Source organism: Acinetobacter sp. CAU_H_78 (assembly GCF_058599365.1).
On sequence record NZ_CM178652.1, the window covers coordinates 746336 to 977021 of the forward strand.

Here is a 230686-nt window from a genome sequence, read left to right on the forward strand (position 1 = left end):
TATGCAGGCGATTACCAATATGTATGGTGCGTCGCATAAAGCCTTCCTGATCGTTCCATTATGTGGTGCTTTCTTCGTTGACTTGATTAATGCCACGATCATACAGATGATCTTGAAATTTTTCGTCTAATTTTAGGCTTGATAATGAGTCATAAGCTCATAAGGATATGACATGAATGATCAGCTAAATGAAACCTTACTGGGCTGGGTCGATGCCTTAAATGGTCCACTCTGGGACTTTTTAGTGGTGTTCCTGGTCGCTGTTGGTATTTGCTATACGATCATGACCGGTGCAGTACAGATCCGTTTATTCTGGCACAGTATCAAAGTCATGAAACGCAGCCGTGGCAAGGTCGATGATGACCATGGTATTACGCCGTTTCAGGCCTTTGTTACAGGCCTGGCCAGCCGGGTCGGTGTGGGTAATGTTGCAGGCGTCGCCATTGCGATTGCTGTCGGTGGTCCAGGTGCTGTGTTCTGGATGTGGTTTACTGCATTTCTGGGAATGAGTTCTGCTTTTGTAGAATCCTCATTAGCACAGTTATTTAAAGTTCGTGATAACAAGAACCAGCAATTCCGCGGTGGACCTGCCTATTACATCACTCAGGGTCTTAAACAGAAATGGCTGGGAATTGTCTTTGCAATTGCGCTGATTACGACTTACGGCTTTGTGTTCAATGCCGTGCAGGCCAATGCGATTACTGGTGCAACCTCACATGCCTGGGGCTGGAATGAAGCCAATCTGATGTTGCCATTAGGCGGTTTCGATCTGGAAGTTTCCTGGATTGGTCTGGTATTAGTCTTGATTACGGCCATGATTATTTTTGGCGGGATCAAGCGGATTGCAAAAGTTGCTGAAGGGGTGGTTCCTTTCATGGCAGTCCTTTACCTGGGTGTAGCTTTATATATCGCCGTCATCAATTACGATATGTTACCGTCTATTTTCCAGCTGATCTTTAGCAAAGCATTTGAGTTTGAAGCAGCTGCAGGCGGTTTCTTCGGTGCCATGATCTCGATGGCCATGATGATGGGGATTAAGCGCGGTTTATTCTCGAATGAAGCGGGGATGGGTTCAGCACCGAATGCGGCGGCTGCCTCTGACGTGAAACATCCGGTGAATCAGGGTCTGGTTCAAATGCTTGGCGTATTTGTAGATACTTTCGTGGTGTGTTCATGTACCGCCATCGTGATTCTGGTTTCTGGCCTTTATGAAAATGCCGGTTTTGAAGGCGTAACCTTGACCCAGATGGCACTTGAAAGCCAGATTGGTGCTTGGGGGGATGATTTCCTGGCCTTGATTCTGTTCCTGTTCGCCTATTCTTCTATCATTGGTAATTATGCCTATGCAGAGGGGAATATCCAGTTCATCAATAATAACAGCAAGGTCATGTTTATTTTCCGGTTGCTGGTATTGTTTATGGTGTATTTCGGCTCGATTGCCAGTGTACCGTTGATCTGGAATATGGCGGATCTTTTCATGGGTGTCATGGCCAGTATCAACCTGATTGCGATTGTGCTGCTGATGCCATTTATTTTGATGCTACTCAAGGACTATACCGGTCAGCTAAAACGTGGCATCGAGCAACCAGAGTTTAAGCTCGATGATCATCCGAAATTTAAAGATAAAGTTAAATCAGATATCTGGTAAGACTTGAGCAAAAAGCCCTGACTGGTTCGGGGCTTTTTTATGAGCTTAAATTGTTAGAATGACACAAAATTAAGATAGCTTTGATATAGGATAAAGCCAGCAATCAGGCTGAACCAGACTGGTAATTTCGAGCGTAACAGTAAAATCATCACGATGACAAAAACCAGATCAGACCAGAAACGAAAATATGCCTGAGAGAGATCAATCAGTAAATATAAAAGCAGACCCACCACTGCTGCATTAATCCCGCTTACCGCCTGAAAAATAATACGTTGCTGCATTAACCATGACCAATAAGGCAAAGTAGCAAAAATTAGAAAAAATGAAGGCAGGAAAATGGCACAGGTTGCTAACAGTGCATTAATCCAGGCTGAACCTGTCCAAGGCAACAGAGCACCGACATAGCTGGAAAAACTAAATAATGGACCCGGCATCAATTGGGCAAATGCATAACCTAGATCGAAAGATTGGGACGAAAGTAAATTGGTCGCCACAAAGTCCTGATGCAGCAAAGGCAGAATGACATGCCCGCCACCAAAGACCAATGAGCCAGTTCGATAGAAATCAGCGAAAAATGCGAGTTCAGGCCAAGAACCAGATTTGACTAGTAGAGGAATCAGGAAAAACGGTAATAAAAATGCGATGAACCAGTAGGGTGCATGATGTGGACAAATATAACTTGAGTGAATGGTAGATGAATTTGAAGCGGGCTTATTTTCCTGAGGAGAATTGGAAAATTTTGCCATTACGAGGCCAAAAACCGCCCCCAAAATAATGACCAGTAGCTGGTTCAAACTGATACTAATGAAGCTCAGGATCAGGACTGAAATAAAGACCAATACATATTGCCAGATGCTCTTGCAGAAGCTATTGAGCATTTGCCAGAATGCCCAGACGATTACAGAAAAAACGATCAATTGAATGCTATGAAAGCTGTTTGAGTTTAGAATATGGAAATAGTGCTGACCGAGTACTGCGATCAAGCTCATCAATAGTGCCGAAGGCAGGGTGAACCCAAGCCAGGCCACGAATGCCCCAGCATAACCCCTTTGCAGATAGCCGATGGAGAGGCCTACCTGACTGCTACTTGGGCCTGGTAAAAGTTGCGCTAATGCAACCAGCTGGCCATATTGTGTCGCATTTAACCACTGTAACTGGTCGACAAATTTACGGTGAAAAAACACCAGATGCGCCGCCGGTCCACCGAATGCCATACAGCCCAGTTGCAGGAAGGTGAGAAAGATCCGGTACAGGGAAGGTGTATTCATACAGTGGCTGAAAATTGAAAGACATTAGTGCAACTGTATGACAGTTTTACGAAATTCTACAGATTATTTAAGCATGTGTTTATACACTATGCTGCTTTAACAAAATGAGGACGTGCTCTGCATGCAGAAATATGTACTGAGTATATTGGCGATGACAATGGTAGGTCTGAGCGGCTGCCAAACGACATCTGGTTTTAATCAACCTAACTCTAGTCATATTAAATCTGCCAGTTCAGTAGCAGAAGCCCAGGCACGTCCAAACCAGATCAATTTCCGCAAAATCAAGCAAACAGAAAACCGTCCAGTGATTGCACTGGTTCTTGGCAGTGGCGGTGCGCGTGGCTATGCGCATATCGGTGCGATTGAAGTATTAGAACAGGCAGGCATACAACCTGACTTTATTGTGGGAACCAGTGCAGGCAGTATTGTTGGTTCCATTTATGCCAGTGGTAAACCAGCGATTGAACTGCGTAATATTGCATTAAGTATGAAAGCGACTGACGTCCGCGACATCAAACTGGACCGTAAAGGCTTTTTTGATGGCAAAAAAGTCGAAAATTATGTGAATTTGCAAGTGGATCAGACGCCTTTGCAAGCCATGAAAATCCCGATGTTTGTGGTAGCCACAGCCTTGAAAGAGGGCAAGCGCGTAGTCTTCAATTATGGTAATACCGGTCAGGCGGTGCGTGCATCCGTTTCTATTCCAAGCATGTTTATTCCGACTGTCATCCAGAAAAAAGAATATGTGGATGGAGGGCTGGTCAGTCCGGTGCCAGTTAAAGTAGCTCGTGAATTGGGCGCTGATATTGTCATTGCTGTCGATATTCTGGCGCAGCCAATCCATACTGAAACCACCAATGTCTGGGGTCTATTCAACCAGAATATTAATATCATGCAGCAACGTTTAGCTTCTGAGGAACTGCAATACGCCGATGTTGTTATTCAGCCAGACTTACGTGAAAAAGGTCATATCTTTGATGTACGCGGCAGAGAATTGACCATGGATGCCGGGATTGAGGCGGCTAAACTCAAGCTACCAGAAATTGCCCAGGTCTATCAGAAGCATAATTACAGCCAAGGTCATCAGATTCCATTACTCTTGGCCCAGCAACAATAGTTTGCTCTGATATTTTTAACAAAATATTTATTTTTCAAATAGATGTATAAATATATTTATCGCTTTTCTCAGTCGAGGGAAAAGCGGCTCATTTTTGCTCATCGTTTTTAGAGATGAGCTGATGTTTTCTACCTATTGAAAGTCACTTAAAGCCCAAGTTTCAATGGGAAATAAATATTTGAATTATAAAAATATAGTGATTTTATGAATGTATTTTAAGGCTATTTTTTGATTTTAACAAAATTATTCACAGACTTAAGTTAAACAACTGTTCAAAAGCTTAGAAGATCATGACAGAATAAAAATCGACAGATTAATAAATGTAAAAGCCACATGAATCACATCGAAATTGGCCAGCAAGTCACACTAGCTCAGTTTGAAAATACGATTTTTACTGTAACTAAAGTTCATCCCGATGGTTCTTTTACCGTTGAAACTATATTGCATGGCCAGCAGACTTTAAGTTATGAGAATGTGGCTCGAGAAATGCTGAGACAGGTGCCTGCTTAATTCGAGGTTATTTTTTTGTTAATGCATACGGTTTTCTTAAACCGAGTTCTGCATGCTTAATGAAAAACTTCTTAAGCGCAGTGCATGGATTCGAGAAAATAATTTACTGGATAAATTCCTGTTTATTTTATAGTTACTGAAAATAACTTTCTGATGATTTCTATGAATCCTCAGAGGAATATCTTTTTTTTTGTATGGAGAAAAATTTCATATCAAGAATTATGATGTTTTATTTGCCGAATTGAACATTTTATTTAGACCAAAAACGCTATAATAATGGTCTATATCATTGTCATTCAAAGAGTTCAGAGAAAACGATGGCCCCTTTAGATCAAATTGCAACAGCATCGGATGACCAGTCAGAGTTAACGATGTCGGTTCTTATGACGCCAGATATGGCGAATTTTTCAGGAAACGTACATGGTGGAACAATTCTGAAATTACTGGACCAGGTTGCTTATGCTTGTGCGAGTCGCTATTCGGGTAGTTATGTCGTAACCCTGTCTGTAGACAAAGTAAATTTCAAAGAACCGATTCATGTGGGTGAGCTGGTGACTTTCCTGGCAAGTGTGAACCATGTAGGTCGTACTTCAATGGAAATCGGTATTCGTGTAGAAGCACAAAATATTCAGAAACGTACTGTACGCCATACCAATAGTTGCTACTTTACGATGGTCGCTGTAGATGAAAATGGTAAGCCTAAACAGATTCCACCGCTGAATCTGGACAATGACTGGAAACGTTGCCGTTTTGAAGCAGCTGAACAACGTAAAGTTGCCCGTCTGCAGGAAAACCATCACCCTTCATGCAGCATCTATAAAAAATCAGCGCATAGTTAAGTACTAAACTTAATTCGCTTATTAAAGAGGCCTTCAATGTGAGGTCTTTTTTTTGCCTAAAAAATCATTTAACTCTGGCTTAAGCTTCTTTTTTAATCTAATATGAAACGATACGTATCGTTTCGTTTTTTGGTTTTAAGCATGAGTGAAGAAGAAAAATGTTCACGGCGTCAGCACAGTATTCTGCAGGCGGTTTCGGATGCACTGGCAGAAGGTGAATATCATCAGCTAACGATTGAAGATGTGGCTGCACGGGCAGGGGTTGGCAAATCTACGATTTACCGCTGGTGGAAACATAAATCTGAGCTGGTACTGGATGCTTTCAAGCAGCGCACAGCAGGGGTATTTGAACTGGATGCTTCACAAAGCTTGCGCAGCAATCTGGTTCAACAACTAACTCTGTTGGTTCAGGCGCTTAATCATCCGGTAGGCCGAGCTTTGCTGGTCGTTATGGCCAATCATCGGGAGCTGGCTGCAGACTTTTTTCAGCAGTATCTATTACCACGTCGAAAACAAACCCACCAATTGATTCAACAGGCTATCGAGTGTGGAGAATTACGTGCTGATTATCCTTTTGATCTGATGCTGGACACTTTATATGGGCCGATTCATTACCAGATCATTTTCTTCAATCGCATGCCGGATGATCAATATATCCAGAATCTGGTAGATCTGGCCTTAAGCCCAGCTTTGATTTCTCCCTGAGTTTAGTTGGTTCTTAAATTTGCTTTAAAAGTTGCGTGTTATGTCTGCTAGTCCTGAGCGCTTATGGAATCGCTCCTTTGTTCTGTGTTTATTAAACAATCTGTTCCTGTTTATCTATTACTTTGCCTTACTGACCATTCTGCCGGTTTATATCATGAAAGATCTGGGCGGATCAGTCAAAGAAGCAGGTTTGGCTTTGACCCTGTTCTTAGTTTCATCCATCGCCGTTCGACCTTTTTCTGGCATGATCATCGAGAAACTCGGCAAGAAATTGGCAATGCGCGGAGCCGGAGTTATTTTTGCCTTATTTGCCTTTAGTTATCTGCTGGTTGATAGCATGTGGTCATTATTGGCAGTACGTTTTTTACATGGGATCTGGTTCAGCATCCTGACGACGGTCACCGTTCCCGTTGCAAATGAGTTTATTCCGGAATCTCGTAAGGGTGAGGGCATGGGCTATTTTGTCATGTCGACTAATCTGGGTGTGGTATTTGGTCCATTACTGGCCTTAACCGTGGTTCAGTTCACCAGCTTTAAAGTGCTGTTTGGCTTGCTTGCCGTGATTATCTCTATCGGCTTGATCTTTTCCTTCATGCTGAAAATTACCGAATTAGCAAAACCTCAAGCTACAGTGGTCGAAAAATCAAAATTCAGCCTGCATGACATTATTGAAGTCAAAGTGCTGGCGGTCAGTTTTGTGGCACTGCTCACTGCTTTTGCTTACTCCAGTATCATGAGTTTTATCACGCCCTTTAGTGAAACCAAGCAACTACTGGCTTATACCGGCATCTTCTTTATTGTTTTTGCGGCCTCAATGTTGTTGGTACGGCCTTGGGTGGGCAAAATTTACGACCGTAAAGGACCAAGTGCAGTTATCTATCCTTCCTTTATTTTCTTTGCGATTGGCATGATGATTGTCAGTGTCATGTCCAGCCAATGGACTATGTGGTTGTCTGCGGTATTTATCGGAATTGGTTACGGTTCATTATTTCCATGTTTACAAACTTTAGCGATTCAATCTGTCGAAAAACAGCGTATGGGCCATGCAATTTCTACCTTTTTTACCCTGTTTGATATTGGACTGGCAGTGGGTTCAGTAGTGATGGGTATGATCATTGCGCAATACGGTTTTGAAAAGACCTATATGTTCTGTGCAGTGATGGTGATTTTTACTTTATTGATCTACCGTCAATATGTGGCAAGGAAGCGACCTTCGATTTCAGCATCCTTACCGGAAGAATAAAATGGAATTAAGACATTTACGCTATTTTGTTACAGTGGCTGAAGAGCTGAATTTCACCCGGGCAGCTGAAAAACTGAATACTGTACAGCCTTCACTCAGTCAGCAGATTAAGGATCTGGAGCGTGAAGTGGATGCGCAATTGCTGGAGCGGAATAACCGCAAGGTTGAGCTGACCGAGGCTGGACAGGCTTTTTTAAAGGAAGCTTTACTGAGCTTAGAACATGCAGAACGTGCCGTGCAGGCAGCCCGTCAGATCGCACATGTGCATAAGGGTCAGCTGAATATCGGCTTCGTACCGGTCGCGGAAATGAAAATTTTTCCTTATATCATGCCGAATATCCGTGCACATTTTCCTGAACTGAAAGCACTGTTTCATAGCCTGACCGATGCAGAACAGTTTAGCGCGCTGAGACAGGGTAGTATTGATATTGCCTTTACCCGTTATCAGGATCAGTCGGGTGAGTTTGAATCCGTTCAGATTTTTGATGAGCCACTGACACTGATTGTGCCGAAAAATTCTCCGGTCGCAGAAATGCCTTATGTCAGCATCAAGAAGTTTGAAAATCAGGATTTTGTGATTAGTGATGAACAGGCCTCACCACAGCTGCATAAGATTATTGATGATTTCTTTAGGCAGTCGAAACTGAACGTCAATGTAGTGCAGTATTCCACCAATATTCTGCTGAATGTCAATCTGGTCGGCATGGGCGTCGGCTGGAGTCTGGTACCCGCTTATGTGATTCCTTTACTGGGCGATAATATTGTGGTGAAGAAAACGCTGGAACCTTTACCGATGATTGCTCTCTATGTCAGTTACCGTAAAAATAACCAGCATCCTGCGATTGAGCTGATTCTGAAAGTGCTCAAAGAAAAGTTTTGTGTAGACCTTTTTAAGTAAATTATTGATCTTCCATAAATGAAATGTGCTACAGAAATGATCTGTAGCACATGCTTTTTAATCGCAGAGGAAAATCGCTTTATACTAAAATTCAAAAAATAAGAAATCGGTTGAAGCAGAATGATGAAGCTCTATAACAACCCTCAGTCACGCGGCATGACCTTGCTGCCCATCCTTAAAGAACTACAGATCGAAGACCAGCTTGAGCAGGTGGAAGTTCCCTATAAAGATATGCATCAACCTGAATATCTTCAGATCAATCCGATGGGCAAAGTCCCGTGTCTGGTCGATCAAGGCGTCGTAATTTCAGAAATGGCGGCTATTATTATCTATCTGGCGGATAAATATCAGGACAAAAGATTGGCACCCGCTTTAGATGATCCCAAGCGTGGTGCTTATTTAAAATGGATCTTTTTCTGTCATGGGCCACTGACTGAATATATCGATGTAAAAAATTTACTGGTACCCCAAGAACAGATTGAAAAGGTCCGAACCAGTTTAAGTTTTGGTAACGAAGCCACAGTATTTGATTTTCTTAAACGAGGCTTGTCGCAGGCCAAGCCCTATCTTTTAGGTGAAAAAGTTTCTGCTACAGATCTATATGTGGCCTATTGTCTGATCTTCGCAATTAGTACAAAAGTTTTGCCGCCGTTGGAAGAATTTAAACCTTTCCTACAGCAGATGGCACGTCGTGATTCTCTCAAAGATATTTCATGGTTTAAGCAATACCGGACTTAGCTTTTATGTTCATCTATAAAAAGGAAACCACGCCGTAGCGTGGTTTTTTGACTCAAGCCAATTATTTGACATGGAGCTTGTTAAATAGCGCCTGACTTGTGCTTTCCATAGATTGAGGAATTGCCAAGGCTGCCACGAAGCGGTCTGGACGCAGGATAACGATAGAGTCCTTGGTCTTGCCGAACCAGGTACGAATGTCCGTACCGATATCACCAATGGTGATTACATCTTCATATTGCTTGCGTTGTTGATTAGACAACTGAACCGCAGGAATGACTTGGATAAATTTCACACCCAATTTTTTCCATTGTTGCATCGATTCTTGACTTAAGCCCCATTTCGGATCCACACCCCAAGCAATGATGGCGAAGTCATTGCCAATCACTTCATCGAGTAATACAGTTTCACCAGATTCCAGCTGTACCTGCGGCTGAATAAACATCTTGCCGACTGGAGAGTCTTTCTGAGTATTGGCCAGCAGGGCACCATCATGATACTTCGGCATAGGCTTAAAGCGCATTTCCAGCAGGTACTGTTTGATTGGCTTGATATAGTTCAATGCATAGGCAATACCATCACGAACAAAACCTTGCCATTTTTTTGGTGGTGCCAGTACATGACCGGCCATCACAGAAAGATCAATCATCGCCTTGGCATGATCCTTACGTTCCAATTGGTAAGAGTCCAGTAATTCGTGGCTTGCTTTACCCTGCATCACCAATGCAACTTTCCACGCCAAGTTAAAGGCATCACGCATACCGCTGTTATAACCCTGGCCTTGCCATACGGGCATGATGTGCGCAGCATCACCAGCAAGCAGGATACGGTCAGCACGGAATTTATCTGCAATACGTGCATTGTGGGTATAGACACGTTGACGAATCACTTCGATTCCATCGGTATTTGGTAAAACTTTAGATAGTAGTTTGGCAATATTTTCTGGTTTGCTGAGTTCTTCCTGAGTTTCGCCTGGCATGACCATGAATTCGAAGCGGCGGATGCCGTGCGGCAGGGCAGCCGATACATAAGGACGTACCGGGTCGCAGCATAAGTAAATGTGAGGGGTTGCCAATGGGTCATTATCGATATCAATCACGATCCACTGGTTCGGTGCAGTTTCACCTTCAAATGGAATATTCAGCGTACGGCGTACATAAGAGTTACCACCATCACAAGCAATCAGGTATTGGGCATGTATAACTTCTGCACTACGGTCTTTAGTTTGAACATTTAAAGTTACACCCTCAGCATCCTGGCTGAAATGTGTCAGATGGCGAGAGAAAAGTACTTCAGTTTTTTTATATTGTTTGAGGCCTTGCAGCAGAACATTATCTACTTGTGGCTGAATGAAAGCATTACGGCGGGAGAAACCAAATTCACGAGTCAATGGCTGAATGTCTGCAAAGCAACGGCCTTTGGGTGTCAGGAAGCGCATGGCATGATTAGGTGTGGTATGCGGCAAGACCTGATCAACCAGTCCCAAAGATTGAATGGTACGCAAAGATTCATCATCAATGCCGATGGCACGCGGATAATCGATCAGACTATCTAGCTGTTCAACTACGGTGACTTGTATACCCTGTTTGCTTAAATAGTTAGCAATAGTTAAACCTACTGGGCCAGCCCCCAAAATCGCCACTTCAGTGGTGTAATTTGTATTGCTCATAGCAAATGTCCATTCAATTAATTCAGGATTGAGACTATTAAGGAACAATCAATGGCGCTAAACAAGCTAGTCCATAGTAGGTTATGTCTATCAAAAATATTTAGTTGAAAAGATTTTAATTTTAACAAGTTATTGATAATAAATGATAATATTTAAATCTATTCATAAGATGAATGAATCCTATGATCATTTTTGGCTATAGTGAACAGCCTATAACATATAAAAAAGCTGAATCACGCAGTTGCATGATTCAGCCTCAGTCTACATCCGGCAGCATAGGTTGAACCTACTGGAGATTTACTGTACGAGATGTTGCTTTAAACCTGATTAACGAGTCGATGTCGACTTAGTCGTTTTTTTACCATCTTTGTCTTCTGTAGCAGCTTCAGACGCAGCAGGCTGGTCAGCAGGTCCAGCCGTGGTTACATTTGGATTTGGATTATTCGTTGCAGGAAGTTCCTGAGTTGTCACAGTGACTTTCTGTTCCTCAGTGGTCTTCGTGTCAGTGGTATTGTTTGCTGCAAAACTGGTAGCTGCGGCTGCAGTAAGTGTTGTTGCAAGTAAGATTTGTGCATATTTCATGTTGAGCATCCTTTTTATTACATTTATAAACTGCCGAATGACCATCACATCAATCCGGCAGGAATTCATCCTAAGCATGAAAATTTTATGGAGCAAAGCAATTAACAAAAGCCGCACGAAGCTGTTAACCAAGCAAATACAATCATTGGAAATTTGTTTTCTTCTGTTAAATGTAAGGAAATTGTTAGCTGGAAATGTGTGTAAATATTTCAAATATAGCATTTAAGTGAACTAGTTAACGGTTAAAAAGTACTTACTACAGACTGTTATTGTTATTTACACTGAGATAAATAGGATCTACTCATCCAAAAATGAACATTTTTGCAAGAGTCCAGTGCTCTATAATAGTCAGGTTTACTACTTCTAATTCAATCTTTGAGAATCAATTTTGAAAGTTCTTGCCGCTCAGCAGCCTATTCCTGTACACATCATTTCCGGATTCTTGGGTGCCGGTAAAACCACTTTATTAAAATATTTACTGAGCCAGAAACCGGAGCAGGAAGTCTGGGCTGTGTTGATGAATGAATTTGGTCAGATTGGTGTTGACCAGCAATTACTGCCTCAGGATCAGGGCTATGCAGTAAAAGAACTATTGGGCGGATGTTTATGTTGTAGCAGTCAGTTGCCGATGCAGATTGCTTTATCCCGGCTATTGTCAGAAACCAAACCGGACCGGCTATTTATTGAACCGACAGGACTCGGACATCCCGGACAACTGCTGGAACAGCTCACTGAACCACATTGGCAGAGTCATTTAAAGATGCAATCTTTGGTTACCGTGGTGGATGGCTCACGTTTACATGATCGGGACTGGACGCATCAGAACCTGTATGCGGATCAGTTGAAAGTTGCCAATATCGTGGTCATTTCCCATGCTGATTTGATGACTGAAACTGATCATGCTGCTTTAACTGAACTCAAGGCTGAGTATCAGCCCTATGCCCAGCACTGGCTGATGATAGAAAACGGACAGCTGGATATTGAGCAAATCAAACAGGATTATCAGGGTACTCCACGGCAGATCCAGCCACTGCTCAAGCAACAGCGCCAAGTGTTGGGAGAGATGCCGGCTGTCGTACATCAGTTGCCTTATCATTATGTTGAAAGTGCACAAGGCTATCAGGTGGCAGGTTGGAAATTGCCGAAACGCTGGCAGTTTGATTTTTATGACCTGCTAGATTTGCTTTGTGAGCAGCAGGACTGGCTACGCATCAAAGGGATTTTTAATACCAATCAGGGCTGGAAAAGCTTTAATTTCAATCCTGATCAGTTTAATTATCAGTCTGCCGAAGAAGGCATTGATAACCGGGTAGAAGTGATTTACCAGACCTCACGTGACTGGCTGGAATTTGAAACCGCCTTAATGCAATGCCGGATTGATCAGGAAAAATAGCTTCAAATCTGCGCAGAGAAAATAGCTGGATAAGACGAAATCTGTCCAGCAAAAATGCAATAAATCTTATATGCTAGGCGCCAAATTTGAGGATTATGTTATGGCGTTAAAAGCGACAATTTATAAGGCAGATTTGAATGTTGCCGATATGGATACCCATCGTTATGAAGACTATCAGTTGACGATGGCGCTGCATCCTTCGGAAACCATTGAACGTCTGATGGTACGTATTCTGGCTTATGCACGTTTTGCTGGCGAGGCACTTGAATTTACCAAAGACCTGTTTGAGACTGATGAGCCAGCGTTGTGGGAAAAAGACCTGACTGGCCAATTATTGAAATGGATCGAAGTGGGTTGTCCTGACGAAGATAAAGTCAAGAAAGCCAGTGCGCGTTGCAAGCAGGTCGCAGTAGTTGCTTATGGTTCTTCAGTTGATGAATGGTATAAACGTAATTCCAAGTTAAAAACGCTGTCAAATGTTGAGGTCTGGAAAATCTCGACCGCCAGCACTGAAGCGGTACAACAATTATGTGAACGTACCATGCAGCTGCAACTAAATATCATGGATGGTGAATGGACCCTAATCGATGATCAGGCCCAAGCTGTAATTGAATGGGAAAAGTTACAATAACAGCCAATAAGGATGCAAGTCTTGGCTTGTATCCTGATTCAGAAATTGCGTATACCTGACAATAATAAAAATGAAACAGGGATAAATATATGCATCCGGATCTTTATCGTTTGCTCATTGCCCTCGGTATTGGTGCAATTATTGGTGCAGAACGCGAATATCGTAGTAAGTCTGCCGGTTTGCGAACCATGATCATGGTCAGTTTGAGTTCCTGCTTGTTCACGATTATGTCGATAAAAATTGGTCTGGATAGTCAGGATCGGATTGCAGCCAATATCCTCACTGGCTTGGGTTTTGTCGGTGCAGGAGTTATCTTTAAAGATGAAAACCGGATTTCAGGTATTACGACAGCAACCACCATATGGATGACAGCAGCATTAGGGATGGCAGCTGGTGCAGGTTATGAATGGCTAAGTCTGTTTGCTACTTTTATTGTATTAATCGTACTGATTTTCCTGATTTATGTCCAAGAGGGAATAGAAACCTTAAGTCAGGCACGCACCTACCGAATTATCTGTCCTTATCAACGTAAAACCTTAGAGCAATACGAAGAATTATTTAAAACTTATAATATGAAAGTCGTTCGCAGTGTGCAGCATAAAACGGAACATCGTATTAGTGGACGCTGGATTTTAATTGGCTCCGCCGAAAATCATAAAAAATTAACCAACTATTTACTGAATGATTCAAATATCCAGGAACTCAGCTTTTAATCCTTTAAGCCTCAAAGCTAAAGGAATTCTGTCTAATCCCGTTTATACTATGCGTATTTGCCAGATGAAGGATATTGGTCATGACCAAAGAGCTAGAAATTATTGATTTGAAAGTGGGTGAAGGGAAAGAAGCGGTTAAGGGCGCGCTTATTACGACTCATTATACCGGCTGGCTGGAAGATGGCACCAAGTTTGATTCATCACTGGATCGCGGTAATTATTTTGAAACCGTGATCGGCACTGGCCGTGTGATCAAGGGTTGGGATCAAGGGATTATTGGTATGAAAGTGGGCGGTAAGCGTAAACTAATCGTGCCTGCTCACTTGGCTTATGGCGAACGTAAAATGGGAAATATTATCCCGGCCAATTCAAACCTGATTTTTGAAATCGAACTGTATGATGTTAAAACACGTGATTAATTCACTGAAATAAGCTTCATTCATTGTCATGAATGAATGCTGACCGGGTGAAGTTATAGCAATATGGACTTCATCCGATGAACTACAAAAAAAGCTTTGCACTCCCTGCTATTCGACGTAGATTATAAGAAGAATAAAGCACTTTTCAGGAAAATACTGTCTTTGCAAAACGTGATAAGGAGCGTCTATTCTGTAATATTGATTTGGAGCATTAGCTGGGTCCTATTAGTGACGATTCCAGTTTTCGCCCAGGCATCACTTGACTCTTCCACTGTCACACAGCACAGTCAGTTGCGTATTTCCGAAATTCACTTTACTGAAGATCATAGTAGTCAATTGCCCCAAAACTGGCAGTTTTACCCAAATCAGTTTATTACTGAACCAAGTTCCGTACTTAGCCCGCAAGAGGTTCAATTACCTGCATCATTTAAAGACCTGACCGGTTCTAATATTGGCTATGGAACTTTTATCGGGCATTTTAAAATTCCATCAGAATTTATCGGACGTCGGATCGCCGTGCATATTCCGGCTGAATATGGTGCCTATCGAATCTATATTGATGGCAAATTTATTTTGCGTCATGGAGAAATTGCGAAAACAGCAGAAGAGCAGAGAAATGAAAGGGCTCCTCGAATCGGTTATTTTGTTCCTGAAAGTGAATATTTCACCATGAGTATTCAGGCTTCAAACTATACCCATCTGCATGGTGGGATTGAGCAGCCTATACGCATTGGAACAGCCGGAACTATTAACCGTCAATATCAGCAACTTATGATGAGCATCAGTATGGTCTGTGGACTGGTGCTAGGGGTCGGTTTTTTTACGATTCTTTTTTCAATGTTTCGGGGTTCAACAGAACGCAATAGCAAAAGTATTTTTATCTTTGGCTTGTTCATTATTTTTCTGGCCCTGCATAACTTTTTTGCAGCGCCGTATGCCTATTCGATCGTGACTAAGATCGGCTGGTTATGGGGAACACGCCTGGAATATCTGTTCACTTTCCTGGCGATTCTATTTTTCCTCAGTTATATGTACCTGTTTAATCAGCGCTATTTGCATCGATTTATTTATAGTGTTGCCGCAGGACTTTTACTACTGAACTGTGTCGTAACCCTGTTGACCGATCCGGAAACTTTTCAACATCTGGCCTTGTATAGTGCGATTTTCGGGATAGTCGTGGTGGCCAATTTTATCTATGGCTTTTATCAGACTTTGCATCATAAAGACAATTATTCGCGCTTAACTCTCTATGCGGTCATTTTTCTATGTCTAACCTTTATAAATGACTATTTATTACTGATTAATGTGATTGAAAGTGTGCATCTGTCTTTTATCTCGACCAGTCTGTATGCCGTGATCATTATGTTTCAGCAGTCGCAAAATTATGCCCATCAAACCTATGCGACAGAGCAGCTGAACATGAATCTGAAAGAGTTAAATAATTCACTCGATCAGAAAGTCAAAGCACGTACCGAGCAATTGCATGAACTGAATGCCAAACTCGAACATCAGGTGAATATTGATGCTTTGACGGGTGCCTTTAACCGCCGTGCCTTAAATGACCAAATCCAGCAGCAGTTTTTACACTGTCAGCAACATCCACAGACTACATTGATTTTCGCCATGCTCGATGTCGACTATTTTAAAAACTACAATGACTATTATGGGCACTTAAAAGGAGATGAAATTTTACAGAATCTGGTCAAGGTCATTCAGACGGTACTTCCCGAATCCGCATATTTAGCCCGTTATGGTGGAGAAGAATTTGCGATTCTACTCACTGATGTACCTGTTCAGGCAGCCTTACAGTCTCTGGAGAAAGTTTTAATCAAGATCCGAGAACAGCAATTTGAACACTTAAATCGGACAGATGATAAATCCTATGTCACCGTCAGTATGGGCATTTCCTGGATGGATCAAACACACCCCTATCCAGATATTCATGCACTGATGAAAGCAGCAGATGTGCAGTTATATGCGGCTAAGCAGGCAGGGCGAGATCGACTTAAAATGACATAAAAAAGTTTTAATTTTAAAAAGCGTATTTATATAAATGATAATTTTCTTCATTTTCCGATTGAGAATTCGGTGAGAAAAATCCATTTTTTTGATAATAACTTAAAGCGGTTTGAGTCGATTGGACTTTAATTTTATGAATATTTTTACGCACTAAGGATTTGTGCATCTGATCAAAAAGCTGGGTGCCAACCCCGAGTCGCTGGAAACGTGCAGCCACATAGTGCATCAGGATTTCTCCTGTGTCACTGACCAGCAAAAAGCCGACAATCTGATCATTTAAAATATACACCCAGCAGTCGTTATAAAGCATTTCCACAATCAACTGGGCATGATTAAACTGTTCCAGCCAGCGCTGGATCACGATGTCTTCACGTTGATGATCCAAAATACAGGATTGAATACTGTCGTGGATGACCTGAATTATTTGAGGTATATCTTGAATCTTCCCTTCACGAATCATAATTTTATTCATTTACTCGACCATAAAAAGGGACCTTTTATTTGAAGGAAAATGCTCAGGAAAACAAATACCAATCGTGTAGCTTTTTGAGTGCATTTGCTAAAGAACCGAGAGTTGATGATCGATTCTGTAGTGATTTGTCTGATTTATTTATCCTGATCAATATTGACCCCTTGGTTTAATTCTAATTTTTTACAAGATTTTAGACTTTCATTTCAAATTAAATATTGGGAAATAAGGCTCAACTGAAGAAAAAATCCGAAAAGATCTAAAAAAACCCCTCATATTTGCTGTACAAAAAATAGACTTGTGTTAAGTTGAAAGAAGATCGCCAAATCAAGAATTGGCAGACCGTGATAAAAATAAAATTAACCACACGAGATGATCAATGATTCTTAAATTCCTGATTTTTTCATGTCTAGCCCTGATACTTTATGCGATGTGGTTTATCGGTATGAAAATCTATAGAACCCAGCGGTATGTAAAGAGTAAACGTGTCGAAAAAGAGGATCCGATTTCCAGTAGTACTGAAGAGAGTGAATCTGATTCTCAGGAAACCTTGCACGTGGTCGATGCCTATGAGCTGGAACTGTTTGATGACGTGGCGCAATTATTTTTCCAGCATCAGGTTCAGATTCAGGATCGCAATGAAGCAGAGCAGTTACAGCAGGAACTGCTCCGTAAGATGCCGATGCATACCGGTACACAAATCCGTCAGATGGATTTAGGCGAATGGTCCATTTTCTGGAATTTTTATGACCAGTCACTGGAATATTATGTCGGCCGTTATGGAGTATTTTATGCCCATGTCGACCGTTTCGGCGAGGAACACCGTCAGGAAATCAGAACCGATGTTCAACAGGCACGTTATGCTTAGTCAGCTGAAAATTTAAATACTCTAGAGACTAAAATCAAGCTGCATATTTGAGTTGATGTAATTCACTGAACTTTGCGAGCACTTCATCCCAGAGCTGTTCTGCGCCCTGACGGAAATAACCCATATGTCCAATGTGTTTGAGTCCATAATAGGTCGCCTGAATATCAATATAATGCAACGAGGCCTGACGGTAATATTGCATAAAGGCCTGTCTGGATTTAGGTAAGGCCCAAGCATCATCGAGCGCGGCTACGGCATAAATAGGAGTTTTTACCGCCGCATAATGGGCATGCAGGTCTTTCAGTTCAGGATCGGCAAAGAAATAGGTTGGATTTTTGCACCATTTGCGCCACTGACGATAGACATCACGCGGTAAGTCGGCGCCCATATTTAAACGACTCCATGGCAAATAGCCTGTCACCGCTACCATCGGTGGAAAAACAATATTCCAGATTACCTGAACCTTGATTCTTTCAGTTAAAGGCATATAACCATGCCAGCCAGCACCGGTGCCAAAGCAGTACATTGCTTCAATGCAATCATGATATTTGCTTAATCCCAAGGCCTGTCCGCCATAGGAATGGCCAATCATATAAATGTCTAGGCTGGTTCGGCTGAGATAATCAATCGCAGCGCTGAGATCATATTGTCCCCAGTCTAAATAGGACATCTTAAAATTCTTTAACCGTTTGGGTGCAGAATCAGCCACCCCGCGATAATCAAAAGTCAGTACCTGAAAACCTGCATGTGCTGCATAATCGGCAAAGCGCCGGTAAAAAGCTTGGGGAACACCTGTCGCACAGGCGATGACAATATTGGCTTTGGCATATTCACTGCGGTAAAGCTTGCCGGTTAAGGTATAGCCATCTTCTGCCAAAAACTGCACGGTTTCAACCTGAACTTTTCCTTGTTGCATACTGGATATCCTTATACGTGGATTGAATCAGGGGAGGTGAATCTATATTATTTTTAATCTGATCTAAGCCATGATGTCAAAACTCACGAGTCGTAAATGACATCTATGCTTACCTATATGGCATGTAATCGCCTCATACAAAAGGAAGGGCTGCCTCATGCTGATTGATTTTCATCAGGCACAATTACAGAAATTTATGGCTTTAGCGACTCAGGTTGAAGCTGAACCGGAACACTATCTACAGTTTGATTCTGTTTCTGATTTTTATAAGGCCAGCTGGTTAAAGAAATTTCCTGCGGGCACGGTCTGGTATGCTTCCGGTCTGGATGATGGTGCAGAAGAATTTCATGCGGTCATTGAGTATCGTGAAGTTCAGCTTTTACTCAGCTGTGGACCCTGTATATCTGCAAAAATTGCCTGGAAACATTGACCTCAATGCCAATTTTTCTCAATAAAAAAATAATGACAGCCGATGTAAAATTGACTTAAATAGCTTATCTTCTCTGTCAGATGATTCATTTGACTTAATTTGAGTCCATAACCCCTAATAAAAATAAGGAAAATAGATATGGCCCACCAGTTTACCGTAAACGCAATTATTCGCGGTGTTTCGATTGATGAGTTTAAACGTCTGGCAAATGACATCAGTTTGCATGAAGCGGTTTGTCATCGGATCCCTGCTCAAAATATGGAAATTCTGGTTTCAGAAAAGCAGGGACACTTGTATACCCTGAAACGTGCCTACAATCTGGATGTCAAAATTCCGGATATTGCAAAAAAACTGCTAAAAGATGCGTTTCGCTTGCAACGTACCGATGTCAGCAACTTGGAAGAAATGACTTCAGTCGTGGAACTAGGTGCCAATCTGCCGATTGAAGCCAAATGTCAGCGTGCCGTTACAGGTGATGAACAGCAGATCCAGTTCCAGTTAAACTGGACGGTGAATGTGAAAGTGCCTTTGGTCGGGGGCATGCTGGAAAAACATGCCGAAGGTGAAATCCGTAAATTCAGTGAGATCGAGATCAGCATTGTGGAAGATGAGCTACGCAAGAATCTGAAAGCTTAAGCTCGTATTTTTACGCTTAAAAAAAGAGCCTGTGAGTCAGGCTCTTTTTTATTTTAGGTTGTTTTTTCAAATTTGCTGCGGTAAAGCAGGGCAGTGAATAAGGTCACTAGACAAACGGTCCAGATATAGTACAGGGCGCCAATATTGCTATACAGGCTTAACCATTGCACCAGTGGCAAGGTAATCCCACCTGCAATCGCATAGGCCAGATTATAGGAAAATGAAATTCCGCTGAAACGGATTTGTGCCGGGAACATTTTCACCATGCTATAAGACACCATGCCCACGGTTCCTGAGCTTAAACCGAGCAACATGTAAAGCATGAACACCGTTGACGCTTCAACATGACCCAGACTGTGATAAAAAATCCCAGCCACTACCGCTACAAATATAGAGCCAAGCAAAATCACTTTACCTGCACCGAAACGGTCAGCCAGTACACCAGCGATAATACAACCGAGCATTTGCATCAGGATTGCAGCACTTTGCATCTTGAACGCATCAGCACGTTCGAAACCAAAACTGGCCACGAGCAAATTTGGCATCGCCAGAATTAACACCACCACACAGCCGGTCAGGAACCAGGTAAATAACATCCCAATGCCTACAGCAGTTTTGTGGCTTAACAATACTTGTTTGACCGGTAATTCTTTCGCCAGTTCTTTTTTCGCTTGCATGGCTTTAAAAACTGGAGTTTCTTTCAAATAACTGCGCAGGTAAAGGGCAATAAAACCGAAAATCCCACCTAGAATGAAGGGAACGCGCCAAGCCCAGTCTTTGATTTCCGCTTCAGTGAACTGAAGTGAAATAAATAGCGACATTAGGGCACCAAGTAGAATCCCGAGCGATAGGCCGGCAGTCAGCAAACCATTGGCAATCCCAATCCGGCGTTCTGGTACATGCTCAGACACGAAGGTCCAGGCAGCGGGAATTTCACCGCCAATCGCAATACCTTGAACTACACGCATCAATAGCAGCAGCAGTGGTGCAGCATAACCAATACTTTCAAAGGTCGGCATGATCCCGATCATGAGGGTCGGTAGCGCCATCAGCAAGATAGATAAACTGAACAGACGTTTACGACCGATCAGATCTCCAAAATGCGCCATCACTACACCACCGAGTGGGCGGAAGAAATAGCCTGCGGCAAAGATGCCATAGGTATTCAGCATGGCCCAAAATGGACTCAGGGTACTTGGAAAGAACAGTTCGGAAATTAGTTTGGCGTAGAACACATAAATGACAAAATCATAGAATTCCAGTGCGCCACCTAGGGACGATAGTCCGAGGGTGCGTTTGTCAGCACGGCTCAGATAGGGTTGTGCATTCATGTGGTCGTTCCATTATTTAATATCCATGACTTGAGTGCTGATTTTAAAGAAGGGTTATTTTCTTGAATAATCAATCTTTCTTTGTTTAACCTAAACTAAAAGTTATTAAAATTTAAACGAATAAAATTATTTGGAATGTTTTGATTATTTATTTTCCTTTTAAGTAAAATTTTTAAGGCAAAAATAAGTTGGAGTTCGCAATATTACTTAAAACACAGCTTATCTTTTTTAAACGTATTTATTCATTTTAGCCTGATGTTCATTCTGTAATTTTCCCTCTAAGATAGAATTGGATGAAAAAATTACAGGATAACGCGATGACAAATACCTTGGCAGTAGCACAGCAAGGTGAGGCCATTTTGACCCTAATTGCCAACCCGGTTACTCAGGTTGAATTTTGCAGTAATTGGTTGAGGCAATTTAATAGTACCTTGATGGAAACCATGCAGCAACGTCAGGGCGTGGGCATTGCAGCACCGCAGGTTTATGTGTCTAAACGCATTATTATTGTCGCATCACGGCCCAATTTACGTTATCCGGAGGCGCCGTATATGGAAGCCGTGACCATGATCAATCCGGAGATTATCAGTGCTTCAGCTACGCAAGTTTTGGGTGAGGAAGGCTGTTTAAGTGTGCCCGAGCAAAGAGGGAGGGTCGCTCGAGCAGAAGAGATTCAGGTGCGTTATTTTACTTTAGAGGGAAATGAAGTGGTTCAGTCGTTTAAAGGCTTTCCGGCACGAATTGTACAGCATGAAATTGACCACCTGAATGGAATTTTATTTGTAGAGAAGCTTTCAGAAGCATAATTACTTGGCTTGAATTGCGGTGCCATAAGCGAAGACTTCAACCATACCACCTTGCATGCCAAGTTCGGTAGTACTGAGACGGATTCCCATAATCTGGTCAGCACCCATTTTTTCTGCTTCCAGTTTTAATCGTACTATAGCTTCACGTCGCGCCCGTTCAACGACACTCTCATAACTGGTCAAACGACCACCTAACATGTTTTGCACATTAGCAATCGCATATTTAAAGTAATCATGTGAAATCACCACATTGCTGCTGATCATATGGCCGGGGAATGTAGATTCGATGAAACGGCTATTATTGACCTGGATATAAGCCAAACGCTGTTCCTGTTCATCCAGATATTGCAGATGCTTGCGCTCGTTATAGCGACCAAAACCGAAACCCACACTGAACAGAATGGCAAAAATGACAATCTGTATAATCAATCCGTCCATGCATTAGTTCGCCTGTGAAAATGGATCAGGCAGTTTAGGCATGACTGGATCAACGATGACTGCTGTGCCATAAACAAACAGTTCAGAAGCACCTTGGGCAATATTTGAGGTAGAAAAACGAATACCCACAATCGCATTGGCACCCATACTGCGAGCTTTTTCAATCATCCGGTTCATGGCTTCCTGACGGGATTCTTCCAGTAATTCGGTATAAGCGGTCAACTCGCCACCGACAATATTTTTCAGGCCGGCCAGTAAATCACGTCCAACATGCTTACTGCGCACAGTACTGCCATAGACCACATCGATTTGCTGGCGAATGGTATGTCCCGGTACAGATTCAAGATTGCTCAACAACATGCAGATATCTTCTTAATCAATCGTATAATCATGAAGATAGAAAATCTCCTTTGAAAAAGCAATAAAAAAGCCCACCGAAGTGAGCTTTTCTGAAAAGGGGCTGGACTTATTTTGCCTGTTCCGCACGACGCTGTTCGGTCACAGACGGACGATACGGTACGGTGTCTGAGGTGTTAACTTTCAAACCACCACCCAGACTCTTGTACAGTTCAATCTGGCTGTTCAGATTTGCCTGTTCAAGTAATAACAAACCTTGTTCTGCTGCATATGAAGCACGTTGTGCATCCAGTACAGTCAGATAGCTGTCAATACCGGCACGGAAACGTGCTAGAGACAGACGGTAAGTGGTATTAGTCGCATCAACCAGACGGCGTTGAGCAGCAATACGGTCACCAATATTCTGACGTACCGCTAGGGCATCATTCACTTCACGGAATGCAGTCTGAATTGATTTTTCATAATCTGACAGCGCAATTTGCTGATCTGTTTCAGAAATACGAATATTGGCCTGACGTGTACCCCAGTCGAAGATTGGAATATCCAAGCTTGGGCCTACAGACCACGCAAAACTGCCAGACTTGAACAGATCACCCAGATCTGCAGATGCGAAACCTGCAGAACCGGTCAGACTGATCGTTGGGTACAGACGCGCACGGGCAGCACCAATATTGGCACCTGCCGCAGACAGACGGTATTCAGCTGCACGTACATCCGGACGGTTAATCAGCAGGTCACTTGGTAAGCCAGCACCTAGTGCCGCATTAGAGGTAATGCGGGTAACACGTTGTGCCGGTAACAGGTTAGCCGGTACAGGTTGACCTACAAGCAGATTTAATAAGTTTTGTGCCTGAGCCACCTGAGTACGATAGTTGGCAACATCATTACGTGCAGTTTCAACAGAAATCTGTGCCTGACGTACTGGAAGTTCGCTATCGATCCCCACATCAAAACGTTTCTTGTTCAGGTTATAAGATTCAAGCTGGGCTTTCAGCGTTTGCTCAGCCAACGCCAGATTGGCATTGGCAAATGAGTAGCTGAGCCATGCTTGAGCCACCTGACCAATCAGGGAAATCTGAGTCGCATCACGCGCACTTTGAGTCGCCAGATAAGTATCTAAAGCATTATCACGCAAGCTGCGCACACGACCCCAGAAATCCAGCTCAAATGCAGTTACGCCTAGACCGACATTATAAGTCGTTACAGCGCCACGGCTTTGCGGGTTGTTACTGCCAGTATCCTGACGTAACACGCTGCCGCTCGCACCAATGGTTGGCAGGCGATCATTTTCAGAAATCTGATAAGCCTGTTGGGCACGTTGAATGTTTAATGCGGCAGTACGCAAATCACGGTTATTGGTCAATGCCAGATCCAGTACCTGTAACAGGCGCTGGTCAGCAAAGAATTCTTTATAACCCTGTTCTGCTACAGAAGTACCTGAAGCATTGGTATAACTGCTTGGGATATTTGCCTCTGCAACGGGCTCTGGGCCACGCATGCTTTGACATGCAGTCAAAGCAAGCGCGAGGGCAGATACCGCAATGCTACGACCTGTAATAGACCATATATTTTGCATTACGACTTGTACTCCTGATTTTGTTGTTTTGGTTTGTATTTAAAGATACTTCGAATCCACACATAGAATACAGGAATAAAGAAGATACCTAAAAGAGTCGAACTGATTACACCACCAAGGACACCATAACCGACGGAGTGCTGGCTACCGGCACCGGCACCTGAAGCAAGTGCTAGTGGAAGTACACCAAAACCGAAGGCTAGGGTGGTCATGATAATTGGACGTAAACGCATTTTTGCCGCATGCAGGGTCGCATCAAATAACTCTTCGCCCTGTTCCTGCAGCTCTTTGGCGAATTCCACAATCAAGATTGCGTTTTTCGCAGAAAGGCCAATTACGGCAATAATCGCTACCTGGAAGTAGATGTTATTCGACAGGTTAGGGTCTTTAAACAGAATCATACCGCCAAAGGTCAAGAATAATGCACCCACGATACCTAGTGGTACAACCAGAAGAACCGAGAATGGAATTGACCAGCTTTCATACAATGCAGCCAGACACAGGAACACGATCAACAGTGAAAGCGCGTATAAGAAAGGTGCTTGTGCGCCAGACTCACGTTCTTCTAGAGACAGACCTGTCCATTCATAGTCGAAACCTTGCATGCCCATTTCAGGAAGCTTGGCAATGATTTCTTCCATCGCACGCATTGCATCACCTGAGCTCACGCCCGGTGCCGGTGTACCCTGAATGTTCATCGCAGATACGCCGTTATAACGTTCCAGACGAGGCGAACCATAGGTCCATTCACCGGTTGCGAACGCCGAGAATGGTACCATTTCGCCACGGTTGTTACGAACATACCACTGGTTCAGATCTTCTGGCATCATACGAGAACTAGCTTCACCCTGTACATATACTTTCTTCACACGACCACGGTCAAGGAAGTCGTTGATGTAAGAACCACCCCACGCCATGCTCATGGTGCTGTTAATTTCAGAAATGCTGACACCTAAAGCACCGGCTTGTGCATGATCGACAATCACACGGTACTGCGGGTTATCTTCCTGACCATTTGGACGGACACCTGCAAGACGTTTGTCTTGTGCAGCCAGACCCAGAACAGTATTACGCGCTGCTAAAAGTTGCTCATGGCTTTGACCACTTGCTGCTTTTAACTGCATGTTAAAGCCGGCAGATACACCCAGTTCAGGCATCGCTGGCAATTGTAACGGCATGATGTAAGACGCATCTTTCACAATCATGTTCAATGCCATACCACGTTGGATAATTGCACCGACTTGTGATTCTGGTGTGGTACGTTCAGACCAGTCTTTCAGTTTAATAAATGCCAGACCAGCGTTTTGGCCTACACCTGTGAATGAGAAACCAGCCACACTGAAGACAGATTGGACATGATCTTTCTCATTTTCCAGGAAGTAGCCTGTCATGGTATTGATGACTTTATCGGTACGTTCCAAGGTTGCATTTGGTGGCAACTGTACCAGCGTCATCACGACACCTTGGTCTTCATCAGGTAAGAATGAAGAAGGCAGTTTCTGGAAGATCAGCACAATAATCCCGATCACCACCGCATAGATGATACCGGAGAAAATCTTGTGGTGGGTCATACGATTGACGCCGCCCTGATATTTCACAGAAACACGGTCAAAGCTATGGTTAAACCAGCGGAAGAAACGCGCAGCCGGATTGTTGCTTTGCGGCTTGTTCGGATCATGCTGTTTCAGAATGGTCGCACACAGGGCAGGGGTAAAGGTTAAGGCCACCACCAGCGACAGAACCATTGCTGTGACCAGCGTGATTGAGAACTGGCGATAGATAACACCTGTAGAACCACCAAAGAAGGCCATTGGTACGAATACTGCAGACAGTACAGAGGTAATACCGATCAGCGCACCAGAGATCTGTTTCATCGACTTTTCAGTCGCGCTCACAGGATCAAGATGCTCTTCAGCCATGACACGTTCAACGTTTTCAACCACAACGATCGCATCATCGACCAGCAGACCAATCGCAAGAACCATCGCAAACATGGTTAAGGTGTTGATCGAGAAGCCGAAGATATTAATGATTGCAAAAGTACCCAGTACAACCACTGGAACGGCCATGGTTGGAATAATCGTTGCGCGCCAGTTCTGCAAGAATAGGAACATTACGATAAAGACCAGAATGACTGCTTCAATGAGAGTGTGAACCACCGATTCAATCGATAACTGAATGAATGGTGTGGTATCAAATGCCAGTGTATCCACCATCCCTTGAGGATAGTTAGGACGTAACTGTTTTAAACGTTCTTCAACTGCTTCAGCGGTATCCAGCGCATTGGCACCAGTTGCAAGTTTAATCGCAACACCACCCGCCGGTTTACCGTTGAATTTAGAATCAAACTGATAGTTGTCTGCACCCAGTTCTACACGTGCGACATCACCCAGACGGACTTGTGCACCTGAAGTGGTATTTTTCAGGAAGATATTTTCGAACTGTTCAGGTGTTTGCAACAGACTTTGTGCATTCACCGTCGCGTTTAGCACCTGGCCTTCAATCTGTGGCGCACCACCTAATTGACCAACAGCCACCTGAGCGTTCTGGGTACGGATTGCCTGAGCCACATCACTTGGAGTCACTTGCAGACTAGCCATTTTGGCAGGATCCAGCCAGATACGCATTGCATACGAACCACCAAAGACCTGAACTTCACCAACCCCAGCCACACGGCTTAAAGGTTCAGAAATATTTGAGTTCACATAGTCTTTAATGTCATCTGCAGTCAGGCTGCCATCAGGCGAATAGAAAGCTAATACCTGAAGGAAGCTGGCACCAGATTTGGTAACACGTACACCCTGACGTTGTACATCATCAGGTAAAAGTGCAGTCGCAGACTGTAACTTGTTTTGTACCTGTACCTGTGCGATATCAGGATCGACACCCTGTTCAAAGTTTAAGGCGATGGATGCCTGACCGTTACCGGCACTGTTCGAAGAAATATAACGCAAGCCATCCAGACCGTTCATCTGCTGCTCGATGATCTGCGTTACTGTATTTTCTACAGTCGCTGCAGATGCACCCGGATAAGTCGCAGAAATGGTGACTGTCGGTGGCGCGATCGTCGGATATTGAGCAATTGGCATTTTGCTGATGGTCAAAATACCCGCCAGCATAATTACCAATGCAATCACCCATGCAAAAATTGGGCGATGGATAAAGAATTGAGCCATGAACCATTACTCCTTATGCATTTGCAGCAGGTTTTTGTTCAGGTTGTTTCTTTGCATCATCTGCCTTTTTTGCATCTGCTGCAGGTTGCTGTGCAGCTGGTTGAGCAGCACCTTGTGGGGCAGCTGCTTGAGGTTGATAAGGTTTAGGCACCACTTGCTGTTCAGGTTTTACCTTGGCAATACCATCAACAATCACTTTATCACCCGGATTCAAACCTTCGGTTACGATCCAGTTGCTGCCTTGAGTACCGACTGTCGTTACTGGACGTGGAGTCACTTTATTGTCAGCACCTACCAGCATCGCCATAGCCTGACCCGTAGGCGTACGGGTTAACGCTGCTTGTGGAATCAGGAAGGCATTTGGAATTTCGCCTTGTACGATTTGCGCTGTGGCAAACATACCTGGCAGAAGTAAATGGTTTTTGTTCGGGAATACTGCACGTAAAGTCACAGTACCTGTTTCAGGGTTCACGCTGGCATCCGAGAATGCAAGACGGCCTTCGACAGGGTAGATGCTGCCATCTTCAAGCTTTAACTTCACTTTGGTGTTGTTTGAGCTGTTGAGATTGCCTTTGCTTAGCTGTTGACGCAGACGTAGCAGTTCAGCACTGGATTGGTTGATATCTACATAGATTGGATCTAGACGCTGAATCGTAACCAGTGGTTCTGTCTGATTTGCAGTCACTAATGCACCCGCCGTAATCGAAGAACGGTTGGTTTGACCAGAAATCGGGGCACGTACGGTTGAATAGCCCAGGTTGATTTCAGCATTACGTAAAGTTGCACGGTTGGCATTCAAATCAGCTTCAGCCAGTTTGACCTGTGCTGCGATGTCATCGTATTCCTGTTTAGAGATGGCATTGGTACCGACCAATTGACGGTAACGGCCTTCTTTAACACGCAATACGCCTAGATTCGCTTCAGCACGGGCAATCGCAGCACGAGCATTATCGACAGTAGTACGGTTAGTGCTTGAATCGATTTCATACAGCGCCTGACCTTCACGGACATAGCTACCTTCAGTGAATAAGCGTTTAAGCACCACACCACTAGCCTGTGGACGTACTTCAGAAATCTCAAATGCTGTTGTACGACCTGAGAGCTCTACAGACTGCTCGACACTTTGTGGCTGTGCAACAAGAATACCGACTTCAGTCGGTGGCATTTGCTGCTGAGCACCAGCTTGCTGGCCCTCTTTAGGATCTTTGCTACAACCAACAAGCGCGATACTTGTTGCTAATGCGCAAGCAGTCAGGGCAGGTGCCCAAAGCTTTGCAGACATCATTGTTCCACCTCAATTGGATTCTTATCTAAATTTTTTTATTTGTGAGCCGTGCAATATCTGATCCAGACCATATACCACAACGAAATCCAAATAAAACTTATACTCCAGCCGGATATGACATCTGAAGGAAAATGTACGCCTAGATAAACTCTTGAAATACCCATAATCAGCATCCATGCACCTGCACCCACCCAGATGATGGCATGTCGGGGATGTCGCCGATATATAAACATTGCCAGACAGCCGAGACAGGCTGCATAGACGCTATGGGCACTCGGGAAGGAGCTTCCATAGCTTTCAACCAGATGAAAAGACTCTGCTGGTCGAGGTCGGGCAATACTGAGTTTTAAAAGCCAGCCTAGGAGAATTCCTCCGATAATTCCGATACATATAAAAATTACGCTTGCATGCTTTTTATACCACAGTAGAAAAATACACCATAGTGTGGATAAAAATAATACAAATGGCATGCCACCTATCACTGATAAGGACTGATTAATTTGATTTAAAAATTCTGTGCGATAGCCGCTAATCCATTCTATTGCAAGCACATCCAATTGGCTTAAAGTTGCAATATCAAGAAATAACACACTGAAAATTAAAAATAAAATTCCGACAATAAGTAACAAGTAATGCATGCCAAAAATCCTTGTCCTTTTAACCGTTATTCAGCCGGTTAACTGTCTGCGCTAAAGTGTACTTGTCAGTACACTTTTTTTCAAGAGTGCGTATTTTATGCAAATTCCATTTTTTATTTATGGGATTTTGTACCTAAATGCCCAAATATTCTCGCAATTTTACAGTTTTGTGGATGTATGATTTTCGTCAATTTCAATGGTTTGCTTCGGCGGCCAGAAAAACTCGCTTGGGCGAGTCAGGAAATGGGTCATGACCAGTTTAGCGAGCGGTTTCCACTGTTCGAAACGCACCCGTCGTGCGCGTAATGCCACAATAATGGTCAGGCTAAAACTTACAAAAAGGTTAGTCAGACCAATCAGCAGAACACCCAGGAAAGAGATGATAATGAGTCCAATATCTGGACCATTAATATTGATCAGTCCTTGGATAAAGTTGGCAGACGCAAAGGCAATATGACGAATATCTAAAGGCAGACCGAGAATGAAACCGATGGTACCCATACTGCCCAGCATAACCCCAAAAATGAAATTACCCGCCAGTGCACCCAGATTACGCTCAATATAATCGGCAAATCGATGCAAACGTTCTTGTCCCATCAGTTGTGACAGGCGCACATGAGCTCTCAGACGAGGACCGACCTTCCGATACACTGCCATATTATCGAAATAACCGGCTAATAGACCTGACAGGAACAAACATACTCCAGCCACTGCTGCATGAGGAATCGCCAAAGAAGTAAATGGATTCAGGTCATATAAAGTTTTGGCTGCTTTGGCATGCGTCATTAATGGCTCATGTAGGGCAAATTCCCACATCAGGGCAATCAGTGCTGCAACAGGAATTGCGATGGAAATGTTCCCAAGAATCGCGACAAACTGGGTCCGAATGATATTCACAATCAGTGCAGCCAGTTCAGCAATCTGGGCGGTTTTCGAACCCTTACGCTGTTGTACGGTAGAAGCCAGTGCAGCTGCGGTCATCGCCGGCTGTTTAGTTGCAACGGTAAAGTGCAGCACATGAATGAGCATAAAACCGAGCGAATAGTTCATGCTATAGCTAAAGGCCTGCATTAAAGGTGCCATCGTTACACGCGCCATTAAGACTTTCAGCGAGGCCATAAAGGCAATGATGATACCGGCACCGGCTGCCGATTTGTACATAGCCAGAAAGCCTTGCTTGTCAGTACTTACATAATGTTCACCGGTTTTACTGGCATTTTCAGTTACCTGTAAAGCCAGGAGTTCACTATTGGTAGTCAGTAAAGCACGTACACTACGTTCACTATAGATTGCTTCAGTAATATCTGCGATAAACAGACCAATGGATTGATAACGCAGGTCATCGTCATCCAGCACCATATTTAGCAGGATTTCGATCCGTTCCAGACACTGTTCCAGTAAGGCCAGCATATAGGTCAGGCTAACACTGACCCCAATCCGTTTGGTAGAGCGGCGAATTTTGGCGACAACATCGTGACACTGCTCCAGCATCACCAGAGCTTGCGAGGCATCTGGCGGCGTAATCGCATCTACCAGTTCTACGGTGTTATAGCGTTTTTTATATTCCTGGATAAATTCAATGATCTCACGGTTTTGCACCAGAAAAGGTGATTCATATTCCATGAGCTCAGGCTGGGCATTAATAAATTCAGGATGTAGACCGATCCCACTCACCCGGTAGGACAGAATCGTTAGTGCTTTAATGATCTGATCTTTGATTCGGGTTTTTTCTACCTGATTAGAATGACCCTGATTTACAACAGCAAAAAGTCGCTGCCAGTCTGCTTCATCAAAATAATCCAGCCAGTATTTATCGGTGCGCAAATAGAAAATTTTGCGGAACAATTCCTGAAGCTGTAGATGATCTGGAATCACCGGTAGGATATGCGCCCCGATCCGCTGATTCAGCTGATTCCAGAAACCATCCAGAGAAAGAATTCCGGTATCGGAAAACAGGCTGGCTTGTTTATAGCGGTTGATAACTCTTAAAGTGAAACTTTGTAAGGTTAAGACTGCATTGGGAGTGAGTAGTAAAGCCCGGATAAATGCATTAAATTTTGTTTCGATTTCTTCTGCATTTCTGCTGTCTTCTGGGCGTATACGTTCTACAAGTTGGATGAGCAGATTCTCATCCAGCACCGCCTGTGGTTGTTCAAGCTGGTGCTGCATGCTTTGAAAAATATCAAGAAAATTAATATGCATAGGCGAGGTAAGCGGCTATTGAATCCGGTGAAGAGCCAGTTTGGCCAGATTAACGAGGGCCTGACGATACTCTGAATCGGGTAGTGCATTCAAGGCTTGAATTGCAATTTCTGTTTCTTCGGTTGCACGCTGGCGGCAATAATCCAAGGCACCAGAATCATTTACAATCTTGATGACTTCTGCCAAATGATCTGTTCCGCCCGTTGCAATACTGCGACGGATAATTTCATGCGATTCCCCGGTTGTATTTTTCATGGCAGCAATCAATGGCAGAGTAGGTTTACCTTCCATCAGGTCATCACCGATGTTTTTTCCTAAGGTTTCAGCATCAGATGTATAGTCCAGAATGTCATCAATAATCTGGAAAGCATTACCGAAGTGACCAGCAAATTTACGTAGCGGTTCACGGAACTCAGTCTTATCTGAAAGAATAGCTGCACCTTCGGTCGCTAGTTCAAACAGGCGAGAAGTCTTGCCATGAATAATACTTAAATAGGTTTCTTCTGAGGTTTCTGGCTGATGTTGCGATTGCAGTTGCAGAACTTCGCCTTCGGCAATTTCACAAGTACCCGTAGAGAAGTCTTTGAGCAGGGTCATATTATTAAGGTCGACCAGCAAATCAAAGGCACGCGAAATCAGGAAGTCACCAACTAGCACAGCTGTCTGATTATTCCAGGTGGCATTGGCAGTCGGGCGACCACGGCGTAAACCCGACTCATCCACAACATCATCATGAACTAAAGTTGCCGTATGCAACATTTCGATAATGGCTGCCAGTTTGCGATGCTGTTCCAGTTCTACGGCACCACAGGCTTTCGCTGCCAACAGGCACATGATAGGGCGCATACGCTTGCCGCCAGCTTCAACCACATGCTTGCTGACCGCCATCACCAGCGCCACTTTTGAGGTAATTCCTTCGTTAATGAATGTGTCCATCGCAGCAAAGTCGTTAGCAACAGGGGCGAGAATATCTTGCTTAAAGTCGATGGCCATGTGAAAGAAAACCTCTAGTTTGGTAAATCGCAGCGGGTAGTTTAACAATTTATAACATGAGTGAAAGCTAAGAAAAGCACAAACTCTACTAAAAATCAGCTTTTTATAGCACTTATTCGAGTTTAGCCTAAATTTTGACATTTAAAAAATGAACAATATCTTTCCGCTAAAGTTTTTTTCTAAACATTCTCAGGCAGCCGGAAAACTTGAAATTTAGTAGCGTTTTTTAGTCAGTATATCCGGTATTAATACTTGATTTTGAATGAATAATTTAATGATTTATAGGCTTTGTAATGGAGTTCATGATTATTTCCTTAAAATGGCTTGTTGTTTCTTATAATATCCCTTAAAATCTTTGCCCTTGTATAACCCCCAGTGGCGCGCGTTTTAAGATCGATATATTCCTTTATCGGCACGTCGACACGGGCATGTTTGGAGTACATTATGTACGCAGTAATCCAAAGCGGTGGTAAACAGCACCGTGTAGTTGAGGGTGAAACCCTTAAAGTTGAATTATTGAAAGCTGAAACTGGTTCAACAATTACGTTTGATGACGTACTTATGCTTGTAAACGGTGATAGCATTCAAATCGGTGCTCCAGTTGTAGCTGGCGCTAAAGTAACTGCAGAAGTAGTTAGCCATGGTCGTCACGACAAAATCCGCATCATCAAAATGCGTCGTCGTAAGCACTACCGTAAACAACAAGGTCACCGTCAATGGTTCACTGAGTTGAAAATTACTGGTATCTCAGGCTAATTACTAGGAGTAAATAGACATGGCAACTAAAAAAGCCGGTGGTTCGACTAAGAACGGTCGTGATTCGAATCCTAAGATGTTAGGTGTTAAAGTTTACGGTGGCCAAACTGTAACTGCAGGTAACATCATCGTTCGTCAACGTGGTACTGAATTCCACGCTGGTCAAAACGTAGGTATGGGCCGTGACCATACCTTATTTGCTACTGCTGATGGCGTAGTAAAATTCGAAGTGAAAGGTCAATTTGGCCGTCGCTACGTATCTGTTGAAGCATAATTTGCTGAGATAGAAAAAAGACCCACAGTTTCTGTGGGTTTTTTTATGCGTGAAGATTTATCGGCTTATAAAGCTGTGACAGCGAATGTAAATATCACTATTGAATCTTCATCATGATGAATAAAAGCAGGAATTCTGCATTAATAACAATACAAAACTTCTTATTTTCTATCATCTTAGTTTGAGAAATTGGTTTAATATGAGCCATTAGATAAATAGCGATATGCAAATACAAAAAGGTGAGATTATGAGTATGCTTCGTAAAACTGTATGTGCCATAACAATCGGTACGGCGACACTGGCACCTGTCATGAGCACGACTGTATTTGCCGCAACTGCAGCGACGGAGCAGCAAGCTACTGCGAATCTGGTGAAACAGCTCAGCAATATCCGTAGCTTAACTGCAAATTTTGAACAAACGACTAAAGTCACTAATCCGAAAGCGACCCAGAAAAAAGGTTTGACCGCGCAGCATATGAATCAGACCTTTAAAGGTGTGATGAAAGTGGCGCGTCCGGGTAAATTCTACTGGGAAACTTCTAGCCCATCTAAACAGACCATTGCTACTACAGGTAAAACCGTATGGATCTATGATCCAGACTTGCAGCAAGCAGTGCGTCAGAGTTTAGACGATCAGGTGGCAAATACACCGGCATTATTATTGTCCGGCAATACCAGCCAGATTATGCAATCTTATCGCGTGACCCAGCCGAATAAAGCTAAAACCTATTACACGCTTTATCCGAAAAATACTGATGGGGTTTTTGAAAGCCTGACTATTAGTTTTGGTGCGAACAAAGCGCCTAGCTTGATGATTTTGCAAGATTCATTAGGCCAGACTACGAATATTAAATTTAGTAATGTAAAACTGAATACTACGATTCCGGCATCTACATTTAACTTTACCCCGCCAAAGGGCACAGACATTATTGATCAATAAGCATCAATACAGGCTAAATAAAAAAGCAACCTTCGGGTTGCTTTTTTGTTGTTCATAATCGGGATGGATTTGGAGTCATTACAAGGTTGGCGTATATCTAGAAGTTCAGGCGCTTTAGAATAAACAAAAGTTGAGTCAATGAAATTGCAAAATTTTAGGAGCTCAGGATGAAAATGACTTCATGTAAAATAGGCTGGATCGGTTGTATCTTATGTCTGAATCTGGGGTTATTTGCCTGTCAGCCTCAAACCTCTTCAGTCACTACATCCGCGCAATCAGAAGACACAGGGTAAATCCAGTCCAAAACAGTTCCGGTTAAAGATGCCAATCAGGTCGTATGTGAAATCGAAGGTTGTGTGCGCTTTGATTTGCAGACTGTAGATACCAATATAAGCTGGATTGATCAGTATTTTATGGAGCGGATTCAGCGTACTGAGCCGGTCGCTTTTAGCAAAGTGACCAGTAATAAAATTAAAGCAAAGGATCAGCCGAAATTTATTGATCAGCGTTCCATTCAGGTGAGTTACCTGAATCAGCATGCTCATCTGGCCACTTTTATATTTAAAACTGCTCATCAGCCTGAACGTGTAGCACAGCCCCAATCTCATACTGAATATGTCAATCTGGATCTAAAACAAAAGAAACGTCTAGCTCTTCATCAGGTTATGCGCGGTAATACAGATGAAAAACTGAAACAGGCTCTATATCAAGCGAATAAAGACTGGCTAGATCGTTATCAAATCAACCAGCAGAAACTAGCACTGAGTGACAATTATTATTTTGACGGTCATGGCCTAGTACTGGTCTATCCGGCAGGCGAGTTGAGCAAGACGATCAGTGACATGGCAGAATTAAAAGTACCTTATACAGCATTAAGCGAGATCATCCGGCCCGAATATTTATCACTTTTGCCTCAAACAAGCCTTTAAATATTGTGCTAATAAACTCCAGCCGGTAGGTCAGTCACTGTATTTTTTGACGTTAAGAGCTTACACTATAGCCAGTTTTTTTCTTATCCAAAGATTGGCTATGATCGACCCGAAATTACTTAGAAATAATATTGAGGCTGTAAATTTAGCCTTGGCAAAACGTGGTGTTCAACTAAATGTTGAGGAGTGGGCATCATTAGAAGCTCGCCGTAAAGAGATTCAATCCAAAACTGAATCCTTGCAAGCTGAGCGTAATGCCGGTGCCAAGCAAGTGGGTCAGATCAAAAAAGCAGGTGGCGATGCCTCTGAAATTATGGCGCGCATGTCTGCGATTGGCGATGAAATTAAGGCTGCTGAAGCTGCTCTAGCTGAACTGCAAGCTGAACTAGAAGAAAAATCACTGTCTATTCCAAACCTTCCAGATGAATCTGTACCTGAAGGTAAAGACGAAAATGACAATGTGGAAGTCCTGAAATGGGGTACACCACGCGAATTTGATTTTGAAATCAAAGACCATACTGACCTGGGCGAAATGATGGGCGGTCTGGAATTTGAAACTGCGACCAAACTGACCGGTTCACGTTTCAGCGTTCTGAAAGGTCCTTTAGCGCGTCTGCAACGTGCCATCACTCAGTTCATGCTGGATACGCATACCACTAAAAATGGTTATACCGAAGCCTATGTTCCTTATTTGGTAAATGCAGATTCTTTGCGTGGTACAGGTCAGTTACCAAAATTTGAAGAAGACCTGTTCAAGCTGCAAGGTGAGAAAGAATTCTACCTGATCCCTACGGCTGAAGTGCCTGTAACCAACTTCGTGCGTGATGAAATCATTGATGCTGACCGTCTGCCACTAAAATATGCAGCACATACCCCATGTTTCCGTAGTGAAGCTGGCTCTTATGGCCGTGATACCCGTGGTTTGATCCGTCAGCATCAGTTTGACAAAGTTGAGATGGTGCAGATTGTAAAACCAGAAGACTCTATGCAGGCACTGGAAGAGCTAACTGGTCATGCCGAAGGTATTTTGCAGGCATTAGGTCTGCCATACCGTAAAATCATTCTGTGTGGCGGTGATATGGGCTTTGGTGCATGCAAAACTTATGACCTTGAAGTCTGGGTGCCAAGCCAAAATACGTATCGTGAGATTTCATCTTGCTCAAATATGTGGGATTTCCAGGCACGCCGTATGAAAGCGCGTTACCGTGCTGACCAGAAAAAAACTGAATTCGTACATACGCTGAATGGTTCAGGTCTGGCTGTAGGTCGTACTTTACTGGCAGTCATGGAAAACTATCAACGTGCTGATGGTTCAATTGAGATCCCTGAAGTACTGCGTCCGTATATGGGTGGTGCAACTTACATCGACTAAATATCGGTGTATGCACCAAAATGTGCATGAAAATTGCTTAGACAGTCAGATTTAAAACTTTTTGAGGCATTTTGTGGATATCTTTCCAATCTCGTTAAAGTTGCAACAGCAACCTTGTCTGATTGTCGGTGGTGGACATATTGCATACCGTAAAGCGGTATTGCTACAGAAAGCAGGGGCAGTCATTTCGGTGGTTGCACCTGAGATCGAAGCGAGTCTGCTTGAGATTGTTCAAGCGACCGCCGGTCAATATGTTCAGGCACCTTTCAATTCTGAAATTCCTCTACGTTCCTACCGTCTGGTGATTGCAGCGACCAATGATGCTGGAGTCAACCGTCAGGTGTTTGAAGACTGTGAAGCTGAAAATGTGCTGGTCAACAGTGTTGATGATCCACCACATTGCCGTTTCATGGTACCAGCGATTATCGACCGCTCACCACTGATTATTTCAGTCGCGAGTAACGGTACTTCACCAGTATTGTCCCGTCAGATCCGCACCCAGCTTGAAGCTACCATTCCACATGGTATGGGTAAACTGGCTGAGTTCTCTGGTAAGTGGCGTAGTGTAGTTAAAGCCAAGATTATTAATCCCGATGAGCGCCGTATCTTTTGGGAAGACTTGTACGCCAGCCCTTTGAAAGAACAGGTATTTAATGACAATCTGGCTGAAGCTGACCGTCTGATTGAACAAGCCTTGAATGAATGGCAAAAGCCAAAAGGTGAAGTTTATCTGGTCGGTGCCGGACCGGGTGATCCAGAGTTATTAACGCTAAAAGCCTTACGCTTGATGCAGCAGGCCGATGTGGTGATCTATGACCGTTTGGTCTCTGCACCGATTATGGATCTCTGTCGCCGTGATGCAGAAAAGATCTATGTCGGTAAGGCGAGGTCCAATCATGCGGTGCCACAAGAAGGAATTAATGCCTTACTGGTGAAATATGCCAGCGAAGGCAAGCGCGTTTGTCGTCTAAAAGGCGGTGATCCGTTTATCTTTGGTCGTGGCGGTGAAGAGATTGAAGAGCTGTTTGCTGCTGGCGTAGCTTTCCAGGTTGTTCCAGGTATTACTGCTGCGTCTGGCTGCTCAGCCTATGCTGGTATTCCATTAACTCACCGTGATTATGCGCAAAGCGTGCGTTTCCTGACAGGCCATTTAAAAGAGGGTTCACCAGAGCTGCCTTGGAATGAACTGGTCTATGAAAACCAGACCCTAGTACTATATATGGGACTGGTTGGACTGGAAAAAATCTGTGCACAATTGATAGAGCATGGTCAGCGTCCAGATATGCCAGTGGCCTTGGTCTCAAAAGGCACCACACCAGAGCAAAAAGTGGTGGTGGGAACGCTCCAAGATATTGCATCGAAAGTGAATGAGCACCATATTCAGGCACCAACCTTGACCATTATTGGTGAAGTGGTGCGTTTACGTGAAAAATTGAAGTGGTCCTAAACGGTCACTGAACTCCCAAAAGTAGAGAAAAGCTGTGATCCATGTTGTTTTATATGAACCTGAAATTCCTGCCAATACAGGTAATATTATTCGCCTATGCGCAAATACGGGAGCACAGTTACATTTGGTCAAGCCGCTTGGCTTTGAACTGGATGATAAAAAACTAAGACGTGCCGGTCTCGATTATCACGAATATGCCAATATGCAGATTTGGGAAAATATTGAAGACTGTCTAGTCGATCTGGCTACTAAGGGCGTAGGTGTGGATGCGGTTTATCCACTCACAACAAAAGGTTTTGAAACCCCGCATACCTCGGATCTAAATCGTTCTGTAGCCTTGTTAATGGGGCCAGAAACTCGTGGCTTGCCAGAGCATGTACGTATGATGTTTCCAAAAGAGCACTGGATTCGTCTGCCAATGGCAGAGAATTCACGCAGCTTGAACTTGTCTAATGCGACTGCTGTGATTGTCTATGAAGCATGGCGTCAACAGGGTTTTAAACCGCTTTAAGTTCATCGTGCCGATTTAAAAAGCTGCCTATGGGCAGCTTTTTTATTTTATGTAACAGATGCAGGTACATATTTGGCCTTTCAGGTAATCTTGTAGATAAGCTCTTGAGAATGTAGAAAAAAGGAACAAGATGTGAAAAAAGGATGGATTCTAACAGGATGTAGTACGTTATTGCTGGCCAGCATGATGACACAGGCTCAAGAAGCGCCACAGCAATCAGTATCATCACAAGATACAGTTCAGCCCATTACTCAGGAAGAAATCCGCCATGGGCTGGCAGCAATGCAACAGCGCTTAAATGGCCGCATTGAGCAATGGGGCAAAACCCTCAGCCGTGATGATTTCGAGTGGACCTGGCGTGGACGTCAGATGAAACCAGCCAAACGTCAGGAAGTTTGTGATATTTTTCAGGGCGTGGTGAATGAAATGTATCAAATGGCGGTAAAAAACAAGGCTCGACTCAGTCCGGAAGATCAGAAACTATTATCCAATCGTGATCTGTTTATTGAAAAACTGGGCTTTCAGAATAACCGGGTAAATACCCAGATGGGCTTTGATTGTCGCCTACAATAAGCCCAGTCCATTATCCAAGAAAATAAAAAAGGCGCATAACGCGCCTTTTTTAGGTATGAACAATATCGATTATTCAAACTCGTTATGTTGTGGAGCAGGGTGCTTAAAGCCCTTGGTTTTATAACCCAGGTACAAAATACCGAACATCGCCCACCATAAACCGTATTTTAGTGCAGTTTCTTCAATTTCCAGCCACATCGCAAAGATGCTGATAAAACCAAGCATCGGGATGACCACAAAGCTGAAAATATCTTTTGCAGTTTTAGTACGACCATCACGCAGTGCATAACGTGAAATCACTGACAGGTTCACGAATGTAAACGCAGTCAAGGCACCGAAGCTGATCATCGAAATCACGATATCCAGATCCATGAAGCCAGCAGTTAAGGCCACTGCACCTACAATCAGAATGTTGTAGTTTGGTGTATAGCTTTTCGGACTGATATGACCAAAGATTTTCTTGTTGATCACGCCATCACGACCCATGACATACATCAAACGTGATACACCTGCGTGAGCAGAGATACCAGACGCCATTACGGTAATGATCGCAAAAGTCAGCACATAAGACTGGAACAGTGAGCCACCGACAAGAAGCAGGATTTCTGGCTGAGTTTCAGCAATATTCTTGAAGTAAGAACCCGGTGTAGAAGGGAAGTACAACTGCATGAAGTAAGTACTGATAATGAAAATCACACCAGCGATTAAAGCAGTCAAGAAAATCGCTTTAGGCAAGGTGTTTTCAGTATCTTTGGTTTCTTCTGCCAGAGAACTTAAAGAGTCAAAACCAGTGAATGAGAAGCACAGTAAGGTCGCACCAGTGATCAGAGCGCCGACTGAAGTCAGTTCATTCCAAAACGGTTCAAGACTCCAAAGCTGGTAACGCTGTTCAGCTGTAATCGGACCATCAGCATTGAAACCGGCCTGCAGTTTGGTAAATACCATCCAGGTAAAGATACCGATTACCAGTAACTGTACCAGTACGATCAAACTGTTAAAGTTCGCCACGAAGCGTGCACCACGCAGGTTTACCCCGGTCATGAAGGCAGTCAGTACGATTACCCAGACCCAGTGGTTCACATCAGGAAACAGTGCTTCAAGATAGATCACCGCCAGGATGATATTCACCATTGGTGATAACAGATAATCCAGCCAGGAAGACCAGCCCACCATGAAGCCAATATTCGGGTGAATCGATTTTTGGGCATAGGTATAGGCCGAACCCGAAGAAGGGTAGCGGCGAATCATGTGACCATAGCTGATCGATGTAAACAAAATTGCAATCAGGGCAATGATGTAAGAAGTAGGAACATGCAAATGACTTTCTTCAGATACCAAACCAAAAGTATCAAATAAGGTCATTGGTTGAATGTAAGCTAAACCAATAATAATGATGTGCCAGAGTCCTAGCGTTTTTTGCAGTTTAGCTGCCGATTGAGTCCCAGAGAAATTTGTCAACGGCGTTATCCTCTTAATCGTTGATCAAGGATCAGTCATATTTAATAAGGATCGTTTGAGACGAACGATCCCCCCTACAATTTTCTATAAAAGCGCGCCAATCTACTTTAAAATTACGGCTTTTACTAGCTATTTTTTGAATTTAGGCCTGCACGAAATGTGCCATTCGAAGCAAAAAATGGCGATTTCCTGCAAGATAAAAGCCCGATGTCTAAAAAAACATCAGGCTTAAATTTTTCGCTATATTGGCTTATTTTTCAGTAATTACCAAGCCTTTTTTAAGATAGATTTCAAATCTTCCAAACTGGCTTCTTTCGGGTTGTAAATGATGGAACCATCATTTAATGCTTTTTCAGCAACTTCATCCAGCTGTGCTTCAGAAATCTTACCTGTTTCACTTAATGTACGCGGTAATTTGGTCAGGCTATAGATCCGGTCACGCATGGTTAAAATCGTAGCAATGGTCTTGTCTGCACGTAGGTGTGCTGGCGTTTGTGCATAGATATCCGCACCTGCCAATGGCAGCAGCAGCTCGGCAATCTTGTCGCCATTCACTTCCTTGTTATATTCCAGCACATAAGGCAGGAACAGATTCATACATAGGCCATGCGGCAAATGCGCGACTGCACCTAGAGCATGTCCAAGGGAGTGCACCAGACCTACCATTGAATTGGAGAAGGCAATTCCGGCCATGGTAGAGGCCTGAGCCAGCTCCAGTCGACCTTGCGCATCAGTTGGGTTGTCGAGTACGTTAAACAGGTTGGCACTGACTTTTTTCACTGCAGCTGTGGCATAGGCATCGGAAATTGGATTGGCTGCCATACAGGTGTAGGCTTCTACAGCATGAGTCATCGCATCCATGGCTGTCATGGCAGTTAGATGCGGTGGCAGGGTTTGGGTCATACGTGGATCCAGAATCGCAGCATGCGGCATCAGGTAATAAGATGCGAATGGCATTTTCACATTCTTTTCAGTATCCGATACCACAGCAACCATCGTCACTTCAGAACCAGTTCCTGAAGTCGTAGGAATTACGAAAAATGGCTTCAACGGTTTAGGCAGGTTATGCGCACCAGAATATTTGAGTAAGTCGTCACCACCTTCAGAGACCAGAATATTGGTCGCTTTTGAAGTATCAATGACTGAGCCACCACCCACGGCAATAATGGCATCGCAATCATGATCACGATAAAGCTGTGCTGCGCTGCGCACTGTACCTAGACTAGAATCTGGCGGTACATCATCAAAAATCGCTGCAATTTTGGCATCGGTCGATTCAAAAGCAGCTTCAATCGGCGCCAGCAGGTTATTGGCACGTACCCCTTTATCAGTAATGATCAGTGGACGTTTGGCACCTAAAGTGGCCAGTTCAAAAGGAATGTGTTCTAACGCGGCATGACCAGCAATCACTTTGACTGGACAGAAAAATTCATAATAAGGTTTTGCCATGTTATACACTCCGTTTCAAATAAGATTGAGCGACTTTTAAGTAGATGCTGCTCGCTTCCATGATTTTATCTTTGAGTCCCAGATTATTCGGGTATTCTTTTACTGCCAGTTGCGCCACCATTTTCGGCAAGATCAGCGCTTCCATTTTGTTCAGGCAACGTACCAGACGGATCGCATAGGAAATATCACCATCGGCAATCATGCGGTCATTGGCAAAGGCCTGAGACGTGCTTTCCTGAAAGGAAAACACCAGAAAGGCATGATGCAGATGCTTAAAGGTAATGGTCAGGTCTGGCTTGATGCTGCTGTCTTTGACCAGTTCCAGTTGATGCTGTTCCGTGACCCGGGCAACGAAGGCCGGGCCATGCGGAAAAACATTCATTGAAAGCCTAAAATTGGCGGGAAACTGGGCAACTTCCTGTTTGATTTCTGGGTCTACCTGACTTGCCATGACCAGGCCACGGCCAATGATATCCATCATCAGTTTGACATAGGCAAGCTGCAAAGCGGGTTTTACGGATTTTGTCGCAATCACGTGATGATCCCTATCTTGATATTATTGGTTTAGAGTAATTACTCTAATTTATTTGTTATTAAAATGCAAAGGCTTTATCTTTGCTCGATGTTCACTTGATTAAAGTAACCGCTGCTGCTTAAAGTTTCAATAATTTCAACACACAAGTCATTAAACTTTGGCGGATTGCTGACGAGGTCATTAATTCGAACCATTTCTAGGCCTGCATAGCCGCACGGATTAATGGTATGGAAACCAGTCAGGTCACAATCAATATTTAAAGACAGGCCATGATAGCTACGGCCTTTACGGATTTTGAAGCCGAGAGAACCAATTTTACGCTCATTCACATAGACGCCCGGAGCATCGGGTTTGGCATAAGCTTCAATTTCATGCTTTTTAAGTAATTCAATCATCAGGTTTTCAGCATAAGACACCAGTGTACGGACATTCCAGCCCAGACGATTCAGGTCAAACATAAAGTATGCGACGAGTTGACCTGGTCCATGCCAAGTAACTTGACCACCACGGTCGGTTTGAATCACGGGAATATCGGTTGGAATCAGAATATGTTCGGGTTTACCTGCCTGACCTTGGGTCAGTACATCATGGTGCTGCAAAATCCATAACTCATCAGGCGTATTTTCATCACGGTTTTCCGTGAAGCTTTTCATTTCCAAAAAACGGTCTTCGTAGGGAGTCAAGTCATTATATTGACGGATAATTAGGGAGGGTTTTTGAACCGCAGCTGTCACAGTGTGCGTCCTTAGAAAATTAAATCATACTGCAAATAATTATAATGATTTCAGCAGTGATAGGGGATGGATTCGTAGTAATTGTTGGTGAGCTAGTCACACATATAAAAAAACACGCCCGAAAGCGTGTCTTTTAATTTGCCAAGGTTGGAGCAGAATAACTTAAAGTGCAGTCTTGATCAGTGGGCAAGCTGCAAGATCAGCATATACGGCATGAACCTGTTCCAGTTCAAGGAAACGTAGCTGAGCAGTGATCGAATGATATTTACCAGTACGAGATGGAGTGACACTTACGCTATCACCATCAAAGTCAGGGAAATGTTTGGTAAAAATCTCAACGACTGCATTCAGCAGTTCTTCACCTGCAAGGCCAATGAGTTTGATTGGGTAATCCATTGGAAAAACCCAAAGATCTTCGCGAAGTTCACGAGATGGTGTACGGTCTAACATGTAGTCCCCCTATTCGAAACGCCTGCATAGCGCAGGCGTTTGGGTGTATTGCAATACAAAATGGAGACGAGAGATGAAATTTCAAGTCTCCAAAATTGTATCAAATCTTAGTCATTTTCCAGGAATGAACGCAGGTGCTCAGAACGGGAAGGGTGACGTAACTTACGCAGTGCTTTCGCTTCAATCTGACGGATACGTTCGCGGGTTACATCGAACTGTTTACCGACTTCTTCCAAAGTATGATCCGTTGGCATGTCGATACCGAAACGCATTTTCAGGACTTTCGCTTCACGCTCAGTCAGGTTTTCCAGTACTTCGCGAGTCGCTTCTTTCAGGCCTTCTGAAGTTGCAGCATCAACAGGAGAGGTGATGTTGCTGTCTTCAATGAAGTCACCCAAATGCGAATCTTCATCATCACCGATTGGTGTTTCCATCGAAATCGGTTCTTTGGCGATTTTCAGTACTTTACGAACCTTCACTTCGTCCATTTCCAGACGTTCGCCCAGTTCTTCCGGAGTCGGTTCACGGCCCATTTCCTGAAGCAATTGACGAGATACGCGGTTGATCTTGTTAATCGTTTCAATCATGTGTACTGGAATACGAATGGTACGTGCCTGATCCGCGATTGAACGGGTAATTGCCTGACGAATCCACCAGGTTGCATAAGTCGAGAACTTGTAACCACGACGGTATTCAAACTTGTCTACGGCTTTCATCAGACCGATGTTACCTTCCTGAATCAGATCCAGGAACTGCAGACCACGGTTGGTGTATTTTTTCGCAATCGAAATCACCAGACGTAAGTTTGCTTCAACCATCTCTTTCTTGGCACGACGTGCTTTCGCTTCACCGACTGCCATACGTTTGGCAATGTCTTTGATGTCACGAACTTTAAGATCAAGATCTTTTTCGATATCTGCAATTTTTTGCTGGAAGGCCAATACGTCAGGACGTACTTTTTCCAGATAAGCTTTCTGATCGGCAGGTGCTTTCGCAATCTGCTCATCTAACCAGGCTGGATTCGATTCCTGGCCCGGGAAAGTAGTACGGAACTGGGTACGGTCCATACGGCCACGACGGACTGCATAACGCATCACTTCACGTTCTGCACCACGGATCTGGTCATGTGTACCACGAATCATTTCAGAAATGATATCGAACAGACGCGGCGTGAACTTGAACATCATGAACACAGTTGCAAGCGCTTGAAGTGCTTCTTCTGCTTCTTTGCTGTTACGGCCGTGTTTTTCCAATACCGCTTTGGTATTTTTCCAAGCATCTGAAAGTTCGGCAAAACGAACTTTGGCAATTTCTGGATCTGGGCCTGAGTCACCTTCAGAATCGTCATCGCTATCAGACTCTTCATCTTCCTCTTCATCATCCAGTTTTACATCTTTGGTTGACTTGGTCGTTGCTTCTTCGTCTTCTTCGATTTCAGCGACTTCTTCCTGGACTTCTGGAATTTCTTCATCTGATTCAGGGTCTAAATAACCTGACAGAATGTCAGCAAGGCGGCGTTCGCCAGCTTCATAATCTTTGTATTCTTGTAGTACAACTTCTACAGCATTAGGCCAGTAAGCAATAGAGTGAAGAACGTCTCGGATACCTTCTTCAATGCGTTTTGCAATGCTAATTTCGCCTTCACGCGTTAAAAGTTCAACGGTACCCATTTCACGCATGTACATACGTACAGGGTCAGTCGTACGACCTGGTTCGTTTTCTACAGATGCAAGTACAGCCGCAGCTTCTTCTTCTGCAACTTCATCAGCAGCTTCTGCAGTATCCTCGAACATTGCATCATCAGATTCAGGCGCACGATCATGGACAGGAATACCCACATCATTCAGCATTTGAATGATGTCTTCAATCTGTTCGCTTTCTGTGATGGAGTCCGGGAGATGATCGTTAACCTCAGCGAAGGTTAAGTAACCTTGTTCTTTGCCTCGGCTAATCAGAGCCGCTACTTGAGAAGTAGGGGAAGTCATATCGCTCATCTTTGCTTACTCTTCGTTGAATCTGTGGCAGTGAAAAACCGTGCATGATAGCACAATTCACCTGAAATAGTTTTGGAATTGATCAGTCAAGCATGATTTTATAAATATGTTTGAATAACAATTGAATATCGATATTGGGTCTAAGTTTATCTTTTCAAGTGTATTTCCCAATCTAATTTTAGAAACGTCCTTCATCCATGGGATAAAAAGCGTTCACTATCTAACCAGCTAATAAATACACAATTATGCTGTAGAAAAACAAGAGCTAACTAGTATAAACATACAAAATATATAAATAAAACTTGACAAGTTTTTAAAGGCAAGATAAATAGCGCCTAGACCCATTTACATTTTTCACTACGAGGTAGTTTTAGTGTCTTCGACAGATTTTGAACTAGATGATAGCTACGGTGATGATGATGTTAATTTCGATGAGGCATCGAGTAAGCTAAGTGCGAAAGAGTCGTTGGAAAAACGTCGTCTGATTGATGATCTGCTCTCGCAACGCCGCCTGGAACGCGAACTCAAAGATTTTGATTATGACTTCGACGATGATGACGACTTTGACGACGAAGATTAACGAATTCAGATTTAGCATAGCCTGAATAAATGCTATGCTAATCCTTTCGGTTTTCTAAGTTTGGATGTTAAATGAGTGCTTTAGATTTAGACCTGTTGAGTGAATATCTGGATGGCGACCAAAATGAGTATGGTCTGGATTTTGCGGCAACTCATGGTTTCTTATGTGCTATCGCAGTAGGCCCGCAATTTGACAAATGGATGGATGAACTTTTTGAAGGCAACCAGAAAAAAGTGCCTGCAGAAATCATCAATCAGGTTAAAGCATGGTTAGAGTCAATTCGTCAAAGCTTGGCCAATGAAGAAGGGATCACTTTCCCATTTGAAATTGAAGAAGCAGATACCGAATCAAGTCTAGGTGACTGGAGCGTGGGCTTTGTAGATGCCATGTTCCTGAACGAAGAAGCCTGGTTTACAGAAGAATTTGAAGAGCAGTTGGTCGATTTAACCCTGCCAATTATGGTATTCAGTGGCATCGATGAAGAAGATCCGCAAATGGAATCTTTCCGTCGCAATGGCCAGTTAATGGATGAGCTTGCAGAAGAGATTCCAGAAAACTTGAATGAATTATATCTGATGTACCACACACCAGAATAAGTCATGCCGCGCCATGAAAAAGCACCGTCAGGTGCTTTTTTTAGCTCAAGTGTATTTTACAATGTTTTAACTAGTGGATGATTTAATCTAAGGTTTATGATCGGCACCCGTACGCTTGCTCAAGCTATAACGCGCATAGCCATTATAGGCGATATGGAACAGCAAGGCATGTAAGGCAATACTTGCAGCCACCAGAAATGAATTTGGCCTGCGTCCTGTATAAGCCATTCTTCTATAGATTTCCTCCGTCTGTGGATGCAACCAGATCACTATAAACAAAAAGATAAATCCAAAGATCATGGCAATAATCGTGGAACCCCAGACCAGTCTGCTTTTCTCTTCTTGGGTGGGTAGTCGGAGTTCTTTTTTCACAAAGTATCGGGCGCTGAGAAAGGCGGAGGCAATCAGGGCAGGAATTAGCAGAATAGCGCCCAGATTGAACACGTAGATGAGTATGCCCACTATTAAGACCAGAGTCAGATAAACGGTGGCAAAATATTTAAGATAATGCGACATCGTTTTAGCCTCCTTATGCTGAGGTCTCTTCAGGATGGACGATTTTTACGTTGATGTCTACGATATAAAACCCAGCCCAAGATGATCACGACAATCGCAATAATCACATAACTGACCTGACTGAAGATTTTGTGCATCAATTCCTGATTTTCACCAAAATAAAAACCGACACAGGCCAGGAACGTGGTCCAGATAATAGTACCCAGTCCGCTATAGAACATGAATTTCCAGAAAGGCATATGACTCATGCCGGCCGGGATACTGATGAGGGAACGTACTGCCGGAACCATCCGGCCAAAGAATACAATCCGGTGTCCATACTGCTCGAACCATTCTAAAGATTTTTTGACATCTTCAGATTTGATAAACAGGAATTTTCCGTATTTGTCTACAAATCTGAAAATACTGTCGTGGTTAAATTTGTAGCCAATCCAATAGAGCAATGCCGCTGCCAATAACGAACCGATACTGCCTGCAATAATGACTCCGACCAGCACTAATTCTCCTTGGGACGCGGAATAGCCGGCAGAAGGCATGATAATTTCAGAGGGGATCGGGGGAAAGACATTGTCAAGAAACATGAGTAGGGCAATGCCCCAGTAGCCCAGCTGTTCCATGACAGAAATAATCCATTCAGTCAGATTCATAAAATTGGCAAAATAAAAAATACTGCTTGTATCCTAAGCAGTATTTTTAAGAGGGTAAAGTTAAGTTATATAAATGGCCAACTGCGGATTAACTATGGGTTAAGGTATAAATATAAACTTTACGTAAGCTGTAAGCCAAGCAAACTGGCAGAGCACTGAGCAGTAAATAGTGTGCTGCTGTAGCCTCAATATGATAGCCGATAAACAGGGCAAGAATGGCACCAATGATAGTTCCCAAGATCACAATGAACAGATGTGATTCTGCTTCCAGCTCATCTGTCATTTGGGTAATGCGTTCCAGTTTTGTATTTTCTTTAGGTTGGAATCTAACAATATTATCGGGGTCCCGAGCAAGTGAATTGGCCATTTTGTTTTCCTTTTCATTTAAAAAATTAATTAATAATGAAAGACTTATGGTAACAAAGTAATGTGATATAAAGACTATCAAGCTTGGCTGTAAAAATATGCTGTTCTTGGTAAGGGATTGGTAAGTTTTTTATTGCAGATGTAATGCTTATGTAAACAAAAAGCCCTCCAAAGAGGGCTTAGATATTTTTGGTTACAAAACTGGAATTAGAGACGTTTACGTTTTGCAGCCAGAATTTGCGATTGACGCATACGGAAACCTTCTTTTTGTTTCTCGGTGGTTTTATCGATACAGTACATACAAGATACGCCGTGTTCATAACTTGGCAGCGCTGCCTCTTCAGGTGTTAATGGCCAGCCACACGCATGACATTTGGTATTTTGACCTTCTTCCACACCATGTGTAACTGCAGTACGGCCATCAAATACGAAACATTCACCTTCCCACAGGCTTTCTTCAGCTGGGGTCTCTTCCAAGTATTTCAGAATACCGCCTTTCAGGTGATACACCTCTTTAAAGCCTTCCTGAAGCAATAAAGAAGTTGATTTTTCACAGCGAATACCACCGGTACAGAACATGGCAATTTTCTTGTCCTTGTGCTGTTCCAGATTCTTTTTCACATATTCAGGGAATTCACGGAAAGTTTCAGTTTTTGGATCGATTGCGCCTTTGAAGGTACCGGCTTTGTACTCGTAATCATTACGGGTATCAACCAGAATCACGTCATCACGTGCAATCAGCTCATTCCATTCTTTAGGATCAAGATAATGGCCAACCAGATCACGAGGCTTAACCGGCACACCTAAAGTCACGATTTCTTTTTTCAGTTTGATCTTCATTTTACGGAATGGCTTGTCAGAGCTATGAGACTCTTTGTATTCCATTTCGTTGAAGCCTTCATCCAGCAGGAACTGATGTACTTTGTCGATGGCTTCACGGTTACCCGCAACGGTACCGTTAATGCCTTCACCTGCCACAATTAGAGTACCGCAAAGGTTGATGGTTTTTACCAAGTCTAAAAGACGTTGTTGCAGACCCTCAGGATCTTGAACTTCTTTGAATTGATAAAGTGCGGCAACAACCCAACCAGTCGTCGCTTGCTGTTCTACAGGTGCAAGCTGTTCTACAGTAGCGTTCATGGAATACTCCAACGTAGCATGATAATTTGAAAGGCGCATATTTTAACGTGATTTGAATGAATAAGCGAGTAAAAGGCCGGGTTTTAACGGACTTCAAATCGATAGGGAGAGCGTGTATAGTCATGCCGACCCAGGATTTTGATGCAATGATGCAGATGCTGGAAGTTGCAGCACAGTTGGAGTAAGTTTTGAGTTCGGATCGTCGTATTGCATCTTTGACCCCTTGCGCAGGGCGTTGCTCAACCGTATTTGGTGATGCGGTCTGTCGTGGTTGCCGCCGTTTTAATCATGAAGTGATTCACTGGAATAGTTATAACGCAGATCAACATACTGCAGTCTGGCAGCGGCTGGATGCACAGCTAGATCAGATTTTAGTCCCGATGCTGCCGATGGCAAATCTGGCCAAAGTGGAAACATTTGTCCTGTCTAAACGGGTGCGTCTGCGTGAAGATGCGACTAAAGGTCGTAAGCTTTACCATGCCTTAAAACTCTGTGAAAAGAACCGTCATTTTACTGATGAAAGCGGTTTAGGTATTCATTACAAACAGGTGCGTCCGCTTTGGGATGAATTCGAGCGTCGGGTACTGGCACTCGCCAAAGCCAGTTATGACCTGGCTTTTTTACGGGCAGATGGGATCAGCCAGCACCTGATTCATATGCAGGAAGAGGACTAAGTCCTCTTTTTTATTAAAAAATCATGATAGCTGAGGACATGGCGTGAATATCAGTGAATATGCTCTCTATTGTCTGGCCGTCGTCATCATGATTGCCACACCTGGGCCTGTGATGTTGCTGGTCGCTAGTGCTGGACTGAAAGGTGGCTATAAGCATGCTTTGCAGACCATTTTCGGGACAAATTTTGCTTCTCTGGTATTGATCACCTTATCCATTCTCAGCTTAAAAGGTTTATTGGTTATCAATGAAAACTGGCTGAATGGCATCAAGCTGCTTGGCTGTTTATATATTGCCTGGCTGGGAATCCAGATTTTCCGGGAAGTCTGGCAAGGGCAGAGTTCGACTAATTCACAACGCTTGCAACCGGTACAAGGTGGCTTTCGAACCGGATTTCTAGTGGGGATCTCCAACCCCAAAGATATTATTTTCTTTGCTGCATTTTTCCCGCAGTTTATTGGCATCACGCCAAATCTGGATTTAAGTTTGGTGATTCTGACGATCAGCTGGATTGTGCTAGATTTTTTGACCCTGTCATTAGTTTATTTAGGCTTTCAGCGCTTTGCTAAATCTAGGCTGTATCCTTATTTGCTTGGTTTGTGCGGTTTGATCTTGCTGCTGGTCGCACTATATGGAATTTATTCTGTTCTTATTTAAATCAAAATACTGAACATAAAAAATCCCGGTCTTAAGCCGGGATTTTTTATCTTTAAATCTTGTACTTATACATTGTGCTGCTGGCGGTAATGCGCTAGTTCATCAATGGTAATCACGGTCAGCTGATGCGTCTGTGCATAAGACAATACCTGAATGCCAGAAGCCATCGTGCCATCTGGGTTGGTTAGTTCACACAGAACACCGGCAGGTTTTAAACCCGCCAGACGAGCAAGGTCAATGGTACCTTCAGTATGGCCACGACGGGTCAGCACACCGCCTTCACGGGCACGTAAAGGAAAGACATGACCTGGACGATTTAGATCACTCGCTACTGCGCCATCTTTAATGACTGCTTTAATCGTAGTGGTACGGTCTTTGGCAGATACACCAGTCGTCACACCTTCCGCAGCTTCAATCGTTACAGTAAAGGCAGTTTTAAACTGGCTAGAGTTATCCTGCACCATAGGCGGCAGTTCTAGATGATTGGCCAGTTCATCAGTCAGGCACAGGCAGACAATGCCAGAACCATCACGAATCATGCGTGCCATGGTTTCTACAGTCAAAGTCTCTGCAGCAACGATGAGGTCGGCTTCATTTTCACGGTCAAAGTCATCCATGACCAGAACAGGTTTGCCTTGGCGGATATCTTCGAGTGCTTGTTGGATGCGCTGTTCAGCAGGAGCTAAAGCGGAAAAGAAAATTTCGGGTTGAATCAAACTTGACATTGAAACGCTCACGTAAAGTAAAAGTACGATTGAACATTTCAGGACATAGTGAAAATAGGCTTATAGCAAAACAGTTTTATGCCAGGCATAAAACAGGGTGTACTGCTTTCGTCTTCTTTCATCCGGACTATACCGTCGGCTCTGGATTTACACCAGATCTGCAGATCAATCGAAATTGACCGCTCGTGGGCTGATTCAGGAATAGAGATTTACTACCCTGAAATTACCACCGGTGGGGAATCTCACCCCGCCCTGAAGCGATGTAGGGCCATTATAGTCCTGATTTTTAAAAGATGGGATAGTTTGGCCAGTCACGGATTTGCAGGATTTCAGATAAGCAAAACAGATTATCTGAATTACTACAGCCTTTTAGCAAAAAACTGGAAACATGTTATGTTGCTATTAAGAATAGAAATTGATCAATCATTCTGACAATGAAGAAAACCGAGCTGATCCATAATAATCCATTTTCTCCCTTGCTGTTTTGTGATGCAAAGGTTTTGCGTTATCTCAATATTTTGGGCGTTGCGCTGATTGCAGTCAGTTTGCTGTATTTAATTGCTGCAAACTGGTGGATGCTGCCGAATCAGGTACAGCTAGCAATTCCAATGCTGGTTTTACTCTGTAGTGCGTTAGCCAGTATCTACTTTAATCAGCAGGAGTGGATCAGACAGAGTCTGGATACTGTATCTGGCCTGATGCTGGGCTTAAGTCTGGCGGTGATTGGGCAGATCTATCAAACTGGTGCGGATAGTTATCCGTTATTTCTGCTCTGGGCCGTATTGCTGTTGCCGTGGCTATATCGATCCAATATCGGGGTTTTTGCCATGCTTTGTGTGGTCACTCAGCTGGCATTGTATTTTTACTTTAAGCAAAGTTTCTGGATGATACGGGCAGAAGGATTGTATCTACTGACTTTGAATCTACTGACGGCCATCAGCTTTGTCTTTGCCATACGTTATTACCCGTTGCTGCGATACCTATTTATTGTATTCATCATCATGATTTCGATCAGCAGTATGATGCAGTTTACCCATCAATATAAGCTAATTTATCTGGCTTCTTCAGTTGTTCTGCCAGCAGGTGCTGCATTTTATTTTTATCGTAAGCATCAGGCACTAGAAACCATTTTACTGATTGCAGGCTTGGCTGCCAGTTTGAGCCTATGGCTGTTTGAACTGGTGGACGATCGGCTTACCAATTCAGCAGTTGGCTTATTTATTTTGGCAATGCTGATCTTTGGCTGGTTTGCGTTGATCAGTTTTGCCTTAAAGAAAGTCTTCCCACAAACCAAATTCTCTGTCATTCCTTTGGCACTCGGTGCCTGGATAGCTGGGATTATTCTGGCAGTCTTATTGCTGACCTATTGGAAAGCAGTTTCAATTGTTTTAGGTCTCATTTTTATTGGCATCGCTTGGAAATTATTAAGTCAAAAGAATTCCATATTTCTACGTCAGTTTGCCTATTGTCTTTGGGTTTGCGGGCAAGCTGCGGTATTAATTCATACGGAACTGCTCACCGATAGCCTGTTTATAGTGTGGTTGTTGCAGTTAATGATGCTGGCTCTGACTGTGATCAAACGGATGCACTGGTTCATTCTGACCTTACAGCTCTTGATAGCTCATGCTTTAGCAATTGTCGTTTTGGCATTAGAGAACTCTTTTAAGCATGATGATATTGTAATCACGCTTGCCCTAAGCTTGAACTATGTCATTTTTATCGGGCTAATTCTAACCGCTAGATATTGGCAGTCCTCAATTTATCAGAAAAGTATTCTGCTCTGGATCATTGCTATGCTGACAGGTTCAGCTGTGGTTCAATCTGTGACTGGATTAGAGCACTGGCAGGGCATCGGGCAGATCAGCCTTGACCACGTTCTGCTGTTTTATGTTCTTCCGAGCTTATTGTTGCTTGGTTTTATCTGGCAAAACTGGCAGCAATTTAGTGAAAAATGGCTCTGGCTGATTCCTGTATTTGGCATCTTACTCATTCTGTTGGGCTATTTTGAGATTTTTATTATTATGCTGCTTATGGCATGGGTAGTGGTCTATCAGCAACGACTTATACAGGCACTTACCATTTTATTGCTGATCTTCTGGCTATGGATGCTGTATTACAATCTGGGCTTAAGCTTCCTATTAAAAAGCATCAGTATCTTTGCTTCAGGGATACTGGTCTTGTTGCTGGCCTATATTTTAAAGGGGTCAAAACTACAACATGAGCAAGGAGAGGCAAGATGAAAAAGTTTCTTCCTTTGCATCTGGCTATTTTCAGTATTGCCTTATTTTGTGGATTGATCGCGCAACATGAATGGCATCTTCGAGATAGCCAAAGTATTTATGTGGAGCTGGCACCAGTAGATCCGCGATCAATTCTGCAAGGCGATTATATGGCGCTGAATTATGATCTGCATTTTAGTGCACTAGCAGCGGAGAATAGATCAGAACAATCAGAACCTAAAATCAGTATTCAAGATTTTGAAAACCAGTCCCGTGTACTAAGCTATGTACAGCTTGATGAGCAAAGAAGAGTTGTCAAAACCAGTTTTAATCGAAGTGCGCTGGATCAGCCATGCTCAGCGCAATTAATCCTGAAAAATCCGCAGAATACCTTTGAAGGCTTATATCCGGCTACCAACAGTTTTATGTTTGCCGAAGGACTTGAGCCTTGTTATCGCGATGCCAAATTCGCTGAATTAAAGCTAAAAGAAAATGGAGAAGCTTTGTTAGCCAACCTGGTAGATCAAAATCTTAAGTCCTTAAACTGTGAGAACCGAAAAAGCTGGTGGCAGGGGAGTTAGTTTTATTTTAATCAGCCCATAAAAAAGCCCGCGAGAAGCGAGCTTTTTAGAATCTTGTCGAACCAGCTTAGGCAACTTGTACCGGAATACAGTTTGCAGTGTGATTCACAGTGTTATCCGGATTTGCATAAACCAGACGTGGTTTATGAGCATTGGCTTCCGCTTCAGTGAAATCACCAAATGTTGCGATAATCACGATATCACCAACATCAGCTTGGTGTGCAGCACCACCATTCACAGAAATAATCCCTGAATTATCTTCACCACGAATGGCATAAGTAGTAAAACGCTTACCATTGGTCACGTTCCAAACATGAATTTCTTCGTATTCACGAATGCCAGCTAGATCCATCAAAACGCCATCAATTGCACATGAACCTTCATAGTGTAATTCTGCATGTGTAACAAAAGCGCGATGAATTTTGCATTTTAATAAACGAGATAGCATGGCTAGCGTCCCCTTAGTTGACCTAAGACTTTGATCTTATGGTTGAATCAATTTCTACGACACTGGATAAGTGGGTAGGCTTGCGCATTTTGCGCCTAAATGGCCAGCAAGGCAAGCGGAATTGTCCAGCAATTTATGAATGTTTAGTTCGGTTTATAAGCATTGATTTGATTCATTGCCTGTTGTACTTCACCGTTCACCAGCATTTTGGCACGAGCAAGTGCATGGGCAATTGCATCGTCCATTAACTCTTGTTCACTGCTTGGTGCTTTACTCAGGACATGACCAGAAACACGGTCTTTAGAACCTGGATGACCAATACCAATGCGTAGACGATGAAAGTTCGGACCGATATGCGGCACGATATCGCGTAAACCATTATGTCCACCATGACCACCGCCAGTTTTCAGGCGAATAATGCCTGGATTCATATCCAGTTCATCATGGGCAATCAGGATTGATTCAGGTGCGATATTGTAGAATTTGGCGAAAGGAACAACACTTTTACCGGAGAGGTTCATGAATGTTGTAGGTAGAAGGAGACGGACGTCTTGACCTTCGATATTGCCACGACCGCTGAATCCATTGAATTTAGGGTCTTTTTTAAGGCTAATGCCATATTGATCTGCAAGGCGCTCTACAAACCAGAAGCCTGCATTATGGCGGGTTTGAGCATACTCAGAACCTGGGTTGCCCAAACCTACAATCAGTGAAATATTTGACACTAATCTACACCATTAACACTTATGCGCGTTTGAAGTCAGCGTGCATTGGAGTGTTTTTAGCTGGGTGACGTTGTAAAGCTTGGATTTTAACGCTTTCAACTTTACCATCAACATCAATTTCGATCACTTCTTCGAAGAAAGCGTTGCTTTCTAGGAATTTAACAAGTTGACGAAGCTCAAGAGATACAGCTACAGGAGCAGCTTCACCACCATAAATGATAGCAGGTACTTTGTTTTGAAGACGAAGGCGGCGGCTCGCACCTTTCCCTTGAACTGCTTCATCACGTGCTACTGCATTTAATACGAAGTTTGCCATGATAGACATCCTATTTTAAGTTTAAGTAACTAGACTTGCGACCAGTCTAGTGAGTAAAAGCCCCGCCAAATGGCAGGGCTTTGGAAATTCAGCGCACTATTATAGATAAGAATCGAACATTGCGCTAATAGATTCTTCGTTGTTAATACGACGAATTGTTTCAGCAACCATACTTGCTACTGAAACCTGGCGAATCTTACCAAGTGCTAAAGCTTCTTCTGAAAGAGGAATGGTGTCAGTTACAACCAATTCGTCAATTACAGAATTTTTAAGATTTTCGAGTGCTTTACCAGACAATACTGGGTGAGTTGCATAAGCAACAACTTTGCGGGCACCGAAAGTTTTCAACGCATCAGCAGCTTTACAAAGCGTACCAGCAGTATCCACCATGTCATCAACGATCACACAGTCACGATCTTTCACATCACCAATCAAATGCATCACTTGTGATTCATTCGCTTTTTGACGACGTTTATCGATGATCGCTAGGTCGATATCACCCATCTGTTTCGCAACAGCACGAGCACGAACTACACCACCTACGTCAGGAGAAACAACCATCAGGTTATGATGCTGTTGTTGGCGTAAGTCAGCAAGCAGGGCTGGCGTACCGTAGATGTTGTCTACAGGAATATCGAAGAAACCTTGGATCTGGTCAGCGTGAAGGTCAATCATCACCACACGGTCAATACCTACAGTGGTCAGCATATCTGCAACAACTTTTGCAGTAATCGGCACACGGCTTGAACGAGGACGACGGTCTTGACGGGCATAACCGAAGTAAGGAATCACGGCAGTAATACGACCAGCACTTGCACGGCGTAACGCGTCAGCCATGACCAGGATTTCCATCAGGTTATCGTTGGTCGGTGCACAAGTAGGTTGTACGATGAATACGTCTTTACCACGAACATTTTCAGTGATCTCAACAGCGATTTCGCCATCAGAGAACTGGCCTACAGAGGCGGCGCCTAGAGGAATATGTAAGTGACTTACGACTTTTTGAGCGAATTGTGGATGCGCGGTTCCACTAAAAACGACAAGATTGGGCATGAAGCACCCTTGGCGGTTGGTATGTATGGAAGTAGATGGCAGGGGTAGCTGGATTCGAACCAACGGATGCCGAGATCAAAACCCGGTGCCTTACCACTTGGCGATACCCCTAATGCGGCAGAACTTTAATATTTTTGCGGTATTGTGTCAAGGTAAATTAACAGTCTTACAGCAAATGATGTTCTGTCTTTTTTCGAGAAAATGGCAGGGGCGGCTGGATTCGAACCAACGGATGCCGAGATCAAAACCCGGTGCCTTACCACTTGGCGACGCCCCTAGATTTGATGAACTGTAAGATGGCAGGGGTAGCTGGATTCGAACCAACGGATGCCGAGATCAAAACCCGGTGCCTTACCACTTGGCGATACCCCTAATACAGTACATCTACAGGTGAATAATGGCAGGGGTAGCTGGATTCGAACCAACGGATGCCGAGATCAAAACCCGGTGCCTTACCACTTGGCGATACCCCTATTGAACCTTGAAATGACGTAATGGCGATTCTTTCAGACTGTTCACCAGGTAAGATTTACATGGTGCATTCTCAAGAATGTCGGTCACATTCATATCATCAGTTACCTCGATAAAAACACAAGCACCTGTACCTGTAAGCTTTGCAACACCGAACTGGTCGAGATATTGCATTGCCTCATCGACTTCTGGATATAAGCTTCTTGCCACTGGCTCAAAGTTATTTCCGAAATCAGATGGCTTTATCTGATAGGCGCAAAATTTAGAGCTCTTCGTGTCTCTTGTCAACGTTTTTTGTGAAAAAAGCTGTTGAGTGCTGATAAAACAGTCAGGTTTTAACACAATGAACTGTTTTTGATCTAAGTCTATGAATGTTAAGTGTTCACCAATGCCTTCAGCCCAGGCATTGCGACCATGAACAAAAATGGGTACATCTGCGCCCAGCTTAACGCCGAGCTCTGCCAATTGCTCGGAATTTAAGCCACAATGCCATAATTGGTTCAGTACAATCAGCGTCGTTGCTGCATTGGATGAGCCGCCGCCAAGACCTGCACCCATAGGAATATTTTTCTCCAGTCGAATGATCAGACCAGAAGGCGTTTTGGCATAAGGCTGCAAAATCTGCGCTGCACGATAGATGAGATTCTGTTCCAGATCGACTGAGGACAAACCTTCAATCTGGATTTGCTGATCATCTGTTTGTTCAAACTCTAGCCAGTCACACAAATCTATCAACTGAAAAATACTTTGCAGCTCGTGATAACCATCCGGACGGCGACCGGTGATATGAAGAAACAAATTCAGTTTTGCAGGTGAGGGAACACGAATCATCATAGGCTTGCATCAGACCAGTTAACGGTTTTGAATCACCATTGTAATACGGTTTTCACCACCATTCTCAAGCGACTGCTTTAAAATCAAGCGGTTTGGAACAGTTGCCTGCTGGTTGTAACTGAGGTCTACCGTCCAGCCTTGTTCAATAATCTGGCTGATACGCTGTGAGCTGTCTTTCTGGATCTGGGCAGACTGTGTCGCAGGACGTGCCTGTACCCAATCGACTAAATGACTAATCGGGGCTTGCCAGCCAGTAGCACGTTGCAATAGTTCTTCTGCCGTTGCTGCCTTGATCAGACCGGTTTTGGCACTATTCAAAGTTACCTGGCCAGGAGTACCTGAAATCTGGGTTTTTCCAGCACCTAAGATACCAGTCAGTTCAATATCAAACTCTTCCTGCTGCTGAACCCAGGTAAAAAAGGCACTGCCGCTTTGCTGAGGTGTTCGTACCCCGATTTTACCTTGCAGCTGGAACTGGTTTTCAGCCTGTACCGATGGCGTGACAGGAGCTTTTTGCTGAACCATCTGCTGACAGCCACTCATGAGTAGGGCAGTAGAAGCAAGGAAACAGCAGCCTAAAGTACTTATGTTGCGCATAAAAGAATGGACTCGTTCAGGATTGTGGTGCTAACAATAGCGAATTAAGTTGGTTTAATTCTGGGTCATTTGGATGGTTTTGTTGTAATTGTTGTAACACTTGATGGAATTGTTGTAGATCGCCTTTCATATAAAGTGAACGTGCATAACGGACGCCTATTTTCGCACTTGGATTCAGTTCATAGGCTTTAAGCAGCACCTGGGCAGCCGTAGTAAAATCATTCTGCAGGTAACAGATGTAGCCATAAGTATCCAGAATAGAAGCCTGTTCTGGTGCGTATTCCAGTGCCTGTTCAGCATAGCGCCTTGCTTCATCCAGACGGCGATTTTGACGGGCCAGCGTATAGGCATAAGCATTCAGATAGGTTGGACTATTCGGCTCGATTTTAAGCAGGGTTTTTAACAGCTGATCCAGTTGATCACGATCTTCATGTGGATCTAGCAATAAAACTTGAGCATAGACTAACTCCGGATCATCCGGTAGGTTTATGCTGGCTTCTTCCAGAATTCGGATCGCTGCGTTCTTATTATTCATGCGTTTCAGAATATCCGCCTGAGCCAGATACAGGAAACTGGCATGTTGCGGATAATTGACCCGTTCCTGAGTCAGAAAGCGCAGCGCATCATGTAGTTTATCCTGCTCGGCAAAGATGGCAATGATATTGCGTCGTGAAACCGTATACAGGCTGCCATCCACCAGGCGGTAATATGCCTTGGCAGTTTCATAATGCTGTTTGCGTTCTGCATTGACTGCCAGATAGTAATAGGCTTCATTCTGGTACTGAGCTGAATAGCGGAGCTCAACCAGATATTTTTCGGCCCGTTCATATTGCTGCAGGTCAATACTGGTTAAGCCGGCAATAAACAACGCTTCTTCGTGTTGTGGTGATTTTTTCAGGATCGCTTCTAGTTTCTGTAAGGCCTTTTCAGCTTCATTTAGCTTGATCAGGTATTTAACCTCAGCCAGACGTATATCCATGTTGTTACGATATTTACGACTGGCTTTCTCGTACCATTTTAAAGTTTCCGCATCATCACCCAATGCCGCCAACAGATTGGCTTTCATCAGGATATAGCCAGTCGACTTTGGACGTTTTTTTAAGGCGCGGTTGATGGTATTGAGAGCCTGTTCTAGCTGACCTTTTTGTGCTTCCAGACCGGCGACCAGCACCAGAATCGAAGGATTGTCTTTGGCTTTGCTAGTACTTAGAGCCTGAATTAAATATTCACGGTCATCCGGCTCATCTGGGGCAATCCCGGCCAGAATTTCTTCCAGATCGGCGTTATCATCAATTTTCAGGATCTTTTCCAGCGTTTCTGCCGCCAGTTCGTACTCATGGGCTTTTAAGGCAATATGTGCCAGATAGAATAATGCCGGAACATCTTGCGGTTCCTGAACCACCCAATGGGTAGAAATATCCAGCGCTGCATTCAGGTCTTCATGTTCGAGGGCGATATTGAGTGCGCGCTGTTTAACCGCAGTGGAATTGCTTTTAATGGCCAGCACAGTATAGTTGTGTAAAGCATTTGGAATATCGCGATAGGCGAGTGCAAACTCGGCTATCATACTTTGTTTTATCGCATCATAATTTTGATTTGCATGGTAAACTGCTTCTGCTGCATAAAGATGAGCAGTTGAAGCCATGCTAACCACCAGCAAGAATGTGGTAGAATATTGCTTAATGGTAGGGCCGTTTATACGGCTAGTTGTTAGACGCAATTTTTCTTTATCCAAGTAATGCTTTTTATGACACCGATGTTGCACAATAGCATAAATTTAGTGAAATGATGACCTGATATGTCTTTCTTTGCATTGGGTGTCAACCATCAAACTGCCTCTGTAGAGCTGCGCGAAAAGATTGCTTTTAACCCTGAAAAGTTAAGCATTTTACTTGCCGAGCAAAGCCAGCACCCTGTACTGAATGATATGGTGGTGGTGTCTACATGTAACCGGACCGAAGTTTACGCGATGTCGGACAATGTCGACATGGTGCTGAACTGGCTCGCCCAGACCAATGGTATTGATCCCAAGCAATTGCAGAATCATGTTTATCGCTATGAGAATGCGCAAGCCGTTACTCATCTGATGCGTGTAGCCAGTGGTCTCGACTCCCTAATGCTCGGTGAACCGCAGATTCTGGGACAGGTCAAAACTGCACTCTCTCTTGCCAAAGAATCTAAAACCGTTTCACAAAACCTGAATCGTATCTTTGAATATGCCTTTTATGCGGCCAAGCGTGTGCGCTCGGAAACAGCAGTCGGCAGTCATGCAGTCTCAATGGGTTATGCAGTCGCACAATTAGCATTGCAAGTGTTTAGCCGACCAGAGCAGTTGACTGTGATGGTGGTAGCCGCCGGGGAAATGAATAGTCTGGTGGCCAAACATCTGGCAGAAATGGGCGTCGGAAAAATCATTATCTGTAACCGGACTCGTGCTCGTGCAGAGAATCTCGCGCAGGAAATCGCGCATCGTGCAGATGTAGAAATTATTGATTTTGATCAACTGGCAGCAAACCTGCATCGTGCAGATGTGATTTCCAGTTGTACCGGTAGTTTGCATCAAGTCATTCACTATTCGGATGTCAAAGCTGCCTTAAAGAAGCGCCGTTACCAGCAAATGCTGTTGGTCGATCTGGCCGTACCCCGTGATATTGATCCAAAAGTTGAAAAGCTGGATGGAGTTTATCTCTACGGCGTGGACGATTTGCAAAGCGTGATCGATGAAAACCTGGCACAGCGTCGTCAGGCAGCGGTCGAAGCGGAAGTAATGGTCAATCAACTGGCAACCGAGTTGATCACCCAGCAGAAGGTGAGCGAAGCGGGTAGTACGATTCATGCTTACCGGGATTATGGGGAAAGCTTGCGTCAGGAAGAACTGGCGACCGCTATGCAACGCATCGCTAAAGGTGAAAATGCTGAAACAGTATTGGCCGAATTTTCACATCGTTTGACCCAAAAGCTTCTGCATCCGACCTCAATCATGCTGCGTGAAGCTGCCAAAGCTGAAGATCCAAGCTATTTTGAAATGCTACAGAACAGTTTACAGGACGTGGTACAGCATCGCCGTAAGGTTAAACATTAAGATGATCTTGAGTTAATTTCCCGATATTTAAAAGGCGTTTAAAATAAATGCCTTTTTTATTTTCATGATTTTTAATCTTCGAGTAAGGTCATGGAACGTTTTTTATCAATTTCATAAATTCGCATCTTGAGGTTTTTCATCTCCGCGATGCTACTAAACTTTTTCGATTTCAGTTTATGTTGTAGACACTGATATTGCAGCTTGATCGAGAAGTCTGCCGCCAGTTTGTCTGCCTGCTCAGGAGAAGAGGTGTAATCGCTGACATTGGCATGTTGCAGGATATGCTGTAACTCATGATGATGTGCAGCACAGGCACCAAGCACGTAATAGGTCGATAGTTCCGGATCATCCGGCAATTCATCGAAAATCACATTAAATATATTCAGGATCTTGAACAGCAATTGATCTTCACTGACCAATGCACGTAATGGTTCAAAATGAATATACAGGTAAGGGTGATTCAACAGAATCGCAATGACATACTCTTCGGCATCAATTTTGGTGCTAAAGCTTAGAGATGCGTCATTATTGACTTTGGGTTGCCATTTGCGGCTAAAACCGAGTTTTTCCCGAAAGAACTGCTGTAGCAGATAACGGAATGAGCCAGCTTTGGGCAACAATTCGGTTAATTGACGCAGCTCGCCCATGACCTGACTTTTACCTTCTGGCGTTGCAATATCGTGATTCTGAGTGAGATGGGCAAAGACAAAGTCAGAGAGTAGCGGAGCCTGATCCAGCAGACGGCGGAAATTTTCAATGCCTTCACGACGAATCAGGGAGTCTGGGTCATGGTCATTCGGCAGGACAAAGAATTTGAGCTCACGCCCATCGTTCAGTAAGGGTAGAGCAATTTCCAGAGTACGGCGTGCCGCTTTTTGTCCAGCCGCATCACCATCAAAGGCAATGGTAATCCGATTATTCTGCTTGAACAGAATATTTAGGTGATCAGTATTACTTGCTGTTCCCAAAGTAGCTACTGCACCATGAATGCCATATTGCTGCAAGGCAATGACATCCATATAGCCTTCCACCATCAGCCAGTCTTGAGCTTTCTGCTTGCGACCTTCATACAGACCATACAATAACTGGTTTTTATGGAAAACTTCTGAATCGGGTGAGTTGATGTATTTCGGTTTGATCTCGTCATTCAGTGCACGACCACCAAAACCGACCACACGGCCTTTACTATCACGAATCGGGAAAATGACACGGTCACGGAGCAGGTCAAAATCCCGACCACTATCGCTAGTACGAATCATACCTAAAAGTTTGAGACCTTCAATATCCTGCGGGAAGGCTTTTTCCAGATGTTGCCAGTCTTCCGGTGCATAACCTAGTCGCCAGTAGGTAATCGTTTCTGAGGTCAGACCACGCTGTTTAAAATATTGCTGGGCACTTGGACTGTTGGGTAGCTGACGCTCATAAAACTGCGCGATATTTTCCAGCAGGTCGTATAAGTTGCCATCTGCTTGTGCTTCTGCTGCAGGCATTTGCTCAAAAGCAGCAAAAGGGTCATCCGTATAAAATTCAGCTTCAGGTGCCTGAATTTCAGCAAATGGATCAAAATAAGCAGGTTGTTCGGATACTGGATTTGTAGATGTATCCGCAGTTTTTACTGGTGGCGTAGCAACCGGTTTTGGTTTGGCTTCGCGTTTGTATTTTAAGCGGTTGGAATCTTTATTGTCTTTAGGCAGTTCAATTCCGGTCTGGCTAGACAGGTCTTTCATCACTTCAATGAAATTGCGGCTGCCAATATCCATTAAAAAGCGGATGGCATTGCCGTTGGCCTGACAGCCAAAGCAGTGGAAATACTGCTTGTCACGGTAGACGTGAAAAGAAGGCGATTTTTCCTGATGGAAAGGGCAACAGCCAGAATAGGTGCGGCCAGTTTTTTTTAGCTTCACGTATTGACCAATCACATCGACAATATCGGTGCGATCGAGAATCTGATCAATCGTATGTTGAGGAATGGCCATGATTTGCTAAGCTTCTCGTGCTGTATCTAAGGTTTAAGTCATTGAATCAAGAAGAGTGAACTGACCCAGATCAATTCTTTTAAATTCCTTTGTATATCTTTTGCACGAATTGTTCAAGCATGGCTCGGACAAAGCAAAAGGGCAAGTATGATAACTTGCCCTTTGCAAAAATGCACCTGTCACAGTTGGCTTATTCAGCAGTCGGTTCAGGTAGCTCAGTTTCAGTGGTTTTAGGACGATCGAGTAAACCAAACGTCATGCGATTGGTTAGACTGCGTTTTTCTGCCTGTGGTTCAGCCGACTGGCTAGACGTATCGGTCACGGTTTTGGCTTCTTTACCGAAAATACCCAAAGTCGCACGATTGAAGAAACTGCCTTCACTACGTGCTGCACGCAGGTTCACGGTACCGTCGGCATTTACCAGACCTGGGTAGTTCAGTTTCAGCACTTCGATATATTGCTGTGCTGTCGCTTTGTCGCCCAGCTTGTCATAGCCGTAAGCAACGGTTGCCAGCGCTTCTGGAATCTGTGGCGTTTGTGGATAGTGTTCAATTACCCATAAGCCACGTTCAACAGCAGCCAGATATGCTTTACGCTTGATATTGAAACGGGCCGCATTCATTTCGCTTTCTGCCAGTTCCTGACCGATAAACTTCATACGCTGTGCAGCATCAACCGCATAGGTACTTGATGGATAGCGACGAATGAAATCAACAAAATTCTGGTAAGCGACTTTCAGGTAGCTTACATCACGGTGTGACTGTTTTAGTGAGGTATAACGTAGCAGGCCATTATAGTTCTGCTCCATATTCGCTACGCCACGGACATAGTAAGCATAGTCGACATTTGGATGTTGCGGATTCAGACGGATAAAGCGTTCTGCCAGTGCAACTGCACCTTCATAATCTTTTTGCTGGAATTTGACATATAGCAGTTCCAGTTGCGCCTGCGGTGCATACTGGCTGGTTGGATAATAGGTTTCCAGTGCTTCGAGCTGTTTTGCTGCATCAGTATATTGTTTGCGATCTAGCGCGTTCTGTGCTTTTTGTATATAAACCTGTTCGCTAGATTCTGGACCTTTGTCCACGACTTCTTTTTTTGGATTACTGCTACAGCCTACCATTGCCGATGCAATGCCTAACGTCACAGCAAGCATTGTCATTTTATAATGTGGTAGCGACATAAAAATTCCTCTGTTAATACGGGCAATGAGCTACAATTGCACTATTAAACCACTTTTGTCTGAATGAGCAAATGAGTCAAGCACAATCTTCCAATTCTAATATCCCTGATACTGATTTCAATTTACTTGAAGATTCTGAGGATGCAGATAACCATACTTCAGACGCAACTGCAACACGTTTATCGTTGCAATTTCAATTGGATGAAAGTTATATCGGGCAACGTATCGACCAGATTGCGGCCATGGTCTGGAGCGATTTTTCTCGAGAAAAGCTCAAACAATGGATCAAAGACGGCAATTTATTAGTGAATGGTCAACCAGTTAAGCCAAAATTTAAAAGTGACGGTTTTGAAACCCTGACTTTAAACGTTGAACTGGAGGCACAAACCCGTAGTCTGCCTGAAGATATTCCACTGGATATCGTCTATGAAGATGATGACATCATTATCATTAACAAACCAGTGGGCATGGTGGTGCATCCGGGTGCAGGCAATATGACTGGTACACTGGTCAATGCTTTGCTGCATCACTATCCGAAATCTTCTGAACTGGCGCGTGCAGGTTTAGTACACCGGATTGATAAAGACACCAGTGGTCTATTGGTTGTTGCTAAAAATCTGGAAGCACAGTTTGCGCTTAGCAAGCAGCTTGAGAAAAAGACCGTCTACCGTGTGTATGACCTGATTGTGTATGGCAACATCATTGCCGGCGGTACCATTGATGAACCGATTAAACGCCATCCGGTTGATCGTGTGAAAATGGCAGTCCTGCCAGGCGGTAAGGAAGCGGTGACGCATTACAATGTGAAAGAGCGCTTCCAGCATTTCACCCGTATTCAGGCACGTCTGGAAACCGGCCGTACGCACCAGATTCGTGTGCATTTTAGTTACCTGGGCTATGGTCTGGTGGGTGATCAGGTCTATATGCCACGTGTGCGTATGCCAGCCGGTGCTTCGCAATTGCTAGATGACACCTTGCGTGGTTTTAAACGTCAGGCATTGCATGCAGCGACTCTAGGCCTGAAACATCCACGTACCAAAGAAGAAATGACCTTTAATGCGCCATGGCCAGAAGACTTTGCCAATCTGGTTGAAGTGCTGCGTAGCGAAAACAAGGCCTATTAATTTTTCATTCTATTAGCAGTCATTAAAAGGGAAGCGACATGCAATTTGTACAAGGTTTGCCTCAAGGCGTTTATGTGGGTCAGACCCGTGTTCATCATGAACAGGTACAGCCATCAGCCCAGCCAGAGCTGGCGGGCTTTAACCTGGCTTTGCATGTCAATGATGATGCTGCACGTGTACAGAAGCATCGCATCCAGCTGTTGAAAGACTTCCAGCCTTTTGGTGTGGACAAAATTACCTGGATGACACAGACGCATAGCACCATTTGTCATACCATCAATGAGCAGATGCCTTTCGAGGCATTGGTCGGCGATGGCCTGGTCACACAGCGCAAGGCCCATGCCCTGATGATGATGACAGCAGACTGCTTGCCGGTGGTGCTGGGTAATGCTGAAGGCACTGAAGTAGCCAATCTGCATGCTGGCTGGCGTGGGCTGGCAGGCGGTATCGTTGAAAATACCATTGCCGCGATACAGACCCAGCCTACCTGGGCGTGGCTTGGTGCAGCGATCAGCCAGCCTTGTTTTGAAATTGGCGCAGAAGTAAGAGAAGCTTTCTGTTCCAAATATCCTGAACTGGACAGTGCATTTCAGGCAGGAGAACAGGCCGGAAAATACTATGCGGATCTGTATGCGATTGCGCGTTACATCTTGCAACAGCAGGGTGTTGAAACTGTTTTGGGTGGCGATCAGTGTTCATATCGTCAGGCGGAAGAATACTTTTCCTATCGCCGTGAAGCCAAAACCGGACGTATGGCAACATTCGTGTTTATGGCATGAAAATGTTAAACTTGATTGAAATTCTTGGTTTTTGATTGTTATGTCCCTATCTTCCCAATCTGTTGCGATTGTTTATCACAGTCCTTATGGACACACGGCTAAAGTGGCAAACTTCATTGCCGAAGGCGCACAAAAAACTGGTGTCCAAGTGCATATGATGAATGTGGAACAGGTGGATTGGGAGGTGCTGGACGCTGCCGATGCGATTGTATTTGGCTGTCCGACCTATATGGGTAGTCTGACTTCTGCCATGAAGTTATTTATGGAGCAGTCGTCCAAGCGCTGGCTGGCACGTAGCTGGCAAGGCAAGCTGGCAGCAGCCTTTACCAATGGTGGTGGCTTAAGTGGGGACAAACTCGCTGTTTTGCAGCAGATCAATCTGTTTGCGATGCAGCATGGCATGTTGTGGTCAGGTCTACCGTTGATGCCGACAGGTCGTTCCACTACAGATCTGAATCGCATGTCGAGCTTTCTGGGCCTTATGACCCAATCTGACAATGCACCTGTTGAAGTGACACCACCGGAAGGGGATTTGCAAACTGCGATCTGGTTTGGGGAATATATTGCCTTGACACTGGCGCGTCTGAATCTAAAAGCCTAATTTGATCCGTAAAAAAACCTCCATCAATTGGAGGTTTTTTTATTGCTGGTATTATTTATGAAAAATACGCGCTTTATCACGTTGCCAGTCACGGTCTTTTTCAGATGCACGTTTGTCGTGTAACTGTTTACCTTTTACCAACGCAATTTCCAGCTTGGCATGCGGGCCTTTCCAGTAACAGGCCAGTGGTACACAGGAATAACCTTTCTGGTTGATCGCGCCCATGAGTTTTTCAATTTCACGGCGTTTCAGTAGCAGTTTACGGGTACGCGTCGCTTCAGGGACAACATGGGTAGATGCACTCAGTAAAGGCTGAATCTGTGCGCCGAACAGGAAAGCCTCACCATTTTTAAAGGTGATATAGCTCTCCACAATACTCATACGACCGGCACGCAGGGATTTTACTTCCCAGCCTTGCAAGGAAAGTCCAGCTTCAAATTTTTCTTCAATAAAATAATCGTGACGGGCACGTTTGTTCAGAGCAATCGTTCCGCCGTTATTTTTTTTAACTACAGTTGCTTTCGCCATAATCAGACACTTCCAAAGTTGTAACTATTGTACCGTAACTTTTATTGAGTTGAAGTGTTTAAATTGATGGAGTTTCTTCACTAAAAAATGAAGATTTTGTTAAAATGGAAACTTACACAATAAACAGAGTACAAATGGATGACTAAAACTCGTGTAATTTATCCGGGAACTTTTGATCCGATCACCAATGGCCATATTGATTTGGTGACCCGCGCAGCAAAGATGTTTGATGAAGTTGTAGTTGCGATTGCAATCGGACATCACAAAAACCCGGTATTTAGTCTGGAAGAACGAGTTGAACTGGCCCAAACGTCATTAAGCCATTTGAACAATGTTGAATTTGTAGGATTTGATGGCCTGCTGGTGAACTTCTTCCGCGAGCAGAATGCGACAGCGGTATTGCGTGGTTTACGTGCAGTGTCCGATTTTGAGTATGAATTCCAGCTGGCCAATATGAACCGTCAACTGGATTCTCATTTTGAAGCGGTGTTTTTAACTCCTTCAGAGCAATATTCTTTTATTTCATCCACATTGGTGCGTGAAATTGCTCGTTTAAGAGGTGATGTGACCAAGTTTGTTCCGCCAAACGTGGTTGAAGCCTTTGAGCGTAAACTTCAACAAGGTTGGTAGAGTGTCTTTATATATCACCGATGAATGTATCAATTGTGATGTCTGTGAACCTGTCTGTCCGAATGAGGCAATTTTCATGGGTGACGTCATCTATGAAATTAACCCGGACTTATGTACAGAGTGCGTCGGACATCACGACAAACCGCAGTGCCAGTTATTCTGTCCTGTGGACTGTATTCCGCTTGATCCGAACCATGCCGAGACGCGTGAGGAGCTTCAGGCCAAGTATGAAAAACTGACTGCTCAAAAAACATCAAGCAATTAGTCGCCAGATTTGGTACTATGCGGCTCGAAGTGAGCCAGACGATCGCTGCTGTGGAGATCTCCGTGATTGAAGCAGGGGAGGAAAGTCCGGGCTTCATAGGGCAAGGTGCCAGGTAACGCCTGGGCGGCGTGAGCCGACGGAAAGTGCAGCAGAGAGTAGACCGCCTTCATTATGGTTTCGAGCAATTGGAATCGGAGGTAAGGGTGAAAGGGTGCGGTAAGAGCGCACCGCATGACTGGTAACAGTTCATGGCATGGTAAACCCCACCGGAAGCAAGACCAAATAGGGATCCTTTAGGCATGGCCCATGCTGGATCCGGGTAGGTCGCTTGAGCGTATGAGTGATTGTACGCCTAGAGGAATGATCGTTCTCGACAGAACCCGGCTTATCGGCTCACTTCACCAAATTTTGATCAATCAGCACAATATGGGCTTGACGTTCTAAACAGAAAAACCCATAATGCGCGCACAGTTTAAGGCTATGTAGCTCAGTTGGTTAGAGCACCGCACTCATAATGCGGGGGTCACAAGTTCAAGTCTCGTCATAGCCACCATATTCTGAAAAACCCACTCCGATTGAGTGGGTTTTTTTACGTCTGAATATTTTAGAATTAACGATAGATAAAGCGGCACATGCCAGCACGCAAGGCAAATGCACCGTGCATATATACGCCACCGAGCCAATACGGCACATTGAAAATGTCGCTATGACGATATTTTACCAATCCAAACTCTGCCAGTAGTCCTTCAAAGAACATCCCGCCAATTGCCAGTGTAATCGCAACAATGAGTAGCCATAAACGCTCATAACTGAACCCCCAGCGAATCAAAAAGCTGATATAGAAAATCCAGCACAGCGCCACAGGGTCAAAATTACCAAAGCCACTTAGGATATAAATAATGGCAAATAGTGTCAGCGCTTCGACCAGTGTCTGGGTGTTTTCATGGTGACAGCTTAAGGTAGAATTAATCCAATGCTTTAAGGTATCAGCTAACCAGAGATAAATGAATGCCATGCTGCAAAAGGCAATAAAGAATCCGGGAAATACCCACCATGCCTGACTGAAAAATTGTGAGTCTGGATAGCTTAAAGTTTGAGTATAGACATGAATGGCATCGCAAAGTGTTGCGACAATAGCAGCAAGTAGAGCTAGGATAAAAATGCCTGAATACTTTATTGTACGGGTCATGCCGTGTCCTGATTATTTTCTTTAGTTTCTAATTTGTTGAAGTTATAGATGAGTTGAAGTGGAAATACTATGGCTGAAAAATAGGGGTGAAGTTAGGAAATGATAAAAACAGTGTATTGAATGCTAAGTTATTTATATTGATCAGAAGAGTGATTTCAGTTTCAATAACGATATAAAATAATCCAAAAATAAATTATGAAAATTAAAAAAATAATTTTGCTCTTTTGGCTGGTGATTTTCAGCGTCCCTCTAAATGCAAATGAACCTGTCAAATCCCTGGTTTTTAAAGCTGTACACATTTCTCAAGCACAAATACAAAATATCTGTCAGCAGTTAAACCCAGCCTGCAAAAGTGAGGAGGTAATAGTGTGGTCAGTCCAGATGGGGGCGAATAAATATTATTATCTGATTGATCAAAAGTTAAGAATCGTTCAGGTCTCTAAAGAGCAGGGTGAATATAGAATAGATGATCATTGGAATTTAGCTAAATATCAGAAAGCTCATGCAGTTGAAGAAGATGAAATAGCTACAGAATTTATCCATCCAGCTTTATATCCGTTGAATCGGAATAATTATGCAGTCGCTTTGGTATCTAGTTTTTCAGCAAGCTATTCAGGTGGAGGACGAGGCGATCAAACCGCGCAGTTCATTCAATTATTACCTCAAGGAAAAACTTATCAGGTTCTTAAAGATATTCCTTTCTATTATTATGAACGGATTAAAGCATGTTTTAGTGAACAGGATTATAAAAAATATACTCACTGCCATGATGAACAATCCACCTTACTTTCGATCACTTACGAAGATATTGGAAAACCCTTTTATCAATGGAACTTAATTTATAGTGAAATAGATTGGCCTGCACATACGAATAGGAAAAGGGTACAAAAGAGGACAGTCACTGTTATTCCATCTCCTTAAGCGTTTCAAAACAGCGAATCAATGCTGCTATATCATCCGTCTGCAACTGTTCACGCATCTTTAAAAACTGCTTTTCATCTAAGTCATAGAGCTTTAGAGAAAGCAGTTTTTTTATGTCATCTTCAGGAAAGCGGTATTTAATAATTTTGGCTGGTACACCACCGACAACAGCATAAGGTGGTACATCTTTCGTTACTACAGCACCTGTGGCAACGACAGCACCTTCGCCAAGCATTACACCTTGCATAATCATGGCGCGTGAGCCAATCCAGCAACCATCGCCAATGACTGTGTCGCCAGCAGGCACAAAACTACGTGTATCGAACGGAAATACTGAAATCCAATCCGTGCGGTGTAATTGGTTGCCACCCATCATAATCACGCATTCTGCACCAAAACAGACGAAATTGCCGATATAGAGCTGATCGATCGGCTTCTCTGGTGTGGCTGGCTTGTCATGCAGATAACGCACCACACAACGCTCGAAACCTTGATCCCAGTAAGCTGAGTAATAGCTATAATTCCCCTTGATATGAATATTCGGATTCTTCACCGTTTTTGATATGAATTCGAACTCGCACCAATGGTTCACAGGGGAATTGATCAGTTTCTCAGACATAGAATGGCAAGGATTCGGAGGATGAAGGGATTATAGCAAAGTCCTCCTTTGAAAAAGGGGATTTAGGGGGATTCTAATACTTAGATGGGAATCTTTTAAAAATCGAAATTCATTATTATTGATGGGAGCCTTATTTAGTAGTAATCCCTCCCAACCTCCCTTTTAGAAAGGGAAGAGTACTAGAGGCTAAAAAACAAAAAACCCCTCATCTGAGGGGTCTTACAGCCTAAAATATCTATTTAAAATTAGATATATTCAACGCTTACGATTTCGTATTCAACTTCACCTTGTGGAGTTACGATTTTCACATCGTCGCCTTCGTTTTTACCCAGCAAGCCACGCGCGATCGGAGAGTTCACAGAGATCTTGTTGATCTTAAAGTCTGCTTCATCATCACCTACGATTTTGTAAGTTTTACGTTCTTCAGTGTCCAGATTCTCAATAGTCACAGTGACACCAAAAACTACACGACCGTTTTGCTCCAGTTCTTTAACATCAATCACCTGGCAAGCGCCCAGTTTACCTTCGATGTCCTGAATACGGCCTTCACAGAAACCTTGCTGCTCACGTGCAGCATGATATTCCGCGTTTTCTTTTAAATCCCCATGCTCACGTGCCTCTGCAATCGCTGCAGTAATACGTGGACGATCCACAGTTTTCAGTTGGTGTAATTCTTTCTCTAAGGCAAGTTTGCCTTCGGGAGTCATAGGATAACGTTGCATAGTTGTCCCTCAGTAATAAAAATGAAAGTCTATAAATGAAAAAAAGCCCGCCACCGAGAAGGTGACGGGACTTCTCAGTAACGAATTAACCTACTGTTAAATCTTGCAAACGATATACATCCATTGGCAATTTAATTGCTAAAGCTTGGCATACAGCATCAGCACCATTCAGGGTAGTGGTATGGTATACCTTACCTTGAAGCGCAGAGCGACGGATCGAGAATGAATCCTGCTGAGCTTGTTTACCTTCAGTGGTATTGATAATGAGGTGAATTTCACCATTTTTCAAGCGGTCTACAATGTTTGGACGGCCTTCTGTGACTTTATTTACACGTTCACATTCAATACCTGCAGCTTTAATCACATCATATGTGCCGCCAGTCGCAAGAATCTTGAAGCCAAAGTCAGCAAGCTGCTTCGCAATACCTACCGCACGTGGTTTATCAGAATCACGTACAGAGATGAATGCATGTTTCACTTCGCCTTCAGTTGGCAGACCTGGCAGACGATCGTTAGAGCCTAGAACAGCTTTGTAGAACGCTTCACCAAATGTTTTACCAACGCCCATTACTTCGCCTGTTGATTTCATTTCAGGGCCAAGGATCGGGTCAACACCAGGGAATTTGTTGAATGGGAATACTGCTTCTTTCACAGAGAAGTGAGCAGGGATAATCTCTTTGGTAAAGCCTTGAGACTCAAGAGACTGGCCAGCCATACAACGTGCAGCCACTTTCGCTAAAGATTCGCCGATACATTTAGAAACGAACGGAACCGTACGAGAAGCACGAGGGTTCACTTCCAGAATGTAAACGTCATCGCCTTTAACTGCAAACTGAACGTTCATCAAACCAACAACACCAAGTTCTTTCGCCATTGCGATGGTTTGACGACGCATTTCGTTTTGCACGTCTTCAGACAATGAATATGGAGGAATCGAACATGCAGAGTCACCAGAGTGAATACCGGCTTGTTCAATGTGCTGCATGATACCGCCGATCACAACGTCTTTACCGTCAGATACGCAGTCTACGTCAACTTCGATCGCATCATCTAAGAAGTGGTCAAGAAGAACAGGCGCTTCGTTAGATGCTTGAACCGCATCACGTAAGTAGCGTTTTAATTCTTCGTCGTTATAGACGATTTCCATCGCACGACCACCGAGTACGTATGAAGGACGTACCACAAGTGGATAACCCACTTTAGCTGCTTCTGCCATACCTTCTTCAGCAGATTTTACGATGCTGTTGTTCGGTTGACGAAGTTGCAGACGTTGAATCATTTGTTGGAAACGTTCACGGTCTTCTGCACGGTCAATCGCGTCTGGAGATGTACCGATAATTGGCGCACCAGCTTCTTCCAAAGCACGAGCCAGTTTCAGCGGAGTCTGACCGCCGTACTGCACGATAATACCTTTAGGTTTTTCAGTACGTACGATTTCAAGAACGTCTTCAAGTGTAATCGGTTCAAAGTACAGACGGTCTGAAGTGTCATAGTCAGTTGAAACTGTTTCAGGGTTACAGTTCACCATGATGGTTTCATAACCGTCATCACGCATTGCCAAAGCAGCATGTACACAGCAGTAATCGAATTCGATACCTTGACCGATACGGTTAGGACCACCACCAATGACCATGATTTTGTCACGGTTGGACGGATTAGATTCACACTCTTCATCATAAGTTGAGTACATATAAGCAGTATCAGATTCGAATTCTGCTGCACATGTATCCACACGTTTGTAGACTGGAGTTACACCCAGGTTCCAACGGTGCTTACGGAATTGTTTTTGTGAAATACCCATCAGGTTGGCAATACGGTGGTCAGATAAACCTTTACGTTTAAATGAGCGGATATTGTCAGCGTTAAGATCACCAAAACCTAAAGATTTGATTTGTTCTTCAGTTTTAACGATGTCTTCGATCTGGATCAGGAACCAGCGGTCGATGTTGGTTGCCGCAAATACTTCGTCTAGAGTGAAACCGTGACGGAATGCATCAGCCACATACCAGATACGCTCTGGACCTGGAACTTTAAGTTCTTGAAGAATCTTTTCGCGCGCACCTTCAGTACCCACTTCGATTTTTTCATCAAAACCAGTTGCGCCAACTTCAAGACCGCGAAGTGCTTTGTTTACAGATTCCTGGAAGTTACGGCCAATCGCCATGACTTCACCTACAGATTTCATCTGTGTAGTTAGTGTTGCATCCGCTTGCGGGAATTTTTCGAAGTTGAAACGTGGAATCTTGGTAACAACGTAGTCAATTGCCGGTTCGAACGATGCTGGAGTTGTACCGCCAGTGATGTCGTTTTTCAGTTCATCCAGGGTATAACCAACAGCCAGTTTCGCTGCGATTTTCGCAATCGGGAAACCAGTCGCTTTAGATGCCAGTGCAGATGAACGCGATACACGTGGGTTCATCTCGATGATCACCATACGGCCATCTTTCGGGTTGATACCGAACTGAACGTTAGAACCACCCGTTTCAACACCGATTTCACGAAGAACCGCTAAAGATGCATTACGCATCAACTGGTATTCTTTATCAGTCAGTGTTTGTGCAGGCGCAACAGTGATTGAGTCACCGGTGTGTACGCCCATTGGGTCGAAGTTTTCGATCGCACATACAATGATACAGTTGTCGTTTTTGTCACGAACAACTTCCATCTCGTACTCTTTCCAGCCAATCAGTGATTCATCGATCAGTAACTGGTGAGTAGGAGAGAGGTCGAAACCACGTTCACAGATTTCCAGGAATTCTTCACGGTTGTAAGCAATACCACCACCTGAACCACCCATCGTGAATGATGGACGGATAATCACAGGGAAACCGAAGCGTGCCTGAATCTCAAGAGCTTCTTCCATAGATTCAGCAATTGCAGCTTTTGGACATTCCAGACCAATTTTACGCATTGCTTCGTCAAACAGTTTACGGTCTTCTGCTTTTTCGATCGCTTCTTTGGTCGCGCCGATCAGTTCAACGTTGTATTTTTCAAGAATACCGTTGGCATCCAGTGCAAGGGCACAGTTCAGTGCAGTCTGGCCACCCATCGTTGGAAGCACAGCATCTGGACGTTCTTTTTCAATGATCGCTGCAACAGTCTGCCAGGTAATCGGTTCGATATACGTCGCATCTGCCATTGCAGGGTCGGTCATAATGGTCGCTGGGTTAGAGTTCACCAGAATAACGCGGTAGCCTTCTTCACGAAGCGCTTTACATGCTTGAGCACCTGAGTAGTCAAACTCACATGCTTGACCGATGACGATCGGACCAGCACCAATGATCAAGATGCTTTTAATGTCAGTACGTTTAGCCATGATGCTTCCTTAATTACTTCTTAGATGCTTCGATAAGTTCGATGAAATGATCGAACAATGGTGCGCAGTCATGTGGACCAGGGCTTGCTTCAGGGTGACCCTGGAAGCTGAACGCAGGTTTGTCTGTACGATGAATACCTTGGTTTGTACCATCAAACAGTGAGCGATGAGTCACACGCAATACCGCAGGCAAGGTGCTTTCATCCACTGCGAAGCCGTGGTTTTGAGAAGTAATCATCACTGTACCAGTTTCGATGTTCTGTACAGGATGGTTAGCGCCATGGTGACCGTGCGGCATTTTTACCGTTTTAGCACCCGATGCAAGAGCAAGAATCTGGTGACCCAAGCAGATACCAAATACTGGAATTTCAGTTGTTTCAACAATTGTTTTTACAGCTTCAATTGCGTAGTCACATGCAGCTGGATCGCCAGGACCGTTAGACAGGAACACGCCATCTGGATTTAACGCAAGTACTTTTTCAGCAGGAGTTTGTGCAGGCACCACAGTCAATTTACAGCCGCGGTCTGCGAGCATACGCAAGATGTTGGTTTTGACACCGTAGTCGTATGCAACCACATGGAATTTAAGTTCAGGTTGAGTAAAGCCTTTGCCAAGTGCCCATGAGCCTTCAGTCCATTCGAAACCGGTCGGATCACAGCATTCTTTCGCAAGGTCTAAACCACTTAAACCACCGAATGCACGTGCTTTTTCGACTGCTTCTTCTTCAGTGATGTTTTCACCCGCAAGGATACAACCGTTTTGTGCACCTTTATCACGCAAAATTCGAGTTAATCGTCGCGTGTCGATGTCAGCAATGGCAACTACATTGTGCTGTTTTAAATAATCACCGAGTGATTGATTCGCACGGAAGTTACTATGTAGTAAAGGAAGGTCACGGATAATTAAACCGTTTGCCCATACTTTATGAATACGACCTGATTCAGCGTCTTCTTCGTTGCAACCTGTGTTACCGATATGTGGGTAAGTCAGCGTTACAAGCTGCTGTGCATAACTAGGATCAGTCAAAATTTCTTGATAGCCAGTCATGGCAGTGTTGAAAACGACTTCACCAGTCGTACAACCCGATGCGCCAATTGAAGTACCTTTAAAGATAGTTCCGTCGGCAAGGGCTAAAATTGCTGGGGTGCTCAAACCAAAGCTCCTGAAATTTAGGCTGTAAAAAAGCGAGTAGACGAAAAAAAAGGAAGGTTAATTTTTAAACCTACCCTCCTATGTCTGCTCGCTTGAACTTAACACGGCATTATACGCAGAACCACCCTCCAAGTCCAATAGCTTTACAGCAAAAGTATGAGATAAATGGCTTGCTTTTTGCTTGAAAGTCTGTTTTACGAACAACGTAAAAAAATGTAAGCAATTAAGAATTGTCTAACAAATCAAATCTTAATTTTTATCAAAACTACTAATATGGATGAGTCGTAATATAACTATAGGAATAAGACACATGACTACAGCAGCGAAATCTTCCCAATCCAAGAAAAAGATCAATACCGTGGTTTCAGAAACGACTGAACAGCTTGAAAAAGTAGCAGCTGAAGCCAAAGAACAGGTGGTGGAAACCATCGAAGAAAGCAAAGAGAAACTTGAAGTTGAAGCGAAACAGCTAGGTGATACTGTTCAGGAACAGTTACGCCAGTTAAAACAGGATCTGTTACAACGGATCGATACTCTGAAAGAGCAGTTATTTGGTTCGCAAAAAGAACTGACTGAATTAACCAGCTTTATCAAAACCGAATTTACCGCAGTGATTGAAGACTTATCCAATATGGGTAAGGAACTGAAAGAAGATGTCAGCCAGATCTCGACCAAACATAAAGAGCATCTGACTGGTACATTCAAGCGCTCAAAAGACAGCACCATTGAAGTCCTGAAAAAGGTCAAACCCATGGTAAAAGCTGAAAGTTCAGAAAAAAGCCCTGAGCTGAAGAGTTAAGGGAATACGCTGACTAAAATTGCATGAAAGGAGAACTGGAAATGTTCTCCTTTGTCTTTTTGAGGCAAACGGACTCACAATAATAATGAAAGGGGGTCACGATGCAGCAGCATTATTTTGCAGGTGTACTTGGTTTACTGACGCTGATTATGATGCTTAATCTGGAAAGTTGGTTGATGCGTGCACTTTATCTGGGTGTGATGATGTTATGCCTGGGATTCTTTGGACTAACTTTTGGAACGATTATCCTGATCATCTTCACGTTAACTGTAATTTTTTATGCCGCGGTAAAATCAGTGCAGGACAATTACCGCTTACATCACTAAAATGTCGAAAACAATAAAAACGAACTCTTAGTCTATCAGCTTAAATATCGTTTAAATTATTATTAAAGTAGCCAGCCCTAAGTATAGAGAGCAGGCTAGTTGTATCAATTTAATATTGACCTGAATCCACGTAATGAAAATAAAGGCAAATATTTTTTAAACCTATAATAGTGAGCTTTGAACGGATGAGCCGGAAAAGCCCATAAAAAAACGTGAGACTTTAATGCTCACGTTTTTTAATATCTTTTTTATCCAGTAAATGCTTTTAATCTGCATTAAAAGACATGCAGCCAATCCCGTTTATTGTGGAAGTCTGCTTCTGGACTGCTGTGCTGCATTGCAAAGTATTGATCACCTTGTGAGGTTTTTAATACTGCTGTCAGACCAATAAACAGGTCTGCCCATTTAAGTTTATGCTCAACCATAAACTCGGTCAGATCCAGACTGACATTAAGACCATAATGGGTGCGTTTAAGCTGATTCAGTTCGATATCGTATGCAGCAGGTGGCGGCATATCTTCCGGATAGCGATATTCCTCAAACTGATAGGCTTGCCAGGCCTGAGAAGGGGAAAGATTGATTTCGCGATAATAATCTTCACCCTGAACCCCGATAAAGATTTCAAAGCAGGTCTGTTCCCACAAAAAATCACGACGGGGATGTGCAGTAACCATTTCTGGCCACAGCACGTACTGGTTGGGATCACGCAACCAAAATCCGACATTCAAGCTGCATGGATTTTGCTGTTCGATGGCACCGACCAATGAGATTGCCTGAAAACGGCGATCAAATGCGCTGAGTTCGTAACTGGCCATAAATCCTGTACTTAGTTAGAAAGATGGGCAAAACGGACAAGATTGGATAACTTCTGGTTTTGCTTTGGAGCTTTCTTGTAAAGCAGCGCAATTTTACCAATAGTTTGTACCACTTCAGCACCTGTAGTTTCTGAAAGTTCAGCAATGAGTGCTGCACGTGCTTCACGGTCTTCAGCCACAACTTTTACTTTAATGAGTTCGTGATCATTAAGGGCACGATTTAGCTCTTCAACTACAGATTCAGTTAAGCCTTTGTCACCAAGCATTACAACCGGGTTTAATGCATGTCCAATTTGACGTAAACGCTTACGTTCCTGAATAGATAAAGACGCCATGAGAGATAACCTGATTTTTAAAACGGCTTAGTATAGCAAAAGCGAAAAACAAACGCTGTAAATTCTCAGGAAATAATCACTTGTAAATAATCGCAAATTACACCGGAATACTCAGATTTAGATACACATGTATACTGCAAAAAATGTGTTTTTCCCGTACAATGAATCATTAGAAGTTTTTTTTATTTAGAGAGTTATGGCAACACGCATTACCAACCAAAAGTTATCTAAAAGTAGTCGTGCGTGGATGAGAGAGCATCTTGATGACTTTTATGTGAAAAAAGCACAAAAAGAAGGTTATCGTGCCCGTGCTGCGTACAAGTTGCTAGAAATTCAGGAAAAATACGGCATTATCAAACCCGGCATGACTGTAGTGGACTTGGGTGCTGCCCCAGGAAGCTGGTCCCAGATTGCCGGAAAACTGGTCGGTGACAAAGGTCTGGTGATTGCATCAGACATCTTGGAAATGGATGCGCTACCTGATGTGACTTTCTTGCAGGGCGATTTCCGTGAACAAGAAGTATTCGATAAATTGTTAAATATTTTAAACGGACGCACAGTAGACGTTGTAATTTCAGATATGGCCCCCAATACATCAGGTAATAGAGCTGTAGATCAACCACGTCAGATTTATTTATGTGAACTTGCTCTGGATTTTGCCAACAAGGTACTCGGTCCAAAAGGACAGTTTGTAGTGAAAGTATTCCAGGGTTCAGGTTTTGATGAATTTCGTAAAGAAGTCGTTAACAGTTTTGATGTATTGAAGACGATTAAACCTGCTGCATCACGTGCCCGTTCGAAAGAAGTGTTTTTGGTCGGACAGGGACGCAAGAAGGCTTTGAAATAAAGTTTACTTGCCAACACGTTAAAAATTGTGCATTTTGTAGGTTTTTACATTATTGCAAATTGATTTGCAGCTTATTGATTAAGGTCACCCTTCGAGGGCATGATCAAATTAGATTGGAATGGGAAATAAAGCTTTGAGCGATCTTTTTAAGAATGCCGTATTGTGGCTCGTGATACTGGGTGTGCTGGTGTTAATCTTCAGCAACGTCAGTGACCGCAATCAACCGACTACAATGAACTATTCGGAGTTTGTTGCCGCGGTCAATGCTGGCCAAATTAAACAAGTTACAATTGATGGCGAAAGAATTCGCGGTGAAAAATCAAACGGTTCAGAGTTTGAAAGCATTCGCCCGGCAGTTCAAGACCCAGAACTGATGCCAAGCCTGATTAAAAATAATGTGGTCGTTGAAGGTGAAGCGCCTCAACGTCAAGGCTTGCTCATGCAATTGCTGATTGCAAGTTTCCCTGTGCTTCTAATCATTTTGTTATTCATGTTCTTTATGCGCAACATGGGTGGCGGTGCAGGCGGCAAGAATGGCCCAATGAGCTTTGGTAAATCTAAAGCGAAAATGCTATCTGAAGACCAGATCAAAGTAACATTTACTGATGTGGCGGGTTGTGATGAAGCAAAACAGGAAGTAGTTGAAATCGTTGACTTCCTGAAAGATCCTGCAAAATTCAAACGTCTGGGTGCGACTATTCCTAAGGGCGTCCTGATGGTGGGTCCTCCAGGTACAGGTAAAACCTTGCTGGCTAAAGCCATTGCGGGTGAAGCAAAAGTTCCATTCTTTAGTATCTCAGGTTCTGACTTCGTTGAAATGTTTGTCGGTGTCGGTGCATCACGTGTACGTGACATGTTCGAACAGGCAAAACGTCATGCGCCATGTATCATCTTCATTGATGAGATTGATGCAGTCGGTCGTCATCGTGGTTCAGGTACAGGTGGCGGTCATGATGAACGTGAACAGACTCTGAACCAGATGCTGGTAGAAATGGATGGTTTCGAAGGCAATGAAGGCATTATTGTCATCGCTGCAACTAACCGTGCTGATGTATTGGATAAAGCCTTACTTCGTCCAGGTCGTTTCGACCGTCAGGTAATGGTAGGTCTACCAGATATTAAAGGTCGTGAGCAAATCCTGAATGTACACTTGAAGAAACTTCCTTCTACTACTGGTGTAGATGTCAAAGTTCTTGCTCGTGGTACGCCAGGCTTCTCAGGTGCACAGTTGGCCAATCTTGTAAACGAAGCGGCATTATTTGCGGCACGCCGTAACAAGAACACCGTCGATATGCATGACTTTGAAGATGCGAAAGACAAACTGTACATGGGTCCTGAACGTAAATCGATGGTACTTCGTGAAGAAGAACGTCGTGCTACGGCTTACCATGAAGCAGGTCATGCGATTGTGGCAGAAATGCTTCCAGGTACAGACCCTGTGCATAAAGTTACCATCATGCCGCGTGGCTGGGCATTAGGTGTCACCTGGCAGTTGCCTGAGTTTGACCAAACTAGCCATTATAAAGACAAGATGTTAAATGAACTTTCAATCCTGTTTGGTGGTCGTATCGCAGAAGAAGTGTTCATTAACCAGATGTCGACTGGTGCTTCGAATGACTTCGAACGTGCAACTAAAATGGCACGTGCGATGGTGACCAAATATGGTATGTCGGACAAGTTAGGTGTCATGGTCTATGAAGATGACTCTCAACAGTCTTTTATGGGTAGCATTGGTACCCGTACGATTTCTGAGGCAACCCAACAACAGGTAGATGCTGAAGTTCGTCGCATCATCGATGAGCAATACAAGGTTGCACGCGATATCCTTGAAAACAACAAAGATATTGCCCATGCCATGGTGAAAGCTCTGCTTGAATGGGAAACAATTGATCGTGAACAGATTCGTGACATTATGGAAGGTCGTGAGCCAAAACCACCTAAAGTTTATGTTTCAGACAATCCAGTGATTGATGTAACACCGACTGATGGTCCAATGACTCCTCCGCCATTACCAGCGAACTAAGTTAAAAATTAAAACCACCTTCGGGTGGTTTTTTTATGGCTATTGTTTTGTCATATCTAGTTGAATGCTATAGTCAATTTATAAAAATCAATGAGTAAAAATAAGAATGAATTTACTTGTTCTGGAATCCAGTATTTATCAGCTACGTTTGGAGCCACTGAGCTGGGAACATTTTGCAGACTTAGAAAATGCATGTGCCGAAGGGGACTTGGGGGAAGTGTTATATAATTCGGTACCTTACCTACATAAACTTAAACACTACTTTACCCAAGCTTTTGAACAGCAGTCCAAAGGTGAAAGAATGGCTTTTGCTGTGATTAATCTGAATTCGGGTCGCGCTATTGGTACCACTAGTTATCATGATATCAAGCCGGAAATTCCACGTGTTGAAATTGGCTTTACCTGGTATGCCAAACCTTATCAACGAACCTATGTAAACCGGGTCTGTAAATATCTTTTGTTGCAGCATGCTTTTGAAGAGCTGAATGCTCAAGTGGTAGGCTTTCGGACTGATCATCTGAATCTTAAAAGTCAGAAAGCTATTGAAGGCCTAGGCGCCAAACAGGATGGCATCATCAGATGTCATATGCTGCGTAAAGATGGCATGACACTCAGAGATAGTTATATCTATAGTATTTTAAAAAGCGAATGGGCAGATGTGAAAGCGCTACTGCAATCCAAGCTAATGCAATATTCCAATAAGAACCACTTTGAAATCTAAGTCTTGACTAGATTGAGCTTTGCTTTATTGACCTTTCCATAAGACAATACCCGGGTTATTGTGAACTAGGATTGAACCATGCAGCTGAAGCCACTACGACCACAGATCTGGACTTTCGGTCATTTAAAACTGGATTTGTCTCAGCCGCATGTGATGGGAATTTTAAATGTGACTCCGGATTCCTTTAGCGATGGGGGGCTGCACAATCAGAAAGATCAGGCAGTAGCAAAAGCCCTGGAAATGATTGCTGATGGTGCCACCGTAATTGATGTCGGTGGTGAATCTACACGTCCGGGTGCATCAGTTGTGGACGTTGAAGAAGAAATTCGTCGTGTTGTGCCTGTAGTGGAAGAGCTGGCCAAGCATGATGTGATCATCTCGATTGATACTTCACAGCCAGAAGTGATTAAAGCAGCTGTGAAAGCGGGTGCACATATCTGGAATGATGTACGCGCGCTCACTCGTCCACAAGCGTTAGAAACGGCAGCAGAACTGAATATTCCGGTGATCATCATGCATATGCGTGGTGAGCCGACTACGATGAATAATCTGGATCAGTATGATGATGTGACTCAGGATGTGATTCGGGAACTGTCACAACGGGTTCAAGATGCTCTAGATGTCGGTGTTAAAGCTGAACATATCATGATTGATCCTGGTTTTGGTTTTGCAAAAAATGCCCAGCAAAATCTCAAGTTGCTTCAGGAATTTTATAAACTGACTGAAATGGGCTATCCAATTCTATCTGCCTTGTCCCGCAAACGTTTTATTGGTGCTGTACTAAATGGTGCAGAACCACAAGCACGTGCAGTAGGTTCGGCTGCGGCGCATTTGCTGAGCATTCAGCAAGGTGCCTGTATGGTTCGTGTGCATGATGTCAAGGCAACAGCAGATGCGATCAAAATCTGGAAAGCTATGCAAAATGCCTAAATCTGGGCTGAAAGACATCTAAGGACACAAGCTGTTTGGCTTTTAAACAGCAATGTGCTATAAGGCACGCTTAAGTTAGATTGTCATCTTTTAGAGTGCCTGTAATGTTTGCAGATTTACTTCTCCCCATGTTCGATGATGAATATTATCCCGATATTCTGGTTGCAGAAATCAAGCAACACATCGAACGCTTTGCTTCAAAAGTATCTAAATCCGGTTTATCTGATCAGGACGTGTACCAGCTGGCCCATGAAACTGTGGCAGACATCAATGCCATGAAGCCACAGTTTGAAGATCTGGACTCTTCTCTGGATGATACTGCCGCAGATTATATTGCCGAGGCCATGATGATGGTCGTGCAAGAACAGGGTCTGTTTGATATTGAAATGGAAGAACTGGTCGTTAACCGCGAATGGTAAAAAAAGCCCTGTTAAACAGGGCTTTTTTTAATGATCTGAAAATACGTCTTTTATATTTTTATAATGAATTTCATCCAGTAATTTCTGCTCTTCCAGCATGCAGCTATGATGCAAATCCAGATAATACTGTTTTAAATCTTTTTGATAAGGTACCGGTTCCGGCTCTTTGCTTTGCGACTGCTGATAAGACCAGTAAGCCAGTTGACGGATTTTCTGCAGACGTACCAAAAGGATGCTGCGAGTCGAAACTCTAAAGCAAGGCTCGACTAAAACCGGTACGAGGCTACTGAAAGCAAGCAGGGCCAAGCAAGGCAAGGTAATAAATACTGAGTGAAAATACTGATAATTTATAAATGACAGAATCGCAATCAGGGTTTGCATATACAGGCAGAGTTGCAAACGCTTGGCATAGCGAACAGAACTGTATTTCGCCTGAAACTGGGCGCGCCAGATATAAGGATAGAGCATGCCGATCATGACAATGGTACCAGCACTGAGCGCCTGATATTTTGAAGTGACAAAGTCAGGATAAAACGGCAGAGAAAAGCACAGGCAGCAAAAACCTGTGATCATGATCAGAATACCGATACGTAAATACAGATATAGATCAGTGGTCTGGTTCAAATATTTATAACGGCCATAGCTGAGGCTGCAAAAGAATGCATCAGGATGGCGTAATTGCAATCTGGCTAGATCAAAAGAACGGGATGCAGACATGGGGAGGGCACATTCTATTGGTGATAATCACGCATAAAAAAACCAGCTGAATGCTGGAGATTTTTCATTGCACCATTCTAATCAGAATTAAAATGGTGCCCGAGGCCAGACTCGAACTGGCACGCTTTGTGGGCGGGGGATTTTAAATCCCCTGTGTCTACCGATTTCACCACTCGGGCATGTGCGCAATAATAGAGGACGAAATAAAGCTTGGCAAGTAAATTTCAATACGTTTGCTTTATTTTCAAGCAATTCAGTAGCTTAAATTTAAAAATTAAAACCATAGTGCTGGATGATAAACGTGAGAAGTCATGTAATTTTGTATTTTAGGTCGTGATTCATAAAACTTTTACAGATGCTCATCCAGATAAGTATCGATATCGATGTATTTGATCTTCTTGCACTGCTCATGTTCCAGTTTAAACAAGCGGGTATGCAAATCCGCATAGTGCTGAAGCTGATTTTTCAATTCTTCATTTGGGGAGGTCGGCTTGGAATGAAAAAATAATTTCAGACGTAGTTTCCAGGTTTGTTGATAAGCCCAGAAACAGATGCGACGTAACTGCTGCAGTTGATATTGTTCAGTGCTATTGGTAGCAGGGCGGAACATATTTTCTTTATAGAACCGTACAAAACCAAAACTGATCCCGAAAAAGAATAGAATCCACATGGTCGTACTGCTTTGTAGAAAAACCAGATTCAGCGCTTCCAGCACAATGACTACAGTGAGTTTAATCGGTGTATGTCTTAAAAACTGATAGAGGGAATGGGAAGAGTGCCGGATCTGCTTGATCACCAGTGGAACCACCAGCATCAGAAATAACAGAATAGTCAGAATTGCATAAGCTTGCGCCTGAAAGTCTGGGGCAGTTGATAGCTTAGAGGAATAAACATCTTTGAGAACCAGGCCAATCGGTACAAAGATCATGGCAGCTAGTATCCAGGGAATTAGTTCCTTGAGATCACTTAAAATACCCTTGGTCTTGATCTGGCCATAAAACAGATAATTTCTTCTGAAGGCAGCGGGATAAAGCAGTTTAAGTTGCTGCAATAAAAGATCAATCTGTTTGGTTTGCATAATAAAAAGTAAATAAGAAACTTGCCGCCTACTATAGCCAATTTACGCCAGAATGACAGAGATGATCCGGATTTTGCAATTATTAGAGTTGAAGCTAAAGATTTTAATTTTTTAGTGAGGATTTATGCGAAAATAGTCCATTGCATATTTATTTTTTAGGGACAGTTTATGACTGATCAATCTCCTGCGACGCTAAGCGACATCGAAATTTTAGACATCCTTCAAACCATGAAGAATGATGAGCTAGTTACGGAAGCAAAAGAAGTCATTCGTCAGGGTGGTAAAGCGGGTCGTCAGGAAGCGCATAAACAGGCGCTGGTTGTATTGAATCAGTCATTTGAAGAAAAATTTGTTGAAGCAGTTTCTCTGGCCCTGAATCTGAATGAAGCCCAAATCAAAAAAATCCGCTATAAGAAAGACCGTATCCGTATTTTAAAAGCGCGTGGTGTTGATTACCTGGCAATTGATGGTGCGGAAACTGCCTTTGTACTGGCACAGATTGCACAGGCGATTCTACGTGAAGATGCTGTTGTGACTCATGACTTACATAATATTTTCCCATTCTGGAAAGAAGGCTGGCCAATGGTGCAATTTGATAATGCCTACAAAATTTTGCAGGAAGATATCCAGATCCATTATCAGGCAGTCCTTGAAGCGCTTTTATCAAAAATCTAAACTGAATTGAATGTAAAGAAGCACCTTCGGGTGCTTTTTTAATGAGAATAAAATAGGGAAAGCAGCCAGCGCACAGGAAGTATAAACAGCCGCCACCAGGTAATGAGCGGATAATAAAAATATTCGCCTATTCTTAAAGTCGAATCAAATCCTTGCCGGCGCCGCTCATAAGGATAGGGAGTCAGCCAGATTGAAAGTAAAATGAGCACAATTGCTATGATCAGAAATACAGGCTGTTGATCTTGTATAAAGAAGAAATAGAATAAATATAAGGCCGAATAAAAACTCAGACAGGCGATTAACGCAGCAATATTCATAAAAGTCTCATTATTATTGTTTTTGGAGTTTTAAAAAAATTGAAGAAGAACCAGATTATTCTGATTCTTCTGTCGGTGGCTTTTTCACTTCCAGCATACGTGTAACCAGTAACTGGTCAATCTTGAAATGATCAACATCGACAACTTCAAACTTGTAACCCGCATGTAGCACAATATCTGCAGGACGTGGAATCTTACGCAGCTTGAACATCATAAAACCAGCCAGAGTTTCATAATTCTCTTCATCTGGCATTTCATCAATTTCCAGTGCATGTTTGATGTCTTCAATGGGCGTACTGCCATCAATCAACCATGAATTGCTGTCACGCTTAATGATCTGCTGGTCTTCTTCCAGGGGAGTAACCCAGTCGCCCATCACGGTAATCATGATGTCGGAAAGGGTAATCACACCAACGACCAAGGCATATTCATTAATAACGACTGCAAACTTTTCCTTGGTTGAGCGGAAGCGATCCAGTAATTCAGATAGAGTCAGTGTATCTGGAATGGTCAGAACCGTACGGATGGTATTTTCATTCAACTGAAGTAAAGACTGATTATTCAGAATACGAACCAGAATATCCTTGGAGTCGACATAGCCAATTACATCGTCGATATTTTCATTACAGACCAGGAACTTGGAATAAGGAAATTCAGCCAGTTTCTGGCGAATACTGGCTTCAGATTCTTTCAAGGTAAAGAACACCACATTTTCACGAGTGGTCATACTGGAAGGAACATTACGTTCTTCAAGCTCAAACACGTTCTCAATAAAGTGATGTTCCTGTTTCTGTAACACCCCTGCCTGAGCACCCGCATCCATTACCGCAGAAATATCCGCAAAGGTAATATTATCATCTCGGATGGTATTCACTTTAAATAAGCGGAATAACAGGTTCGCAATGGCATTGATGAACCAGGCCAATGGTTTACAGATTTTGATAAATACCTGAATCGGATTAATCACCGAGACAGAAATTTTTTCTGGAGCGATCATGGCCAGACGTTTCGGCATCAAGTCCGCAAACAGAATAAATAATGAAGTAACTGCGGTGAAGGACAGGCTGAACGCAATCGTTTCAGTCCAGGGACCTTGATAAAATCTGGAAAGTAAATTGATGATATAAGGGCGGAAGGCGCCTTCACCTAAAATACCGCCTAAAATGGCAACGGCGTTTAAGCCGATTTGGGAAGCTGCAAAAAAGTCAGCAGAGTTTTCTTGTAAATCTAAAACTTTTTGAGCGCGAATATCTCCCGATTCAGCCAAAATTTTTAATTTGACCTTACGGGCACCTGCAAGCGCGATTTCTGTTAATGATAAAAAACCGGCCCCCGCGATGAGTAATAAGATAATCACGATGTTTTGAAAGAGGCTCACGAATCCACCTGTGGATTAATATGATCTAGCTAAAAATATTTTTAACACAAAAAAAGACTTGAGGTACAAATAAAGCAACTCAAGTCTCTAGAGTATAAGCTTAAAAATGAGCAATTTAGCTAATATTCAATTTAATAATGCGAAAATTGCGAATTATTCATTAAAAATTCACGATTTTCTTCTTCGATCATCTGACGCGCTACATACAGAATTAGCTGACGTAACCAGCGATGGGCGGGATGATGATGCAATAAAGGACACCACGCCATCTTCAATTCAAACTCAGGAATATAGAATGGTGGGTCTTTAATGAGTAAGTTCTGGTTTTTGGCTTGCAGACGTGCAATACGGGTCGGTAGTGTCGCTACAAGATCGACATTGGCCGCCAAAAGACCGGGCATCTGATAATGACGGGTAAATACTGAAATCTTACGTTTTTGGCCAATACGTTCAAGAGCCTGATCAATCCAGCCAAGGCCCGCCTGTTTCTCAGGATTTACCCCGAAGCCGACGCCCATACCGGTTTTTGATACCCAGATATGCTGTGCATCCAGATAACTTTTCAGATTCAGGTTGCCTGCAGCCGGATGCTTGTTATTTAACAGGCAAGAAAAACTGTCACGCCAAACTAGTACCTGGTGGAAGCTTTGTGGAATTTCATTAAAACGGTTAATCGCCAGATCAACTTTACCTTGTTCCATGTCACGATAGGACACATCACTTGGTGTTAAGAAGTCGAGAACCACATTGGGTGCTTCTGAACGTAATGCTTTTACCAGGCGTGGTACCAGCGTGGCTTCAGCATAATCTGAAGTCATGATACGGAAGACACGATTTGAGGTATAAGGACGGAACTCGGTACGCGGTTCCAGAATCATGGAAAGATCCGCTAAGGCGTCGCGGATACGAGGTTGGAGTTCTAGTGCACGTTCTGTTGGGGTCATACCTTCAGAAGAGCGAATCAGGAGGGGATCATTAAATAAATTTCGTAAGCGACGTAAAATGTTACTCATTGCAGGTTGGGTTACCCCAAGTTGTTCTGCTGCACGCGTGACATTTTTTTCACGTAAAAGTACGTCAAGATAAATGAGGAGATTAAGATCGACCCGCTCCAGATTCATAAAAAAAATACCGAAAATAAAATTATGAAATTATATGGATTATGCCATAACTACTATAGCTTGTGTACGCAACTGATGAAAAAAAGCTCAGCTGATTGTACTGAAATACCTTTTTAGAGTCTCTTTCACCGTAGATTTTGCCAGCCTGAATCCTCCTCTATTTTTAAGAGCAGAAAGCAAATCTGGCTGCATCCAAAAACGAAAGAAAGGTATTTCTGAAAAACAGAGGGAATTAGCAAATAATGTGCCAGATTTGACTAAAAATATTTCCACAAATAAATGAAAAATAATTCCTTCGAAATAAGTGTTCCAAGTTTTAAGGCTTAGAAAATAGACAAAAATTGCTGAAATTAAGCGCTGCTAAAGTCCTGCAAGACTTAAGTCTAATGAATATTTTTTACCCATATTGCTGATGTTTTAGACAAAATCTAATTTTAAAAATTCAAAAATAAAATATTAAATACAATAACTTATAAAAAATTGATCAATATATAATTAGACTTTCATCTACATATTTTTTAAATAAATAATGATAATTCTTGCAGAATATTGGATTAATTTTTCGAAGCCCACTAATCTTTAGCTATCCCAACGGATCGTCGAAAATCTGAACAAGTCATTGAGGGTGTGATTTGAGCGGTTCGTTGCAGAAAAATCCTAATATTAATACAGGAATATATCATGACTACATACCAAACAGCGATTGATGCAATCCGCGAATTAAAAGCGAAATTCGGTAACACTTGGGCAGACATCAGTCCTGAAGATGCTGCGCGTATGCAACTTCAAAACCGTTTCAAAACTGGTTTAGACATTGCTAAATATACAGCGGCGATTATGCGTCGTGATATGGCTGCTTATGATGCAGACTCTAGCAAATACACTCAATCATTAGGCTGCTGGCACGGTTTCATCGCTCAGCAAAAAATGATTGCGAACAAAAAATACTTCGGTACAACTGAACGTCGCTATATCTACCTTTCTGGCTGGATGGTTGCTGCACTTCGTTCAGAATTCGGTCCTCTTCCTGACCAATCTATGCACGAAAAAACTTCTGTTCCTGCATTGATCGAAGAAATCTACACATTCTTACGTCAAGCTGATGCGAAAGAACTGAATGACCTGTTCCGCGCACTTAAAAAAGCTCAAGACGCTGGTGATACAGCTAAAGCTGCTGAAATCACTTCACAAATCGACAACTTCCAAACTCACGTTGTGCCAATTATTGCGGACATCGACGCTGGTTTCGGTAACGAAGAAGCAACTTACTTACTAGCTAAGAAAATGATCGAAGCGGGTGCTTGTGCACTTCAAATCGAAAACCAGGTTTCTGACGCGAAACAATGTGGTCACCAAGCTGGTAAAGTTACAGTTCCACACGAAGACTTCATCGCGAAAATTCACGCTCTTCGTTATGCATTCCTTGAAATGGGTCTTGACGACGGTATCATCGTTGCACGTACTGACTCTGAAGGCGCTGACTTGACTCAAAAAATCCCAGTGGTTAAAGAGCCAGGCGACATCGCTTCTCAATACATCAGCTACTTAGACACTCAAGAAATTGACATCTCTGAAGCGCAAGAAGACGAAATCCTGATCAAACGTGATGGTAAACTTCACCGTCCTAAACGTCTTGCTTCTGGCTTGTACCAGTTCCGTGAAGGCACTCAGATCGACCGCGTTGTACTTGACTGTATCACTAGCTTACAAAACGGTGCTGACCTTCTTTGGATCGAAACTGCGACTCCAAACGTTGCTGAAATCGCTCACATGGTTAACCGTGTACGTGAAGTTGTGCCAAATGCGAAACTTGTTTACAACAACTCTCCATCATTCAACTGGACACTGAACTTCCGTCAACAAGCGTACGACCGTTGGGTTGCTGAAGGTAAAGACGTATCTGCATACGACCGCGCTAAATTGATGAGCGCTGAGTATGACGATTCTGAATTGGCTGCTGAAGCTGACGAAAAAGTACGTACATTCCAAGCAGACGCTTCTCGTGAAGCAGGCGTGTTCCACCACTTGATCACTCTGCCTACTTACCACACAGCTGCTCTTTCTACTCACGAGCTTGCTCAAGGTTACTTCGGTTCTGAAGGTATGTTGGCTTATGTTGCTGGCGTACAACGTAAAGAAATCCGCGGCGGTATCGCTTGTGTGAAACACCAAGCAATGGCTGGTTCTGACATCGGTGACGACCACAAAGAAATCTTCGCTGGTGACAACGCGCTTAAAGCGGGTGACGATGCGAAAAACACAATGAACCAATTCTCTGCTTAATCAGCTCTGAATCGATTCTAAAAAAGCCCTGCGTAAGCAGGGTTTTTTTATGCCTAAAATAAAATGAATAACCCTATAAATTGTTGAAACAGCTAGATGAAAGGAAAAATCTTCATATTTTCTTCATGATTCAATTTTATACATATTTTTCTGTGATCAAGCCTTGCATTCTCTAGGCCACTGCCTGAATATCCTTAAGCTGACTCAATAATACAACGCTTTCCATAATTCATTAAATTCAAAGTGATTCAGACTTATGCTGTCTAAGTTTTTCATTCATCGTCCTATTTTTGCAGGTGTACTGGCCATTGTGGTCATGGCCATTGGACTTTTTGCGGTGATGAATTTACCTGTCGAACGTTATCCGGATATTGCGCCGCCTCGTATTACTGTGGCAACAACCTATACCGGTGCATCTGCAGAAACGGTAGAAGAGAGCGTGACCCAAGTGCTGGAACAGCAAATTAAAGGTATCGACCGCTTGCTGTATTTCAGCTCCAATAGTGATTCTTCAGGTCGAAGCCGGATCAGCATCAGTTTTGAAAATGGTACCGATCCAGATACAGCACAAGTACAGGTTCAAAATGCGATTAACGGGGTTCTCAATCGTTTGCCTGATGATGTCCAGCGACAGGGCGTGAATGTCTTCAAATCTCTTGGCGATACTCATATGGTCATCGGTTTGTATGATGAGTCACGGCGTAGCAGCAATATTGAACTGTCTGATTATTTGACAACGCATCTGGAACAGGATATTTCCCGAATTGATGGCATTGGTGAAGTCGATGTTTTTGGTTCACAGTTCGCAATGCGCATCTGGTTGAATCCAGCAAAATTAAAACAGTATAATCTCATGCCAAGTGATGTGCGGGCGGCGATTGAATCACAGAATACTCAGGTGGCAGCCGGCGCAATTGGTGACTTGCCGACAGTCGATGATCAGTATCTGAACGCCAAAGTGACTTCTGGCAGCCGTCTGAAAACAGTAGAAGAATTTGAAAATATTATTGTGAAGTCTGCCCGGGATGGCAGCTTTATCTATTTAAAAGATGTTGCACGGGTTGAATTGGGTGCGGAAAATTATCAGTCATATAGCACCACCAACGGCTATCCTTCTGCCGGTCTGGGTATTTCACTGGCCTCCGGTGCCAATGCAATTGCAACGTCGAGTCTGATCAAGGCTGAAATCGAGCGGCTCTCTCAGCAGTTGCCGGAAGGCTATAAAATTGCTTATCCGCGTGACAATACACCGTTTGTCAAAGAATCAATTAAAGAAGTCGTTAAAACTTTATTCGAGGCGGTCATTCTGGTCGTCATCGTGATGTTTATCTTCCTGCAAAACTGGCGTGCGACCTTAATTCCGACTGTAACTGTGCCTGTAGTTTTACTCGGAACCATGGCAGTACTTTATGTTTTGGGACTGAGTATTAATACGCTGACTTTGTTTGCCTTAGTACTGGCCATTGGCTTGCTGGTCGATGATGCCATTGTGGTGGTAGAGAACGTTGAACGTCTGATGCATGAGCAGCAGCTTACAGCCAAAGAAGCAGCGCTGGAATCCATGCAGGAAATCAGCGGCGCACTGATCGGGATTACCCTGGTTTTAACCGCGGTCTTTATTCCCATGGCATTTTTTGGTGGCTCAACCGGGGTGATCTATCGTCAGTTCTCGATTACGCTCGTGGCAGCGATGTCTCTGTCGCTGATGGTCGCACTGATTCTGACACCTGCACTTTGTGCGCTGATTCTAAAACCAAATCCAAAACCTGCCAAGTGGGCGAGTTGGTTTAACCAGAAACTGGATGGTTTAAAGCATCGTTATCTGAAAGTTTCTAATGTCACCCTCCAGCATAAAGCCATTAGTCTGGTGCTTTTTGCCGGGCTGCTCTGCGTATTTGCTTTATTCTATCGTGCCTTACCCACCAGCTTTTTGCCGAGTGAAGATCAGGGCATCCTGAATCTGCAAATCCGGCTGCAGGAAGGCACGCCAATGAAAAACACTATTCAGGTCGGTGAGCAGATTCGGCAGTATTTTCTGGAAGAAGAAAAGGACAATATCGACTTGGTAATGTTACGTTATGGCCGTAACTTCTCAGGTACCGGTCAGAACCTGGCGACCGGTTTTGTTGCCTTGAAGCATTGGGATGACCGTGCAGGAGAAGAAAATACTGCGCAGGCGATTCGTGAACGTGCCATGAAGCATTTCCGCAGTAACCGTGATGCCCAGGTCAATATCAGTATGCCAGCTTCAGTGAATGGTTTAGGGCAAACCGACGGCCTGGATTTCTGGATTCGTGATATTAACGGTAATGGCCGTCAGTATCTGGAAGAGCAGTTCCAGAATATGCAGGCTGGCGCAGCTCAATATAGTAGCTTTGAAAATCTGGATAAGCGTTCCAATCCTGAAAAAGCCGAACTTAAAGTCAATATTGACCAGAAGCAGGCGATGGCCAATGGCCTGAGTCAATCCGCAATTAACAGTACGCTTTCAGCGGCCTGGGGCGGCAACTATATTAATGACTTTATTGATCGTGGTCGGATTAAACGGGTGATTATGCAGGGTGATGCAGAATTCCGTTCCAAACCTGAAGATCTGGCGCAATGGCACGTACGTAATGACCTGAACGAGATGGTGCCTTTCAGTAATTTCGCTCAGGTGGACTGGAGTGGCGGTCCTGAGGTGGTCAACCGTTTTATGGGCTATACCTCGCTGCAAATGCAAGCAGATATGGTCAAAGGTTCCAGTTCTGGTGAAGCGATGAAAGATGTCGAAAATCTGGTGGCAGAACAGGATGGCATTGATGTAGTCTGGAGCGGTTTATCCTTTGAGGAAAAACAATCCAGTAATCAGGCAATCTGGTTATATCTGGTGTCGATTGGTTTCATTTTCCTGTGCCTGGCCGCTTTATATGAAAGCTGGACGATTCCGACTGCGGTGATGTCCGCGATTCCTTTAGGGATAGGCGGGAATATCATTTTCAGTTTTCTGGCAGATTTTCCGAATGATATTTACTTCCAGATTGCTTTGCTCACCACGATTGGTCTGTCCTGTAAGAATGCAATTTTAATCGTAGAGTTTGCGGCATTGGCCCAGGAAAAAGGTAAATCTGTAGTTGAAGCTGCACTTGAAGGTGCGTCACTACGCTTGCGTCCGATCCTGATGACATCTTTGGCCTTTGGTGCTGGCATTTTGCCACTGGTCTTTGCTTTTGGTGCTGGTGCAGCCAGTCGTCGTGAGATTGGAATCAGTGTTTTTGGTGGAGTGATCTTCGGAACGATACTGGTACTGATTTTTATTCCATTTATGTACGTTTTAATTCGCCAAATGACGATGAAGAAATCACATATTTAAGATCAATGCAAAATATTGAGCTCAAAAATCCCCGTTATGACGGGGATTTTTTTTATCGGAAATAAAGAGTTAAAGGTCGGCTTAAATTTAAGCATGGTGTGAAAATTGCTATAGAAATCATCTATTCATGGCGTGTGCATTCTAAAGATGCATTTGATGGGGATTTCTAATTTATGTTGTCGCGCTTTTTTATTTATCGTCCCAAGTTTGCAGCAGTCATTGCAATTTTAATGATGGCCCTTGGGGTATTTGCACTTCAAAAAATTCCCATTGAACATATGCCAAATATGGATACGCCAGCTTTAGGCGTTTCCGCAGGTTATCGTGGGGCGTCGGCTGAAACAGTTGAGCAATCGGTGACCCAGATTCTGGAACAGGCGGTAAAAGGCATTGAAGGTCTGGAAACCTTTCATTCTAGCAGTTCGGTGGGACGGGCCCAACTTACGCTGCAATTTGAGCAAGGGGTCGATCTTGATCAAACCCAGTTACAGGTTCAAAACGCCGTGAATGGCGTATTGAGCCGCTTACCTGAAGAGACGCAGCAGGGCGGAGTCAATGTTTATAAATCAGGGTATGACCAGTTTGCACTGTTAAGTTTATATGATGAGAGTGGACAGAGTAGCGTTACCGAACTTTCAGATTATTTGATGGTCCACGTCGAACCGCGTTTGTCACGTATTGAAGGTGTAGGGGAAATTGACCTGTACGGTGCAGGTTATGCTATGCGGATCTGGCTAAATCCGCATAAGTTGCACCAGTTTAACCTGATGCCAAGCGATATTCGTAATGCCATTGAAACTCAAAACGCGCCACTGGCTTCAGGCGCAATTGGTGGTTTGCCGACGATGCAGGATTAATATCTCAATGCCAAGGTCAGTGCCGGTTCACGTTTAAGCAGCGTGAAAGAATTTGAAAATATCATCGTTAAAACCACGGATTCCGGTTCATTGCTGTATTTAAAAGATGTGGCACGGGTAGAGCTAGGTGCAGAAAGTTATAACCACATTAACTATACCAACGGACAGCTATCTTCAGCTTTATCGATTATTTTGGCGCCGCGGAGTAATGCCATTGCCGTGTCCAAACAGATTCAAGACGTATTAAAAAACGCTCAGGCCAATTTGCCACCGCACTACCAGTTGCAAATGACCATGGACAAAACTCCATTTATTACCAGCTCAATTGAACAAGTGGCTAAGACCCTAGTTGAAGCCATTATTCTGGTCATTGTGGTGATGTTTATCTTCCTGCAAAACTGGCGTGCCACGATTATTCCGGCCGTTACGATTCCGATTGTGGTTTTGGCGACCTTTGCAGTGCTGTATGTCTTGGGTATGACCTTGAATAGCTTTACCTTATTTGCCCTGATTTTAGCCATCGGCCTGCTAGTCGATGATGCCATTGTAGTGGTGGAAAATATTGAACGCCTGATGCAGGACGAACACCTGGATGCCAAAGCGGCCGCCTTAAAGTCCATGCAGGAAATGAGTGGAGCACTGGTCGGTATTACACTGGTACTTACCGCAGTATTTATCCCGATGGCTTTCTTTGGCAGCATCACTGGGGTGATTTATCGTCAATTTTCCATCACTTTGGTGGTAGCGATGTTGCTGTCTTTATTCGTAGCCTTGGTGATTACCCCAACATTTGCGGCACAATTATTGAAACGCAAACATCATCAGGCTCGCTGGGCGCAGCGCTTTAACCATGGTATGGATCAGCTCAATGCCGGTTACCAAAAAGTTTCAGCTCAAAGCATGCGATTGAAATTCACGATGTTGGCACTGTTTAGTGTGTGCATAATGGGCTTCGGTTGGGTATATAAGCATTTGCCGGAAGGATTGATGCCCACTGAAGATATGGGCTTTGTGATGGGGCAGATTGTCATGCCGGGCAATGCACCGCGTACAGAAGTCGAAAAAGTCGGGCGTGAAGTACAAGACTATTTGATGAAACACGAATCGGAACGCATTCAGAGTGTAGGTGTCTGGTATAGCGGCAACAATGTCGGTGTAGGTCCGTATCGCGGGCAGCTCTTTGTGGTATTAAAAGACTGGGCTGAGCGCAAAAATCCTGAAGATTCGGTCTTTGCCATTGTCGATCGAGCACAGAAACACTTTGCCAATCATGCCAATGCCCAAATTTTCTTTATGGCGCCTTCCATGTCGAGTAATGGTCGTGTAGTCGATTTCTGGTTGCAGGACCTGGATTATAAAGGGGCTGAATTTTTACAGGAGGCATTTGGCCAGATTGAAGCGCGTGCCCAAGGCAAATCATCGATTGAATTTCTACAGCTGGACCAACCCAAAGAAAGTGCTGAGCTGAATATCAAACTTGATGCAGAGCGTGTGTTAAAGCATTCCATTCCTCAGCAAAATGTAAACAGTACTTTGGCTGCAGCGTGGGGTGGAACTTACATCAATGACTTTATTGATCGCGGGCAGATTAAGCGTGTGATTATGCAGGGTGAAGCAGAATACCGTTCTAAACCTGAAGATCTGGCCTTCTGGCATGTACGCAATCAAAAAGGTGAAATGCTGTCGTTTAACCAGTTCAGCAGTCTGAATTGGCAGGGCGGGCCGAACAGTATTAACCGCTATATGGGTTATAACGCTGTTCCAGTCTATGCCGGAATTCCAAAGGACAAGTTTTCCAGTCAGACCATGCAGGATGTTGAAACATTGGTAGATGCCCAGGAAGGCGTGAATCTGGCCTGGAGCGGAGCCGCACTGGAAGAAAAGCGCAGCAGCGGTCAGGCGATTTTTCTTTATGTGATTTCGATTGCCTTTATTTTCCTGTGTTTAACCGCTTTATATGAAAGCTGGACGATTCCGACTGCGGTGATGTCCGCGATTCCTCTAGGGATTTGTGGGAATATTATTTTTAGTTTTCTGGCAGATTTTCCGAATGATATTTACTTCCAGATTGCTTTGCTAACTACCATTGGTCTGTCCTGTAAGAATGCAATTTTAATCGTAGAGTTTGCGGCATTGGCTCAGGAAAAAGGTAAATCGGTAGTTGAAGCTGCACTTGAAGGTGCTTCGCTACGCTTGCGCCCAATCCTGATGACCTCTCTGGCCTTTGGTGCTGGCATTTTGCCCCTGGTTTTTGCTTTTGGTGCAGGTGCAGCCAGTCGTCGAGAGATTGGAATCAGTGTTTTTGGTGGAGTGATCTTCGGCACGGTACTGGTCCTGATCTTTACTCCATTTATGTATGTATTGATATGGACTCTATTTAAGCCCAAGTCCGTTAAAAGAAACATAAGTGATTAAATTGTTTAGGTTTCGTTGTAAAGGTTGAGAAATGTAACAGTTTTTCGTAGTATTGCTGCGCCGTATAAGCGGTTTGATGAGGATTAAATCCCTAAATGGACAGGCACAGTTGTCAGATACACCAAATTTCAAACATTTATATTTACCAACATTATTATGTGGGTTCATTCGGCAAATAAAATAAGAGCCGTTGCGGCCCTATTACATAGGTTGGATAATAGGGGGCGAGCATGAGCTACAACAACTTTTTATATCTTTTAAATGATGCATTAAGCAAGCAAGATATTGCATTGGCATTAGACTCTGTTAAAACGTTTAAAGCCGCAGATTTGGCTGATATTTTGGCACAATTACCTTTAGAGAATAGTCAAAAGCTGCTACTGCATCTTCCTGCACGCGCCTATGTATTTTCATATCTCAAACCCGAAGAACAAGTAAAATTTGCACACGGTTTAACGCGAACAGACTTGGCTGAAATTATGGGCGAAATGCCTTCAGACAAGCGTGTCGATTTATTTAAATGTTTAGATCACGAGCAGCAAAATACTTTATTGCCTGCATTGGCACAGGCCGAGCGTGAAGATATTCGGCAGCTCTCTTCTTATGTAGAAGGTACGGCAGGGGCCATCATGAGCTCCGAATATGCCACCTTAAAACCGAATATGTCGGTAAAAGATGCCATTAAAATGTTGCGTTATGAGGCACCCGATTCGGAAACCATTTATTTGGCCTATGTACTTGATGAAGCAAGAAAGCTGCTGGGTGTTTTATCGCTCAAACAATTAATACTTGCCGAAGAACAAAGCAATATTAGTGATTTAATGGCGACCGATATTATTTTTGCATATTTTGACAGCGATCAGAATGAAGTAGCCAAAACCATTGCTCGTTATGACTTACTGGCATTACCCATTATAGATCATGCCGGTGTGATGGTGGGTATTGTGACACATGATGATGCAATGGATGTGGCCAGAGAAGAGGCAACAGAAGATTTTTTAAAATCTGGTGCTGTCGATGCATCATCTAAATTGAGTCTTAAATCTGCCCCAATATTGCAACTCTATCAAAAACGGGTGTATTGGCTGGTATTTCTTGTTTTTGGCAGTTTGTTATCCGGGATTGGCATTGCACATTTTGAAGACATTATTGCCGCAAATATTGTATTGGTTTTCTTTTTGCCCTTATTGGTTGGCAGTGGTGGAAATGCCGGCTCTCAATCTGCAACGCTGATGGTGCGTGCATTGGCAACGGGCGATGTACATTTTAGGGACTGGTTTTACTTGCTGGGACGTGAAAGTTTGGTTGCCCTGTGTCTGGGCGGAACCATGGCACTTGCAGTTTCACTTTTGGGATATTACCGCGGTGATGAAATGGTCGCTTTAGTGCTTGCTCTGAGTATGATGGGTATTGTGCTTTTGGGCTGTTTAATTGGAATGAGTTTGCCTTTTATGCTAAATCGTTTTGGATTTGATCCTGCAAGCGCCTCTGCGCCATTGGTGACCTCTATTTGTGATGCGACAGGTGTTCTGGTTTATTTATTTATCGCTTCACAGCTATTGCTATAAAAGTATAGATAATAGATATCTTTCATAAATCAAAAAACGATCTTCTTTTTGGTTAATATTTGCACTCCGGATTTCTTAGCATTCGTGCATAATCTGCGGATGAAATACATCGATTCAAACAAGCTTTCTGATCCTCAGTTCAAGCGATACACAGGCATCTCATGGTCAACTTTCTATTTGATGGTTGAGCAATTGCAGAAGCATGTCTCTGCCAAAGGCAGACCGCCCAAGTTAAGCCTGGAGGATCAGGTCCTGCTCTGTCTGAGCTATTGGCGGGAATACCGAACCTTATTTCACGTTGCGACGAGTTACGGGGTTTCAGAGCCCACAGCCTCAAGAATTGTCCGTCATGTTGAAGACTGCCTGATTCGGTCCAATCTGTTTAATTTACCCAAAGATTTACCCGAGGGCGAAGGCATCGACTGGAATGTTGTAATCGTGGATGCCACGGAAATTCCAATCCAAAGGCCTAAAAAAACAGAAGAAAAGCTATAGCGGCAAGAAAAAGACCCATACCTTTAAAGTACAGGCCATGATTCACTACAAAACTCAGCAAATTCTGAGTTTATGTACCAGTCGCGGTGCAGTGCATGATTTCGAGTTGTTCAAACGCAATTTAAACCAGATTCCTTTTGGGGCTTTTATCCTTGCAGATAAAGGCTATCAGGGGATTTATGTGTTGTATCCGAATAGCCTGTTGCCATTAAAAGCCAAAAGACACTGTAAATTGGATCCTGAATTGAAAATCTATAATCAAGAAATCAATAAAAGAAGAATTGGAATTGAGCATGTATTTGGCAGCCTGAAAACCTTCAAAATCCTTGCTGAGCGTTATCGAAATAGAGGTAAAAGGCTTGGTTTGAGATTCAATTTAATCGCTGGAATCTACAACTTGGAACTGAGCAAAAAATGATTTATGAAAGAGGTCTAATAAATACATATACATATTTTCAATTTATACTTTATTCTCAGGGCTATAACAGAAATGTTTGAATAAGGCTAAAGCATGGTTGCGGTTGAAAAAGAAAAAAAATTAACACGGCAAGAAGTCGTACGTTTGGAGCGCGATTTAGCCAAGTTTGCCAATATGATGGATTCGGTGGTACGGATTCCATTTACCAAGCAGGGCGTCGGGGCAGATGCTGCTTTGAGTACCATTCCGGTAGCTGGAGATATCGCAGGTTTTGTATTGACCAGTTATGCGATTTATAAAGCCCGTCAGATCGGGGTGCCGAATGAAAAATTAAAGCCAGTCCTGAAAATGGCCGTCATGGATGCTGTGGTCGGCTTTATTCCTGTAGCAGGAACAATATTTGATATTTTTATTCGTCCTAGCCGTAAGGCACTGGATATTGTGCATCAACATATCCGGGACGAATACCAGATCCGTACCGATCATCATGTGGTGCATCCATTTCTGCATGAAAGTCTGGAACGCAGACAACAGCAATCCGCTTTCTGGCGTAATCCTGTGGTGGCCTGGATCTGGATTCATCTGCCAGATCTTTTAGGAACTTTCTTTTTGATTCTGTTAATTATGGCCATTGGCTGGGGCACAATGCAGCTTTTTCAATGGTTTAAAGCCTGAAGGTTTATAAACCTAAACTTAATAAAAAAGCCTGCAAATGCAGGCTTTTTTCTATCAAGCAATCAATGCGTTGCTTAAGGGCAATCGAGTTGTTGCAAGGCAGCAACACGTTGTTCAATCGTTGGGTGAGTCTGGAACAATGCAGCCAGACTAAAACCTTGTTCCTGACCAGCCGAAATCGCAAAGGCTTTCATTTCTTTCGGCATAGCATCCGGCATTTCTGATTCCGCCTGTAAACGTAATAACGCTGAAATCATGGCCTGTTTACCAGCTAAACGCGCACCTGCCTCATCAGCACGATACTCACGGTAGCGTGAGAACCACAATACGATTGCAGAAGCCATAATACCAAATACGATATCCAGCACAATGGTAATCACAAAATAGCCAATACCCGGTGCTTCACCTTCTTCACGGCCGAAGATCGTACGGTCTACGAAGTCACCAACTACACGGGCAAAGAACATGACAAATGCGTTGACTACACCTTGGATCAAGGCCAGTGTCACCATATCGCCATTGGTAACGTGACCGATCTCATGCGCCAGTACCGCACGAAGTTCATCTTTGTTCATGCGTTCCAGCAGACCTGTAGAAACAGACACAAGCGCATCGTTCTTGTTCCAGCCTGTTGCAAAGGCATTTGACTGATAAGATGGGAAAATACCTACTTCCGGCATTTTAATGCCAGCGCGCTGAGAAAGTTGCGCAACTTCTTGTAATAACCATGCTTCTGCCTGGTTACGAGGGGCATTTGGGTCAATCAGTTCAGTACCGGTTGTTTTTTTCGCCATCCATTTAGACATGAACAGGGAAATCAGTGATCCCACCATACCGAACACAAAACAGATCACCAACAGGTTGCCTAGATTCAAGCCACCCGCGCCATGGTAACTACCGACACCGAAGAGTGACAGGATAATGCCAGCTACAACCAGTACCGCGAGGTTGGTTAGCAAGAACAAACCAATCCGCATCATTGAGAAATCCTCTTATTATAAAAAAATAATCTAATTAGCAAATGAAAATCATTGAAATCAATATGGGGTGAAATGACTAAAAATTCAAGAAAAAAATGGCCCTAGATCACAAAACACAGCTTAATTTTTTGCTGCATTTTCACTAAGGCCATTCAGAATCAAATGATTTTGATTTATTTATTCACTTAAATAAATTTTAGCTGCTGCTGTTGCATTCGCCGTTGCATAAGAACCCATCGGTGCATCGGTATAACTGCCATCAGCATTCATAATAATCTGACGCTGATACTTGGCTGCCTGGATGTGCGAAGTGTTGCTGCTATCATTGGAGTAATTCGCTGAACTGGCAATGATGCGGCCTTCACTGGATGAAGTGCTAGACGTGGTTGTGCTTGCACTCAGGCCATGAGTATACAGATTTTGATAACGGCTGGTCACACGGCGCACATAATCTTGGGTCTCCCGGAAAGGCGGGATTCCACCATATTTGCTGACATTGCCTTCACCGGCATTATAGCCCGCCAGTGCCAGACTGGTATTGCCATTAAAACGCTTTAATAACCAGGCCAGATACTTGGCGCCTGCCATAATGTTCTGATGAGGATCATAAGCGTTACTGACATTAAAGCGACGTGCTGTAGCTGGCATCAGCTGCATCAAACCTTGTGCACCCACAGGGGAGCGGGCATGGGTATTAAAGCCTGATTCAGTATGCATCACTGCTTTAATTAAACCTTCAGACACACCATAAGTCTGTGCGGCCTGACGAATGATCGAATCAAAAGCATTCTTATTCTTGCTATAGCTAGGCAAAACCGACGACTCGCTGCTGCCCCAGTTACTATAGCTATGAATATTGCTATCCGGATAATAAGTCTTCTTTTCGACCTGAAGATGATTATAACGGCTCTTCTTATTGGTCAATAAGGTACTGCCGTTTTTATCACGCAACTGATAGATGGTTTCACCGGCATACACCAAATGACTGCAGCTCAGCATAACCAAGCTACCGATCAGTTGACACCCCAAGAAATACGTCTTTATTTTCATTGTTTATATTTGATAAATAATAAGCTAGAAAAATTCATGGATGAGTTTAACAAAAAATTACGTAATGCACAGCCTTATACGCTGCATTTATAAACGAGTATGTAAACGGGAACGCCTGTCAATATTTTGAGCAGCAAAATATTTTTTTTATTTAATTTAAAACCTTAGGGTTGACAGGTTTAAGCTATTGATTTTAATAACAAAATAAATTGATTAAAAAATGATCAATTTAAAGAAAAGCCTTAAATTTTGAGGTGAACAAGTTGTCAAGTCCATTTCAATCCACAAAGTTATCCACAGCTTTTGTGGACAACTGTGGAAAAGTCCAAAAGATAAGCATCTCGCTTAAAAATTGAACTAAATCGTTCAATATATCAATCTAAATAAAACATGAAAATGAAACTAATATGGCATTTGTATGAAAATAAATTCTTTTGATGCGATACGGAACCGAATCAGCTAAAATTGCGCGGTATTTTTATTTATGGGTTATTCTCGTCTATGTACTCGCCAGTTGAATCCGAGCAAGGATTTAATTTCAAACCTGAACTGCCAACAAGCTCTGCCTACTACCGTTTGTTGAAGAAGCTTCGCCGCCAGGTCGGACATGCCATTCGCGACTTCAAGATGATTGAAGACGGCGACAAGGTCATGGTGTGTATTTCTGGTGGTAAAGACAGTTATACCTTGCTTGATATCCTGCTTCAGTTTAAACGCATTGCACCGATCAACTTTGATGTGGTGGCGGTTAACCTGGACCAGAAACAGCCCGGTTTCCCGGAAGATGTATTACCGCGTTATTTAGAAGAAAATAACATTCCGTATTACATCTTGGAAAAAGATACCTACAGCATTACCAAAAAACTGACACCGGAAGGCAAGACTTACTGTGCAGTATGTTCACGTCTGCGCCGTGGTTCTTTGTACGGTTTTGCTCAGGAAATTGGGGCGACTAAAGTGGCGCTGGGTCATCACCGTGATGATATTCTGGCTACATTCTTCCTGAACCTGTTCCATGGGGGCAGCCTGAAAGCCATGCCGCCAAAACTGCTGTCTTCTGACAAAAAGAATATCCTAATTCGTCCATTGGCCTATGTGGAAGAAAAAGACATCATCAAATATGCACAGATGCGTCAATTTCCAATTATTCCATGTAATTTATGTGGCTCTCAGGAAAATCTTCAACGTGCCATTATCAATGACATGTTACGTGAATGGGACAATGCGCATCCAAAACGTCTGCACAGTATCTTTGGTGCCTTGCAAAATGTGTCGCCATCTCAGTTAGTTGACCGCGAATTATTTGATTTCGAAATTCTGGATAGCCAGCGCGAATTCGATTTCAAAGGCAGCTGTTCAACTGAAGAGGCGGTAGAAGGCGAGAACCGCCGCATCAATATGGTCAATCTGGGCTTTGCAGCAGACTAATCGACCTATATAAAGTCAAGCTGATACAGGCATGGGCTACGGCCGATGCCTGAATCAAAAATAACACAAGATAAGAACTACAAAAATTGAACGGTGCGTACAAAATTCGTTAGCCTTTGCCATAATGATCATGTTATAACAAGTCACAAGCATAATAGCTTCAACCTGATGTCGTCTGGATAGTCGACACAAATGAATAAATAAATTGAGGAAAGATCATGCCTGCTTTTTTAACTGATGATTGGTTTTCGACTGTAGACACGCTCACTGCACAAGCTGGTGATTTGGATTTGCCACCTGCTTTGGCGAATCTGGCAATTAATTTAGTCGTTGCAGACACTACAGGTAATACAGAATTATCTTTGGAAGGTGGCGCGATTAAAAAAGGTTTATCTCCAAATGCGAAAACAACATTAAACATGGATGGTGAAACCTTACGTAAAGTTTTCCTTGAGTTTGATATGGCGGCTGCAATGCAAGCCTTCATGACAGGTAAAATCAAGGTGCAAGGCGATATGTCTCAATTGATGGCATTGCAAACAGCGAAGCCAAGCCAAGCACAAAAAGACCTGTTCAAGAAAGTTCTTGAAAATACAACGGCTTAATAGTTTTGATCTAAAAAGCTGTAGTAACAAAAAAGCTTACCCTAAGGTAAGCTTTTTTTATGGCTGAATATCTGGATTAGAAATGATCAGGCTTAAATATTCACCAGCTGTGGAGTGGTCTTGATGTGTTCCAGATAGGCACGAATACGGGTCACGTATTGAAGGGCCTGACGGTAACGACCATTACTGGCTTTATTCTGTTCCAGATAAGCATACAGGTTTACCCAGTTATTCGGATTCTTGCCTTGGGCCTGAATACGTTTTTGCAGCTGATTCACAGCACCTGGGCCCATGTTATAGGCGACCAAAGCAAACCAGTTACGATCCGGATAAGGGATATGTTCATAACGACTCAGTATCTGGTCATAGTATTTGGCACCCCCATCAATACTTTCACCTGGATCTGTCCGGTTACTAACCCCCATCGCTTTTGCGGTAGAGCTTGTGAGCATCATCAGACCGCGGACACCGGTGGGAGATACGGAGTTTGGCTTTAGATAGGATTCCTGGTAACCGATCGCGGCGAGCAGGTGCCAGTCCAGATCGTACTGCTGAGCAGATTTCTGGAAGCTCGCCTTGTATGTGGGGAGGCGCTGGTTCAGGTTCTGTTGAATTTCATCCCAAGAATGTTCTTCTACCACATTCTGATTGTAGAAGGATGCAAGCTGCTTGATTGCACCGCTTTGTTTGCCTTGACAGACAAAAGCACTAGCAGTTTGACTTAAAGGGTCGCTGGCTGATTTAAATACCAGATTCAGGTTAGAATTCAGTCCATTACTGGCCAGTGAAGACTCATCACCACAAGTGGCAGAAAAAGCCGTTAAACGTTGTTGTTCAATCGTACCCAGATCAGTGGTGGTCATGGCCAGATTGGCTTTACCCTGCGCTACCCATTTCAGGGCCGTGGCATTATCTGGAACAGTTTTAAAATCCAGCTTAACATTCAGGCTGTTGGCATAGTTGCGAACCAGGTCATAACCAAAACCATGCTGATGTTGTCCATCCTGAAACACAGTCGTTGGACTTTGAACTGCGACGACGGTGAGTTTGTTGCTATTGACCACATGATCATATTGAAGTGTGGTTTTAGTGGCATTGATACTATGAAAGGGGATAAGTGCCGTACTCAGTACCAGTGCTTTTACAGGGAGAGAAGAGATAAAAGAGCTAAGGCAAAGCCTCGACCCAGTGGTTGAACTACTGTGCATGTTGTCTCCGCTACAAGTAATTTATGCCCTAAAAATCACAGCCAATACTAGCCAGAAACTTTTAAAAGTTTGATAAATTCAATAAGGGTTGGGCAGTCATGACGTCATTCAAAAATGACTAAATTGATCGGGAAATATGTAGAAAAACTACATAGATTAAAAAATAAGCGATTCCAAAAGTAGGGTGCATATTAAAGATCAAAAAATGAATTGTCAAATTTTGTACATAATTTATTTTTTAAATGTAATTTAAGTTATTAAATTTATTGAAGAAAAAAATTGCATATTCTGGCTTGTCCTAAAACTCCAAATAAAATAAGCTCTTAATGTCTAAAAACTGGTTCAAAATTGGCAATTAAAACACATGAAATCTAACCTGATTACCCGTGGTGGACACGACAAATTGGTGGCAGAACTTAAAAATCTCTGGCATGAAGAACGTCCTGAAATTACCAAAAAAGTGAACTGGGCAGCCAGTCTCGGCGACCGTTCGGAAAACGCAGATTACCAATATAACAAACAGCTTTTACGTAAAATTGATCGTCGGGTTCGTTATCTGGGCAAGCGGCTGGAAGAGCTGCGAATTGTTGATTTTTCCCCTGAACAGGAAGGCAAAGTTTATTTTGGTGCCTGGGTCGAAATTGAAAATGAACAGGGTGAGCAGAAGAGTTTTCGGATTGTGGGCGTCGATGAAATTTATGATCATCATCCGCAGCATATTTCGATTGATTCACCCATGGCGCGTGCCCTGTTAGGCAAGTCAGTGGATGATGAAGCTGAAGTGATGACACCATCCGGCAAGAAACTCTGGTTTATCAATTCAATTCGCTATGAAAAGCCAGAAAATTCAGAAGATTAATAAAATTGATTTTATTTTGTGCAGTTGATGCAGAGAAATTGGAAAAATATTTGCCAAGCGCAATTTTTATTTATATGATGGCGGCCATGGAAGCGTGGCAGAGCGGTTTAATGCACCGGTCTTGAAAACCGACGAGGGCTTATACCCCTCCGTGAGTTCGAATCTCACCGCTTCCGCCAGATATAAAAAACCCCGATCATTGATCGGGGTTTTTATTTTTAACTTATTAAAATAATTTCAAATTTTCATTGTTCAAAATGATGTGAATATTAAGGCTAAATTCATTCTGAAAATAAAAATATCAGCACCAAGATTCTGTGTATAAAATTTTATCTACTCTAAAATTTTCGTCTGATTTTTGACTGAATGAACTGATTTTTACAGAAGTTTTGCGAAAATTTATTGCCAAGAAACAGAAATATTTATATGATGGCGGCCATGGAAGCGTGGCAGAGCGGTTTAATGCACCGGTCTTGAAAACCGACGAGGGCTTATACCCCTCCGTGAGTTCGAATCTCACCGCTTCCGCCAGATACGAAAAACCCCGATCAATGATCGGGGTTTTTTATTGTCTATTCATTGGGGTTTATAGCTCAGACTCAGAGGGAAGGCTGCCTTGAATTTCCTGTTGTATCCATGCAACAAATTTTTCAATCAGCGGTGAGCTTTCTTGGCTGGAATGGACCAGATAATAGCCTCGTTTCCTTTCTAAGGTCTTGCTGGATACCAGCACCAATTCCTGCCGCTTTAATTCTTTTTCAATTAGCATTTGTGGAATTAAGGCCATTCCCATGCCATGGCTAGCCACTACAGCGAGCATAGAAAACAGTTCATGTCGTTGCCCCTGCAAAGGATTCGGATGCTGGATCTGATGTAACTTGAACCAGTCTTCCCAGATATTCGGCCGGGTGGTTTGCTGTAATAAAGGAAGTTGAACCAATTGTTCAGCACTTAAGTCATAGCTGTAATCATTAATCTTCTGTGCATTGGGAAAATACTGTTGAATCAGATCAGGCGCACAGACAGCAACTACATCTTCATGCATTAGAAAATGGCTATGTGTACCCGGCCATTGTTCAACCTGTTGAGGTGTTCCTGCATAAATGGCAGCATCGAAAATCTGTTCCTGAAACAGAAAAGGGCGGGTGCTGGTTTCCAGATGTACCGTAATTTCAGGATAGAGTCGATTAAAGCTCTGGAGTTTAGGTAATAGCCAGCGAGTCGCAAACGTAGGCACTACGCCCAGTTTTAAAGTACCGCCGCGCCCTTGATGCGTAATGACGTCTAGGGTTGACTGTTCCAGTCCTTTGAGATGCGGAGTGATACTCTTTAAATATTGTTGTCCAGCATGATTGAGTTCTACACCATGCCGCGTACGGGTAAATAAAGCTGTGCCTAAATACTCCTCCAGTTGCTGGATCTGGCGTGAAACTGCACTTTGAGTTAAAAACAGTTCCTGCGCTGCATAAGTATAACTGGCATGGCGTGCAGCAGATTCGAAACAGATTAGTGCTTGCAGGGAAGGTATTTTTCTACGCACCTGTTCATCCTTGAACTTAAAATGGTCAGATATCAATAAATGGTATATCACTCTTATACTACTATACGACTTTGGTATAAAAAATAGGCAAATTGGCTAAACAAATAATTTCTAGAAATAGCAACTTATATAAGGTATGCGTAAAGTGCATAGCTGCATGCAAATTTATTGTTTGAACAAGTCATGATTCATGCCTAGAGTCACTCTGAAGGATAAAACAGCATCATCTAATAGATAGATGAAGGATTGGCAGGGAATACTATGAATCAAATGGTCGATACGAAAAAAACCAGCAAAGTCTATTTTAACTGGCAGGATCCATTCTTACTGGAACAGCAACTGACTGAAGAAGAACGCATGATCCGTGACAGCGCGCATGCGTACTGTCAGGATAAGCTGATGCCACGTGTACTAGAACAGTTCCGCCATGAAAAAACTGATCCCACTATTTTCCGTGAAATGGGTGAACTCGGTCTGTTGGGTCCAACCATTCCAGAGCAATACGGCGGTGCCGGCTTAAATTATGTCAGCTATGGTCTGATTGCTCGTGAAGTGGAACGTGTGGATTCCGGTTACCGTTCAATGGCCAGCGTACAAAGTTCGTTAGTGATGGTACCCATCAATGAATTTGGTTCTGAAGAACAGAAACAGAAATATTTGCCAAAACTGGCGACCGGTGAATATATCGGTTGTTTCGGTCTGACTGAACCGGATCACGGTTCTGATCCGGGCAGCATGATTACACGTGCCAAAAAAGTCGATGGTGGTTACCGTCTGACTGGCGCGAAAATGTGGATTACCAACAGTCCGATTGCGGATGTCTTTGTGGTTTGGGCAAAAGAAGTGTCTCCTGAAGGCAATGTCGGTGACATTCGTGGCTTTATTCTAGAAAAAGGCTGGGAAGGGCTTTCTGCACCAGCGATTCACGGTAAAGTTGGCTTACGTGCTTCGATCACCGGTGAAATCGTGATGGACAACGTTTTTGTTCCAGAAGAAAACGCGTTCCCGGAAATTCGTGGTCTAAAAGGTCCATTTACCTGTCTGAACAGTGCGCGTTATGGTATTGCCTGGGGTGCGATGGGTGCAGCTGAATTCTGTTGGCATACAGCGCATCAATACACCATGGATCGTAAACAGTTTGGTCGTCCATTGGCTGCGAATCAGCTGGTTCAGAAAAAACTGGCGGACATGCAAACTGAAATTGCGTTGGGTCTGCAAGTGGCATTACGTTTTGGCCGTATGAAAGATGAAGGCATTGCATCAGTTGAAGGCACTTCACTGATCAAACGTAATAACTGTGGTAAAGCTTTAGACATTGCCCGTTTAGCGCGTGACATGATGGGTGGTAACGGGATCTCTGATGAATTTGGTGTAGCTCGTCATTTGGTGAACCTGGAAGTGGTCAATACTTACGAAGGTACACACGATGTACACGCCTTGATTCTAGGTCGTGCTCAAACAGGTATTGCTGCATTCTCCAATTAAAAAAGGAAACTTTTTCGTGCAGGGTATGGCTTTCAATCGCCTAACCCTGCATCATTTTCTTACTCCAATTACACTCCTTTGCCGAAGTGATGTTTGACTTTGGCATTTTTTATATCTCTATGTTTGCAAGAATTCATCTAAAACTTGAGTGAAAATAGTCACATTCCGGTTGACGCGGTATGATAGATAGATTCAGTCATTGGAACAGATTATGAAAATTGTCGCAGATGAAAATCTGGCATTTACCGATTATTTCTTTGCAGAATTTGGCGATATTCAGCATCGTGCAGGAAGAACTCTCACTGCAGAAGATGTAAAAGATACAGAGGCTTTATTGGTCCGTTCCGTGACCAAAGTCAATGCAGCACTCATACAGGATAGTCAGATTAAATTCGTCGGCAGTGCCACCATTGGTACAGATCATCTGGACATTGCTGCACTAGAACAACAGAACATCCGCTGGAGCAATGCACCCGGTTGTAATGCACAGGCGGTAGCTGAATATGTGATTACGGCTCTATTATATTTACAACCCCAATTGATCAATGCAAATAAAGAATTCACCTTGGGCATTGTTGGTCTAGGAAATGTCGGTTCGCGTTTAGCAACAATGGCCAAATTGCTGGGCTGGAATGTGATTGCCTACGATCCCTTTGTACAGCGCGATCAGGTTCATCAGGTTGAATTTGAACAACTGCTAAAAACCGCAGATGCTATTTCCATTCATGTACCTTTAACCAAAACAGATCAGCATCCGACTTATCATTTAATTAATGCTAATGCTCTTGGACAAATGAAGCCAGAAGCCATTTTAATTAATTCAGCGCGTGGGCCAGTTATTGAAGAAGCGGCACTAATTACCGATATTCAGGCAACTCAACGTCAGGTTGTACTGGATGTCTTTGAGCATGAACCGGAAATTTCTGAACAGCTGCTGAATCTGATTACTTTGGTGACGCCGCATATTGCAGGTTATAGTCTGGAAGGTAAGGCACGCGGTACTCAAATGATTTACAAGGCATTTTGCCAGACTTTTGGCTTTGAGATTAATAAGCAGTTTGAAAGCCAGTTGCCTGTCTGTGTACAGTTTTTCCAGGATCAGGATTTAAAACTGGCGCTACAACAGCATTTAACCCAGATCTATGATATCGCCCGTGATGATGCCAATCTGCGTGCTTGTTTAAAAGATGGCAAAGTCGATCAGAAAGCATTTGATCATTTACGCAAGACTTATCCTTTACGCCGTGAATGGGCCGCTCATGGAGGGCCAAAGGCATGAGTCAAACAGTATCTTATCAACCGACCTGTGACTTAAAAGCTATTAAAGCGCGTGCCAATATGTATACCCAGCTCCGTCAGTTTTTTGCTGAACGTGAAGTGCTGGAAGTGGAAACCCCGATTTTATCTCAGGCTGGTGTGACCGATGTGCATCTGGCTTCGATTCAGGCCCAGCGTCATGTCATGGGCAAGCTCGGCACACATTATCTACAGACCTCACCCGAATTTGCCATGAAACGTTTATTGGCTAGTGGTAGTGGGCCGATTTACCAGGTCTGTAAAGTGTTTCGGGATGATGAACACGGCCGTAAGCACAACAGTGAATTCAGCATGCTGGAATGGTATCGACCGGGCTTTAGTCTGAAAGATCTGATGTTTGAAGTGACAGATTTATTAAATGTGACACTTAAGGCACGTTTTGGGGAAATCCGTCCCACTGTACTCAGCTATAAGCATGCCTTTATGGATCGCCTGGATCTCAATCCTTTACAGGCCACTTTGCAGCAACTCAAAGATTGCTGTCGCCGGGTAGGTCTCAATTTGGACTTGGGTGATGACCGTTTAGGGTATATCGACCTTTTATTCTCGCATATGGTCGAGCCAAGCCTGGGTTTCGATACGGCTGTATTTTTGACAGATTTTCCACCGGAACTGGCATCGTTGGCTAAAACTAGAATCGATGAAGATGGGGAGCTGGTTGCGGCACGTTTCGAACTGTATATCGAAGGACTGGAACTGGCCAACGCGTATGATGAGCTGATGGATGCTGAAGTTTTGCGTTCCCGCTTTGAAGCAGATAATGCAGAACGGGCAGCGCTTGGCTTGCATGTCATGCCGATTGATGAATATTTGCTGGCGGCATTGCCGAAAATGCCGGAATGTTCGGGTATTGCCCTAGGTCTTGATCGCTTGTTGATGATTGCAACCAATCAGATGAAATTAGAAAAAGTGATTACTTTCCCTGCTGAAATTTCATAAATTAAATCTACGATTGATCAGCTGGTTATGACTGGCTGATCATTCCAGATGCTTACGAAATCCAATACTGTAAGTGTCAAATCCTAGTCCTTGATAAAAGGCATGTGCAGGGTAGCGTTCTTCGCGATTTCCGCTGTTGAGCTGAATCATCTTGAAGCCTTGTTCTTTTGCAATCTGTTCAATAGCAGCCATCAGTTGCTTGCCAACGCCTTTTCCACGATGGGCCTGATCAATTACAAAAGCCTGAATCCTTAAATATCCACCGTCAAATTCTCAGGTCTATTCCTGAATAAAACCTGCATAGCCGATCACATGTAAATCCTGTTCTATAACCAGTGTTTGATAATGACTGTCTTGATGGAGATGCTCCCAACGCTGTTTGATATTTTCCAGCGTAGATGGTTAGCCAAGCTGAATCGTGAGTTGATGAACGTCATGCAGGTCTTTTTCAAGATCCAGTGGACGGATGAGATAAGTCATTAGACATGGTCTTAGCTAAAAATAATATCAATCATAATCAATATTTAATTTGCTTAAGTGTTGAAATTACATGATAGCTTCAAAGAATTATTGCTATTTATATAGAAAATCGAGATGAGTGAGATTTGAGATATTAAAAAGGCTCCCGAAGGAGCCTGATGTTTAAAGTATAGCACTGTGCTGTTCTTTCAGTTCTGCCAGAGCTGCAATCCGTCGTTCAATCAGCATTTCACCAATATCCGGACCTTGAATCTCTGGAGGCAAATCTTGAGCTTTAATGCTACGTACGACCTGCATGGCATCCAGCACATATTGAGCCTGAGGATAAGCACGATTTTCCAACCCCAAGCGGCCGCGAGAGTCACATTCACAGGCCTGTACAAAAGCTTCAACACGTTCAGGACGACGCAATACATCTAGACGCTGCAATAAACGCCATAACGTGCCAGGTTTTAAGTTAAAAGCCTGATGGCATTTTAAGTGTTCTTTACAGACAGCCAACGCCAGCTGTTTGGTATGAGTTGGAACTCTTAAGCGTTCACACAGCTCATTCACCGGTTTGATCCCACGTTCTTCATGCATGATATGGCGTGGTAATTCTTCCACAGGGGTTAATGCCTTACCAAGGTCATGAACCAGAACCGCAAAACGTACATCCAGACTATAATTTTGGCGACAAGCTTGCTGTAAAGACATCATGGTATGAATACCACAGTCAATTTCAGGATGATATTCAGGACGTTGCGGAATGCCATATAAGGCATCCAGTTCCGGGAACAGTACTTTTAAAGCACCACAACTACGTAATACTTCAAAATACACATCTGCATCTTGTTCCATCAGTGCGCGTGTGGTTTCTTTCCAGACCCGCTCAGGTGTCAATGCATTAAGCTCGCCCGATTCCGCCAGCTGCTTCATCAGCACTAACGTTTCTTCTGCAATGCTAAAACCCTGATGTTGATAACGCGCAGCAAAGCGGGCAATCCTTAAAACACGTAAAGGATCTTCGACAAAAGCTTCTGATACATGACGCAGTACACGATCAGCCAGATCTTTTTGACCACCATAAGGATCATAAATCTTGCCTGAATCATCCATGGCCATGGCATTGATGGTCAGGTCACGGCGGATCAGATCCTCTTCCAAGGTGACATTGATATCGGTATAAAATTCAAAACCATGATAACCATAGCCAGACTTGCGTTCGGTACGTGCCAGAGCATATTCGTCTTTGGTTTCAGGATGAAGAAAAACAGGGAAGTCCTTGCCAACAGGTTGAAAACCTTCAGCAAGCAATTGTTCCGGCGTCGCGCCGACAACCACATAATCTTTTTCGTGATAGGGGTGTCCAAGTAAATGATCCCGAACTGCACCGCCTACTAAATAAACTTGCATGAAAAAACCTCTATTCTTACAAGCATCATGCTACAGAATAGAGGTTTTCTCAAGTCAAGAAGTTACGCTGATGCGTACATTCCTTAAAGCGCGTTTTTCTCTGCTTCCTGAATTTCAGCAACAGTTAATGCAGTCATATTCACTACGCGACGAGTCGTTGCAGTTGGTGTCAGGATATGAACAGGTTTCGCAGCACCAAGCAGGATAGGACCAATGGTCACGTTATTACCTGAAGTTGCTTTTAACAGGTTAAACGAAATATTGGCTGCATCCAGATTTGGCATGATCAGCAGGTTTGCAGAACCTTTGAAACGAGAATTAGGGAATGCAAACTGACGGATATTTTCGTCTAATGCTGCATCACCATGCATTTCACCTTCAACTTCAAGCTCAGGTGCAGTTTCAGAAAGAATTTCATATACGCGACGCATTTTTTGTGCGCTGGCATCGTGCTGGTCTGAACCGAAACTAGAGTGAGAAAGTAGGGCAACACGCGGTGTAATACCGAAACGACGCACTTCTTCAGCAGCCAGAATCGTCATCTCAGCAAGCTGTTCAGCCGTTGGATTACGGTTGATGTAAGTATCTGCGATGAACAGGTTACGCTCTTCCAGCATTAATGCGTTTAAGGTGAAGAAGGTATTATGGCCATCCTGTTTGCCGATGACATTGCTGACAAAGTCCAGATGGATGTCGTAGCTTGAGTAAGTACCACATAACATACCGTCCGCCATGCCATGACGAACCAGCATCGCAGCGATCAAAGTAGAACGGCGACGCGCTTCACGGTGTGCATATTCAGGCGTTACACCTTTACGTTGCATCAGGTTGTAATAGTCGTCTGCAAATTTTTCGTAATCCGGGTTCTTTTCTTGATCCACGATGGTGATGTTGACACCATCTTCAAGACGTAAGCCCAATTTCTTGATATTGGCTTCGATGACTGCTGGACGACCGACCAGAATCGGTTTAGCTAAGCCTTCATCCACTGCAATTTGTGCAGCACGAAGTACACGCAGGTCTTCACCTTCTGCATAAGCGATACGTTTAGGATCTGTTTTGGCTTGTGCAAAGATTGGTTTCATCATGAAAGCTGAGTTATAAACAAACTCAGATAGACGTTGACGATATGCCGAGAAATCCTGAATAGGACGAGTTGCTACGCCAGAATCCATTGCAGCTTGTGCAACTGCAGGCGCAATTTCCAGAATCAGACGTTGATCCAGTGGACCAGGAATCAGGTAATCACGACCGAAAGAAACTGATTTTTCACCATAAGATGCAGCATCTGCTTCTACATGTGCCATGCGTGCAATTGCGTGTACGCAGGCAATTTTCATCTCTTCATTAATGGTGGTGGCACCAACGTCTAATGCACCACGGAAGATATAAGGGAAGCACAGTGCGTTGTTCACCTGGTTTGGATAGTCAGAACGGCCAGTTGCCATGATCACATCATCACGAACTTCGTGTGCATGTTCAGGCAAAATTTCTGGATCTGGGTTCGCCAAGGCAAAGATAATTGGATCTTTAGCCATCAGTTTCACCATTTCTTTGGTGAGAATACCGGCTGCAGAAAGACCCAGGAACATGTCTGCACCTGCAATCACGTCACCGATCTGAGAGGCATCAATGTCTTGTACATATGCTTTTTTAGATTCGTCCAGACCTTCACGTTTAGTTGTTAATAAACCACGTGAGTCAGCAACGATGATATTTTCTTTTTTCGCACCAAGAGCACAAAGCAAGTTCAAGCAAGACAGGGCAGCAGCGCCGGCACCTGAAGCAATGATCTTGATTTCATTAATTTTTTTGCCGTTTAATTGCAAAGCATTAAGAAGAGCAGAACCTACAATGATTGAAGTACCATGCTGGTCATCGTGGAACACAGGAATTTTCATGCGTTCACGAAGTTTCTGTTCAATATAGAAACATTCTGGAGCCTTGATATCTTCCAGGTTGATCCCGCCAAAAGTGGGTTCTAGAGAAGCGACAATATCAACAATCTTGTCTGGATCATTTTCAGCAATTTCGATATCGAATACATCAACACCCGCAAATTTTTTGAACAGTACGCCTTTACCTTCCATGACTGGTTTAGACGCAAGTGGGCCAATATTACCCAAACCAAGAACTGCTGTACCGTTACTGACCACTGCAACCAGGTTACCGCGTGCGGTATAAAGTGCAGCTGTTGAAGGATCGCGTTCAATCTCAAGACATGGTGCGGCAACGCCAGGCGAGTAAGCAAGGGCTAAGTCACGTTGGTTGACCAATTGTTTGCTTGGTGTAACGCTGATTTTTCCTGGAGTAGGGAATTCGTGATAGTAAAGAGCCTGCTGCTTTAAAGATTGTTCGTCCATCTGTATCTCTATCGTTGTAAAGATTACCCAGAAAGCGGGTAAAAAATTGCATTTATGGCTCTGAATATAACATTTGTTAAGCACTTAGCCCAGTCAAAGTCGACCATTTTTGCGACAATCTTATTCGAGGTAGATATAGACTTAGACTTGATATATATAAGTTTCAGCAACGCGATTCTGTTCTAAATATGCAGTTGCTTCCAGTTCAGGCAATGGTTTGGAGAAGAAGTAGCCTTGGGCAATATCACAATCTAAATCACGTAGATATTGCAGCTGTTCTTCAGTTTCAATACCTTCAGCGACGACAGTCATGCCCATGGCTTTACCCATCGCGACCATGGCACTGACAATCGCTTCCTGTTTATGTTCGCCAATTTTAGAGACAAAACTGCGGTCAATTTTGAGAATGTCAATAGGAAAATCGGCAAGATAGGATAAAGAAGAATAACCGGTTCCAAAGTCATCTAAAGAAATATTAATCTGGCGCTGCTTGATCTGGTTCAGCAGATTTTTGACAGATTCAGAGTTTTCAATCAGTGAAGATTCAGTAATTTCCAGTTCCAGACTGGTGCCAGAAATCTGGTTTTCGCTAATGGCCTGATCCAGATCATCAAGTAACTGACCACGACGCAATTGCTGTGCCACGATATTCACAGAGACACAGATATTATGAAAGCCAAGATCATTCCATTCACGAATCTGTTTGGCAGTTTGCTGAATCACTAGACGGCCGATCTCGGAAATCAGGCTGGTCTGTTCGGCTAAAGGAATAAACAGGCCCGGTGGGATGATGCCTTTTTCTGGATGTTTCCAGCGCACTAAAGCTTCAAAGCCATAAATGTGCTGGTCATTGAAATTAATTTTCGGCTGATAGTAGACTACGAGTTCGCCATTTTGGATGGCTTTACGCAGATCACGTTCAATGAAAATTCCTTGCTCTAGCAAAGCTGTATTTTCATTGGAGTAGAAATGGATAGTATTCCCGCCGAGATTTTTGGCTTCACTCAGCGCCTGTTCTGCACAGTTATTTAAATAGTCTAACTGACGACCATGATCCGGATAGAAGGCTACACCCATCGACAGGGTAATCACATAATCTTGGCCGAAAATATGGAAAGGAGCCTGGAAGGCTTCAGCAATTCGTTGACAGTGTTCCTGTACAGATGGGCGAATATGCGAGATTTCATACAAAATTGCAAAGTCATCGCCATTTAGATGGGCCACAAACAGGGCTTCAGCATTGGTCAGACGTAAGCGTTGTGCCACCTGACGCAACAGCTCATCACCGCCATTATTAGACAGATATTCATTCAATGGACGGAAACGATCGATATTGAGTCGGATCACCGCAATTTTCTTGATGGAATCTTTTTGCGTCATCAGATATTGATGCAGCTGGTAGTTATAGTAAAAGCGGTTTGGCAAATCGGTCAGCGTGTCATAATTTTCCAGATAAGACAGGCGCTGTTCCTGTAATTTACGCTCAGTCAGATCAGAAACAATGCCGATATAGTGGGTGATACGACCTTCATCATCAGTAATCGCATTGATATGTAGCCAGAGTGGCATCTCTTTGCCAGACAGGAATTTCTCACTCAGTTCGCCATCAAAAGAACCGATTTTCACAACTTGTTTGATGATATTGGAATGAATGCTGCGCTGCTGTGACTTATGACTCGCAGTAATATCAAATAGATATTTACCCAAGATGTCATTACGTTCAAAACCGGACAAATTTTCGAAATAAGGGTTCACTTCGATATAACGTAATTCATCATTTAGGATGAAGATCCCTTCAGCTGCTTGCTCAATTACACTGGCTGCCAGTTTCAGGCGTTCTTGAGAACTACGTTCCTGTTGAATATCACGCAAAATTCCCACCATGCGTAAAGGACGGTGAGTTTCGGGATCGCGACTGATCACCCGGCCTACATCATGTACCCAGCTCCAGACTCCCGGTGCTTGCTGAATCCGGTAAGTTACTTCATAGCGCTCAGTTTTCCCACGCAAATGCTGTTTCATATTACTTTTGAATGCAGCCAGATCATCAGGATGGATCATGTGCTGTAATTGTAGATGATGCTCACTGGATTTCCGTTGTACCTTCTCATCTTTATGGTTGGTTAGCAAAATACTGCGGTCTTTGATATTCCAGTCCCATGGACGGATACCGGCGATTTCATGAGTCAGCTCAAGGTTTTGCTGCTGGTTTTTCAGATCAATATTTATCTGTTCAATATCATAAGTACGTTCACGAACTTTCTGTTCCAGTAACTGGTTGCTGAGCTGTAGCTCCAGTTCAATATCTTTGGATTTATTGACTTCTGTTTGTAGCTGTTTGCATAGTTCATCCGTCCAGGCGACCTGCTGTTCGGCATTGCTGACCAGCAATTCATTTTCTGCATAAAGGCGGGAAGTACGGGTATGAATACGATAGGTACTATTGGCACAGAGCAGGATCACAATGACTGCAAAATTTAGGGCCAAGCCAAAGACCGGATTGGCACCCGAGATATGAAAAAACTGAAAGAGTAAAAAGGGTACCAATGAAGGTAAAAATACCAGTGAAAAGTAGCTGAGCTTCTGGGTTAAATAAGTCAGACCAAAAGCTTGAGTCACGATTAACAGCAAGGCTGATAGAGTAAGTGCTTCTATTTCATCAAAATTGATATTGGCCTGCGGCAAGTAATAATAGATCAGAGAAATACCGGAAGCGTTACAGCAACCTACCGCAAGGCTCTGAATCTGTAACCAGTAATGTGCATTTTTCAGTTGATATTGTTCAGGCTTAAAATACAGGGTATTGATGAGCCAGCACATACTAACGGTAATTTCAGTCAGGATAAACCAGAGATTAAAGTAACTATTCGATGAGCTATATTGAATGTGATAAACACAGAAAATATAGAGGCAAATAATCATGATACTTAACAGAAAATATCGGCTATGTCGAAGCGTGTTCGCAATCTGAGCACGATGCAAGTGCTCTTTGATATAAGCCTCTTGATTATCAATCATATAATTAAGTGCCTTGTATTCGTCCTGAACGGTTTTTATCCTAGATTTTAATTTTTATTCAAGCCTGAATGATTCTTAAATCAATCAATATGTGTTTCATTATTATTGACTCAAGAGTAGAGCGCTTATAAATAAAAATCAATAAAATTAATAACTAAATTTTACAATTTTGACCGTTTAAATAGTGTAATTCAAAATTGAGAGGGCAACGACAGGAGCAGTTTCGGTACGCAGGACACGTTCACCAATACACCAGTTAACAAAGCCTTGCGCATTCGCCGCTAGGATTTCTGCTTCACTCAAGCCGCCTTCAGGGCCAATCAGCAAGGCAATATCCGGCGTGGCATTCGCCAGAACATCAATTTCTTCTTTATTTGGCGCTAGCACCAGTTTGGTAGTAGGAAGATCAGTTTCCAGCCATTTTTCAAGTGACATTGGCGCTAAAATTTTAGGAACAATATTCATTCCACACTGTTCACAGGCGGCAATGGCTACACCTTGCCAGTGATCCAGTTTCTTTTGATCACGATCGTATTTCAGGCGCATTTCACAGCGTTCAGAGGTTAGAAGTTGAATTTCAGATACACCCAGTTCAACTGCTTTCTGGATCACATAATCCATGCGGTCACCTTTACTCATGACCTGGCCAAGCAAGGCTTTAAATTTAGGTGTGCGATCAGTAGGATTGTAACTATTGACCTGTACAGCAGCCGACTTTTTGGAAACTTCGACCAGTTCAACTTCATATTCACCACCTTGTCCATTAAACAGGGTGGCTTTTTCGCCGACTTGAGCACGTAAAACTTTAACCCAATGATGAAACACTGTTTCAGTCAGTTCTACAGTGGTATCTACTGCTAAATCAGCTTCAATAAAAAAACGTGGCATTAAAGTTTTACTCTCAAATCAGGTATTTTACTTATGCAAGACCGAGGTCTTTAACAAGTTGACGGGTTGGATCAGTGGTATTCATGGTGTAGAAATGCAGGCTCGGTGCACCACCAGCAATCAGGCGTTCGCAGAATTTCACCACGACTTCATGACCAAAGGCTTTAATGCTTGCAGTGTCATCCCCATAGGTCGCCAGTTGCTTGCGAATCCAGCGTGGAATTTCAGCACCTGTACCATCTGCGAAGCGAATCAGGTTGCTGGCATTGGTAATTGGCATAATACCTGGCGCAACCGGAATATCGATTCCAGCTTTCTGAATGCGGTCTACAAAGTAGAAGTATGCATCTGGATTAAAGAAGAATTGGGTCAATGCAGCATTGGCACCTGCATTTACTTTATCCACAAAGTGCTGAATGTCTTTGTCAAAGCTATCTGCTTGTGGATGCATTTCAGGATAAGCAGCAACTTCGATATGGAAATGATCACCTGAATGTTCACGGATAAAGCGAACCAGATCCTGTGCATAAGGCAATTCACCTAGGCCCACCTGACCAGATGGCAAGTCACCACGCAGTGCGACAATACGATCAATCCCTTGTGCTTTATACAAATCAAGTAGTTCAGCGATACGCGCTTTGTCATCGCCGATACAAGACAGGTGAGGAGCAACGGGTGTGCCTTTACCGTTAAAATCATTAATCGTCGATAAAGTACGTTCACGTGTTGAACCGCCAGCCCCATAAGTCACAGAGAAGAATTCTGGATTCAACTGTTGCAGTTCTTGGTGAACCACTTTGAGTTTTTCCGCACCCGCATCAGTTTTAGTCGGGAAAAACTCAAAAGAAATTGGAATCTGTTTAGACATGTTCAAATCCTTTTTATAAATACTTGTATTTTATAGATTACCCTCATCCTAACCTTCTCCCAGAGGGAGAAGGGACTACCATTGTGATAGTTAAAGTCTTTAAGATTTACCCTATAACAATTTTCACAATGGAAATCTCCCTCTCCTTTATAGGAGAGGGCCGGGGTGAGGTGGAAATCAAAAATTAGTATTTATAAGCATCAGACTTGAATGGACCTTCAACAGGTACGCCTAGGTAGTCTGCTTGTTCTGAAGTCAATTGAGTCAGAACACCACCAAAACCGGCAACCATTGCAGCAGCAACTTCTTCGTCTAATTTCTTAGGAAGTAGTTCTACACGAATCGCTGCTTGTTTTTGATCTTCTGGAAGATCAGCAAATTTCTCAGCGAACAGGTGCATTTGACCCAATACTTGGTTGGCAAAAGAACCGTCCATAACACGTGAAGGGTGACCAGTTGCATTACCCAGGTTCACCAGACGACCTTCAGAAAGCAGGATCAGGTAATCGTTTTCATTTTCTGAACGATATACTTGGTGTACTTGAGGCTTCACTTCAACCCATTTGTAACCACGTAGGTAATTGGTATCGATTTCAGTATCGAAGTGACCAATGTTACAAACTACTGCACCAGCTTTTAGTGTATCTAGCATCGCAGCGTCACATACGTGGTAGTTACCAGTTGTAGTCACGATCAGGTCGGTATTTTGAAGAAGATCAACGTTCACATCTTCTTTTTTACCAGTTTGAATGCCGTTTTTGTACGGAGAAACCACTTCATAACCGTCCATGCATGCTTGCATTGCACAGATTGGATCGATTTCAGAAACACGTACGATCATGCCTTCTTGACGAAGAGACTGAGCAGAACCTTTACCTACGTCACCATAGCCGATTACTAATGCACGACGGCCAGAAAGCAGCATATCAGTTGCGCGTTTGATCGCATCGTTTAGTGAGTGACGGCAACCGTATTTGTTGTCGTTTTTAGACTTGGTTACTGAATCGTTGACATTGATTGCAGGAACTTTCAGAGAGCCGTCTTTCCACATTTCCAGAAGACGTGCTACACCTGTAGTGGTTTCTTCAGTAATACCGTGGATTTTTGCAATCAGTTCAGGATATTTTTCGTGAACAACAGCAGTTAAGTCACCGCCATCATCCAGAATCATGTTGGCATCCCAAGGTTTGCCATTGACATTGATTTGTTGTTCAAGACACCACATGTATTCTTCTTCTGTTTCGCCTTTCCATGCAAATACAGGAATACCACGAGCAGCGATTGCAGCAGCAGCGTGATCTTGAGTAGAGAAGATGTTACAAGAAGTCCAGCGAACTTCAGCGCCTAATTCAACCAGAGTTTCAATTAAAACTGCAGTTTGAATAGTCATGTGGATACAACCAAGGATTTTGGCACCAGCAAGCGGTTTAGCAGCTGAGTAGCGCTTACGCAGACCCATTAGGGCAGGCATTTCAGCTTCTGCAAGTTTGATTTCTTTACGACCGTAGTCAGCTAGGGAAATATCGGCAACTTTATAATCTGTAAATGAAGCATTAACCGCGTTCATCACGATCTCCTTATAAAAAACAATAATTGATCATTCAGTTCGCGGATGCCGTTGTTGGTCTGTCTAGAAAAAGATGGACCGATCGTCGAGCCTGGCGCTTTTACATTTTGTACCTGTAAAACGTCGCAGCATCCCTCGACTAGCGGGGTATTGTACTTGGAAATTAATTTGGTTCCAATCCGAAATTGTTTAATATCTGACTAATAAGAAAATTTGAGACTAAACTATGGCGGACAGCTTCGAATATCCAATTAAGGAATGGGCTGAAATTAAGGATGATTATGAGAATGGCAATTTAATTATTGGTAATGGGGCTAGTGTTGCTCTGCATCAAAAATTTCGTTTTGACTCTTTAAAAGAAGAAGCTGAAAAATTAAAACTTTTTAATGAGGATATATCTAAACTTTTTATCGAGTTTGATACATGTGATTTTGAGTTAATTTTGAGATTAGTCTGGCATGCGAAGCTAGTAAATAAGCATTTAGGAATAATAGATCCAAAAATTGATTCAGCTTACAAGAATATTAAAAATGCTTTAATCGAAGTTGTTAAAGAAGTTCATTGTGAACATGCTGAAATATTTGATCAATTACCTCAGTTATATCAATTTACAAAACGATTTAGAACAATAGTTTCTCTTAATTATGACTGGCTTTGTTGCACAAACCTATCTGTAAAGGCTTTTTCAGCGATATAATTTTCAAATGAAGAAGCCTACACATAAAATCTACCGCACAACCAATTGGCCCGCATATAACCGAGTACTCATGAGTCGCGGAAATATTGCCATTTGGTTTGATCCTGCTACGCAATGGTATGCTCCATCAAAAGGCAAACAAGGGCGAAATCAAACCTACTCCGACGCAGCTATCCAATGCTGCTTAATGATTAAATCCTTATTCCGTCTATCTTTACGTATGGTCACTGGCTTTGTGCAAAGTCTGATTGAACTTTGCGGATTAAATTGGACCGCACCAGATTACAGTACGCTTTGTAGAAGACAAAAGCATATTGATATTGCAATCAGCTACCAAAAAAGTAGCGAGGGGCTGCATCTACTTGTAGACTCTACAGGCATGAAGTTTCTAGGTGAGGGCGAATGGAAACGCAAGAAACATGGAGCTGAATATCGTCGCCAATGGCGTAAACTACATATTGGTATAGATGCCAAAACCCTACAAATACGCGCTATTCAGCTCACAACCAATAATGTCAGTGATTCACAGGTGCTTGGTGATTTACTTAATCAGATTCCACAAGATGAGCAGATTGACTCTGTTTATACCGATGGAGCTTATGACACCAAGCAATGCCGTCAGGTCATTGCAGATCGGCAAGCACATGCGGTGATTCCACCTAGAAAAAATGCGAAACCATGGAAAGATAGAAAGAGTAGCTCGCTAGAGCGAAATGAATTACTTCGAACAGTTAAACGTTTAGGCAGGACATTATGGAAAAAATGGTCAGGCTATCATCGCCGCAGTTTGGTGGAAACCAAGATGCATTGCATCAAATTATTAGGCGATAAATTAATGGCAAGAAGCTTTCCTAGTCAGGTGAATGAAATTCATGCACGTGTAGCAGTCCTCAACCGATTTACGGAATTAGGTCGACCACTTACCCAAATTACGCCTTAAATTTGGCTCAATTAGGGGCGCTTTGCATTTCAAATCTTTGTGCAACAAAGCCATTATGACTTAATCCTTTATTGGATTCTAATGTACGGAAATAAACATGAAGATGGGCATAAATTTAAAGATTGTTTTCAATCAAACGGATTATTTAGAGATAATTGGCAAGTTTTAAGAAATCCTATTCGTAGAGAAAGAGAAGTTACTTTAGCTTTTTATCAGCACGGCAACTTATCTATTTTTAGAAATGCAAAAAATATTGAAAACAAACTCCAGAGAGGAGATTTTGAAAGTTTATTGGAGGGTATTACTTCACAATGGAATGATGAAAAAATACCATTATTTGTAGCAGAAGGTACGGGTACTAAGAAATTAGAATCGATAAAAAGTAGTCCATATTTAAGTACAGTTTTTCATGAAGTTTTATCAGGTTTAATTGCTGAAAATTCTAATCTAGTTATTTATGGATGGAGTTTAGGGGAGCAAGAGTCACATTTAGTCCAACAAATTTTTAAAAATAAAATTGCGGCTAAAGTGGCTATTTCAACTTATTCTAAAGACCAGGATGAATGTCATAGAATCTATAGACTAATCAAAGGAATTTCTCCAAATATTGAAGTTGAATTCTTTGATAGCAAAAGCTCAGGTTGTTGGAATAATGTTTAACAAAATAAAAAAGCCCATCATCTGATGGGCTTATTTTTTATTCTATGTCTTGCTCAATTTCATCTGCTTTCTTAGTCCAGTAATCTGCCTGTATGTCATCAGCGACCACACCAAGACCATTGGCATAAATAAAGGCAAGATCACGCATGGCTTGAACTTCGCCCCATTCAGCTGCTTGTTTCACCAGAGCAATGGATTTTTCGACATCTTTTTCGACCACATCACCACGTCGGTAAAAGCCAGCCAGCTCCAAAGTTGCCGCAGGGTGTTTTTCGAAATTGGCTTTGCTCAACCAGTAATAGGCTAACTCAAAGTGAGCTTTAGAATCTTCTGGGTCTTCCTCAGCGATTTCTTTGGCATAAACCGTATAACCCTCACCGAGCCAGTACATGGCTTCAACCCAGCCACCATTGGCTGCTTTCAATGCCCACTCTTCGGCTAGCATGATGTCTTCGTCATGCTCGCTTTGCATATAGAGTTCGGCAAGCTCAAATTGGGCTTCGGCATTGCCTGCCAGTGCGCGGTTTGCCAGCGTGGCAGGGGGAGAAACACGCTCAGTCATGTCAGTATCTCAAATATCTTTGTATCTAGATTAAAAGGTTCAAAATAAAAAAGCTAATCTGAAAATTGGCTTTTGTACAAAAGTCGACTGATAGCGCTTAAAACATGCAAACTAAGCTATTTGTTTAAGGGAATAACAATAAAATGAATAGAAAGAGAACAAGAATAAATTTAAATAGTTTTCAATGATTCAGAAAGCAAAACAGCGGCCCGAAAGCCGCTGTTGATATACGATTAATGAGATAAAAACTTAGTCTTGCTGGATTCCTGCAACCACCCAATCTTGTTGAGAACCGGCAGGTTTGACAAAGTGCCAGATTTCAGCAAATGGTTGAGGTTGGCTATTCAGGTCTTCACTTACAGTACCAGTGAAGCGTACGCTTATTACGTATTGACCATTCTCATTCGATGAATCTACCACCATTGCATTCAGGTTAGAGAACTCAGCTACGTCCTGATCCTGATTCGCCATAATGTCGTTATACATCGACTGGTAAAGATCAGGGGTCAGGTAACGTTTAATTTCTGAAATGTTGCTCGCCGTATTCATTGACTGAATGTGGTTGAAGCGCTGACGTGCCACACGTAAGAAAGTCGCAGGCTCTGTACCATCCGGAAGCTGGTTGCCGCTATTGGTATAGGCTGCACCAAATGGGGCGTTATTTACCGGAGCTGAACCAAACGGAGCATTCGTGCTTGGCGTGCTACCACCCACGTTCTGACCAAAAATATTGGTGTTGTCACCACCGCGAGGAGGTGTCTGACCAAATGGTGCTGAATGACCAGCACCACTATTTGGAGCATATGGATTAGAAGCTACTTTTTTTTTTGCGCCCATCTTACGGAAAATGAAGAAGGCAACAGCGGCAGCAAGCAAGATCCAGATCCAGCCAGGAATACCACCTTTTTCCTCTTGTTGCTGTTGAGCTGCTTGAGCTTCAGAAGCCGCTTGTACTTCTTTGTCATCAGCCAGCGCATTGGCAGCAACGGCACCCACTGCAGCACCTGCTACACCGGCAGCAACCATACTACCTACGCCTGGGCCAGATCTTTGCTGAGTTGCAGCACCAGCGGCTGGAGCCTGTTGTGCTGGCGCAGCTTGACGAGGTTGTTGATAAGATTGAGTAGGCGCAGCAGAACGTTGCATACCATGGCTTTTACCGCCACCGGCACGTTTTGCTTCAGCAGTTAAAGGAGCAACCAGTAATGCTGCTGTTAAAAGACCTGCAATCAAACCACGCTGTCGAACTTCCATTCAATTTTCCTATGTGAAAAAAACTTATTTGAATACTCTATTTATATAGGCTTTATAGGGGATTTCAATCAAAAATGTGTATTTTTTTAGGCTTTTCGCAAGATTTATCGATTAAAACTAACTGAGTTCATCACTTAGGCTCATGGCTTCACTCAGGGCTTCATGCAATCGGGCTACAGCAATGACCTGCACACCGGCAATCGGTTTTTGCGGTGCATTGGCACGCGGCAAAATAATATATTTAAAACCGTGTTTGACTGCCTCTTTCAGACGTTCCTGACCATTCGGCACCGGACGAATTTCACCAGAAAGACCAACTTCCCCAAAAACAGCCAGTTGCTGAGGCAAGGCTTTGGTCCGGATACTGGATGCACACGCTAAAAGTACAGCCAGGTCAGAACCAGTTTCGGTAATCTTTAAACCACCGACGATATTGACATAGACATCCTGACCGGATGTTTGTACGCCACCATGACGGTGCATCACAGCAAGCAGCATATTCAGACGGTTTTGCTCTAAACCCAACGCTACACGGCGTGGCTGGCCATGAGCATCATCGACCAAAGCCTGAACTTCAACCAGAAGTGGGCGAGTCCCTTCGCGGCTAATCATGACGATTGAGCCTGGAATCGCTTCATCATAACGACTGAGGAAAATGGCAGATGGATTGGCCACTTCACGCAGACCTTTATCGGTCATGCCAAAGACGCCAAGTTCATTGACTGCACCGAAACGGTTTTTGACTGCGCGGATCATACGGTAACGAGAATCCGACTGGCCTTCAAAATACAGAACACAGTCCACCATATGTTCCAGTACACGCGGACCTGCTAAGGCACCTTCTTTAGTCACATGACCGACAATAAACAGGGCAGTGCCGCTATTTTTGGCGAAACGGGTCAATAGGGCGGCAGACTCACGGATCTGTGATACACCACCTGGCGCAGACTGCAAGGTTTCGGTATATAAAGTCTGAATCGAATCCAGAATCGCAACAGCAGGACGTTCCTGAGCCAGCACCTCGCAAATGCGTTCCACACAGGTTTCTGCCATGACTTTCAACTGGTCTGTGGGTAAGTCCAGACGCTGGGCACGCAATGCCACCTGAGATAAAGACTCTTCACCTGTCACATATAGGGCAGAGCTATTGCCTGCTGCCATATGGGTTGCGGTTTGCAGCAGAATAGTTGATTTACCAATCCCCGGATCACCACCAATCAGAACCACAGAACCTGTAACGAGACCACCACCGAGTACCCGGTCAAATTCGCCAATCCCTGTTTGCAGCCGGGTTTCATGTGAAACGGAGACTTTATTTAAAGTGGTAATCGCAGCTGCCTGACCGGCATAGCCGCCAATTTTTGGCTGAGCACGATGTGTCGTTGCAGGCGCAATACTGACTTCTACCAGGCTGTTCCATTCCCCACATTCAGAACACTGACCCGCCCATTTGGGATGGTCGGCTCCACATTGCTCACAACGATACACACTTTTTGCTTTAGCCATAATTTCCGAAAATAAATATTGGGAATGGGGGCTACAGCATAGCGGTGAATGAGACTGAAAACCAAGACCTTTCGCTGAAAAAGTCAGTGATTTACGTCAGCATATGACGCTTATGAATTCACCTTTCTACATGAAAGTGAAATACCTTCTATAATGAGAAAATTCATCACGGGTATAGGAAACCTGACATGCCACAACTTTTAAAACATATCGATGCGATCGCACGTGAAAAAGACCGTGATGTATTATTTGTACATTTTGAAAATTATGAACATGAAAATGCCGATGCTGAGTCCTATCATTTACGTCAGAACCTGATGGAATGGCTGGAGCAACGCCAAATTAACTTTGCACCCTGTATGGGGATAGAACAGCCTGGCGTAATTGAAAGTTATTCGGGTGATCTTTATATCGATGTACCATTTGATGAAGCCAATCCAATTTACCAAATGGTCAGTGAACATCTGGAAAATGCCGAAGGGGAAATGAAAATTCCGGGTGTACTATTCTTTGTATTATCTCTAGAAACTGCTCTTGAGATTGAAGCAGACCGTGAAGAGTTCTTAAATCTAAATCAAGCTCATGATGATGACGATGAATTTTCTGGCCGTGTAAACTGATATTTTTAGAAAACTTAAATAATAAAAAAGCCACTAAGAAAGTGGCTTTTTTATTAAGGGTTTTAAATTTTATTAATACAGTTCACCTGATTTACGGCGAGCAATAAAATCTTTGGATTCTTTCACGATCACCCCAGACAGCAGTAGCAGGCCGATCAAGTTTGGAATCGCCATCAAACCGTTGAATGTGTCTGCGAACAGCCAGACCAGATCCAGTGTTGCTACACAGCCAATAAATACTGAAGCGATATAAATGATGCGATAAGGGAATACAAATTTTTCACCGAGCAGATAGGTGGCACATTTTTCGCCGTAGTAGCTCCAGCCCAAAATGGTAGAATAGGCGAAGAAGATAATACCGAAGGTCACGATCCAGCCACCGACACCTGGCAGCAGTTTGTTAAATGTAGAAACGGTCAGAACAGCACCGGTTTGTCCACCAAAATCACTGCCGGCCATGATGAAGCCCATTACCAGGACAATACCCGTAATCGAACAGACAATAATTGTGTCAATAAAAGTTCCGGTCATGGACACCAGACCTTGACGTGCAGGATGATCGGTTTTTGCAGCAGCAGCGGCAATCGGTGCCGAACCCATACCAGCTTCATTCGAGAAGACACCACGCGCGACACCATAACGAATCGCCGCACCAATCGCACCACCTACAGCAGCTTCACCAGTAAAGGCATAGGTGAAAATCATTTTCAGTGCAGGGCCCACTAAATCGAGATGGGTGAAAATAATGATCAAACCACCCGCTACATAACCAATCGCCATAATTGGAACGATGAAAGAGGCAGCTCTAGAAATCCACTTAATCCCGCCCAGAATCACTAGTGCCGAAAATGCAGTAATCACGATACCTGTAACCCAGGTTTCCAGACCGAAACCATTTTCTACCGCGAGTGCAACAGTGTTGGACTGAACTGAACTACCAATTCCGAAAGATGCGACAGCGCCAAAGAATGCAAAGATCAGCGCCAGCCATTTCCATTTCAGGCCACGCTCGATGTAATACATTGGACCGCCAGACATTTCACCGCGTTCATTTTTAACTCGGTATTTGACGGCCAGTACACCTTCGCCATATTTGGTTGCCATTCCGAACAGGGCAGTCATCCACATCCAGAATACGGCCCCTGGGCCACCCAGTACACAGGCAGTTGCGACACCGGCAATATTACCGGTACCGATGGTAGCTGACAGTGCGGTCATGAGTGAGCCAAACTGGGAAATATCACCTTCATGCGAAGGGTGTTTGCCAAAAACCTGTTTAAAGGCCAGTGGCAACATGCGGAACTGCCAGAACAGCAGGCGGAAAGTCAGGAATATACCGGTACCGACAATGAGAACCAGCATATATGGGCCCCAGACCCAGCCACTGACGGTTTCCATGATGCTTTGTAAATTTTGCATAAATTTCTTCTTATTTATCCGTGTCAGCTTTATTTGAGATGTTGATTGAAAAGCAATTGCTATGCCATGCGCGCTCATCCTAAATGCGAATATTGGCGGATTTGTATTCTATTTTTTACATAGTTTCAGCGCTTTGACAAGAAAAATCCTGTATTCATTACGCCTTAAAACCAAGACTAAAGATAAATGAATATTGATATAAGAAAAATAAATTAATTTGCAAGATTAGTTGGAAAATACAAATGATGCGAATTTTCTTTTTGTATTCCGGGTTTTTTACGTTAATTTGTCGCGATTAAAACTCAAAGTTGAAATGAAATAATGTCAGAAAAATATAGTCACTCATCATCGGAAGATGGTGAGCTACAGCGTAGTTTATCCAACCGGCACCTGCAGTTAATTGCCATTGGGGGTGCGATTGGCACCGGCCTTTTTATGGGTTCAGGGAAAACCATTAGCTTGGCAGGACCATCCATTCTGGTGATTTATATGATCATCGGTTTTATGGTGTTTCTAGTCATGCGCGCGTTGGGTGAATTACTGTTATCCAATCTGCAATATAAATCTTTTATCGATTTTGCCACCGATCTGATCGGGCCGTGGGCAGGTTATTTTGTCGGCTGGACGTATTGGTTATGCTGGATCACGATTGGTATCGCGGATCTGTCAGCCATTATCTATTACTTGCAATTCTTTAATAACGGCCTGCCATTTACTCCGGGCGAAGGCGTGCTGATCAGTATTGCCTCTATTGTATTCATCATGGGCTTGAACCTGGCAACCGTGAAACTGTTTGGTGAAATGGAATTCTGGTTTGCTTTGATCAAGATTATCGCCATTATCGTTTTGATTGGTGTGGGTCTGTGGATGATCTTTACTGGCTTTACTAATGATGCAGGTACGGTCGCTTCATTTGCTCATATCTGGGATCATGGTGGTTTATTCCCGACAGGGACTATGGGCTTCCTAGCTGGTTTCCAGATTGCGATTTTTGCCTTTGTAGGTGTAGAGCTGGTTGGTACTACGGCTGCTGAAACCAAAGATCCAGAGCGTAACCTGCCTAAAGCGGTGAACTCGATTCCGATCCGTATTATTATTTTCTATGTGCTGGCTCTGATCATTGTGATGTCAGTAACACCATGGGATCAGATCAATCCAAATGTTTCTCCGTTTGTGAATCTGTTCAGTCAAGCTGGTATTGCCGCGGCTGCGATCATCATGAACCTGGTAGTGTTGTCATCAGTAATGTCATCAATGAACAGTGGGGTGTTCTCAACCAGCCGTATGCTGTTCGGTTTATCTCGTGAAGAACAGGCACCTAAAGCCTTTGGTCGTTTGAATTCGCGCGCCGTTCCAGCCAATGCTTTGTATTTCTCTGCGATCTGTTTATTGTTGGGTGCAGCATTACAGTACTTCGTGCCGAATACGGTTGAAGCATTTACCTTAGCAACGACTCTATCGACTATTCTGTTTATCTGTGTATGGCTGATTATTATCTGGAGCTACATGATCTATTACCGTACTCGTCCGGAATTGCATGCTAAATCCATATTTAAGCTGCCTGGTGGATTGGTGACTTGCTGGATCGTGATTATTTTCTTTGTCGGTATGATTGGTGTGTTATCGCTGGAAGACGATACCCGCCGTGCCTTGATGGTCAGCCCGGTCTGGTTCATTTTGCTGATTATTGGATATTTAGGCTTCTATAAACAGAAACATAAATAATCCATATCAATAAAAACGTCAGCGATCTGCTGGCGTTTTTTTATGTCTGAATATACTCTCTAGCGTTTAGCGCTTTGGTCATACGGATGATCGCGTTATACTTCATCGAAAATACTCATATAGGTGGTCAGATGCGTCAGGTCATTTGCTGCATCAGTTTAATTACAGCCGGTTTTGCCTTGGTCGGTTGTGGGCAGTCGGGAGCTTTACATCTTCCGAATGATCCAAACTACGATAAACGTGCCAAGTATTTACTCTATAAAAATACTGAATCTGCACCGCAAGTATCAGATGAACAACAGGATGCGCCGGTCAAGCAGCAGTTTGAAGCACCTGCTGAATCCGATTCAACACCATCTCCTTAAGACTTTCAGAGAAAGGATACATTCATGAGTTTCACCCGCATTAATGGGGTATTGCATGCTGAGCAATGTTCACTGCAACAGCTCGCAGAGCAGTTTGGCACACCACTTTATGTTTATTCAAAAGCAACTTTTGAAAAGCATTATCTGGACATGGACCGTGCTTTTAGCTTTATCGATCATCAAATCTGTTTTGCGGTAAAGTCAAACTCTAATCTTGCGGTATTGAATGTATTGGCCAAGCAGGGTGCTGGTTTTGATATTGTGACTGGTGGTGAACTGGCTCGTGTCTTGAAAGCCGGCGGTGAACCTTCGAAAATCGTATTCTCGGGCCTGGGTAAATCAGAAGCAGATATTAAAAAGGCATTAGAAGTAGGCATCGCCTGTTTTAATGTCGAGTCATATGCCGAACTGGATCGTATTCAGAAAGTAGCGGCTGAACTTAATGTTAAAGCGCCTATTTCACTACGTGTTAATCCGGATGTTGATGCCAAAACCCATCCATATATTTCCACTGGTTTAAAAGAAAACAAATTCGGTATTCCATCCGACAGCGTATTTGAAACTTATCAATATGCAGCGTCATTGCCAAATCTTGAAGTGGTCGGGATTGACTGTCATATCGGTTCGCAGTTGACTGAAACCCAGCCTTTTGTTGATGCGCTGGATCGTGTCATTGTCATGATCGATAAGCTTAAAGACATGGGCATCAACTTGAAACACATCGATATTGGTGGTGGTCTGGGTGTGACATATAAAGATGAAACACCGCCATCGGTTGAAGAATATGCCAATGCCATGCGTCCTGCTTTAGAAAAACTGGGTCTGAAAGTTTATATGGAGCCGGGTCGTAGTATCTCTGCCAATGCAGGCGTGTTATTAACCAAAGTGGATTTACTGAAACCAACCAATCACCGTAACTTTGCCATCATTGATGCCGCGATGAATGACCTGATTCGTCCTGCTTTATATGAAGCATGGATGGATATTCAATCCGTGACACCGCGTACAGATGTGGAAACAAAAGAATGGGATGTGGTGGGCGCGATCTGTGAAACTGGGGATTTTCTGGGTAAGGAACGTGAGCTTGCCATTAAAGAAAATGATGTACTGGCGGTACTTGGTGCTGGTGCATACGGTTTCGTAATGAGTTCGAACTACAATAGCCGTGGTCGTGCTGCTGAAGTAATGGTGGATGGTGATCAGGCGCATCTGATTCGTGAACGCGAAACGATTAAATCACTTTGGGAACGTGAGCGTTTATTGCCTTAAGGAGAATAAATAATGTTGCTTGAATTTACCAAGATGCATGGCCTGGGCAATGATTTTATGGTGGTAGACCTGATTAGCCAGCGTGCTTATCTGGATACTCTCACTATTCAGCGCTTGGCAAATCGTAACTTTGGTGTGGGTTTTGACCAGCTCTTGATTGTTGAACCGCCTGATATTCCAAGTGCAGATTTTAAATACCGTATCTTTAATGCGGATGGTTCTGAAGTTGAGCAGTGCGGAAATGGTGTGCGCTGTTTTGCCCGTTTTGTGCATGAGCGTCAATTGACCACAAAAACCAAAATCAAGGTACAGACCAAAGCTGGAATTGTAGAGCCTGAACTTGGTGCCAACGGCTGGGTGCGAGTGAATATGGGTTATCCAAAATTCCTGCCTCAGGAAATTCCATTTGTGGCGGAAGAACCGGAAAATCTGTATGACATCGATCTGGCGGGTGGAGAGAAACTGACGATTGATGTGGTGAATATGGGAAATCCACATGCAGTGACGATTGTTCCGGATGTGCTAACTGCCGATGTGGCTAAAATTGGTCCACAGGTAGAATCCCATGTGCGTTTCCCGGCACGTGTTAATGCTGGCTTTATGCAGATCATTGATGAAAAGCATGCACGTTTACGTGTTTATGAGCGTGGTGTAGGCGAAACACTGGCTTGTGGCACCGGTGCCTGTGCGGCAGCAGTGTCTGGTATGCGCCGTGGTTTGTTATCTAGCAAGGTCGAAATTGAACTTGCGGGTGGCAAATTGCAGATTGAATGGAAAGAAGGTGATGTGGTCTGGATGACGGGTCCAACCGCCAATGTTTATGAAGGCCGTCTGGACTTGCGCTACTTCCAAGGTTAATCCCAACATTTATTTCTCTAAAAAGCACCGCACATAGTACGGTGCTTTTTTTATGATAGGATGAATTCCATATTTAATTGATATCACAACACTGCTATGAATCAGCTTGTGTTTTTACCGGGTGCATCAGGCAGCCAAGCTTTCTGGCAGCCCTTGTTGGCTCATTTAAAAACAGGTCAATCTACAAAAATATTGGCATATCCGGGCTTCGATGGGGTAGAACCAAATTCAACTATTCAAAATCTTCATGATCTGCAGGAACTCATCACAGAGCAGATTGAGGATGATTCGATTCTGGTTGCCCAGTCCATGGGGGGAGTTCTTGCAGTTGGGCTTGCCCTCGAACATCCAGAGAAAGTCAAAGGACTGGTTTTATTGGCAACTTCTGGTGGTGTGGATCTATCACAGTTCAGTTGTGCTGACTGGCGGATAGATTATCGCGAGCAGTTTAAAGATGTCCCTGATTGGTTTTTACAAGATCAAACCGTATTTGGCCTGAAACAGTTAAGCAGTCTTGAGATTCCTATTCTATTGATCTGGGGTGACCAAGACTCTTTAAGTACCGTTCAGGTGGGGAAATGCTTAAAGCAAAATTTTAAACATGCAAATTTGCATATAATTCAAGGTGGGGATCATTTCTTTGCGGCGACTCATCCAGTACAGACCGCAGAACTGATTGAAGCCTGGCTGGAGTCAATTGAATGGAGCAAGTAATAAACCTTTCTGCAAAAGACTTGCTCGAAATCTGGCTCAAAGAACGTGAGATCCAGAACCAGTCTAAACATACCTTACAGGCCTATGAACGTGATGTGGCTGATTTTCTGGAATTCTGCGCAGTACAACAACTTGCACTCAATGATGTGGAAGCCACAGATTTACGTCAATTTCTGGCTGAAAAAGTCGAGCAGCACGGATTAAGTTCGAGTAGCTTGCAACGGATGCTCTCTTCGATTCGCCAGTTCATGAAATGGGCAGAGCAGGCGCAGTATCTGGCATTTAATCCGGCTGATGATTTTCAGTTGAAACGTCAATCACGTCCTTTGCCGGGTATGGTCGATATCGAAACTGTGAACCAGATTCTGGACCAGCCGGCTCCAGAAACCGAAGCGCAGCAACAAATGTGGTTGAGAGACAAGGCAATTCTGGAATTACTCTATTCCAGTGGTTTGCGACTGGCAGAAATTCAGAGCTTAAGAATCAAGGATGTTGATTTTAATCGTCAGCTCCTGCGGATTACCGGTAAAGGCAATAAAACCCGGGTGGTGCCTTTTGGTTCAAAAGCAAAAGACAGTCTGATGGAATGGCTAAAAATTTATCCGCGCTGGAATGGTGATTTTGTACCTGACGCGAATGTATTTATCACCCAAAAAGGCAATCCGCTCGGTGCACGGCAAATTGAAAACCGGGTCAAGTTTCAGGCGCAGCGTGCAGGGGTTAATGTTGACCTGCATCCGCATTTATTGCGGCATTGTTTTGCCAGTCATATGCTGTCGAATAGCGGTGACCTTCGAGCCGTTCAGGAAATGTTGGGGCATAGTAATTTGAGTACTACACAAATTTATACTCATATTGATTTTGATCGTTTGGCACAGATTTATGATCAGGCGCATCCACGGGCACAGCATAAAGAATAGGTAAAATATAAAATTTTCATCCGCTTGTCGGATGATGAGGATTCATGGCACAAAACTTTCATGTATCATGCTCAAAATATGACCTGAACAGACTGTTGGAAAGATATTTCACTATTGTCTTATTTTTCAAATGGCTGTTTTCGGATATAAGTATAAATAGTAATCAATTTTTAAAAGAAAATCAGCGATCTCGATACTGGAATTTTTATGGACACAGCAATTATCCCGGATATACAACAAAAGTATGCGCAGTTAAGCCCAGCTCAAAAAGACATGTTCGCGGGTTATGGTTTACGCCAGATCAAACATTTTGTTGAGATTAGCTTGCCCACTATTGAAGCTGTTCTCCCTGAAGGGGCAATCGTGCAGGGGATTAATGCAGAAGGTAAAATGCAGGCTTATAATCCTGAAACAGGCCAGTATTATCTATGGATTTCTGATCTGCAATGGCAGACCACACAGCGAGCCAGTAAAGCTGTTGACCTGAAAGAAGATGCGCTCGAAATCTGGAATATTTTCGATCTCAAATCTTATGAACTGATTGAACTGAGTCATGTGCATCGTGACTTTTTACAAGTTTAATGAACATGGAGGATGACTACGGTCATCCTTTTTTATTGCTAAAATATTTTATAAGTCATCCAGGGGTAGCTGAAAACTTTGCTTGATGATCTGGCTGGGTAAATCAGTTTTGACACTGGTAATGCCATTTTTCTTGGTTAGATGGGTAGACTGAAATTTACGGTAACTTTCCAGGTCAGGCACCACAACTTTTAACATCGCATCACATTCACCCAGAATGATATAGCACTCCATCACCTGAGGCAGTTCTTTCATCGCCTCGATAAAAGTATCAATGGTTTCTGCATCCTGACCCACCAGCCAGATCCGTGAAAAGAGAATCAACTGAAAACCAATTTTCTGTGAATCAACGATGGTGGTGTAATTCTGGATCACGCCCGCATCTTCAAGCAATTTCACCCGACGCAGACAGGAAGAAGGGGATAGTCCAATTTCACGTGCCAGATCGTTATTCTGAATACGGCCATTGGCTTGCAAATGATAAATGATATTTTTATCAATTCGATCAAGTTTTACTCGCACAGACTTGGAAGATATTTTCATAAATTAGAATATAATTCGAAAAATAATACTTATTATAAAATAAATTGAAAGCCTATTTTGTAAAAATTCGCAGATACTAATTCCACTTTCCGAAGATTTAAAGGAAAAGGAAATGTCTGTATTTGCACTTTTTGCACTAACCGTGCTTCCCCTGATTTTTACACCTGGACCAGATATGCTGTTTATCCTGTCTCAAGTGATGGGTAAAGATGCAAAAGCAGGCATGATGGCAACCATCGGGATCTGTTCAGGTTATCTGGTACATTCCATTTTGGTAGCAATAGGAATCGCAGCGATTATCGTGTCTTTTCCGGTATTGTTTGAAGCAATTCGCTGGCTGGGTATTGCTTATTTGCTCTATCTGGCTTGTAGCCTGTTGAAATCAGTATTTAGTAAAAACTCAATGAAAATTGAGAAAAAGACCACTGCTAATCCGGTGAAAAAGGGCTTCTTTACGGCCTTACTTAATCCCAAAGGCATGCTGATCTATTTTGCAATCTTGCCGCAGTTTATCGATAAAAGTGGAAATACGGTGAGCCAAGGCCTGATTCTGTCTTTTATTTTTATCGGCATGATTTTCATAGTCTACTGCGCTCTCAGCATCTTGTTCAGCAGAATCACCCGCAACACACAAATTGATGAGCGTAAACAAAAATGGGTGGATGGCACCTCAGGTGGTTTACTTGCCCTTGCCGCAAGCTGGTTAATTATTAATTAAGCAATGGCGTATTTTAAAAAAGCATACTGTTCCCGGTATGCTTTTTTTATATTTATAGATTGATGACAACCCGATTTTTAGACCTGCCCAACAAAATAAAGCGGAGTAAATTGAGCAGATATGCAGAATAAATCCTGATTAATTTTGCTTTATGTCCAAACTGACCAAAGCGGTCATTTTTAAATATAAGTCATTTTCCACAAATCCAAGGACGGATTTGTGCATTTAATAAGCAAAAATCAAAAGTTCTGATGTGTTTCATCAAATAAAAACATAATAAAAATCAAAGGTTAAATTTTATTAAATATTGATAAAATTCATTGTAATAAATCGATACGGATTAATTGTGAACGCATCGTTCAAGGAAAATTACGCATTTTTACAGCTCTTTGCTGAATTGTGACTTGACCGAAATGCCGTGCACATTGCAAGATAGGGCACCTAAAAAAATTTAAGTGAAGAGTTATTATAACTTTTCTCAACATTTACATTTGCTAAAACAGCCGAGGATTACATGAAGGCTCTTGTTGCTGTAAAACGTGTGGTTGATGCCAACGTTAAGGTTCGCGTTAAGCCGGACAACAGTGGTGTTGACTTAACAAACGTTAAAATGTCAATTAACCCATTCTGTGAAATCGCGGTGGAAGAAGCGGTTCGTTTAAAAGAAAAAGGAACTGTTTCAGAAATCGTTGTTGTTTCTATTGGTCCTAAAGAAGCTCAAGAACAAATCCGTTCTGCAATGGCGCTTGGTGCTGACCGCGGTATTCTGGTTGAAGCTGATGACAGCCAACTGGGTGCGCTAGAAGTTGCTAAAATTCTAAAAGGCGTTGTTGAAGCTGAACAACCACAATTGATCCTTCTTGGTAAGCAAGCAATTGATGACGACTCTAACCAGGTTGGTCAGATGCTTGGTGCACTTTTAGGTGCAGGTCAAGGTACATTCGCTTCAGAAGTTAAAGTTGAAGGCGACAAAGTACAGGTGACTCGTGAAATCGACGGTGGTCTACAAACTGTTGAATTATCACTTCCAGCGATCGTAACTACTGACTTGCGTTTGAACGAGCCACGTTATGCAGCTCTTCCAAACATCATGAAAGCGCGTAAAAAACCGCTTGATACTAAGTCACCTGCAGATTTCGGTGTAACTACTACAACTAAACTGAAAACAGTAAAAGTTGAATCTCCTGCAGAGCGTAAAGCTGGCGTACAAGTGAAGTCTGTAGACGAACTTGTAGAAAAATTGAAAAACGAAGCGAAAGTGATCTAATACAGAAGGATAAAAATCATGAGTATTTTAGTAATCGCTGAGCACGACAACAAAGCACTTAACGCTGCTACTTTAAACGTTGTTGCTGCGGCGCAAAAAATCGGTGGTGATATCACTGTATTGGTTGCTGGTTCTGGCGCTCAAGCAGTTGCTGATCAGGCAGCTAAAGTTGCGGGCGTAAGCAAAGTTCTACTTGCTGATGACGCTGCTTATGCAAACCAACTGGCTGAAAACGTAGCGAAACTGGTTGCAGAATTAGGTAAAGGCTATAGCCACATCCTTGCTGCTTCTACTACGACTGGCAAAAACATTCTGCCACGCGCTGCTGCACTTCTTGATGTCAGCATGATCACAGACATCATCGCTGTTGATTCTGCAAATACATTCAAGCGTCCGATCTATGCAGGTAACGCGATTGCAACTGTTGAGTCTTCTGAATCAGTAATCGTTGCAACTGTTCGTGGTACTGCATTTGATGCGGTTGCTGCTGAAGGCGGTTCTGCTGCGGTTGAAGCTGCTGCTTCTACTGGCGATGCTGGTATTTCTAAGTTCATTAACGAAGAAATCGTTAAATCTGAACGTCCTGAATTGACAGCTGCTCGTATCGTAGTTTCTGGTGGTCGTGGTGTTGGTTCTGGTGAGAACTATCACAAAATCCTTGATCCACTAGCTGACAAACTTGGCGCTGCTCAAGGTGCTTCACGTGCTGCAGTTGATGCTGGTTTCGTTCCTAACGATATGCAGGTTGGTCAAACAGGTAAGATCGTTGCACCTGACCTGTACATTGCTGTAGGTATCTCTGGTGCGATCCAGCACTTGGCAGGTATGAAAGAGTCTAAAGTGATCGTTGCGATCAACAAAGATGAAGAAGCTCCAATTAATGCAGTAGCAGACTACTGGTTAGTAGGTGACTTGAACACTGTAATTCCTGAATTGGTTTCTAAAGTCTAATTCCTGAATCAGGTTCGAAAAACGCCTCTTGTCTTTGTACTAAGAGGCGTTTTTTATTGTCTATTTTTTCTAAAATATAATTTATTTTCATAGGTATATGAAATAAATTAAAATGATAAAAAATTAAATAAGATAATAAATGTCAGCCTTACAGCTACCTGAAAAAAATATGATTTTTAATGATCCTTTATTTCAGCGTATTTTTATTCTGATTATTGGTTTGATCATCTTTCTCCTAAGTTTAGGAGGCTTGGTCTATTGCATCCAGTCAAGTCTATCTTTTGGTTTAGTCGCTTTCTTTTTAATATGTGGCTGTTTTGCTTATGTCGGGATGCTATTTATGTTGGCAGCATTCGCTGATACTGAAATACTTAATCGAAGGACCGGTTGGCTATTTGAGGGACCTTCAGCTGATCCCATTGGGCTGGTGATATATATCTTATTTATAATTACTGTTGGATTAGTCATTGGCGTCATTGCGCTGATTTTAACGTTTTTGATTAGATTGGTGCTGCGGTATCAGAAGTATTAAAGCAGTTGGGGTTAAAAATTTACCTATGAAAACCTAAGTTTTTTAGGATCATACATAGATATGCCCTAGGACTGATTCATCAACAAAGATAAATAAGCATCCATTCACTGAATCGCTGATGACGGGTCGAGTTATTGAATAAGTATTTTTAATGCTGCTCAGAAAAAATACAAAATCAGTTTTCTGGCTGGAAAATACTTTGCAGTCAGATCATGACTATTTCATTTGGGTGAAAAGTGATAAAATTCGACTTTGCTTTTCCTCCTGCTTTGAATCATGTTCTTTTCCAAAACTAGCCGTCTCCTGTCAATGAGCTTTCTGCTTATTGCTCTCTATCTGAGTATCTGTATTCATACTGCCTGGAATGCACCACTTGAAGTGACGCGGTACTTATTTAGTGAATCAGGCGCTTTTGAGGTGCTTAGTCCGTGGTTATGGTATTTGCTTGCACTTTTGTGTCTGCTCAATATTGAAATCAAGCTAAATACCCGAATTTTTATGGCAGTAGCCGCAATTCTGCTGGGAATGCGGGAAATGGATTTTCATAAGCGTGTGTTTGAAGTCAGTTTCATTAAAACCAATTTCTATCGCAGTGCTGAAATTCCCATGATGGATAAAGTGCTTGGATTTATCTTGTTGTCAGGCATCGCTTTTGTTTTCATTGTACTGTTGAAAAAGTTAATCACTACTGTACGTACGGCTAAAAACACCTGGAACACAGCATACTTTTTTGTCTTTTTGACGATTGCTTGTGGTGGGATCAGTAAAGTACTAGACCGTACGACATCAACACTTAGTGAAGAGTTTAGTATAAAACTGCTGCCCCAAACACAAGTCATGATTATGACTATTGAAGAAGGGGTAGAGATGCTGCTGCCGATCTTGCTGATTGTGGCAGTATTGAATTACAGAAAAGTATCTAATTAAGATCACTTTTAGCCAATTCTAAGCCCAAAAAAGATGCTCAAATTTTTGCAGCATCTTTTTTTTACGCCTGTTGATTTTATAATTTTTTCGTCGTTAAAAATAACAGGAAAATGATCACTAAAATGAAGATAATTAACAAGGTTAAGCTCAATATTTAGACACAAAAATACAAGTGTTTATGCTATAATTTAGGGCTGTATTTTAGTTTTTAACTCTGTCGTTTGAGTTAATTATTTTGCAAGTTTTACGACATATAAATGCAAGCCAAATTTGGCTTGTAGAATAAGGAGTATGCATGAGCGTATCGGAAATTAGACCGATTGCCATTGAGGATGAACTCAAGCACTCGTATTTAGACTATGCAATGAGCGTGATTGTGTCACGTGCCTTGCCAGATGTACGAGATGGTCTAAAACCTGTTCATCGTCGTGTGCTTTTCGCAATGCACGAATTGGGCAATGACTACAACAAAGCTTACAAGAAGTCTGCCCGTGTTGTAGGTGATGTCATCGGTAAATATCACCCACATGGTGATTCTGCTGTTTATGAAACCATTGTCCGTATGGCTCAGGACTTTAGTCTGCGTTACCAACTAGTTGATGGTCAAGGGAACTTTGGTTCGATCGATGGCGATAGCGCTGCGGCAATGCGTTATACCGAAGTTCGTATGCGTAAGCTGACCCATGAATTACTGGCCGATCTGGAAAAAGATACAGTTGACTGGGAAGATAACTACGACGGTTCTGAGCGTATTCCGCAAGTCATGCCAACCCGTATTCCGAACCTATTGGTGAATGGTGCGGCTGGTATTGCAGTCGGTATGGCGACCAATATGGCGCCACACAACATGACTGAAGTGGTGAATGCGTGTCTGGCTTATGCAGATAATCCAAATATCAGCATCGAAGGTTTGATGGAATACATTTCCGGTCCAGATTTCCCGACAGGCGGTATTATTTACGGTAAATCAGGTATCGTGGATGCCTATCGTACCGGTAAAGGCCGTTTGCATATTCGTGGTAAATATCACTTTGAAGAAGATGCCAAATCTGGCCGTACTACGATTGTCTTCACGGAAATTCCTTATCAAGTTAACAAAGCGAAAACGATTGAACGTATCGCCGAGCTGGTCAAAGAGAAAAAACTTGAAGGCATTTCTGAACTTCGTGATGAATCGGACAAGGAAGGGATGCGTATTGCGATTGACCTGAAGCGTGGTGAAAATGCTGAAGTCATCGTGAACAACCTGTTCCAGAATACCCAGTTAGAAAACTCTTTCAGCATCAATATGGTTTGTCTGGACAATGGCCAGCCAAAGTTGATGAACCTAAAAGACATCATCGCTGCATTTATCCGTCATCGTCAGGAAGTCGTGACACGTCGTACCATGTACGAACTGCGCAAAGCACGTGAACGTGGTCATATTTTAGAAGGTTTAACTGTTGCTCTAGCAAATATTGATGCCATCATCGAAACCATCAAGACTTCTGCCAACCCGGCTGAAGCGCGTGAGCGTTTACAGGCAGGCGAGTGGGCAGCAGGTGGTGTGGCAGCATTACTTGAAAAAGCGGGTGCTGTTTCTGTACGTCCTGACGAAATTGAAGGTGAAGATCCAAACCGTCCATTTGGTATTGATGGCGATGTGTATCGTTTATCTCCGACTCAAGTCAATGCGATCATGGAACTGCGTTTACACCGTTTGACCGGTCTTGAGCAGGATAAACTTCAATCTGAATATTCTGAAATCTTAGGTCAAATTGCTGAATACACAGCCATTTTAAATGACTTCAACTTATTGATGAATGTGATTAAAGAAGAGCTAGCACTAATTCTTCAGCAATATGGCGATGCGCGTAAAACAGATATCGTTGAATCACGTATCGACTTCTCTCGTGAAGATTTGATTCCTGAAGAACAGATGGTTCTGACCGTTTCAAAAACTGGTTATGCGAAAACTCAACCATTATCTGATTATGCTGCTCAGCGTCGTGGTGGTCGTGGTAAGTCTGCAACCAGCATGAAAGAAGATGATTACATCCAGCATATGGTGGTGACATCGAATCATGCCACTGTGCTTTGCTTTACCAATGTCGGTAAGGTTTACCGTCTGAAAGTTTACGAAGTGCCACAAGCTTCGCGTGGTGCCAAAGGTCGTCCAATGGTGAACTTGTTGCCGCTAGATGACAATGAAACCATTACTGCAATCTTGCCAGTGATTGACGCACCGAAGAAATTCAAAGAACGTCTGGCTGATTTCAAAGTATTTGTAAAAACCAATGCTGCACAGCTACAAACCAATGAAGTGATCAATAGTCACTTTGCGGCACTAGAAGCTGCGCTTGCTGAATCTGAAGATGGCGCAGATGACATTTCTGATGCACTTCGTGTTCAGTTGAAAGAGCTTGGTTTAGCACTTTCAATCACTGATCTTGATGATGACATCATCAATGACTTTGCACAGCAAGCTGAAGCTGTTCGTAAGAACTTCTATGTGTTTATGGCGACCGAGTACGGTACGATTAAACGTGTAGAACTGGAACAATTCTCGAATGTTCGTTCAAATGGTTTACGTGCGATTGACCTGAATGGTGATGACACCTTAATTGGTGTTGCGATTACTGATGGTGAACAGCAAATCATGTTGTTCTCGAACGAAGGTAAAGCAATTCGTTTCGCAGAGACTGACGTACGTTCAATGGGTCGTTCAGCCAAAGGTGTACGCGGTATGCGCGTGACCATCGGTGCTTCTCAGGTTGAAGATGCAGAAGATGCAGATATTGAATCTGATGATGAAGATGCAACTGAAGCTAACTTCATTAGCCGTATCGTATCTCTAGTGGTTGTACCTGAAACCGGTGAAGTGCTGTGTGCTTCTGCAAATGGTTATGGTAAACGTACCCCGGTAGATGACTTCCCAACTAAGAAACGTGGCGGTAAGGGCGTAATTGCGATTAAGACCTCAGAACGTAACGGTGAGCTGGTCGGTGCAGTTGCGATTGACGCATCTAAAGAACTGATGCTAATTTCTGATGGCGGCACTCTGGTTCGTACCCGTGCTTCTGAAGTGGCACAGACTGGCCGTAATGCACAAGGTGTTCGTCTGATCCGTCTGGCTGAAGATGAAAAACTGGTCGGTGTGGAAGCGATTGAAGCAGTTGAAGATGAGTTGGAAATATTGGAAGATATTGAAAATACTGAATCTGCAGCTGATGATGTAACTGATGCACAAGCAGCTGAAAAAGATGATGACAATACAGTAGAGGAATAAGTTCTGCTACTGATGAAAAAGGGCGCTTCGGCGTCCTTTTTTACACATCGACTAAATGAGAGGTAAATTAAATAATGAAAACCAGATTGATGCTTTTGTCCGCAGCTATTGCACTCAGCGGCTGTAATAATGCAATGGATAGTATGCCTGATCCTAGCCCTGAACAGGAAAAGGCAGCACAGGTGGCTTATGAAGATTTGCGTGATGGAAAATATGACGAATTTTTAGCTCAGCTTGAGCCGAAGTTGCAGGCAGAATTTCAAAATAACGAAAAAATCATGAAGCGTTTTTCACGTTCAATTCCGCAAGGTGAATATAAGTCCAAAACTATCATGAGGAAGAACTTCGAGGAAAATAACGGCAAACCAAGTGAATACAAGGTGAGTTATGAAATTGCCTATCCAAAAAATCTGGTTCAGTATGATGTGAGTTTTGACCAGCCGAATGGCAGTACTAAAATCCGCAACTTTAATATTCAGGTATTTGGCGAATAATTTTCGATGTGAATAGACTGAGTAAATCCAGAGTTAAGAACGTGGGCGTAGCCGATAATAGCCTAAGCTTATACAAATGGTACCGATCACCAATAGATAAGTAAGCTTTCCTAAAATCATATAAGTGGGCACGCCCATCTGATTGAGTTGAATAAACATCTGCACGATTTGGGTCGAAGGTAAGGCTTGCCCAATGAGTTGGATCCAGACTGGCATGGCAGCATGCGGCCAAGCGACTCCTGAAAGCATAAAAAGCGGAATCGAAGTAAAAACAATGATATGACCGGCTCGTTCTGGCATGTCCAGAAAACTGGCGAACAGCACTGTGATACCGATCATGCAGAATACAAAGATGGGTACAGCAAGCAGCATGCCCCAAAAATTTCCACCACGGGGATAATCAAAATACCAGAAAGTAAAACCAAACAGATAGTAACAGCCCAGACAGCCAATGGTCAGAATCGCCAAACTGATGCCACTTAAGGTGGTCAGATTAATCACCTGTCTACTTTCCCGATACAACGCAATCAACATACTCAGGCCTAGAAAAATAGTCTGATGAATAATCAATGGCGCAACAGCCGGAAACACATAGCTGCCATAGCCAGAGAGTGTATTAAATAATGGAATCTGGTGAATGGATAGTGCAGGAGAGAAGTGTGAAATCTCGCTAAAACGTTCAGCATATTCACTTAAGGTATTTTCCACTGAAGAGACCAAGCCCAAGCCGATCTGTTTGGTAATTAAAAAGTTGGCAGCACTTAAGTACAGCCCAATCCCGCCATTTTCACCATGCCGGATAGATTGAGAAAGATTATCTGGTAATAATAAAATTCCGTCGGCTTTTTGAATTTCCACCCAATATTTGGCTTCAGCAAAATTTCCAGTTACCGCCTTAATCTGGACATTCGGGCTTTGGCTGACATGACTGATAATGGTATTGGTTAAAGCACTTTGCTCTTCGTCGACAATAATAATCGGCAAGGCTTCTGCCTGTTCTGCCTTATATGCGGTCGGATAGAAAAAGCTGTAAAACAGAACCGATAAAATCAGCGTGGTAAAAATACTGGTATTGCTAATAATGTCTTTAAAAGTTTGGCAATAAGCATTCCAGAGTGATTTCATGCTGACACTCCTTTGGCTGTTTTTTTGAGAAAGACATAGGCCAGTACAGCATAAAGCACGACATAAATGATGAGTATGAACATCGGTTGCAGTGAAAGATAGAGCGGACTGCCAATCACCCATTGCTCAGTCTGTAACTTGGCATAGGGTGTATAGGGAATAATATTGGCCCAGAACTGGGTAAATAGTGGAGCATTATTAAGGGGTAAAGTCACCCCAGCAAAACTGAGTGATGAACCACCATAGACTGCAAGTAGACCAAAAGATTTAGTCAGGTCCTGAGTGGCCAGAACCACCGCACTGCTAATAAAGGCATAAGCACTATAGAACAGTATTTGAGCCAGAAGAATTAGCCATAATGACCCGGCAATAAACCAGCCACGAATTTCGACCAGCCAAAACATCCAAGCCCAGGTCCAGCAACAAAAGATTGCTACATAAACCAGATTTTTAGACAGCAGTGCCGACCACAAGTTTTTTTGGGCAATCCAATGACTAACAGTATGTCGTTTAATTTCCTGACCCACAGCAAAAGCTACACAGCAACATAACAGCAAGTGCAAAATTGCCGGCACCATGTAAGGTTCCAGATAAAATTCATAATTCAGCTGCGGATTATACAGTGGGGAAATTTTAATATTCGGTGTAGGTGCTTCCAGATAGGGGAGCGTGTTACCTAGATACTGCTTACCAGTAAATTCAGCCAGAGCCTGTAAGGTACTGAGTAGCATGGCTGAAGAAATGGTATTACCGATACTAAAATAACTCTGATTAAAAGCAATACTAATTTCAGCATCCTGAGCTTTGACCAGTCGTTGCTCGGCTCCGGCAGGAATATGAATATAGCCCCAGATTTTATTTTCGTTTAATAGCTTTTCGATTTCGACCGTTTGATCAGAAATGGTATGCACTTGTAGGGTATGATTCAAAGATAAATGATCATAAATCTTGCTGCTCAGGCTACTTTGATCCTGATCAATAATGGCGACTGGTAGATGATCCGGTTTGCCTTTGGCAAACATGCTGCCAAGTAAAATCAGAATACAGGCAGGGGCGAGTAGGACCAGAGCCAGATCCCATTTCTCTCTACATAAATAGCGTATTTCACGCTGAATACCCGCCCAGAAGCCAGAAGCCATTTATTTCGGCTCTTTCAATTTAAACAGCACGCTCATGCCGACTTTTAACTCAGGCATTTCAGTGACTGGCACAAGATGAACTTTAAAACTGCGGACATCATAACCACCGGTTTGGCGCGTAGTTTTAATGGTGGCAAATTCACCTTCAGCACTAATATTTTTTACTTTAAAAGTGGCTGATTGATTCAGTGCCGGAATAAAACCTTCAAGCTGTTGCTGTTTACCTAAAGCGGCATATTGGTCTTCACGAATATTCAGGCTAATCCAGCGTTCTGCCGAGATCAGGCTGACCACTGGCACTGCGATTGCCACCAGCTCAGTGGCATTGCCATAGGTTTTGGAGACGGTACCATCAATCGGTGCCAATAATTCAGTTTCTGCTTCTAGTGCATTGGCTTCAGCGACTGCTGCACGGGCTATATCGACCTGAGCATCTGCAGAACTTTTCTGTTCTGGTGTACTGCCACGTTTAGCCCGGGCATATTGCTGATAAGCAGCTTCGGTCATTTGGGATGCAGATTGTGAAGCTGCAAACAGTTCATCTCGGCGCTGGCGGGAAATGACACCCTCCATAAACAGGTTAGCTCCACGTTGATAGGAAGTTTTAGCGAGTTGCTCCTGTGCTTTTAGTGACTGCCAGTTGGCATACAGAGAAGCGATATTTTCTTCCTGAGAACCACGTTCTGCGGTGGACTGAAGTGCTAATGCAGACTGTAAAGTGGCTAAAGCCTGCTGCTTTTTCGCCTCAATTTCAGGACTATGCAATTTTACCAGCGCCTGGCCTTTCTTGACGTTATCGCCTTCCTGTACATAAATCTTTTCAATCCGGCTTGGAACTTTAGTGGCCACTTGAACGGTCTCTGCCTCAACCCGGCCTTGTAGCTCGATTTCTTTGGGTTGATAAGTTTTCCATAGGCCAAACCCAATCAAAGCAAGAATCACTGGAATTAAAGCTAAAAGCAGATATTTTTTGCGCGATTTTTTTTCTGTGCTTGCAGGAACTTTTTCAGGCTCTGATTCACTGTAATTGATTTCTGAAGCCGGTTCATCAACAGGATGTTCTGGCTTTTGCTCATCTGTCATGTCTGGCTCCATTAACGAATATAGTGGGTGTTGGCATGTTGCATATAGTTTGGAAATTCAACAATTGAGCCATGGCTCTGTAATAAGGTCGCGAGAGATATTACATATTTATAAGCGTTTAATGCCATTTCTGCCTTTAAACTGCTGAGCATATTTTGGGCATCGATGACCTGAGTGGCTGTCCCGACATCTTCCTTAAAGGATAACTCCTGAATACGCAGATTTTCCTGAGCTGCTTTCAGATTCTGCTGAAGTAGAGCATCACTTTGCTGGGCGCTGACCGCTTCACTAAATGATTTATAAATCAGGTTTTCAATCTCCTGCTGGGTACGCGCCGTCATCAGTTCAGCGGCATAGCGTTTCAGCTCAGCAGCCTGAATATTTTTGTTTTTATCAATGCCTGAGAACAGGTTATAACGTGCTGCAACCCCTACAATCCAGTTTTGATGTTGATCCAGACTATATTCACCAAACGCAAAAACATTTGGCTTTTTAGCGGCCTGCTGGGCTTTGACATTGGCTTTGGCCAGCTCGGTATCCATCTGCATTTTTTTGATCAGAGGAGAGTTCTGGCTAAAACTGCTGAGCAGAATATTCACATTTTGTGGTTCAGCACGATTCACAAACAAAGGTGTGCTTAGCTCGGTGATATTGCTATCCAGCAACAGGTTATTTAGCTGAAATAGGGCAGCATTCAGATTGGCTTGGGCATTTTGTTGTGCGCGTTCAGCATTATTGCGTGCTACTTCGAACTGCATGCGTTGACCTTTACTAATAAAACCCTGCTGTTCCAGCTTCAGGGCATTATGATAATGTTGTTGCATGGCATTTGAATTAAAAAGAGCCGCATCCAGTAGCTGTTTTTGTAGTTGAACATTGAAGTAAGACTGAATCAGCTCAAAACGCTGCGTGTCCTGTTGCTGCTGATTACTAAGTTCGCTACGTCCTGACTGAATATTGGCAATTTCTTTGGCGCTACGGGTGAGGCCTCCGGTATATAGTGGCATCATCACGGAAACAGTGGGACGAATCACCTGATCTTCAAGGACGACATTAGACGTATCCGGAATCAGGCCAACTCCGCTATGAATAGTATTATTAAGTCCTTCACGCAGTGGATCGGTAATACCTGCGGGTAAATCCACACCATTACTGGCCTCCCACTCATTAAGCCGGCCATTCACGCCTTGGGAGAGTGAATTTTCCAGATTATTTTTAAACTGCTTTAATGGAATATCGACTTCACTGTGAAAGGCATAGGCACGAACATTCAGGTCAACACGAGGCAGACCAATGCCTTTCACAGCTTCGGCCTCAAGTTTAGAAGCTTGCTCCAGACTTTGAAAAGCCTGGCTACTATAGGAACGTTGCAACAATTGTTGTTCTGCATCCTGAAAGCTGATGCTTTGTGCATAAGCAAAACTGCCATACATCATGGATGCAAGCACAGTCAGACCCCAGCAGACACATTGTTTATTTTTCTTCATATTCATAAAGTGGTAATGTAAAAGTCACATTAATTCAGTCTAAGCTGCATTATAAATCAATTGCTTGCAGTGCAGGGGTGGGTTAAGTTGTAGTATTGTTGTAATTCGAAGCGATTCACTTCTCAAGTTTCAAGCTGATAGTTCTATGTCTCTCTAAAACTTGAGCCGAGTTTAAATTCAATTTTCAATTATTTTATATTAGCGGCCGATTCAACATCTTCTAAGCATTGGATGAGATTGAATATTTTTAGCTGTACAATTTCTCATAAATGAAATCACCGAGTTAGAACAAAAAAATCAAAGATATTCAAATTATCCCTCGAATCTAGATTGGTTTTTTGACTCTATCTTCATTCTTGGATAGAAATAATTTTGTGCAAGCGACGTCCAGATATGGTTAAATGCCATCATTTTATTGTGTTTCACTCTGAAAGGAAAAATCATGCGCGCGTACAACTTCTGTGCTGGTCCTGCTGCATTACCTACTGCCGTACTTGAAAAGGCTCAAGCTGAAATGCTTGACTGGCAGGGCAAAGGTCTTTCGATCATGGAAATGAGCCACCGTAGTGCAGACTATGTTGCAGTTGCGGAAAAGGCTGAAGCCGACCTTCGCAAACTCATGAATATTCCTGAGAACTATAAAGTACTGTTCTTGCAGGGTGGCGCATCTTTGCAATTCTCGGCAATTCCATTGAACTTGCTGGGTAAAAACAACAAAGCTGACTATATCCGTACCGGTATCTGGTCTGAAAAAGCATTGAAAGAAGCTAAACGCTATGGCGACATCAATGTGGTTGAAGCAGGCATTAAAACTGAAGAGGGTAAATTAGCGATTGCTGATCAAAGCACCTGGAATCTTTCTGATGATGCCGCTTATGTGCATTATGCAGATAACGAAACTATTGGCGGCCTGCAATTTGCCCATGTGCCAGAAACTGATAAGCCTCTCGTATGTGATTTCTCTTCAAGCATTTTGTCTGCACCGATTGATGTTTCTAAATTCGGTCTGATCTATGCCGGTGCACAAAAGAATATTGGCCCTGCAGGTTTGACACTGGTCATTATTCGTGAAGATTTGCTTGATCAGGCAAAACCTGAAATTCCAAGCATCCTAAAATATGCAGATCAAGCGAAAAACGGTTCGATGGTCAACACGCCATCAACTTATGCGTGGTATTTATCTGGTTTGGTATTCGAATGGTTACTGGAACAGGGCGGTGTAGAAGCGATTCACAAAGTGAACCTGCAAAAAGCTGAATTGCTTTATGGCTATATCGATTCTAGCGACTTCTATGCAAATCCGATTGCCAAAGAAAACCGTTCAATCATGAATGTTCCATTTACTCTGGCAAATCCTGAACTTGAAAAACAGTTCCTGCAAGAAGCAAAAGAAAACCATTTGCTTAACCTTGCCGGCCACCGTTCAGTAGGCGGTATGCGTGCCAGTATTTACAATGCCGTACCATTAGAAGGTGTACAGGCATTGGTGAACTTCATGGATGACTTTGCTAAACGCAATGCTTAATTCCTGAGAATAAAAAACCCGGCAATTGGCCGGGTTTTTTTATCATTTAATTCGGGTTAAAAAACAAAGTTATGTAAGATATAGCCGCAAATGAGCATACCCAACACGAAAAATAGGCATGACATCATATCAAGCTGATAACGCGAGCCAAGATGATGCTCAACCTGCTGTAAATTTTCTTCTTGAACGATTTTCATAGATATTTATTATCCGATCTATTTATCGTAAATGATTATTTGTTGATCGTATTTTTACCATAAAAAATTGATTAAATAAAGTACATTCTTAACTAAACTTCATAAAGTCTTAATTTTATTTAAATAACTGGCTTCAATATATTGAGAAATAACAGACTATTATATTAAGTCATTATTTTTATGATGTTTTTAATATGATTATTCAGTTTAAGATAACATTGAAAATGAATTTATTTGAATTTAAATCTGTGGATAAATCTATTTTTAATAAATTCAAAATCCATTAATTCTGATTTTAATTGTGGATAAAAAATAATCAGAATTGAGAGAATATCGCAGTAAAATAAATAAAAAACAGGAGACTCATATAAAAATATGAGCCTCCGATCTGGATATTCAGCTTAAGCTGCTTTTCGATAGATATTGGCCTGAATCCACAGATTGCCCCGAATATATTGACCAATCTGGAAATCTTTATGCTTGTCATTGCGGGTGGCTACACGGATCAAGGTAGCCGGCTGGCCTTCATCATGAATCAGGGTGACATCATAGAGCATGTAGTCCTGATCCATGAATTGCATTGAAGTTTTACCGACAATATTGCCCTGGAACCAGGCTTCATCTTCCTGACCCATGGTCTCACCATAGAGATAAGCGACCATTTTGGAGAAATCGACCGTTACCGGTTCTTTGTCTTCTTCATATTTCGGCTCCCAGGCATCGATCTGTTCCTGTAAGTTATCCGGTGCAACACCATTATTTTCCGCAAGAATTGCATTCAGGGCACGGTGATGTTTGATAGAGGCAGGATCATCCACCACTAAATGTTCATGGTCAGTCACCACTTCCAGTTCATAAGCCCAGGCATTTAAGTTGACGATATAAGACTGATCTTTTTCATAATGCGACCGGTTGACGCTGTACAGCGTATCAAAGGCATAGATGATATTGTTGGCACCCAGATTGAGACGCAACACAGCTTGAGTATCAGATTTACAGGAAATAATCCGGTCAATCGTGGCTTTTACCTGGTAGGGACTGTCAAAGCCTGGAAATGCGGTTTTCACAGCCTGCGGCTTGTTATTTTCTACGGCAATCACTTGGCTTAATTGTACCGCAGCTTTGCTCGGTCCCTGAATCAGCCAGATGGTTTCATCCATATCGCATTCTTGTGTACACAAGCCCATCGGCATTACAGGTGCATCAAGGGCTTTGCCTAACCATTGGGGAACATCTGTGCCTGGGTTTTCAGTAAGCAAGGTCCAATGTTCGACATGACTACCGAAATTCTGATCATCAATAGTGATGATCTCTGGGCTATTCTGTTTTTTCATATGCACAATTGATCTTGGATGACTTATGTATAGTTAATCGAGGGTCATTGCGATTTTTCAAGTCACTCGAATGAATTTAAAAATTAAAATGCAAATCATGTGAAGTCAAATTTTTTTAGATTGTGGATAGCTGACTCATTTAATACGGCTGAGCTGAGTATTTAAATATCAGGATATTCAGAGAAAGAGCAGTTTTAGGCATCAACCTGTATCCTCTGATTTGCTACACTAGTCCAAATTTCTCCCTTATGGAAAGCTGTGTGTTGCCATTCAAACTTTGGGTCGATGCAGATGCATTACCTCGTATTCTGAAAGATGTGATTATTCGTGCCTCCGATCGTTACCAGCTTGAAGTCACTTTTGTGGCCAATCAGCCGGTAGGAATTACACCGTCGATTCGCATCAATTCTATTCAGGTCATGAGCGGAGCAGATGCGGCGGATCAGGAAATTGTCGACCGTATGAAAGAGCATGACATTGTGGTGACGCAGGATATTCCTTTGGCTGCTCAAGTCATCGAGAAGGGCGGTATCGCGATTCACCCGCGTGGTGAAATCTATACAGTGGCGAACGTCAAAGCACGTCTGCATTTACGTGATTTTATGGATACCTTGCGTGGTGCTGGTGTACAAACTGGTGGCCCACCGCCGATTTCTGAACGCGATAAACGTGAGTTTTCCAGCTCTCTAGATCAAACCATTCAAAAACAGAAACGCAAAACTGCGATTAAATAAAAACGAGATCAAGTATGCCCCCAAAAAGTAACCTGATGTTGACCTATGCCTTGCTGGTTTTCATCTGGTCCACCACACCACTGGCGATTGTGTGGAGTGTGGAAGATTTGCATCCGATGTGGGCATTGGCGATACGCTTCTTTTTGGCCTTGCCTCTGGCCTTAGGAATGTTGTGGTTATTTAAAACCAGATTACCGCTTGATCGTGTTTCTCTGCATAGTTACTTGGCGGGTGCTTGCAGTTTTATCGGCTCGCAAATTTTTACTTACTGGTCTACGGATTATTTAAGCTCTGGCATTATTGCCTTAATGTTCGGCTTGGCACCCTTAATTTCAGGCCTGATTGGGCGTTTTGTTTTTCAGATGCAGCTTTCCCTGAATCAATGGCTGGGGATGGGAATTGCTTTAACCGGACTTTCGGTGGTCTGTCTAGGCGATGCAGATCAGCATATACAGCCAATTGGAATTGTGATCGCTCTGGTTGGGGTATTAGTTTATTGCGTATCCATGTTCTGGGTGAAGAAAATCAATGCGCCAATTGATCCTATGGCACAGGCGGCTGGTTCGATTGGTTTATCAGTCGTTTTCTCTATCGGTATGTTGCCATTTATCTGGCAATACGCACCCACTGCTATACCACATGCCAAGTCCTTATTTGGTCTGGTGTATGCGGTGATTATGGCATCACTGATTGCAATGTTCTGTTATTTCAAACTGGTACAGAAAATTAAACCGACCACCTTATCTTTAACCACAGTCTTGACACCGATGCTGGCCTTGCTGGTAGGCGTATTATTGAATAATGAAAAATTGCCGCTAATTGCTTTGGTTGGTGTAGTAATTTTATTGTTCGGCTTAGTGATTTACTTCGCTAAAGAAATTAAGGCGAGCTATAAAGCCCGCCTTTAATAAAAAGATAGATGCCAGTCTTAAGCAAAGCTGGCTTTCACACATTCACCCAATTTGACGCGATCCTGAGGATGCAGGGTAATGAAATAAGCACCCGTACGATATTTCCCGTTTTCTTCTGCACGACTGTAGGCCACCTGAGCGGTTGCAGCGATGTGAAAGAAGTTTTCCGGGTGACTTAAAGTCACATGCAGATAGGTTCCTTCGCTAATCGGCTGATCACTAAAGAAGCTAAAACCGGTCTCTGAAAAGTTCACATGTTCCGGTACAGGTAACATGCTTTGTACAATTGCGTCATACAAAGAACCGGTAATAAGGTTTAATTTTTGGTTGAATAAGGATAAGATTCGAGCAATTTGTTGATCTTTTTCAGATAATTGTTCTAATTCGTAGTTAACGGCATGATCAAATTGATCTAGCTCTGCAAGTAGTAGAAAATAGCGGGGCAATACGAAATTAGCATCGTAAGGATCATTCAAGGCAACATCATCGGAAATAATCTGATAATTGATTCGTAAAGCAGCATCGATTCGAGACATGACTCGTCTTTCAGTGAATCCGTTTGGATGCTGTACATTTTCCATAATTTATTACCTCGGACTAGATGGTTATGTTCAAACCAATCTCGCTGTATATAGGGTTGAAATATACTCGCGCACGGCGTAGTAACCACTTCATTTCTTTTATCGCATTGGTCTCAATGATCGGTCTCACGCTCGGTGTAGCAGTCCTCATTACAGTTTTGTCTGTGATGAATGGTTTTGACCGAGAGTTGAAAAATCGTGTCTTGGGGATGGTTCCTCAAGCCACTGTTTCTTCGACGCAAATTCTAACAAATTGGCCTGAACTTGCAAAGCAGATTGAACGGCATGAACACGTTCAAGGTGTGGCTCCGTTTACCCAGTTACAGGGGATGCTGACGGCTCAAGGGCAAGTTGCCGGAATTATGGTCAGCGGGATTGAACCAAAGTATGAGAAGAAAGTTTCGATCATTCAGAACCATATGGTCGAGGGTAGTATTGATAACCTGAAAAAAGGTGAATTTGGGATTGTTTTAGGCAAACAGATGGCAGATGCCATGGGCGTAGGCTTGAACGACAATATTACCTTGGTTCTGCCCGAAGCGACGCCTTCACCAGCAGGTGTCGTACCTCGTTTTAAACGCTTTAAAGTGGTCGGGATCTTCAGTATTGGTGCAGAAGTTGATTCGATGATGGGTTATATTGCTCTGAATGACGCTTCAACCTTATTACGTCTGCCAGATGGTGCACAAGGCGTACGTATGAAGCTGGATGACATTTTCGCAGCACCTCAGGTTTCTCAGGAAATTGTGCGTGATTTACCGGGCAACTTCTATGCCTCTGACTGGACTTATACCCACGGTAATCTGTTCAGCGCAATTCAGATGGAAAAAGCGATGGTGAGCTTATTGCTATTCCTGATTGTCTTGGTCGCAGCATTTAATATCGTGTCTTCATTGGTGATGGTGGTCACAGATAAAAAATCCGACATCGCAATTTTACGTACTTTGGGTGCTTCACCTGCCACGATTACCCGTATCTTTATGGTTCAAGGTACTGTGATTGGCGTAATTGGAACTTGTGCGGGTGCCATTCTCGGGATTATTGCCGCCACTAGTATTAGTAGTTTTATTGGCTGGTTAAACAATTCACTTGGCTTAAATATGTTTGATGCTTACTTCATCAACTACCTACCTTCTTATCTACGCTGGCAGGATGTGGTCGTGATTGTAGGTCTGTCACTTGCCTTAAGTTTCCTGGCCACTATTTATCCAGCATTCCGTGCTGCTAAAATTCAACCGGCGGAGGCATTGCGTTATGAGTAGTTTGGTTCTAGATGCCCAAAATATCGAGAAATCTTTTACAGATGGAAAATCTACGGTTGATGTGATCAAAGGGATTTCATTGCAGGTAAACGCCGGGGAATTTGTTTCTATTGTCGGTTCAAGTGGTTCCGGTAAAAGTACCTTATTACATATTCTGGGAGGACTTGACCGTCCTTCTGCCGGACAAGTGATGGTCAATGGCCGCCGTTTTGACAATTTGTCTGAAGCAGAACGTGGCTATGTCCGTAATGAAAATTTGGGCTTTGTATATCAATTCCACCATTTATTACCAGAGTTTACTGCACTAGAAAATGTCGCGATGCCCTTAATGCTTCGTAAAAACGTCAAGTTTAAAGAGGCTAAACAGCAGGCAGAATACTTGCTGGAGCGTGTTGGATTAACCCATCGTTTAACCCATCAACCGGGCGAACTCTCTGGTGGTGAGCGTCAGCGTGTAGCACTGGCTCGTGCCGTGGTGACCAAGCCGAAGTTAATGATGGCAGATGAGCCAACAGGTAACTTGGACCGTAAAACAGCCGATAAAATCTTTGAGTTGCTGACTGAATTACGTAGTGAGTTCAATATGGCCATGTTAATTGTGACCCATGATGAGCAATTGGCACATTCGGCAGATCGGATTCTACATATGCGTGATGGTCTATGGATGAATGACTAATTGTAGGAATAATCCTCTTTAATTGAAGCTCACCTCGGTGGGCTTTATTATTGCCTGCACATAATAATAAAAAAGAAAATCTTCATGTTGCAATGGCTGTGTTTGGGCTGGATTTTAGGCCTTGCCTGTATGGGAAAATCTTTTCTGAATATTGAGTTGAATTCAATCATAGTGATATTTCTTGCTGTGCTCTGTTATTTCTGTTGTTCTAAGCTCAATGCGATTCTAAAAAATTCCTTATATAAAGGATTGCTGGTAGGCACTTGCATTTTAATCGGGATATTTCTGGGACATGGTTATGCCAATCAACAGCTCAGCCAACGGCTATTTAATGTCGAGCATGAAGTACAGCAAAAAGACATTATTGTTTATATTAAACGCTTGAATAAACTCGGTGATCAATCTATCCAGCAGCCTCTGGAAGTATTAAATTTCGATGGACGCACCATGACCTGGATGGGTTTTCTATCTGTAAATCCTCCCAAAACTTCACAACTATCAGTGAATCATGAAAATTTAAATACGCTTAAACTGGGGCATTATTACCGGCTGCAAGGGCAGGTACGTCCTAATCACAGTTATGCAACGCCCGGTGCTTTTGATGCGGAAAAGTGGGCACTGCAACAGAATGTGATGGCAGGTTTCCGGATCAAACAGATAGAGCAACTTGATTCAGCTAATGTTTCTACACTGGGGCATAGTCAGTATATTCGAGAGCAAAGAGCTTTAACTCAGCAATTTTTACTTTGGGTAGAACAGAAACGGCTGGAATTAAGAGAGTTCATAGCAAGGCAACCTGTACAAAATAAAGGTTTGCTTCTGGCTTTGCTCACTGGAGATGAAAGCTTTTTAAATCCCGCAACTGAGCAGCAATTTCGACGTATGGGCATGAGTCACTTATTGGCGATTTCTGGCCCACATGTGCTGATCTTTGCCCTGATGGTCTGTGCCATGCTTCGGCTACTCGTCGCACGAAGTATGTCTCAGCTTTATCTAAGATGGCCACGCCAGTATTTTCTGGCCTTGCCTTTTCTGTTTTGTGTGGTGCTGTACTGTGCCTTTGTGGGTTTTGAAATCCCGGCAATCCGCACTCTGCTGATCTGTATGATTGGTGTCATCCTCATGCTGCTTCGACAAAATCTACAGGCTTTAAAACTTCTGATTCTGAGCGCCGCCTTACTGTTATTCATTGATCCTTTTAGTATCTTGTCCGCGGCTTTCTGGCTGTCCTATGGGGCCTGTTTTGTATTGCTCAGAATTTATCAGACCATTCAACAGCGACCATCCGATCAAAATCAGACAGCAATACAAAAACTGTATTTTGCGGCTAAAGTGCTGGTGGAATCACAGTGGAAAATCTTTCTCGCTTTATTTCCTTTAATGATGCTGTTTTTTAAACAGATTGCCTGGATCACGCCGTTCAGTAATCTGGTTGCAATTCCTTGGATTGGTTTGCTGATTGTACCGATCGATATTTTGGCAGCAATTCTATTTTTTATCGCTGAACCGGTCTCAAGCATGTTATTTCAGCTTAATGATCTGTTGCTGAATATCCTGTTAGGATTCTTAAATTTGCTAGATCACTGGTTTAAACCACAGTTAATCCCAGTTGCAATGAATCTCTGGATGATTGAGCTATCTATCCTATCTTTGCTGATTTTATTCTTACCACGAGGCGTATTACCAAAATCCTGGATAGCTGTCGCGGCGGTACCAATTTGTATTCCTCAATTCTATCATCCGCCATTTCAGCTTTCGGTGCTGGACGTCGGGCAAGGGCAGGCGATATTCTTTCGTTATGGAACTCATAACATGATGATCGATATGGGCGGTTATTATGATGAGGAAAAATTTAGTATTGGAAAGCAGCTGATCCTGCCATTTCTGTCGGTACAAGGTGTGTCTCAACTAGAGCAGGTGATCTTAACGCATCTGGATCAGGACCATAGCGGTGCTTATCACAGCATTAAAGACCAGCTCAAGATTAAGAATATCTATGCCAATGAAGTGACCGAAACTGTAGCTTCTTCAAACTTTCAATTATGTTATCAGGGACAGCAGTGGCAATGGCAGAATGATCTGCAGATTGAGGTCATTGCACCAAAACTAGAACAATTAAATACCGCTAATTTCAATAAAAATGACCTGTCTTGTGTGGTGTATTTGCAGCTCAAAGATGTCTGGCCTTATCAGAATTTTCTGCTGATGGGTGATGCAGGTTGGCAGACTGAATATCAGTTACTCAAAGACTACCCTGATTTAAAAGTGGATGTTTTGGTATTAGGCCATCATGGCAGTCAGCATAGTTCAGCTTATCAATTTTTGCAGCATTATCGTCCTAAACTGGCGATTGCGTCTGCGGGAAAATTTAATCGTTATGGGCATCCAAGTCAGTTGACTCAACAGCGGCTCAAAGAATTGAAAATTCCTTTATTGACTACAGCAGAGCATGGCAGCCTGCATTTTCATCAGCAAGGAACTCAAATCATTCTAGAAACTGAAAGAAGTCGCTGGAAATGGTTACAAAAACAAAATCTAAATGACTGATTCTAGAGATGGTTCGATAGGAGCCGGATTAGAAGTTCTTAACTGGTTCACTTTGGACAAAGCTTGGTCATGATCAAGCTTATAAATATTTCCCAGATCTTCGTGAGCTCTAAAGCGTTTATAGCTCCAGTGATAATGTTCAGGATGACGCTGAATCAGGTTCTCAATCGTTTTGATGATGATGCCTGTACCCTGATTGGCATCTCCCTGATAAATTTCTTCATCTATGGCTTCGATATGAATATCAAAGCCAGCACCCTCATTACGCAGGGCATAAAGAAACAGCGCACGGGCTTTGGTTTTCTGGATCAGCTTGGCACTCAGGTTGCTGGTGGCCAAAGGAACGCCAAAGTAAGGAATATATTCACCGCCAACGTTAGGTGTATGATCCGGCAGAATGACAGTAGTACCACCTTGCTTCAAGGCCTTGAAAATCTGTCTTACGCCAGACTCATCTGTCGGCACCAGATTGGCCTGTTCGCGGCTACGAGCTGCACGGACAAATTGATCCGCTGCCTGATTTTTTACAGGTTTATACATAATGGTCATTGAAGTGAATTGTGCAACATAGGCATTCATAATTTCCCAAGTGCCAAAGTGCGGCACAATCAATACCAGACCTTTATTTTGTGCCAAGGCATCATGCAGTAAATCTTCGCCTATAACTTTATGCACTCTCTCAATATTTTTCTGATTACTCGAACCCCAAATACTGAAAAATTCGAAATACGACATCAGTTCATTGCGAATCGCGGCACGGGTAATCCGTTCTCTTTTCTGTGTCGACAGTTCAGACAAACTGATCTCAAGGTTCAGGCGAATTACATCAGAAGTTTTAGAAACTTTAAAAATATTAACGATTAAAGCAAGAATACGCGCAATCCATCGGGAAACTGAAAGCGGTTGGCGGCTAATATATTTGAGTAAACCGTAAGCTGAATTCTTTGAGCTGCGTTCAGTCATTGAGTTGTAATATTGATAAAATAAAAAAGAATAGCACTTATTATAGGCGAAAACAGTTTCTTTAGACAGAATTACCCTTTTCGGTGTATATAATGGGTTCAATATAAATTAATTTATTGGATTATTTATGTCCGATTGGCCACCAAAACCTGAAAATCAAATACAAAATACGCAACAACCAGTTCAACCGACTGGCCCAGAATGGAAACTGCTGGAGAAAGCAGTTTTAGCTTCAGTAGAAGAGCAACGACGGGCACGTCGCTGGGGGATCTTCTTCAAATTTCTAACCTTTGCTTATCTGCTGGTTGTCATTCTTGCGCTAGGTAAAGGCTGTAGCATGAGTGCTTCTGATCCAAGTGCAGGCGCAGGTGCACACATTGCTGTGGTTGATATTATTGGTACGATTGCCGCAGACAAGCAAAGCGTAAACAGTAGCAATACCATCAAATCACTCAAAAAAGCCTTTGAAAACAAGCAAAGTAAGGCTGTCGTTTTAAATATTAATTCACCGGGTGGTTCACCAGTCCAGTCAGATGAAATCTGGCAGGAAATACAGTATCTGAAAAAACAGCATCCTGAGAAAAAACTCTATGCCGTGATTGGTGATACAGGGGCTTCTGGTGCTTACTATATTGCATCCGCTGCAGATGAAATCATTGTCAATCCATCGAGTCTGGTCGGTTCAATCGGTGTGATCATGCCGAATTATGGTGTGAATAACCTGCTACAAAAACTTGGTGTTGAAGACCGCACCATGACTTCAGGTGAAAATAAAGCCTTGCTGTCAATGACACAGCCAGTTGATCCTGCACAAAAAGCGCATGTACAGGGTGTGCTGGATAATGTGCATGGTCACTTTATTAATGCTGTAAAGCAGGGGCGTGGAGCTAAATTAAAATCGAATGATCCTACTATTTTCTCAGGTCTGTTCTGGACCGGTGAACAAGCGGTGAAATTGGGTATTGCAGATCGTATTGGCAGTTTAAATACTTTGAAACGTGAACTAAAAACTGAAAAGGCTTTAAATTACACCATTGAATATAGTCCATTTGAGTCAGTACTGGGTCGTATGGGCTCATCGATTGGTGAAGGAATTGCAACTTCAGTGGCACAAAAACTTCAGTCAGAAAATAAAACGACCTTACAATGAAACCATTGATTCATTTTGCGCACGCCAATGGCGTGCCATCTAAAGTCTATCAAAAGCTGTTTGAAGGACTGCAAGATGATTACGATATTATCTATGTGCCGTTATTAGGGCCTGATAAGCGTTATCCGATTGATAATCACTGGAAAAGTCTGACTCAGCAGGTGATTGATAGTATCGTGCGCCAGTCTCATGGACGTCCGGTGATTGGTTTGGGGCATTCATTAGGTTCAGTCCTGAGTTTTCAGGCCTCCTTACAGCGTCCGGAACTTTTTTCGCAAATGATTATGCTTGATCCACCAATGATCATGGGCAAAGAAGCCTTGGCGTTGCATATTGCAAAAACTTTGCGCTTAAAAGCACTGGACCAGATGTCACCTGCAGGTTTGTCGAAACGCCGTCGTGATCATTGGGAGTCTCGGGAACAGGCAGCTGAACTGCTGCGACCGAAAGGCTTTTATCAGGATTTTGATGCAGATTGCTTCCAGGCTTATATTGACTATGCCTTAAAGGATGATCCGGTTCGAGGTGGAGTTGAACTCACCATTCCTAAAATGGATGAAGTGAATATCTTTAGAACCAATCCATCACTATGGTGGTTACCTCAGGCTAAACCAAAAGTACCAGTACATCTGGTGGTTGCCAAGAAAGGTCCATTTTTGGCGCGCAGATTTCCGCAGCAAGTGCAAAAGAAATTTGGCATTCCATTTACAGTGGTAGATGGTGGGCATATGTTCCCATTGGAGCAGCCTGAGCAAGTCGCGAGTCTGGTCAAACAACTGATTCAGCAACAGTCTGCTTAAAGTTCATCTCATCTAAAGAAATAAAAAAACGCATCCGAGGATGCGTTTTTTTATATTTGGACTTTTAGAATTTGCAGAATTGAACAGGTTCTTGCATTTTTGCATTACGGTACAACACACCTTGTTCAGTATGCTGAATTGTCCCATTACAGATCCATTCTACCACTTGTGGGTAAATCAGATGTTCCAGTATATGTACCCGCTGAGCTAAAGTGTGAGTCGTATCTTGATGCGATACTTTTAACATACCCTGTGCTAAGGCTTGGCCGGCATCCAGTTCTGGAGTGACATAATGCACTGTGCAACCATGCAGAACATCACCGGTATTCAGGACGCGCTGATGGGTATGCATGCCTTTGTAATGTGGTAGTAGAGAAGGGTGAATATTCAGCATTTTCCCTTCCCAGGCTTTCACAAATTTTTCACTTAAAATTCGCATAAAGCCCGCAAGTACGACCAGATCAACCTCCCAGTCCAGAAGCTGCTGATGCATGACATCATCAAAAGCTTCCCTGCTTGGATAGTGCTTATGTTCAATGACTGCAGTCGGAATTCCTGCTTTATGAGCGCGCTCTAAAGCAAATGCTTCAGGCTTGTTGGAAAGCACTCCGACAATTTTCCCTGACAGATTGGCATCAATCAGGGCTTGCAGGTTCGATCCACTGCCTGAAACAAGTACAGCAATTTTAATCATGCGAAATTACGCGAAGATCACACGGATTTTTTCGTCTGCACCTTCAACAGATTCAGCATTATCTGCAATGTGACCCATTGCCCATGCTTTCTCGCCCAAACCGTTGAGTAACTCTACAGTTTTGTCTGCTTCGGCTGCATCAACAACAAGAACCATACCTACGCCACAGTTAAAGGTACGATACATTTCAAACTGTTCTACACCACCTTCGCGTTGAAGAAGTTTGAACAGCTCAGGCCATTCCCAAGAAGATTCATTTACGACTGCTTGAGCACCGTTTGGTAATACGCGAGGCAGGTTGCCTGGTAAACCGCCACCAGTGATATGTGCCATCGCATGTACATCAACCTGTTTTAGCAGCTCAAGAATCGATTTCACATAAATACGTGTTGGTTCCATTGCAACATCTGCAAGTGGACGACCATCAACGATTTGATTCAGGTCAACATTTTTAACTTCAAGAATTTTACGAAGCAACGAATAACCGTTTGAATGTGCACCAGAAGATGCAACACCAATAAGTACATCACCCGCTTTTACTTTAGAGCCATCAATAATTTTGCTTTGCTCAACTACACCGACACAGAAGCCTGCAAGATCGTAATCTTCACCTTCGTACATGCCTGGCATTTCAGCAGTTTCACCACCAACCAGTGCACAGCCTGCAAGTTCACAGCCAGCACCGATTCCTGTTACGACATTTGCAGCTACGTCCACATTTAGGTGACCAGTCGCATAATAGTCCAAGAAGAAGAGTGGTTCAGCACCACAAACGAGAAGGTCGTTCACACACATTGCAACCAGATCTTGACCAATGGTGTCATGACGGTTCAAATTCAGTGCCAGACGTAATTTTGTACCAACACCATCTGTGCCTGATACGAGAACAGGTTCTTCATAACCTTTAGGGATTTTACAAAGGGCGCCGAAACCGCCTAATCCGCCCATTACTTCAGGACGTTTAGTACGCTTAGCGACGGACTTGATTCGGTCGACTAACGCGTCTCCCGCTTCAATATCGACACCTGCATCTTTGTAGCTTAAACCAGTGTTTGGGGTAGAAGTTGAGTTGCTCATAATGAAGTCTCCGCATTCGCGCGGGGGATTATAACCTGAATATGCAAAACTCTTATGGTATTTATGCCCTAAAATGCTATCTTTATTAAAATATTTTACTTTTTATAACGATTAATAGAGAGAAGGCGAAACTTTATGGTAGATCGCACATTGCGTCGCGTGTTTATCCTAGCTGGGATAGCTTTGTTGTTGTGGCTTCTATATTTACTAAAACCCGTTGTAATTCCATTTGTTGCAGCGTTTTTAATGGCTTATCTGTTCAGCCCGCTGGTAGATAAACTGCACGATATCGGTCTGCCGCGTTGGCTCTCTATTAGTATCGTTTTTACTGGAATCGGGATCGTTATGATCTTGGCGATCTGGTATCTGGTGCCGTTGATCTGGCAGCAGCTGATTTATGCGCGTGACAATATACCTGCGGTCATTGGCTGGATTAATTCAACCTTTTTACCGTGGCTGTCGAATACCTTCAATGTCGTTGAAATGGAAATTGATACCACACAGATTTCTGATGTGGTCATGGACTATGTGCAAACCAATTATAGTGCTGACAGTATTCAGGCCTTTCTGCTACGTCTTGCACAATCTGGAATTAACTTCTTGCAGATTGGCGGTACGATTGTTCTGATTCCAATTATTGCATTCTATTTTCTGCTGGATTGGGATCGTATGCTGGAAAGCTTACGCCGTCTGATTCCACGTCCTTATGAACAAAGTACATTAAGAATCGTCGGTGAATGTCACAGTGTACTTGGGGCCTTTGTGAAAGGGCAGTTTCTGGTGATGATTCTGCTGGGAATCGTTTATGCGATTGGTTTGCAATTGATTGGTCTTGAAGTTGGCCTGATTATTGGCATGGTGGCAGGTCTGGCCAGTATTATTCCTTATCTGGGGTTTGCGGTCGGGATTATTGCAGCTGTGATTGCAACTTTCCTGCAATTCGGGATCGACTGGTGGCAACTGGTTCTGGTGGGTGTCGTATTTATGGTCGGTCAGGCGGTAGAAGGCTATGTATTACAGCCATTCCTGCTCGGCGATAAAATAGGTTTATCTCCAGTTGCTGTAGTTTTTGCGGTATTGGCAGGTGCACAACTGGCTGGCTTCCTGGGAATGCTGATTGCTCTCCCAGTTGCAGCGGTAATTGTGGTTCTGCTCAGACATGCACGTGAATATTATGAGTGCACATCATTTTATGGAAATCAGGCAGTCGTCATGAATGATCCGGCTACAGGTTCCATAAGCATAGAAACTTCAGACTTAGATGTTGATATTGAAATGAAAAAGTCAGAAGCAAAACCACTGCAAGAGGGAGAGAAATCAAGTAAGATGGATGTACCTCTTCATAAAGACTCATAAGGCCATCAGAATCATATGCGTCAATTGCAGCTAGATATAGAACCTCAACTCGATGCTCGAATTAGTGATTTTTCGGGCCCGGGATGGGGGCATGTAATTGATGCAGTCCGACAGCTGCATGCAGGCCTAATCAGCCGCTTTTACGTGTATGGTGGAGCTGGAACAGGTAAAAGTCATTTACTCTCTGCCATCTGTGATTCTTATCTGGAAATCGGCAAGACTGCTATACAGGTGTCCTTGCTGGAACTTCTGGATGCACCCACTGAAGCGATTACTTCGCTGGACCGGTTTGACCTGATCGCACTGGATGATATTGAAGCCATTAGCGGGGTTCCGCATTGGCAACGCGCCGTTTTTCACTTGATTAATTATAATGATGAAGGTGGTGGTCAACTGGTGTTTTCTTCCCGTTTTGCGCCCATTGAATTAAAGCTTGAATTACCTGATTTGCAGTCCCGACTCACGCAGGCAGTCAGTGTCCGTGTCCCAAATGGCAGTCTTTATGCGGACCGATTTGCCTTGGTATCCTCGGTATTGGACCGACGCGGTATTCATCTTGATCCACAGATTTTTGATTATTTGCTGAATCACGGACCACATCAAACTTCCGTGCTTCTACAAACATTAGAACAGATTATTCAATTACTTAAAGGCGAAAAGCTGAAAGTCAGTAATGCTAACCTGCGGCAGATTTATGCATTAATTGATGAATATCGTTAAATTATAAAACATCTTGAGTAATTACTCAGTCTATGCGAAAGTAAGGCAAAATAATTCGCTGTTGCAAGGAAGATGCAACTTTAGAAGAAAAAGAAAGAAATAAAAAATTAAGGAGAAGGGTATGCTCAAGAAGAGCATAGGCATGGCTTTGCTATGTATGGCGGGGCAGGCATATAGTGCAGAAATTATTGTAACTACCACAGAAGATATTGAAAAAGATGACAAGGAATGTTCACTTCGAGAAGCTGTTGAATATGTGAATCGTGGCCTGGCTAAAGAAGGTTATATGGGCTGTGGTGGCGAAAATGCTATTGGCACCATTATCTTAAAAGAAAAAACGACTTATGTTCTGAATAAACATATCCCGATCAAGAAATCAGTGACGATTAAATCTATCGCAGAAGTAGATGGTGAATTTAGTAGTACCGATAAGGTAATGGGGTTATATAACGCTCATATTCAAATGAAAGGGACAGATAATCTCTTCCGTATTAGCAATGATGAAGAGCTGATTCAAGTCAATTTAAAAGAACTCGACCTTGAAGGTTGCGGTAAAAGCAGCTGTGCCGAACAAGGTGGCCTAATTCATAATAAAGGTAAATTGATAATTGATTACAGCCGCTTATATAAGGGGGCTGCGAGTCAAGGTGGTGCCATTTATAATGTGGGGAAATTTGGCCAGAATCTGATTGCTTTTGCCGAAATAAAAACCAGCCTGATTGAAAATAATCAGGCGCAACAGGGTGGCATACTCTATAGCCAGCTTCCATACTTTCTGGTTTATCAAAGCGTTTTAAAGAATAACCAGACGCTTAATAATAATGCTACCAATATTTATACAGCGGGCCAAGTCGATAATCCTGCCGATATTCAATCCATTAATGCTGAAGTCCTAAGCAGTACCCTGTTAAAAAATAAGGGAGCACTGATCAATGTGATTGATGGGGTGGGAATCAATAACCTGACAATAGTGGATAATACAGGTACAGCACTACGTATTAATGCTCCGAATGGTAAAGCCTATGTGGCGAACAGTATTATTTTAAGAAATGGTACGCAGGATTGTCAGATTGAAACTACGGATAAAAGTACGATTCACAATAATCTGGTAACAGCATCTTGTGGTACAGGTGATGCTGCGTATCCAAACCAGATCTTGACAGGTACTCGCTTGTTTGCAGAGGCTTCAGATCAAAGTGAAGGTGTCTGTCTAAATTTAAAACAAAATAGCGATGCTATTCTATGTCCTTATAGCGTTCCTAAAGATCAGTTTTTGGGCTATCTACGTCCTCGGATCCTGTTGAATTATAATCAGGTCAGTGATTCACCGATTGTAAATAGAGGGACTAGCTACAATAGCAGCAATCCTTCAGTCAGCTGTGAGGCGGCAGACCAACGCGGTGTAGACCGTTTACTGGATAACTTATTTTGTGATCGTGGCGCGATTGAAATTACAGTTCCAACATCTACCAGTCTGGTTGGACAGGATCTTCTAAAAGGAGAGACTGCAAAGTTTTCAATTGAATCTGTTTTAGGAGATAGTGATTTAATTCCTAAAGAACAATGCAATAACATTATTGGAGAGAATCCAAAGGGTGAGCCTTGGCAAGATGGCTGCTTACAGGTTATCCAAACCAAAACTGTTTCCAAGGGCAAAACAGTCATTGATATTGATGGGAATGTGGTTTATACCCCAGATTCACAATGGCATGGTGCTGACATTTTTGAAATTCAGGTAGTTACTTCATCTACACGATTTAATAAGTCCAAACCTTATCTGGTTTTAAGTACCCAGATTGTACAGGAACCTAAAAATGAAATGAAAGACAAGTCTGTGAAAACCTCGGGTGGGGCATGGGGAATCGCTGGCTTAATGGGCTTGATAGGGTTGATCGGCCTACGTCGCAGATTAAAAGATTAAGGAAAAATCATGAAAAATTATAAAAAAGGACTGCTTGCAGCCATGATTTTATCTGCCATGAGTTTAATGGCAGCCGAAGATAAAACCATATATGTCACTACATTTGCTGACGAGGATGGGGAAAATACCAGTGCCTGTTCCTTGCGTGAAGCCATTAAGACAGCCAAGCTGGATAAATCCTATGGAGGGTGTAATGTTGGCCGTACATTGCGTAATGACGGTTCCGCTCCAGATGTCATCCAGCTTGAAGCTGGGGAATATAAACTCAATAGTGAAATTATTGTTGAATCCCATGTCAATATTTTGGGAAAATCACCCTTCAATTATACTCAAAGAAGTCCTATTACCTTTTTATATCCAACACGTGAGGCTTTAACCACCATCCTTTCAGGCCAAGGGAAAACCCGCTTATTTAATACGGTCGCTAGCCAAGCCAGCATGGTGGTAAATGGTGTCATCCTGAAAGATGGTTATGCTGCAAAAACCAGTCTGGATAAAGGTAATGGTGGAACATTTTATGTCGCTGGCCCTCTAAGCCTCGTGAATAGTGAAATTGTAAATTCACGAGCGGCTGCAGAAGGCGGAGCAATTTATGCAGTGGCGATGAATAATGAAAAAATTATCAAGATTCAGGATTCCTTAATTCATCAGAATAAAGCAGCTACATATGGCAGTGTCTTGGCCATGGATTGTGTGGGGAATCTGGGCAGTACAGAGACAAAGCTAGAAATTAGCGCAAGCAGCATTGTCAAAAATGGTTCTACTGATACGGCCAGTATTCTGGACTTTTGTGGTTATGCCAAAGCGGATATTAGTAACTCTACAATTGCAAAAAATACGACCAGTGCCACAGGTCATATTTTCCGAATGACCAATGAAATTAGCCGTCCATTAAGTTCTTTCTTCACTTTTAGTGCCATTAATAACACGATTGTCGAGAATACTGCTCGCTCTACCATCTTTTATGACAATACTGGTAATTCGAGTCTGGCTTATAATGTGTTGGCCTTTAACCAGGGCCTATCTTGTGAATATGCCTTGAATGGTGGAAATCCAAGTAAAGAACAGGGTGTAGATTTATTTACTGCTTATAATGCGATCCATACAAGTGGTTCCTCACGCTGTGTGTTGCCTGAAGTGGCAGAAAACAGTGTTTCAACGAATATTGATGTATCTAATAATAAGATCACAGATCTGTTAACTGCTTATATCGAACCTTCTGTAAATAACCGTTATTTAGGGATGTATTATCCTATTGATCGACAATCGAATACGGATCTGGTTAATATCGGTACAGAAAGTTGTGAAGAAATTGATCAGCGTGGAATTGAGCGGTTGACTAAGGCAACTTTGCTATTTAATCCGGACGCAAAAAATTCCTGTGAAATTGGGTCGATCGAAATCCGGAACTTAACCGCAGCAGATATTTCTGGTCTAAAAAATAGTTCTTTAACAGAGTTGCTGGATTATTATCAGGAAAATATTGATGATATTAATTCTATTCTGGCCGATAAGAATACAAAACCTGAGGAAATACAGGGCTTAAAGGAAGAGCTAAAAGAATATGAGGATCTTTTAAAATATACCAAGCAATACCAGAAATATCGTGCCATATACATTAATCCATTTAGTTTGGTCATGCCTCAAGAAACTTTAAATAATACTCAAGTACAAGCTAAAGCATTAAATTCACAAAATTATGAAATTACAGTGCAATCTTTAGGTGTAGGGTCTTTATCTGGATCAGGCAGTTCATTAATTGTTCAAGGTGCGCCTAATGATCCAAATTTAAAATGTGAATGGAAGCCTGACTTAAACCGTATCATGATGTATCGTACTGATGGCAAAGCAACCAGTCTCTCGGATACGGAGTATTGCCGTTATACAATTAAAGACAAGCAGACAGGTACCAGCAGTACAGGTATTTTGCAGGGCGCATTTGTAAATATTAAACCGATTGTAAAAAATGACGAATATAGAATTAGCGCAGAGAACAATCTGACTGTGACTGTGAATCCATTAGAGAATGACAGTGACGATGGTGATGGTCCACGGATGAATGGTAAGGCTGCTTTCTATCGTGATAAAGATGGTCGTGAGATTCCAATTCGCATTGTCAAGCTTCCTGCCGGAGTAAACCTTTCTGCAGAGCGAGAAGGACCATGCCCAGGGAATTTTGCCGGTGAAACCTGTTATGGTGGAAAATTGACTTTTAGTGTGAAAAACACTTTTAGTCAGTCAGATTATGATATGCAGTATCATGTTTTTGATGCAGATGAGTTGATGTCAGATACAGCAAGAATTAACTTAAAAAATACGGCTAAAAATACCAATACATCATCAAGTGGCGGTGGCTCGTTTGGAATTTGGGGATTGTTCGGATTATTAGGTCTGGCAGGATATCGCCGAGTTAGAAAATAATTGCAGCATGAAAAAAGCCTCCAGATGGAGGCTTTTTTATTTAACTTAAATTAATGAGTTTTAGGTTGAGTGAGTTGCTGGTATTTCTGGATATATTCTTCACGGATCGCCAGTCGTTCTTCTGGTGTTGCTTTTTGCATTCGTGCACCTAACTCCTTACGTTCCTGGCTGCTCATCATTTGCCAAGTTTCACGCATACGCTGCTTTTCAGCTTCAGGAAGCTGAGTGAACCAGTCCATGCGTTGCTGTAAATTAATACGTTGCTGTTCAGGCATTTCTTTTAAGGACTGATAACGTTTAATTAATGCCAGTTGCTCGGAATCAGAAAGGGTATCCCAGGTTTCGTTGACCTGCGTATTGGCATCTTTGGAAAAAATCCAAAAACGTTCAAATCCCGCAAAGCTGGTTTGCAGGAAGCTGAATGCACAAAATGCAATTGCTAATCTTTTAGCTGCCATGTGGAACTTTGTCCTCACCTAAAACCATTAACATTTCCAGATCTTCAAGCATCTGTGGGGAGAGTTTGGGGGTAGATACTGCCTGAGTCTGAGGTTCGTTATGGCTGACAATATTCGGTAGCACTACCACGCCAGCAATCGCAGCAGCCAGAGCAAAGCCAGACATTTTTAGAAATGCAAAGCGTGAATGTTGTGCGTCCTGAATATGCTCCAGCACATGATTCATCACCACCGGTTTATCTTTGTGGTGCTGTGCCAGTCCATCAAGTTTGGAAGTTACTTGCTTTAAGAAATCATCTTGCTTCATTCGGATGATCCTCCCAGATATGGATTTAAGTGTGCTAGAGAGGCACGTAGACCTTGAATAGCACGGTGATAATGGGTTTTCACACTGCCTTCTGTACAGTTCATAATTTGCGCTGTAGTTTGAGTATCAAAGCCTTCCCAGGCTCTGAGCATAAATGCTTGCTGCTGACGCACAGGTAATTTGGCAATCGCCTTCTGAATTTCTTCAGCAGTTACTGCCTGATCCAGAAATTCTAAAGGTGAGGGGGTAGATTCATCTACCAGATTGTCAAATTCGACTTCATCGTCATCGAGGCTGACTTTTTTGAAAAAGGAAAATGGCTGGTTGCGACGTGCTTCTTTACGACGCCAATCCTGTAATTTGTTATTCAGAATCGTATAGAACAGGGGATACCACTCTTCAGTGCTTTTTTCTGCATAAGATTTATGCAAAGAAATAAAAGCTTCCTGAACCAGATCCATTGCGATCCCATGTTGTCCTTGAGTCGCACTTTCCATCATCACCAAAGCACGACCAGTCACGTCCTGCATGAAATTTTTCAGGCGAGACTCAGCGGTACTCTTCAGAATACTCGCATCTTGTGACTGCAACGGTTTCGGTGCTAAATCCATAGAGATGGAAAATCCTGTCATTGGATACCCACCATTATTCCCAAGTTCATGTGCAAATAACGTTGGGAATAACGATTTGGTTGACAATAAAACTTATTATTTTTGTAGTGTAATCTATTTTATAAATACACTGACTGTAATTAAAACAATGTAACCTAAATACCGTATTAGATACGTTGACGCACCATCTCAAAGAAACAGATAGAGCCTGCAATCGCAACATTCAGGGATTCCTGTCCACCTGGCTGTGGGATAGTCACCGCTTCGGCATGTTGCAGGGCATAGTCAGATACGCCTTGACCTTCATTGCCCAGAATCCAGACGCAGGCTTTACGCAAGTCCTTGCTATACAGGCTGCTAGAACGATGTGAGCTGGTGACATATACCGGAATCTTGAATTGCGGTAAAAGATCTTCCAGTGCGATATTTTCAAAAGTTTGCAAAGAAAAATGCGCGCCCATACCCGCACGTAATACGCGTGGTGACCAGAGAGATGCTGAACCCTTGGTACAAATGACCTGATCAATACCAGCAGCTGCTGCTGAACGTAGCAGGGTGCCGACATTTCCGGGATCCTGCACATTTTCAAGAATCAGGGTATCTGCTGTAAAATCAAGTGCCTGGCTTGAGCTTGGAATATCGACAATCGCCATACAGGCAATCGACGTACCTAAAGTACTCAGGTCCTTATAAAGTGATTCACCAATGACAAAGACCACACCGGTATATTTGTTTAAAATAATGTCGAAATCAGGATGCGCTAAAGCATGTTCAGTCGTGAAGATTGAATTGATTTTCTTATTTTCATGTAACCATGCAAGACACAGGTGCGTGCCTTCAAGCACAGTTTGTCCTTGTTTTTTTCGATAAGAATTCTGTTCAATTAAACCGCGTAAGTGTTTAATTTTAGGATTGTCTTTAGATTCAAGGAAGATGGTTGGCATAAGAAGAAAGTCCACGGCAGTCAATCAAGGATCAACTGCCGTTTAAAAATTAGTGGTGGTAGCTGGTCACAAGCTCAACTTCATTTTTTGAACCAATGATGACAGGAACACGTTGATGCAGATTTGTAGGTTCGATTTCAAGAATGCGGACACGACCAGTCGTTGATGCACCGCCAGCCTGTTCCATCAGCATACTCATTGGATTGGCTTCATACATTAAACGTAAACGACCTGCTTTAGTTGGGTCTTTCAAGTCGTACGGGTACATGAAGATCCCGCTACGGCACAGAATACGGTGAATATCGCCAACCATACAAGCGACCCAGCGCATATTGAAATCTTTGGCGCGAGGACCTGTTTTACCTGCCAGCAATTCATCGATATAACGCTGTACAGGTGCTTCCCAGTGACGCTGGTTCGATGCATTGATTGCATATTCTTTAGTATCAGCAGCGACCTGAATCGCTTCAGAAGTCAACAGAAACTCCTGAGTTTCAGGATCAAAAGTAAAGAATACCACACCAGCACCCACAGTCAGTGCCATCATGGTTGATGGGCCATACAACACATAACCAGCAGCAACCTGATTGACACCAGCCTGCATGAAGTCTTCTGCCTGAGTTACACTATTTTTTGCGGGAAGAATCGAAAAGATGGTACCCACACACATGTTGATATCAATATTGCTTGAGCCATCAAGTGGATCGAACAATACTAGATATTGACCATTTTCCTGGGCTGAAGTGAATTCATCCAGTTCTTCAGACGCTAAACCGCCTACATGTGGATGTACTTTTAATGCATCAATCAGATAATCATTAGAAATCACGTCCAGTTTCTTTTGCTCTTCGCCTTGAACATTTTCATGCTGAGCACTACCTAATACACCCGCTAGAGCACCTTTTTGCAGGATTTGGTCAATACGCTTGCAGGTATTTCCAATTGTTTCAATTACTTGTGCAAGTTCAGGTGTGAGGTTCCCGCTTTGTTGTTGTAGGAATTGGGATAAGGTGCGGTATGACATAAGGGAAAAACTCCAAGACTTATAATCGGGGAAAAAAGATCAAAACGATATACGGCTATATTTTAGATGAGAACGTTCGAAAAGGACAATTAAACTGAATTATTTGTTGTGATTTTGCCCTTGCAACTCCTGTGGAAAGTGCTATGTTGAATCAAAGGAAAAAATGATCATAGGAGCACAGAGATGACAACATTAAAGTTTGATGCGACTCCAACGCCGAGCGAAGCGATTAATCTCGATGAAATTTCTGAAGACAAGATGAAAGAAGCGTGGAAGGATTACGAAGCAAAACCTGAATATAAAAAATTCAATAAACACGACATGATTGAATCCATGCAAACTGCAGAAGAAGGTGAAGGCAAAGAATAATCTTATTCTTTGATCTTTCAAATATCTTCCTAATAAAAAAGCACTCAATTGAGTGCTTTTTTATGAATGATGCATTATTTAAATGATCACTTATTTTAGTAGTGGTGGAACAGCTTCGTAGTTGATTTCTACACGGCGGTTTTCTTTCCACGCACTTTCATCATGGCCAGGATTAACTGGCATTTCTTTACCATAGCTCACTGCTTCAAGTTGGCCCGCATTTACACCAGAAGTGATCAGGAAGCTTTCTACTGCTTTGGCACGACGCTCACCAAGCGCCATGTTGTATTCACGTGTACCGCGTTCATCTGTATGACCGGTTAAAGCTACACGAGAATTGGCATTTGCCATCAGGAACTGGGCATGTGCTTGCAGAGTACGAATATCGTCATTGCTCAGTTCGCTACTGTCATAGTCAAAGTGAACCACACGTTTAGCTAAATAAGCCTTATTTTCCGCAGTTACACCTTTAGCAGATGCACCCGCCATATTTTGGGCGCTTAGAGCTGCATCTTCACTTAGACCTTCAGTGCTTACAGTGGTGGTGCCACTGGTGTCGAGGTTGCCAGTTTGGACTTCAGCTGCTGGTTTACGGCTGGCACAACCAGTCATTACGACTGCGGCTGCAAGTAAAGGAAGTGCAAATAATTTTACTTTGTTCATTCTTCATCTCCATGAAGGTTGATTATGGGGTAAAGCATTTATAAATATTGAACTATTATTTTGGTGCCCAAGCAGGTTCGCGGACTTCACCTGTTTCACTTGGCAGATTCATGCGGAACCGGCCATCAAGAGACATGATGGATAACAATCCACGATTACCTTCGCGAGTGGCATAGACCACCATCTGACCATTTGGCGAGAAGCTAGGTGATTCATCCAGGCTGGTTGGCGTCAGGATATTGGTCACACCTGAGCTAATATCCTGTACAGCCACTTTATAGTTACTGCCACTTGGACGATGAACCAATGCAAGTTTCTTACCATCTGCACTTAAGGTCGCGCGGGCATTAAATGCGCCACGGAAAGTCAGACGTTTGGTACTTCCATTATTAAAATCATAGCGGTAAATCTGCGGAGAACCACCACGATCTGAAGTAAAGATAAATGATTTTCCATCCGGCGCATAACGTGCTTCTGTATCAATTGCGCTATCGTTGGTCATGCGTTTTAACTGGCGTGTTTCCAGATTCATCTGATAGATTTCCGGGTTGCCGTGCATAGACGCAGTGAACAGCATGCTCTTGCCATCTGGAGAGAAGCTTGGTGCACCGTTTAATCCACGGAAGCTGGCCAGCTTTTCACGTTGACCAGTCGCCAGATCCTGTACATAAATGGCCGGACGTTTGGTTTCAAAAGATACATATGCAATTTTTTTCGCATCCGGTGTCCAGGCAGGTGACAGGATTGGATCACGCGAAGTCAAAATAGTCTTTGGCTGTTCACCATCCGTATCGGCAATCTGCAAGGTATAACGCTGCTCAGGCGTTGCCGGATTACGTAAGACGTAAGCAATACGGCCAGTGAAATCTCCCGGAATACCGGTTAATGCCTGATAGATGGCATCACTGATCATATGGGCTGCCTGACGGGTACGTGATGCAGGAACAGTCAGCAACTCATTCAGTAAATATTGACGTTTTTCGACATCATACAATTGATACTGAATGCTATAAGAACCATCCGGATTGGTCTTGGATGAACCGGTCACTACATAAGGTACGCCTGCAGCTGCCCATGCTTCAGCATTTGGCGAATTCAGTTGTGCTGTAGCAGGTAAATTCTTCGAGGCACTGGCAAATTTTCCAGAACGATTCAGGTCATTTTCCACCACCGGATAAATACTCTGATCCTGGCTAAAAGGCACAATGGCAATTTTAGGAGCAGCTTCAGGAGCTTTGGTAATTTCCAGATGCAGTTGGGCCTGAGACTGGGTCGCAGTGACCGCACCCAAAGTGGTCATGATTGCAAGGCAGAGTAGGTGTTTGCGTGTCTTTTCCATCATTCGTTATTTACTCAAATCAACGGAGTTATTTATAAGTGATTGGGCTACATCATCGCATGGATTTATGCGAAATAGACCACGAATTTATCATCAAACTGTTATATCACTATGGGGAGTGATTATTATTTAATCTGTTTCAATTGAAGTTTAACTCAAAAAAACAGCCATAACACTTTTTCTTTATTATGGCTGTTTTTCATTAATGAGCTGTAAAGGTTGAAGTAAAACTTCGTGCTTCACGGCGTGCATCCGGATCTGAAGGCATTGGATAAGGTGCAGCAGCACGTACTGCCGCTTCTACACTAGCTTTCATATCTGGATCACTGGCACTCACCACCACAGAAACTACAGAACCACTATCGCTCAAAGTGACCCGGGCAGTCGCTTTCTGGCCTGAAGAGCCCACAGGGGTATCCCATGCACGTCTGATTTTATTTTCGAAATCACGTTTTGCAGTAGAGGCAATTCGCTTAGATTCCGCTTTTTTCTGTGCAGCTTCTTCAGCAGCCTGTTTGGCTGCAGAGGCTTTGGCATCAGCTTCTGCCTTGGCTTTCGCATCTGCTTCCGCTTTAGCCTTTGCCGCAGCCTCAGCTTTATGTTTAGCATCCGCCTCTGCTTTAGCTTTCGCTGCAGCGTCAGCTTTGTGCTTGGCATCTGCATCCGCTTTGGCCTTCGCAGCTGCTTCAGCTTTACGTTTAGCTTCAGCCTCTGCTTTGGCTTTTGCCGCAGCGTCAGCTTTACGTTTAGCATCCGCCTCTGCTTTAGCCTTTGCAGCCGCATCCGCTTTACGTTTAGCTTCGGCATCTGCCTTGGCTTTTGCCGTAGCATCCGCTTTTGCCTTGGCTTGAGCCTCGGCTTTTTGCTTGGCGGCTAAATCAGCCTTTTTCTGCGCTTCAAGTTTGGCTTTTTGCGCAGCATCGGCTTTACGCTGTGCTTCTACTTCCGCCTTACGCGCTGCTTCAGCTTCGGCTTTAGATTTTTGTGCAGCCTCTGCTTTGGCTTTGGCAGCAGCCTGTTTTGCCTGTTCAGCAGCTTCAGCACGTTTTGCTGCTTCGGCTGCTTGCTGGGCAGCCTTGGCTTGAGCAAGCTCTGCCGCTTTTGCTTCTTGCTGAGCTTTTTGAATATCGATCTGTGGGGGGGCTGGAGCAGGCTGCGGTGCCGGAGGTGTGGGTGCAGCTGCTGTTGGCACTACAGGCGCAGGCTCTACACTGGGTTCAGCAGTTTGGGTAATTTCTTCTGCAATATTTTCATGTGCAGTTTCTTCAAATTCGGTTTCTTCACGAGTCACCGGCTTGAGGTCTTCAGGTTTAATTAAGACCGTTTTAATCTGTTTTGATGGTTCAGGTGGCTTACTCATGCCCAGAAAAAGCAGGCCCACCAAAGCAACTGCATGGATTCCTAGCGTAAACCCAATCGCAATTGCTTTCTTCTGAAACGGTGGTTTCTGATAATTTTTCATACTTTATTCTAATGGCTTGGTTAGTAAGCCCACTTGGGATAAACCGGCATCCTGCAGGCTTGACATCAAGGCCATCACATCGCCATAAGGGCGAGTAGTATGACCATTGATCACGACATTGAGGATCTTGTTTTCACTTTCAGCAGTGCTTTGCGCTTCTATCAAAGTCTGCGTCAAAGCCTCTAGGGTGACAGGACCTGTGGTCTGATTTTTATATTCCAGAAAATAAGTACCATCTTCTTTTAAAGTAACGATAGTAGGCGCATCTTTGGATTCGATCGGTAAGCCATTGGCCTGCGGCAAATCGACCTTGATGCCACTGGTAATCATTGGGGCAGTCACCATGAAAATGACCAGAAGTACCAGCATCACATCAATGTATGGCACTACATTCATGTCACTTTTCAGTGGTTTTTTAATACGCTCGAAGCGTCCTGAACGTTGAATGGCCATTAGTCATTGTCCTGCGTAGCGCCCACAGATTGACGTTGCAGTAGCGCCACCATTTCTTCAGCGAACAGGGCACGGTCAGAGTACAGTGCTTCACCTTTAGATGTGAAATGGTTAAAGGCTAAAACCGCAGGAATTGCAGCAAATAAACCAATCGCCGTTGCAATCAGGGCCTCTGCAATACCAGGTGCGACAGTGGCCAAAGTAACCTGATCGACATCTGCCAGACCAATAAAGGCATTCATGATGCCCCAGACGGTACCAAACAGACCGACATAAGGAGCAACTGAACCAATACTGGCCAGTGTGCCCAAGCCTTGTTCCAGATGTCCCTGATCACGACTTAAACCTACACGCAGAATACGCTCAGTACCTTCAATTGACTGGGCAGTTGGAGCATGGCGTTTTTTAAGTTTAAGGAACTCGCCCAGACCCTGATAGAAGATATCTTCCAGACCAGTACGTTTGGAATTAAGCTGGGCATTATTATAAAGCGTCTTGAGTTCGGCACCTGACCAGAAAATTTTCTGGAAATGATCGTCGTCAGCCTGAGCCTTTTTATAGCTCATGGTTAACTTGGCAATCAGATACCAGCTGTACAACGAGGCTAACAGGAGAGAAAGCATCACCAGTTGTACGACAGGGCTTGCTTGTAAAATAAGATCTGAGACTTGAAGAGATGATTCTAACTGAGTTGCCATAGCTGTTACGTGTGCCAAATAATTTTTTTAGTCTTGTTCCAATTCTTTATGAATCAGTTCGCGGATTTCATCAGGAAGACGACGTGGTTTCATGTCTGCACTAATACATGCCAACTCGACCTCACCAGATGCAAGCATGATTTCACCACGATAAATATTTTGTTGCAATACAAATGATGAAGCTTTACATGAAATGACACGTGCAGTCACGGTAATCAGGTCATCCATGAGGATTGGACGCATATATTTGACGTTAATTTTGTGCACAACAAAGTTGTAGTCGGACTGATGCCAGTAGTGACTCACTCCGGAAGCACGTAACCATTCAGTACGGGTACGTTCCATATAGCGAATATGGTTAGCGTGGTAGACAATGCCACCCGCATCAGTATCTTCAATATAGACGCGGATATTGAATTCAAAGTGATTCGCCATAGTTTTGTTCCATGCAGATTTTACGAAATTATTGCTTGTTTTTTAGAGGCTGGAGCAGGCTTAGAATTTGCCTTATTCATTCCAAAAGTCAAGCAATTTAGCGCGTCAAAGTTTAGCACTGTGAGCTTTGAGACCAATGGCACAAGATGTCAAATCTGGATGGAGTAGGGGCTAAGCCAGTACGGAATGGCCAATTGCTTATTAATAAGGCGAAGTAAAAGCATGAATGAGACCAGTCACTCATGCTGGAGGAACTAAGAATCAGCTTTTGTTATTTTGCTTCCAGCTCGCTTGTACCTGATCAGCCACTTTTGGATAATCCAGAATAAAACGGACATGGCTTTCTACTCCGATTTTTAATGTCGCATCATCGACTATAAAATTCGGGTTATGGTTCGGTGCTGCTTTGGCTGGGTCCTGATCGGCTGGCGTTGCACCGACGAAGACAAACAATGATGGCATCAGCTTGCCATAATACGCGAAGTCTTCACTGGCACTAGCATTGTTATCAAGCAGATGCAGTTTATTTTCACCATTCACCTTAGCCAGAGTCGGACGCATCAATTCGGTCAAGGTTTTGTCATTGGTGGTAACAGGTGCATAGGGTGCAATTTCTACTTTGACTTTGACATCATTGGCTGCGGCATTGTGTTCCAGCATTTCCGGCAAGTCTTTTAAAATGCCTTGACGGACATCTTCACTGTTAGAACGAATCGTACCGACCATATTCACCTGATTAGGAATCACATTTCCTGTGGTACCACCCTGAATACTTCCAATACTGACCACGCCCATGCCTTTGGTCAGATCTGCTTTGCGGCTCACCAGACTTTGTAAATTATTAATCATCTGTGCAGAAGCATAAATTGGATCGCGACCTGCCCAAGGCATTGAACCATGTACCTGATGGCCATCTACCTGTATACGTAAATGATCCGCGCTATTGAGAATTGCACCATCTTTATAGAAAATATTGCCGCTTGGCATACCCGCCATCACATGCATTCCAAAAATCACTTCAGGCTGAGGATTCTTGAGTGCGCCATCAGCCAGCATTTTACGTGAGCCGATCTGATCACCTTGACTAAAGTTATCAATATCTGCACCGCCTTCTTCTGCTGGCTGGAATACAAAAACTACGGTTCCGGCAATCTTATCTTTATTGGTAGCGAGCACTTTGGCTGCACCTAATAGCATTGCAGTATGCGCATCATGACCGCAGGCATGCATCACATAAGTTTCCTTGCCTTGATAAATACCTTTCTGCTTGCTGGCAAAAGGTACAGCTGCCGTTTCCTGAATCGGCAAGGCATCCATATCTGCACGTAATGCCATGACGGGGCCAGGTTTTGAACCTTTTAGAACGCCGATCACACCTGTTTTGGCATAGCCTTTACGTACTTCAATACCATAGGACTTTAATTCTTTTTGTACTAATTCCGAGGTTTTGAATTCCATATTGCCCAGTTCAGGATACTGGTGAATATGCTGGCGCAGTTTGATGGTATGCGCTTCGGCTGCTTTAACTGAATCATCTACCCAATCTGCTAAAGCCAGCTGACTACAGAATAGAAGAGGGAGACAAAGTGAAAGCGTCTTATGCATGTTCATATCAGGGAGAACCTTAAAAATCTGAATAGAGTTAAAGTGATGCCTGAGCATTACATAATGCACTACATTTGACCAAAACCCTCTGAGTATGGGTTTCATACCTTTTTGGTATATTCATTTTTAGTACTTGCTGATAAAGGGAGTTTTATAGAGAAAAACATTGTAAAATTATGTAATTATAAGATTTGATAGTCTATTTTCTTTAAAAAATTCAAATTAATAGGGAATTATTAAAAGGAATTTATATCTGATTAAAAAATTTCTCATTATCTGAGTTTCAACTATTTCTCTAAGTTAAATACTATTTTGGCATCAAAGTTGCTTTGGTTATTTCATAATTATTATTGATAGAATCCTAAAAGAAATAGCCTAAGTATTTGTTTGAAGGGCAAGAACTATATAGCAAAATAAATTACTTAATAATAAAGATTTGAGTTTGTGCTTTTGGAGCTAATTGATTGCAGTAGTCAATTAGCTCTTTTTCTTTGCGATAAACAAGGGTCAAGCCAAAAGAGCTTCAACCTTTACTTCGGTTCAGGCGGCGTCATGCCAAACTGTAAATAAGCCATATTGGTCGCAATACGGCCCCGCGCAGTACGCATCACATAACCTTGCTGAATCAGATAAGGCTCAATCACATCTTCCAGAGTACCTGAATCTTCTGCCATTGCTGCAGCTAAAGCTTCTACACCAGCCGGGCCGCCATCAAAGCGTTCCAATAACATCGACAGGTAACGACGGTCAAGCGTATCCAGGCCATCTTTATCCACGTTCAACATATCTAATGCACGTTGAGCCATTTCCTGAGTGACTTCACCTGTGCCTTTGACTTGAGCATAGTCACGTACACGACGTAATAAACGGTTGGCAATACGCGGCGTACCACGTGAACGACGTGCAATTTCTTTCGCACCATCTTCGGTCATTGGCACATCCATCAGACTCGCAGAACGTTTTACGATATGGGTCAGATCATCAACCGAATAGAATTCCAGACGCTGCACAATCCCGAAACGGTCACGAAGCGGAGAGGTGAGTAGACCAGCACGTGTGGTTGCAGCGACCAATGTAAATGGAGGTAAGTCCAGTTTAATCGAACGGGCAGCAGGACCTTCACCAATCATGATATCTAGCTGGTAGTCTTCCATTGCTGGATAAAGGATTTCTTCAATCACGGGTGACAGGCGGTGAATCTCGTCAATAAACAGGACATCACCTTCCTCAAGATTGGTCAGCATTGCTGCCAGATCACCCGCGCGTTCTAGTACTGGACCTGAAGTCGATTTCAGGTTACCACCCATTTCACGGGCAATAATATTCGCTAACGTCGTTTTACCTAGACCTGGAGGTCCAAAGATCAAAGTATGATCGAGAGCTTCAGCACGGCCACGAGCAGCGCCAATAAAGATTTCCATTTGCTCACGTACCACGGGCTGACCGATATAGTCATCGAGGGAAGTCGGGCGGATGGCACGATCAAAATGATCTTCGGGTTTTTCAGAACCACTGATGAGACGGTCTTGCATATCTTTTGAGTCAATCTCTATGGTTTATTTGAGGTGAATAAAGTCATAGCCTCAAAATGCATTAAAAATTCAGATGCCATTGTGAAGGCATTACCTTACTTTTGACAGGGCAAAAGTAACAAAACCCTTTGCAGAAATAATGGCACATCCTATGCCATATTTCTGCGGCAGCATCCATGCTGCCTCCTGCTATTTGTTTTTCGATGAGGTTTATATAGGTCTTAACGGTTCATCGACTTTAATGCAGCACGGATAATGTCGCTGGCTTCAGTAAACTCACCTTTGGCTGCATTCACCAGTTTTTGTGCCTCAGCCGGTTTATAACCTAAGGACTGTAGTGCAGCTTCAGCTTCAGCTACAGCTGAATTACCCATAAACTGAATTTGTGGAGCTGTCGAATTGCTTGGAGCAGTGCCCGCAGACATGGCTTTAAAGCGGTCGCGCAGTTCAATCATCAAGCGTTCAGCAGTTTTCTTGCCGACTCCAGGCACTTTAACCAAGGTATTTACATCTTCATTTTCAACAGTATGGATCAGCATCTCCACACTTAAAGTTGAAAGAATGCCGAGTGCCATTTTCGGGCCAACGCCGTTCACTTTTAATAAAGTACGGAAAATGGTTTTTTCCTGAGTATTTAAAAAACCATACAGTAATTGTGCATCTTCACGTACGGCCAGATGTGTCCATAGGGTAATTTTCTGGCCTTTTTGCAACTGGCAAAAAGTGGTGAGCGGCGTATCGATTTCATAACCCACACCATTCACATTTAATAATACAGTCGGTGCTTCCAGCGCCAGCACTTCACCAATCAGGCATCCAATCATCTTTTATCATTACTCAATTCAGTTTTGCAGCATAGTAGTCAGCATTTTCAGGAAAGGCAAAATCTCCTTCTGCAAAACAGGTGATTTTGCTGCAATAAGCATCTAATCCAGCAAGATGTTTTATAACAATCCGGCTTTATTGCCTTGCAATTCCTGTGACAGGTTATAAGCCTGATGGTCCGAGAATTTCGAGATAATATCCAGCACCTGCATGATATTGTCATAATGGCTGTCTTTAAAATTCGCTCCTGAACGTTGCAGAATCGACATTAAACGTTGTTCCTTAAAGCTCAGGTTTTTATGCGGTGTAGTCAGGGGAATAAAGGCATCCAAAATATTTTGCAGACTTTGATGGGCAATGATCTCCAAGCCTGCTTTCTGCGGATGTTCAAATATCTTGTCACGTGCCAGTTCTTTGGCACGATTAATACCACTTTCAATATCTGAGGAACAATACTGTAGTAAGGTGCCTTGTAACTGGCCAGACAGAATCTGGTCATGATGGCGTGCAAAAGCAGTCGTCACTTCATTCACCAGACGTTTCATCACACGGCCACGCAGGGCAGCAATTTTCTGTTGCCAGGTCGTATCAGGCATGCCGATTTCAGAAGGCGTGCCATAATCTCCGAGCAGATTTAAAAATACCGGTTCCACTTCAGCATAGCTGAGCATGTTCAAGCTAATGCCATCTTCTAGATCAATGAGGGCATAACAAATATCATCAGCTGCTTCGAGTAAGTAAGTCAGTGGATGACGACAATATTGATACTCGCCGAGCTGGATCAGTCCAAGCTCTTCCGCAATCTGCTTTAAAATCTCTTTTTCTGCCTGATAGCAGCCAAACTTGGCACGGCTACTGGCAGGCAAATTCACTTGAGATGCCATGGTTTTTGACAGCCACGGATATTTTAAATAAGCACCTAAAGTGGCATAGGTCAGGCGCATGCCACCATCATTTGGATGATAATCAATCTTGGTCAGCAGGCGTAGGCCTTGGGCATTGCCTTCAAACTGGCGTACATCGGCTTCCTGTTCAGGACTCAAATCTTTTAAAAAATCGGTATGAGAAGCATCGTCAAACCATTCCCGAATTGCATATTCACCGGCATGGCCAAAAGGCGGATTACCGATATCATGTGCCAGACAGGCAGCTTGGATGATGGCGCCAACATCGGCCGGAGAAATCCAGGCAGGTAAACTATCTTTGATTTTTTCGGCAGCCAGCATACCCAATGAACGCCCAATACAGGAGACTTCTAGTGAGTGGGTTAAACGGGTATGAATACCATCGTGCTGGGTCAATGGATGGACTTGGGTTTTGCGGTTTAACTGCCTGAAGCTTTGCGAAAAAATAATACGGTCATAGTCTTTATGGAACGGGCTGCGTGCCAGTTCAGTGCTCTGCTTTTTACTACCAATCCGAACTGTCGAAAGCAGTTCTAACCAACGCATTTGAGTCATTTATCATTATTCAGTGATCCATTATTTGCATCATGCCAAAAAACTAGCTCATGCACTAGGGCAGTGCGACATGAATTGTCATGCTGCATATTGTTATTTCAGTCAGCTGGAAAAGACTGAAAATTAAAAATCAAAATCATTAAATGAACGATAAAAAAGCAGGCTCAATGGCCTGCTTTTTGTTTAAAGCGAAGAATCAGATTAGCTCTTCGCCATTTTTCTTGGCCTGTTGTGTGTCTTTATAGACATTCAGGCAAATCGTGAACAAGACCAGGCTTGCCACCAATGGCCAAAAAAGTACATATAGGGTCAATAATTGACTTGTCATCTGAAATCTCCTTATTTACTTTTCTCAGATAGCTGGTGAAATTCAATCACCATCTTGTTGATTTGCTTAAAATCAAATTTTTCTTTGCTGTAGAGTAGCGTCAACACAGTACATACCAACGCACTACTGCCATAAGCTGTCAGTGAGCTTAACAAGGTGCCGTATTCACGCAGGAAGCCGATGGTCCATGGCATGAAACCAATACTAGCCAATATGCCAACGACCAAGCCCACTTTTTTACCGAAGAAACCAAAGGTCATCAGACCCAGCACCACACCAATACCCAAGGTCGCAACGAGTTCAAAGCCAAGTGCGATCAATCCCTGAATCGGAAGCCATTCAAAACGTACAATCAGAAAGCTTAAAAATGCGAGGCCCACTGACCAGTTAAAGGCCCGGGCATTCACCTTGTCCCAATACAGGCTGACAATCACCGGGAATACAATAGAACCCCAAAGCGCACCCACAAAAATCAGCATCGACAAAATGTCAAACTTCAAGGTGGCAATCACAATTCCCAGCATGGTGGCAACGATCATGGTCATACGGCCAATAAATAGCATTTTCTTTGGATCAGGACGGTTTTTCGCAATCTGTTTGCCATAAATGTCTGTCATGACAATCGCAGACAGGGCAGACAGATCCGAGTCAGCGGTAGAAGACAGGGCTCCAATCACCATGATGAATAACAGCGCGACCATAAATGGAGAAAGATAAGTCGCTGCCATTTGCGGAATCAGGTTATTCAGGTTGCCATCAATAGGTTGAATACCTGCAAATAGTGCCAATAACCCCAGCATGCCTAGACCAATGACAATTGCAGCATAACCAATGGTTGCAGTGATAAAACTTGGTTTGATCAGGTCTTCACGGACTGCAAACAGGCGCTGGGCAATGGTCTGATTACCAATCGCGTAGGCCAATACGGCAACAAAAAACGGTGCACCTTGTTCCAGAAAGGCTGTTTTAGAGAAAAAATCCAGCTGTTCTGGTTGCAGGTAATGAATCCCGCTTTGAAACAGGGAGGGTCCGCCTAAGGTAAAGAACAAGGTTGGAATAATGATCACAGCCGCGACAATCATTGCCACCAGCTGACCGAAATCGGTAAAGACCGAGGAACGGAACCCCGACCAAAGGGTATAGGACAGCACACCGATGCCGGTAATCAGCACGCCATGGATAAAGCTTAAAGGAGATAAAATCTCAACCAGTGCCCCAGCGGCGGTAAAGTTCACCATCAGGCTGATCACGCTACCCACAATATTGGAACCCGCCAGAATCATCTGGCTTTGATTGCCATGCCGGGCATGCATGATTTCTGCCAGAGTATGTGCATTAGGCGCCAGTTCACGAAAGCGCTTGCCAAAGGGATAGATAAATAAAATCATCAGCGCACCCCATAAACCATAGTGGAGGGCACCGGAAACGCCGTATGTATATCCGGATGAAGCTGCTGCATAAAATGATGCGGCCCAAATCCAGGTAGCGGTCATACTGGCCGCAGACATTCCAAATCCGATGGAGCCATTCGAGACCATGTAGCCATCAACATTTTCATTTTTCTGTTTAATACGTAACGATAGTAAAAAAGTGATGCCATAGAAAAGCACCATCAATAGTACAGTTGCTGTACTAGTGAATTGAAACATACATACTCCTTAAGCGGGTCACCTTTTGTTTTTGAAAATTAAATCATTGGTGACAGATTAAGGCTCTAAAATAGACAGAGCAGTGAAGCTATAGAACATCAAAAATTAGTGTCCGAATATAGAATTTATATTCATCTCTACAGCAGAAAGGAAAAACCATTGCCAGGCCCAGAATTTAGACAATTTCTCAGCAATTCGGCTAGAGCTTAACATAAAATCATCAAATTTACTGATGAAGTGTCTATTTGGTAAGATTCTTAGCTGATATAGACGTGTGGGCCTGTTATTCCATTAGTTGAATAAAAAAGAAAATTTTCTATATTTTTCAGCAATTACAAATATTTATTTTAAACTTTTCGAGTTAAATAAAACCTGAGAATACGGCTTAAATAAAAAAGGTAACAAAATTTTATTATTAATCATTTCTTCATTATTTTTTTATATAAACCTCATAATTCCTGGTAAATTTCCTCATAAATATAAGTGGTATTTTGCTATTTATATTGTGTTTTTTACACATAATAGAGCTCATGAATAAATGATGAAATTTCAAAATATTGGATATGGTGGGGATTTTGTCGATATATTTTTTGGTCTTTTAGATGAGTAAATTTCGCTTAATTATGATCTGAGAAGATAAAAATCAAATATAAAAAAATAAAAGGCCCAAATAAGAAACTTTATTTTTATTCTTTTAGAGGGTGAGAATAGATGTCCAGTTTTTCCCCCGCAGATGATGTCAGATTAAAATACCACTCAGTATTAATTATTCTTTCATAGAGGGGAGTAATTTGCCTCTGTTACTGTAATGGCGGAGATCAGCGGAGAACTGTTCCTTGTAGTACAGAAAACGGCAGAAGACCTTTAACCAGTTTTCTAATCTTAGAAGTCAAAGTTAAGAGTCAATCAAAAGAATCAAAAACAGTCTGCAAAAAATACGACTTCATTAAATCTTGTAATCAAGTATTTCATTTTGGCCTAAATAGGAGTTTTGGCAGGTCATGACAATAAAACCTGAATTTGATTTTGTCCCGATTGTTGTTGAAAAATAATACAATTTTTATGCAGAAAATTATTCTGAAGCGGTTTTGATTTTTCTTGAAAAAAATGTGTTAACCTGTGCGACTACATTCAATTTTCCTAACTGAAAATGAACGGAATATTTTAAAAGTCCAGGATATTTCAGGCGTAGTTTTCTGATTTGGCATCTAGCCGATTTCCTTATTTCACAGTAGAATATGCGCTCTCTCAAGTCACATTGTGGCATGGTCGCTCGATCATCCCGTGGAGCCAAAATCAGCATGTTTATCGTTGCCGGTGCACCCGCACATTCTTCTTTTAAGAAAACTCAACTATTATCGCGTTTGACGTCAATTAGTTCTGTTCAATCAATTGAAAGTCAATGGGTCTACCTCTTTGACCAAGCGCTCAGCGAGCAACAACAGCAATCAGCTTTACAGCTTCTCAACGATGGTCAATCTTTTGAATTGCACCAGGCTGCAAGTGATGAAATCCAGATTTTAGTCACACCGCGCGTAGGCACCATCTCTCCTTGGTCCTCTAAAGCGACGGATATTTTCAAAAACTGTAATACGCCGGTTCATCGTTTAGAACGCGGCGTTTTATTTACTTTGAAAGGCACAAAAGAGCTTTCCAAAGAGGCTCTACAGGTACTGCACGACCGTATGACCGAAAGCGTTTTCAATGCGATTGAAGATGCTGCAGTGCTGTTTACTGAAACTGCGCCAAAACCTTTGAACTCGATTGATATCCTAGGTCAAGGTAAAGAGGCATTAGTAAAAGCAAATAATGAGTTCGGTTTTGCGCTGTCTGAACAGGAAATTGATTACCTGACAGAAGCATTTACAAAACTGGGCCGTAATCCGAATGACATCGAACTGATGATGTTTGCTCAGGCAAACTCTGAACATTGCCGTCATAAAATCTTCGGTTCTGAATGGACGATTGATGGTGAAGTTCAACCATTGTCATTGTTCCAGATGATCAAAAATACCTATAAAGAATCACCAACAGACGTATTGTCGGCTTATAAAGACAACGCATCGGTGATTGTTGGTTTTGATACGCAACGTTTCTATCCAACTCAAGAAGATAACGGTCAACACGTTTATAAATACAAAAGCCAGGCCGCTCACATCTTGATGAAAGTGGAAACTCACAACCACCCAACAGCGATTGCACCATTTGCCGGTGCTGCGACAGGTTCAGGCGGTGAGATTCGTGACGAAGGCGCGACTGGTCGTGGTGGTAAACCGAAAGCTGGTTTAACGGGTTTCACCGTATCTAACCTGAATATTCCTGGCTTCGAACAGCCTTGGGAAGAAAACTATGGCAAACCTTCACGTATGGCATCTCCACTTCAAATCATGATTGAAGGTCCATTAGGCGGCGCAGCGTTTAACAACGAATTTGGTCGTCCAGCGCTGACGGGTTATTTCCGTACCTTCGAACAAAACGTCAATGGCGAAGTGAAAGGCTTCCATAAGCCAATCATGATCGCGGGTGGTTACGGTAACATTCGTCCGGACCACGTTGAAAAAGATGCGATTCAACCAGGTGACTTACTGATCGTGCTTGGTGGTCCAGCCATGCTGATCGGTCTTGGTGGCGGTGCAGCATCTTCTGTAGACAGCGGTAAACTGGGTGAAAACCTGGACTTCGCTTCTGTACAACGTGAAAACCCGGAAATGGAACGTCGTTGTCAGGAAGTGATTGATACTTGCTGGCGCATGGAAGATGAGAACCCGATCGTTTCTGTACATGACGTCGGTGCGGGCGGTATCTCGAATGCTATGCCTGAACTAGTTAATGACCACGAGCTTGGTGCGGTGCTTGATCTGCGTAAGATCCCATCGCTTGAGCCAGGCATGTCACCAATGGAAATCTGGTCAAACGAAGCGCAAGAGCGTTATGTGCTTGCGATCCGTCCAGAATCTCTACCGTTATTCGAATCGATCTGTGCGCGTGAACGTTGTCCGTTTGCAGTACTCGGTGAAGCGACTGAAGCGCGTCACTTAACCGTTGAAGATCCATTGTTCGGCAACAAGCCAGTGGATATGCCAATGCAAGTGATGCTTGGTGGTACACCACGTATGAGCCGTTCATATGAAACTGCTCCGCGTAAAGGCGATGACTTTGATGCGTCTAAAGTGACTGATCTGAAAGATGCGATTTATCGCGTGATCAAGAACCCGACTGTGGCTTCTAAATCATTCCTGATCACCATTGGTGACCGTTCGATCACCGGTATGGTGGCACGTGATCAAATGGTCGGCCCATGGCAGGTTCCTGTAGCAGATGCTGCGGTAACGACTACCAGCCTTGTCGGTTACACGGGCGAAGCAATGGCAATGGGGGAACGTCCACCAGTTGCATTGTTAAACCCAGCGGCTTCTGCACGTTTATCAGTTGCTGAATCGATCTCGAACATCATGTCAGCGAAGATTGATCAGATCAGCGACATCAAACTGTCTGCAAACTGGATGGCGGCGGCTGGTCAACCGGGCGAAGACCAAGCCTTGTTTGAAGGCGTAAAAGCCATTGGTATGGAAATGTGTCCAGCACTGGGCATTGCAATTCCAGTTGGTAAAGACTCATTGTCAATGCGTACCACCTGGAATGACGAAGGCGAAGACAAGTCCGTAACTTCTCCGATGTCAGGCGTGATCACTGCATTTGCACCTGTAACTGATGTTCGTAAGACATTAACCCCTGAGCTGAAAAATATTGAATCTGTACTGGTTCGTATTGATCTGTCTAAAGGCCAGTTCCGTCTCGGTGGTTCAATCCTGGCTCAGGTATACAAAGCCATCGGTTCTGTAACTCCAGATGTCGATAGCTTCGAAGATTTCAAAGCATTCTTTGCACTGATTCAAGACTGGAACAACCGTGGTCTGATCAAGGCTTACCATGACATCGGTGATGGTGGTTTACTGGCAACTGTTGCAGAAATGATGTTTGCTGCACGTCTAGGCGTAGCTCTAGAAGACCAATCAGTCGAAGCATTATTCGCTGAAGAAATTGGTGCAGTTCTGCAAATCGCGAAAGCGGATTGGGAAGCATTGCAAGCAGAAATCGCTGCTTCTACTCTGAAAGATGCGATCTCTGTAGTGGGTACAGTGAATAACTCTGATCAGTTATTTGTAAATGGTCTGGTACTGGAACGTGCTGACCTGCAAGTAGCTTGGACAGAAGTTTCTCATCAAATCCAGCGTCTGCGTGACAACGTAGAAACTGCAGATCAAGAATTTGCGTTAGTTACAGACAAATCACACAAAGGTTTAATTGCTCAACCGACATTTGATCTGAACGAGCAAATCGAAGCACCATACATTAACTCACGTCGTCCAAATATGGCGATTCTGCGTGAGCAGGGTGTAAATGGTCATGTAGAAATGGCAGCAGCATTCGACAAAGTCGGCTTCAATACAGTTGACGTACACATGAGTGACTTGCTTGCTGGTCGTATCAGCTTGGATGACTTCGAAGGTCTGGTGACATGTGGTGGTTTCTCTTACGGTGACGTATTAGGCGCAGGCGGTGGCTGGGCAAAATCAGTATTGTTTAACCAGCAACTCCGTGACCAGTTCGAGAAATTCTTTAACCGTCAAGAAACCTTCTCTTTAGGTATCTGTAACGGTTGTCAAATGTTGTCTCAATTGGCTCCACTGATTCCAGGTGCAGATGCTTGGCCACGTTTCCATCGCAACAAATCAGAAGTATTTGAAGCACGTAGCGTCAATGTTCGTGTAGAGAAATCTCATTCTGTATTGCTAGAAGGTATGGAAGGTTCAATTCTTCCAATCGCTGTGGCACATGGTGAAGGTCGTGTGGTTGCATCAGCTGAAAGCATTGCTGCATTGAATGCCAATAACCAGGTGATCATGCGTTATGTCGATAGCCAAGGTAATACGACTGAGCAATATCCATTGAACCCGAATGGTTCGCCTGAAGGGATCTCTGGTGTCACTTCGAAAGATGGTCGTGCGACTATCTTGATGCCACACCCTGAGCGTAACTTCCGTGCGATCCAGCACTCTTGGAAACCTGAAGACTGGGATCAGGACGGTGCATGGTTACGCATGTTCCGTAATGCGCGTAAGTTCATTGGCTAATCTGATTTAGCTTCAAAAAATGGGTTGCAGTAGCGACCCTTTTTTATAATTTGAACTTATGGGAAATTAGTAAAACTAGAAAAATCATTTACTTTTGTTTAGACTAGCTTCATCAATTGCCACCAGTGGGTGGCTTTTTGCTTTTTAAGCAGTTTGAAACATTTATTTAATTTTCTCCCGCTGAACTGGTTTAGATTTTGCTTTTATATCTGTATAGAAGTGATATTGTGTAAATAATGCACAATATTTATGCACTTTAAAGGAAAGATGGTATAGATCAGTTCAGTATCAACACTCAAGAATGAGGTGATGACATGGCTAAGACGCTCAGAATAATGGATAGAACAGAATTACGTCAGAAAGGTTGGTGGTTATTTGGTTTTGTTGTTGGCCTACAGGTGCTGTTCTTGGTAGGTAGTTATTTGCTACAGGGTTCTTGATCAACAGATTTAAAAAAGCCACCGAGAGGTGGCTTTTTATCGCCAAACAGTGAGCTGAATCTGCTTTAGTGTTACCTTCTGCGTATTCACAAAATCAAAAGCATTATTAATACTGTCCTGATAACGCCAAGCGATATAACCAACCGGCCTAAACAGAATTACACAGATTCATGAATTTCAGACTTACCATTCTAGGGTTTATAACATCATGAGAAGCAATCTGAATCACATCCAGATATGGTAAGTTCAAAGATTTAGCTGCCTATTTCCAGCCTTCACCCGAACCTCAATGTCGAATACTGCATCATGCAAGACACCATGTGTAAATCTGATACAGGCATAAATGTATGAGGGGGCAAAGTCGAGCCATGCATAGAAGGTAGTTATATGAGTATTCGTATAAGTTATTGATCTATTAATATTTTCAATACGTTGGCCTAAATCGTATGATAAGCACCTATTTTTTGAAGTGAGCAATCTATGGAACTTCGACATTTACGCTATTTTATCACCGTGGCGCAGGAGCAGAGTTTCACTAGGGCTGCTGAAAAGCTGTTTACGGCTCAACCTTCTTTAAGCCAGCAGATTAAAGATCTGGAGCAGGAAGTTGGCGTTAACCTGTTTGAGCGTTCTTCACGAAAAATACAGTTAACAGATGAAGGTAAGGCCTTTTTAATCTATGCAGAAAAAGCTCTAGAAAATGCCAAATTGGCTGTTGCATCAGCACGACAGGTGGCGCAGCAGAAAAATAACCAGATTCATATTGGCTTTCTGAATGTTGCCGAACTAAAAGTTATGCCACATATTTTGGCCAAGCTGAAAAAGACCATGCCAGATCTGAAAATTCATCTGCATAGCCTGTTCTGTCTGGAACAGCTCCAACATCTGAAAAACGCCGAACTAGATCTAAGTATTACCCGTTTTCAGCTGGATCATCCAGATTTTGAAAACATCCATTTGTTGACAGAACAAATTCACTTGGTTGCAGCCAAGCATTTGTACCCAACCGATCGAATACTGAAATTACAGGAACTGAAAAATCATACAATTATTATGTGTGATCAGAATGCATCACCCATATTTTACGAAAGACTCAATGCCTTGATGTCCTTTGATCAGCTAAAGCACGATCAAGTGCTGTGGGCGACCAATGTGCTACAGCATATTAACCTGATCAATATGGGTATGGGTTTTAGTTTTGCTCCCGATTATTTATTACGTTTCCTGAATGATGAAGTGAAAGTGATCCAGACAGATCGACCTTTACCTCAAGTCGAACTATATGCAACATTTAACAAGAACTCTCAAAATCCAGCATTGAATATTATTACCGAAGCCCTTAACAATACGGTAAATGATTGAAAAACTTGTAGGGATATATGCTTAAACTGATTTATTACGTACCAGATGAAAACCTAGAGGAAACCAAGAAAGCCGTCTTTGCAGCAGGTGCGGGTGGTATTGGGGAGTATACCGATTGTGCCTGGCAAATTCTGGGAACTGGACAATTTAAGCCACAGCAAGGCGCAGATCCTCATATTGGGGAAATTGGCCAGCTAGAAAAAGTGGAAGAATGGCGGGTCGAAATTCTTGTGCCTGATGAAAAGGCGGTTGAAGTGGCTAAGGCTCTAAAAGAAAGTCATCCTTATGAAGAACCGGCATTTGAATTTATCCAGCTTTTAGATATAAAAGTTTAAATTTTAGAAGTGATATAAACCGACGGTGCATTAGTGTTAATGTGCCGTCTATCTATATATAAAAAACACCCAATCTGCTTTTATTATTATAAAATTCTTCAGAACAACTCAAATAAAAGAATAAAACAAGGAATATAACAATGCAGTTGCCAAAACCGCTGAGCAGCATGTTCAAAAATACGCTGAATAAATCTATTCAATACGGCGCAGAAATCCTACATAACCGTATTCCATATTCCCATGATAATCCTTATTTGGATGGTATTTTTGCACCGCAGCGGCAGGAGCATTTTTCAACTCAATTGAAGGTAGAAGGGCAAATCCCGAAAGAATTAGATGGCGCCTTGATGCGAATTGGCCCGAACCCCATTACAGTGAAAAATCCAAAAATTTATCACTGGTTTACCGGTGATGGGATGATTCATGCGTTACGGCTTAAAGAAGGTGAAGCACACTGGTACAAAAGCCAATATGTAGGTGCGGATAGTGTACAGAAGAAATTACATCGCTCAGTGATTCCGGGGAAAAGTCGTGGTGTAGCTGATCCAGTAAATACCAATATCATCAATTTTGCTGGGAAAATCTGGGCATTGGTCGAAGCGGGTGCTTATCCAATCGAAGTGAATAGTGAACTGGAATCTAAGCGCCATCATCTGTTTGAGAATGATGATCTAGACTTGCCATTTACTGCACATCCACATATTGATCCGGATACCGGCGATATTCATGCGGTTTGTTATGATGGGCTAACCCATAATAAAGTCTTTTATCTGCATATCGATGTACAGGGCAAACTGAAAAATCATGTTGAAATTCCAGTCAAACATGGTCCGATGGTACATGACTGTGCGATTACCGAATCTCAGGTCTTAATTTTGGACTTAAATGTAAATTTCTCGGTGCAGAGTGCCTTAAAAGGTTCGCTGCTGCCATATCAATGGAACCCGAAACATCAGGCACGTATTGGTCTGTTATCTTTTGGTGGAAGTGCTCAGGATATACGCTGGTACAACATCGATCCCTGTTTTATTTTTCATACCATGAATGCTTATGATCTGGATACAGGGAATGTGGTCATGGATGCAGTGGTACATTCCAAAGCAATGGTGCATTCGATTCAGGGCCCAATTGAAGATCAGGATCTTCGATTAGAACGATTTGTCTTTGAAAAAGAAACAGGGAAAGTGAAGCGAACAATCTTATCGGATGTTAAACAGGAATTCCCACGCATTAATGAAGCTTATACCGGGCGGCCTTATCGTTATGCTTATAGCATTTCCTTTGGCGAATTTGATGATCCTTACCATGTCAGCAGTAATAGCCTGTTGGGTCATGATTTAGAAACTACGACCATAGAAAGTTATTCATTTGGAGAAAATTGGATCACAGGTGAGGCTATATTTGTCGAAAAAGAGGGTGCACAAGCTGAAAATGATGGTTGGCTCATGTCTTATGTGCATGCTTTAGATTGTGGCCCTTCGAAAGTTGTGATTTTGGATGCACAGCATATTAAGGATGGGCCAATTGCCACAATTTATTTGCCTGTACGAGTACCGGTTGGTTTTCATTGTAATTGGATTGATTATCGGAAGTTGAAAGTAATATAAAATTATATTTAGGAAAAATTTTAGTTTATTTAAGTCCGTTTGAAATCAAACGGACTTGACTAGATGCTTAAATAAATCTTCAATTCCACTTTTCTTGATATTTTGAGACCCAGTACAATTTGGTTTCTATACTGTAATTACCATCAGGATGAAGGGAAATGATGTAGTGGATATTTTTACCTCGACTACGATTACCTTTGCCTTCTGGAACCTGATTCTTATATTTCTCTACTTCTTTAGGGGGATTTAATATAATACGTTTCCATGCTGTGGCTGGAATTTTATCTATACCCTCTTGTTCTGCATTCATTATCGCTAGTCTTTTTTTTGCTGCATCTTCTCCATTGGCGTAACGTAGTTCTTCAGGAATACCATATCCTTTTTTTATCAGCTCTGCGTAAGTGAACCAGGGGGCATACTCAATAATAATTTGTTGAGGGACATAACCTTCGGGGGATACCTTACAGCGACTGTAGGATGTAATATATTTTTGCTCTTTTATCACATCTGGAGTCATCGTCAGGTTTCTACGTTCAGGCCAGTTGTTTTTGTAAACAACGTCCTGTCCTTTTAAGTGATCATTTATCTGAAATGATATTGAATTTTTTATTGGCATAGCTGAACAGCCTGATAGAACTAGACTAGTAGTTGAGCTCATTAAAAGTATTAATTTTTTCATTTGGCTTCAACCCCTGTTGCTGCATTAAATGTTAATGCTGTTCCGTAGTTAGTTTTAGTTTGGTTGAGATAATTTATGATTGAAAAATTTTTGTTTTAAGTGATTCTTTATAAGAATAAAATCATTATGAAATACTTGTATGAGGAAACTATAAAATTATTATTTAGATTTTTCTAATATACTTAATTAAGCGACATCCATGTCATCAAATATTAAGTAAATTAATATTATTAAATCCTTTAAATACTACTTTTAAACTCAAACTTTCTGAATAAATAACTCTCGATCAAAACGATACTGCGGGAAGAACACACCATCTTTGGCACGTTCACCAGCACCAATCACCATCACTGGATATTGCTGGTCATTCAGATCTAGAAGTTCACGAACCATTGGTTCATCAAAGCCTTCCATCATACAGCTATCAAAACCATAAGCACGTAAAGCCAGTACCAGATTTTCACATGCCAGTGCGGTGGTTTTACTTGCCCATAGCTTGGCATCGGCAGGACTAAATGCAGAAACAGGCATTTGCTTGTCTAAGGTACGAGCTACTTTGAAAGCAACTTTCTTAAAGTTACCAAAGGCATTCAAATAACCAGTCTTGTAGTTGTAGGGAATGTACTTATAGTACTTTTTAATGGCTGGTGGAGCCTCAGGAAATGGAAACTCGCTGATATTCAGTTTAGCCATTTCATCTACACGGTCAGTACGTGCCACACAGACAATCAGTTCTGAAGCTGTTTTAGCAGCAAGCTGGCTCATACATGCTTTAACTAGACGTTTTTTCTTGGAGGGGTTCTGCACCACATAAATTGTCCAAGGTTGCAGATTAGATGAGTTTGGTGCCAGCAGTGCCAGATCCAGACAGGCATCCAGTACTTCAGTAGGAATTGGCTTCTTGGTAAATTTACGCACTGAACGGCGGCTTTCGATGACCTTGCGGAAATTATCTACATCAATATCCTGAGGAGCAGGTTCGTAGTAACGTTTCTTTTCAGGATTTGAACTATCGGTTGTTTGAGAAGTCGTTTGGGAGTTTTCATTAGTCATAAGCTAGATTCTTTCAAAAAAATAAAAGATTGAGGCAGTCTAAACTGCCTCAATTAAAAGATAAGTTTCAGAATTAGTTGAATTGTGTGAAATCAGGTTTCCGTTTTTGCATAAACGCCTGAACGGCTTCCGTCATTTCAGGTGAACCGACACGCTTCATAAATATCTCAGCTTCATCATCAATACAGTCAATAATTTCAGCCAGATCATGCTTCATCAGTGCTTTGGTTTGTTTAATAGAAGCCAGCGGTAAAGCGGCAAGAGTTTTTGCCTGTTTTTCAGCAGCAGCATAGACATCTTCTTCAATGCTATTTACCAGACCTGCACCCAATGCTTTTTCACTATTAAATCGCTGTGCAGTAAGCAGTAACTCAGCCGCTTTATGATAGCCAGCTTGTTGTACGAGCAGCTTGCTTGAAGCACCTTCAGGCGACAGGCCAAGGCTAACAAATGGAATCTGGAACAGGGCAGTATTGTCACTATAAACCAGATCAGCATGCAGCAGAATCGTTACCCCGATCCCAATCGCAACGCCACGAACGGCAGCAATTAAAGGCTTGGAAAATTTTGCAGCGGACTTCAACAGCACAAAAGGAGGAGTATCGCCAGCCTTAGCTTGCAGAGGCGACTGAATAAACTTCATGAAGTCCTGCATGTCATTGCCGGCACTAAAGTCTGCGTCTTGACCACGTAGAATCACGACACGCACACTACTATCCTGATCTGCTTCATCCAGTGCCTGTGCGATCCATAGATATAGTTCGCCGTAAAGCGCATTTTTTGCCTCAGGGCGGTGAATGGCTAAGGTCAGTACGCCATTGTCTAAATTCGCATTTAAATGCTGATGCGGTTGTTGAATACAGCTCAGTGTCATCGTACTATCCTTGCTTTATTAATATGAATTTATTGGCGCTTATTATGTCGCAAAAAATTCCCTGCGGCATAACTGATGCGTTCATAAAAGTAAGATGTGCTATGAAGTATAAATTTGATTACCTGGTGTTTATTGGTCGTTTTCAACCTTTCCATCTGGCCCATATGCAAACGATTAAAATTGCCTTGCAGCAGAGCCAACAGGTGATTCTGGCATTAGGCTCGGCACAGCAAGAACGCAATATTAAAAATCCATTTCTGGCCACTGAACGTGAAGAAATGATCCTGTCGAACTTTTCTGAAGCAGATCAGAAGCGTATTAAATTTGTCCATGTCATTGATGTCTATAATGATGAAAAATGGCAAAAACTGGTGAAATCGCTGGTGTCTGAAGTAGTTGAACCAGAAGCAAAAGTTGGTCTGATTGGACACTTTAAAGATGAATCTTCTTATTATTTAAGTTTGTTCCCGGAGTGGGAAATGGTGGAACTCGATAGCTTGGTCGGTGCAATTTCAGCGACTCCTTTACGTGAAGCGTATTATCGCGGTGAAGTAGTGGAATCAGCTTTTCCTTTAGGCACTAGTGAGTTTTTACATAAATTTAAAAATAATGAGATTTTTCAACAATTGGTCAACAAGTTTGAACTAAATGATAAAACAAATCTGGGCTAAAACCGTTTTAAGGTAGTGAGTTCATTTGATTGTTAAGGATGAACACAATGAATCTATTCCTGAAAAATATAGCCTATGCGGGTGCTCTATCTGCTATGTGTATATCGGCTGCGTATGCTAAAAGCTGGACATTGACGCCTCAAAGTAGTGTCGGCTTTAGCATTAACTCCTTGGGTTTGAATGTGGTAAAGGGAAATTTTCAAGAGTTCAAGGCAACCATGCAGTTTGATCCTGATCAGCCACAACAGTCATCTACTGAGTTCACTATGCAGGTGGATAGCCTGGAAGTTTCTAAACCTAGCCTTAAAAATATGATTATGGGTGAGGACCTGTTTCATGCATCGCGCTATAAAACGGTCAATTTCAAAAGTACCCAGTTTAAGCCAAATGGTACGAATCGCTATCAGGTCATGGGTCAACTCACTCTAAGAGGGGTTACTCGACCAGTGGTATTCGATACCACGCTGACACCGAACAAGGGTAATCCTAATCTACTCGATGTGAAATCCACCACGGTAATTAATCGCTCAGATTTTGGGATGAAGAAGGCCACTGCAGGCGTAGGTGAAAAGGTTAATATTCATTTAATGGGGCAGTGGAAAACCCAATAATGTGATATTCAATTTCTGTGAATTCGGCAGGACATATAGAACTGTTTATTGAATTGGACTATTCATGCACTGTTCTGCCTGCTCCAGAATGACTTTGGTTAACTGTTTTAGAGCGGGAGACTGCTGTTTCCAGTGATGCCAATATAAAGGTACATCACAACAGCATTCAGGCAGTATTTCGATCAATGTCCCATTTTGAATCCGGTCCGCAATTTGATAGTCCGGCACCAAACCGTATCCCAATCCTGAAAAAATGGCATCCGCAAAGGCGGTCGAGGAGGGGATATAGTGAAAAGGAAAACATTGCTGGTTTAAGCCAAATTGAGCTAACAGTAGATGGCTATGTAAATGATCCTGATCATTGTAAATTACAGCAGGTGCCTTACGTAGTGATTCCCGGTGAATGCCTTGTTTAAACCAAGAATGCACAAAAGCAGGTGTTGCGACCATTCTGTAATGCATCTGGCCAATAAAATGAGCCTTACAACCCGGCATGGCTTCACTCTCACTGCTAATACAGGCATTGACTTGACCCTGCTCTAGAAGCTTATAAGTTTCACTTTGAACAGCGACCTGAAGATTCAATGTGATTTTCTCTGCAAGCAGGGTGGTGTTCAGACAGGGAAATAACCAGGTCGCAAGAGAATCCGCATTTACCGCAATATGAATCGAGCTAAATTCTGCTTTATTTTGACCATTTAATTGCTGGATCAATTGCTGCTGTAACAGGCGTTGATGCTGCAAATAATTCAGTAAGGTTTGACCAGCATTGGTCACTTTACAAGGACGCTCACGTAGCACCAGAACTTGCCCCAAATCTCTTTCCAGATTTTGCACTCTTAAAGTAACTGCCGAAGCCGTAATATTTAATACTTTTGCGGCAGCATCAAAACTTTGGGTTTCTGCAACAGCCAGAAAAGCATCACAGTTTTTAGAATTAAGTGGCATAGCTTACCTAAATAAAATTTAGTCTGAATGATATTTTCTTAATTATATTTAATTGAAAAGAATAACATAGATAATGATCTCCATCTTTATAATTCCATGATATTCCAATGTTAAATGCATATATACAAGGTCTGGCGGTAGGCTTTAGCCTGATTATTGCCATTGGTGCACAAAATGCTTTTGTATTAAAACAGGGCTTGAAACAGCAGTATGTCTTTGCGATCTGTATGTGTTGTGCCTTATCTGATGCGATTTTAATTTTTGCCGGTGTTTTGGGATTTTCACAATTAATGCTGGTTAATCCACACTGGATCAACATGGCAAAATATCTGGGTGCGACTTTTCTAGCGATTTATGGGGCTCAGCATTTTTATCAGGCTTGGAAGAATGAGCAGTGTCTGGACACAGATCAAAAAGATGTGCCTTCTTTATATAAGGTTTTGCTGATCTGTTTGATGCTGACCTGGCTCAATCCGCATGTCTATCTGGATGCTTTAGTCTTGATTGGTTCCATCTCTACCCAATATTCCAATGCACAGATACAATTTGCCTTAGGAGCGATTAGTGCGTCCTTTGTATTCTTTTTTGGACTGGGCTATGCAGCACGTTATTTGCAACCTATTTTTCAGCGACCACAAGCCTGGAAAATACTGGATGTACTTATTGGCTGTGTAATGTGGTCGATTGCGGTTTCTTTAGTGAACTGAATTATTCTTTGCAGCAACTCTAAAGAAAAAGGCATGATATTTCTGATCATGCCTTTTTTGATTTTATGAAAGACCTTAAGCAGCCTGTAAAGCTTTCAAATCTTCTAAAACCTGTTCAGCATGGCCAGCAGCTTTTACCTTGCGGTATTCTTTGACCAGCTTGCCATTATGGAAAATGAAGGTAGAGCGCTCAATGCCCATTACTTTCTTGCCATACATATTCTTTTCTTTAATGACATCAAAATGTTTACATAACACTTCTTCTTTATCACTGATCAGATTGATGGTCAGATTCTGTTTTTCAGTGAAGTTCTGATGCGCTTTAACCGAATCACGTGATACGCCCAGAATAGTCGTATTGAGCGCATCAAACTGATCTTTTAAACAAGAAAAACCGACTGCCTGAGTGGTACATCCAGGTGTCGAATCTTTAGGATAAAAATAGATAATTAACCATTCTGCATCCAGTTGGGCCAGATTAATTTCACCTGTAGTGGTCGGAAAAGTGTGCTCAAGTAAGCTGATCTCAGACATGATCTCTCCAATTTTTCTAAATTTTTTCAAAAAAATAAGCCACATTATAGTGGCTTATCCTAGAAAAACATCCGTCAGGATTATTTCTTTTGAGCAGCTTTATTGGCTTCTGCAGCAAGTGAATTTAATTTACCTGCGAGCTGTGGGCCTACACAAGACTGCACGTTCTGGCTTTGTTTTTTAACAAAGTCTAAAGTTGCAGGGTTTTTCTTCTGGTTAATGGTGCTTTGAATCTGCCATTTTTGGGCTTGAGTCAATTTACCTTCCGCATCTACTTCACATGTACAAAGCTTATTCACATCAGACTGAGTCAGTTTTTTGTACTTCACTGCCTGTTTGTATGGAATAGCACAGGCTTTAATTAAACCGTCACGCACATTTGAACTGCTTCCAGCATTTTTCATGGCAGTTGTATATTCTTTTTTCATCGCCTCAAATTCTGCTTTTGCCTTAGCTTGATCATTATTTGCAAAAGATGCAGTTGAAAACAGGGCAGACAAAGAGAGTAGGCTAGTCGCAAGTAATTTGGCTTTAATATTCATAATATGGATTTATAACCTTGATCGATTTTAAAGGTAATAACGTGTCGGGTCTTCAACACCTGCATCAGCAAAACCTTGCTTGCGTAAACGACAACTGTCACATGTTCCACACGCACGTCCTTGGTCATCTGCTTGGTAGCAAGATACCGTTTGACTGTAGTCTACGCCATGTTCTAGGCCTAAGCGAATGATATTTGCTTTGGATAAATGTAACAAAGGTGTTTCAAATTTCAGGGCCTGACCTTCGATACCAACCTTGGTTGCAAGGCGTGCCATGTTGGCAAAAGCTTCGATAAATTCCGGGCGGCAGTCTGGATAACCTGAATAATCCACCGCATTAATACCGATCACAATAGCCTCGGCACCGAACACCTCTGCAGCGGCCAAAGCATAAGATAAGAAGATGGTATTTCGTGCAGGCACATAGGTTACCGGGATACCTTCCTGCAATTGATCCGGTACCTCAATGCTATGATCAGTAAGGGCTGAGCCGCCCAGGTTACCTAAATCAATATTGATGACACGATGTTCTACACCCGAGCGTTGAGCCAGCGCACGAGCTGCATCAAGTTCTGTAGTGGAACGTTGGCCATACATAAAACTCAGTGCGATACATTCATAGCGTGCCTGCGCCCAAGCCAGACAGGTTGTTGAATCTAATCCGCCAGATAACAATACAATGGCACGAGGGCGCATAACAAATACTCCAATATAGTAAATTTACAAAAATTAACGACCAGTTTCATCATTCCATAACAACTTGTGCAGTTGCAGCTGGAAACGAACAGGGAGATGGTCTTCTAAAATCCATTGAGCCAGATCACGTGCCAATTGTGGCAAGCGCGCAGCTCCTTTTTCAACTGCAAATGCAGGGGAGAACCAGACCGTGCTGACTTTTTCATTCAACTGGTACTGTTCTACCTGCTGTTTTGACCATTCATAATCTTCACGATTACAGATCACAAACTTAATCTGGTCATGCTGAGTTAAATGATCCAGATTTGTAAGCAAATTTCGTGCAACTTCACCTGAAGTTGGTGTTTTTAAGTCTAGAACTTTGGATACACGTGTATCCACTTTAGAAACATCTAATGCACCACTGGTTTCTAAAGAGACTTCACAGCCTAAATCTGCAAGTCGCTGCATCAGAGGCAGGGCGTTCGGTTGCGCCAATGGTTCACCACCGGTCACACAGACATAAGGCGTTTTAAAATCAAGCGTGGTCTGGATAATGTCATCTAAAGATTTGCGCTCGCCACCTTCAAAAGAATACGTAGTATCACAATAGGTACAGCGTAGTGGACATCCGGTTAAGCGGATAAATACGGTCGGTAAACCTGCAGTATTGGCTTCACCTTGTAATGAATAGAAGATCTCCGTAATGCGTAAGCCCGCAGACGGATCAGAAACTGGAATTGCGGAAGATCGAAGCGTATTCATAACAACATTAACCACTGAAAAATAAATAACAATGTATAAAAATAAAAATCCCTACGATCATTGCTGACCGTAGAGACGAGGAGCGGTTGAAGCTCCGAGGAACACAAATGTGTCCTCTAAGTTAAGATATCTTAGTCTTCGCGTAGCAGATCGTTCAGGCTAGTTTTAGCGCGAGTTTTCGCATCTACTTTTTTCACGATTACAGCTGCATACAAGCTGTATTTACCGCATTTAGATGGCAGGCTGCCTGATACTACAACAGAACCAGCAGGTACGCGGCCATAATGGATTTCGCCAGTTTCACGGTCATAAATCTTGGTAGATTGACCAATGAATACGCCCATTGAAATTACAGAGCCTTCTTCAACGATTACGCCTTCAACGATTTCAGAACGTGCACCGATGAAACAATTGTCTTCAATAATAGTTGGGTTAGCTTGAAGCGGTTCAAGAACACCACCGATCCCTACACCACCAGACAAGTGAACATTTTTACCGATTTGAGCACATGAACCTACAGTTGCCCAAGTATCAACCATCGTACCTTCATCTACATAAGCACCGATGTTCACATAAGAAGGCATCAGTACCACGTTTTTCGCCTGGAAAGAACCTTTACGCGCTACCGCCGGAGGAACAACACGTACGCCAGCAGCTTTAAACTGCTCGTCAGTCCAGTCAGAGAACTTAGTATCTACTTTGTCGTAGAAGCGAAGATCACAAGCTTCCATTGGTTTGTTATCGTTTAATTTAAATGATAACAATACCGCTTTCTTAATCCATTGATGAACAACCCATTCACCTTCGATTTTTTCAGCAACACGTAAAGTACCATTGTCCAGGCCAGCAATTACTTCCTCAACTGCTTGACGGATTTCAGCAGGACAGTCTGCTGCTGTGAAATTCGCACGGTCTTCAAACGCTTGTTCAATGATTGTTGAAAGCTGAGACATGATCTTCCTTCCAGAAAAAAATTTCCGATATTTTACACTATATTGCTCTAAAAAGATGGAAAACTAGGAAGGGTGCTGAATTAAATTCGCAAGTAAAGTGATTAGTATCCTTTTCGTATTTTAGATATGTACAAATATTGTTTAAAAAAGGCTTATCATTCAACAAGAAAAATTAATATGTATCAAAAAACAACAAAAGCTCAGCAAAACACGAATAAAAAATATTCATTGGCTCCTTTATATTGAGCTCATCACGAATAACTAATGATGAAAAAAAAGTTCTTTTGAGGAGAGAAATAATGAAAGCTTTATATCAACTTTTAGCAGTATCCGTTCTAGCTGCCACAGCTGGATCTGTCATGGCTGCTGATGAAACAATTGTAACAGATGAAGGCGTAGCTGAATTCTCTTTCTTCAAACCAGCATCTGTACGTGCTGAAGTAGGTACAACAGGTTACGGTGGTGCAATCTCCTGGAGTGTAAACCCATATGTAGGTGTAACCTTGGGTTATAACGGTGGTGATATCTCTTGGTCAGATGATTTATCTATTAACGGTAACAAATATGACCTTGATATGGATAATAACCTAACTTATCTAAATGCTGAAATTCGTCCATGGGCTAACTGGTTCTATATGGCTGCTGGTGTAGGTTATATTGACAACGACTATAACTTAGAACGTCGTTCAGGAACTAATGCATCATTTACAGTTGGTGGAGAACGCTTTAATGCAGGAACAACAGAGGCCCGTATTACTGGTGATTTATCTTATAAAAACAATATCGCTCCATATGTAGGTGTTGGTTTCTCTCCAGCGATTACAAATCGTTGGGGTGTATTCGGTGAAATTGGTGCTTACTACAATGGAAATCCAACTGCAAATTTAAGCGTGAATCCAGAAGCCGCAGGTTTAATTGGTAGTGAAGGAAATAGGTTAGATGTAGCACTTGCAGAAGAAGAGCGTGATATCCGCACTGACAATAAATACGAATGGCTTCCAGTAGCAAAATTGGGTGTAAGCTTCCGCTTCTAAGCTGTAGCTGCTAAGCCTAATAAAAAAACGAGCTTCGGCTCGTTTTTTTTATTGTTCTTGTAATACTCAAGACAAGCTTAGAAGCTCACAGCCTTATAAATTTCAATTAAGTAAAAATAAGATTTAAAAATTAGAAAGCTCTTTTTGCTTATGTAAATTGAGTAGATAGAAACAGAAAAAAAGAGGCTTATATCAGCCTCTTTATGAAATTTTATAGTTACTAATTATTCATCTGGATAAGCCACTTTTTTCAGTGCCTTGATATCTGCATCTGGTGAGCATAAAGAAATAAACTCATAACCATAACCACGTAATAAGTGGCCTTTACGCACAGCAATCCAAGTCGTATTCACACCAAAAATATCAGTTTTAATTTGTTTCAGACGATAGTCACGTTCTGGATCATAAGCCAGATCATTGACAATGCCGACACCCATGTTGAGCTCGACATAAGTTTTAATCACATCGGCATCCAGAGCTGACATTACAATATCAACATCTACACCGGCTTCTTCAAAGGCTGAGTCGATTTTAGAACGACCTGTAAAACCACCGTGATAAGTAATAATCGGATAGCCAGCGAGGTCTTCAATACGTACCTGTTCTTTGCTATTCAACGGGTGATTTTGCGGCGTAATAATACTGTGCTGCCAGTTATAATAAGGCACACTCGCCAGATTTTCTTCAGTCGTTAAGGCTTCAGTCGCAATCCCGATATCTGCTTCACCCTGAAGAAGCATTTCGGTAATTTCCATTGGACTGGCTTGTTGCAAAATAAGATGAACTTTCGGAAATTCTTTTTTGAACTGATTCACGATCGGCGGTAATACATAACGTGCTTGGGTATGCGTCGTTGCAATCGTTAATGTACCTTCATCGACCTTGTTAAAGTCATCTGCAAGACGTTTGATATTGTCTGCATCAACCAGCATACGCTCTACAATGCCAAGAAGTGCCTGGCCTGGTTCAGTTAATCCTAATAAGCGTTTACCTTTACGGATAAATAGCTGTACACCAAGCTCATCTTCCAAGTCTTTAATATGCTTACTGACACCTGACTGCGAAGTGTAAAGCGCGGCAGAAGCTTCAGTTAAGTTAAAATTCTGTCTAACAGTTTCTCGAATAATTCTTAATTGTTGGAAATTCATAATTCTTTACCCTATAAGAGGATGGGGCATTTAAAAGCCCCATCTTGCAGTCTTACGCGACCTGGTTTTCAAATAAATGCAGATTTAATGCACTCAACCAAACAGTTTGATCCGGACGGAATTGATGAGCGCGGGCTTCTTCTGGTGTCAGTGAAATTTCAATCAGATTGCCTTGGCGGTCATTCAATTCTGCAACGACTTTTCCTGCAATCCAGAGTTCACGAATAAAGGTGGCCTGAATCGCATTCTCTTGTGGTTGTGCATGAATACGCAGTTCATCTGGGCGAGCGAAGACAATGACATTACCCTGAGCTGCCTGTTTAGCGGCATCGAACTGAATACGGTCTTCACCTAGCTGAATGATGCCGCCATTGTTCTGACCTTCGAAGCGGTTGGCTTGTCCCAGGAAGTCAAACACGAATGGTGTTTTTGGTGTTTCATACACTTCACGTGGTGAACCGATCTGTTCCACATTGCCTTTGTTCATCACTACGATCTGATCAGCAACTTCTAAGGCTTCTTCCTGATCGTGAGTTACGAAAATTGAAGTAATGTGCAGTTCATCATGCAGGGTACGTAACCAGCGGCGCAGTTCTTTACGGACTTTGGCATCTAGTGCACCGAACGGTTCATCTAGTAACAGTACACGCGGTTCAACTGCAAGGGCACGTGCTAGTGCAATACGCTGACGCTGACCACCAGACAATTGAGCCGGATAACGGTCTGCCAGGAAGCCCAATTGAACCAGGTCTAACAAACGAGTCACGCGCTTTTTGATTTCTGCTTCCGATGGACGGGTTGAACGTGGACGGACACGTAGACCAAAAGCCACGTTATCGAATACGGTCATATGACGGAACAGGGCATAGTGCTGGAATACAAAACCCACTTCACGTTCACGAACGTGAACATTGGTTGCATCCTGACCTTCCAGAATCACCTGACCACCGTCAGCAGATTCCAGACCCGCAATGATACGTAGTAGAGTCGTTTTACCGCAGCCTGAAGGGCCGAGCAGGGCAACCAGCTGACCATCCGGGAAATCCAGTGAAATGTTTTTCAGTGCATGGAATGCACCAAAGTGTTTTTCAATATTTTTAACTTGAATACTCATGTGGGCATTCCTTAAGAAACTGTTGAATCATCATTACGTTTGTCTTGTTTTTCCTGGCGCAGTTCAACCCAGGTTTTCAGAACCAGAGTCACAATTGCGAGGAGAGCCAGGAGCGATGACACGGCAAACGCAGCACTAAAGGTATATTCGTTATATAGAATTTCGACGTGTAGCGGCAAAGTATTGGTTTCACCACGGATATGGCCAGAAACCACTGATACTGCACCGAACTCACCCATGGCGCGGGCATTACACAGAATTACGCCGTAAATCAGGCCCCATTTGATATTTGGCAGGGTCACTTTCCAGAAGGTTTGCCAGCCAGATGCACCGAGTACAATCGCAGCTTCTTCTTCTTCAGTACCTTGCGCTTCCATTAAAGGGATCAGCTCACGCGCTACAAAAGGTACGGTAATGAAGATCGTTGCCAGAACAATCGCAGGAACGGCGTAAAGGATCTTGATGTCATTATCCATCAACCAGCCACCCATCCAGCCTTGAGTACCGAAAATCAGTACCAGCATCAAACCTGCAATAACAGGTGATACCGAGAAAGGCATATCGATAATGGTGGTCAAAATTGATTTACCCGGGAAGTTAAACTTCGCCACTGACCAGGCTGCAGCTACGCCGAATACTACATTCATCGGTACCGCGATCACAGCCGTTAGCAAGGTCAGTTTGACCGCAGATAAAGTATCTGGATGAACAAGGGCTTGCGTATATACGCCAACGCCTTGTTTAAACGCTTCAACAAAGACCAGAACTAAAGGCAGAATCAGGCAGCTTAAAAAAAAGATCAGTGCAATCGCAATCAGGGTATAACGTACCCAGGTCGGCTCACGAGTCGCATCGCGGGATTGTAATTTTTCAGCCAGCGCATTGCTGTTGGTATTTAAACTCATCGTGCAGTTCTCCCGGTACGACGGCTCGCCCAAGCTTGCAATAAGTTAATCAGGAAGAGCATTACAAAGGAAATGAGCAGCATCACTACAGCAATTGTGGTCGCACCGGCATAGTCATATTCTTCCAGACGGGAAATAATCATTAAGGGTGCAATTTCAGTCTCAAAGGGCTGGTTACCGGCAATGAAAATCACTGAGCCATATTCACCGACACCACGTGCAAAAGCCAAAGCAAAACCTGTGATCAGTGCTGGCAGCAGAATTGGGAAAATGACTTTAGTGACGATCTGAAAACGGTTCGCACCGAGTGCAGATGCTGCTTCTTCCAGTTCAGTTTCTAAATCAGAAAGAACCGGCTGTACCGTACGGACCACAAAAGGAATACCGATAAAGATCAAAGCTAGGGTAATACCGATCGGGGTATAAGCCACCTTAATGCCAATTGGATCCAGATATTGACCAATCCAGCCAGTCGGTGCATATAAAGAAGTCAGAGCAATACCGGCAACTGCGGTTGGCAGGGCAAAAGGCAGATCGACCAGTGCGTCGACAATACGTTTGCCCGGAAAGCTATAACGCACCAGACACCATGCCAGTAACAGGCCAAAAACTACATTAATCAAAGCAGCGATAATGGCTGAACTAAAGCTTAGCTGTAATGATTTCAAGATACGTTCAGAGCTCAGGATTTCCCATAAGCCTTCCCAGCCAATGCCGAGTGATTTAATAAAAACGGCAGACAGCGGGATCAGAACGATTAATGACAAATACGCTAGGGTAAAGCCTAGAGAAAGACCAAATCCTGGCAGCACTCGGGATCGCTGCGACATGATTACTCCTCAAAAGAGAGAATGCTGGTTAAAGTTAACCAGCGAAAATTAGAAAATAGAATCGGCACAAGCATAATTTGCAGGGACTAAAATGCAAATTTAAAATAATACTTGCTCTCATCAACTTTGCTGATATGGTGCATAGACTTTTCTGAAATTAAATATTGTTCAATTTCAGGGAAAGGACCAAAACCGGAAGCAACATTGACATGGCCTACAGCTCCCAGATTAATCGGTTTGATTTTCCAGGCTTTCGCCAGAACCTGGGCATCTTCAAAACTCAGCCAAGGATCATTTTCACTGATCAGCAAAGTCGTTGGAGCCTGAATCTTGAGCTGCTGAAAATAGGCGCTGTAATCCATCTGGCTATCACGGGCAAAACCATTTTCCCCAAAACGTGCAGGATTGGCAGGTGCAACCAGAACCAGATTTTTGACTTTAGTATTCAGTTCAGGATGCTGGGCCAGTGCTGCCACGCTGGTCAAACAGCCAAAGCTATGTGCCACAATTTGTACATCATCTGGAATGGCTTGCAGAGTTTTAACAAATTCAGCGACCCATACATCCAGTACCGGATGATTCCAGTCTTTTTGCTGCACACGGGAGCAACGCATCAGCCGGTGTTGCAGGCAGGTTTGCCAGTGATTGTATTCACTGCCACCTACACCGGGAACAATAAGCGTATGAGTCATGTCGATGCTCCTGTATGAAATTAGCTTAAATTATTTTTTTGCGCTGTTAGCTTTAACGATCTGGTCAAAAACACCACCATTTTCAAAGTGGGCTTTCTGTACTTTATCCCAGCCACCAAACTCCTGATCAATAGTTACCAGTTTTAATGGCTTAAAGACTTGGTTGTATTTCGCCAGCACTTTTTCATTACGTGGGCGATAGAAGTTACGTGCTGAGATTTCCTGACCCAGTGGTGAATACAAGAAGTTCAGATAACCTTGAGCCAGGTATTTGTTGCCTTTTTTATTAGCATTCTTTTCAACAATCGCCACGGGTGGCTCAGCCAGAATTGATAGGGAAGGAGTCACAATTTCAAACTTGCCCGGTTGTTCACGAAGGGCTAAATGTGCTTCATTTTCCCAAGCCAGTAGTACGTCACCGATGCCACGTTCAGCAAAAGTGGTGGTTGAACCACGCGCACCTGAATCAAGTACTTTGGTTTGTTTATAGATTTTACGAACAAATTCTTGTGCAGTTTTGTCGTTACCACCCGGTAAGTGTTTGGCATATGCCCAAGCTGCTAAATAGTTCCAGCGTGCACCGCCTGAAGTTTTAGGATTTGGTGTGATAATCGCTACACCTGGTTTTACCAGATCACCCCAATCCTTGATACCCCTTGGATTGCCTTTACGTACCAGGAATACGATGGTAGAAGTATATGGTGTCGAGTTTTGTGGTAATTTTTTCTGCCAGTCTGAAGGTAACAGTTTGGCTTTTTCGACCAGTACATCAATGTCAGCGGCTAATGCCAAAGTTACGACATCGGCATCCAAACCATCAATCACGGCACGTGCCTGTTTACCTGAACCACCATGTGACTGTTTGAAGTTGATGCTTTGGCCAGTACGGCTTTTCCAGTATTTACCAAATTCTTTATTGACGTCTTCATAGAGTTCACGCGTCGGATCATAAGAGACATTCAGAAAGTCGCGTGCTGCAGCAGAAAATGAAGTTGCTGAAATAACAGCCGCCAGAACCCCTAGTTTTAGTTTTGTTGAAATGCGCATGTGAACCTCAAACTCTTACACGTTTTGTAACATGAGTGAAGAATAAACCTATTCTTTATGCATAAAAAATAATTAAAAATGAATTTTATATGAAAATATGAGATAAAAGATTTTATAAGTATTTGAAACAACAATGGCCTTATTCAACAAGGCTATTGCATAGACATTTATTATTACGATTTTGTGCTATTTGCCTTTACGATCTGGTCAAAGATACCGCCATTGGCAAAGTGTTTTTTCTGTACCTTGTCCCAGCCACCAAACTCTTTATCAATGGTCACCAGCTTCAGCGATTTAAAGACATTACTGTATTGTTTTAATACTGCCGCATTACGTGGGCGGTAGAAATTCTTTGCAGCAACCGTTTGACCCGCAGGTGAGTACAGGTAGTTCAAATAAGCTTTAGCCAGATTTTCATTACCATCTTTTTTGGCATTCTTTTCAACGATTGCCACGGGTGGCTCAGCCAGAATCGACAGAGAAGGGGTGATGATTTCAAACTTGCCTGGCTGTTCACGAATGGCTAAATGCGCTTCATTTTCCCAAGCCAGCAATACATCACCGATCCCGCGTTCAGCGAAAGTCGTTGTTGAACCACGCGCACCTGAGTCGAGTACTTTAGTTTGCTTGTAGATCTGGCGAACAAAGTCTTGTGCTTTTGCATCATTGCCACCTGGTTGGTGTTTCGCCCAAGTCCACGCTGCCAAATAGTTCCAGCGCGCGCCACCAGAAGTTTTTGGGTTTGGTGTAATGATTTCTACGCCCGGTTTCACCAAATCGCCCCAGTCTTTAATGCCTTTAGGATTACCTTTTTTCACCAGGAAAACGATGGTTGAGGTATAAGGTGTCGAGTTTTGTGGGAATTTTTTCTGCCAGTCTTTTGGTAGCAGGCCGCGTGCTGCAATCTCATCGATATCTGCAGCTAGAGCCAAAGTCACGACGTCCGCATTCAGACCATCAATGACAGCACGTGCCTGTTTGCCTGAACCGCCATGTGACTGTTTAAAGTTCACATCCTGACCAGTAGATTTTTTCCAGTAAGCACTGAATTCTTTATTAAAGTTATCGTACAATTCGCGAGTTGGGTCATAAGACACGTTCAGGAAGTCTTTTGCAGATACGCTAAAAGCGGTTGCCGAAATCAGTGCTGCCAATACCCCAATTTTTAATTTACGGATGTTCATATTTGCCTCAAATGTTTCTTTGTTTTGTTGGATGGGGCAAGAATAGCTGGAGATTTTTTGCATAAAAAATAATTAAAAACGAATTTTATGTGAGTAAAACAGATATATAGGCAGAGCTTATATTTCATCGCTCTATCCGTCACCAGAGAGGCCTTAAAAGCATGCTGTATTTAAAAAATGCTCAACCCGTCAAAGATATAGATGTGCTGGATCGTGCCTTTCATTATGGAGATGGCTGCTTTACTACCGCGCGCATCCGTCGAAACCGGATCGAGTTAGCAGACCGTCATCTAGCCCGTTTAAGAATGAGCCAGCAAAAATTAAGTTTGCAGGCTAATCTGGACCTGATTGAAAAAAGTTTGCAAGCGTTACTGAAATCAGAAGCTGAATTGAACGGAACCTTAAAGATTGTACTGAGTCGTGGTATAGGACAGCGTGGTTATAGCCTGCCAGACCATCCGGCAGATCTTTGGGTGTTCTATTATCCGAAAACTGTACAGGACTTCAGTTATGAGCATATTCAGGCGGGTGTATTGCAACAGGCCATTGGCCTCAGTATGCCGAATCTGGTGGGGCTGAAAACCTTAAACCGTCTGGAACAGGTTTTGCTTAAACAGGAAGCGGATCAGCATGGCTGGCCGGAAGCACTGGTAACTGATGTGCAGGGTACAATTGTTGAAGGGGTGAGCAGTAATTGCTTCATTCGTATAAACAATACATGGATTACACCAGAACTTCGTTATAATGGCGTCTTCGGTGTAATGCGTGCAGAAATTTTGCAACGTATGCAGGATCAGGGCATTATCTGTCAGCAGCGTGATGTGGAAATGGATGAAATTCCTCATATCGACAGCCTGTTTTTCTGCAATGCGCTCAGTCCGATGAAAATTGCCACTCAATTTGAGCAGCGTGCTTTAAATGTAGATGCTTGTATTGAACTTTTTAACCGTCTTCGATTGAATCAGATGCCTTATTAATATGTCAGCTTCCAAGTCTAAAACCAAAAAGAAAAATAATGCCAAACGCCCTGGTTTCATGAAAGGGATAGTTCTATTTCTAATCGGGATACTCCTGGTTCTAGGGCTGATCCTAAAAGCCAGCCTATGGAAAGATTATCCTGTAGAAGGTCAAAAACAGTTACTGGCAATTAGTAACGGTGAAACCTATTCTGGATTTATTGATCGGCTCGCCAAAGAAAATCATGTCAGCTTTCCGATTATTTTAAAACTGTATCAGCGCATCATGATTCATGACACCATGAAGGCGGGTGTCTATGAAATTCCTCAAGGTATGAGCATCCGTGCAGTACTGGACATGATTTCTAATGCAGAAAATGCTCAGATGAACCGGATCTTGGTCATCGAAGGCACGACTTTTAAACAGCTGATTGATGCCTTAAAGAAAGATGATCTGGTGACTAAAGAAGTGGTGAATTTGCCAACCGATCAATTGCTCAAAGAACTCAATATTCCATTTAATCATCCTGAAGGTCTGTTCGCTCCAGATACCTATTTCTTTGCCAAAGGCGAAACGGATCGCAAGATTCTGACTGATCTTTATCAGCGCCAGATGAAGTCTCTGGATCAGGCTTGGGAAAAACGTGCTTCAGATCTGCCATATCAGAATAAATATGAAGCGCTGATCATGGCATCGATCATTGAAAAAGAAACCAGTCTGGATAGCGAGTTACAACAGGTATCTGGTGTATTTGTGCGCCGTTTGAAAATCGGCATGCGTCTACAGACAGATCCAACCGTAATTTATGGTATGGGTGAGAATTACAAAGGGAATATCACTCGTCAGGATCTACGCAATCCAACACCTTATAACACCTATACCATGGCTGGCTTGCCACCGACACCGATTGCCTTGCCAAGCAAGAAAGCCATTGAAGCAGCGATGCATCCGGACAATTCACAAAATATTTATTTTGTTGCAACGGGTAATGGTGGGCATAAATTCAGCAGTAGTCTGCAAGACCACAATAGAGCAGTACAAGAGTATCTCTCTGTTTTACGTTCAAAAAATAAGGAATGAGCATGTTTATCAGCTTTGAAGGCACTGAGGGTGTAGGGAAAACCACACTCATTCGTCGTATCTATGATGATTTTATTGCTCAAGGTAAAGAGGTCGTGTTGACCCGCGAGCCGGGTGGCACACCAATGGCAGAACAGATTCGTTCGCTGTTATTGGCCGTAAACCACGAAGAAGCGATGTGCCATGATACAGAGTTATTGTTGATGTATGCGGCACGTGCCCAGCATCTGGCACAAGTGATTTTACCCGCTTTAAATGCTGGAAAAATTGTCTTATGTGATCGCTTTAGTGATGCCAGTTTTGCCTATCAATGTGCAGGACGTGGACTCAGTGAAGACAAGCTAAATCTGTTAAATCAAAATTTTGTGGAACGTATGCCGGATATTACGTTCTGGCTGGATGCACCGATTGAACTGGGTATGAATCGCGCTCGTGCCCGAGGTGCTCTGGATCGGTTTGAGCAAGAGAAAGTTACTTTCTTTGAGAAAGTTCGCGCCGGGTATGCCACGCTATGCCAGCGTCATCCAGAGCGGATTAAACGTCTGGATGCGACTCAAACACCGGATCAGGTGTTTGAACAGGCGCTGTCTTATTTAAAATAATTTTATTCTAAAGACATTTTTGGCATACTTTTCTCTAGTTATTTCAAGGAAGAATCTTCTATATTGGAATAAATCAGGAAGATAAAACATGATGAAAAGTACAAGAGAAGAAATCATCCAGTTTTTACAGCAGGAATTTCCGCAGAGCCTGGAAAAGTGCCAAATCGAGGCTGTAGTGCCTCAGGGCGCAACCGTGCTGTATCGCGTGAGTGAGCAGGAATTACGTCCCGGCGGCACAGTGTCTGGACCCACCATGATGACCTTGGCTGATCTCGCTTTATATATCGCGATCCTTGGTGAGATTGGACTGGTTGGTCTGGCAGTGACCACGAACTTGAATATTAATTTTCTGCGTAAGCCTTCAGGCGGAGTCGATCTGCGAGGGGAAAGTAAATTGATGAAAGTGGGGAAGGCACTCATTGTGGGAGAAGTCTGGATTTATTCGATTGATCAGGAAGAGCCGGTTGCCCATGTGACAGCGACCTATTCGGTTCCACCACGTAAAGAACACGTGCATTCCTTAAAATGCTGATTAACTCATACAAATCATATGCTTTATTTAAATCCTGATTATTCTAAAAACTTAAAAAATCAGGGCCAAAGAAAAGGCAGATAACATTTAAAAATATTATCTGCCTTATTTATATCTTTAAGCATTCACCAAAGGAGTTTCTACTTCAAAACTTGGTGGAATCAGTACAGTTTTGCGTAGCTCAGGCAGTAATTCTGGATAATCCAGGGTGAAATGCAGGCCACGGGATTCCTTACGTTGCATGGCACAACGCACGATCATCTCTGAAACGAGTACCAGATTACGCAGCTCGATCAGGTTTTTGCTCACCTGATAATCCTGATAGTACTCGGTAATTTCTTTCTTCAACATCTCAATCCGGTGCAGGGCACGTTCCAGGCGTTTAGTGGTACGCACAATACCGACATAGTTCCACATGGTCTGACGCAGCTCGTCCCAGTTTTGCAAAATAACTACATCTTCATCAGGATTAGTGACCTGAGAATCATCCCATTCTGGTACCTCAGGGAGTGCTTGATCTGCCTTGAAATTTTCCTGAATATGTTTGGCAGCACTCATGCCATATACAAAACATTCTAAAAGTGAGTTACTGGCCATGCGGTTAGCACCGTGCAAGCCAGTATAAGAAGTTTCACCAATGGCATAGAGTCCGGCAATATCGGTTTGGCTATTTTCATCTACGACCACACCACCACAGGTATAATGCGCAGCAGGAACCACAGGAATCATTTCCTTAGTGATGTCGATGCCAAGCTCTAGCAGACGTGCATAAAGGGTCGGGAAATGTTCCTTGATGAAGCTTTCATCTTTATGGGTAATGTCCAGCCAGACATGACGAATGCCCAGACGTTTAATCTCATAGTCAATTGCACGCGCCACAATATCACGTGGTGCCAGTTCTGCTCGTTCATCAAAGCGCAGCATAAAGCGCTCACCATCAGGAAGGCGTAAATACGCACCTTCACCACGCATAGCTTCTGTGATCAGGAATGAACGGGCTTGCGGATGATATAAACAGGTCGGATGGAACTGGTTGAATTCCATATTCGCAACCCGGCAACCGGCACGATAAGCCATCGCAATTCCATCACCGGTCGCGATATCTGGATTGGAAGTATAAAGATAGGCTTTCATCGCACCGCCACAAGCCAGGGCAGTAAAAGGGGCTAGAAAGGTATGGACTTGTGCACTTGCTTCATTGAGTGCATATAAACCTAAAGCGCGATTTTCACTATCTAGGCCCAGTTTTTGTGAGCAGATCAGGTCAATCGCAATGTAATTTTCAAAGATGGTAATATTTTCTTTTTCCTGAGCGCGCTGTACCAACGTGGTAGAAATGGCACGCCCAGTCGCATCAGCTGCGTGAATGATTCGGCGCTGTGAATGGCCGCCTTCACGGGTCAAATGTAATTGTTCTTGCTCATCCAAGGTGAATTGGACGCCGTGTTTCAGCAGAAAATCCACCGAAGGCTTACCACCTTCCACCGTCTGCTTCACCGCATCCATTTCACACAGATGTACACCTGCAATCATGGTGTCATCAATATGCTGTTCAATCGAGTCTGTCTCATCCAGTACAGCTGCAACGCCGCCTTGTGCATAATAGGTACTGGCATCGGTCAGGGTAGATTTGGCAAGAACTGCAATATTAAAATGTTCAGGCAAAGAAAGTGCTAGACTTAGGCCGGCACCACCACTGCCCACAATGATCACGTCAAAATGATGGGTAAGGGGAAAATTAGACATGTCCATCAGCTAATTGAAAAAAGTCCGGTAATCAGAGCGCTTTTTTGTACAAAAGGCAAGCGTTTAAGTGCTCATTTATTGATGAAAAAAATTAATAAAAGCTTTAACTTAATGCTTTACAAAAATTAAAGGTTGCCAACATTCGAAGCTTTCGAACATATTGTTACTTAAAATATATGAAGTTTGTGATAAAACCTATTTACATAAATTTATCAACAATTTGGGTGAATAATTTATATGAAAATTCTGGATTTAAAAAAAGGATTATTTGCAGCGACTGTTACTATGAGTGCTGCTCAGTTACAGGCAGTAACACCCGTCGATTTTTCTAACCTGGTTGATCAGGTCAGTCCGGCAGTTGTCAGTGTGAGTGTTGTCAAGAAAATGAGCGAAGAAGAGCTCTTACAGCAACAGGTTCCTGAAATTTTACGCCGTTTCTTTGGTAATCAGGTGATTATTCCGCAGCCACGTGTACCGCAGGAAAAAACCGGATATGGGAGTGCCTTCTTCATTAGTAAGGATGGCTATCTGCTGACCAACCACCACGTAGTTGAAGATGCGTCTAAAGTAACAATTACCTTGAATGATCGTCGGGAAATTGATGCAACAGTCGTGGGAAGCGACGAGCGTACTGACGTCGCTTTGTTGAAAGTCAATGGTTCAGGTTTCCCGGAACTGCGTACTGGTGATGTCGATAAATTACGTGTAGGTGAGCCTGTATTAGCAATCGGTTCACCTTTTGGTTTTGACTACTCCGCTTCTGCCGGGATTGTCAGTGCCAAGATGCGTAATATGATGGGCGAAACCGCAGTCCCATTTATTCAGACTGATGTGGCCCTGAATCCAGGTAACTCGGGTGGGCCGCTATTTAACCAGCGCGGTGAAGTGGTTGGGGTGAACTCACGAATCTTCAGTGGTACTGGCGGTTATATGGGGCTGTCATTTTCGATTCCCATTGATGTCGCTATGGAAGTCGCTGACCAGCTGAAACGCGATGGTAAGGTGACCCGTTCTTATCTGGGTGTAAGCCTGCAAGATATCGACCGTACTTTGGCTGAATCTTATAAATTATCTAAGCCAGAAGGTTCTTTAATTACCCAGGTGGCACCAAACTCGCCAGCGGCTAAAGCGGGTCTACAAGCCGGTGACGTGATTTTAAAATACAATGGTACTGATATTTCACGCACTAGTCAGTTGCTGAACTATTTGAACCGTTCTGCACCTAAACAGCAGATCCAGTTAGAAGTATTACGTGATGATAAACGTCGTAATATCAATGCAACCCTAACGACTGCGCCAGATGAAACGCCGGCCAAAGCAGGTAACCAGGCTCAGCCAAATAAAGGTCCGGTATTAGGTGTTACTATTCGTGAATTAAGTCCGGCTGAAAAAGAACGTTTAGAGATTAAGGGTGGTGTAGTCATTCAGGACGTCCGTAGAGACGGGATCGCAGCTCAGGCACGGATTATGCCAAATGATGTCGTGACTCAAATCAATGGTAAAGCAATCTTGAACAGTAACCAGTTTGTGGAAGCTGTGGCAGATCTGAAAAAAGGCAGTGTTGCTCGTGTCGGTCTGATTCGTCAGGGTCAACGTGCCATTGTCGGGATGCGCATTTCATAAAATAAATGAATCTTCAATAAAAGACCGCTTGTATAGGCGGTTTTTTATTTTTCGCAATTTACCCGAGGCATAATTTCTGTAGACTCTGTACATAGAAAAAATTGCGATAAAGGATTAGAGAAAAGTGACCGGTATTTTTGACCAAGTTTTGAAGGTACAACCTGAACATATTGATCGTCTAGGACATGTGAATAACGTAGTTTATGTGCAGTGGATGCAGGATGTGGCCTCGGCGCATATCGAGCAATTAGGACTCGGTTTAAATGAGTATCTGCAACTTAAACATGCCATGGTTGCAGTTGAACATCATGTCCAATATCGCAAGGCGGCATTTGAAGGGGATGAGCTGATTTTAAGAACCTGGTTAAGTGATCTGAATGCCTTGTACTCATTCAGACAGTATGCTTTTTATCGTCCACAGGATCAGAATGTCCTATTTACCGGTAGCACGCAGTGGGCCTGTATCGAAATTGCGTCGGGTCGCCCGAAGCGTATGTCGCCAAGTTTTACCCAAGCCTATCAGCCCCTCTCAGACAGTATTAATCCTTATGATTTTTCTAATTTATATTTGAGAGAAGAAGCAAAGGGGATAAGAGAAGAATCAATCTAATAAGGTGATGATATCGAGATTGAATAGAGGGGAGCTACCAAATAGGAAGCAGCCCATTTAACAAGCTGTTTTCTTGGATAAAAGCTGAGGAAAAGAAAAATAAGAAAAAACTGGTCATGTGCTTAAGACAGCTAAGAGAGAAGAAAGATAATTCTTTTTCTGTATCTCCATTCTGCTATAATCCTCGGCAATTTCTATTCGGCTTTTGTTATGCAATGACTTTTTAAATTGCATGGCGCGTTTTTTTCTCAAGGTAGCCCATGGCGCAAGCTAAAAAATCTGTTGATATTAAAAACATTCGTAACTTCTCGATTATTGCGCATATCGACCACGGTAAATCGACCCTGGCGGATCGGTTCATTCAAACCTGTGGTGGTTTGCAGGATCGTGAAATGCAGGCACAGGTACTCGATTCCATGGAGCTTGAACGCGAACGTGGGATTACTATTAAAGCCACTTCTGTGACCTTGAACTATAAGCATCCTAATGGTCAGGAATATCAGTTGAACTTCATTGATACGCCGGGACACGTGGATTTCTCTTATGAAGTGTCGCGCTCTCTTGCTGCGTGTGAAGGTGCATTGTTGGTGGTAGATGCTGCCCAGGGGGTAGAAGCCCAGTCTGTAGCAAACTGCTATACTGCGATTGAACAGGGGCTTGAAGTTCTTCCTGTACTGAACAAGATTGATTTACCGCAGGCCGAGCCTGAACGTGTAATTCAGGAAATTGAAGATATTATTGGTATCGAAGCGACTGAAGCACCGACCTGTTCAGCAAAAACCGGTCTAGGTATTGAAAGTGTATTAGAAACCTTGGTAGATACGATTCCGGCTCCTACAGGTGATCGTGATGCACCGCTACAAGCACTGATTGTGGACTCGTGGTTCGATAATTACCTGGGCGTAGTATCTCTGGTTCGTGTGAAACAGGGTCGTGTTCGCAAGGGCGACAAGATGCTGGTGAAATCGACTGGTCAGACACATATCATCACTTCAGTCGGTATTTTTAATCCGAAGCATACTGAAACCGATATCCTTGAAGCGGGTGAAGTTGGTTTCGTGATTGCCGGTATTAAAGACATTTTTGGTGCACCAGTGGGTGATACCATTACACTGGCAACTACTCCAGAAGTTCCAACATTACCTGGTTTCAAAAAAGTAAAACCACAGGTATATGCAGGCTTGTTTCCAATTGATTCCAGTGATTTTGAACCTTTCCGTGAAGCATTGCATAAACTGCAAATTAATGACTCTGCGCTGTTCTTTGAACCAGAAAGTTCTGATGCTCTAGGCTTCGGTTTCCGCTGTGGCTTCTTAGGTATGCTGCACATGGAGATCGTACAAGAGCGTTTAGAACGTGAATACGATCTGGATCTGATTTCTTCAGCACCAACAGTAATTTATGAAGCAGTGATGAAGAATGGCAATACCATTTACATCGACAGCCCGTCAAAAATGCCAGATGGTTCAACTGTTGAAGACCTGCGTGAACCAATTGCAGAATGTCATATCCTCGTGCCACAGGAATACCTGGGTAATGTCATGACCCTATGTATTGAGCGCCGTGGCGTACAAAAAGACATGAAGTTCATGGCGAATCAGGTATCTGTTACTTTTGAAATTCCAATGGCCGAAGTGGTGATGGATTTCTTTGATAAATTGAAATCTTGTTCACGCGGTTTTGCGTCACTAGATTACAACTTTGTGCGTTTTGAAAGTTCATCACTGGTGAAAGTGGATGTCCTGATCAATGGTGAAAAAGTCGATGCTTTAGCAATGATCTGCCACCGTCAGGATGCACGTCATCGTGGGATCGCACTGGTTGAAAAAATGAAAGATCTAATTCCTCGTCAGATGTTTGATGTGGCAATTCAGGCGGCCATTGGTGCGCAAATTATTGCCCGTTCTACCGTAAAAGCAATGCGTAAAAACGTATTGGCAAAATGTTATGGTGGTGACGTATCACGTAAGAAGAAACTTCTTGCAAAACAGAAAGAAGGTAAGAAACGTATGAAACAGGTGGGTAGTGTTGAAATTCCACAAGAAGCGTTCTTAGCCGTACTGAAAGTCGAACGCTAATACTATAAGGATAATAAGCCCATGGATTTTGATTTTAATTTGATTCTTGTTCCTGCGACCTTATTTTTCGTCGCGGTCTGGTTGCTGGATAAGTTTGTTCTGAAACAACGACAGACCAAAGGCAAGGGCAATGAAAACTTCATTATTACCTGGGCTTATGATTTCTGGCCGGTTTTGGCTGTCGTTTTAGTATTGCGTTCTTTCCTGTACGAACCTTTCAATATTCCATCAGACTCCATGGTTCCAACACTGGAAACCGGTGATTTTATCCTGGTCAATAAATTTGACTATGGTGTGAAATTACCAATTGTAAATACAAAAATTCTGGATACAGGTAGCCCGGAACGTGGTGATGTCGTGGTCTTCCGCTATCCGCCACAACCAACGATTAGCTATATCAAACGTGTAATTGGTTTGCCAGGTGATCATATTGTTTATGATCATGGCCAGTTAACCATTAATGGTGAGAAAGTAGCAAAAGTTCCAGTAGAATTCAGCCGTGAAAAAGATCGCCTGGATACGCCAAATTCGATTTATCATAAAGAAACCATTGGCGAACATACTTTCACTATGCGTGAACTGGAAGGAGTAAATGTAGCTCGTCAGGCTCCATTCCTTAACTATATAGAAAATGGTAAGTTTTCAACTGAAAATGGTTTATATTGGGAAGTGAAAGTTCCAGAAGGTCATTACTTTGCGATGGGGGATAATCGCGATCAAAGTGCTGACAGTCGTTTCTGGGGCTTTGTTCCGGAAGAAAACTTAACAGGTCGCGCATTCTATATCTGGATGCATAAAGAACCTGGCTTTAAACTGCCATCGTTTAGTCGAAACGGAATAATCGATTAATTATTTCAGTCAGGAAAATAAAAAATGAAACATCAACAAGGTGCTTCGTATATTGGAATTTTATTTGCAATCGTGGGGTTTGCTTTTCTTGCCAAAGTGGCGATTGCAGTTTGGGGGCCATACTTTGATGATCGTATGGTGGACAATCAGATTGAGGAACTTTTAAAGAGTTCTCCGGCAAATATTGCACCAGAAAAATTTCGTCAGCAGATGGGTCAGCGTTTAGAAATGAACAATATTCGCGATCTGAAGTTTGATGAAATTGCCAAGGTAACCAACACTGATGGTTTACAGGTGCACAAGAATTATGAAATTCGCAAGAATTTTATAATGAATATCGATTTAGTGATGAAGTTTGAGAAAGATTTTGATCAAAACACAGTCAAAACTAAATGATGAGCGTCTTGCCAAACGGATCGGCTATCAGTTTAAACAAGCTGATCTGTTAAAACTGGCATTGACCCATCGTTCAGTCAGTCATAAACACAACTATGAACGCCTAGAATTTCTAGGCGATTCTCTTTTAGGGATGATCATAGCCAATTATCTCTTTACTGCTTACCCGCAGGAAAACGAGGGCCGTCTGACGCGTATGCGTGCGACTCTTGTCCGACAGGAAGCGTTAGGGAAAATTGCCAATGATCTAAAATTGAGTCAGAACCTGATTCTCAGTACGGGTGAGCTGAAATCGGGTGGTCATCATCGTGAGTCTATACTTGCGGATACGGTCGAAGCCATTATTGGTGCGATCTATGTGGATTGCGGTGATCTCACTATACTACAGGCGATTGTGCTAAAATGGTACGAACCGTATTTAGACAATATAGAACCAACTGACCAGCTGAAAGACCCTAAATCACGCCTACAGGAATATTTACAAGCACGTAAAAAACCTCTCCCAGTTTACGAGGTTGTAGATATTCAGGGTGATGCCCCGAACCAGCATTTCAAAGTGGAATGCCAGGTAGAAGGCTTACCGGTCATGGCCGGTGAAGGTTCAAGCCGACGATTCGCTGAACAGGCGGTTGCGGCAGATATTTTAAAACATTTGGAGCATAAGTCTTAATGACTACTCATTCCGATCACATTGATGCTGATCACGAGTCGCAAAGCGACAGCAATGACTTGATTAGTCAATTTTTCAGTGCACAGGGTACTGAAATTCCTTCTGATTATCGCAGCGGTTTCGTGGCGATTGTCGGACGCCCAAACGTGGGTAAATCAACCTTGATGAACCACTTACTGGGCCAGAAACTTTCGATTACTTCACGTAAGCCACAAACCACACGTCATAAAATCGTAGGGATTGATTCACGTGAAAAATCTCAGGCAGTATTTGTTGATACACCGGGGATGCATAAGAAAGAAGTACGTGCCATCAATAAAATGATGAACCGTGCTGCGCACTCTGCACTGCGTGACGTGAACCTGGTGCTGTTTGTCGTTGATGCACAAAAATGGACCCAGAACGATGAGCTTGTTCTGGAGAAATTAAAAAATGCGGATATGCCGGTGATTCTGGTAATCAACAAACTGGACACGTTCGAGAACAAGAATGAGGCCTTACCGCTGATTCGTGAACGTGCCAAACTGATGAACTTTGCTGAAATCGTACCAGTGTCTGCACTTCGTGGTGCCAACCTCGAACACTTACGCGATACGATTGCCAAGTACCTGCCATTCCAGCCACCGCTATATTCACTGGATCAGCTCACTGATCGTTCAGAGCGTTTCCTAGCCTCTGAAATTATCCGTGAAAAGATCATGCGTCAGTTAGGCGAAGAACTGCCATACGATTTAACTGTTCAGATCGAATCTTTCAAAACTGAAGAGCCGACCCTGAACGAAAAAACAGGTCGTATGAAGCCGGCATGTACTTATATTGATGCCACCATTTTCGTTGATCGTGCTGGCCAGAAAGCCATTGTCATAGGTGAAAAAGGTTCCAAGCTGAAAAAAATCGGCATGGATGCACGTGTCGACATGGAAAAAATGTTCGAGCAGAAAATCATGCTAACGCTTTGGGTGAAAGTCAAAGGCGGCTGGTCTGATGATGAGCGAGCCCTGAAAAGTCTAGGTTATAGCGACATTTAAATTGGATAGGAACGGATCATGATGAAAATTTTGGCAGTCGTGGCATGTGTTTTATTCTTGCAAGGCTGTATTCATAAAGTAGTGACCGTTCCTGCCAAAGTTGCCTATAAAACCACAAAGTACGCGGTCAAAGGGACCGCGGCTGTTGTGGGTGCCGCCATTCCTGATGGGGATGACGAAGAAGACGAGAAAAAATCAAAAAAGAATAAAGACTAAAGAAGCAGCCTATGCGTAATGAAGTGCTGCATGGATACCTGATTCATCATCGTAAATATCGCGATCGCAGTCATATTGTGCATTTATTTACCCAGGAATATGGCCGTATCGATGGGATATTAAGACAAAATCCACCACCACAATATCAACCCATCAGCTTGCTAGCCTCAGGCAAATCTGAACTCAAAAACTTCACCAAATTAGAAATTGTTAATCAGCCGATCTTTTTTTTCGGTGATGCCTTTTTTTCTGGCTTTTATCTGAATGAAATCCTGTTGCGTTTATGTCCGCTTGAAGTGCAAATGCCGCTGACCTTTGCCAAATATGGCGAAACATTGAATGCCTTGCAAAAACTCTCCGATCAAGAAAATCCTAATACTTATTTAAAACAGGTTTTACGCCAGTTTGAACATATCTTATTAGAAGAACTTGGCTATGAACTGGATTTTTCGGTCGATGCCAATCAGGCACAGATCAATCCCTTGCAACATTACTATTTTCAGTTGAATGAAGGTTTTATGCCTTCGGCTAAAGCCTTGCGCTCAACCATGTCAGGTCAGCAGATTTTAACAATGCAGCACTATGAAAATGGTAGGGATTTTAATCCAGAACAGTTACAATTACTGACGAAGCTATATCGACAGGTGATCACTGCTTTACTCGGTGACCGACCACTGAAAAGTCGACAATTGTGGATCCAAAATTCTCAATCTCAATCGTAGTTAGGAAAATATTATGGCTGCATTACTTGGTGTCAATATTGACCATGTCGCAACTTTAAGACAAGCACGTGGTACGACGTACCCAGACCCAGTCAATGCTGCATTGATCTGTGAGCAGGCCGGTGCAGAGGGAATTACCCTGCATTTGCGCGAAGACCGCCGACATATTCAGGATGAAGATGTACGTCGTATGCGTCCGGTATTAACTACCCATATGAATCTGGAAATGGCCGTAACTGATGAAATGGTTGCGATTGCTAAAGAAATCCAGCCACAGCATGTCTGCTTTGTGCCAGAAAAGCGTCAGGAAGTGACAACTGAAGGTGGTCTGGATGTCGTTGGTCATTTTGAAGATGTGAAAAAAGCCACTCAGGAATTATCTGCGATTGGCTGTGACGTGTCGCTATTTATTGATGCAGATATTGCCCAGATTGATGCAGCAGTGGCTTGTGGTGCACCTACAATTGAGCTGCATACAGGTGCTTATGCCGATGCAGCAACACCTGAAGCACAGCAGGTTGAACTAGAGCGTATTATCAAAGGGGCAGAGTATGCGGCTTCTAAAGGTTTGGTGGTCAATGCAGGTCATGGTCTGAACCTGGATAATGTCACTCCAATTGCTGCAATTCCTCAAATTCATGAATTAAATATTGGTCACTCGATTATTGCAGATGCAGTTTTTGTTGGACTGGCGCAAGCGGTTCAACAAATGAAAGCTGCAATTAAAGCTGCGCGTTAAGATTGCAAGAAACATATGTCAAATATTGATTATGATGAACTGATGAAGCCTGTCATTGGCTTCTTAGGTTGTGAAACACCAAAAGCCTGGCTTGATGAGGCATTACAGAATCTGGAGATCCTGATGCAGGATCATGCCAACTGTGAGAAGAAAGCAGCCAGTACAGCAATGAACCTGATGTTCCGCTATAGCTTCTTCGTAGATTTACAGGTGAAACTGGCGCAACTGGTACGTGAAGAAATGCTGCACTATGAACAGGTGCTGGAATTCATGAATAAGCGTGGCCAGCAATGGATTGGTCTCAGTGCAGGGCGTTATGCGGGTGGTTTGCGTAAGGAAATCCGGACCTATGAACCAGAAGCATTAATTGATGTGCTGGTGATAGGTGCTTTTGTAGAAGCACGTTCTTGTGAGCGTTTTTATGCGCTTGCACCGCTGGTGGATGACGAGTTAGGGCGTTACTACCGTTATCTACTAAAATCTGAATCTCGTCATTTTGAGGACTACTTGGCCTTAGCTTTAGATGTAGCCAAAACTGCAAAACTGAAAAATCCGCAAGAAGATATTCAAAGTCGTATTGATCATATTCGGGAAGTGGAAAAGAATCTGATTCTCAGTCCAGATGAAATGTTCCGTTTCCATAGTGGTGTGCCTGCAAAAGCAGCTTAAAAAGCTACTCAATTAAGACATCAAAAAAGATCCTCCAAATCGGGGGATTTTTTATAAATATAAGAGTCTCTGCCTAGCTTATTAATCTATTGAAAGAATTTGAAATAGCCTAAGCATATTATAATTTGATTAGAAGGAAAAACTTGAAGTGCAAGATAGCAAAAGCTGTCGTCAATTTTAGAATAACGACTTATAACAACACTTTTGATCAAACGAAAATATAAGCTAATCTAACCAGATAAATAAAAGGGCAAGGTGAGAATATATAAGAGAAAAAAGAATTGAATCATTTTATAAATGAAATTTCAGGCAATAAAAAAGCCCGCTTTAATGCTGCGGGCTTTCTTGAATTTGGCTCTCCCACCTGGGCTCGAACCAGGGACCTGCGGATTAACAGTCCGTCGCTCTACCGACTGAGCTATGGGAGAATCTGAATGCGATTATAGAGAGATTTTACCAAGGGTCAAGCAAAAACTGTCATATTTATTACAAATTGCACTTATCTGATTTTAATTTAAACGATTGCATTAAATTCTTAAAAAATGCTTGTCAGAACAAATTTCACTTGTTAGATTGAAAACATAAAGTCGTTTGACCAAATGGTCAAACAGTGTGGATTTAAACCTACTTGCCAGCACAAAAATGGCTAAACCGGAGAAAGCGAATGAATACGCTCACTATCCCTCAAATCTTCTCTCAGCTGCCTTTTTATCAAGATCATTATCTCGATATTATTCAAGATTCAGCTCAATACTTTACCCCTGTGGCTGGTGCAGAAATCCGTTTATGGCCCTTAGCGATCAAACAATTGTATCTGGGTGACTTGCTGCAATTATGGTTTGCAGAAAAGTGGCTGGTCGAACAAGAACGCCAATTTAGTTTTGAAATATTCCTAAATACGCCTAAAGCTCAGAAAAAAGATCTTTATATTTATGCGCTTGCTGGCAATCTTCTGACCGGATCGAACCAGTCTAAAGTGTGGCAAGCTTCTGCTAAAGAAACTCAGGTACTGAGTGTAGCGAATGTTTCCAAGCATTATTTCGAATATCGGGCTTTGACCCAACCAAAACTGGTAAAAGTACCGCAAGGGAAATGGGGCGTACTTTAAGCCTTAAACACCTTAATGATCAGAATTGCGAAAAATCATGCAGGTTGCTGTGGCATGGGCATAAATACGACCTTCATCATCCAGAATTTGCCCTTCAGAAATACCTAGATTTTTACTGAGATTAATTGCTTTTCCGATTGCATTTAGTTCTTGGTTGTGAGGAATTGGGCGGCACATTTTTACATTCAGATCAATGGTGCCATAACCGACACCGGCTTTAAGTAAAGTATGAATTGCGCAGCCTGTTACCGTATCTAAAACAGTTGCGGCAAAAGCGCCATGTATACCTCCCATAGGATTCAGATGGCGTTCATCTGCTTTTACAACAAAGGTCACGTGTCCCGGTTCGACTTCGCTTGCAGACATGGGAATGGTGGTTGCCATAGAAGGCATAGACAGATTGCCCTTAAGCATCTCTTGCATAATCTGCAAACCTGAAAGATTCTTGAGATCCATAGCTTGTCCTTATTATTTTAAATACTGGATTTGAATGACAAGTTTAGGTAGATGGTGCTTCGATCAGCAATAAAAAATTGTATGAGGAAATGTACAAAGCCTTTTACTTATGATGAATCCGGTAAAATGATTAAAAATAATAATACCGAGGAAGAATAATCATGAAAGCGAGATGTTTATGCGGAGCGACTCGATTTGAAGTTCAGCTCAGAAATCATGAAGTTGCTGCCTGTCATTGTTCCATGTGCCGCCGCCAGACAAGTGGACCATTAATGTCGATTGATATAGAAAATATTCACTTTATTGATCAGCAGCATTTATCTGTTGCAAGTACTTCTGAATGGGCAGAGCGTGGTTTTTGCAATGCCTGTGGTACTTTTATTTTCT

General features: G+C 43.0%; 224 protein-coding genes, 9 tRNA genes, 1 other RNA gene, 2 pseudogenes and 1 riboswitch (2 of these 237 cut by a window edge). Of the genes and pseudogenes, 123 read left to right on the forward strand and 113 right to left on the reverse strand.

What is annotated here, in order from left to right; all coding sequences use genetic code 11:
* Nucleotides 1-130: the end of a sodium/glutamate symporter gene (gltS, locus tag AC4MCD_RS03645; RefSeq protein WP_166137667.1), read on the forward strand. 1109 nt of this gene lie to the left of the window's left edge; 130 of the gene's 1239 nt are visible here — the last part of the coding sequence; its start codon lies beyond the left edge, outside the window; it ends in the stop codon at nt 128-130.
* 42 nt (nt 131-172) lie between these two features.
* On the forward strand, nt 173-1648 hold the full coding sequence (locus AC4MCD_RS03650; RefSeq protein ID WP_419364552.1) for an alanine/glycine:cation symporter family protein: 1476 nt from the start codon (nt 173-175) through the stop codon (nt 1646-1648).
* A gap of 53 nt (nt 1649-1701) precedes the next feature.
* Here AC4MCD_RS03650 and chrA read toward each other — a convergent pair whose 3' ends face one another.
* Nucleotides 1702-2916, reverse strand: a complete 1215-nt coding sequence (chrA, locus tag AC4MCD_RS03655; protein ID WP_491876584.1) for a chromate efflux transporter — start codon at nt 2914-2916, stop codon at nt 1702-1704.
* A 121-nt stretch (nt 2917-3037) separates the two neighbouring features.
* Here chrA and AC4MCD_RS03660 point away from each other — a divergent pair, with 121 nt between their 5' ends.
* The 7 genes from AC4MCD_RS03660 to AC4MCD_RS03690 all read left to right on the forward strand — a co-directional run bounded on the left by AC4MCD_RS03660 (nt 3038) and on the right by AC4MCD_RS03690 (nt 8966).
* A complete protein-coding gene (locus AC4MCD_RS03660) occupies nt 3038-4033 on the forward strand; it encodes a patatin-like phospholipase family protein (protein WP_180052323.1) in 996 nt (331 codons plus the stop codon).
* A 333-nt stretch (nt 4034-4366) separates the two neighbouring features.
* Entirely contained in the window at nt 4367-4543 is a 177-nt protein-coding gene (locus AC4MCD_RS03665; protein ID WP_162835329.1) for a hypothetical protein, read from the forward strand.
* 317 nt (nt 4544-4860) lie between these two features.
* Nucleotides 4861-5382 carry an acyl-CoA thioesterase gene (locus tag AC4MCD_RS03670; protein ID WP_004784949.1) on the forward strand — a complete coding sequence of 174 codons (522 nt, stop codon included), beginning with the start codon at nt 4861-4863 and terminating at the stop codon, nt 5380-5382.
* Between the two features lie 141 nt (nt 5383-5523).
* Nucleotides 5524-6087, forward strand: a complete 564-nt coding sequence (locus AC4MCD_RS03675; RefSeq protein WP_491876585.1) for a TetR/AcrR family transcriptional regulator — start codon at nt 5524-5526, stop codon at nt 6085-6087.
* A 40-nt stretch (nt 6088-6127) separates the two neighbouring features.
* Entirely contained in the window at nt 6128-7330 is a 1203-nt protein-coding gene (locus AC4MCD_RS03680) for an MFS transporter (RefSeq protein WP_419364545.1), read from the forward strand.
* Between the two features lies 1 nt (nt 7331).
* Nucleotides 7332-8228: a LysR substrate-binding domain-containing protein gene (locus AC4MCD_RS03685; RefSeq protein ID WP_491876586.1), complete on the forward strand. Its 897-nt coding sequence runs from the start codon at nt 7332-7334 to the stop codon at nt 8226-8228.
* Between the two features lie 123 nt (nt 8229-8351).
* Nucleotides 8352-8966, forward strand: a complete 615-nt coding sequence (locus tag AC4MCD_RS03690; protein WP_491876836.1) for a glutathione S-transferase family protein — start codon at nt 8352-8354, stop codon at nt 8964-8966.
* Nucleotides 8967-9027: 61 nt separating this feature from the next.
* Here AC4MCD_RS03690 and AC4MCD_RS03695 read toward each other — a convergent pair whose 3' ends face one another.
* Together AC4MCD_RS03695 and AC4MCD_RS03700 are read right to left on the reverse strand one after the other, a co-directional pair.
* On the reverse strand, nt 9028-10632 hold the full coding sequence (locus AC4MCD_RS03695) for a bifunctional 3-(3-hydroxy-phenyl)propionate/3-hydroxycinnamic acid hydroxylase (RefSeq protein ID WP_491876587.1): 1605 nt from the start codon (nt 10630-10632) through the stop codon (nt 9028-9030).
* Between the two features lie 327 nt (nt 10633-10959).
* Entirely contained in the window at nt 10960-11214 is a 255-nt protein-coding gene (locus AC4MCD_RS03700) for a hypothetical protein (RefSeq protein WP_034170131.1), read from the reverse strand.
* A gap of 388 nt (nt 11215-11602) precedes the next feature.
* Between AC4MCD_RS03700 and AC4MCD_RS03705 the strand changes: the two genes are divergently transcribed.
* The 5 genes from AC4MCD_RS03705 to AC4MCD_RS03725 all read left to right on the forward strand — a co-directional run bounded on the left by AC4MCD_RS03705 (nt 11603) and on the right by AC4MCD_RS03725 (nt 16389).
* The gene (locus tag AC4MCD_RS03705; RefSeq protein WP_491876588.1) at nt 11603-12607 is read left to right on the forward strand and encodes a CobW family GTP-binding protein; all 1005 of its coding nucleotides are present in this window, start codon (nt 11603-11605) and stop codon (nt 12605-12607) included.
* 100 nt (nt 12608-12707) lie between these two features.
* Nucleotides 12708-13238: a YaeQ family protein gene (locus AC4MCD_RS03710; RefSeq protein WP_491876589.1), complete on the forward strand. Its 531-nt coding sequence runs from the start codon at nt 12708-12710 to the stop codon at nt 13236-13238.
* 89 nt (nt 13239-13327) lie between these two features.
* Nucleotides 13328-13951: an MgtC/SapB family protein gene (locus tag AC4MCD_RS03715; protein WP_103799665.1), complete on the forward strand. Its 624-nt coding sequence runs from the start codon at nt 13328-13330 to the stop codon at nt 13949-13951.
* A gap of 80 nt (nt 13952-14031) precedes the next feature.
* The gene (locus AC4MCD_RS03720; RefSeq protein WP_159123393.1) at nt 14032-14370 is read left to right on the forward strand and encodes an FKBP-type peptidyl-prolyl cis-trans isomerase; all 339 of its coding nucleotides are present in this window, start codon (nt 14032-14034) and stop codon (nt 14368-14370) included.
* Between the two features lie 198 nt (nt 14371-14568).
* A complete protein-coding gene (locus AC4MCD_RS03725) occupies nt 14569-16389 on the forward strand; it encodes a sensor domain-containing diguanylate cyclase (RefSeq protein WP_491876590.1) in 1821 nt (606 codons plus the stop codon).
* 13 nt (nt 16390-16402) lie between these two features.
* Here AC4MCD_RS03725 and AC4MCD_RS03730 read toward each other — a convergent pair whose 3' ends face one another.
* Complete coding sequence (locus AC4MCD_RS03730; RefSeq protein ID WP_491876837.1) at nt 16403-16849, reverse strand: GNAT family N-acetyltransferase; 447 nt, start codon at nt 16847-16849, stop codon at nt 16403-16405.
* A 391-nt stretch (nt 16850-17240) separates the two neighbouring features.
* On the opposite strand from AC4MCD_RS03730, the gene AC4MCD_RS03735 reads away from it, so the two are divergent.
* A complete protein-coding gene (locus AC4MCD_RS03735) occupies nt 17241-17726 on the forward strand; it encodes a hypothetical protein (RefSeq protein WP_491876838.1) in 486 nt (161 codons plus the stop codon).
* A 34-nt stretch (nt 17727-17760) separates the two neighbouring features.
* On the opposite strand, the gene AC4MCD_RS03740 is transcribed toward AC4MCD_RS03735, so the two are convergent.
* The gene (locus AC4MCD_RS03740; RefSeq protein WP_491876591.1) at nt 17761-18642 is read right to left on the reverse strand and encodes an alpha/beta hydrolase family protein; all 882 of its coding nucleotides are present in this window, start codon (nt 18640-18642) and stop codon (nt 17761-17763) included.
* A 157-nt stretch (nt 18643-18799) separates the two neighbouring features.
* Here AC4MCD_RS03740 and AC4MCD_RS03745 point away from each other — a divergent pair, with 157 nt between their 5' ends.
* Nucleotides 18800-19072 (forward strand): hypothetical protein, encoded by a 273-nt coding sequence (locus AC4MCD_RS03745; RefSeq protein WP_004784921.1) that lies wholly within the window; start codon nt 18800-18802, stop codon nt 19070-19072.
* A gap of 138 nt (nt 19073-19210) precedes the next feature.
* On the forward strand, nt 19211-19708 hold the full coding sequence (locus tag AC4MCD_RS03750) for a DUF2505 family protein (RefSeq protein ID WP_005236909.1): 498 nt from the start codon (nt 19211-19213) through the stop codon (nt 19706-19708).
* A gap of 53 nt (nt 19709-19761) precedes the next feature.
* On the opposite strand, the gene AC4MCD_RS03755 is transcribed toward AC4MCD_RS03750, so the two are convergent.
* The gene (locus AC4MCD_RS03755; protein WP_419364532.1) at nt 19762-21039 is read right to left on the reverse strand and encodes an MFS transporter; all 1278 of its coding nucleotides are present in this window, start codon (nt 21037-21039) and stop codon (nt 19762-19764) included.
* A gap of 317 nt (nt 21040-21356) precedes the next feature.
* Between AC4MCD_RS03755 and def the strand changes: the two genes are divergently transcribed.
* Entirely contained in the window at nt 21357-21845 is a 489-nt protein-coding gene (gene def, locus AC4MCD_RS03760) for a peptide deformylase (RefSeq protein ID WP_491876592.1), read from the forward strand.
* Here def and AC4MCD_RS03765 read toward each other — a convergent pair whose 3' ends face one another.
* The 8 genes from AC4MCD_RS03765 to sdsA all read right to left on the reverse strand — a co-directional run bounded on the left by AC4MCD_RS03765 (nt 21846) and on the right by sdsA (nt 32510).
* Nucleotides 21846-22283, reverse strand: coding sequence for a YbjQ family protein (locus AC4MCD_RS03765; protein ID WP_180012716.1), 438 nt, complete (start codon nt 22281-22283; stop codon nt 21846-21848).
* A gap of 3 nt (nt 22284-22286) precedes the next feature.
* The gene (locus tag AC4MCD_RS03770; RefSeq protein ID WP_180012717.1) at nt 22287-22643 is read right to left on the reverse strand and encodes a YbjQ family protein; all 357 of its coding nucleotides are present in this window, start codon (nt 22641-22643) and stop codon (nt 22287-22289) included.
* A 106-nt stretch (nt 22644-22749) separates the two neighbouring features.
* The gene (gene adeK / locus AC4MCD_RS03775) at nt 22750-24216 is read right to left on the reverse strand and encodes a multidrug efflux RND transporter AdeIJK outer membrane channel subunit AdeK (protein ID WP_491876593.1); all 1467 of its coding nucleotides are present in this window, start codon (nt 24214-24216) and stop codon (nt 22750-22752) included.
* The gene (locus AC4MCD_RS03780) at nt 24216-27392 is read right to left on the reverse strand and encodes an efflux RND transporter permease subunit (protein ID WP_491876594.1); all 3177 of its coding nucleotides are present in this window, start codon (nt 27390-27392) and stop codon (nt 24216-24218) included. The genes adeK and AC4MCD_RS03780 overlap by 1 nt, the downstream gene beginning before the upstream one ends.
* Before the next feature lie 13 nt (nt 27393-27405).
* Nucleotides 27406-28677 carry an efflux RND transporter periplasmic adaptor subunit gene (locus tag AC4MCD_RS03785; protein WP_419364525.1) on the reverse strand — a complete coding sequence of 424 codons (1272 nt, stop codon included), beginning with the start codon at nt 28675-28677 and terminating at the stop codon, nt 27406-27408.
* A 35-nt stretch (nt 28678-28712) separates the two neighbouring features.
* A complete protein-coding gene (locus AC4MCD_RS03790) occupies nt 28713-29315 on the reverse strand; it encodes a phosphatase PAP2 family protein (protein WP_491876595.1) in 603 nt (200 codons plus the stop codon).
* 159 nt (nt 29316-29474) lie between these two features.
* A complete protein-coding gene (locus AC4MCD_RS03795) occupies nt 29475-31517 on the reverse strand; it encodes a site-specific recombinase (RefSeq protein WP_491876596.1) in 2043 nt (680 codons plus the stop codon).
* A gap of 15 nt (nt 31518-31532) precedes the next feature.
* Nucleotides 31533-32510: an All-trans-nonaprenyl-diphosphate synthase gene (gene sdsA, locus AC4MCD_RS03800; protein ID WP_004784900.1), complete on the reverse strand. Its 978-nt coding sequence runs from the start codon at nt 32508-32510 to the stop codon at nt 31533-31535.
* Between the two features lie 444 nt (nt 32511-32954).
* Between sdsA and rplU the strand changes: the two genes are divergently transcribed.
* The 8 genes and pseudogenes from rplU to AC4MCD_RS03840 all read left to right on the forward strand — a co-directional run bounded on the left by rplU (nt 32955) and on the right by AC4MCD_RS03840 (nt 39312).
* Nucleotides 32955-33266 (forward strand): 50S ribosomal protein L21, encoded by a 312-nt coding sequence (gene rplU, locus AC4MCD_RS03805; RefSeq protein ID WP_004784898.1) that lies wholly within the window; start codon nt 32955-32957, stop codon nt 33264-33266.
* Between the two features lie 19 nt (nt 33267-33285).
* Nucleotides 33286-33540 carry a 50S ribosomal protein L27 gene (gene rpmA, locus AC4MCD_RS03810; RefSeq protein ID WP_004784896.1) on the forward strand — a complete coding sequence of 85 codons (255 nt, stop codon included), beginning with the start codon at nt 33286-33288 and terminating at the stop codon, nt 33538-33540.
* Between the two features lie 247 nt (nt 33541-33787).
* The gene (lolA, locus tag AC4MCD_RS03815; protein ID WP_004784895.1) at nt 33788-34480 is read left to right on the forward strand and encodes an outer membrane lipoprotein periplasmic chaperone LolA; all 693 of its coding nucleotides are present in this window, start codon (nt 33788-33790) and stop codon (nt 34478-34480) included.
* Nucleotides 34481-34647: 167 nt separating this feature from the next.
* Nucleotides 34648-35409 (forward strand): annotated as a pseudogene (locus tag AC4MCD_RS03820) (DUF3298 domain-containing protein).
* 100 nt (nt 35410-35509) lie between these two features.
* The gene (gene serS, locus AC4MCD_RS03825) at nt 35510-36781 is read left to right on the forward strand and encodes a serine--tRNA ligase (RefSeq protein ID WP_005236894.1); all 1272 of its coding nucleotides are present in this window, start codon (nt 35510-35512) and stop codon (nt 36779-36781) included.
* Between the two features lie 73 nt (nt 36782-36854).
* Nucleotides 36855-38228, forward strand: coding sequence for a siroheme synthase CysG (gene cysG / locus AC4MCD_RS03830; RefSeq protein ID WP_491876597.1), 1374 nt, complete (start codon nt 36855-36857; stop codon nt 38226-38228).
* A 34-nt stretch (nt 38229-38262) separates the two neighbouring features.
* A complete protein-coding gene (locus tag AC4MCD_RS03835) occupies nt 38263-38739 on the forward strand; it encodes a tRNA (cytidine(34)-2'-O)-methyltransferase (protein WP_491876598.1) in 477 nt (158 codons plus the stop codon).
* 183 nt (nt 38740-38922) lie between these two features.
* On the forward strand, nt 38923-39312 hold the full coding sequence (locus AC4MCD_RS03840) for a hypothetical protein (RefSeq protein ID WP_491876839.1): 390 nt from the start codon (nt 38923-38925) through the stop codon (nt 39310-39312).
* A 69-nt stretch (nt 39313-39381) separates the two neighbouring features.
* Here the strand turns inward: AC4MCD_RS03840 and AC4MCD_RS03845 are convergent, their stop codons facing one another.
* From AC4MCD_RS03845 to rpoD, 6 genes are all read right to left on the reverse strand, one after another.
* Nucleotides 39382-40770, reverse strand: coding sequence for an APC family permease (locus AC4MCD_RS03845; RefSeq protein ID WP_004784881.1), 1389 nt, complete (start codon nt 40768-40770; stop codon nt 39382-39384).
* A gap of 264 nt (nt 40771-41034) precedes the next feature.
* Nucleotides 41035-42219, reverse strand: coding sequence for an iron-containing alcohol dehydrogenase (locus tag AC4MCD_RS03850; RefSeq protein ID WP_034170151.1), 1185 nt, complete (start codon nt 42217-42219; stop codon nt 41035-41037).
* 1 nt (nt 42220) lies between these two features.
* Entirely contained in the window at nt 42221-42754 is a 534-nt protein-coding gene (locus AC4MCD_RS03855) for a hypothetical protein (RefSeq protein WP_005236882.1), read from the reverse strand.
* Between the two features lie 74 nt (nt 42755-42828).
* The gene (lipB, locus tag AC4MCD_RS03860; protein WP_491876599.1) at nt 42829-43488 is read right to left on the reverse strand and encodes a lipoyl(octanoyl) transferase LipB; all 660 of its coding nucleotides are present in this window, start codon (nt 43486-43488) and stop codon (nt 42829-42831) included.
* 162 nt (nt 43489-43650) lie between these two features.
* Entirely contained in the window at nt 43651-43938 is a 288-nt protein-coding gene (locus AC4MCD_RS03865; RefSeq protein ID WP_075167539.1) for a YbeD family protein, read from the reverse strand.
* Between the two features lie 107 nt (nt 43939-44045).
* Complete coding sequence (rpoD, locus tag AC4MCD_RS03870) at nt 44046-45932, reverse strand: RNA polymerase sigma factor RpoD (protein WP_491876600.1); 1887 nt, start codon at nt 45930-45932, stop codon at nt 44046-44048.
* A 373-nt stretch (nt 45933-46305) separates the two neighbouring features.
* On the opposite strand from rpoD, the gene AC4MCD_RS03875 reads away from it, so the two are divergent.
* Entirely contained in the window at nt 46306-46512 is a 207-nt protein-coding gene (locus tag AC4MCD_RS03875) for a PA3496 family putative envelope integrity protein (RefSeq protein WP_004784869.1), read from the forward strand.
* A 71-nt stretch (nt 46513-46583) separates the two neighbouring features.
* The gene (locus AC4MCD_RS03880) at nt 46584-47108 is read left to right on the forward strand and encodes a YecA/YgfB family protein (RefSeq protein WP_004784868.1); all 525 of its coding nucleotides are present in this window, start codon (nt 46584-46586) and stop codon (nt 47106-47108) included.
* An 87-nt stretch (nt 47109-47195) separates the two neighbouring features.
* On the opposite strand, the gene AC4MCD_RS03885 is transcribed toward AC4MCD_RS03880, so the two are convergent.
* The 4 genes from AC4MCD_RS03885 to trhO form a co-directional block, all read right to left on the reverse strand.
* On the reverse strand, nt 47196-47624 hold the full coding sequence (locus tag AC4MCD_RS03885; protein WP_491876601.1) for an ABZJ_00895 family protein: 429 nt from the start codon (nt 47622-47624) through the stop codon (nt 47196-47198).
* A gap of 29 nt (nt 47625-47653) precedes the next feature.
* Complete coding sequence (locus tag AC4MCD_RS03890; protein WP_491876602.1) at nt 47654-48271, reverse strand: DedA family protein; 618 nt, start codon at nt 48269-48271, stop codon at nt 47654-47656.
* Nucleotides 48272-48359: 88 nt separating this feature from the next.
* Entirely contained in the window at nt 48360-48638 is a 279-nt protein-coding gene (locus tag AC4MCD_RS03895; RefSeq protein WP_034170157.1) for a hypothetical protein, read from the reverse strand.
* A gap of 206 nt (nt 48639-48844) precedes the next feature.
* On the reverse strand, nt 48845-49777 hold the full coding sequence (trhO, locus tag AC4MCD_RS03900) for an oxygen-dependent tRNA uridine(34) hydroxylase TrhO (RefSeq protein WP_419365778.1): 933 nt from the start codon (nt 49775-49777) through the stop codon (nt 48845-48847).
* A 56-nt stretch (nt 49778-49833) separates the two neighbouring features.
* On the opposite strand from trhO, the gene AC4MCD_RS03905 reads away from it, so the two are divergent.
* Genes AC4MCD_RS03905 through AC4MCD_RS03915 form a run of 3 tightly spaced genes read left to right on the forward strand, consistent with a single transcriptional unit; the run spans nt 49834 to nt 51106 of the window.
* Nucleotides 49834-49962, forward strand: coding sequence for a hypothetical protein (locus AC4MCD_RS03905; protein ID WP_257218376.1), 129 nt, complete (start codon nt 49834-49836; stop codon nt 49960-49962).
* Between the two features lie 3 nt (nt 49963-49965).
* Complete coding sequence (locus AC4MCD_RS03910; protein WP_179992824.1) at nt 49966-50451, forward strand: DUF1289 domain-containing protein; 486 nt, start codon at nt 49966-49968, stop codon at nt 50449-50451.
* A gap of 43 nt (nt 50452-50494) precedes the next feature.
* Nucleotides 50495-51106 carry a LysE family translocator gene (locus AC4MCD_RS03915; protein ID WP_491876603.1) on the forward strand — a complete coding sequence of 204 codons (612 nt, stop codon included), beginning with the start codon at nt 50495-50497 and terminating at the stop codon, nt 51104-51106.
* Between the two features lie 65 nt (nt 51107-51171).
* Here the strand turns inward: AC4MCD_RS03915 and ribB are convergent, their stop codons facing one another.
* On the reverse strand, nt 51172-51831 hold the full coding sequence (ribB, locus tag AC4MCD_RS03920; RefSeq protein WP_491876604.1) for a 3,4-dihydroxy-2-butanone-4-phosphate synthase: 660 nt from the start codon (nt 51829-51831) through the stop codon (nt 51172-51174).
* A gap of 106 nt (nt 51832-51937) precedes the next feature.
* Nucleotides 51938-52094, reverse strand: a riboswitch (FMN riboswitch).
* A gap of 171 nt (nt 52095-52265) precedes the next feature.
* On the opposite strand from ribB, the gene AC4MCD_RS03925 reads away from it, so the two are divergent.
* Together AC4MCD_RS03925 and AC4MCD_RS03930 are read left to right on the forward strand one after the other, a co-directional pair.
* The gene (locus AC4MCD_RS03925) at nt 52266-54071 is read left to right on the forward strand and encodes a DUF2157 domain-containing protein (RefSeq protein ID WP_491876605.1); all 1806 of its coding nucleotides are present in this window, start codon (nt 52266-52268) and stop codon (nt 54069-54071) included.
* The gene (locus AC4MCD_RS03930) at nt 54068-54631 is read left to right on the forward strand and encodes a GDYXXLXY domain-containing protein (protein ID WP_491876606.1); all 564 of its coding nucleotides are present in this window, start codon (nt 54068-54070) and stop codon (nt 54629-54631) included. The genes AC4MCD_RS03925 and AC4MCD_RS03930 overlap by 4 nt, the downstream gene beginning before the upstream one ends.
* A 67-nt stretch (nt 54632-54698) precedes the next feature.
* Here AC4MCD_RS03930 and panD read toward each other — a convergent pair whose 3' ends face one another.
* From panD to AC4MCD_RS03985, 11 genes are all read right to left on the reverse strand, one after another.
* Nucleotides 54699-55079, reverse strand: coding sequence for an aspartate 1-decarboxylase (gene panD, locus AC4MCD_RS03935; protein ID WP_004784844.1), 381 nt, complete (start codon nt 55077-55079; stop codon nt 54699-54701).
* A 143-nt stretch (nt 55080-55222) separates the two neighbouring features.
* The gene (gene pth / locus AC4MCD_RS03940; protein ID WP_005236857.1) at nt 55223-55804 is read right to left on the reverse strand and encodes an aminoacyl-tRNA hydrolase; all 582 of its coding nucleotides are present in this window, start codon (nt 55802-55804) and stop codon (nt 55223-55225) included.
* Between the two features lie 19 nt (nt 55805-55823).
* A complete protein-coding gene (rplY, locus tag AC4MCD_RS03945) occupies nt 55824-56120 on the reverse strand; it encodes a 50S ribosomal protein L25 (RefSeq protein ID WP_067730790.1) in 297 nt (98 codons plus the stop codon).
* Nucleotides 56121-56219: 99 nt separating this feature from the next.
* On the reverse strand, nt 56220-57173 hold the full coding sequence (locus tag AC4MCD_RS03950; RefSeq protein ID WP_004784839.1) for a ribose-phosphate pyrophosphokinase: 954 nt from the start codon (nt 57171-57173) through the stop codon (nt 56220-56222).
* A gap of 36 nt (nt 57174-57209) precedes the next feature.
* A tRNA-Gln gene (locus AC4MCD_RS03955) sits at nt 57210-57284 on the reverse strand.
* A 91-nt stretch (nt 57285-57375) separates the two neighbouring features.
* Nucleotides 57376-57450 (reverse strand) — tRNA-Gln (locus AC4MCD_RS03960).
* A 20-nt stretch (nt 57451-57470) separates the two neighbouring features.
* Nucleotides 57471-57545: transfer RNA gene (locus AC4MCD_RS03965), tRNA-Gln, on the reverse strand.
* A gap of 26 nt (nt 57546-57571) precedes the next feature.
* A tRNA-Gln gene (locus tag AC4MCD_RS03970) sits at nt 57572-57646 on the reverse strand.
* On the reverse strand, nt 57645-58475 hold the full coding sequence (gene ispE, locus AC4MCD_RS03975) for a 4-(cytidine 5'-diphospho)-2-C-methyl-D-erythritol kinase (RefSeq protein WP_491876840.1): 831 nt from the start codon (nt 58473-58475) through the stop codon (nt 57645-57647). The genes AC4MCD_RS03970 and ispE overlap by 2 nt, the downstream gene beginning before the upstream one ends.
* A gap of 21 nt (nt 58476-58496) precedes the next feature.
* Entirely contained in the window at nt 58497-59075 is a 579-nt protein-coding gene (lolB, locus tag AC4MCD_RS03980) for a lipoprotein insertase outer membrane protein LolB (RefSeq protein WP_312331460.1), read from the reverse strand.
* Nucleotides 59076-59091: 16 nt separating this feature from the next.
* On the reverse strand, nt 59092-60795 hold the full coding sequence (locus AC4MCD_RS03985; protein ID WP_419365771.1) for a tetratricopeptide repeat protein: 1704 nt from the start codon (nt 60793-60795) through the stop codon (nt 59092-59094).
* Between the two features lie 78 nt (nt 60796-60873).
* Here AC4MCD_RS03985 and hemA point away from each other — a divergent pair, with 78 nt between their 5' ends.
* Nucleotides 60874-62157: a glutamyl-tRNA reductase gene (gene hemA, locus AC4MCD_RS03990; protein ID WP_491876607.1), complete on the forward strand. Its 1284-nt coding sequence runs from the start codon at nt 60874-60876 to the stop codon at nt 62155-62157.
* 71 nt (nt 62158-62228) lie between these two features.
* On the opposite strand, the gene AC4MCD_RS03995 is transcribed toward hemA, so the two are convergent.
* Both AC4MCD_RS03995 and AC4MCD_RS04000 read right to left on the reverse strand, forming a co-directional pair.
* Nucleotides 62229-64133, reverse strand: coding sequence for a DNA primase (locus AC4MCD_RS03995; RefSeq protein WP_491876608.1), 1905 nt, complete (start codon nt 64131-64133; stop codon nt 62229-62231).
* 190 nt (nt 64134-64323) lie between these two features.
* A complete protein-coding gene (locus tag AC4MCD_RS04000) occupies nt 64324-65316 on the reverse strand; it encodes an outer membrane protein assembly factor BamD (protein ID WP_491876609.1) in 993 nt (330 codons plus the stop codon).
* A 71-nt stretch (nt 65317-65387) separates the two neighbouring features.
* On the opposite strand from AC4MCD_RS04000, the gene rluD reads away from it, so the two are divergent.
* From rluD to AC4MCD_RS04015, 3 genes are read left to right on the forward strand one after another with little or no spacing between them, the layout of a single operon-like run.
* Nucleotides 65388-66440 (forward strand): 23S rRNA pseudouridine(1911/1915/1917) synthase RluD, encoded by a 1053-nt coding sequence (gene rluD / locus AC4MCD_RS04005; RefSeq protein WP_491876610.1) that lies wholly within the window; start codon nt 65388-65390, stop codon nt 66438-66440.
* A gap of 38 nt (nt 66441-66478) precedes the next feature.
* Complete coding sequence (pgeF, locus tag AC4MCD_RS04010) at nt 66479-67219, forward strand: peptidoglycan editing factor PgeF (RefSeq protein WP_491876611.1); 741 nt, start codon at nt 66479-66481, stop codon at nt 67217-67219.
* Between the two features lie 40 nt (nt 67220-67259).
* Nucleotides 67260-67820 (forward strand): flavodoxin family protein, encoded by a 561-nt coding sequence (locus tag AC4MCD_RS04015; RefSeq protein WP_005236845.1) that lies wholly within the window; start codon nt 67260-67262, stop codon nt 67818-67820.
* Nucleotides 67821-67871: 51 nt separating this feature from the next.
* Here AC4MCD_RS04015 and smpB read toward each other — a convergent pair whose 3' ends face one another.
* Nucleotides 67872-68348 carry an SsrA-binding protein SmpB gene (gene smpB / locus AC4MCD_RS04020; protein ID WP_004784822.1) on the reverse strand — a complete coding sequence of 159 codons (477 nt, stop codon included), beginning with the start codon at nt 68346-68348 and terminating at the stop codon, nt 67872-67874.
* Nucleotides 68349-68486: 138 nt separating this feature from the next.
* Here smpB and coaD point away from each other — a divergent pair, with 138 nt between their 5' ends.
* From coaD to AC4MCD_RS04040, 4 genes are all read left to right on the forward strand, one after another.
* Nucleotides 68487-68978, forward strand: a complete 492-nt coding sequence (gene coaD / locus AC4MCD_RS04025; protein WP_004784820.1) for a pantetheine-phosphate adenylyltransferase — start codon at nt 68487-68489, stop codon at nt 68976-68978.
* A 1-nt stretch (nt 68979) separates the two neighbouring features.
* Nucleotides 68980-69243, forward strand: coding sequence for a YfhL family 4Fe-4S dicluster ferredoxin (locus tag AC4MCD_RS04030; RefSeq protein ID WP_034581081.1), 264 nt, complete (start codon nt 68980-68982; stop codon nt 69241-69243).
* A gap of 26 nt (nt 69244-69269) precedes the next feature.
* An RNA gene (gene rnpB, locus AC4MCD_RS04035) (RNase P RNA component class A) lies at nt 69270-69647 on the forward strand.
* A 72-nt stretch (nt 69648-69719) separates the two neighbouring features.
* Nucleotides 69720-69796: transfer RNA gene (locus AC4MCD_RS04040), tRNA-Met, on the forward strand.
* 57 nt (nt 69797-69853) lie between these two features.
* On the opposite strand, the gene AC4MCD_RS04045 is transcribed toward AC4MCD_RS04040, so the two are convergent.
* Entirely contained in the window at nt 69854-70432 is a 579-nt protein-coding gene (locus AC4MCD_RS04045; protein ID WP_419365765.1) for a hypothetical protein, read from the reverse strand.
* 195 nt (nt 70433-70627) lie between these two features.
* On the opposite strand from AC4MCD_RS04045, the gene AC4MCD_RS04050 reads away from it, so the two are divergent.
* Entirely contained in the window at nt 70628-71353 is a 726-nt protein-coding gene (locus tag AC4MCD_RS04050) for a hypothetical protein (RefSeq protein WP_419374777.1), read from the forward strand.
* Here AC4MCD_RS04050 and AC4MCD_RS04055 read toward each other — a convergent pair.
* The 4 genes from AC4MCD_RS04055 to carA form a co-directional block, all read right to left on the reverse strand.
* The gene (locus AC4MCD_RS04055; RefSeq protein WP_491876612.1) at nt 71337-71972 is read right to left on the reverse strand and encodes a CatB-related O-acetyltransferase; all 636 of its coding nucleotides are present in this window, start codon (nt 71970-71972) and stop codon (nt 71337-71339) included. The two genes, AC4MCD_RS04050 and AC4MCD_RS04055, sit on opposite strands and share 17 nt — an antisense overlap.
* A 245-nt stretch (nt 71973-72217) precedes the next feature.
* On the reverse strand, nt 72218-72694 hold the full coding sequence (greA, locus tag AC4MCD_RS04060) for a transcription elongation factor GreA (RefSeq protein ID WP_005236827.1): 477 nt from the start codon (nt 72692-72694) through the stop codon (nt 72218-72220).
* A gap of 85 nt (nt 72695-72779) precedes the next feature.
* A complete protein-coding gene (gene carB / locus AC4MCD_RS04065) occupies nt 72780-76010 on the reverse strand; it encodes a carbamoyl-phosphate synthase large subunit (RefSeq protein WP_159123473.1) in 3231 nt (1076 codons plus the stop codon).
* Nucleotides 76011-76023: 13 nt separating this feature from the next.
* The gene (gene carA, locus AC4MCD_RS04070; RefSeq protein ID WP_005236823.1) at nt 76024-77163 is read right to left on the reverse strand and encodes a glutamine-hydrolyzing carbamoyl-phosphate synthase small subunit; all 1140 of its coding nucleotides are present in this window, start codon (nt 77161-77163) and stop codon (nt 76024-76026) included.
* A 310-nt stretch (nt 77164-77473) separates the two neighbouring features.
* On the opposite strand from carA, the gene AC4MCD_RS04075 reads away from it, so the two are divergent.
* Nucleotides 77474-77962: a hypothetical protein gene (locus AC4MCD_RS04075; RefSeq protein ID WP_004784804.1), complete on the forward strand. Its 489-nt coding sequence runs from the start codon at nt 77474-77476 to the stop codon at nt 77960-77962.
* 101 nt (nt 77963-78063) lie between these two features.
* Entirely contained in the window at nt 78064-78288 is a 225-nt protein-coding gene (locus AC4MCD_RS04080) for a hypothetical protein (protein WP_125278216.1), read from the forward strand.
* A 275-nt stretch (nt 78289-78563) separates the two neighbouring features.
* Here AC4MCD_RS04080 and AC4MCD_RS04085 read toward each other — a convergent pair whose 3' ends face one another.
* Together AC4MCD_RS04085 and yhbY are read right to left on the reverse strand one after the other, a co-directional pair.
* The gene (locus AC4MCD_RS04085) at nt 78564-79103 is read right to left on the reverse strand and encodes a DOMON-like domain-containing protein (RefSeq protein WP_034170177.1); all 540 of its coding nucleotides are present in this window, start codon (nt 79101-79103) and stop codon (nt 78564-78566) included.
* Between the two features lie 11 nt (nt 79104-79114).
* The gene (yhbY, locus tag AC4MCD_RS04090) at nt 79115-79438 is read right to left on the reverse strand and encodes a ribosome assembly RNA-binding protein YhbY (RefSeq protein ID WP_004784797.1); all 324 of its coding nucleotides are present in this window, start codon (nt 79436-79438) and stop codon (nt 79115-79117) included.
* A gap of 196 nt (nt 79439-79634) precedes the next feature.
* Here yhbY and rlmE point away from each other — a divergent pair, with 196 nt between their 5' ends.
* The 5 genes from rlmE (at nt 79635) to AC4MCD_RS04115 (ending at nt 84378) form a co-directional block, all read left to right on the forward strand.
* Nucleotides 79635-80285 carry a 23S rRNA (uridine(2552)-2'-O)-methyltransferase RlmE gene (rlmE, locus tag AC4MCD_RS04095; protein ID WP_004784794.1) on the forward strand — a complete coding sequence of 217 codons (651 nt, stop codon included), beginning with the start codon at nt 79635-79637 and terminating at the stop codon, nt 80283-80285.
* A 133-nt stretch (nt 80286-80418) separates the two neighbouring features.
* Nucleotides 80419-82308 carry an ATP-dependent zinc metalloprotease FtsH gene (gene ftsH, locus AC4MCD_RS04100; protein ID WP_034170205.1) on the forward strand — a complete coding sequence of 630 codons (1890 nt, stop codon included), beginning with the start codon at nt 80419-80421 and terminating at the stop codon, nt 82306-82308.
* 106 nt (nt 82309-82414) lie between these two features.
* Entirely contained in the window at nt 82415-83029 is a 615-nt protein-coding gene (locus tag AC4MCD_RS04105; protein WP_491876613.1) for a GNAT family N-acetyltransferase, read from the forward strand.
* Nucleotides 83030-83107: 78 nt separating this feature from the next.
* A complete protein-coding gene (gene folP / locus AC4MCD_RS04110) occupies nt 83108-83959 on the forward strand; it encodes a dihydropteroate synthase (protein WP_491876614.1) in 852 nt (283 codons plus the stop codon).
* Nucleotides 83960-84063: 104 nt separating this feature from the next.
* Nucleotides 84064-84378, forward strand: a complete 315-nt coding sequence (locus AC4MCD_RS04115) for a DUF5713 family protein (protein ID WP_125278212.1) — start codon at nt 84064-84066, stop codon at nt 84376-84378.
* Nucleotides 84379-84405: 27 nt separating this feature from the next.
* Here the strand turns inward: AC4MCD_RS04115 and AC4MCD_RS04120 are convergent, their stop codons facing one another.
* The 3 genes from AC4MCD_RS04120 to AC4MCD_RS04130 form a co-directional block, all read right to left on the reverse strand.
* Complete coding sequence (locus tag AC4MCD_RS04120) at nt 84406-85095, reverse strand: hypothetical protein (protein WP_419365757.1); 690 nt, start codon at nt 85093-85095, stop codon at nt 84406-84408.
* 93 nt (nt 85096-85188) lie between these two features.
* Nucleotides 85189-85274 (reverse strand) — tRNA-Leu (locus AC4MCD_RS04125).
* Nucleotides 85275-85444: 170 nt separating this feature from the next.
* Nucleotides 85445-86173: a hypothetical protein gene (locus AC4MCD_RS04130; protein WP_491876615.1), complete on the reverse strand. Its 729-nt coding sequence runs from the start codon at nt 86171-86173 to the stop codon at nt 85445-85447.
* A gap of 168 nt (nt 86174-86341) precedes the next feature.
* Between AC4MCD_RS04130 and AC4MCD_RS04135 the strand changes: the two genes are divergently transcribed.
* Entirely contained in the window at nt 86342-86848 is a 507-nt protein-coding gene (locus AC4MCD_RS04135) for a hypothetical protein (protein WP_491876616.1), read from the forward strand.
* Between the two features lie 38 nt (nt 86849-86886).
* Here AC4MCD_RS04135 and AC4MCD_RS04140 read toward each other — a convergent pair whose 3' ends face one another.
* The 3 genes from AC4MCD_RS04140 to AC4MCD_RS04150 all read right to left on the reverse strand — a co-directional run bounded on the left by AC4MCD_RS04140 (nt 86887) and on the right by AC4MCD_RS04150 (nt 89664).
* On the reverse strand, nt 86887-87165 hold the full coding sequence (locus AC4MCD_RS04140; RefSeq protein ID WP_491876617.1) for a hypothetical protein: 279 nt from the start codon (nt 87163-87165) through the stop codon (nt 86887-86889).
* A gap of 55 nt (nt 87166-87220) precedes the next feature.
* Complete coding sequence (gene paeA / locus AC4MCD_RS04145) at nt 87221-88543, reverse strand: polyamine export protein PaeA (RefSeq protein ID WP_004784777.1); 1323 nt, start codon at nt 88541-88543, stop codon at nt 87221-87223.
* Between the two features lie 131 nt (nt 88544-88674).
* Nucleotides 88675-89664, reverse strand: coding sequence for a LysR family transcriptional regulator (locus AC4MCD_RS04150; protein ID WP_004784775.1), 990 nt, complete (start codon nt 89662-89664; stop codon nt 88675-88677).
* Nucleotides 89665-90345: 681 nt separating this feature from the next.
* Here AC4MCD_RS04150 and AC4MCD_RS04155 point away from each other — a divergent pair.
* The 7 genes and pseudogenes from AC4MCD_RS04155 to AC4MCD_RS04185 all read left to right on the forward strand — a co-directional run bounded on the left by AC4MCD_RS04155 (nt 90346) and on the right by AC4MCD_RS04185 (nt 101727).
* Nucleotides 90346-91947, forward strand: a complete 1602-nt coding sequence (locus tag AC4MCD_RS04155; protein WP_159123482.1) for an isocitrate lyase — start codon at nt 90346-90348, stop codon at nt 91945-91947.
* A gap of 256 nt (nt 91948-92203) precedes the next feature.
* Nucleotides 92204-95299: a multidrug efflux RND transporter permease subunit gene (locus AC4MCD_RS04160; protein ID WP_491876618.1), complete on the forward strand. Its 3096-nt coding sequence runs from the start codon at nt 92204-92206 to the stop codon at nt 95297-95299.
* Between the two features lie 173 nt (nt 95300-95472).
* Nucleotides 95473-98571 (forward strand): annotated as a pseudogene (locus tag AC4MCD_RS04165) (efflux RND transporter permease subunit).
* Between the two features lie 230 nt (nt 98572-98801).
* Nucleotides 98802-100139, forward strand: coding sequence for a magnesium transporter (gene mgtE / locus AC4MCD_RS04170; RefSeq protein ID WP_491876619.1), 1338 nt, complete (start codon nt 98802-98804; stop codon nt 100137-100139).
* Between the two features lie 99 nt (nt 100140-100238).
* The gene (locus tag AC4MCD_RS04175; RefSeq protein ID WP_008306679.1) at nt 100239-100634 is read left to right on the forward strand and encodes a transposase family protein; all 396 of its coding nucleotides are present in this window, start codon (nt 100239-100241) and stop codon (nt 100632-100634) included.
* Entirely contained in the window at nt 100582-101052 is a 471-nt protein-coding gene (locus AC4MCD_RS04180; protein WP_004809604.1) for an IS5/IS1182 family transposase, read from the forward strand. The genes AC4MCD_RS04175 and AC4MCD_RS04180 overlap by 53 nt, the downstream gene beginning before the upstream one ends.
* A 93-nt stretch (nt 101053-101145) precedes the next feature.
* Nucleotides 101146-101727, forward strand: coding sequence for a DUF4112 domain-containing protein (locus AC4MCD_RS04185; RefSeq protein ID WP_491876620.1), 582 nt, complete (start codon nt 101146-101148; stop codon nt 101725-101727).
* 74 nt (nt 101728-101801) lie between these two features.
* Here AC4MCD_RS04185 and htpX read toward each other — a convergent pair whose 3' ends face one another.
* Both htpX and AC4MCD_RS04195 read right to left on the reverse strand, forming a co-directional pair.
* Nucleotides 101802-102707 carry a protease HtpX gene (htpX, locus tag AC4MCD_RS04190; RefSeq protein WP_491876621.1) on the reverse strand — a complete coding sequence of 302 codons (906 nt, stop codon included), beginning with the start codon at nt 102705-102707 and terminating at the stop codon, nt 101802-101804.
* A 177-nt stretch (nt 102708-102884) separates the two neighbouring features.
* Nucleotides 102885-103757, reverse strand: a complete 873-nt coding sequence (locus AC4MCD_RS04195) for a lytic transglycosylase domain-containing protein (protein WP_419374783.1) — start codon at nt 103755-103757, stop codon at nt 102885-102887.
* A 501-nt stretch (nt 103758-104258) separates the two neighbouring features.
* On the opposite strand from AC4MCD_RS04195, the gene ttcA reads away from it, so the two are divergent.
* On the forward strand, nt 104259-105185 hold the full coding sequence (gene ttcA / locus AC4MCD_RS04200; protein ID WP_005236792.1) for a tRNA 2-thiocytidine(32) synthetase TtcA: 927 nt from the start codon (nt 104259-104261) through the stop codon (nt 105183-105185).
* 218 nt (nt 105186-105403) lie between these two features.
* The gene (locus tag AC4MCD_RS04205) at nt 105404-105790 is read left to right on the forward strand and encodes an SCP2 sterol-binding domain-containing protein (RefSeq protein WP_004784757.1); all 387 of its coding nucleotides are present in this window, start codon (nt 105404-105406) and stop codon (nt 105788-105790) included.
* A gap of 92 nt (nt 105791-105882) precedes the next feature.
* On the opposite strand, the gene AC4MCD_RS04210 is transcribed toward AC4MCD_RS04205, so the two are convergent.
* Nucleotides 105883-106998 carry an MltF family protein gene (locus AC4MCD_RS04210; RefSeq protein ID WP_491876622.1) on the reverse strand — a complete coding sequence of 372 codons (1116 nt, stop codon included), beginning with the start codon at nt 106996-106998 and terminating at the stop codon, nt 105883-105885.
* A gap of 364 nt (nt 106999-107362) precedes the next feature.
* On the opposite strand from AC4MCD_RS04210, the gene greB reads away from it, so the two are divergent.
* From greB to AC4MCD_RS04225, 3 genes are all read left to right on the forward strand, one after another.
* Complete coding sequence (gene greB / locus AC4MCD_RS04215; protein ID WP_419365749.1) at nt 107363-107857, forward strand: transcription elongation factor GreB; 495 nt, start codon at nt 107363-107365, stop codon at nt 107855-107857.
* A gap of 88 nt (nt 107858-107945) precedes the next feature.
* Nucleotides 107946-108036, forward strand: a tRNA-Ser gene (locus tag AC4MCD_RS04220).
* 261 nt (nt 108037-108297) lie between these two features.
* Nucleotides 108298-108388: transfer RNA gene (locus tag AC4MCD_RS04225), tRNA-Ser, on the forward strand.
* A 55-nt stretch (nt 108389-108443) separates the two neighbouring features.
* On the opposite strand, the gene AC4MCD_RS04230 is transcribed toward AC4MCD_RS04225, so the two are convergent.
* The gene (locus tag AC4MCD_RS04230; protein ID WP_491876623.1) at nt 108444-109397 is read right to left on the reverse strand and encodes a LysR substrate-binding domain-containing protein; all 954 of its coding nucleotides are present in this window, start codon (nt 109395-109397) and stop codon (nt 108444-108446) included.
* Between the two features lie 261 nt (nt 109398-109658).
* Here AC4MCD_RS04230 and AC4MCD_RS04235 point away from each other — a divergent pair, with 261 nt between their 5' ends.
* The 3 genes from AC4MCD_RS04235 to epmA all read left to right on the forward strand — a co-directional run bounded on the left by AC4MCD_RS04235 (nt 109659) and on the right by epmA (nt 113138).
* Entirely contained in the window at nt 109659-110882 is a 1224-nt protein-coding gene (locus AC4MCD_RS04235; protein WP_419375303.1) for an acyl-CoA dehydrogenase, read from the forward strand.
* 211 nt (nt 110883-111093) lie between these two features.
* Nucleotides 111094-112161, forward strand: a complete 1068-nt coding sequence (locus tag AC4MCD_RS04240) for a 4-phosphoerythronate dehydrogenase (RefSeq protein WP_491876624.1) — start codon at nt 111094-111096, stop codon at nt 112159-112161.
* Nucleotides 112158-113138, forward strand: a complete 981-nt coding sequence (gene epmA / locus AC4MCD_RS04245) for an EF-P lysine aminoacylase EpmA (RefSeq protein WP_419365424.1) — start codon at nt 112158-112160, stop codon at nt 113136-113138. Before AC4MCD_RS04240 ends, epmA begins: the two co-directional genes overlap by 4 nt.
* Nucleotides 113139-113177: 39 nt before the next feature.
* Here epmA and AC4MCD_RS04250 read toward each other — a convergent pair whose 3' ends face one another.
* Nucleotides 113178-113387 (reverse strand): GNAT family N-acetyltransferase, encoded by a 210-nt coding sequence (locus tag AC4MCD_RS04250; RefSeq protein ID WP_491876841.1) that lies wholly within the window; start codon nt 113385-113387, stop codon nt 113178-113180.
* A 108-nt stretch (nt 113388-113495) separates the two neighbouring features.
* Here AC4MCD_RS04250 and AC4MCD_RS04255 point away from each other — a divergent pair, with 108 nt between their 5' ends.
* Nucleotides 113496-113621 (forward strand): hypothetical protein, encoded by a 126-nt coding sequence (locus AC4MCD_RS04255; RefSeq protein WP_419375306.1) that lies wholly within the window; start codon nt 113496-113498, stop codon nt 113619-113621.
* A gap of 159 nt (nt 113622-113780) precedes the next feature.
* On the opposite strand, the gene AC4MCD_RS04260 is transcribed toward AC4MCD_RS04255, so the two are convergent.
* The 6 genes from AC4MCD_RS04260 to ahcY all read right to left on the reverse strand — a co-directional run bounded on the left by AC4MCD_RS04260 (nt 113781) and on the right by ahcY (nt 123717).
* The gene (locus AC4MCD_RS04260; protein WP_004784716.1) at nt 113781-115013 is read right to left on the reverse strand and encodes a multifunctional CCA addition/repair protein; all 1233 of its coding nucleotides are present in this window, start codon (nt 115011-115013) and stop codon (nt 113781-113783) included.
* A gap of 83 nt (nt 115014-115096) precedes the next feature.
* Nucleotides 115097-117376 (reverse strand): NADP-dependent malic enzyme, encoded by a 2280-nt coding sequence (locus AC4MCD_RS04265; RefSeq protein ID WP_491876625.1) that lies wholly within the window; start codon nt 117374-117376, stop codon nt 115097-115099.
* A 141-nt stretch (nt 117377-117517) separates the two neighbouring features.
* On the reverse strand, nt 117518-120394 hold the full coding sequence (locus AC4MCD_RS04270; RefSeq protein WP_491876626.1) for a putative bifunctional diguanylate cyclase/phosphodiesterase: 2877 nt from the start codon (nt 120392-120394) through the stop codon (nt 117518-117520).
* A gap of 177 nt (nt 120395-120571) precedes the next feature.
* Nucleotides 120572-121282 carry a 16S rRNA (uracil(1498)-N(3))-methyltransferase gene (locus tag AC4MCD_RS04275; protein WP_491876627.1) on the reverse strand — a complete coding sequence of 237 codons (711 nt, stop codon included), beginning with the start codon at nt 121280-121282 and terminating at the stop codon, nt 120572-120574.
* 31 nt (nt 121283-121313) lie between these two features.
* The gene (gene metF / locus AC4MCD_RS04280; protein ID WP_284879109.1) at nt 121314-122150 is read right to left on the reverse strand and encodes a methylenetetrahydrofolate reductase [NAD(P)H]; all 837 of its coding nucleotides are present in this window, start codon (nt 122148-122150) and stop codon (nt 121314-121316) included.
* A 184-nt stretch (nt 122151-122334) separates the two neighbouring features.
* Nucleotides 122335-123717: an adenosylhomocysteinase gene (gene ahcY, locus AC4MCD_RS04285; protein WP_491876628.1), complete on the reverse strand. Its 1383-nt coding sequence runs from the start codon at nt 123715-123717 to the stop codon at nt 122335-122337.
* A 226-nt stretch (nt 123718-123943) separates the two neighbouring features.
* On the opposite strand from ahcY, the gene AC4MCD_RS04290 reads away from it, so the two are divergent.
* The 3 genes from AC4MCD_RS04290 to AC4MCD_RS04300 all read left to right on the forward strand — a co-directional run bounded on the left by AC4MCD_RS04290 (nt 123944) and on the right by AC4MCD_RS04300 (nt 126014).
* Entirely contained in the window at nt 123944-124414 is a 471-nt protein-coding gene (locus tag AC4MCD_RS04290) for a DUF4917 family protein (RefSeq protein ID WP_491876629.1), read from the forward strand.
* A 7-nt stretch (nt 124415-124421) separates the two neighbouring features.
* On the forward strand, nt 124422-125354 hold the full coding sequence (locus AC4MCD_RS04295) for an IS5-like element IS17 family transposase (RefSeq protein WP_419365521.1): 933 nt from the start codon (nt 124422-124424) through the stop codon (nt 125352-125354).
* A gap of 81 nt (nt 125355-125435) precedes the next feature.
* Nucleotides 125436-126014 carry a DUF4917 family protein gene (locus AC4MCD_RS04300; protein ID WP_491876630.1) on the forward strand — a complete coding sequence of 193 codons (579 nt, stop codon included), beginning with the start codon at nt 125436-125438 and terminating at the stop codon, nt 126012-126014.
* A gap of 37 nt (nt 126015-126051) precedes the next feature.
* Here the strand turns inward: AC4MCD_RS04300 and AC4MCD_RS04305 are convergent, their stop codons facing one another.
* The 3 genes from AC4MCD_RS04305 to radA all read right to left on the reverse strand — a co-directional run bounded on the left by AC4MCD_RS04305 (nt 126052) and on the right by radA (nt 129336).
* Nucleotides 126052-126576: a tetratricopeptide repeat protein gene (locus AC4MCD_RS04305; protein WP_005236742.1), complete on the reverse strand. Its 525-nt coding sequence runs from the start codon at nt 126574-126576 to the stop codon at nt 126052-126054.
* 249 nt (nt 126577-126825) lie between these two features.
* On the reverse strand, nt 126826-127830 hold the full coding sequence (locus AC4MCD_RS04310) for a Tim44 domain-containing protein (protein ID WP_419365414.1): 1005 nt from the start codon (nt 127828-127830) through the stop codon (nt 126826-126828).
* 117 nt (nt 127831-127947) lie between these two features.
* Nucleotides 127948-129336, reverse strand: coding sequence for a DNA repair protein RadA (gene radA, locus AC4MCD_RS04315; protein ID WP_419365413.1), 1389 nt, complete (start codon nt 129334-129336; stop codon nt 127948-127950).
* 188 nt (nt 129337-129524) lie between these two features.
* On the opposite strand from radA, the gene AC4MCD_RS04320 reads away from it, so the two are divergent.
* On the forward strand, nt 129525-129956 hold the full coding sequence (locus AC4MCD_RS04320; RefSeq protein WP_491876631.1) for a hypothetical protein: 432 nt from the start codon (nt 129525-129527) through the stop codon (nt 129954-129956).
* A gap of 72 nt (nt 129957-130028) precedes the next feature.
* Here AC4MCD_RS04320 and AC4MCD_RS04325 read toward each other — a convergent pair whose 3' ends face one another.
* Nucleotides 130029-131375: an alanine/glycine:cation symporter family protein gene (locus AC4MCD_RS04325; RefSeq protein WP_005236738.1), complete on the reverse strand. Its 1347-nt coding sequence runs from the start codon at nt 131373-131375 to the stop codon at nt 130029-130031.
* A gap of 321 nt (nt 131376-131696) precedes the next feature.
* On the opposite strand from AC4MCD_RS04325, the gene AC4MCD_RS04330 reads away from it, so the two are divergent.
* The 7 genes from AC4MCD_RS04330 to AC4MCD_RS04360 all read left to right on the forward strand — a co-directional run bounded on the left by AC4MCD_RS04330 (nt 131697) and on the right by AC4MCD_RS04360 (nt 137808).
* Nucleotides 131697-133100: an amino acid permease gene (locus AC4MCD_RS04330; protein ID WP_166137739.1), complete on the forward strand. Its 1404-nt coding sequence runs from the start codon at nt 131697-131699 to the stop codon at nt 133098-133100.
* 131 nt (nt 133101-133231) lie between these two features.
* Complete coding sequence (gene lptM / locus AC4MCD_RS04335; protein ID WP_491876842.1) at nt 133232-133465, forward strand: LPS translocon maturation chaperone LptM; 234 nt, start codon at nt 133232-133234, stop codon at nt 133463-133465.
* A 24-nt stretch (nt 133466-133489) separates the two neighbouring features.
* Nucleotides 133490-134734 carry a diaminopimelate decarboxylase gene (gene lysA, locus AC4MCD_RS04340; protein ID WP_491876632.1) on the forward strand — a complete coding sequence of 415 codons (1245 nt, stop codon included), beginning with the start codon at nt 133490-133492 and terminating at the stop codon, nt 134732-134734.
* A gap of 12 nt (nt 134735-134746) precedes the next feature.
* Nucleotides 134747-135592 (forward strand): diaminopimelate epimerase, encoded by an 846-nt coding sequence (dapF, locus tag AC4MCD_RS04345; protein ID WP_004784684.1) that lies wholly within the window; start codon nt 134747-134749, stop codon nt 135590-135592.
* A gap of 96 nt (nt 135593-135688) precedes the next feature.
* Nucleotides 135689-136306, forward strand: coding sequence for an alpha/beta fold hydrolase (locus AC4MCD_RS04350; RefSeq protein WP_419374716.1), 618 nt, complete (start codon nt 135689-135691; stop codon nt 136304-136306).
* A gap of 29 nt (nt 136307-136335) precedes the next feature.
* Nucleotides 136336-137226 (forward strand): site-specific tyrosine recombinase/integron integrase, encoded by an 891-nt coding sequence (xerA, locus tag AC4MCD_RS04355; RefSeq protein WP_419365430.1) that lies wholly within the window; start codon nt 136336-136338, stop codon nt 137224-137226.
* A 207-nt stretch (nt 137227-137433) separates the two neighbouring features.
* Complete coding sequence (locus AC4MCD_RS04360; RefSeq protein WP_180012776.1) at nt 137434-137808, forward strand: hypothetical protein; 375 nt, start codon at nt 137434-137436, stop codon at nt 137806-137808.
* Nucleotides 137809-137856: 48 nt separating this feature from the next.
* Here the strand turns inward: AC4MCD_RS04360 and AC4MCD_RS04365 are convergent, their stop codons facing one another.
* The gene (locus tag AC4MCD_RS04365) at nt 137857-138351 is read right to left on the reverse strand and encodes an Lrp/AsnC family transcriptional regulator (protein ID WP_208462066.1); all 495 of its coding nucleotides are present in this window, start codon (nt 138349-138351) and stop codon (nt 137857-137859) included.
* Between the two features lie 112 nt (nt 138352-138463).
* On the opposite strand from AC4MCD_RS04365, the gene AC4MCD_RS04370 reads away from it, so the two are divergent.
* The 7 genes from AC4MCD_RS04370 to AC4MCD_RS04400 all read left to right on the forward strand — a co-directional run bounded on the left by AC4MCD_RS04370 (nt 138464) and on the right by AC4MCD_RS04400 (nt 146508).
* Nucleotides 138464-139069, forward strand: a complete 606-nt coding sequence (locus tag AC4MCD_RS04370; protein WP_180016992.1) for a LysE family translocator — start codon at nt 138464-138466, stop codon at nt 139067-139069.
* 514 nt (nt 139070-139583) lie between these two features.
* Nucleotides 139584-140336, forward strand: a complete 753-nt coding sequence (locus tag AC4MCD_RS04375) for an electron transfer flavoprotein subunit beta/FixA family protein (protein ID WP_159124425.1) — start codon at nt 139584-139586, stop codon at nt 140334-140336.
* A gap of 18 nt (nt 140337-140354) precedes the next feature.
* Nucleotides 140355-141287 (forward strand): FAD-binding protein, encoded by a 933-nt coding sequence (locus AC4MCD_RS04380; protein ID WP_419365409.1) that lies wholly within the window; start codon nt 140355-140357, stop codon nt 141285-141287.
* A 139-nt stretch (nt 141288-141426) separates the two neighbouring features.
* Entirely contained in the window at nt 141427-141819 is a 393-nt protein-coding gene (locus AC4MCD_RS04385; protein WP_419365408.1) for a hypothetical protein, read from the forward strand.
* 309 nt (nt 141820-142128) lie between these two features.
* Entirely contained in the window at nt 142129-142746 is a 618-nt protein-coding gene (locus AC4MCD_RS04390) for a hypothetical protein (RefSeq protein WP_180010664.1), read from the forward strand.
* Nucleotides 142747-143041: 295 nt separating this feature from the next.
* On the forward strand, nt 143042-146014 hold the full coding sequence (gene gyrA / locus AC4MCD_RS04395) for a DNA gyrase subunit A (protein ID WP_491876633.1): 2973 nt from the start codon (nt 143042-143044) through the stop codon (nt 146012-146014).
* 74 nt (nt 146015-146088) lie between these two features.
* The gene (locus tag AC4MCD_RS04400) at nt 146089-146508 is read left to right on the forward strand and encodes an outer membrane protein assembly factor BamD (protein ID WP_168382334.1); all 420 of its coding nucleotides are present in this window, start codon (nt 146089-146091) and stop codon (nt 146506-146508) included.
* Nucleotides 146509-146541: 33 nt separating this feature from the next.
* On the opposite strand, the gene AC4MCD_RS04405 is transcribed toward AC4MCD_RS04400, so the two are convergent.
* The 4 genes from AC4MCD_RS04405 to AC4MCD_RS04420 are packed head-to-tail and all read right to left on the reverse strand — an operon-like array spanning nt 146542 to nt 151348.
* Nucleotides 146542-147633: an ABC transporter permease gene (locus tag AC4MCD_RS04405; protein ID WP_491876634.1), complete on the reverse strand. Its 1092-nt coding sequence runs from the start codon at nt 147631-147633 to the stop codon at nt 146542-146544.
* Complete coding sequence (locus AC4MCD_RS04410) at nt 147630-148772, reverse strand: ABC transporter permease (RefSeq protein ID WP_491876635.1); 1143 nt, start codon at nt 148770-148772, stop codon at nt 147630-147632. The genes AC4MCD_RS04405 and AC4MCD_RS04410 overlap by 4 nt, the downstream gene beginning before the upstream one ends.
* Nucleotides 148773-149855, reverse strand: coding sequence for an HlyD family secretion protein (locus tag AC4MCD_RS04415; RefSeq protein ID WP_491876636.1), 1083 nt, complete (start codon nt 149853-149855; stop codon nt 148773-148775).
* An 11-nt stretch (nt 149856-149866) separates the two neighbouring features.
* On the reverse strand, nt 149867-151348 hold the full coding sequence (locus AC4MCD_RS04420) for a TolC family protein (protein ID WP_491876637.1): 1482 nt from the start codon (nt 151346-151348) through the stop codon (nt 149867-149869).
* 436 nt (nt 151349-151784) lie between these two features.
* Between AC4MCD_RS04420 and serC the strand changes: the two genes are divergently transcribed.
* Entirely contained in the window at nt 151785-152867 is a 1083-nt protein-coding gene (gene serC / locus AC4MCD_RS04425) for a 3-phosphoserine/phosphohydroxythreonine transaminase (RefSeq protein WP_419365403.1), read from the forward strand.
* A 598-nt stretch (nt 152868-153465) separates the two neighbouring features.
* Here the strand turns inward: serC and AC4MCD_RS04430 are convergent.
* Nucleotides 153466-154398, reverse strand: coding sequence for a hypothetical protein (locus AC4MCD_RS04430; RefSeq protein WP_491876638.1), 933 nt, complete (start codon nt 154396-154398; stop codon nt 153466-153468).
* A gap of 248 nt (nt 154399-154646) precedes the next feature.
* Here AC4MCD_RS04430 and AC4MCD_RS04435 point away from each other — a divergent pair, with 248 nt between their 5' ends.
* Entirely contained in the window at nt 154647-155132 is a 486-nt protein-coding gene (locus AC4MCD_RS04435; RefSeq protein ID WP_159124052.1) for a YaiI/YqxD family protein, read from the forward strand.
* Nucleotides 155133-155146: 14 nt separating this feature from the next.
* A complete protein-coding gene (locus AC4MCD_RS04440) occupies nt 155147-156040 on the forward strand; it encodes a DMT family transporter (protein ID WP_491876639.1) in 894 nt (297 codons plus the stop codon).
* 20 nt (nt 156041-156060) lie between these two features.
* Here the strand turns inward: AC4MCD_RS04440 and AC4MCD_RS04445 are convergent, their stop codons facing one another.
* Nucleotides 156061-156624 carry a PilZ domain-containing protein gene (locus AC4MCD_RS04445; RefSeq protein WP_180004111.1) on the reverse strand — a complete coding sequence of 188 codons (564 nt, stop codon included), beginning with the start codon at nt 156622-156624 and terminating at the stop codon, nt 156061-156063.
* A gap of 26 nt (nt 156625-156650) precedes the next feature.
* On the opposite strand from AC4MCD_RS04445, the gene AC4MCD_RS04450 reads away from it, so the two are divergent.
* The 3 genes from AC4MCD_RS04450 to AC4MCD_RS04460 all read left to right on the forward strand — a co-directional run bounded on the left by AC4MCD_RS04450 (nt 156651) and on the right by AC4MCD_RS04460 (nt 161109).
* A complete protein-coding gene (locus tag AC4MCD_RS04450) occupies nt 156651-157886 on the forward strand; it encodes a lipoprotein-releasing ABC transporter permease subunit (RefSeq protein ID WP_034170943.1) in 1236 nt (411 codons plus the stop codon).
* Complete coding sequence (gene lolD / locus AC4MCD_RS04455; protein WP_180179068.1) at nt 157879-158562, forward strand: lipoprotein-releasing ABC transporter ATP-binding protein LolD; 684 nt, start codon at nt 157879-157881, stop codon at nt 158560-158562. The genes AC4MCD_RS04450 and lolD overlap by 8 nt, the downstream gene beginning before the upstream one ends.
* Before the next feature lie 84 nt (nt 158563-158646).
* Complete coding sequence (locus AC4MCD_RS04460) at nt 158647-161109, forward strand: DNA internalization-related competence protein ComEC/Rec2 (protein ID WP_491876640.1); 2463 nt, start codon at nt 158647-158649, stop codon at nt 161107-161109.
* Here the strand turns inward: AC4MCD_RS04460 and AC4MCD_RS04465 are convergent.
* Nucleotides 161098-162072 (reverse strand): lysophospholipid acyltransferase family protein, encoded by a 975-nt coding sequence (locus AC4MCD_RS04465; protein ID WP_491876641.1) that lies wholly within the window; start codon nt 162070-162072, stop codon nt 161098-161100. The two genes, AC4MCD_RS04460 and AC4MCD_RS04465, sit on opposite strands and share 12 nt — an antisense overlap.
* A gap of 127 nt (nt 162073-162199) precedes the next feature.
* Here AC4MCD_RS04465 and sppA point away from each other — a divergent pair, with 127 nt between their 5' ends.
* Nucleotides 162200-163222, forward strand: a complete 1023-nt coding sequence (sppA, locus tag AC4MCD_RS04470; protein ID WP_491876642.1) for a signal peptide peptidase SppA — start codon at nt 162200-162202, stop codon at nt 163220-163222.
* A complete protein-coding gene (locus AC4MCD_RS04475) occupies nt 163219-164022 on the forward strand; it encodes an alpha/beta fold hydrolase (protein ID WP_419365398.1) in 804 nt (267 codons plus the stop codon). The genes sppA and AC4MCD_RS04475 overlap by 4 nt, the downstream gene beginning before the upstream one ends.
* Before the next feature lie 64 nt (nt 164023-164086).
* On the opposite strand, the gene purN is transcribed toward AC4MCD_RS04475, so the two are convergent.
* Both purN and purM read right to left on the reverse strand, forming a co-directional pair.
* Nucleotides 164087-164716 (reverse strand): phosphoribosylglycinamide formyltransferase, encoded by a 630-nt coding sequence (gene purN / locus AC4MCD_RS04480; protein ID WP_491876643.1) that lies wholly within the window; start codon nt 164714-164716, stop codon nt 164087-164089.
* Nucleotides 164717-164722: 6 nt separating this feature from the next.
* The gene (gene purM / locus AC4MCD_RS04485; RefSeq protein ID WP_034170936.1) at nt 164723-165793 is read right to left on the reverse strand and encodes a phosphoribosylformylglycinamidine cyclo-ligase; all 1071 of its coding nucleotides are present in this window, start codon (nt 165791-165793) and stop codon (nt 164723-164725) included.
* A gap of 135 nt (nt 165794-165928) precedes the next feature.
* Between purM and cxpE the strand changes: the two genes are divergently transcribed.
* From cxpE to AC4MCD_RS04505, 4 genes are all read left to right on the forward strand, one after another.
* Nucleotides 165929-167149 (forward strand): chloramphenicol efflux transporter CxpE, encoded by a 1221-nt coding sequence (gene cxpE, locus AC4MCD_RS04490; RefSeq protein ID WP_491876644.1) that lies wholly within the window; start codon nt 165929-165931, stop codon nt 167147-167149.
* 15 nt (nt 167150-167164) lie between these two features.
* Nucleotides 167165-167869 (forward strand): DnaA regulatory inactivator Hda, encoded by a 705-nt coding sequence (gene hda / locus AC4MCD_RS04495; protein ID WP_159124042.1) that lies wholly within the window; start codon nt 167165-167167, stop codon nt 167867-167869.
* Between the two features lie 121 nt (nt 167870-167990).
* Nucleotides 167991-169790, forward strand: coding sequence for a rhombotarget A (rbtA, locus tag AC4MCD_RS04500; protein ID WP_491876645.1), 1800 nt, complete (start codon nt 167991-167993; stop codon nt 169788-169790).
* 9 nt (nt 169791-169799) lie between these two features.
* Nucleotides 169800-172211 (forward strand): CSLREA domain-containing protein, encoded by a 2412-nt coding sequence (locus AC4MCD_RS04505; RefSeq protein ID WP_491876646.1) that lies wholly within the window; start codon nt 169800-169802, stop codon nt 172209-172211.
* Between the two features lie 50 nt (nt 172212-172261).
* Here the strand turns inward: AC4MCD_RS04505 and AC4MCD_RS04510 are convergent, their stop codons facing one another.
* The 5 genes from AC4MCD_RS04510 to AC4MCD_RS04530 form a co-directional block, all read right to left on the reverse strand.
* A complete protein-coding gene (locus tag AC4MCD_RS04510) occupies nt 172262-172669 on the reverse strand; it encodes a DUF3106 domain-containing protein (protein ID WP_159124038.1) in 408 nt (135 codons plus the stop codon).
* Nucleotides 172659-172976 carry a hypothetical protein gene (locus AC4MCD_RS04515; protein WP_004784617.1) on the reverse strand — a complete coding sequence of 106 codons (318 nt, stop codon included), beginning with the start codon at nt 172974-172976 and terminating at the stop codon, nt 172659-172661. Before AC4MCD_RS04515 ends, AC4MCD_RS04510 begins: the two co-directional genes overlap by 11 nt.
* Nucleotides 172973-173587, reverse strand: coding sequence for an RNA polymerase sigma factor (locus tag AC4MCD_RS04520; RefSeq protein WP_491876843.1), 615 nt, complete (start codon nt 173585-173587; stop codon nt 172973-172975). The genes AC4MCD_RS04515 and AC4MCD_RS04520 overlap by 4 nt, the downstream gene beginning before the upstream one ends.
* A 167-nt stretch (nt 173588-173754) precedes the next feature.
* A complete protein-coding gene (locus AC4MCD_RS04525) occupies nt 173755-174531 on the reverse strand; it encodes a TrmH family RNA methyltransferase (RefSeq protein ID WP_159124036.1) in 777 nt (258 codons plus the stop codon).
* Nucleotides 174532-174580: 49 nt separating this feature from the next.
* Entirely contained in the window at nt 174581-175555 is a 975-nt protein-coding gene (locus tag AC4MCD_RS04530) for a class 1 fructose-bisphosphatase (protein WP_491876647.1), read from the reverse strand.
* A gap of 183 nt (nt 175556-175738) precedes the next feature.
* Here AC4MCD_RS04530 and AC4MCD_RS04535 point away from each other — a divergent pair, with 183 nt between their 5' ends.
* Entirely contained in the window at nt 175739-175924 is a 186-nt protein-coding gene (locus AC4MCD_RS04535; RefSeq protein WP_159124034.1) for an NF038105 family protein, read from the forward strand.
* 90 nt (nt 175925-176014) lie between these two features.
* Here the strand turns inward: AC4MCD_RS04535 and pal are convergent, their stop codons facing one another.
* From pal to AC4MCD_RS04595, 12 genes are all read right to left on the reverse strand, one after another.
* The gene (pal, locus tag AC4MCD_RS04540; protein WP_004784608.1) at nt 176015-176587 is read right to left on the reverse strand and encodes a peptidoglycan-associated lipoprotein Pal; all 573 of its coding nucleotides are present in this window, start codon (nt 176585-176587) and stop codon (nt 176015-176017) included.
* A 55-nt stretch (nt 176588-176642) separates the two neighbouring features.
* Nucleotides 176643-177926, reverse strand: coding sequence for a Tol-Pal system beta propeller repeat protein TolB (gene tolB, locus AC4MCD_RS04545; RefSeq protein WP_491876844.1), 1284 nt, complete (start codon nt 177924-177926; stop codon nt 176643-176645).
* A 202-nt stretch (nt 177927-178128) separates the two neighbouring features.
* Nucleotides 178129-179388, reverse strand: coding sequence for a cell envelope integrity protein TolA (gene tolA / locus AC4MCD_RS04550; protein ID WP_491876648.1), 1260 nt, complete (start codon nt 179386-179388; stop codon nt 178129-178131).
* Nucleotides 179389-179391: 3 nt separating this feature from the next.
* Nucleotides 179392-179841: a protein TolR gene (gene tolR / locus AC4MCD_RS04555; protein ID WP_034170925.1), complete on the reverse strand. Its 450-nt coding sequence runs from the start codon at nt 179839-179841 to the stop codon at nt 179392-179394.
* A complete protein-coding gene (tolQ, locus tag AC4MCD_RS04560; protein WP_491876649.1) occupies nt 179841-180539 on the reverse strand; it encodes a protein TolQ in 699 nt (232 codons plus the stop codon). The genes tolR and tolQ overlap by 1 nt, the downstream gene beginning before the upstream one ends.
* Nucleotides 180540-180566: 27 nt before the next feature.
* Complete coding sequence (gene ybgC / locus AC4MCD_RS04565) at nt 180567-180974, reverse strand: tol-pal system-associated acyl-CoA thioesterase (RefSeq protein ID WP_034170923.1); 408 nt, start codon at nt 180972-180974, stop codon at nt 180567-180569.
* 261 nt (nt 180975-181235) lie between these two features.
* On the reverse strand, nt 181236-182585 hold the full coding sequence (locus tag AC4MCD_RS04570) for an amidohydrolase (RefSeq protein ID WP_491876650.1): 1350 nt from the start codon (nt 182583-182585) through the stop codon (nt 181236-181238).
* A gap of 524 nt (nt 182586-183109) precedes the next feature.
* On the reverse strand, nt 183110-184111 hold the full coding sequence (ruvB, locus tag AC4MCD_RS04575; RefSeq protein WP_034170977.1) for a Holliday junction branch migration DNA helicase RuvB: 1002 nt from the start codon (nt 184109-184111) through the stop codon (nt 183110-183112).
* A gap of 221 nt (nt 184112-184332) precedes the next feature.
* Entirely contained in the window at nt 184333-184935 is a 603-nt protein-coding gene (ruvA, locus tag AC4MCD_RS04580) for a Holliday junction branch migration protein RuvA (RefSeq protein ID WP_491876651.1), read from the reverse strand.
* A 120-nt stretch (nt 184936-185055) separates the two neighbouring features.
* Nucleotides 185056-186396, reverse strand: coding sequence for a deoxyguanosinetriphosphate triphosphohydrolase (locus tag AC4MCD_RS04585; protein WP_491876652.1), 1341 nt, complete (start codon nt 186394-186396; stop codon nt 185056-185058).
* A gap of 196 nt (nt 186397-186592) precedes the next feature.
* Entirely contained in the window at nt 186593-186724 is a 132-nt protein-coding gene (locus AC4MCD_RS04590; protein ID WP_004645659.1) for a putative transporter small subunit, read from the reverse strand.
* Between the two features lie 11 nt (nt 186725-186735).
* Nucleotides 186736-188373: a sodium:solute symporter family transporter gene (locus tag AC4MCD_RS04595; RefSeq protein WP_419374699.1), complete on the reverse strand. Its 1638-nt coding sequence runs from the start codon at nt 188371-188373 to the stop codon at nt 186736-186738.
* A gap of 1301 nt (nt 188374-189674) precedes the next feature.
* Between AC4MCD_RS04595 and purL the strand changes: the two genes are divergently transcribed.
* The 5 genes from purL to AC4MCD_RS04620 all read left to right on the forward strand — a co-directional run bounded on the left by purL (nt 189675) and on the right by AC4MCD_RS04620 (nt 197252).
* A complete protein-coding gene (gene purL, locus AC4MCD_RS04600) occupies nt 189675-193508 on the forward strand; it encodes a phosphoribosylformylglycinamidine synthase (protein WP_491876845.1) in 3834 nt (1277 codons plus the stop codon).
* 314 nt (nt 193509-193822) lie between these two features.
* Complete coding sequence (locus AC4MCD_RS04605; protein WP_253144109.1) at nt 193823-193948, forward strand: KGW motif small protein; 126 nt, start codon at nt 193823-193825, stop codon at nt 193946-193948.
* 480 nt (nt 193949-194428) lie between these two features.
* A complete protein-coding gene (locus AC4MCD_RS04610; protein ID WP_491876653.1) occupies nt 194429-195310 on the forward strand; it encodes a LysR family transcriptional regulator in 882 nt (293 codons plus the stop codon).
* 17 nt (nt 195311-195327) lie between these two features.
* On the forward strand, nt 195328-195645 hold the full coding sequence (locus AC4MCD_RS04615; RefSeq protein ID WP_180104432.1) for a YqfO family protein: 318 nt from the start codon (nt 195328-195330) through the stop codon (nt 195643-195645).
* 140 nt (nt 195646-195785) lie between these two features.
* The gene (locus AC4MCD_RS04620) at nt 195786-197252 is read left to right on the forward strand and encodes a carotenoid oxygenase family protein (protein ID WP_491876654.1); all 1467 of its coding nucleotides are present in this window, start codon (nt 195786-195788) and stop codon (nt 197250-197252) included.
* 79 nt (nt 197253-197331) lie between these two features.
* Here the strand turns inward: AC4MCD_RS04620 and AC4MCD_RS04625 are convergent, their stop codons facing one another.
* The 3 genes from AC4MCD_RS04625 to AC4MCD_RS04635 all read right to left on the reverse strand — a co-directional run bounded on the left by AC4MCD_RS04625 (nt 197332) and on the right by AC4MCD_RS04635 (nt 199858).
* A complete protein-coding gene (locus tag AC4MCD_RS04625) occupies nt 197332-197931 on the reverse strand; it encodes a hypothetical protein (RefSeq protein ID WP_491876655.1) in 600 nt (199 codons plus the stop codon).
* 258 nt (nt 197932-198189) lie between these two features.
* On the reverse strand, nt 198190-198984 hold the full coding sequence (locus tag AC4MCD_RS04630) for a nitroreductase family protein (protein ID WP_491876656.1): 795 nt from the start codon (nt 198982-198984) through the stop codon (nt 198190-198192).
* A 73-nt stretch (nt 198985-199057) separates the two neighbouring features.
* Nucleotides 199058-199858 carry an enoyl-CoA hydratase gene (locus AC4MCD_RS04635; protein ID WP_491876657.1) on the reverse strand — a complete coding sequence of 267 codons (801 nt, stop codon included), beginning with the start codon at nt 199856-199858 and terminating at the stop codon, nt 199058-199060.
* Between the two features lie 101 nt (nt 199859-199959).
* On the opposite strand from AC4MCD_RS04635, the gene AC4MCD_RS04640 reads away from it, so the two are divergent.
* Complete coding sequence (locus AC4MCD_RS04640; protein ID WP_180139317.1) at nt 199960-200529, forward strand: nicotinate-nicotinamide nucleotide adenylyltransferase; 570 nt, start codon at nt 199960-199962, stop codon at nt 200527-200529.
* A 47-nt stretch (nt 200530-200576) separates the two neighbouring features.
* A complete protein-coding gene (locus AC4MCD_RS04645) occupies nt 200577-201140 on the forward strand; it encodes a YceI family protein (protein WP_180139320.1) in 564 nt (187 codons plus the stop codon).
* Nucleotides 201141-201185: 45 nt separating this feature from the next.
* Here the strand turns inward: AC4MCD_RS04645 and AC4MCD_RS04650 are convergent, their stop codons facing one another.
* Nucleotides 201186-202088 carry a LysR family transcriptional regulator ArgP gene (locus AC4MCD_RS04650; protein ID WP_491876658.1) on the reverse strand — a complete coding sequence of 301 codons (903 nt, stop codon included), beginning with the start codon at nt 202086-202088 and terminating at the stop codon, nt 201186-201188.
* Between the two features lie 107 nt (nt 202089-202195).
* Here AC4MCD_RS04650 and AC4MCD_RS04655 point away from each other — a divergent pair, with 107 nt between their 5' ends.
* Entirely contained in the window at nt 202196-202795 is a 600-nt protein-coding gene (locus tag AC4MCD_RS04655) for a LysE/ArgO family amino acid transporter (protein WP_491876659.1), read from the forward strand.
* 75 nt (nt 202796-202870) lie between these two features.
* Here AC4MCD_RS04655 and AC4MCD_RS04660 read toward each other — a convergent pair whose 3' ends face one another.
* The 5 genes from AC4MCD_RS04660 to dapD all read right to left on the reverse strand — a co-directional run bounded on the left by AC4MCD_RS04660 (nt 202871) and on the right by dapD (nt 206264).
* Nucleotides 202871-203329 (reverse strand): peroxiredoxin, encoded by a 459-nt coding sequence (locus AC4MCD_RS04660; RefSeq protein WP_491876660.1) that lies wholly within the window; start codon nt 203327-203329, stop codon nt 202871-202873.
* An 80-nt stretch (nt 203330-203409) separates the two neighbouring features.
* Nucleotides 203410-203871 (reverse strand): hypothetical protein, encoded by a 462-nt coding sequence (locus AC4MCD_RS04665; protein WP_034171206.1) that lies wholly within the window; start codon nt 203869-203871, stop codon nt 203410-203412.
* Nucleotides 203872-203898: 27 nt separating this feature from the next.
* A complete protein-coding gene (gene queC, locus AC4MCD_RS04670) occupies nt 203899-204567 on the reverse strand; it encodes a 7-cyano-7-deazaguanine synthase QueC (RefSeq protein ID WP_180139328.1) in 669 nt (222 codons plus the stop codon).
* Between the two features lie 33 nt (nt 204568-204600).
* Nucleotides 204601-205311 carry a 7-carboxy-7-deazaguanine synthase QueE gene (queE, locus tag AC4MCD_RS04675; RefSeq protein WP_034171208.1) on the reverse strand — a complete coding sequence of 237 codons (711 nt, stop codon included), beginning with the start codon at nt 205309-205311 and terminating at the stop codon, nt 204601-204603.
* Between the two features lie 131 nt (nt 205312-205442).
* Nucleotides 205443-206264: a 2,3,4,5-tetrahydropyridine-2,6-dicarboxylate N-succinyltransferase gene (gene dapD / locus AC4MCD_RS04680; RefSeq protein WP_004784553.1), complete on the reverse strand. Its 822-nt coding sequence runs from the start codon at nt 206262-206264 to the stop codon at nt 205443-205445.
* A 299-nt stretch (nt 206265-206563) separates the two neighbouring features.
* On the opposite strand from dapD, the gene carO reads away from it, so the two are divergent.
* Nucleotides 206564-207298: an ornithine uptake porin CarO gene (carO, locus tag AC4MCD_RS04685; protein ID WP_491876661.1), complete on the forward strand. Its 735-nt coding sequence runs from the start codon at nt 206564-206566 to the stop codon at nt 207296-207298.
* Nucleotides 207299-207522: 224 nt separating this feature from the next.
* Here the strand turns inward: carO and AC4MCD_RS04690 are convergent, their stop codons facing one another.
* From AC4MCD_RS04690 to AC4MCD_RS04720, 7 genes are all read right to left on the reverse strand, one after another.
* Entirely contained in the window at nt 207523-208446 is a 924-nt protein-coding gene (locus AC4MCD_RS04690) for a CysB family HTH-type transcriptional regulator (protein ID WP_004784546.1), read from the reverse strand.
* Nucleotides 208447-208498: 52 nt separating this feature from the next.
* Nucleotides 208499-209560 carry a sulfate/molybdate ABC transporter ATP-binding protein gene (locus tag AC4MCD_RS04695; protein ID WP_125279340.1) on the reverse strand — a complete coding sequence of 354 codons (1062 nt, stop codon included), beginning with the start codon at nt 209558-209560 and terminating at the stop codon, nt 208499-208501.
* An 11-nt stretch (nt 209561-209571) separates the two neighbouring features.
* A complete protein-coding gene (cysW, locus tag AC4MCD_RS04700) occupies nt 209572-210465 on the reverse strand; it encodes a sulfate ABC transporter permease subunit CysW (protein WP_034171212.1) in 894 nt (297 codons plus the stop codon).
* Nucleotides 210462-211295, reverse strand: a complete 834-nt coding sequence (gene cysT / locus AC4MCD_RS04705; RefSeq protein WP_004784537.1) for a sulfate ABC transporter permease subunit CysT — start codon at nt 211293-211295, stop codon at nt 210462-210464. Before cysT ends, cysW begins: the two co-directional genes overlap by 4 nt.
* A gap of 86 nt (nt 211296-211381) precedes the next feature.
* The gene (locus AC4MCD_RS04710) at nt 211382-211987 is read right to left on the reverse strand and encodes an RBBP9/YdeN family alpha/beta hydrolase (protein ID WP_491876662.1); all 606 of its coding nucleotides are present in this window, start codon (nt 211985-211987) and stop codon (nt 211382-211384) included.
* 30 nt (nt 211988-212017) lie between these two features.
* Nucleotides 212018-213034, reverse strand: coding sequence for a sulfate ABC transporter substrate-binding protein (locus AC4MCD_RS04715; RefSeq protein WP_419365373.1), 1017 nt, complete (start codon nt 213032-213034; stop codon nt 212018-212020).
* 173 nt (nt 213035-213207) lie between these two features.
* The gene (locus AC4MCD_RS04720) at nt 213208-214218 is read right to left on the reverse strand and encodes a sulfate ABC transporter substrate-binding protein (RefSeq protein WP_491876663.1); all 1011 of its coding nucleotides are present in this window, start codon (nt 214216-214218) and stop codon (nt 213208-213210) included.
* 161 nt (nt 214219-214379) lie between these two features.
* On the opposite strand from AC4MCD_RS04720, the gene pabC reads away from it, so the two are divergent.
* The 4 genes from pabC to AC4MCD_RS04740 all read left to right on the forward strand — a co-directional run bounded on the left by pabC (nt 214380) and on the right by AC4MCD_RS04740 (nt 217389).
* The gene (gene pabC, locus AC4MCD_RS04725) at nt 214380-215195 is read left to right on the forward strand and encodes an aminodeoxychorismate lyase (RefSeq protein WP_419365371.1); all 816 of its coding nucleotides are present in this window, start codon (nt 214380-214382) and stop codon (nt 215193-215195) included.
* A gap of 1 nt (nt 215196) precedes the next feature.
* On the forward strand, nt 215197-216255 hold the full coding sequence (mltG, locus tag AC4MCD_RS04730; RefSeq protein ID WP_180139341.1) for an endolytic transglycosylase MltG: 1059 nt from the start codon (nt 215197-215199) through the stop codon (nt 216253-216255).
* A 2-nt stretch (nt 216256-216257) separates the two neighbouring features.
* Complete coding sequence (tmk, locus tag AC4MCD_RS04735; RefSeq protein ID WP_419365369.1) at nt 216258-216857, forward strand: dTMP kinase; 600 nt, start codon at nt 216258-216260, stop codon at nt 216855-216857.
* 91 nt (nt 216858-216948) lie between these two features.
* The gene (locus AC4MCD_RS04740; RefSeq protein WP_171505604.1) at nt 216949-217389 is read left to right on the forward strand and encodes a PaaI family thioesterase; all 441 of its coding nucleotides are present in this window, start codon (nt 216949-216951) and stop codon (nt 217387-217389) included.
* 117 nt (nt 217390-217506) lie between these two features.
* Here AC4MCD_RS04740 and nadB read toward each other — a convergent pair whose 3' ends face one another.
* Nucleotides 217507-219135, reverse strand: a complete 1629-nt coding sequence (gene nadB / locus AC4MCD_RS04745) for an L-aspartate oxidase (RefSeq protein ID WP_491876664.1) — start codon at nt 219133-219135, stop codon at nt 217507-217509.
* A 237-nt stretch (nt 219136-219372) separates the two neighbouring features.
* On the opposite strand from nadB, the gene AC4MCD_RS04750 reads away from it, so the two are divergent.
* The 11 genes from AC4MCD_RS04750 to AC4MCD_RS04800 all read left to right on the forward strand — a co-directional run bounded on the left by AC4MCD_RS04750 (nt 219373) and on the right by AC4MCD_RS04800 (nt 228735).
* Nucleotides 219373-220758 (forward strand): Do family serine endopeptidase, encoded by a 1386-nt coding sequence (locus AC4MCD_RS04750; protein ID WP_034171221.1) that lies wholly within the window; start codon nt 219373-219375, stop codon nt 220756-220758.
* A 124-nt stretch (nt 220759-220882) separates the two neighbouring features.
* On the forward strand, nt 220883-221368 hold the full coding sequence (locus AC4MCD_RS04755; protein WP_491876665.1) for an acyl-CoA thioesterase: 486 nt from the start codon (nt 220883-220885) through the stop codon (nt 221366-221368).
* A 260-nt stretch (nt 221369-221628) separates the two neighbouring features.
* On the forward strand, nt 221629-223446 hold the full coding sequence (lepA, locus tag AC4MCD_RS04760; RefSeq protein ID WP_419365365.1) for a translation elongation factor 4: 1818 nt from the start codon (nt 221629-221631) through the stop codon (nt 223444-223446).
* A 21-nt stretch (nt 223447-223467) separates the two neighbouring features.
* Nucleotides 223468-224295: a signal peptidase I gene (gene lepB / locus AC4MCD_RS04765; RefSeq protein ID WP_159124070.1), complete on the forward strand. Its 828-nt coding sequence runs from the start codon at nt 223468-223470 to the stop codon at nt 224293-224295.
* A 24-nt stretch (nt 224296-224319) separates the two neighbouring features.
* Entirely contained in the window at nt 224320-224691 is a 372-nt protein-coding gene (locus tag AC4MCD_RS04770; RefSeq protein ID WP_491876666.1) for a DUF4845 domain-containing protein, read from the forward strand.
* Nucleotides 224663-225361, forward strand: a complete 699-nt coding sequence (gene rnc, locus AC4MCD_RS04775; RefSeq protein ID WP_491876667.1) for a ribonuclease III — start codon at nt 224663-224665, stop codon at nt 225359-225361. The genes AC4MCD_RS04770 and rnc overlap by 29 nt, the downstream gene beginning before the upstream one ends.
* Nucleotides 225361-226389, forward strand: coding sequence for a GTPase Era (gene era, locus AC4MCD_RS04780; protein ID WP_004784513.1), 1029 nt, complete (start codon nt 225361-225363; stop codon nt 226387-226389). Before rnc ends, era begins: the two co-directional genes overlap by 1 nt.
* Nucleotides 226390-226407: 18 nt before the next feature.
* Nucleotides 226408-226605, forward strand: coding sequence for an NF038104 family lipoprotein (locus AC4MCD_RS04785; protein ID WP_419365363.1), 198 nt, complete (start codon nt 226408-226410; stop codon nt 226603-226605).
* 11 nt (nt 226606-226616) lie between these two features.
* Nucleotides 226617-227327 (forward strand): DNA repair protein RecO, encoded by a 711-nt coding sequence (gene recO, locus AC4MCD_RS04790; RefSeq protein ID WP_208462209.1) that lies wholly within the window; start codon nt 226617-226619, stop codon nt 227325-227327.
* A 13-nt stretch (nt 227328-227340) separates the two neighbouring features.
* Nucleotides 227341-228066, forward strand: a complete 726-nt coding sequence (pdxJ, locus tag AC4MCD_RS04795; RefSeq protein ID WP_180015238.1) for a pyridoxine 5'-phosphate synthase — start codon at nt 227341-227343, stop codon at nt 228064-228066.
* A 15-nt stretch (nt 228067-228081) separates the two neighbouring features.
* A complete protein-coding gene (locus tag AC4MCD_RS04800; RefSeq protein WP_180002823.1) occupies nt 228082-228735 on the forward strand; it encodes a MiaE family protein in 654 nt (217 codons plus the stop codon).
* Nucleotides 228736-229087: 352 nt separating this feature from the next.
* On the opposite strand, the gene AC4MCD_RS04805 is transcribed toward AC4MCD_RS04800, so the two are convergent.
* Nucleotides 229088-229163 (reverse strand) — tRNA-Asn (locus AC4MCD_RS04805).
* A 236-nt stretch (nt 229164-229399) separates the two neighbouring features.
* Here AC4MCD_RS04805 and AC4MCD_RS04810 point away from each other — a divergent pair.
* Nucleotides 229400-229843, forward strand: a complete 444-nt coding sequence (locus AC4MCD_RS04810) for a hypothetical protein (protein WP_419365360.1) — start codon at nt 229400-229402, stop codon at nt 229841-229843.
* A 12-nt stretch (nt 229844-229855) separates the two neighbouring features.
* On the opposite strand, the gene AC4MCD_RS04815 is transcribed toward AC4MCD_RS04810, so the two are convergent.
* A complete protein-coding gene (locus tag AC4MCD_RS04815) occupies nt 229856-230299 on the reverse strand; it encodes a PaaI family thioesterase (protein WP_491876668.1) in 444 nt (147 codons plus the stop codon).
* Nucleotides 230300-230460: 161 nt separating this feature from the next.
* Here AC4MCD_RS04815 and AC4MCD_RS04820 point away from each other — a divergent pair, with 161 nt between their 5' ends.
* On the forward strand, nt 230461-230686 hold the 5' portion of the coding sequence (locus tag AC4MCD_RS04820; protein WP_419365358.1) for a GFA family protein. 185 nt of this gene lie beyond the right edge of the window; only the first 226 of its 411 coding nucleotides appear in the window; it begins with the start codon at nt 230461-230463; its stop codon lies off the right edge, out of view.

Bases quoted from the DNA above. Each gene is read 5' to 3' on its own strand.
- AC4MCD_RS03650 (WP_419364552.1), top strand. From the start codon at position 173: ATGAATGATCAGCTAAATGAAACCTTACTGGGCTGGGTCGATGCCTTA.
- chrA (WP_491876584.1), bottom strand. From the start codon at position 2,916: ATGAATACACCTTCCCTGTACCGGATCTTTCTCACCTTCCTGCAACTG.
- AC4MCD_RS03660 (WP_180052323.1), top strand. From the start codon at position 3,038: ATGCAGAAATATGTACTGAGTATATTGGCGATGACAATGGTAGGTCTG.
- AC4MCD_RS03665 (WP_162835329.1), top strand. From the start codon at position 4,367: ATGAATCACATCGAAATTGGCCAGCAAGTCACACTAGCTCAGTTTGAA.
- AC4MCD_RS03670 (WP_004784949.1), top strand. From the start codon at position 4,861: ATGGCCCCTTTAGATCAAATTGCAACAGCATCGGATGACCAGTCAGAG.
- AC4MCD_RS03675 (WP_491876585.1), top strand. From the start codon at position 5,524: ATGAGTGAAGAAGAAAAATGTTCACGGCGTCAGCACAGTATTCTGCAG.
- AC4MCD_RS03680 (WP_419364545.1), top strand. From the start codon at position 6,128: ATGTCTGCTAGTCCTGAGCGCTTATGGAATCGCTCCTTTGTTCTGTGT.
- AC4MCD_RS03685 (WP_491876586.1), top strand. From the start codon at position 7,332: ATGGAATTAAGACATTTACGCTATTTTGTTACAGTGGCTGAAGAGCTG.
- AC4MCD_RS03690 (WP_491876836.1), top strand. From the start codon at position 8,352: ATGAAGCTCTATAACAACCCTCAGTCACGCGGCATGACCTTGCTGCCC.
- AC4MCD_RS03695 (WP_491876587.1), bottom strand. From the start codon at position 10,632: ATGAGCAATACAAATTACACCACTGAAGTGGCGATTTTGGGGGCTGGC.
- AC4MCD_RS03700 (WP_034170131.1), bottom strand. From the start codon at position 11,214: ATGAAATATGCACAAATCTTACTTGCAACAACACTTACTGCAGCCGCA.
- AC4MCD_RS03710 (WP_491876589.1), top strand. From the start codon at position 12,708: ATGGCGTTAAAAGCGACAATTTATAAGGCAGATTTGAATGTTGCCGAT.
- AC4MCD_RS03715 (WP_103799665.1), top strand. From the start codon at position 13,328: ATGCATCCGGATCTTTATCGTTTGCTCATTGCCCTCGGTATTGGTGCA.
- AC4MCD_RS03720 (WP_159123393.1), top strand. From the start codon at position 14,032: ATGACCAAAGAGCTAGAAATTATTGATTTGAAAGTGGGTGAAGGGAAA.
- AC4MCD_RS03730 (WP_491876837.1), bottom strand. From the start codon at position 16,849: ATGATTCGTGAAGGGAAGATTCAAGATATACCTCAAATAATTCAGGTC.
- AC4MCD_RS03740 (WP_491876591.1), bottom strand. From the start codon at position 18,642: ATGCAACAAGGAAAAGTTCAGGTTGAAACCGTGCAGTTTTTGGCAGAA.
- AC4MCD_RS03745 (WP_004784921.1), top strand. From the start codon at position 18,800: ATGCTGATTGATTTTCATCAGGCACAATTACAGAAATTTATGGCTTTA.
- AC4MCD_RS03750 (WP_005236909.1), top strand. From the start codon at position 19,211: ATGGCCCACCAGTTTACCGTAAACGCAATTATTCGCGGTGTTTCGATT.
- AC4MCD_RS03755 (WP_419364532.1), bottom strand. From the start codon at position 21,039: ATGAATGCACAACCCTATCTGAGCCGTGCTGACAAACGCACCCTCGGA.
- def (WP_491876592.1), top strand. From the start codon at position 21,357: ATGACAAATACCTTGGCAGTAGCACAGCAAGGTGAGGCCATTTTGACC.
- AC4MCD_RS03765 (WP_180012716.1), bottom strand. From the start codon at position 22,283: ATGGACGGATTGATTATACAGATTGTCATTTTTGCCATTCTGTTCAGT.
- AC4MCD_RS03770 (WP_180012717.1), bottom strand. From the start codon at position 22,643: ATGTTGTTGAGCAATCTTGAATCTGTACCGGGACATACCATTCGCCAG.
- adeK (WP_491876593.1), bottom strand. From the start codon at position 24,216: ATGCAAAATATATGGTCTATTACAGGTCGTAGCATTGCGGTATCTGCC.
- AC4MCD_RS03780 (WP_491876594.1), bottom strand. From the start codon at position 27,392: ATGGCTCAATTCTTTATCCATCGCCCAATTTTTGCATGGGTGATTGCA.
- AC4MCD_RS03785 (WP_419364525.1), bottom strand. From the start codon at position 28,677: ATGATGTCTGCAAAGCTTTGGGCACCTGCCCTGACTGCTTGCGCATTA.
- AC4MCD_RS03790 (WP_491876595.1), bottom strand. From the start codon at position 29,315: ATGCATTACTTGTTACTTATTGTCGGAATTTTATTTTTAATTTTCAGT.
- AC4MCD_RS03795 (WP_491876596.1), bottom strand. From the start codon at position 31,517: ATGCATATTAATTTTCTTGATATTTTTCAAAGCATGCAGCACCAGCTT.
- sdsA (WP_004784900.1), bottom strand. From the start codon at position 32,510: ATGGCCATCGACTTTAAGCAAGATATTCTCGCCCCTGTTGCTAACGAC.
- rplU (WP_004784898.1), top strand. From the start codon at position 32,955: ATGTACGCAGTAATCCAAAGCGGTGGTAAACAGCACCGTGTAGTTGAG.
- rpmA (WP_004784896.1), top strand. From the start codon at position 33,286: ATGGCAACTAAAAAAGCCGGTGGTTCGACTAAGAACGGTCGTGATTCG.
- lolA (WP_004784895.1), top strand. From the start codon at position 33,788: ATGAGTATGCTTCGTAAAACTGTATGTGCCATAACAATCGGTACGGCG.
- serS (WP_005236894.1), top strand. From the start codon at position 35,510: ATGATCGACCCGAAATTACTTAGAAATAATATTGAGGCTGTAAATTTA.
- AC4MCD_RS03840 (WP_491876839.1), top strand. From the start codon at position 38,923: ATGATGACACAGGCTCAAGAAGCGCCACAGCAATCAGTATCATCACAA.
- AC4MCD_RS03850 (WP_034170151.1), bottom strand. From the start codon at position 42,219: ATGGCAAAACCTTATTATGAATTTTTCTGTCCAGTCAAAGTGATTGCT.
- AC4MCD_RS03865 (WP_075167539.1), bottom strand. From the start codon at position 43,938: ATGTTAGACCGTACACCATCTCGTGAACTTCGCGAAGATCTTTGGGTT.
- rpoD (WP_491876600.1), bottom strand. From the start codon at position 45,932: ATGAGCGATATGACTTCCCCTACTTCTCAAGTAGCGGCTCTGATTAGC.
- AC4MCD_RS03880 (WP_004784868.1), top strand. From the start codon at position 46,584: ATGAGTGCTTTAGATTTAGACCTGTTGAGTGAATATCTGGATGGCGAC.
- AC4MCD_RS03885 (WP_491876601.1), bottom strand. From the start codon at position 47,624: ATGTCGCATTATCTTAAATATTTTGCCACCGTTTATCTGACTCTGGTC.
- AC4MCD_RS03890 (WP_491876602.1), bottom strand. From the start codon at position 48,271: ATGAATCTGACTGAATGGATTATTTCTGTCATGGAACAGCTGGGCTAC.
- AC4MCD_RS03895 (WP_034170157.1), bottom strand. From the start codon at position 48,638: ATGGCCAATTCACTTGCTCGGGACCCCGATAATATTGTTAGATTCCAA.
- trhO (WP_419365778.1), bottom strand. From the start codon at position 49,777: ATGAACGCTACTGTAGAACAGCTTGCACCTGTAGAACAGCAAGCGACG.
- AC4MCD_RS03905 (WP_257218376.1), top strand. From the start codon at position 49,834: ATGAATAAGCGAGTAAAAGGCCGGGTTTTAACGGACTTCAAATCGATA.
- ribB (WP_491876604.1), bottom strand. From the start codon at position 51,831: ATGTCAAGTTTGATTCAACCCGAAATTTTCTTTTCCGCTTTAGCTCCT.
- AC4MCD_RS03925 (WP_491876605.1), top strand. From the start codon at position 52,266: ATGAAGAAAACCGAGCTGATCCATAATAATCCATTTTCTCCCTTGCTG.
- AC4MCD_RS03930 (WP_491876606.1), top strand. From the start codon at position 54,068: ATGAAAAAGTTTCTTCCTTTGCATCTGGCTATTTTCAGTATTGCCTTA.
- panD (WP_004784844.1), bottom strand. From the start codon at position 55,079: ATGCTATCTCGTTTATTAAAATGCAAAATTCATCGCGCTTTTGTTACA.
- rplY (WP_067730790.1), bottom strand. From the start codon at position 56,120: ATGGCAAACTTCGTATTAAATGCAGTAGCACGTGATGAAGCAGTTCAA.
- AC4MCD_RS03950 (WP_004784839.1), bottom strand. From the start codon at position 57,173: ATGCCCAATCTTGTCGTTTTTAGTGGAACCGCGCATCCACAATTCGCT.
- ispE (WP_491876840.1), bottom strand. From the start codon at position 58,475: ATGATTCGTGTTCCCTCACCTGCAAAACTGAATTTGTTTCTTCATATC.
- lolB (WP_312331460.1), bottom strand. From the start codon at position 59,075: ATGCGCAACATAAGTACTTTAGGCTGCTGTTTCCTTGCTTCTACTGCC.
- hemA (WP_491876607.1), top strand. From the start codon at position 60,874: ATGTCTTTCTTTGCATTGGGTGTCAACCATCAAACTGCCTCTGTAGAG.
- AC4MCD_RS03995 (WP_491876608.1), bottom strand. From the start codon at position 64,133: ATGGCCATTCCTCAACATACGATTGATCAGATTCTCGATCGCACCGAT.
- AC4MCD_RS04000 (WP_491876609.1), bottom strand. From the start codon at position 65,316: ATGTCGCTACCACATTATAAAATGACAATGCTTGCTGTGACGTTAGGC.
- rluD (WP_491876610.1), top strand. From the start codon at position 65,388: ATGAGTCAAGCACAATCTTCCAATTCTAATATCCCTGATACTGATTTC.
- pgeF (WP_491876611.1), top strand. From the start codon at position 66,479: ATGCAATTTGTACAAGGTTTGCCTCAAGGCGTTTATGTGGGTCAGACC.
- AC4MCD_RS04015 (WP_005236845.1), top strand. From the start codon at position 67,260: ATGTCCCTATCTTCCCAATCTGTTGCGATTGTTTATCACAGTCCTTAT.
- smpB (WP_004784822.1), bottom strand. From the start codon at position 68,348: ATGGCGAAAGCAACTGTAGTTAAAAAAAATAACGGCGGAACGATTGCT.
- coaD (WP_004784820.1), top strand. From the start codon at position 68,487: ATGACTAAAACTCGTGTAATTTATCCGGGAACTTTTGATCCGATCACC.
- AC4MCD_RS04045 (WP_419365765.1), bottom strand. From the start codon at position 70,432: ATGACCCGTACAATAAAGTATTCAGGCATTTTTATCCTAGCTCTACTT.
- AC4MCD_RS04050 (WP_419374777.1), top strand. From the start codon at position 70,628: ATGAAAATTAAAAAAATAATTTTGCTCTTTTGGCTGGTGATTTTCAGC.
- AC4MCD_RS04055 (WP_491876612.1), bottom strand. From the start codon at position 71,972: ATGTCTGAGAAACTGATCAATTCCCCTGTGAACCATTGGTGCGAGTTC.
- greA (WP_005236827.1), bottom strand. From the start codon at position 72,694: ATGCAACGTTATCCTATGACTCCCGAAGGCAAACTTGCCTTAGAGAAA.
- carB (WP_159123473.1), bottom strand. From the start codon at position 76,010: ATGGCTAAACGTACTGACATTAAAAGCATCTTGATCATTGGTGCTGGT.
- AC4MCD_RS04075 (WP_004784804.1), top strand. From the start codon at position 77,474: ATGACTACAGCAGCGAAATCTTCCCAATCCAAGAAAAAGATCAATACC.
- AC4MCD_RS04080 (WP_125278216.1), top strand. From the start codon at position 78,064: ATGCAGCAGCATTATTTTGCAGGTGTACTTGGTTTACTGACGCTGATT.
- AC4MCD_RS04085 (WP_034170177.1), bottom strand. From the start codon at position 79,103: ATGGCCAGTTACGAACTCAGCGCATTTGATCGCCGTTTTCAGGCAATC.
- yhbY (WP_004784797.1), bottom strand. From the start codon at position 79,438: ATGGCGTCTTTATCTATTCAGGAACGTAAGCGTTTACGTCAAATTGGA.
- rlmE (WP_004784794.1), top strand. From the start codon at position 79,635: ATGGCAACACGCATTACCAACCAAAAGTTATCTAAAAGTAGTCGTGCG.
- AC4MCD_RS04105 (WP_491876613.1), top strand. From the start codon at position 82,415: ATGAATTTACTTGTTCTGGAATCCAGTATTTATCAGCTACGTTTGGAG.
- folP (WP_491876614.1), top strand. From the start codon at position 83,108: ATGCAGCTGAAGCCACTACGACCACAGATCTGGACTTTCGGTCATTTA.
- AC4MCD_RS04115 (WP_125278212.1), top strand. From the start codon at position 84,064: ATGTTTGCAGATTTACTTCTCCCCATGTTCGATGATGAATATTATCCC.
- AC4MCD_RS04120 (WP_419365757.1), bottom strand. From the start codon at position 85,095: ATGTCTGCATCCCGTTCTTTTGATCTAGCCAGATTGCAATTACGCCAT.
- AC4MCD_RS04130 (WP_491876615.1), bottom strand. From the start codon at position 86,173: ATGCAAACCAAACAGATTGATCTTTTATTGCAGCAACTTAAACTGCTT.
- AC4MCD_RS04135 (WP_491876616.1), top strand. From the start codon at position 86,342: ATGACTGATCAATCTCCTGCGACGCTAAGCGACATCGAAATTTTAGAC.
- AC4MCD_RS04140 (WP_491876617.1), bottom strand. From the start codon at position 87,165: ATGAATATTGCTGCGTTAATCGCCTGTCTGAGTTTTTATTCGGCCTTA.
- AC4MCD_RS04150 (WP_004784775.1), bottom strand. From the start codon at position 89,664: ATGAATCTGGAGCGGGTCGATCTTAATCTCCTCATTTATCTTGACGTA.
- AC4MCD_RS04155 (WP_159123482.1), top strand. From the start codon at position 90,346: ATGACTACATACCAAACAGCGATTGATGCAATCCGCGAATTAAAAGCG.
- AC4MCD_RS04160 (WP_491876618.1), top strand. From the start codon at position 92,204: ATGCTGTCTAAGTTTTTCATTCATCGTCCTATTTTTGCAGGTGTACTG.
- mgtE (WP_491876619.1), top strand. From the start codon at position 98,802: ATGAGCTACAACAACTTTTTATATCTTTTAAATGATGCATTAAGCAAG.
- AC4MCD_RS04175 (WP_008306679.1), top strand. From the start codon at position 100,239: ATGAAATACATCGATTCAAACAAGCTTTCTGATCCTCAGTTCAAGCGA.
- AC4MCD_RS04180 (WP_004809604.1), top strand. From the start codon at position 100,582: ATGCCACGGAAATTCCAATCCAAAGGCCTAAAAAAACAGAAGAAAAGC.
- AC4MCD_RS04185 (WP_491876620.1), top strand. From the start codon at position 101,146: ATGGTTGCGGTTGAAAAAGAAAAAAAATTAACACGGCAAGAAGTCGTA.
- htpX (WP_491876621.1), bottom strand. From the start codon at position 102,707: ATGATGCGGATTGGTTTGTTCTTGCTAACCAACCTCGCGGTACTGGTT.
- AC4MCD_RS04195 (WP_419374783.1), bottom strand. From the start codon at position 103,757: ATGAAAATAAAGACGTATTTCTTGGGGTGTCAACTGATCGGTAGCTTG.
- ttcA (WP_005236792.1), top strand. From the start codon at position 104,259: ATGTACTCGCCAGTTGAATCCGAGCAAGGATTTAATTTCAAACCTGAA.
- AC4MCD_RS04205 (WP_004784757.1), top strand. From the start codon at position 105,404: ATGCCTGCTTTTTTAACTGATGATTGGTTTTCGACTGTAGACACGCTC.
- AC4MCD_RS04210 (WP_491876622.1), bottom strand. From the start codon at position 106,998: ATGCACAGTAGTTCAACCACTGGGTCGAGGCTTTGCCTTAGCTCTTTT.
- greB (WP_419365749.1), top strand. From the start codon at position 107,363: ATGAAATCTAACCTGATTACCCGTGGTGGACACGACAAATTGGTGGCA.
- AC4MCD_RS04235 (WP_419375303.1), top strand. From the start codon at position 109,659: ATGAATCAAATGGTCGATACGAAAAAAACCAGCAAAGTCTATTTTAAC.
- AC4MCD_RS04240 (WP_491876624.1), top strand. From the start codon at position 111,094: ATGAAAATTGTCGCAGATGAAAATCTGGCATTTACCGATTATTTCTTT.
- epmA (WP_419365424.1), top strand. From the start codon at position 112,158: ATGAGTCAAACAGTATCTTATCAACCGACCTGTGACTTAAAAGCTATT.
- AC4MCD_RS04255 (WP_419375306.1), top strand. From the start codon at position 113,496: ATGGAGATGCTCCCAACGCTGTTTGATATTTTCCAGCGTAGATGGTTA.
- AC4MCD_RS04260 (WP_004784716.1), bottom strand. From the start codon at position 115,013: ATGCAAGTTTATTTAGTAGGCGGTGCAGTTCGGGATCATTTACTTGGA.
- AC4MCD_RS04265 (WP_491876625.1), bottom strand. From the start codon at position 117,376: ATGGACGAACAATCTTTAAAGCAGCAGGCTCTTTACTATCACGAATTC.
- AC4MCD_RS04270 (WP_491876626.1), bottom strand. From the start codon at position 120,394: ATGATTGATAATCAAGAGGCTTATATCAAAGAGCACTTGCATCGTGCT.
- AC4MCD_RS04275 (WP_491876627.1), bottom strand. From the start codon at position 121,282: ATGCCACGTTTTTTTATTGAAGCTGATTTAGCAGTAGATACCACTGTA.
- metF (WP_284879109.1), bottom strand. From the start codon at position 122,150: ATGTCTAAACAGATTCCAATTTCTTTTGAGTTTTTCCCGACTAAAACT.
- ahcY (WP_491876628.1), bottom strand. From the start codon at position 123,717: ATGAACGCGGTTAATGCTTCATTTACAGATTATAAAGTTGCCGATATT.
- AC4MCD_RS04290 (WP_491876629.1), top strand. From the start codon at position 123,944: ATGGCGGACAGCTTCGAATATCCAATTAAGGAATGGGCTGAAATTAAG.
- AC4MCD_RS04295 (WP_419365521.1), top strand. From the start codon at position 124,422: ATGAAGAAGCCTACACATAAAATCTACCGCACAACCAATTGGCCCGCA.
- AC4MCD_RS04300 (WP_491876630.1), top strand. From the start codon at position 125,436: ATGTACGGAAATAAACATGAAGATGGGCATAAATTTAAAGATTGTTTT.
- AC4MCD_RS04305 (WP_005236742.1), bottom strand. From the start codon at position 126,576: ATGACTGAGCGTGTTTCTCCCCCTGCCACGCTGGCAAACCGCGCACTG.
- AC4MCD_RS04310 (WP_419365414.1), bottom strand. From the start codon at position 127,830: ATGGAAGTTCGACAGCGTGGTTTGATTGCAGGTCTTTTAACAGCAGCA.
- radA (WP_419365413.1), bottom strand. From the start codon at position 129,336: ATGGCTAAAGCAAAAAGTGTGTATCGTTGTGAGCAATGTGGAGCCGAC.
- AC4MCD_RS04320 (WP_491876631.1), top strand. From the start codon at position 129,525: ATGCCACAACTTTTAAAACATATCGATGCGATCGCACGTGAAAAAGAC.
- AC4MCD_RS04325 (WP_005236738.1), bottom strand. From the start codon at position 131,375: ATGCAAAATTTACAAAGCATCATGGAAACCGTCAGTGGCTGGGTCTGG.
- AC4MCD_RS04330 (WP_166137739.1), top strand. From the start codon at position 131,697: ATGTCAGAAAAATATAGTCACTCATCATCGGAAGATGGTGAGCTACAG.
- lptM (WP_491876842.1), top strand. From the start codon at position 133,232: ATGCGTCAGGTCATTTGCTGCATCAGTTTAATTACAGCCGGTTTTGCC.
- lysA (WP_491876632.1), top strand. From the start codon at position 133,490: ATGAGTTTCACCCGCATTAATGGGGTATTGCATGCTGAGCAATGTTCA.
- dapF (WP_004784684.1), top strand. From the start codon at position 134,747: ATGTTGCTTGAATTTACCAAGATGCATGGCCTGGGCAATGATTTTATG.
- AC4MCD_RS04350 (WP_419374716.1), top strand. From the start codon at position 135,689: ATGAATCAGCTTGTGTTTTTACCGGGTGCATCAGGCAGCCAAGCTTTC.
- AC4MCD_RS04360 (WP_180012776.1), top strand. From the start codon at position 137,434: ATGGACACAGCAATTATCCCGGATATACAACAAAAGTATGCGCAGTTA.
- AC4MCD_RS04365 (WP_208462066.1), bottom strand. From the start codon at position 138,351: ATGAAAATATCTTCCAAGTCTGTGCGAGTAAAACTTGATCGAATTGAT.
- AC4MCD_RS04370 (WP_180016992.1), top strand. From the start codon at position 138,464: ATGTCTGTATTTGCACTTTTTGCACTAACCGTGCTTCCCCTGATTTTT.
- AC4MCD_RS04375 (WP_159124425.1), top strand. From the start codon at position 139,584: ATGAAGGCTCTTGTTGCTGTAAAACGTGTGGTTGATGCCAACGTTAAG.
- AC4MCD_RS04380 (WP_419365409.1), top strand. From the start codon at position 140,355: ATGAGTATTTTAGTAATCGCTGAGCACGACAACAAAGCACTTAACGCT.
- AC4MCD_RS04385 (WP_419365408.1), top strand. From the start codon at position 141,427: ATGTCAGCCTTACAGCTACCTGAAAAAAATATGATTTTTAATGATCCT.
- AC4MCD_RS04390 (WP_180010664.1), top strand. From the start codon at position 142,129: ATGAGCTTTCTGCTTATTGCTCTCTATCTGAGTATCTGTATTCATACT.
- gyrA (WP_491876633.1), top strand. From the start codon at position 143,042: ATGAGCGTATCGGAAATTAGACCGATTGCCATTGAGGATGAACTCAAG.
- AC4MCD_RS04400 (WP_168382334.1), top strand. From the start codon at position 146,089: ATGAAAACCAGATTGATGCTTTTGTCCGCAGCTATTGCACTCAGCGGC.
- AC4MCD_RS04405 (WP_491876634.1), bottom strand. From the start codon at position 147,633: ATGAAATCACTCTGGAATGCTTATTGCCAAACTTTTAAAGACATTATT.
- AC4MCD_RS04410 (WP_491876635.1), bottom strand. From the start codon at position 148,772: ATGGCTTCTGGCTTCTGGGCGGGTATTCAGCGTGAAATACGCTATTTA.
- AC4MCD_RS04415 (WP_491876636.1), bottom strand. From the start codon at position 149,855: ATGACAGATGAGCAAAAGCCAGAACATCCTGTTGATGAACCGGCTTCA.
- AC4MCD_RS04420 (WP_491876637.1), bottom strand. From the start codon at position 151,348: ATGAATATGAAGAAAAATAAACAATGTGTCTGCTGGGGTCTGACTGTG.
- serC (WP_419365403.1), top strand. From the start codon at position 151,785: ATGCGCGCGTACAACTTCTGTGCTGGTCCTGCTGCATTACCTACTGCC.
- AC4MCD_RS04430 (WP_491876638.1), bottom strand. From the start codon at position 154,398: ATGAAAAAACAGAATAGCCCAGAGATCATCACTATTGATGATCAGAAT.
- AC4MCD_RS04435 (WP_159124052.1), top strand. From the start codon at position 154,647: ATGGAAAGCTGTGTGTTGCCATTCAAACTTTGGGTCGATGCAGATGCA.
- AC4MCD_RS04440 (WP_491876639.1), top strand. From the start codon at position 155,147: ATGCCCCCAAAAAGTAACCTGATGTTGACCTATGCCTTGCTGGTTTTC.
- AC4MCD_RS04445 (WP_180004111.1), bottom strand. From the start codon at position 156,624: ATGGAAAATGTACAGCATCCAAACGGATTCACTGAAAGACGAGTCATG.
- AC4MCD_RS04450 (WP_034170943.1), top strand. From the start codon at position 156,651: ATGTTCAAACCAATCTCGCTGTATATAGGGTTGAAATATACTCGCGCA.
- lolD (WP_180179068.1), top strand. From the start codon at position 157,879: ATGAGTAGTTTGGTTCTAGATGCCCAAAATATCGAGAAATCTTTTACA.
- AC4MCD_RS04460 (WP_491876640.1), top strand. From the start codon at position 158,647: ATGTTGCAATGGCTGTGTTTGGGCTGGATTTTAGGCCTTGCCTGTATG.
- AC4MCD_RS04465 (WP_491876641.1), bottom strand. From the start codon at position 162,072: ATGACTGAACGCAGCTCAAAGAATTCAGCTTACGGTTTACTCAAATAT.
- sppA (WP_491876642.1), top strand. From the start codon at position 162,200: ATGTCCGATTGGCCACCAAAACCTGAAAATCAAATACAAAATACGCAA.
- AC4MCD_RS04475 (WP_419365398.1), top strand. From the start codon at position 163,219: ATGAAACCATTGATTCATTTTGCGCACGCCAATGGCGTGCCATCTAAA.
- purN (WP_491876643.1), bottom strand. From the start codon at position 164,716: ATGATTAAAATTGCTGTACTTGTTTCAGGCAGTGGATCGAACCTGCAA.
- purM (WP_034170936.1), bottom strand. From the start codon at position 165,793: ATGAGCAACTCAACTTCTACCCCAAACACTGGTTTAAGCTACAAAGAT.
- cxpE (WP_491876644.1), top strand. From the start codon at position 165,929: ATGGTAGATCGCACATTGCGTCGCGTGTTTATCCTAGCTGGGATAGCT.
- hda (WP_159124042.1), top strand. From the start codon at position 167,165: ATGCGTCAATTGCAGCTAGATATAGAACCTCAACTCGATGCTCGAATT.
- rbtA (WP_491876645.1), top strand. From the start codon at position 167,991: ATGCTCAAGAAGAGCATAGGCATGGCTTTGCTATGTATGGCGGGGCAG.
- AC4MCD_RS04505 (WP_491876646.1), top strand. From the start codon at position 169,800: ATGAAAAATTATAAAAAAGGACTGCTTGCAGCCATGATTTTATCTGCC.
- AC4MCD_RS04510 (WP_159124038.1), bottom strand. From the start codon at position 172,669: ATGGCAGCTAAAAGATTAGCAATTGCATTTTGTGCATTCAGCTTCCTG.
- AC4MCD_RS04515 (WP_004784617.1), bottom strand. From the start codon at position 172,976: ATGAAGCAAGATGATTTCTTAAAGCAAGTAACTTCCAAACTTGATGGA.
- AC4MCD_RS04520 (WP_491876843.1), bottom strand. From the start codon at position 173,587: ATGGATTTAGCACCGAAACCGTTGCAGTCACAAGATGCGAGTATTCTG.
- AC4MCD_RS04525 (WP_159124036.1), bottom strand. From the start codon at position 174,531: ATGCCAACCATCTTCCTTGAATCTAAAGACAATCCTAAAATTAAACAC.
- AC4MCD_RS04530 (WP_491876647.1), bottom strand. From the start codon at position 175,555: ATGTCATACCGCACCTTATCCCAATTCCTACAACAACAAAGCGGGAAC.
- AC4MCD_RS04535 (WP_159124034.1), top strand. From the start codon at position 175,739: ATGACAACATTAAAGTTTGATGCGACTCCAACGCCGAGCGAAGCGATT.
- pal (WP_004784608.1), bottom strand. From the start codon at position 176,587: ATGAACAAAGTAAAATTATTTGCACTTCCTTTACTTGCAGCCGCAGTC.
- tolB (WP_491876844.1), bottom strand. From the start codon at position 177,926: ATGGAAAAGACACGCAAACACCTACTCTGCCTTGCAATCATGACCACT.
- tolA (WP_491876648.1), bottom strand. From the start codon at position 179,388: ATGAAAAATTATCAGAAACCACCGTTTCAGAAGAAAGCAATTGCGATT.
- tolR (WP_034170925.1), bottom strand. From the start codon at position 179,841: ATGGCCATTCAACGTTCAGGACGCTTCGAGCGTATTAAAAAACCACTG.
- tolQ (WP_491876649.1), bottom strand. From the start codon at position 180,539: ATGGCAACTCAGTTAGAATCATCTCTTCAAGTCTCAGATCTTATTTTA.
- ybgC (WP_034170923.1), bottom strand. From the start codon at position 180,974: ATGGCGAATCACTTTGAATTCAATATCCGCGTCTATATTGAAGATACT.
- AC4MCD_RS04570 (WP_491876650.1), bottom strand. From the start codon at position 182,585: ATGAACATGCATAAGACGCTTTCACTTTGTCTCCCTCTTCTATTCTGT.
- ruvB (WP_034170977.1), bottom strand. From the start codon at position 184,111: ATGCAAGACCGTCTCATCAGTGGTTCTGAAAAACCCGAAGATCATTTT.
- ruvA (WP_491876651.1), bottom strand. From the start codon at position 184,935: ATGATTGGATGCCTGATTGGTGAAGTGCTGGCGCTGGAAGCACCGACT.
- AC4MCD_RS04585 (WP_491876652.1), bottom strand. From the start codon at position 186,396: ATGACTCAAATGCGTTGGTTAGAACTGCTTTCGACAGTTCGGATTGGT.
- AC4MCD_RS04590 (WP_004645659.1), bottom strand. From the start codon at position 186,724: ATGACAAGTCAATTATTGACCCTATATGTACTTTTTTGGCCATTGGTG.
- AC4MCD_RS04595 (WP_419374699.1), bottom strand. From the start codon at position 188,373: ATGTTTCAATTCACTAGTACAGCAACTGTACTATTGATGGTGCTTTTC.
- purL (WP_491876845.1), top strand. From the start codon at position 189,675: ATGTTTATCGTTGCCGGTGCACCCGCACATTCTTCTTTTAAGAAAACT.
- AC4MCD_RS04605 (WP_253144109.1), top strand. From the start codon at position 193,823: ATGGCTAAGACGCTCAGAATAATGGATAGAACAGAATTACGTCAGAAA.
- AC4MCD_RS04610 (WP_491876653.1), top strand. From the start codon at position 194,429: ATGGAACTTCGACATTTACGCTATTTTATCACCGTGGCGCAGGAGCAG.
- AC4MCD_RS04615 (WP_180104432.1), top strand. From the start codon at position 195,328: ATGCTTAAACTGATTTATTACGTACCAGATGAAAACCTAGAGGAAACC.
- AC4MCD_RS04620 (WP_491876654.1), top strand. From the start codon at position 195,786: ATGCAGTTGCCAAAACCGCTGAGCAGCATGTTCAAAAATACGCTGAAT.
- AC4MCD_RS04625 (WP_491876655.1), bottom strand. From the start codon at position 197,931: ATGAAAAAATTAATACTTTTAATGAGCTCAACTACTAGTCTAGTTCTA.
- AC4MCD_RS04630 (WP_491876656.1), bottom strand. From the start codon at position 198,984: ATGACTAATGAAAACTCCCAAACGACTTCTCAAACAACCGATAGTTCA.
- AC4MCD_RS04635 (WP_491876657.1), bottom strand. From the start codon at position 199,858: ATGACACTGAGCTGTATTCAACAACCGCATCAGCATTTAAATGCGAAT.
- AC4MCD_RS04640 (WP_180139317.1), top strand. From the start codon at position 199,960: ATGAAGTATAAATTTGATTACCTGGTGTTTATTGGTCGTTTTCAACCT.
- AC4MCD_RS04645 (WP_180139320.1), top strand. From the start codon at position 200,577: ATGAATCTATTCCTGAAAAATATAGCCTATGCGGGTGCTCTATCTGCT.
- AC4MCD_RS04650 (WP_491876658.1), bottom strand. From the start codon at position 202,088: ATGCCACTTAATTCTAAAAACTGTGATGCTTTTCTGGCTGTTGCAGAA.
- AC4MCD_RS04655 (WP_491876659.1), top strand. From the start codon at position 202,196: ATGTTAAATGCATATATACAAGGTCTGGCGGTAGGCTTTAGCCTGATT.
- AC4MCD_RS04660 (WP_491876660.1), bottom strand. From the start codon at position 203,329: ATGTCTGAGATCAGCTTACTTGAGCACACTTTTCCGACCACTACAGGT.
- AC4MCD_RS04665 (WP_034171206.1), bottom strand. From the start codon at position 203,871: ATGAATATTAAAGCCAAATTACTTGCGACTAGCCTACTCTCTTTGTCT.
- queC (WP_180139328.1), bottom strand. From the start codon at position 204,567: ATGCGCCCTCGTGCCATTGTATTGTTATCTGGCGGATTAGATTCAACA.
- queE (WP_034171208.1), bottom strand. From the start codon at position 205,311: ATGAATACGCTTCGATCTTCCGCAATTCCAGTTTCTGATCCGTCTGCG.
- dapD (WP_004784553.1), bottom strand. From the start codon at position 206,264: ATGTCTCAGCTTTCAACAATCATTGAACAAGCGTTTGAAGACCGTGCG.
- carO (WP_491876661.1), top strand. From the start codon at position 206,564: ATGAAAGCTTTATATCAACTTTTAGCAGTATCCGTTCTAGCTGCCACA.
- AC4MCD_RS04690 (WP_004784546.1), bottom strand. From the start codon at position 208,446: ATGAATTTCCAACAATTAAGAATTATTCGAGAAACTGTTAGACAGAAT.
- AC4MCD_RS04695 (WP_125279340.1), bottom strand. From the start codon at position 209,560: ATGAGTATTCAAGTTAAAAATATTGAAAAACACTTTGGTGCATTCCAT.
- cysW (WP_034171212.1), bottom strand. From the start codon at position 210,465: ATGAGTTTAAATACCAACAGCAATGCGCTGGCTGAAAAATTACAATCC.
- cysT (WP_004784537.1), bottom strand. From the start codon at position 211,295: ATGTCGCAGCGATCCCGAGTGCTGCCAGGATTTGGTCTTTCTCTAGGC.
- AC4MCD_RS04710 (WP_491876662.1), bottom strand. From the start codon at position 211,987: ATGACTCATACGCTTATTGTTCCCGGTGTAGGTGGCAGTGAATACAAT.
- AC4MCD_RS04715 (WP_419365373.1), bottom strand. From the start codon at position 213,034: ATGCGCATTTCAACAAAACTAAAACTAGGGGTTCTGGCGGCTGTTATT.
- AC4MCD_RS04720 (WP_491876663.1), bottom strand. From the start codon at position 214,218: ATGAACATCCGTAAATTAAAAATTGGGGTATTGGCAGCACTGATTTCG.
- pabC (WP_419365371.1), top strand. From the start codon at position 214,380: ATGCTGTATTTAAAAAATGCTCAACCCGTCAAAGATATAGATGTGCTG.
- mltG (WP_180139341.1), top strand. From the start codon at position 215,197: ATGTCAGCTTCCAAGTCTAAAACCAAAAAGAAAAATAATGCCAAACGC.
- tmk (WP_419365369.1), top strand. From the start codon at position 216,258: ATGTTTATCAGCTTTGAAGGCACTGAGGGTGTAGGGAAAACCACACTC.
- AC4MCD_RS04740 (WP_171505604.1), top strand. From the start codon at position 216,949: ATGAAAAGTACAAGAGAAGAAATCATCCAGTTTTTACAGCAGGAATTT.
- nadB (WP_491876664.1), bottom strand. From the start codon at position 219,135: ATGTCTAATTTTCCCCTTACCCATCATTTTGACGTGATCATTGTGGGC.
- AC4MCD_RS04750 (WP_034171221.1), top strand. From the start codon at position 219,373: ATGAAAATTCTGGATTTAAAAAAAGGATTATTTGCAGCGACTGTTACT.
- lepA (WP_419365365.1), top strand. From the start codon at position 221,629: ATGGCGCAAGCTAAAAAATCTGTTGATATTAAAAACATTCGTAACTTC.
- lepB (WP_159124070.1), top strand. From the start codon at position 223,468: ATGGATTTTGATTTTAATTTGATTCTTGTTCCTGCGACCTTATTTTTC.
- AC4MCD_RS04770 (WP_491876666.1), top strand. From the start codon at position 224,320: ATGAAACATCAACAAGGTGCTTCGTATATTGGAATTTTATTTGCAATC.
- era (WP_004784513.1), top strand. From the start codon at position 225,361: ATGACTACTCATTCCGATCACATTGATGCTGATCACGAGTCGCAAAGC.
- AC4MCD_RS04785 (WP_419365363.1), top strand. From the start codon at position 226,408: ATGATGAAAATTTTGGCAGTCGTGGCATGTGTTTTATTCTTGCAAGGC.
- recO (WP_208462209.1), top strand. From the start codon at position 226,617: ATGCGTAATGAAGTGCTGCATGGATACCTGATTCATCATCGTAAATAT.
- pdxJ (WP_180015238.1), top strand. From the start codon at position 227,341: ATGGCTGCATTACTTGGTGTCAATATTGACCATGTCGCAACTTTAAGA.
- AC4MCD_RS04800 (WP_180002823.1), top strand. From the start codon at position 228,082: ATGTCAAATATTGATTATGATGAACTGATGAAGCCTGTCATTGGCTTC.
- AC4MCD_RS04810 (WP_419365360.1), top strand. From the start codon at position 229,400: ATGAATACGCTCACTATCCCTCAAATCTTCTCTCAGCTGCCTTTTTAT.
- AC4MCD_RS04815 (WP_491876668.1), bottom strand. From the start codon at position 230,299: ATGGATCTCAAGAATCTTTCAGGTTTGCAGATTATGCAAGAGATGCTT.